The sequence below is a fragment of the Flavobacterium aestuarii genome (assembly GCF_040049115.1).
Lineage (GTDB): Bacteria > Bacteroidota > Bacteroidia > Flavobacteriales > Flavobacteriaceae > Flavobacterium > Flavobacterium aestuarii.
The window spans coordinates 1-230,686 of the sequence record NZ_JBDLZZ010000004.1 but is presented as its reverse complement, the minus strand read 5'-3'; the positions used below and the strand labels follow the sequence as shown (position 1 = coordinate 230,686).

General features: G+C 35.6%; 183 protein-coding genes, 1 other RNA gene and 1 pseudogene (1 of these 185 cut by a window edge). 71 read left to right on the top strand and 114 right to left on the bottom strand.

Annotation, left to right across the window (positions count from 1 at the left end):
* From ABEG11_RS05980 to dnaK, 9 genes are all read right to left on the bottom strand, one after another.
* Window positions 1-1,284, bottom strand: partial view of a glucoamylase family protein gene (locus ABEG11_RS05980; RefSeq protein ID WP_348823279.1) — the 5' portion only. 105 nt of this gene lie to the left of the window's left edge; 1,284 of the gene's 1,389 nt are visible here — the first part of the coding sequence; it begins with the start codon at window positions 1,282-1,284; the stop codon falls past the left edge of the window.
* 70 nt (window positions 1,285-1,354) lie between these two features.
* Window positions 1,355-2,332: a LamG-like jellyroll fold domain-containing protein gene (locus tag ABEG11_RS05975; protein WP_348823278.1), complete on the bottom strand. Its 978-nt coding sequence runs from the start codon at window positions 2,330-2,332 to the stop codon at window positions 1,355-1,357.
* Between the two features lie 18 nt (window positions 2,333-2,350).
* Window positions 2,351-3,829 carry a RagB/SusD family nutrient uptake outer membrane protein gene (locus ABEG11_RS05970; protein ID WP_348823277.1) on the bottom strand — a complete coding sequence of 493 codons (1,479 nt, stop codon included), beginning with the start codon at window positions 3,827-3,829 and terminating at the stop codon, window positions 2,351-2,353.
* Between the two features lie 4 nt (window positions 3,830-3,833).
* A complete protein-coding gene (locus ABEG11_RS05965) occupies window positions 3,834-6,845 on the bottom strand; it encodes a SusC/RagA family TonB-linked outer membrane protein (protein WP_348823276.1) in 3,012 nt (1,003 codons plus the stop codon).
* Window positions 6,846-7,087: 242 nt separating this feature from the next.
* Window positions 7,088-9,832, bottom strand: a complete 2,745-nt coding sequence (locus ABEG11_RS05960; protein ID WP_348823275.1) for a helix-turn-helix and ligand-binding sensor domain-containing protein — start codon at window positions 9,830-9,832, stop codon at window positions 7,088-7,090.
* Between the two features lie 105 nt (window positions 9,833-9,937).
* Window positions 9,938-11,134 carry an acetate/propionate family kinase gene (locus ABEG11_RS05955; RefSeq protein WP_348823274.1) on the bottom strand — a complete coding sequence of 399 codons (1,197 nt, stop codon included), beginning with the start codon at window positions 11,132-11,134 and terminating at the stop codon, window positions 9,938-9,940.
* 76 nt (window positions 11,135-11,210) lie between these two features.
* Window positions 11,211-13,304 (bottom strand): phosphate acetyltransferase, encoded by a 2,094-nt coding sequence (pta, locus tag ABEG11_RS05950; RefSeq protein ID WP_348823273.1) that lies wholly within the window; start codon window positions 13,302-13,304, stop codon window positions 11,211-11,213.
* 104 nt (window positions 13,305-13,408) lie between these two features.
* Window positions 13,409-14,479, bottom strand: a complete 1,071-nt coding sequence (gene corA / locus ABEG11_RS05945; protein ID WP_348823272.1) for a magnesium/cobalt transporter CorA — start codon at window positions 14,477-14,479, stop codon at window positions 13,409-13,411.
* Between the two features lie 341 nt (window positions 14,480-14,820).
* Complete coding sequence (dnaK, locus tag ABEG11_RS05940) at window positions 14,821-16,704, bottom strand: molecular chaperone DnaK (protein WP_348823271.1); 1,884 nt, start codon at window positions 16,702-16,704, stop codon at window positions 14,821-14,823.
* Window positions 16,705-17,223: 519 nt separating this feature from the next.
* On the opposite strand from dnaK, the gene ABEG11_RS05935 reads away from it, so the two are divergent.
* The 25 genes from ABEG11_RS05935 to ABEG11_RS05815 all read left to right on the top strand — a co-directional run bounded on the left by ABEG11_RS05935 (window position 17,224) and on the right by ABEG11_RS05815 (window position 43,164).
* Entirely contained in the window at window positions 17,224-17,661 is a 438-nt protein-coding gene (locus ABEG11_RS05935) for a hypothetical protein (protein ID WP_348823270.1), read from the top strand.
* Window positions 17,662-17,810: 149 nt separating this feature from the next.
* Entirely contained in the window at window positions 17,811-18,272 is a 462-nt protein-coding gene (locus ABEG11_RS05930; RefSeq protein ID WP_348823269.1) for an SRPBCC family protein, read from the top strand.
* A gap of 132 nt (window positions 18,273-18,404) precedes the next feature.
* Window positions 18,405-18,860, top strand: coding sequence for a MarR family winged helix-turn-helix transcriptional regulator (locus ABEG11_RS05925; RefSeq protein ID WP_348823268.1), 456 nt, complete (start codon window positions 18,405-18,407; stop codon window positions 18,858-18,860).
* An 8-nt stretch (window positions 18,861-18,868) separates the two neighbouring features.
* Complete coding sequence (locus tag ABEG11_RS05920) at window positions 18,869-19,501, top strand: NAD(P)H-dependent oxidoreductase (protein WP_348823267.1); 633 nt, start codon at window positions 18,869-18,871, stop codon at window positions 19,499-19,501.
* 49 nt (window positions 19,502-19,550) lie between these two features.
* Window positions 19,551-20,117, top strand: coding sequence for a YceI family protein (locus ABEG11_RS05915; protein WP_348823266.1), 567 nt, complete (start codon window positions 19,551-19,553; stop codon window positions 20,115-20,117).
* A gap of 235 nt (window positions 20,118-20,352) precedes the next feature.
* The gene (locus ABEG11_RS05910; RefSeq protein ID WP_348823265.1) at window positions 20,353-21,630 is read left to right on the top strand and encodes a beta-helix domain-containing protein; all 1,278 of its coding nucleotides are present in this window, start codon (window positions 20,353-20,355) and stop codon (window positions 21,628-21,630) included.
* Window positions 21,631-21,896: 266 nt separating this feature from the next.
* Window positions 21,897-22,466 carry a YceI family protein gene (locus ABEG11_RS05905; protein WP_348823264.1) on the top strand — a complete coding sequence of 190 codons (570 nt, stop codon included), beginning with the start codon at window positions 21,897-21,899 and terminating at the stop codon, window positions 22,464-22,466.
* Window positions 22,467-22,730: 264 nt separating this feature from the next.
* Complete coding sequence (locus ABEG11_RS05900; protein ID WP_348823263.1) at window positions 22,731-24,131, top strand: anthranilate synthase component I family protein; 1,401 nt, start codon at window positions 22,731-22,733, stop codon at window positions 24,129-24,131.
* Window positions 24,132-24,142: 11 nt separating this feature from the next.
* Window positions 24,143-24,532, top strand: coding sequence for a tautomerase family protein (locus tag ABEG11_RS05895; protein ID WP_348823262.1), 390 nt, complete (start codon window positions 24,143-24,145; stop codon window positions 24,530-24,532).
* A gap of 6 nt (window positions 24,533-24,538) precedes the next feature.
* The gene (locus tag ABEG11_RS05890; protein ID WP_348823261.1) at window positions 24,539-25,105 is read left to right on the top strand and encodes an anthranilate synthase component II; all 567 of its coding nucleotides are present in this window, start codon (window positions 24,539-24,541) and stop codon (window positions 25,103-25,105) included.
* 113 nt (window positions 25,106-25,218) lie between these two features.
* A complete protein-coding gene (locus ABEG11_RS05885; RefSeq protein ID WP_348823260.1) occupies window positions 25,219-26,058 on the top strand; it encodes a c-type cytochrome in 840 nt (279 codons plus the stop codon).
* A 52-nt stretch (window positions 26,059-26,110) separates the two neighbouring features.
* Window positions 26,111-26,518, top strand: a complete 408-nt coding sequence (locus tag ABEG11_RS05880; RefSeq protein WP_281228585.1) for a GNAT family N-acetyltransferase — start codon at window positions 26,111-26,113, stop codon at window positions 26,516-26,518.
* Between the two features lie 62 nt (window positions 26,519-26,580).
* Complete coding sequence (gene trpD / locus ABEG11_RS05875) at window positions 26,581-27,573, top strand: anthranilate phosphoribosyltransferase (RefSeq protein WP_348823259.1); 993 nt, start codon at window positions 26,581-26,583, stop codon at window positions 27,571-27,573.
* 126 nt (window positions 27,574-27,699) lie between these two features.
* Window positions 27,700-28,068, top strand: a complete 369-nt coding sequence (locus ABEG11_RS05870; RefSeq protein WP_348823258.1) for a four helix bundle protein — start codon at window positions 27,700-27,702, stop codon at window positions 28,066-28,068.
* A gap of 59 nt (window positions 28,069-28,127) precedes the next feature.
* A complete protein-coding gene (gene trpC, locus ABEG11_RS05865) occupies window positions 28,128-28,907 on the top strand; it encodes an indole-3-glycerol phosphate synthase TrpC (RefSeq protein WP_348823257.1) in 780 nt (259 codons plus the stop codon).
* Between the two features lie 81 nt (window positions 28,908-28,988).
* Window positions 28,989-29,624, top strand: coding sequence for a phosphoribosylanthranilate isomerase (locus tag ABEG11_RS05860; protein ID WP_348823256.1), 636 nt, complete (start codon window positions 28,989-28,991; stop codon window positions 29,622-29,624).
* A gap of 7 nt (window positions 29,625-29,631) precedes the next feature.
* Window positions 29,632-30,813, top strand: coding sequence for a tryptophan synthase subunit beta (gene trpB / locus ABEG11_RS05855; RefSeq protein ID WP_348823255.1), 1,182 nt, complete (start codon window positions 29,632-29,634; stop codon window positions 30,811-30,813).
* A gap of 121 nt (window positions 30,814-30,934) precedes the next feature.
* Entirely contained in the window at window positions 30,935-31,426 is a 492-nt protein-coding gene (locus tag ABEG11_RS05850) for a gamma-glutamylcyclotransferase family protein (RefSeq protein WP_348823254.1), read from the top strand.
* 150 nt (window positions 31,427-31,576) lie between these two features.
* Window positions 31,577-31,951 carry a four helix bundle protein gene (locus ABEG11_RS05845; protein WP_194641956.1) on the top strand — a complete coding sequence of 125 codons (375 nt, stop codon included), beginning with the start codon at window positions 31,577-31,579 and terminating at the stop codon, window positions 31,949-31,951.
* Window positions 31,952-32,043: 92 nt separating this feature from the next.
* The gene (gene trpA, locus ABEG11_RS05840; protein WP_348823253.1) at window positions 32,044-32,805 is read left to right on the top strand and encodes a tryptophan synthase subunit alpha; all 762 of its coding nucleotides are present in this window, start codon (window positions 32,044-32,046) and stop codon (window positions 32,803-32,805) included.
* 519 nt (window positions 32,806-33,324) lie between these two features.
* Entirely contained in the window at window positions 33,325-37,917 is a 4,593-nt protein-coding gene (locus tag ABEG11_RS05835) for a molybdopterin cofactor-binding domain-containing protein (protein WP_348823252.1), read from the top strand.
* A 50-nt stretch (window positions 37,918-37,967) separates the two neighbouring features.
* Window positions 37,968-39,398, top strand: a complete 1,431-nt coding sequence (locus tag ABEG11_RS05830) for a hypothetical protein (protein ID WP_348823251.1) — start codon at window positions 37,968-37,970, stop codon at window positions 39,396-39,398.
* A gap of 106 nt (window positions 39,399-39,504) precedes the next feature.
* On the top strand, window positions 39,505-40,554 hold the full coding sequence (locus tag ABEG11_RS05825) for a deoxyribonuclease II family protein (protein WP_348823250.1): 1,050 nt from the start codon (window positions 39,505-39,507) through the stop codon (window positions 40,552-40,554).
* Between the two features lie 42 nt (window positions 40,555-40,596).
* Window positions 40,597-42,126 (top strand): alkaline phosphatase family protein, encoded by a 1,530-nt coding sequence (locus tag ABEG11_RS05820; RefSeq protein ID WP_348823249.1) that lies wholly within the window; start codon window positions 40,597-40,599, stop codon window positions 42,124-42,126.
* Between the two features lie 30 nt (window positions 42,127-42,156).
* Window positions 42,157-43,164, top strand: a complete 1,008-nt coding sequence (locus tag ABEG11_RS05815) for an XdhC family protein (protein ID WP_348823248.1) — start codon at window positions 42,157-42,159, stop codon at window positions 43,162-43,164.
* 99 nt (window positions 43,165-43,263) lie between these two features.
* Here ABEG11_RS05815 and ABEG11_RS05810 read toward each other — a convergent pair whose 3' ends face one another.
* The 4 genes from ABEG11_RS05810 to ABEG11_RS05795 are packed head-to-tail and all read right to left on the bottom strand — an operon-like array spanning window position 43,264 to window position 46,983.
* Window positions 43,264-44,940, bottom strand: coding sequence for a TolB family protein (locus tag ABEG11_RS05810; protein WP_348823247.1), 1,677 nt, complete (start codon window positions 44,938-44,940; stop codon window positions 43,264-43,266).
* Between the two features lie 46 nt (window positions 44,941-44,986).
* Complete coding sequence (locus ABEG11_RS05805) at window positions 44,987-45,589, bottom strand: hypothetical protein (RefSeq protein ID WP_348823246.1); 603 nt, start codon at window positions 45,587-45,589, stop codon at window positions 44,987-44,989.
* Between the two features lies 1 nt (window position 45,590).
* The gene (locus ABEG11_RS05800) at window positions 45,591-46,082 is read right to left on the bottom strand and encodes an RNA polymerase sigma factor (RefSeq protein ID WP_348823245.1); all 492 of its coding nucleotides are present in this window, start codon (window positions 46,080-46,082) and stop codon (window positions 45,591-45,593) included.
* Window positions 46,072-46,983 (bottom strand): alpha/beta fold hydrolase, encoded by a 912-nt coding sequence (locus ABEG11_RS05795; RefSeq protein ID WP_348823244.1) that lies wholly within the window; start codon window positions 46,981-46,983, stop codon window positions 46,072-46,074. Before ABEG11_RS05795 ends, ABEG11_RS05800 begins: the two co-directional genes overlap by 11 nt.
* 139 nt (window positions 46,984-47,122) lie before the next feature.
* On the opposite strand from ABEG11_RS05795, the gene ABEG11_RS05790 reads away from it, so the two are divergent.
* Window positions 47,123-47,572: a GNAT family N-acetyltransferase gene (locus tag ABEG11_RS05790; RefSeq protein ID WP_348823243.1), complete on the top strand. Its 450-nt coding sequence runs from the start codon at window positions 47,123-47,125 to the stop codon at window positions 47,570-47,572.
* Window positions 47,573-47,646: 74 nt separating this feature from the next.
* Here the strand turns inward: ABEG11_RS05790 and ABEG11_RS05785 are convergent, their stop codons facing one another.
* Entirely contained in the window at window positions 47,647-48,429 is a 783-nt protein-coding gene (locus tag ABEG11_RS05785) for a sulfite exporter TauE/SafE family protein (protein WP_348823242.1), read from the bottom strand.
* A gap of 492 nt (window positions 48,430-48,921) precedes the next feature.
* On the opposite strand from ABEG11_RS05785, the gene rlmH reads away from it, so the two are divergent.
* Window positions 48,922-49,395, top strand: a complete 474-nt coding sequence (gene rlmH, locus ABEG11_RS05780; RefSeq protein ID WP_348823241.1) for a 23S rRNA (pseudouridine(1915)-N(3))-methyltransferase RlmH — start codon at window positions 48,922-48,924, stop codon at window positions 49,393-49,395.
* A 3-nt stretch (window positions 49,396-49,398) separates the two neighbouring features.
* On the opposite strand, the gene ABEG11_RS05775 is transcribed toward rlmH, so the two are convergent.
* Window positions 49,399-50,013 carry a hypothetical protein gene (locus ABEG11_RS05775; protein WP_348823240.1) on the bottom strand — a complete coding sequence of 205 codons (615 nt, stop codon included), beginning with the start codon at window positions 50,011-50,013 and terminating at the stop codon, window positions 49,399-49,401.
* A 4-nt stretch (window positions 50,014-50,017) separates the two neighbouring features.
* Entirely contained in the window at window positions 50,018-50,833 is an 816-nt protein-coding gene (gene folP, locus ABEG11_RS05770; protein WP_348823239.1) for a dihydropteroate synthase, read from the bottom strand.
* A 165-nt stretch (window positions 50,834-50,998) separates the two neighbouring features.
* On the opposite strand from folP, the gene ABEG11_RS05765 reads away from it, so the two are divergent.
* The 4 genes from ABEG11_RS05765 (at window position 50,999) to tpiA (ending at window position 54,192) form a co-directional block, all read left to right on the top strand.
* The gene (locus ABEG11_RS05765; RefSeq protein ID WP_348823238.1) at window positions 50,999-51,538 is read left to right on the top strand and encodes a DUF1599 domain-containing protein; all 540 of its coding nucleotides are present in this window, start codon (window positions 50,999-51,001) and stop codon (window positions 51,536-51,538) included.
* A 45-nt stretch (window positions 51,539-51,583) separates the two neighbouring features.
* Window positions 51,584-52,684 carry a BT_3928 family protein gene (locus ABEG11_RS05760; RefSeq protein WP_348823237.1) on the top strand — a complete coding sequence of 367 codons (1,101 nt, stop codon included), beginning with the start codon at window positions 51,584-51,586 and terminating at the stop codon, window positions 52,682-52,684.
* 212 nt (window positions 52,685-52,896) lie between these two features.
* Window positions 52,897-53,388: a TlpA family protein disulfide reductase gene (locus ABEG11_RS05755; protein WP_348823236.1), complete on the top strand. Its 492-nt coding sequence runs from the start codon at window positions 52,897-52,899 to the stop codon at window positions 53,386-53,388.
* 51 nt (window positions 53,389-53,439) lie between these two features.
* Window positions 53,440-54,192, top strand: coding sequence for a triose-phosphate isomerase (gene tpiA / locus ABEG11_RS05750; protein ID WP_348823235.1), 753 nt, complete (start codon window positions 53,440-53,442; stop codon window positions 54,190-54,192).
* Between the two features lie 227 nt (window positions 54,193-54,419).
* On the opposite strand, the gene ABEG11_RS05745 is transcribed toward tpiA, so the two are convergent.
* Entirely contained in the window at window positions 54,420-56,087 is a 1,668-nt protein-coding gene (locus ABEG11_RS05745) for a tetratricopeptide repeat protein (RefSeq protein WP_348823234.1), read from the bottom strand.
* Between the two features lie 389 nt (window positions 56,088-56,476).
* Between ABEG11_RS05745 and prmA the strand changes: the two genes are divergently transcribed.
* On the top strand, window positions 56,477-57,310 hold the full coding sequence (prmA, locus tag ABEG11_RS05740) for a 50S ribosomal protein L11 methyltransferase (protein ID WP_348823233.1): 834 nt from the start codon (window positions 56,477-56,479) through the stop codon (window positions 57,308-57,310).
* 42 nt (window positions 57,311-57,352) lie between these two features.
* A complete protein-coding gene (locus tag ABEG11_RS05735) occupies window positions 57,353-57,628 on the top strand; it encodes an ATP-dependent Clp protease adaptor ClpS (protein ID WP_348823232.1) in 276 nt (91 codons plus the stop codon).
* A gap of 183 nt (window positions 57,629-57,811) precedes the next feature.
* Here ABEG11_RS05735 and ABEG11_RS05730 read toward each other — a convergent pair whose 3' ends face one another.
* Together ABEG11_RS05730 and ABEG11_RS05725 are read right to left on the bottom strand one after the other, a co-directional pair.
* Window positions 57,812-58,225, bottom strand: coding sequence for a DUF6691 family protein (locus ABEG11_RS05730; protein ID WP_348823231.1), 414 nt, complete (start codon window positions 58,223-58,225; stop codon window positions 57,812-57,814).
* Window positions 58,226-58,228: 3 nt separating this feature from the next.
* Entirely contained in the window at window positions 58,229-58,786 is a 558-nt protein-coding gene (locus ABEG11_RS05725) for a YeeE/YedE family protein (RefSeq protein WP_348823230.1), read from the bottom strand.
* Between the two features lie 161 nt (window positions 58,787-58,947).
* Between ABEG11_RS05725 and ABEG11_RS05720 the strand changes: the two genes are divergently transcribed.
* The 4 genes from ABEG11_RS05720 to ABEG11_RS05705 all read left to right on the top strand — a co-directional run bounded on the left by ABEG11_RS05720 (window position 58,948) and on the right by ABEG11_RS05705 (window position 62,418).
* The gene (locus ABEG11_RS05720) at window positions 58,948-59,397 is read left to right on the top strand and encodes a 2-dehydro-3-deoxyphosphooctonate aldolase (protein ID WP_348823229.1); all 450 of its coding nucleotides are present in this window, start codon (window positions 58,948-58,950) and stop codon (window positions 59,395-59,397) included.
* Between the two features lie 304 nt (window positions 59,398-59,701).
* Window positions 59,702-60,520, top strand: coding sequence for a 3-deoxy-8-phosphooctulonate synthase (gene kdsA / locus ABEG11_RS05715; RefSeq protein WP_348823228.1), 819 nt, complete (start codon window positions 59,702-59,704; stop codon window positions 60,518-60,520).
* A gap of 28 nt (window positions 60,521-60,548) precedes the next feature.
* Window positions 60,549-61,460 carry a hypothetical protein gene (locus tag ABEG11_RS05710; RefSeq protein ID WP_348823227.1) on the top strand — a complete coding sequence of 304 codons (912 nt, stop codon included), beginning with the start codon at window positions 60,549-60,551 and terminating at the stop codon, window positions 61,458-61,460.
* Window positions 61,461-61,557: 97 nt separating this feature from the next.
* Window positions 61,558-62,418 (top strand): hypothetical protein, encoded by an 861-nt coding sequence (locus ABEG11_RS05705; protein ID WP_348823226.1) that lies wholly within the window; start codon window positions 61,558-61,560, stop codon window positions 62,416-62,418.
* Window positions 62,419-62,462: 44 nt separating this feature from the next.
* Here ABEG11_RS05705 and ABEG11_RS05700 read toward each other — a convergent pair whose 3' ends face one another.
* On the bottom strand, window positions 62,463-62,813 hold the full coding sequence (locus tag ABEG11_RS05700; RefSeq protein WP_348823225.1) for a DUF1801 domain-containing protein: 351 nt from the start codon (window positions 62,811-62,813) through the stop codon (window positions 62,463-62,465).
* 75 nt (window positions 62,814-62,888) lie between these two features.
* Between ABEG11_RS05700 and ABEG11_RS05695 the strand changes: the two genes are divergently transcribed.
* From ABEG11_RS05695 to ABEG11_RS05665, 7 genes are all read left to right on the top strand, one after another.
* Window positions 62,889-63,506 carry a hypothetical protein gene (locus ABEG11_RS05695; RefSeq protein ID WP_348823224.1) on the top strand — a complete coding sequence of 206 codons (618 nt, stop codon included), beginning with the start codon at window positions 62,889-62,891 and terminating at the stop codon, window positions 63,504-63,506.
* Between the two features lie 34 nt (window positions 63,507-63,540).
* Window positions 63,541-64,212: a YiiX family permuted papain-like enzyme gene (locus tag ABEG11_RS05690; protein ID WP_348823223.1), complete on the top strand. Its 672-nt coding sequence runs from the start codon at window positions 63,541-63,543 to the stop codon at window positions 64,210-64,212.
* Window positions 64,213-64,215: 3 nt separating this feature from the next.
* On the top strand, window positions 64,216-64,512 hold the full coding sequence (locus ABEG11_RS05685; protein ID WP_348823222.1) for a winged helix-turn-helix domain-containing protein: 297 nt from the start codon (window positions 64,216-64,218) through the stop codon (window positions 64,510-64,512).
* Window positions 64,513-64,599: 87 nt separating this feature from the next.
* Complete coding sequence (locus ABEG11_RS05680) at window positions 64,600-64,932, top strand: hypothetical protein (RefSeq protein WP_348823221.1); 333 nt, start codon at window positions 64,600-64,602, stop codon at window positions 64,930-64,932.
* Window positions 64,933-64,957: 25 nt separating this feature from the next.
* Entirely contained in the window at window positions 64,958-66,316 is a 1,359-nt protein-coding gene (gene creD, locus ABEG11_RS05675) for a cell envelope integrity protein CreD (RefSeq protein ID WP_348823220.1), read from the top strand.
* A gap of 248 nt (window positions 66,317-66,564) precedes the next feature.
* A complete protein-coding gene (locus tag ABEG11_RS05670) occupies window positions 66,565-66,753 on the top strand; it encodes a hypothetical protein (protein WP_348823219.1) in 189 nt (62 codons plus the stop codon).
* Complete coding sequence (locus tag ABEG11_RS05665; RefSeq protein ID WP_348823364.1) at window positions 66,743-67,291, top strand: DUF8465 domain-containing protein; 549 nt, start codon at window positions 66,743-66,745, stop codon at window positions 67,289-67,291. The genes ABEG11_RS05670 and ABEG11_RS05665 overlap by 11 nt, the downstream gene beginning before the upstream one ends.
* Before the next feature lie 65 nt (window positions 67,292-67,356).
* Here ABEG11_RS05665 and ABEG11_RS05660 read toward each other — a convergent pair whose 3' ends face one another.
* Entirely contained in the window at window positions 67,357-68,289 is a 933-nt protein-coding gene (locus ABEG11_RS05660; RefSeq protein WP_348823218.1) for a hypothetical protein, read from the bottom strand.
* Between the two features lie 163 nt (window positions 68,290-68,452).
* On the opposite strand from ABEG11_RS05660, the gene ABEG11_RS05655 reads away from it, so the two are divergent.
* A complete protein-coding gene (locus tag ABEG11_RS05655; RefSeq protein WP_348823217.1) occupies window positions 68,453-69,376 on the top strand; it encodes an EamA family transporter in 924 nt (307 codons plus the stop codon).
* Between the two features lies 1 nt (window position 69,377).
* Window positions 69,378-70,499: a cysteine desulfurase family protein gene (locus tag ABEG11_RS05650; RefSeq protein ID WP_348823216.1), complete on the top strand. Its 1,122-nt coding sequence runs from the start codon at window positions 69,378-69,380 to the stop codon at window positions 70,497-70,499.
* Window positions 70,500-70,535: 36 nt separating this feature from the next.
* Here ABEG11_RS05650 and ABEG11_RS05645 read toward each other — a convergent pair whose 3' ends face one another.
* Complete coding sequence (locus ABEG11_RS05645) at window positions 70,536-73,166, bottom strand: patatin-like phospholipase family protein (protein WP_348823215.1); 2,631 nt, start codon at window positions 73,164-73,166, stop codon at window positions 70,536-70,538.
* 191 nt (window positions 73,167-73,357) lie between these two features.
* Here ABEG11_RS05645 and ABEG11_RS05640 point away from each other — a divergent pair, with 191 nt between their 5' ends.
* The gene (locus ABEG11_RS05640; RefSeq protein ID WP_348823214.1) at window positions 73,358-76,069 is read left to right on the top strand and encodes a M16 family metallopeptidase; all 2,712 of its coding nucleotides are present in this window, start codon (window positions 73,358-73,360) and stop codon (window positions 76,067-76,069) included.
* 179 nt (window positions 76,070-76,248) lie between these two features.
* On the top strand, window positions 76,249-77,634 hold the full coding sequence (gene fumC, locus ABEG11_RS05635) for a class II fumarate hydratase (RefSeq protein WP_348823213.1): 1,386 nt from the start codon (window positions 76,249-76,251) through the stop codon (window positions 77,632-77,634).
* Window positions 77,635-77,690: 56 nt separating this feature from the next.
* On the opposite strand, the gene ABEG11_RS05630 is transcribed toward fumC, so the two are convergent.
* Window positions 77,691-78,893, bottom strand: coding sequence for an NAD(P)-dependent oxidoreductase (locus tag ABEG11_RS05630; RefSeq protein WP_348823212.1), 1,203 nt, complete (start codon window positions 78,891-78,893; stop codon window positions 77,691-77,693).
* A 245-nt stretch (window positions 78,894-79,138) separates the two neighbouring features.
* Here ABEG11_RS05630 and ABEG11_RS05625 point away from each other — a divergent pair, with 245 nt between their 5' ends.
* The 3 genes from ABEG11_RS05625 (at window position 79,139) to ABEG11_RS05615 (ending at window position 82,485) form a co-directional block, all read left to right on the top strand.
* On the top strand, window positions 79,139-80,353 hold the full coding sequence (locus tag ABEG11_RS05625; RefSeq protein ID WP_348823211.1) for a serine hydrolase domain-containing protein: 1,215 nt from the start codon (window positions 79,139-79,141) through the stop codon (window positions 80,351-80,353).
* Between the two features lie 131 nt (window positions 80,354-80,484).
* Window positions 80,485-80,881, top strand: a transfer-messenger RNA (tmRNA) gene (ssrA, locus tag ABEG11_RS05620).
* Between the two features lie 299 nt (window positions 80,882-81,180).
* Window positions 81,181-82,485 (top strand): site-specific integrase, encoded by a 1,305-nt coding sequence (locus tag ABEG11_RS05615; protein WP_348823210.1) that lies wholly within the window; start codon window positions 81,181-81,183, stop codon window positions 82,483-82,485.
* A gap of 264 nt (window positions 82,486-82,749) precedes the next feature.
* Here the strand turns inward: ABEG11_RS05615 and ABEG11_RS05610 are convergent, their stop codons facing one another.
* From ABEG11_RS05610 to ABEG11_RS05570, 9 genes are all read right to left on the bottom strand, one after another.
* On the bottom strand, window positions 82,750-83,907 hold the full coding sequence (locus tag ABEG11_RS05610) for a HEPN-associated N-terminal domain-containing protein (protein ID WP_348823209.1): 1,158 nt from the start codon (window positions 83,905-83,907) through the stop codon (window positions 82,750-82,752).
* Window positions 83,908-83,912: 5 nt separating this feature from the next.
* Window positions 83,913-85,664, bottom strand: a complete 1,752-nt coding sequence (locus ABEG11_RS05605; RefSeq protein ID WP_348823208.1) for an ATP-binding protein — start codon at window positions 85,662-85,664, stop codon at window positions 83,913-83,915.
* Window positions 85,665-86,885 (bottom strand): SIR2 family protein, encoded by a 1,221-nt coding sequence (locus ABEG11_RS05600; RefSeq protein ID WP_348823207.1) that lies wholly within the window; start codon window positions 86,883-86,885, stop codon window positions 85,665-85,667.
* A gap of 2 nt (window positions 86,886-86,887) precedes the next feature.
* Complete coding sequence (locus ABEG11_RS05595; protein ID WP_348823206.1) at window positions 86,888-87,070, bottom strand: hypothetical protein; 183 nt, start codon at window positions 87,068-87,070, stop codon at window positions 86,888-86,890.
* Between the two features lie 104 nt (window positions 87,071-87,174).
* Window positions 87,175-88,068: an IS1595 family transposase gene (locus ABEG11_RS05590; protein ID WP_348823205.1), complete on the bottom strand. Its 894-nt coding sequence runs from the start codon at window positions 88,066-88,068 to the stop codon at window positions 87,175-87,177.
* 36 nt (window positions 88,069-88,104) lie between these two features.
* Entirely contained in the window at window positions 88,105-88,779 is a 675-nt protein-coding gene (locus tag ABEG11_RS05585) for an AAA family ATPase (protein ID WP_348823204.1), read from the bottom strand.
* The gene (locus tag ABEG11_RS05580; RefSeq protein WP_348823203.1) at window positions 88,779-89,426 is read right to left on the bottom strand and encodes a hypothetical protein; all 648 of its coding nucleotides are present in this window, start codon (window positions 89,424-89,426) and stop codon (window positions 88,779-88,781) included. Before ABEG11_RS05580 ends, ABEG11_RS05585 begins: the two co-directional genes overlap by 1 nt.
* Window positions 89,427-89,578: 152 nt before the next feature.
* Window positions 89,579-90,430: a hypothetical protein gene (locus tag ABEG11_RS05575; protein WP_348823202.1), complete on the bottom strand. Its 852-nt coding sequence runs from the start codon at window positions 90,428-90,430 to the stop codon at window positions 89,579-89,581.
* Window positions 90,405-91,406 carry a type IV toxin-antitoxin system AbiEi family antitoxin gene (locus tag ABEG11_RS05570; RefSeq protein WP_348823201.1) on the bottom strand — a complete coding sequence of 334 codons (1,002 nt, stop codon included), beginning with the start codon at window positions 91,404-91,406 and terminating at the stop codon, window positions 90,405-90,407. Before ABEG11_RS05570 ends, ABEG11_RS05575 begins: the two co-directional genes overlap by 26 nt.
* Window positions 91,407-92,063: 657 nt before the next feature.
* On the opposite strand from ABEG11_RS05570, the gene ABEG11_RS05565 reads away from it, so the two are divergent.
* The 7 genes from ABEG11_RS05565 (at window position 92,064) to ABEG11_RS05535 (ending at window position 97,148) form a co-directional block, all read left to right on the top strand.
* Window positions 92,064-92,441: a single-stranded DNA-binding protein gene (locus ABEG11_RS05565; RefSeq protein WP_348823200.1), complete on the top strand. Its 378-nt coding sequence runs from the start codon at window positions 92,064-92,066 to the stop codon at window positions 92,439-92,441.
* Between the two features lie 45 nt (window positions 92,442-92,486).
* On the top strand, window positions 92,487-93,560 hold the full coding sequence (locus ABEG11_RS05560) for a DUF932 domain-containing protein (protein ID WP_348823199.1): 1,074 nt from the start codon (window positions 92,487-92,489) through the stop codon (window positions 93,558-93,560).
* 94 nt (window positions 93,561-93,654) lie between these two features.
* Window positions 93,655-94,191 (top strand): PRTRC system protein E, encoded by a 537-nt coding sequence (locus tag ABEG11_RS05555; protein ID WP_348823198.1) that lies wholly within the window; start codon window positions 93,655-93,657, stop codon window positions 94,189-94,191.
* A 17-nt stretch (window positions 94,192-94,208) separates the two neighbouring features.
* Window positions 94,209-94,427 carry a PRTRC system protein C gene (locus ABEG11_RS05550; protein WP_099715392.1) on the top strand — a complete coding sequence of 73 codons (219 nt, stop codon included), beginning with the start codon at window positions 94,209-94,211 and terminating at the stop codon, window positions 94,425-94,427.
* Window positions 94,428-94,444: 17 nt separating this feature from the next.
* Window positions 94,445-95,620, top strand: a complete 1,176-nt coding sequence (locus tag ABEG11_RS05545) for a hypothetical protein (RefSeq protein ID WP_348823197.1) — start codon at window positions 94,445-94,447, stop codon at window positions 95,618-95,620.
* Window positions 95,617-96,339 (top strand): PRTRC system protein B, encoded by a 723-nt coding sequence (locus tag ABEG11_RS05540; RefSeq protein WP_348823196.1) that lies wholly within the window; start codon window positions 95,617-95,619, stop codon window positions 96,337-96,339. The genes ABEG11_RS05545 and ABEG11_RS05540 overlap by 4 nt, the downstream gene beginning before the upstream one ends.
* Window positions 96,339-97,148, top strand: a complete 810-nt coding sequence (locus ABEG11_RS05535; RefSeq protein WP_348823195.1) for a PRTRC system ThiF family protein — start codon at window positions 96,339-96,341, stop codon at window positions 97,146-97,148. The genes ABEG11_RS05540 and ABEG11_RS05535 overlap by 1 nt, the downstream gene beginning before the upstream one ends.
* A gap of 256 nt (window positions 97,149-97,404) precedes the next feature.
* Here the strand turns inward: ABEG11_RS05535 and ABEG11_RS05530 are convergent, their stop codons facing one another.
* The 17 genes from ABEG11_RS05530 to ABEG11_RS05450 form a co-directional block, all read right to left on the bottom strand.
* Window positions 97,405-97,977, bottom strand: coding sequence for a sigma factor-like helix-turn-helix DNA-binding protein (locus ABEG11_RS05530; RefSeq protein WP_348823194.1), 573 nt, complete (start codon window positions 97,975-97,977; stop codon window positions 97,405-97,407).
* A gap of 183 nt (window positions 97,978-98,160) precedes the next feature.
* Window positions 98,161-98,598 (bottom strand): DUF3872 domain-containing protein, encoded by a 438-nt coding sequence (locus tag ABEG11_RS05525; RefSeq protein WP_348823193.1) that lies wholly within the window; start codon window positions 98,596-98,598, stop codon window positions 98,161-98,163.
* A gap of 9 nt (window positions 98,599-98,607) precedes the next feature.
* Window positions 98,608-99,168, bottom strand: a complete 561-nt coding sequence (locus ABEG11_RS05520) for a conjugal transfer protein TraO (RefSeq protein WP_348823192.1) — start codon at window positions 99,166-99,168, stop codon at window positions 98,608-98,610.
* A 27-nt stretch (window positions 99,169-99,195) separates the two neighbouring features.
* Entirely contained in the window at window positions 99,196-100,089 is an 894-nt protein-coding gene (gene traN / locus ABEG11_RS05515) for a conjugative transposon protein TraN (protein WP_348823191.1), read from the bottom strand.
* Window positions 100,090-100,114: 25 nt separating this feature from the next.
* Window positions 100,115-101,443: a conjugative transposon protein TraM gene (traM, locus tag ABEG11_RS05510; RefSeq protein WP_348823190.1), complete on the bottom strand. Its 1,329-nt coding sequence runs from the start codon at window positions 101,441-101,443 to the stop codon at window positions 100,115-100,117.
* Window positions 101,430-101,696, bottom strand: a complete 267-nt coding sequence (locus tag ABEG11_RS05505; RefSeq protein ID WP_435302830.1) for a nitrogen regulatory IIA protein — start codon at window positions 101,694-101,696, stop codon at window positions 101,430-101,432. The genes traM and ABEG11_RS05505 overlap by 14 nt, the downstream gene beginning before the upstream one ends.
* Before the next feature lie 41 nt (window positions 101,697-101,737).
* Window positions 101,738-102,166 (bottom strand): hypothetical protein, encoded by a 429-nt coding sequence (locus tag ABEG11_RS05500; RefSeq protein WP_348823188.1) that lies wholly within the window; start codon window positions 102,164-102,166, stop codon window positions 101,738-101,740.
* A gap of 10 nt (window positions 102,167-102,176) precedes the next feature.
* Window positions 102,177-102,800: a conjugative transposon protein TraK gene (gene traK / locus ABEG11_RS05495; protein ID WP_348823187.1), complete on the bottom strand. Its 624-nt coding sequence runs from the start codon at window positions 102,798-102,800 to the stop codon at window positions 102,177-102,179.
* A gap of 28 nt (window positions 102,801-102,828) precedes the next feature.
* Window positions 102,829-103,821 carry a conjugative transposon protein TraJ gene (gene traJ, locus ABEG11_RS05490; RefSeq protein ID WP_348823186.1) on the bottom strand — a complete coding sequence of 331 codons (993 nt, stop codon included), beginning with the start codon at window positions 103,819-103,821 and terminating at the stop codon, window positions 102,829-102,831.
* A gap of 3 nt (window positions 103,822-103,824) precedes the next feature.
* Window positions 103,825-104,457, bottom strand: a complete 633-nt coding sequence (locus tag ABEG11_RS05485) for a DUF4141 domain-containing protein (RefSeq protein ID WP_116798010.1) — start codon at window positions 104,455-104,457, stop codon at window positions 103,825-103,827.
* A 34-nt stretch (window positions 104,458-104,491) separates the two neighbouring features.
* Window positions 104,492-106,987 (bottom strand): TraG family conjugative transposon ATPase, encoded by a 2,496-nt coding sequence (locus ABEG11_RS05480; protein ID WP_348823185.1) that lies wholly within the window; start codon window positions 106,985-106,987, stop codon window positions 104,492-104,494.
* Window positions 106,984-107,313 (bottom strand): DUF4133 domain-containing protein, encoded by a 330-nt coding sequence (locus ABEG11_RS05475; RefSeq protein WP_100844417.1) that lies wholly within the window; start codon window positions 107,311-107,313, stop codon window positions 106,984-106,986. The genes ABEG11_RS05480 and ABEG11_RS05475 overlap by 4 nt, the downstream gene beginning before the upstream one ends.
* Before the next feature lie 11 nt (window positions 107,314-107,324).
* Window positions 107,325-107,630 (bottom strand): DUF4134 domain-containing protein, encoded by a 306-nt coding sequence (locus tag ABEG11_RS05470; RefSeq protein WP_024981713.1) that lies wholly within the window; start codon window positions 107,628-107,630, stop codon window positions 107,325-107,327.
* 195 nt (window positions 107,631-107,825) lie between these two features.
* Entirely contained in the window at window positions 107,826-108,674 is an 849-nt protein-coding gene (locus ABEG11_RS05465; RefSeq protein ID WP_348823184.1) for a hypothetical protein, read from the bottom strand.
* Window positions 108,675-108,712: 38 nt separating this feature from the next.
* Window positions 108,713-109,345: a conjugal transfer protein TraD gene (locus tag ABEG11_RS05460; protein WP_348823183.1), complete on the bottom strand. Its 633-nt coding sequence runs from the start codon at window positions 109,343-109,345 to the stop codon at window positions 108,713-108,715.
* 2 nt (window positions 109,346-109,347) lie between these two features.
* Entirely contained in the window at window positions 109,348-109,764 is a 417-nt protein-coding gene (locus ABEG11_RS05455; RefSeq protein ID WP_348823182.1) for a DUF3408 domain-containing protein, read from the bottom strand.
* A 4-nt stretch (window positions 109,765-109,768) separates the two neighbouring features.
* Entirely contained in the window at window positions 109,769-110,536 is a 768-nt protein-coding gene (locus ABEG11_RS05450; protein ID WP_315254591.1) for a ParA family protein, read from the bottom strand.
* A gap of 725 nt (window positions 110,537-111,261) precedes the next feature.
* On the opposite strand from ABEG11_RS05450, the gene mobA reads away from it, so the two are divergent.
* Together mobA and mobB are read left to right on the top strand one after the other, a co-directional pair.
* The gene (gene mobA / locus ABEG11_RS05445; protein ID WP_348823180.1) at window positions 111,262-111,693 is read left to right on the top strand and encodes a conjugal transfer protein MobA; all 432 of its coding nucleotides are present in this window, start codon (window positions 111,262-111,264) and stop codon (window positions 111,691-111,693) included.
* 7 nt (window positions 111,694-111,700) lie between these two features.
* A complete protein-coding gene (mobB, locus tag ABEG11_RS05440; RefSeq protein ID WP_348823179.1) occupies window positions 111,701-112,987 on the top strand; it encodes a conjugal transfer protein MobB in 1,287 nt (428 codons plus the stop codon).
* A gap of 27 nt (window positions 112,988-113,014) precedes the next feature.
* Here mobB and ABEG11_RS05435 read toward each other — a convergent pair whose 3' ends face one another.
* A complete protein-coding gene (locus ABEG11_RS05435) occupies window positions 113,015-113,572 on the bottom strand; it encodes a hypothetical protein (RefSeq protein WP_348823178.1) in 558 nt (185 codons plus the stop codon).
* Between the two features lie 209 nt (window positions 113,573-113,781).
* On the opposite strand from ABEG11_RS05435, the gene mobC reads away from it, so the two are divergent.
* Window positions 113,782-115,782: a conjugal transfer protein MobC gene (gene mobC, locus ABEG11_RS05430; RefSeq protein WP_348823177.1), complete on the top strand. Its 2,001-nt coding sequence runs from the start codon at window positions 113,782-113,784 to the stop codon at window positions 115,780-115,782.
* Between the two features lie 145 nt (window positions 115,783-115,927).
* Here mobC and ABEG11_RS05425 read toward each other — a convergent pair whose 3' ends face one another.
* From ABEG11_RS05425 to ABEG11_RS05305, 25 genes and pseudogenes are all read right to left on the bottom strand, one after another.
* The gene (locus ABEG11_RS05425; RefSeq protein ID WP_348823176.1) at window positions 115,928-118,171 is read right to left on the bottom strand and encodes a multicopper oxidase domain-containing protein; all 2,244 of its coding nucleotides are present in this window, start codon (window positions 118,169-118,171) and stop codon (window positions 115,928-115,930) included.
* Between the two features lie 44 nt (window positions 118,172-118,215).
* Window positions 118,216-118,434, bottom strand: a complete 219-nt coding sequence (locus tag ABEG11_RS05420) for a GDCCVxC domain-containing (seleno)protein (RefSeq protein WP_342691966.1) — start codon at window positions 118,432-118,434, stop codon at window positions 118,216-118,218.
* 51 nt (window positions 118,435-118,485) lie between these two features.
* Window positions 118,486-118,824: pseudogene (locus ABEG11_RS05415) on the bottom strand (MerC domain-containing protein); the annotation flags it as partial.
* Window position 118,825: 1 nt separating this feature from the next.
* Window positions 118,826-120,070, bottom strand: a complete 1,245-nt coding sequence (locus tag ABEG11_RS05410; RefSeq protein WP_342691904.1) for a type II restriction enzyme NmeDI-related protein — start codon at window positions 120,068-120,070, stop codon at window positions 118,826-118,828.
* A gap of 35 nt (window positions 120,071-120,105) precedes the next feature.
* On the bottom strand, window positions 120,106-122,643 hold the full coding sequence (locus tag ABEG11_RS05405) for a heavy metal translocating P-type ATPase (RefSeq protein WP_348823175.1): 2,538 nt from the start codon (window positions 122,641-122,643) through the stop codon (window positions 120,106-120,108).
* 78 nt (window positions 122,644-122,721) lie between these two features.
* Window positions 122,722-123,282: an AraC family transcriptional regulator gene (locus ABEG11_RS05400; RefSeq protein WP_314836657.1), complete on the bottom strand. Its 561-nt coding sequence runs from the start codon at window positions 123,280-123,282 to the stop codon at window positions 122,722-122,724.
* Between the two features lie 81 nt (window positions 123,283-123,363).
* Complete coding sequence (locus tag ABEG11_RS05395) at window positions 123,364-123,654, bottom strand: heavy metal-binding domain-containing protein (protein WP_314836656.1); 291 nt, start codon at window positions 123,652-123,654, stop codon at window positions 123,364-123,366.
* A gap of 162 nt (window positions 123,655-123,816) precedes the next feature.
* Complete coding sequence (locus ABEG11_RS05390; RefSeq protein ID WP_348823174.1) at window positions 123,817-125,037, bottom strand: efflux RND transporter periplasmic adaptor subunit; 1,221 nt, start codon at window positions 125,035-125,037, stop codon at window positions 123,817-123,819.
* On the bottom strand, window positions 125,037-126,284 hold the full coding sequence (locus ABEG11_RS05385) for a heavy metal-binding domain-containing protein (RefSeq protein ID WP_348823173.1): 1,248 nt from the start codon (window positions 126,282-126,284) through the stop codon (window positions 125,037-125,039). The genes ABEG11_RS05390 and ABEG11_RS05385 overlap by 1 nt, the downstream gene beginning before the upstream one ends.
* A 2-nt stretch (window positions 126,285-126,286) precedes the next feature.
* Complete coding sequence (locus tag ABEG11_RS05380) at window positions 126,287-127,540, bottom strand: TolC family protein (protein WP_348823172.1); 1,254 nt, start codon at window positions 127,538-127,540, stop codon at window positions 126,287-126,289.
* Window positions 127,527-129,464, bottom strand: a complete 1,938-nt coding sequence (locus ABEG11_RS05375; RefSeq protein WP_348823171.1) for an efflux RND transporter permease subunit — start codon at window positions 129,462-129,464, stop codon at window positions 127,527-127,529. The genes ABEG11_RS05380 and ABEG11_RS05375 overlap by 14 nt, the downstream gene beginning before the upstream one ends.
* An 11-nt stretch (window positions 129,465-129,475) precedes the next feature.
* Window positions 129,476-130,756, bottom strand: a complete 1,281-nt coding sequence (locus tag ABEG11_RS05370) for an efflux RND transporter permease subunit (protein ID WP_315184244.1) — start codon at window positions 130,754-130,756, stop codon at window positions 129,476-129,478.
* Between the two features lie 5 nt (window positions 130,757-130,761).
* Entirely contained in the window at window positions 130,762-131,232 is a 471-nt protein-coding gene (locus ABEG11_RS05365) for a heme-binding domain-containing protein (protein WP_130923499.1), read from the bottom strand.
* 1 nt (window position 131,233) lies between these two features.
* Window positions 131,234-131,809, bottom strand: a complete 576-nt coding sequence (locus tag ABEG11_RS05360) for a DUF3347 domain-containing protein (RefSeq protein ID WP_315184242.1) — start codon at window positions 131,807-131,809, stop codon at window positions 131,234-131,236.
* A 92-nt stretch (window positions 131,810-131,901) separates the two neighbouring features.
* On the bottom strand, window positions 131,902-132,519 hold the full coding sequence (locus ABEG11_RS05355; protein ID WP_342691911.1) for a heavy metal-binding domain-containing protein: 618 nt from the start codon (window positions 132,517-132,519) through the stop codon (window positions 131,902-131,904).
* A 29-nt stretch (window positions 132,520-132,548) separates the two neighbouring features.
* Window positions 132,549-133,394, bottom strand: coding sequence for a DUF3347 domain-containing protein (locus tag ABEG11_RS05350; RefSeq protein ID WP_348823170.1), 846 nt, complete (start codon window positions 133,392-133,394; stop codon window positions 132,549-132,551).
* A 158-nt stretch (window positions 133,395-133,552) separates the two neighbouring features.
* Window positions 133,553-133,921, bottom strand: a complete 369-nt coding sequence (locus ABEG11_RS05345) for a hypothetical protein (protein ID WP_348823169.1) — start codon at window positions 133,919-133,921, stop codon at window positions 133,553-133,555.
* A gap of 191 nt (window positions 133,922-134,112) precedes the next feature.
* The gene (locus ABEG11_RS05340; RefSeq protein ID WP_348823168.1) at window positions 134,113-139,494 is read right to left on the bottom strand and encodes a helicase-like domain-containing protein; all 5,382 of its coding nucleotides are present in this window, start codon (window positions 139,492-139,494) and stop codon (window positions 134,113-134,115) included.
* Complete coding sequence (locus ABEG11_RS05335; RefSeq protein ID WP_348823167.1) at window positions 139,481-139,918, bottom strand: DUF1896 domain-containing protein; 438 nt, start codon at window positions 139,916-139,918, stop codon at window positions 139,481-139,483. The genes ABEG11_RS05340 and ABEG11_RS05335 overlap by 14 nt, the downstream gene beginning before the upstream one ends.
* Before the next feature lie 24 nt (window positions 139,919-139,942).
* Complete coding sequence (locus ABEG11_RS05330; protein WP_348823166.1) at window positions 139,943-140,824, bottom strand: ORF6N domain-containing protein; 882 nt, start codon at window positions 140,822-140,824, stop codon at window positions 139,943-139,945.
* Window positions 140,824-142,911, bottom strand: a complete 2,088-nt coding sequence (locus tag ABEG11_RS05325) for a type IA DNA topoisomerase (protein ID WP_348823165.1) — start codon at window positions 142,909-142,911, stop codon at window positions 140,824-140,826. The genes ABEG11_RS05330 and ABEG11_RS05325 overlap by 1 nt, the downstream gene beginning before the upstream one ends.
* 6 nt (window positions 142,912-142,917) lie before the next feature.
* Window positions 142,918-144,369, bottom strand: a complete 1,452-nt coding sequence (locus ABEG11_RS05320) for a DUF3945 domain-containing protein (protein WP_348823164.1) — start codon at window positions 144,367-144,369, stop codon at window positions 142,918-142,920.
* Between the two features lie 56 nt (window positions 144,370-144,425).
* Window positions 144,426-144,761, bottom strand: coding sequence for a helix-turn-helix domain-containing protein (locus ABEG11_RS05315; RefSeq protein ID WP_348823163.1), 336 nt, complete (start codon window positions 144,759-144,761; stop codon window positions 144,426-144,428).
* Window positions 144,762-145,261: 500 nt separating this feature from the next.
* Window positions 145,262-146,095, bottom strand: coding sequence for an RteC domain-containing protein (locus tag ABEG11_RS05310; RefSeq protein WP_348823162.1), 834 nt, complete (start codon window positions 146,093-146,095; stop codon window positions 145,262-145,264).
* A gap of 33 nt (window positions 146,096-146,128) precedes the next feature.
* On the bottom strand, window positions 146,129-148,558 hold the full coding sequence (locus ABEG11_RS05305; RefSeq protein ID WP_348823161.1) for an aminotransferase class I/II-fold pyridoxal phosphate-dependent enzyme: 2,430 nt from the start codon (window positions 148,556-148,558) through the stop codon (window positions 146,129-146,131).
* Between the two features lie 218 nt (window positions 148,559-148,776).
* Between ABEG11_RS05305 and ABEG11_RS05300 the strand changes: the two genes are divergently transcribed.
* The 4 genes from ABEG11_RS05300 (at window position 148,777) to ABEG11_RS05285 (ending at window position 152,083) form a co-directional block, all read left to right on the top strand.
* Window positions 148,777-149,160, top strand: coding sequence for a DUF7793 family protein (locus ABEG11_RS05300; RefSeq protein WP_348823160.1), 384 nt, complete (start codon window positions 148,777-148,779; stop codon window positions 149,158-149,160).
* A 38-nt stretch (window positions 149,161-149,198) separates the two neighbouring features.
* Entirely contained in the window at window positions 149,199-150,110 is a 912-nt protein-coding gene (locus ABEG11_RS05295; protein ID WP_348823159.1) for a helix-turn-helix domain-containing protein, read from the top strand.
* A gap of 121 nt (window positions 150,111-150,231) precedes the next feature.
* Window positions 150,232-151,710 carry a MauE/DoxX family redox-associated membrane protein gene (locus ABEG11_RS05290; protein ID WP_348823158.1) on the top strand — a complete coding sequence of 493 codons (1,479 nt, stop codon included), beginning with the start codon at window positions 150,232-150,234 and terminating at the stop codon, window positions 151,708-151,710.
* Between the two features lie 106 nt (window positions 151,711-151,816).
* Complete coding sequence (locus ABEG11_RS05285) at window positions 151,817-152,083, top strand: hypothetical protein (RefSeq protein ID WP_024981674.1); 267 nt, start codon at window positions 151,817-151,819, stop codon at window positions 152,081-152,083.
* Between the two features lie 69 nt (window positions 152,084-152,152).
* Here the strand turns inward: ABEG11_RS05285 and ABEG11_RS05280 are convergent, their stop codons facing one another.
* Genes ABEG11_RS05280 through ABEG11_RS05270 form a run of 3 tightly spaced genes read right to left on the bottom strand, consistent with a single transcriptional unit; the run spans window position 152,153 to window position 159,274 of the window.
* Entirely contained in the window at window positions 152,153-154,804 is a 2,652-nt protein-coding gene (locus ABEG11_RS05280; protein ID WP_348823157.1) for an alpha/beta hydrolase family protein, read from the bottom strand.
* A gap of 7 nt (window positions 154,805-154,811) precedes the next feature.
* Entirely contained in the window at window positions 154,812-156,230 is a 1,419-nt protein-coding gene (locus ABEG11_RS05275; protein WP_348823156.1) for a RagB/SusD family nutrient uptake outer membrane protein, read from the bottom strand.
* A 17-nt stretch (window positions 156,231-156,247) separates the two neighbouring features.
* Entirely contained in the window at window positions 156,248-159,274 is a 3,027-nt protein-coding gene (locus ABEG11_RS05270; RefSeq protein WP_348823155.1) for a SusC/RagA family TonB-linked outer membrane protein, read from the bottom strand.
* A 617-nt stretch (window positions 159,275-159,891) separates the two neighbouring features.
* Here ABEG11_RS05270 and ABEG11_RS05265 point away from each other — a divergent pair.
* Window positions 159,892-160,299 carry a helix-turn-helix domain-containing protein gene (locus tag ABEG11_RS05265; RefSeq protein WP_348823154.1) on the top strand — a complete coding sequence of 136 codons (408 nt, stop codon included), beginning with the start codon at window positions 159,892-159,894 and terminating at the stop codon, window positions 160,297-160,299.
* A gap of 502 nt (window positions 160,300-160,801) precedes the next feature.
* Here the strand turns inward: ABEG11_RS05265 and ABEG11_RS05260 are convergent.
* The 6 genes from ABEG11_RS05260 to ABEG11_RS05235 form a co-directional block, all read right to left on the bottom strand.
* Window positions 160,802-161,305 carry a DUF3943 domain-containing protein gene (locus ABEG11_RS05260; protein WP_348823153.1) on the bottom strand — a complete coding sequence of 168 codons (504 nt, stop codon included), beginning with the start codon at window positions 161,303-161,305 and terminating at the stop codon, window positions 160,802-160,804.
* 42 nt (window positions 161,306-161,347) lie between these two features.
* Window positions 161,348-161,665 carry a hypothetical protein gene (locus tag ABEG11_RS05255; protein WP_348823152.1) on the bottom strand — a complete coding sequence of 106 codons (318 nt, stop codon included), beginning with the start codon at window positions 161,663-161,665 and terminating at the stop codon, window positions 161,348-161,350.
* A 279-nt stretch (window positions 161,666-161,944) separates the two neighbouring features.
* The gene (locus ABEG11_RS05250; RefSeq protein ID WP_348823151.1) at window positions 161,945-163,966 is read right to left on the bottom strand and encodes a heavy metal translocating P-type ATPase; all 2,022 of its coding nucleotides are present in this window, start codon (window positions 163,964-163,966) and stop codon (window positions 161,945-161,947) included.
* A 92-nt stretch (window positions 163,967-164,058) separates the two neighbouring features.
* Complete coding sequence (locus tag ABEG11_RS05245) at window positions 164,059-165,342, bottom strand: efflux RND transporter periplasmic adaptor subunit (RefSeq protein WP_435302829.1); 1,284 nt, start codon at window positions 165,340-165,342, stop codon at window positions 164,059-164,061.
* A complete protein-coding gene (locus ABEG11_RS05240; protein ID WP_348823150.1) occupies window positions 165,305-169,615 on the bottom strand; it encodes a CusA/CzcA family heavy metal efflux RND transporter in 4,311 nt (1,436 codons plus the stop codon). Before ABEG11_RS05240 ends, ABEG11_RS05245 begins: the two co-directional genes overlap by 38 nt.
* 148 nt (window positions 169,616-169,763) lie before the next feature.
* Window positions 169,764-170,081, bottom strand: a complete 318-nt coding sequence (locus ABEG11_RS05235; RefSeq protein WP_348823149.1) for a DUF6660 family protein — start codon at window positions 170,079-170,081, stop codon at window positions 169,764-169,766.
* A gap of 561 nt (window positions 170,082-170,642) precedes the next feature.
* Here ABEG11_RS05235 and ABEG11_RS05230 point away from each other — a divergent pair.
* From ABEG11_RS05230 to ABEG11_RS05225, 3 genes are all read left to right on the top strand, one after another.
* Complete coding sequence (locus ABEG11_RS05230) at window positions 170,643-170,915, top strand: hypothetical protein (RefSeq protein ID WP_024981657.1); 273 nt, start codon at window positions 170,643-170,645, stop codon at window positions 170,913-170,915.
* Window positions 170,916-171,672: 757 nt separating this feature from the next.
* Complete coding sequence (locus tag ABEG11_RS19085) at window positions 171,673-172,008, top strand: transposase (protein ID WP_435302828.1); 336 nt, start codon at window positions 171,673-171,675, stop codon at window positions 172,006-172,008.
* Window positions 171,975-172,835, top strand: a complete 861-nt coding sequence (locus ABEG11_RS05225; protein WP_435302833.1) for an IS3 family transposase — start codon at window positions 171,975-171,977, stop codon at window positions 172,833-172,835. The genes ABEG11_RS19085 and ABEG11_RS05225 overlap by 34 nt, the downstream gene beginning before the upstream one ends.
* A 528-nt stretch (window positions 172,836-173,363) precedes the next feature.
* On the opposite strand, the gene ABEG11_RS05220 is transcribed toward ABEG11_RS05225, so the two are convergent.
* From ABEG11_RS05220 to ABEG11_RS05115, 22 genes are all read right to left on the bottom strand, one after another.
* Complete coding sequence (locus tag ABEG11_RS05220; protein ID WP_348823147.1) at window positions 173,364-173,888, bottom strand: LacI family DNA-binding transcriptional regulator; 525 nt, start codon at window positions 173,886-173,888, stop codon at window positions 173,364-173,366.
* Window positions 173,885-174,397 carry an alpha/beta hydrolase gene (locus tag ABEG11_RS05215; protein ID WP_348823146.1) on the bottom strand — a complete coding sequence of 171 codons (513 nt, stop codon included), beginning with the start codon at window positions 174,395-174,397 and terminating at the stop codon, window positions 173,885-173,887. The genes ABEG11_RS05220 and ABEG11_RS05215 overlap by 4 nt, the downstream gene beginning before the upstream one ends.
* Window positions 174,398-174,432: 35 nt before the next feature.
* Window positions 174,433-175,593 (bottom strand): alpha/beta hydrolase-fold protein, encoded by a 1,161-nt coding sequence (locus ABEG11_RS05210; RefSeq protein WP_348823145.1) that lies wholly within the window; start codon window positions 175,591-175,593, stop codon window positions 174,433-174,435.
* 70 nt (window positions 175,594-175,663) lie between these two features.
* Window positions 175,664-176,986: a family 8 glycosyl hydrolase gene (locus ABEG11_RS05205; RefSeq protein WP_348823144.1), complete on the bottom strand. Its 1,323-nt coding sequence runs from the start codon at window positions 176,984-176,986 to the stop codon at window positions 175,664-175,666.
* 15 nt (window positions 176,987-177,001) lie between these two features.
* Window positions 177,002-177,850 carry a sialate O-acetylesterase gene (locus tag ABEG11_RS05200; RefSeq protein WP_348823143.1) on the bottom strand — a complete coding sequence of 283 codons (849 nt, stop codon included), beginning with the start codon at window positions 177,848-177,850 and terminating at the stop codon, window positions 177,002-177,004.
* A 58-nt stretch (window positions 177,851-177,908) separates the two neighbouring features.
* Window positions 177,909-179,462, bottom strand: a complete 1,554-nt coding sequence (locus ABEG11_RS05195) for a carboxylesterase/lipase family protein (RefSeq protein ID WP_348823142.1) — start codon at window positions 179,460-179,462, stop codon at window positions 177,909-177,911.
* A gap of 170 nt (window positions 179,463-179,632) precedes the next feature.
* The gene (locus ABEG11_RS05190; RefSeq protein ID WP_348823141.1) at window positions 179,633-180,874 is read right to left on the bottom strand and encodes an SGNH/GDSL hydrolase family protein; all 1,242 of its coding nucleotides are present in this window, start codon (window positions 180,872-180,874) and stop codon (window positions 179,633-179,635) included.
* A 46-nt stretch (window positions 180,875-180,920) separates the two neighbouring features.
* The gene (locus ABEG11_RS05185; RefSeq protein ID WP_348823140.1) at window positions 180,921-182,654 is read right to left on the bottom strand and encodes a glycoside hydrolase family 43 protein; all 1,734 of its coding nucleotides are present in this window, start codon (window positions 182,652-182,654) and stop codon (window positions 180,921-180,923) included.
* 61 nt (window positions 182,655-182,715) lie between these two features.
* Window positions 182,716-184,068, bottom strand: coding sequence for a family 43 glycosylhydrolase (locus tag ABEG11_RS05180; protein WP_348823139.1), 1,353 nt, complete (start codon window positions 184,066-184,068; stop codon window positions 182,716-182,718).
* A 33-nt stretch (window positions 184,069-184,101) separates the two neighbouring features.
* A complete protein-coding gene (locus tag ABEG11_RS05175; protein WP_348823138.1) occupies window positions 184,102-186,045 on the bottom strand; it encodes a glycoside hydrolase family 97 protein in 1,944 nt (647 codons plus the stop codon).
* A gap of 96 nt (window positions 186,046-186,141) precedes the next feature.
* Window positions 186,142-187,497, bottom strand: coding sequence for a glycoside hydrolase family 43 protein (locus ABEG11_RS05170; protein WP_348823137.1), 1,356 nt, complete (start codon window positions 187,495-187,497; stop codon window positions 186,142-186,144).
* 51 nt (window positions 187,498-187,548) lie between these two features.
* On the bottom strand, window positions 187,549-188,883 hold the full coding sequence (locus ABEG11_RS05165) for a glycoside hydrolase family 43 protein (RefSeq protein ID WP_348823136.1): 1,335 nt from the start codon (window positions 188,881-188,883) through the stop codon (window positions 187,549-187,551).
* 15 nt (window positions 188,884-188,898) lie between these two features.
* Window positions 188,899-191,373: a glycoside hydrolase family 31 protein gene (locus ABEG11_RS05160; RefSeq protein WP_348823135.1), complete on the bottom strand. Its 2,475-nt coding sequence runs from the start codon at window positions 191,371-191,373 to the stop codon at window positions 188,899-188,901.
* 55 nt (window positions 191,374-191,428) lie between these two features.
* A complete protein-coding gene (gene xyl3A / locus ABEG11_RS05155) occupies window positions 191,429-194,023 on the bottom strand; it encodes a xylan 1,4-beta-xylosidase (RefSeq protein ID WP_348823134.1) in 2,595 nt (864 codons plus the stop codon).
* A 49-nt stretch (window positions 194,024-194,072) separates the two neighbouring features.
* A complete protein-coding gene (locus ABEG11_RS05150) occupies window positions 194,073-195,650 on the bottom strand; it encodes a glycoside hydrolase family 43 protein (RefSeq protein WP_348823133.1) in 1,578 nt (525 codons plus the stop codon).
* A 29-nt stretch (window positions 195,651-195,679) separates the two neighbouring features.
* Window positions 195,680-196,639 (bottom strand): glycoside hydrolase family 43 protein, encoded by a 960-nt coding sequence (locus ABEG11_RS05145; RefSeq protein WP_348823132.1) that lies wholly within the window; start codon window positions 196,637-196,639, stop codon window positions 195,680-195,682.
* Between the two features lie 58 nt (window positions 196,640-196,697).
* The gene (locus ABEG11_RS05140; RefSeq protein WP_348823131.1) at window positions 196,698-199,214 is read right to left on the bottom strand and encodes a glycoside hydrolase family 31 protein; all 2,517 of its coding nucleotides are present in this window, start codon (window positions 199,212-199,214) and stop codon (window positions 196,698-196,700) included.
* An 89-nt stretch (window positions 199,215-199,303) separates the two neighbouring features.
* Complete coding sequence (locus tag ABEG11_RS05135) at window positions 199,304-200,092, bottom strand: glycoside hydrolase family 97 C-terminal domain-containing protein (RefSeq protein ID WP_348823362.1); 789 nt, start codon at window positions 200,090-200,092, stop codon at window positions 199,304-199,306.
* Window positions 200,040-201,242, bottom strand: coding sequence for a glycoside hydrolase family 97 N-terminal domain-containing protein (locus tag ABEG11_RS05130; protein ID WP_348823130.1), 1,203 nt, complete (start codon window positions 201,240-201,242; stop codon window positions 200,040-200,042). Before ABEG11_RS05130 ends, ABEG11_RS05135 begins: the two co-directional genes overlap by 53 nt.
* Before the next feature lie 711 nt (window positions 201,243-201,953).
* Window positions 201,954-202,145, bottom strand: a complete 192-nt coding sequence (locus ABEG11_RS05125; protein ID WP_348823129.1) for a hypothetical protein — start codon at window positions 202,143-202,145, stop codon at window positions 201,954-201,956.
* A gap of 321 nt (window positions 202,146-202,466) precedes the next feature.
* Window positions 202,467-204,746 carry a glycoside hydrolase family 127 protein gene (locus ABEG11_RS05120; RefSeq protein WP_348823128.1) on the bottom strand — a complete coding sequence of 760 codons (2,280 nt, stop codon included), beginning with the start codon at window positions 204,744-204,746 and terminating at the stop codon, window positions 202,467-202,469.
* A 20-nt stretch (window positions 204,747-204,766) separates the two neighbouring features.
* Window positions 204,767-207,223 carry a glycoside hydrolase family 95 protein gene (locus tag ABEG11_RS05115; protein WP_348823127.1) on the bottom strand — a complete coding sequence of 819 codons (2,457 nt, stop codon included), beginning with the start codon at window positions 207,221-207,223 and terminating at the stop codon, window positions 204,767-204,769.
* A 556-nt stretch (window positions 207,224-207,779) separates the two neighbouring features.
* On the opposite strand from ABEG11_RS05115, the gene ABEG11_RS05110 reads away from it, so the two are divergent.
* Both ABEG11_RS05110 and ABEG11_RS05105 read left to right on the top strand, forming a co-directional pair.
* Window positions 207,780-208,445 (top strand): NUDIX hydrolase, encoded by a 666-nt coding sequence (locus ABEG11_RS05110; RefSeq protein ID WP_348823361.1) that lies wholly within the window; start codon window positions 207,780-207,782, stop codon window positions 208,443-208,445.
* A 683-nt stretch (window positions 208,446-209,128) separates the two neighbouring features.
* A complete protein-coding gene (locus tag ABEG11_RS05105) occupies window positions 209,129-213,181 on the top strand; it encodes a hybrid sensor histidine kinase/response regulator transcription factor (protein WP_348823126.1) in 4,053 nt (1,350 codons plus the stop codon).
* 505 nt (window positions 213,182-213,686) lie between these two features.
* Here the strand turns inward: ABEG11_RS05105 and ABEG11_RS05100 are convergent.
* The 8 genes from ABEG11_RS05100 to ABEG11_RS05065 all read right to left on the bottom strand — a co-directional run bounded on the left by ABEG11_RS05100 (window position 213,687) and on the right by ABEG11_RS05065 (window position 230,594).
* Complete coding sequence (locus tag ABEG11_RS05100; protein WP_348823125.1) at window positions 213,687-214,922, bottom strand: cellulase family glycosylhydrolase; 1,236 nt, start codon at window positions 214,920-214,922, stop codon at window positions 213,687-213,689.
* 7 nt (window positions 214,923-214,929) lie between these two features.
* Entirely contained in the window at window positions 214,930-216,603 is a 1,674-nt protein-coding gene (locus ABEG11_RS05095; protein WP_348823124.1) for an endo-1,4-beta-xylanase, read from the bottom strand.
* A gap of 132 nt (window positions 216,604-216,735) precedes the next feature.
* Window positions 216,736-217,767, bottom strand: coding sequence for a DUF5627 domain-containing protein (locus ABEG11_RS05090; protein ID WP_348823123.1), 1,032 nt, complete (start codon window positions 217,765-217,767; stop codon window positions 216,736-216,738).
* A 48-nt stretch (window positions 217,768-217,815) separates the two neighbouring features.
* Window positions 217,816-219,552: a RagB/SusD family nutrient uptake outer membrane protein gene (locus tag ABEG11_RS05085; protein ID WP_348823122.1), complete on the bottom strand. Its 1,737-nt coding sequence runs from the start codon at window positions 219,550-219,552 to the stop codon at window positions 217,816-217,818.
* 30 nt (window positions 219,553-219,582) lie between these two features.
* Entirely contained in the window at window positions 219,583-222,606 is a 3,024-nt protein-coding gene (locus tag ABEG11_RS05080; protein ID WP_348823121.1) for a SusC/RagA family TonB-linked outer membrane protein, read from the bottom strand.
* Window positions 222,607-222,650: 44 nt separating this feature from the next.
* Window positions 222,651-224,552: a RagB/SusD family nutrient uptake outer membrane protein gene (locus tag ABEG11_RS05075; protein WP_348823120.1), complete on the bottom strand. Its 1,902-nt coding sequence runs from the start codon at window positions 224,550-224,552 to the stop codon at window positions 222,651-222,653.
* A 10-nt stretch (window positions 224,553-224,562) separates the two neighbouring features.
* A complete protein-coding gene (locus ABEG11_RS05070) occupies window positions 224,563-227,766 on the bottom strand; it encodes a SusC/RagA family TonB-linked outer membrane protein (protein ID WP_348823119.1) in 3,204 nt (1,067 codons plus the stop codon).
* Window positions 227,767-229,013: 1,247 nt separating this feature from the next.
* The gene (locus ABEG11_RS05065) at window positions 229,014-230,594 is read right to left on the bottom strand and encodes a glycosyl hydrolase 115 family protein (RefSeq protein WP_348823118.1); all 1,581 of its coding nucleotides are present in this window, start codon (window positions 230,592-230,594) and stop codon (window positions 229,014-229,016) included.
* Window positions 230,595-230,686: the final 92 nt, after the last annotated feature.

The window sequence follows — 230,686 nt, the reverse complement described above, 5'->3', positions numbered from 1 at the left end:
AATCATTGGAGCAATTGTCCCTTGGTCTATTGCCAGATAACGAGGCGTAACCCAATTATAATGTGGCGAAAAAGCATCATAAGGCCCTGCGATTCCTACATGGGTACTTTTCTTTTCCTCATATAAATAATGCAGAAACTTCATGCTTTCCTTTGGTGTATACGGAAAAGAAGACAAAGCCGCTGTTGGAGTAATTACACCCAAATCATTATCAGTATCATGGGCAGAATAACCTGTGGTTCCGTCTGAATTTCGGGAATAACTGGCGGTGAGTCCCCAGCATTTTTCGGAATAACCGTTCCAATTTTTTGGATTTGCAACGCAGTGGCTGTAAATGATTTTGGCCTGATTTTGAGTTAATTCCCAATAATTGGCATATTTATCAGACAATTGCGAAGGGTCTAATCCTAAATACGAATACTGTGCCCAAAACAATGGTCCTGCATTTCCGCTAACCGTATTGTATTTAAATACTAATGGGATTCCGTACTGTGTTTTTCCGGTTGCTATCGTTCCGTTTCGTGTCCAGCCTTCGTGATAAGCTGCTGTAGGAATTGGGTGTGTTGTTGAAGCGGCTCCCAAAATATAAGCAATCAAACACTCGTTATATCCTTCTAATTTGAATTTCATTTCCCATTGATAAGTCGGTGACCAATGCCAGTACATTGCATTTTCGCCATTGGTGTACCAGCTCCACTCCACGCCTTTCCAGAGATTATCAGCTTTTGCAGCCAATGCTTTTTCCTGAGCGTTACCGTTTTTAAAATATTCCCGAACGGCAATCAGTCCCTGGCATAAAAAGGCAGTTTCAACGATATCGCCGCCATCATCTTTATTGCCAAAAGAAATTGCTTTTCCAGTAGTTCCGTCTATCCAATGCGACCATGCACCGTGAAAACGATCGGCTTTTTCAAGAAAATCCATTGCGGTGGTCATTCGGGTAACGGCTTCGGCTCTTGGAATAAATCCTCTTTCTATTCCAACAATCAAAGACATCAGCCCAAAACCTGAACCTCCAGTGGTTACTTTATTAGCTTCGAATCCTGGATTATCGGTATGATAACGTTCTCTTCCCAATTTTGAATTGGATTCAGCATAATCCCAAAAGTACTTTATAGCATCTTTCTGAACCTGATCCATTGCCTGTTCATCTGTCAAAGCAGTTATTGGTACTGTTGGAGTCGTAGGCAGAGGCGTGCCTCCAGTGTTTCCCTCCGACGGAGTTGATGATGAGCATGAATTAAAGAAATTCAAAAAAATCAATACGAATAAATGACTTTTCATTTTTATAAAATTTAATGGGTAAAAAAATACACACCTGATTTTTGAACAGATCAGGTGTGTAAAATGAATCTTATCTATTGTCTTTTTCTAATTTATATAAAAAGCGAACATCACTTGGAATAAGAGCAATATTGTAAATCCTGAATTCATCTAATAGTCCAACATAACTAGTTGCCCAATCTTGCTGACCTCCATTATTCTGAGGCGGTGTAGTTTCAAATTGATGCGAACCGAAAACAATTTTTCCGTTGGTCCCAACCATTTGAAAATCTCCATACTTTGGAGCACCATTCATATTATCAAGACTTCCCGGATTATCAGCATACAAAACAGCCGTTCCATTTACTCCCTCAGCAGGCGCATATGGGAAGCCTCCTAAATTACTTGCTAATTCACCGTTTATATATGCAGATATTGTACTTTTTGCTGCATCATAAGAAAAAACAACATGTATCCATTTATTTAAATTATTATCGATATTAACAATAGCTCCCTGTCCTCTCCATGCGACACCATCTCTACCGTTCTCTAAGCTGAATTTCAAACGAATACGATCAGGATGAGCACCATCTGGGTTTTCTAAAAAGACATTTAATCCGCCCCAAAACTCAGTTGGGCGAACTATTGTAAAAATCCCCTGAGCACCTTTTCCTTGACCTGGTGTGGCTGGATCAACCGTATTAGCAGTATTCATCCAAAAAGAAAAAGTAAAGCTATTTAAACTAGTAATCGCTGAACTAGCATTACCAACAAAATAACGTTCTTGTGAACTGGAACCACTATATGCATTTCCTTTTGCTCCTTCAGCATAACCAATATTAGTTTCTAATGGATTGCTGATATTTCCTTTACTGTCGGTTAAATTGTTTTCAAAACTAAATTTGGAAACCAGATTATCTGCAGCAATATCATCAGAGCTATCATATCCTCCAATTGGCTCGTAAGGAATTGGGGCATTTACTTTATCAATACTTTCCTCGTTACAGCTCCCAAAAAATTGCATGGCTATAACCGAAGCAAATAAGAAAATATATTTATTTTTTTTCATTTTACTTTTTTTTAAGAATTAATTATAACCTGGATTTTGTTGTGATAATCCGTCTGCTTGATTTAAGAATAAAGCTGGAATAGGAAACAGTTCATTTTTCCCTTCTGTAAAGACTTTTCCATTAGGAAAACTAGGACTGATATCAGCAGCAAAAGCGGCTTTAGCCTGCCCTGTACGAACTAAGTCAAAAAATCTATCGTGTTCAAAAGCCATCTCTACTCGTCTTTCTCTCCATATTGCTGTTCTAATATCTGTTTGAGAACTAAAAGTTGTATTTCCCAACCCCGCTCTGTTTCTAATTTGGTTTAACAACGGAATTGCGTCTGATGTTTGTCCTAATTCGTTTAAAGCCTCAGCTTTCATCAATAAAACTTCAGCATATCTAAGGTATTTAATATCAACATCCGTTTCCCATGCATCAGTATAAGCTGATGAATATGCTTTATAATTGTATCTTTCGTTTTCCACTGTATTTGGAACAACTCTTCCATCATATAAAGTAGATCCTCTAAAAATGATTGTAGCCGCTTTTCTAACGTCTCCAGGTTCATAAGCGTTTACTAAACTTTGTGATGGTGTATTGAAACCCCAGCCCCAGCCGCCGGCACCACGAGCACCTTGCGTATTAGAATATCCCTCAATTCCTTTGGCTGGAACTGCGCCGTATGCATAAATTTCAAAAATAGATTCAGAATCAAATTTTCCTGATGCTTTAAACATAGAAGCATAATCACTAACAATAGAATAACCTGTAACCTTATTAGCATTATCAACTACTTGCTGCCATTTCTTTTGGTATAAGCTGACTTTCGCCAATAAAGCATAAGCGGCACCTTTTGAAGCTCTTGATCTTTCATTTACTGAATAAGCTGATTTATCTGGTAATGCAGCAATTGCGTCATTCAAATCATTTTCGATAAAAGCATAAACTTCTGCAGCTGTTTTACGAGTCAGCTGCATGATTCTGTCAGAATCTGAGCCAGGAACCGGTAAATGATCTACAATTGGCACTCCACCATAGCATTTTACCAAAGTGAAATACATAAAAGCTCTTAAAAATTTAGCTTCGCCAATTAATCTAGCTCTTAAATTTGGATCGGCCTTATCTAATTTTGGAATAATATTTAAGGCTTGATTACATCTGTTAATTCCATCATAATTTGCAATAAAAGTACTTTCTGCAGATGGGTTTGAAGCATTATAAGTCAATGCATCCAACACATCCTTATCAGTACCTGTATCTCCAGGTGAAGAACCTTTATCAGCATCATCAGAGGTAATACTGGAAAGACCTATCCATCCGAATGAAGTCATATCCCAATTCAGGAATTTATTATAAATTGCCGTTACAAACTGAGCTGCACCCGCATCATTATTATACAATTCTGTGTCTTTTGTAGAAATAGACTCTGTTTGGTCTACATCTAAATAATCATCTGCACAGCCCGCAAAAAAGAACGTTGAAAATACAAACGCTGCTATATATATCTTTTTCATTGTATTAAAATTTTAAATTAGCACCAATTACAAATGATCTTAAAGTTGGATAAGCATCAAGTTCGACACCTTGACTTCCATAAGGATTTGCATCTCCATTCAATTCTGGTGAGAAACCAGAGAATTTTTGTGTAATAAATGGGTTTATTGCGTTCACATAAATTCTGCAGGAACTAATAAAATTATTACTTTGAATTGGCAGTTTATATCCTAATGTAATATTATTGATTCTAAAGAAATCGCCAGACTCTAAATAATAAGTTGAAGCAACTGGCACCTGATTGAATGGTGCGGGGTTTGAGGCTGTTAAATTATTTGGTGTCCAAAAATCTGAAGCGATAGAGTTTTCAATGTTTTCTCCAGAAAAACGCTGTGCTTTTTTACCATTATAAACTTTAGCGCCTGCTGTTCCGTATCCATCAACAGAGAAATCAAAATTTTTATAATTGAATCCTAAAGAAACACCGTAATTCGATTTTGGCAGACTGGATCCAACATACTTTTTATCAGTACTAGCACTTAAGGCATCTTGAGTTACTTTCTCTCCTGCCGCATTATAGTATAACATTTTACCATTTGTGTTGTCAAAACCTGCATATTCATAAATATAAAAACTTCCTAATGGCTGACCAACTGTAGTATTATCAAGTAATTTAGTATCTTGGCCATTACCTAACCCTCCACCAACAAGCTGAGTTAATATAACATTTTTTAAACCTGTAAGTTCATTTTTATTACTTGAAAAATTACCGCCAATCCAATAGCTGAAATTATCTGTAATTTTGTCATCCCAACGCAAAGAAATCTCATATCCTTTGTTCGATACTTCTCCAACATGTGCCGGTGAAGCTGCTGTAATTCCAGAAGTTAAATATGGCTTAGTATTTAAAATTACATTTGAAGTATTTTTATCATATACATCAAAAGTTCCTTTTAATCTGTTGTCTAATAATTCAAAATCTAAACCAATAGAAGACTCTTCTGTAATTTCCCAAGACAGGCTAGGATCAATTTGAGAGCTGATAGTTGTTCCCTGATTTAAAATTGAACCTCCCAAATAAGCATTTGGACCAGAAGTATACGACTGATTGTTAAGAGGTACGTTTTGATTACCTAATCTGCCCCAGCCTCCTCTTAATTTCAGCATGTTTATTACTTTCACATCCTGCATAAAGTTTTCTTTAGTCATAACCCAGCCTAAACCAAAGGCAGGGAAATTACCCCAGCGGTAATCTTTCCCAAAATTTGAAGATCCGTCACGTCTAATAGTTCCAGTAAATAAGTATCTGTCCATTAGTTTATATTGGAAACGGCCAAAATAAGATGCCAATTTTGTTTCGTTAAAAACTTCATCTTTGTAACTTGTAATATTGGTTTCATAATCATTATCATCTTTCAAAGACCAATAATTAGAATTAGCGTTTACATTTTTCCGAGCAATAGTAAGTTTTTCTTTTGCACCTCTCACTGAAGTTTCGATACCTGCTGTTAATTCTACATCATGAATTTCATCAAACACTTTGTTATAAGTCAGATAATTAGACAGATTCCAGTTAAAATATTCTTCTCTGCCTTTAGTCAATAAATTAATATTGGAATTTGGAAATTCTTTCTCATAATCACCAGATATCTTGTTAGGGTTTGCTGCTAACCATATATTTTTAGTATCCTCATAATTGTATTGTTTCCAAGTATAATATTCACCATTAAATTGTGAAGTAAATTTTAATGACTTTAAAATTTCATAATCCAGCTTCAGTCCGCCCTGCAGGGTTACACTTCTTTGCTGTTCATCAAAAAAATTCAATTGCGCTACTGGATTTCCAACATTATTAATTGAAGAACCAGATTCGCTGGCAAAACCATCTTCACCTACACGCGAAACACCGTATTTACCATCAGGAAAATAAACTGGCACTATTGGTGACTGCTTATAAGCATTTGTAAAAGCACTTAACGGTTTTGGTGTAGATTTTGCAGATGTAAAACTGAAATTTTGATTTATAGTCAGTTTTTTTGAAAGCTTAAATTCATTATTATTCCTGAAAGTAGTACGGCCATAATCTAAACCATTTAGAATCGCTTTTTCCTGGTAGTTTCCTAAACTGAAAAAGTATTTAATATATTCAGATGATCCTGAAAGAGAAATATTATTTTGAGTGTAACTTCCAGTTCTGGTAATCTCGTCGAACCAATCCGTATTTACAGGCTGATCCTGAGAAAAAGTGGTCGTCTGCAATGCGGCATTTGTATAGTGAGAGAATTTATTGCTTCCAGCCATTTTAACCTTTTTTAAAGGTTCTCTTATACCTGCAAAGCTTTCAATTTCCACAGAGATTTTCTCCCCTTTACCTTTTTTAGTTGTAATAATGATTACTCCGTTAGCTGCCCTTGTACCATAAATAGCCAATGCAGACGCATCTTTTAAAATTTCATAGGAAGTAATGTCGTTTGAGTTAATGTTATTGATGTTTTCTGTCTGCATTCCATCAACTACATACAAAGGAGTCCGGCCACCTAGAGCAGTCCCTAAACCCCTGATAACTACAGAAGGCGTACTACCCGGTAAATCAGATGAAATTACTTGTACCCCAGCGGCTTTACCTTGAATGGCCTGCGAAGCATTCAATACTTTGGTTTTGGTAATTTCTTCTGCTTTTAAAGAAGAAATAGCTGTAGTATTGTCTATCTTCTTTCTTGTACCATAACCAATAACTACAACTTCTTTTAGTTCTGTGTCTTTGGATTCCTGCATTATTATGTTCATCGGTGCCAGAGTTGCCGGTATAGATACCGATTCAAATCCGACTAAACTTATTTTTAGTATATCGCCTTCTTTGGCTTTTATACTAAAACTGCCATCAAAATCGGTGTCAGCTGAAGCATTTCCTGTGGTAATAAATGCTCCAGGAATTCCCATTCCCGTCTGATCCGATACTTTTCCTTTGATTACTTGACCAGACATATAGGCCGGAAGTAAAATGAGTGCTAAAAAGCTAAAAATAAAATTTCTCATAAGTTTTTCAAACGTTTTAGTTAGTGGAGCTAAATTAACCAATTACAACGTTGTAGTAACCTAAGCAGTACTACTACATGAGTACATCAAATGACCATTTTATTTTTATAAGTGCTTGTTTTAAAGGAGTTATGAAATAGTGCTGTATACTAGTGGTTACACCATTGATGTAGGAATGATGTATTGTTATTCTGCATAAAATTTATAAAAAAAGTAAATTATTAATAAAAAAATACTTGTTTTTATATTGATAAAAGAAATTTAGAAAGTATTTCTTCCTGCGAAAGCCCTAATTTTTTTCTTAAACGATAGCGATGCAGCTCCACTCCTCTAAATGAAATATTCATCATAGGGGCAATTTCCTTTGACGAAAGATTCATTTTTAGATATACGCACAGTTTTATATCCTTTGGAGTAAGGTTTGGATATTTCTTTGAAAGTGTAATAATAAATTCGTTGTTGATCTGATTAAGATTAGTTTCAAAAATTTCCCATTCATGCTTATTCACTGCATTAATTTTTATAGCTTTCCTTATTTCACTTTTCAGTTTATTGAAATCTGATTCAGTATCTAATATCTTCTGAATGTTTTCAATCATTTCACTCTGCTTAGCAATTGAAAGAGATTTGCCTGCAACTTCTGAAGATTTGGATTGCAATTCAAGTTCCAGAATATGTTTTTCATATTCCTGGCTGTTTAATTCATTTTCGGCTTTCAATTCCATTTCCAGAATTTCTTTCTGATGCTTGAGTTCTTCCTTTTGCAGTTTAAGCTTCTGGATATATTTCATTTTATTCCATTTATAATACAGATACAAGATGAGTCCAGCCACAATAAGGTATACTAAAATCATCCAAATAGAAAAATACCAGGCATTCGCTACATCAAATTGAAAACCAGCGACTTTATTATAAACCAAACCATTATTATTATATATTATGACATCATGAGAACCGCTGGTAAGATTATTCAAAAGTATCAGTCCCTCTTTAATGGGGATAAATTCTTTTTTACCGTTTAGCCTGTAAAACAGATCGGGTTTCGAAGCTCCATAGACTCCAGACACAACATCGATTCTCAGTTCAGAATTGTGCTTAATCTTCGAATTATTTTCAACTAAAACACCATTATTAAAAGCTTCAATCTTTACATTCGCTTTTTCATTGGTATTGTCCTTTAAATCCAAAGAAATAAAACCATCGTCCAGATTGAGCAGATAGTTGTTTTTATCTTTAAAAATTTTTAGATTGTCATTGATGATTTTTCCTTTATAATATTTCTCCTGAATACTGTTTCTGATGAACTTAGATCCTTGAGCATAAATATGATACAAAAGCCCATCCTGCAAAACCATAAAATGATTTTCATCGATGGAAACAATATTAGATACATTTTTGAAATTATCATTAAACAATTGATTAGCTTCCAATTGATTAGTAATAGAATTGAATGTATACCAGGAATTATTAATCAGGAAAAGGATTTCGTTTCTAAACTCAAATATTTTCACCCCGAAGTCATTGCTTATTTTACTGCGCTGGGTTACATTATCAGGTTTGGTTTCATAAGCATCATTATATAAAATACGATATAAGCCTCTATTAATATCTGCAGCCCAAATTTCATTTTTTCGGTTTTGGGCAAGGTATTTAATTGGTTTCAGCAATCCTTTTATTGCCTGTTTTTCCTTTAGATTATTGGCATCATTATAAACAACAACACCGCTGTAAGTAGCCTGCAGATAGGAATTATTAATACCGCTTTTGGCTAGATTCCAGCCTCCGTTAATATCACTTAATCTGCTGAACAAGCCATTCTTATAAATAAATGTCCCTTCGTTGTGGCCAATGAGGTATTGATCGTTTATTTTGCTAATAACCCAAGCCTGTCCCTGCGTACCCGGAATCAGAGAAAGATGTTTCTTTTCGTATTTAAAAACACCGTGATTGGAAGCCATCAGATATCCTTCCGGAGTACTCGCCACCGAATATACCGAACCCAAAATACCTGAACTGTCATAAAATATAGAAATCGGTGAATTTACCTCAATATGAGCAATTCCGTTATCCAGGCCCAGCCATAAATCGTTCTCTTTGTCCTGGCCAATACTCAAAATAGAATTGTTCATCAGGACATTATTCCGATTGATGTTTTTATACGAGCCATTATTCAAATCCATTACATAAACGCCGTTATTTGCTGTTCCAATAATCAGTTTATTGTTTTTGATAAATTGGGCAGCATTAATATTGGCTGACTTTAGAATTGCATTCAATTCATTTTTCCAAGGACTCAGAATATTATTTTCCAGCACATAAACTCCGTGCTTTTTGGTAAAAAAATAGGTTTTACCCTGATGTTTCTGAATGGCATGTATTACATTATTTTCTAAAAGAGACAGTCCGTTTACTTTTTCAATTTCTCCCTTATTAAGCCTGTAAATCCCTTTTTCGACAGAAGCAATCAATATTTCATTATCAACAACAAAACAATAAGATATTAAAAAAGGAAATCTTTTTTCTTTTATCACTTTTCCGTCAAATATGAAAAGCCCGTTAAAGGATTGAAAATAAATTTTATTATTAAACTTAAATATCTTCCATATCTCGTCATTATTATTCTTTTCATCAAATACTTTTTCCCCTTTGGAAATAGAAACATAATGCATTTTGGCATTCTTTCGATACCAATAGCCAAACTCCTGATAAGAACCGGAATATATCTTATCTCCTTCGACCATTATAGATCGGATAATTGTTTTATTGGGCAGTTTATTTCTCTCCCATTTTACACCGTCATAACGCAGCAAATAATTATTATTGGCAAAATACATGGCATTGTCCCTGCCTTGAACTGCGCTCCATATCTGGTTGTCTCCCTGATAATCAGATTTACTGTAATTCTCGACAAAAGGAAGTAATTCCTGAGCTGTAAGCTGGAATGTTACAAAACCTAAAATGAATAAATAGTATAGCTTAGCTTTCAAAATTTGAAGTTTTTTATCAAATATAATTACATTTCTTCAATTAAAAACACAAAAAAAGCTTCTGAATCCAGAAGCTTTTATTAGAACCTTATTGTATTATATCATTTAATTCTGTATCAAATTATATACCTGATTTGCAATTTCAATTTCTTCATTAGTTGGAACCACTAAAACTTTAGCTTTTGATTCTGGCAGATTAATTTCTCTAATTTCCTTAGAACGTATTTCATTTTTGGCCATATCCAATTCAATACCAAAATATTCCATGTCAGTACAAACTAATTTTCTTATGTAAGATGAATTTTCACCAATTCCAGCAGTAAAAACAATAGCATCCAAACCATTCAAGGCGGCAACATAAGATCCAATGTATTTTTTGATACGATACGCATTCATTGCTAATGCCAGCTGGCAGTCTTTATTACCCTGCTCGGCATTTGATTCAATATCTCTTAAGTCACTATATCCTGTCAAACCAAGCATCCCACTTTGTTTTTGCAATAAAGTACTCACTTCATCAACCGTATAATTAAGTGCTTTCATTATATAAAACAAAACCGATGAATCAATATCACCACTGCGGGTTCCCATAATCAATCCGCTGATTGGAGTAAAACCCATTGAAGTATCAATACATTTTCCGTCTTTCACAGCAGTAATGCTGCAGCCGTTACCCAAATGCACTGTAATTATGTTTTGGTGTGCTTTATTGGATGCCTTTAGGTATTCTATTGCTCTTTCTGACACATACTTGTGCGATGTTCCATGAAAGCCATATGCTCTGATTTTGTTCTCTTTTAAAAAATGTGAAGGAATCGCATATTTATAGGCTATTTCAGGCATTGTCTGATGAAAAGCAGTATCAAAAACAGCGATTTGTTTTGCCTCGGCAAAAATTTCCTCAGCAACAATAATTCCCTGTAAGTGTGCAGGATTGTGAAGTGGAGCTATGTCGCATAAATTTTTTATCTCTTCCTTAACATCGGGTGTAATCAAGGCGGTATTCGAAAAAGAACTGCCTCCATGCACTACTCTATGCCCTACGGCCACAATCTCTTTGGTACTTTTTATAACTCCTTTTTCGTCATCCATAAGCAATTGAGCTATTTTATTAAGTCCAATTTTATGATTAGGGATTGGCAGAATTTCTTCTACTTTATCAGCTTTGGTTACATAACTAAAATTAGAAGTTTCCAGACCAATTCTGTCAATCATTCCAGAGCATATTACTTCGCCAGCTGGCATTTCAATTAATTGATATTTTATAGAAGAACTCCCTGAGTTTATTATTACTACTTTCATTTTATTTTAAAGTTGATAAGACACTAAGTCTCAAAGTTACTGAGTTATTTTTGAAAAACTCAAATTTTTTAATTGATTATAATCCCTGTGCCTGAATAGCTGTTATGACAACTGTATTTATGATATCGTCAACGGTACAGCCACGGCTCAAATCATTTACCGGCTTATTCAATCCTTGCAGCATAGGTCCGATTGCCAATGCTCCGGTTTCTCTCTGAACTGCTTTGTAGGTATTGTTTCCTGTATTCAAATCTGGAAAAATCAATACACTGGCGTGACCAGCCACTTCTGAATTTGGCATTTTGCTCTGTCCTACTTCCAGATCGACTGCTGCATCATATTGTATTGGCCCTTCAATTTTAAGATCAGGACGTTTTTGTTTCACTATTTCGGTAGCAGTTCTCACTTTATCAACTTCATCACCCTTTCCAGATGATCCTGAAGAATATGACAGCATCGCAATTTTTGGCTCTATTCCAAAACCGATACTTGAATCTGCAGACGAAATTGCTATTTCTGCCAATTGTTCAGCAGTAGGATTTGGATTAATGGCACAATCACCAAAAACAGAAACACGGTCTTCCAGACACATGAAAAATACTGAAGATACTACTGAAGAATTTGGTTTGGTTTTAATAAACTGTAACGCCGGCAAAATGGTATGCTGAGTTGTATGAGCAGCACCCGAAACCATTCCGTCAGCATGCCCTTTGTATACCATCATCGTTCCAAAATAAGAGACATCTTCCATTAAATCCCTTGCCATACCTGGAGTTACATTTTTGGCTTTACGCAATTCATAATACGTATTTACATAATCATCATAATTTTCAGACTCAATTGGATTGATGATCGGCACTTTGGCAAAATCAAAATCTAAACCTAATTCTGCCACTTTATTTTCTATTTGTTTTTTATTTCCAATAATAGAAATATCAACAACATCCATTGCTAAAAGACGAGAGGCCGCAATAATAATTCTTTCATCACTTCCTTCAGGCAAAACGATATGCTTTCTATTTGCTTTGGCTCTTTTCACCATGTTGTATTGGAACATTTTTGGTGTCATTCCTTCTGATTTGAAAGCATTAAATTTATCGATTAACGTATCTAAATCAACATATTTGTCAAATGTATTTATCGAAGTTTCTATTTTTTGAATATTTTTAGCATAAATTTTTGGCTTAATATTCCCTATTTCATTAGCAATGTGATAAGTACCTCTTTCTACTGTTATAATTGGCACTATCGATGAAAGACCTTCTATCAATTTCAAAATACTGTCTTCGGGTATTATATTTCCTGTCAAAACAATCCCCGAAACTGTAGGGTAATTAGCAGATTCATTTGCCTGCAATGCTCCAAGAATAATATCGGCTCTGTCTCCTGGAACGATAACAAGTGCATTCTCTTTAAGATGCAGCAAGTAATTACGCAGCTGCATCGCTCCAATGCTATAATTACCTATCTGATTGTTTAAATATTCTTGACCAAACAATACTTTTGCATCCAATGCTTCAATAATTTCCTGTATTGTAGGATTACTCAAACTGCCAATTATTGGGATGGAGTTGATAAGAACTGAGGGGGGCAAACTTTTCTGCAAAGCCGTTGAAACCAATTCCAGATTCTGAGGCTGCACTTTATTGGCTATAACTGCCAAAACTTCAACTTCTTTTATTTTAAATGAATTATAAGCTAAATTCAGATTATCAACTAATTCCTCCAGAGTTTTTCCTTTTCCAGAACCTACAATAATAGTTGGGACTCCAAGATTTTTGGCAATCAGCACATTCATGTCCAGCTCAATAACTGTACCTTCGCCTGTAAAACTGGTACCTTCTACCAAAATAAAATCAAAACGGTCTTCCAGTTTTTTATATTTTTCAATAATTAAATCAACAACATCACCTAATTTCCCGTTATTTTTTTTCTTGATTAATTTACTTTTGGTAATAGCATAGGCATCCTCATATTGAATATCCAAATCGAAATAGGATATAACCATCTCAATATGAGTGTCTTTTTTCCCATCTTCATAATCTTCAATAACAGGCCTGAAATAACCTACTTTTGCGGTCTTCCCCAAAAGCATTCTCAATAATCCTAACGTAATTATTGTTTTGCCACAATTTTCCTCAATTGTTGCGATATATATAGCTTTCTTCATTTTGTAAAATTTATTTTATAACCATTATTATATTGATTGCAAAATTAGCGGTTTAATTCCCTTATAAATATGACCAAAATCAGTTTTAAAATATAATCGCAAAATTAAAACCAATTTCGTTTTTTAAAATAAATAACCATTCCGATGACTGTCAAAAACATAAAACCAATTACAAAAAAATAACCATTGGGCTGTCGCAGCTCGGGCATATTATCGAAATTCATTCCATAAACTCCAACGATAAAAGTAAGCGGTATAAAAATGACTGAGATAATGGTCAGGGTTTTCATAATCTCATTCATTTTATGAGCCTGTGCAGCAAAAAAGAAATTAGATGCACTTTCCAACGACCCCATATCTGACTCGATCTGCTCCAATAATTCCAAGCATTTCTGGTGCAGCCTAGAAAAAAAAGTAAAATTTTCGGATTCAATTTCATCAAAAACATCATCTTCCCGAATACTCTTAATATCGTACAAAGAATCCCTGAGCGGAATAATTGAACGCTTCAGGAAATTAAAATTATCTCTGTGTTTTTCTATTTTTTCAAGAATAATCGGGTCGGCGCTGTTTTTGGTACTATCTATTAAGTCTTCAATTTTATCTTCTTCATTTTCAATGGTAATATAAAAATTTCCAATAATCGCATCCAGCAGAATGTATAATAGATAATCAGCTTTTTTGGTTCTTACAATACCCGAATTAGTCCGGATTCTTTCCCGTATATGGGTAAAAAAAGCGCTTCTCTTTTCCTGAAAGGAAATCAGGATTCCTTTTTTTAGCAAAAAACTGATTTGTTCTACTTTAATATCATCCGAATTTTCGGAGGGCAATATTGATTTTATATTAAAAAACAGTACCTCCTTTTCCTCCTCCAATTTTGTCCTTTTGCTTGTATTTAAAATATCCGCCAGCATAAAATCATTGATATTAAAATACTTAGCCACATCTTTTAGCAAAAAAACATCGCTCAAACCGTGGATATTTAGCCAATTTATTTTAGCTAAATTAATATGATCAGCTAAATTATTTATGGTACCATTTTCATATTCATTTACGGTACAATCATCATAGACAAACAATTGCATTTCAATTTCTTTGTCCTTATGTGAACCCGTATATTCGAGTGTATAAGGCTGTAGCCGCTTCCCTTTTTTGTATTTAATTTTTCTCATAAAATAATTTGTATAGTAATATTACAAAAAACATTCCAAAAAGGAAACAGCATTTAGCATTTTGATTGTAAGGTCTAAAAATAACAGCTGCATTTATGGCATAAACCTGCATTAAAATTTATTCAGCAAATTGCTCATAAAATAAAAATTTTAATTCCAAAACCTTGCCATGAAAACTGGTTCTAAATATCAGTGACATCACAATCAAAACTACCCTGGCATTATTGGGTGAAGTTATAATTGAACAATAATATCTAAAATTTTGTTAAACAAAAAAAACCGAGCCATTTCCAGCTCGGTTTATTATAATCTAAAAAGTCTATTATCTTTTATCTAAAAGATTATTTTACTTCTTCGAATTCAACGTCTTCAACATTGTCTCCTTGCGATTGAGCTTGTGGCTCAGCAGCAGCCTGACCTTGTTCTCCTTGAGCATACATTGCTTCAGTAGCTTTTTTCCAAGCTGCGTTAATGTTGTCAAGAGCCGTTTGGATTGCTGTCAAGTCTTGAGATTGGTGAGCCATTCTCAATTCAGTCAAAGCATATTCTACAGCAACTTTGTTATCATCAGATAATTTATCTCCAAGTTCTTTCAATTGAGACTCAGTCTGGAAGATCATTCCATCAGCTTCGTTCAATTTTTCAGCTCTTTCTTTTGCCGCTTTGTCAGCATCAGCATTTGCCTCAGCATCTTTTTTCATTCTTTCGATTTCTTCAGCAGTCAATCCAGAAGAAGCTTCGATACGGATATCGTGAGATTTTCCAGTTCCTTTATCAGTCGCAGAAACTTTAATGATACCATTAGCATCAATATCAAAAGTTACTTCGATTTGAGGAACTCCTCTTGGTGCTGGCGGAATACCATCTAAGTGGAAACGGCCAATAGTTTTATTATCAGCAGCCATTGCTCTAGCTCCTTGCAATACATGGATTTCAACTGATGGCTGAGAATCTGCAGCTGTAGAGAATACTTGAGATTTTTTGGTTGGAATAGTAGTGTTAGCCTCTATTAGCGTAGTCATTACACCACCCATAGTTTCGATACCTAAAGATAATGGAGTAACGTCAAGTAACAATACATCTTTTACATCTCCAGAAAGAACTCCACCTTGAATAGCTGCTCCAATTGCAACAACTTCATCAGGGTTAACACCTTTAGATGCTTTTTTACCGAAGAATTTTTCAACTTCTTCAACAATTTTTGGGATACGAGTAGAACCACCAACTAAGATAACTTCGTCAATATCAGAAACTGATAAACCAGCATTTTTCAACGCTTTAGCAACTGGTGCCATAGAACGTTTTACTAATGAATCTGTCAATTGCTCAAATTTAGCTCTTGATAATTTTTTCACTAAGTGTTTTGGTCCAGAAGCGGTAGCCGTAACGTATGGCAAGTTGATTTCAGTTTCTGCAGAAGAAGACAATTCGATTTTTGCTTTTTCAGCAGCTTCTTTGATACGCTGTAATGACATTGGATCCAAACGCAAGTCAACACCTTCTTCAGCATTGAATTCGTCAGCTAACCAGTCAATAATTTCGTGGTCAAAATCATCACCTCCTAAGTGAGTATCACCATCAGTAGACAATACTTCGAATACACCGTCTCCTAATTCAAGAACAGAGATATCGAAAGTACCTCCACCTAAATCGTAAACAGCAATTTTTTGGTCAGTTCCTTTTTTGTCCAATCCATAAGCAAGTGCAGCAGCAGTTGGCTCATTGATGATACGCATAACTTTAAGACCAGCAATTTCACCAGCTTCTTTAGTAGCCTGACGCTGAGCATCGTTAAAATATGCAGGAACAGTAATAACTGCTTCAGTTACAGTTTGACCTAAATAGTCTTCAGCAGTTTTTTTCATTTTTTGAAGTGTCATTGCAGACAATTCCTGTGCAGTGTACAAACGGCCGTCAATATCCACACGTGGTGTATTGTTGTCCCCTTTTACTACTGAATAAGGTACTCTTTTTGCTTCCTCAGTGATTTCAGCAAAAGTGTGTCCCATAAAACGTTTAACAGAAGCAATAGTCTTAGTTGGATTAGTTACTGCTTGTCTTTTAGCAGGATCACCCACTTTAATTTCTCCACCTTCAACAAAAGCGATGATAGATGGTGTAGTTCTTTTTCCTTCTGCATTAGGAATAACAACTGCTTCATTACCTTCCATTACAGATACGCAAGAGTTCGTAGTACCTAAATCAATTCCGATTATTTTACCCATTTTTAATATATTTAATTTTTATTATATACTCGTTTTAATAACTCGAAGACTCAAAAGCAATCACTGTGCCAATATAAAAAACCGAGTAAATTGTCAGTTTATAATAAAATTGGCATAAAACAATATGACAAACTGACATTTTGAAATTTATTTGGGCAAGACCCCATTATAAAAAGGAGCCAGATGCAGCTGGCATATATTCGGCTCCTTTCCATAATGCGGTCGGGCTATCCGCACTATTTCGGTAGTCTGCTCTATCCTAATGTCATTAAGTTAAGGATTTCTTATTAAAGTTTGTCTAAATATAATTCTCGCAGAGACGCTAAGACGCAAAGGAATCCGATTTTAACTTTGCGCTTCTGCGTCTTTGCGAGAGTGAAATAAAGCTTAACTTAATGACATTGGCTCCTATCCCTCTTGCAATACTCCCCTCATTGCTAGCGAAATAGACGAATTATCTTAATAGAATCAGCAAAAAAAGATTTATATTTGTGTTAAACCTTTTTAATTCAAATTATTATGAAAAAAACAATTTTACTGTTCGTTTTTGCATTGTCATTTAGTTTTTCAAGTGTATCTGCACAAGCCCGAAAAGAATTAAATTTTGGCCTTCTTGGAATTAATTATGAAATCCCTGTCCACAAAGACATTACAATTGCTCCCGGTATTGGAACCAATTTTGATCTTGACTGGTTAAATCTAGGTGTAAAAGCCAACTATTATTTTGACAATGTATTTGAAATTTCAGATCCTGCCTGGGATGTATATGGCGGATTGAACGCTGGATACTCCGTTTACATGGGAGACAATGATCATGACAATGAAAGTGACCTTAATCTTGGGCTTCAAGTTGGAGGACGATGGTTTTGGAATGATAAATGGGGACTATATGTAGAAATTGCCGGCGGAAATGTATCGGGTTTATCGCCTGCCGTAGGATTAACTGTAAAGCTGTAATACATTCCTTTTGTATACGAAGCCCTGAAAGAAAATCTCAGGGCTTTTGTATTTTTATACACGGCTCTATAGAATGGACTGTATAAAACACTGTACTTTTAGTATATTTGAAAGAACTATAAAAACACAATTTGAACTGAGAAACAATAATGACAGCAGAAAATACAGCAACAGCTCCAGAGAGCGAAATAGTAAGTTCAAGAATTATAAATGCACCGAGAGAACTTGTCTATCGGGCTTGGACAGAACCTGAACACTTAAAAAAATGGTGGGGACCAGCAGGTTTCACCAATACTTTTAATGAATTTGATTTCCGTGTTGGAGGCAAATGGAGTTTTATTATGCACGGTCCCGAAAAAGGAAATTACCCAAACGAATGTGAATTTATAAAAATAGAAAAACCTTCATTAATTGCTTGGAAACGCCATACTAAACCATTATTTCAAGTATTAGCCACCTTTGAAGAACTCTCCCATGACAAAACAAAAATTATTTTTAAAATGCTTTTTGACACTATTGAGGAATGCAACAAATTAAAGCCTTTTGTAGTAGACAAAAATGAAGAAAACTTCGACAGGCTTGAAAATGAATTAAAATCAATGCTTCTTTAATAGGATTCTCTATTTTAAAAATTCTTACCTATATTATCAAAGCTTTATTTATTAACAAAAAATTAACATCAACATTTGTATATACAAATATAATTAGTGTTACATTTGTACCAACAAATAAGAACATGTATCATGAAGATTGAAGATGAATTAAAAAGCACGGTTGAATACAGTAAAGCAAAACAAATTGTTTTGAATATAATGTATACAGTAAATGTAGTTACAGAACGCTTTAATGATATTATAAAACCTTATGACATTTCAGGTGAACAATTCAATGTATTGCGAATATTGAGAGGACAAAAAGGCTGTCCAGCCAATATGTGCATTATACAGGAAAGAATGCTGGCCAAAACAAGCAATACAACGCGATTAGTTGACAAATTATTATTGAAAGATTTGGTTACCCGCAACGTATGCCCAGATAACCGAAGAAAAATTGAAGTTCTGATCACTCAAAAAGGTCTTGATTTATTAGCTGAACTAGATCCAAAAGTACAGGAACATGAAGAGTTTTTTGCCAAAAATTTAAGCAGCGAAGAACTTGAACAATTAAATACATTATTAGAAAAATACAGAACTAAATAAATACAAACATGAGCAATTTTTTAAACAACCAGAATTGGAGATACGCAACAAAGAAATTTGATGCCACTAAAAAAGTTTCAGCAGAAGACTTACATACATTAAAAGAAGCTATTCGTTTAAGCTCTTCTTCATACGGATTACAGCCATATAAAGTAATAATTGTTGAAAATCCAGAATTAAGAGCACAATTACAGCCTGCGGCCTGGGGACAAACTCAAATAGTAGATGCATCACATCTATTCATTTTTGCAAATGACACCAATATTGGGGATGAAGCTATAGATTCTTTTATAAACACAATCAGTATAGAGAGAGAAACACCATTGGAATCATTGGCAGGATATGGAGACTTCATTAAATCTAAAATATCATCTTTGGAACCAGCTGTTAAGAGCATCTGGACATCAAAACAAACCTATTTAGCATTAGGAAACTTATTGAACGCCGCAGCCGAATTAAAAATAGACGTTACACCAATGGAAGGTTTTGTACCTGCTCAAGTTAACGAAATATTAGGTTTAGACAAATTAAACCTTAATGCTTCGCTTATCGCAACTATAGGGTACCGTCATGAAGAAGATGCTGCTCAATTTTACAAAAAAGTAAGAAAATCACAAGAAGAATTATTTATAACTTTATAATCTTAACAATAATTACTAATTCAATTTAATTTAAACAAATTTCAAAACTATGAAAAATTTCAAAACTATTGCCTTGGCATTCGTAGCAGCATTATCTACATTAGCAGTAACTGCACAAACAAAAAAAATTGATGTTGCGAAAAGCAACATTAACTGGGTTGGAAAAAAAGTAACAGGACAGCACTCTGGAACTGTAGCTTTTAAAAGTGGCGCATTAGTATTCAAGAAAAACGCTTTAAAAGGAGGAACTTTCACTGTAGATATGACTTCTTTGACAGCTACCGATATTACAGGTGAATACCAAGGAAAATTAAACGGTCACTTAAAAGCTGATGACTTTTTTGGAACTGATAAATTTCCAACTTCAACTTTAGTTTTCAAAACTGTTGCTCCAAAAGGAAAAGATGTTTACTCTGTAACAGCTGATTTGACTATTAAAGGAATCACTAAACCAGTTTCTTTTGATATCACCGTAAAAGGAAACACTGCAACTACAGCTTTCAATGTAGACAGAACTAAATACGATATTAAATACAACTCTAAGTCATTCTTCGAAAGCATTGGAGACAAAGCTATCTATGACGAATTTGAATTAACAGTAAATTTGAATTTCTAATATTAGATTTTAATTGTGGAAAGTACCCTCGGCGTTTTTGCTGGGGGTATTTTTTTTATATACAAATCAATTAGTGAAAACAAAATGCACGAAAAATTCGGAACCACACCCAAATAAAATACCGTTAACTTAAAAATCATGAACAGGTAACATTTAGAAAATATCTCAAAAACATTGTAATGGTAATTTTGAAATAGAAAAACTAACAACAAAAAACCGTACAATTATCAGTTTCATGAAAACAAAACTACTCTTAGTCCTTATCATTTTTTCATCATTCTTTCAATCAAAAGCACAACAGACAAAAGGAATTACCGGTGATACCAACTGGTTCAGCCATTGGACAAATTTTACACCAGCAGCAACAGCTTATAAGGAAGCAAATCAGGTTTTAACAGGTGTCATAGACCAAGACTTAAAGTTAACCAAAAACAATACTTATAAATTAATCGGGACGGTTTATGTAACCAATAAAGCCGTCTTAACAATAGAACCTGGAACAGTTATCAGAGGAGATAAAGAATCTTGCGGCACACTTATAATTACTAAAGGCTGTAAAATTATAGCCGAAGGAACTATTGCTGAACCCATTGTATTTACTTCAAACAGCTCGAATTTAATGAGAAGGCCTGGCGATTGGGGAGGCATTATTATATTGGGAGAAGCACCTATCAATAAAATTGGAGGCATAAGCTTTTTGGATTTCAATCTCGATCCTGCTGTTAGTTATTATGGAGGGGAAAATCCAAATAGCAATTCAGGAATTCTAAAATATGTACGCATCGAATATTCAGGACACAAAATCAATGCACTTAAGGAACTGAATGGATTGTCATTGGGAGGTGTAGGAAACGGCACTAAGTTCGACTTTATCCAGATTAGTTTTTCTAACGATGATTCATTTGAATCCTATGGAGGTGATGTAAATTTTAATCATCTGATATCCTTTAGGGCAACTGATGACGATTTTGATTTCACGCAAGGTGTTCAATGTACTATTTCGAATAGTATTGCCATTCGAAATCCGTATTCATCGGACATATCAGGTTCACGCTGTTTTGAAATTGACTCGTACGATAAAATTGAAAATGCAGACATCAGCAAAAAATTAACCAAAATCACAGCCAATAACATGACCATGATAAATACCGAAGATAATAATCAAGGATTAGTAAGAGAGGCGGTTTACATCAAGGAAAAAAGTTATTTTAATATCAATAACAGCATCATTGACGGTTTTAGCAGCTGTGTTCTGCTCGAAAATAAAATAGGAGCATTTCCAGCTAATCTGGCAAAAATAAACATTCAAGGCATACAGGTAAATCGATGTGCTGGTATAGTTCTGAGCGAAAACCCAAGCTTTAACTCTGAGCTGAACACTTGGTATAATAATGATACTTTTTCATTAGAAATCACAAAATCCAACAGCACTGAATTATTCATACAATCTGATGTTAAGAATTCACCCGATTTTAGAGCCAGAAGCATAAATTCAATAGTGAGCATAAAATAGCTGAACATCATCTAATTATCGTGAAACCTGATACATTCTATCAGGTTTCTTTTTTTTAGCAATGTTAGATTTAGGTTTAATTTTTTTGCATACCAACATTACATCATTCAAAAACACAGCAACAAATAATAAAACTTAACTAACTGATTTAGAAAATTTTGAATTAACTTTATAATATATTTTACAAAACCATACCTGCCTATATTCGAAAACTTAATCTCATCAGCTTTGTATTTGCCTTTTTTATTAATTTAATATAGAAAAATATGAGAAACTTAAAATCACTTGGCATCGTCTTACTGATTCTTTTTTCCTGTTATATAGGAAATGCGCAAAAATATAAAATTGACGTTTCAAAGAGCAGTATCCATTGGGTTGGAAAAAAAATTACGGGAGAACATGAAGGGAGTATAAAATTCAAGGATGGCTATATTATCTTTAAAGATAAAAAGTTAGCTGGAGGAAGCTTTACGGCAGATATGACTACCATATCCAATGATGACCAGACAGGAAGTTCTAAACAAAAACTGGAAGGCCATCTAAAATCAGAAGATTTTTTCAGCACGGCAAGTTTTACAACTTCAAACTTGACCCTCAAAAGTATCGCTAGTAAAGGAAACAATACTTACCTCGTGACCGCAGACTTAACAATTAAAGGAATAACAAACTCCGTACAATTTGATCTAGTTATTGCCGGAAAAAACAAAGCTGCAGCAAACTTGATTGTCAACAGAACCAAATACGATATCAAGTATGGATCAGGAAGCTATTTTGATGATTTGGGTGATAAAACAATTTATGATGATTTCGAACTACATGTAATTTTAGTTTTTTAATCATTGTAATTTAACAAAAATTTAAAAAAAATATCTTTTTTTTCTCTCTGTGTATTTTGTCAAAACAAATATCATTTATATATTTGCATTCAACAGAAATCATTATGAGAACAATAACAAACAATACTTGGTGGTGGAACAATTTACGTCAAACGTCGTGAAGTAAGCTCCTATAGTATTATTTGAACTATAAATATAAAAAGGCTTGTCATCACGACAGGCCTTTTTTTTATTCCAAAAAAAACAATTAAGTATCAACACTATATGAAAACCTATAAACTACAGACCAATCACAAACAAATTCTTGCTGACACTATAACGCCAGTAAGTATCTATTTTAAAATCAGGGATAAATTCCCAAACAGCTTATTGTTAGAGAGCAGTGATTATCACGGAAACGACAACAGTTTCTCCTACATCTGCTGTAATCCGATCGCTTCGATAAAAATTGAAAACGAAACCATTTTCAAAAACTTTCCTGACGGAACTTCTGAAAACATCGCAATTGATACAAACACAAATATTCCTGAAGTTATTCAGCAGTTTTCAGGACAATTCCAGTCTGATAAAAACGACTTCAAATTCATCAATAACGGATTGTTTGGCTACATTTCGTATGACGCCGTTCGTTATTTTGAAAAAGTAACCATTGCTAAAAAAGAAAACAGCAACACCATTCCCGATGTGTATTATGCAGTGTACCAAAACATCATTGCCATCAATCACTTCAAAAACGAAGCGTACATATTCTGTCACAGCCTTGACGGAAGAAACAATATTTCGGAAATTGAGCAATTGTTACAATCCCGAAACATTGCTTCGTATAAATTTTCAAGAGAAGGAGAAGGTTTTTCAAACCTAACCGACGATGAATTCAAGCAGAATGTGGCTTTGGCCAAAAAACATTGTTTCCGCGGTGATGTGTTCCAATTGGTGTTATCAAGAAGGTTTACGCAAGGATTCAAAGGCGACGAATTCAATGTTTACAGAGCCTTGAGAAGCATCAACCCCTCCCCTTACCTATTCTTTTTTGATTATGGCGATTTCAAAATATTTGGCTCTTCACCCGAAGCTCAGATTATCGTAAAAAACCGCAAAGCTGAAATACATCCAATCGCAGGAACTTTCAGAAGAACCGGCGATGACGAAAAAGACGCCGATTTAGCCAAAAAACTTTCGGAAGACAAAAAAGAAAACAGCGAACACGTAATGCTTGTGGATTTGGCCCGAAACGATTTGAGCCGTCACGGTCACAATGTGAATGTAGAAAAATACAGAGAAGTTCAGTTTTTCTCCCACGTTATCCATTTGGTTTCCAAAGTGACCGGACATTTACACGAAAAAGCAACAACAATGCAAGTAGTAGCCGATACTTTCCCAGCAGGAACCTTAAGCGGAGCGCCAAAACACAGAGCCATGCAATTGATCGAAGATTACGAGAAAACAAATCGTAATTTCTATGGTGGTGCCATTGGTTTTATGGATTTTGAAGGCAATTTTAACCACGCGATTATGATTCGAACTTTCCTAAGCAAAAATCACCAACTGCATTGTCAAGCCGGTGCCGGAATTGTCGCCAGCTCTGACGAAGAAAGCGAAATGCAGGAAGTTTACAATAAATTACTGGCTTTGAACAAAGCATTAGATTTGGCCGAAACAATTTAAAATTCTGAAAGATGGGACAGATTAAAATATTTGGAATCAAAAAAGAGCTTCATCCAATAAGGGAAAAAATATCCGAAATTATTAGCGAATGCATGTTTGAAGCTTTTCAATTTCCGAAAGAAAAAAAGGCGCATCGCTTTATTTATATGGACGAAGACAGTTTCTTCTATTTTGAGGGAAGAACAGCAAAACATACCATTATAGAAATAAACGCTTTTGAAGGAAGAAGCATCGAAGCCAAGAAAAAGTTATATCAGCTTATTTTTGAAAAATTCGAAAGAGAATTACAAATTTCGTCCATGGATGTCGAGATCACAATATTTGAAACTCCAATGCACAATTGGGGTATTCGAGGAAAAAGTGGAGATGAATTAATGTTGAATTACAAAGTTAATATTTAAACAAAAATGAAAAAAATACTAGTCATAGACAATTACGATAGTTTCACTTACAACTTGGTGCATTATTTAGAAGATTTGGATTGCGAAGTTACCGTTTACAGAAACGATGAATTTGACATCGATGAAATCTCAGGTTTCGAAAAAATATTGCTTTCACCCGGTCCTGGAATTCCAGATGAAGCAGGGTTATTGAAAGCGGTTATTGCAAAATACGCACCAACGAAAAGTATCCTTGGCGTATGCCTCGGACAACAGGCCATTGGTGAAGTTTTTGGCGGAACATTATCCAACCTGGACAAAGTATATCATGGAGTAGCTACTTTGGTAAAAAAATCGGTAAACGATGAACTTTTATTCGAAGGTTTGGAAAATGAATTCGAGGTGGGACGTTACCATTCTTGGGTTGTGAATGCCAATCTTCCCGATGTCTTGGAAGCCACTTCCTTTGATGAAAATGGTCAGGTGATGTCATTAAGACACAAAACATACGATGTTCGAGGTGTACAATTTCACCCTGAAAGCGTGTTGACACCAAACGGGAAAAAGATTTTGGAAAATTGGTTGAAATCGTAACCGCATTGTAGAGACGTTGCACTGCAACGTCTCCATCTACAACATCCGCAACGGGATGTCGTCAGACGTTGCACTGCAACGTCTCTACGCAACGAAACGTAAATAAAAAGACAATGAAAACAATCAAAATCCATCTTATCTTGTCTTGTCTTATTTTTTGCTTTCTTTCCTGCAACCAACAAAAGGAGCAAAAAATAGAACAAACCGTTACTGCACAACCAGAAATGGTTTTGGATTTAGTGGATTTACAGGCAAAAAACAAACTGGGAAAAGATACTGTTGTCACTGTCATCAACGACCCCGTTTATCATAAAACGAAAAAATATCATGCCGTAAACGCATTGCTTCTTTTAAAAAATGAATTGGATTTATCAAAAGTTGACATCAAGAACACCCTGATTGTTTTTGAATGCATAGACGGTTACAAACCCGAAATGCCTCTTGAATTATTTTTGGAAACAAAATCGTTTCTGGCTTTCAAAGATGTGGATGCGCCAAAAGGTTCCAATTGGGAGAAAATTGTCAAAAACGGAAACGAAATGAATGCCGATCCGTTTTATTTGGTTTACACTTCAGCTCCTACGGACAATGAAGAATACAAATGGCCTTATAATGTAATCAAATTTCATTTGGAGCCAAAAAATAAAAACATCGAAGCCTTACAGCCAAAGGATGATGAAAGGGCACTGAAAGGCTTTGCGTTGTATCAGAAACATTGTATTACCTGTCACGCCATAAACGGAATCGGTGGCGAAATGGGACCTGAATTAAATTATCCCAAAAACGTAACCGAATATTGGAAAGAAAATGAATTGGTCGATTATATTGTAAATCCGGCTTCTTTCAGAAACAAAGTGAAAATGCCGACATTAGGAATCACAAAACAAGAATCGCAGGAAATTGTTGATTATTTGAAATACATGTCTGAAAAGAAAATAGAAGTTAGAAAATAGAAGTTAGAGAAATAAAAAATAAAATCTTAGAATCTTAGCAACTTTAAAAAAAATGAACATAACAATTTCCGAAACAAGAGATATAAATCTCGATGACATATTGGTCTTGTACAAAGCAAACGGTTGGAGCTCAGCAGAAAAACCAACTCAGCTATACAATGGTTTACTGAATTCCGAAACGCTGATCACAGCTTGGGAAGACAAAAAACTAATCGGACTTGGAAATGCCATTTCAGACGGGCATTTAACGGTTTATTATCCGCATTTGTTAGTGCTTCCGGAATATCAGGGAAAAGGAATCGGAAAAATGATTGTTGACAAAATGCAGGAGAAATACAGCCACTTCCACATGCAAATGCTCACCGCAGACGGAAAAGCAGTAGATTTTTATAAAAAGAATGGTTTTGAACGCGCCGGAAACACAGAACCAATGTGGATTTATCAAGGAAATGAACATTAGAATTTATAAACGTTGCGATAGAGACGTTGCATTGCAACGTCTCAACATAAACAAATAAAAAAATGAAAAACATATTAAACAGATTAATCAACCACGAAATTCTAACGAAAGAAGAAGCCAAAAATGTATTGGTTAATATCTCTAGCGGAAGCTATAATCCAAGTCAGATTTCAGCATTCCTGACCGTATACATGATGCGAAGCATTAGCATCGAAGAGTTAGCTGGATTTAGGGAAGCACTTTTGGAATTGTGCATTCGGGTTGATTTATCCAATTATAACACTATCGATTTGTGCGGAACGGGTGGTGATGGAAAAGACACGTTCAACATTTCGACTTTAGCTTCTTTTGTTTCTGCTGGTGCGGGAATCAAAGTCGCTAAACACGGCAATTATGGAGTTTCTTCTATTTCAGGTTCGAGTAACGTAATGGAAAAATTAGGAGTTAAATTCAGTAATGACGCTCAGTTTATCGAAAAATGCGTTGATCAGGCGGGTATTGCCATTTTGCACGCACCTTTGTTTCACCCTGCGATGAAAAACGTGGGACCAATCCGAAAAGAATTAGGCGTTAAAACCTTTTTCAATATGTTGGGACCAATGGTAAATCCTTCTTTTCCGCAAAACCAATTGGTGGGCGTTTTCAATCTTGAATTGGCTAGAATGTATGGTTATTTATACCAAAATACCGATGTCAATTTTACGATTTTACATTCGCTTGACGGATATGACGAAGTGTCTTTGACCGGGCCAACAAAAATCATTACCAGTTCACAGGAGAGAATGCTAAACCCTGTTGATTTTGGTGTTCGCCTTTTAGCGCAAAGCGAAATTGAAGGCGGAAAAACCATCGAAGAATCGGCAGAAATGTTCATGAATATTATTTCCGGAAAAGGAAACGAAGCTCAAAACAACGTGGTTTGTGCCAATGCCGGAATTGCTATTGCAACTGTTAATGGATGCACACCTAAAGAAGGTTTTGAACAAGCCAAAGAAAGTTTGCTTTCTGGAAAAGGACTTTCAGCTTTGAAAAAAATACAGGAATTAAGTAAATAGATTATTAAAAGATTTAATTATTTAAAAATTAAAAGATTATCAGCAATAAATATTTAACTCTTAAAATCAAAAACTGATTTTTTAAATTAGAATTTTTAATTCATTTAATCTTTAAATTAAAAAATTATGACAAAATCATTTGAAGAATTTGAAGTTTACCAAAAAGGAATTCAATTAGCCAAATTGATTTTTAGATTATTAGAAAATAAATCTTTTGAAAGAGAATACAGCTTTAAAGATCAAATCAAAAGAGCTGTCATATCGATTACAAATAATATTGCTGAAGGTTCTGAATACAATAACAATAAACAATTAATACGCTATCTCAAAATTTCAAAAGGAAGTTGTGCAGAAGTTAGAAGTATGCTTGTTTTAGCCAGAGAATTAGAATTAATACCGCAATTAGAAATTGAAAAAAGTTACAATTTAAGCATTGAGATTTCTCAAAACTTATCCAACTTTATAAAATATTTAAACACTAAAATTAAAGAGTAATTTGTTGTACATGACAAATTTTTCAATCTTTAAATTTTTCAATCTTTAAATTAAAATAAATGAACATACTAGATAGAATTATAATCGACAAAAAAAGAGAAGTAGTTTTAAAGAAATCCATCATTCCGGTTTCGCAATTGGAATCCTCTGTTTTCTTTGAAAAAAAAGTAATTTCTTTAAGTCAAAATTTGAGAAACAGCAACACAGGAATCATCGCCGAACACAAACGCCGTTCTCCTTCAAAAGCGGTTATCAATCACGGTTTTACTGTTGAAGAAGTCGTAAAAGGATATGAAAGTGCCGGTGCCTGCGGGATTTCGGTTTTGACAGATGGAAAGTATTTTGGCGGTTCTTTGGACGATTTACTTTTGGCGAGAGCATCTGTAAATATTCCGCTGTTGCGAAAAGAATTCATTGTTGACGAATACCAAATTTTGGAAGCCAAAGCCCACGGAGCTGATTTGATTTTATTAATCGCAGCGGTTTTAACGCGTGAAGAAATCAAATCATTATCCGAGTTTGCAAAAGGATTAGGATTGGAAGTATTATTGGAAGTTCATAATTTGGAAGAACTGGAAAAATCAATTATGCCGACACTGGACATGATTGGAGTGAATAACAGAAACCTAAAAACTTTCGAAGTCAGCCTTGATTTCAGCAAAGAACTGGCAGACAAAATTCCGAACGAATTTATAAAAGTTTCTGAAAGCGGGATTTCATCAATCGAAGCCATCAATGAATTAAAACCTTATGGCTACAAAGGATTCCTGATTGGTGAAAACTTTATGAAAACTGATAATGCCGGAAAAGCAGCAACGGAATTTATTGGACAACTATAAGCAATAGGCTGTAAGCCGTAAGCTTTAAAAAATCATTAATTAGCATAAAGCCTAAAGCTTATTGCTTAAAGCATTAAACAAATGAAACTCAAAATCTGCGGTATGAAATATCCCGATAATATGCTCGAAGTAGGTTCGCTCCTGCCTGATTATATGGGATTTATATTTTGGCCAAAATCGACACGCTATTTTGATGGAGAAATGCCTGAATTATCTAGATCCATTAAAAAAACGGGAGTTTTTGTCAATGAAAGCATCACTGTAATTGAAGAAAAAGTAGAAAAATACAACTTACAGGCTGTTCAATTACACGGTCAGGAATCGGCTGCATTTTGTACGGAAATAAAAACTAAATTTGGTGCTTCCGTCGAAATTATAAAAGTCTTTTCTGCAGACGAGAATTTTGATTTCAGCGCCCTGGAACCTTACGAATCTGTTTGTGATTATTTTCTTTTTGATACCAAAGGAAAATTACCCGGCGGTAACGGAACCACTTTCGACTGGAAAATATTAGAGAAATATCCTTCGGCAAAACCATTCTTCCTTAGCGGTGGCATTGGGATTGAAGAATTGGATGCTGTAGAAGCAATTTTGAAAACCGATTTACCCATTTATGCCATCGACATAAACAGTAAATTTGAAATTGAACCGGGATTAAAAAATGTGCAATTATGTAGAGACGCATTGCAATGCGTCTCTACAAAACAATTAAAATAAAATAAAAATGTCATACAACGTTAACGAAAAAGGCTATTACGGAGAATTTGGAGGAGCCTACATTCCCGAAATGTTATATCCAAACGTAGAAGAATTACGCCAGAAATATTTAGAAATCACAGCCGAACCTGATTTTAAAGCAGAGTTTAATCAATTGCTGAAAGATTATGTAGGCCGTCCAAGCCCACTGTATTTTGCAAAAAGGCTTTCTGAAAAATACAACACCAAAATCTATCTCAAAAGAGAAGACTTAAATCATACCGGTGCTCATAAAGTCAACAATACTATTGGGCAGATATTAGTTGCAAAACGTTTGGGCAAAAAACGTATTATTGCCGAAACCGGTGCAGGTCAGCATGGGGTGGCAACTGCAACAGTCTGCGCCTTGATGGGCATGGACTGCATCGTGTACATGGGTGAAATCGACATTGCGCGTCAGGCACCAAACGTTGCCCGTATGAAAATGCTGGGAGCCGAAGTCCGTCCGGCACTTTCTGGATCCCGAACGCTGAAAGACGCAACCAATGAAGCCATCCGCGACTGGATTAATAACCCAGTTGACACTCATTATATCATCGGATCTGCTATCGGGCCGCATCCTTATCCAGATATGGTGACCCGTTTTCAAAGCGTTATTTCCGAAGAAATCAAATGGCAGTTAAAAGAAAAAGAAGGCCGTGAAAACCCAGATTATGTAGTCGCTTGTATTGGCGGCGGAAGCAACGCAGCAGGAACTTATTATCACTTTTTACATGAGCCGGAAGTAGGAATCATTGCTGTTGAAGCTGCCGGAAAAGGCGTAAACAGCGGACACAGCGCGGCTACCAGCAAATTGGGAAAAGTAGGCATTATTCACGGTTGTAAAACATTATTGATGCAGACTCCTGATGGTCAGATTACAGAGCCGTATTCGATTTCGGCAGGTCTTGATTACCCAGGAGTTGGCCCTATGCACGCCCATTTGGCACAAACCGGCCGTGGGGAATTCTTTTCGGTAACCGATAATGAAGCCATGAACGCAGGTTTACAGCTTACCAAATTGGAAGGAATTATTCCTGCTATCGAAAGTGCACATGCTTTTGCTGTTTTTGATCAGAAAAAATTCAAACCAACAGATATTGTTGTAATCAGTCTTTCGGGCCGAGGTGACAAAGATTTGGACAACTATATAGATTATTTCAAATTCTAAGTTGCAAAGATGCTGAGTTACTAAGTTTCTAATATATTGGATATGTTTCAGAATCTTAGTAAAAACACAAACGTGGAGTTGAACAGCAATCTTTTTTGAGGATAATGGCAAAAAAGCAAAAATGTTGTCTTTTAGCCCCGATGGAAGCGGCATCCTGTGTTCCCGGGGTTCGGGAACACAGATACAGCGGACAGCGGGAAGATTATTTCTGAAAATGTATAATCTTTTTGCTCCAGAAAAATCAAAAGCTCAGTTAATAATAAATGATATAACATTTCCAAAAATTGAATCTATGCAAAAATTATTCGCTTACGGTACTTTACAAGATGTTGATGTACAACAAGACCTTTTTGGCCGCATTCTTGAGGGAACACCAGAAACATTGGTGGGTTATGAACTAAATGAAATTCAGATTGAAGAAGAATTTGGAATAGTACACTACCCTATTATAATGGAAACCCAGGATTCAAATGATACCATTAGTGGGACATTATATATTGTGACTCAAAGTGAACTCCGCCAAGCTGATTTGTACGAAGGATTGCATTACAAGCGCGTAGAAGTACATCTGCAATCGAATCAAAATGCATGGGCTTATAGTGCTGCGATTTAAATATACGATTTACGATATTGGATAGTCGAAGTTGGATATGCGATATTGTATGTTTAGAATTAATGATTTAAATTTTAAAGCATAAATATAATATCGCATTTCGAACATCGTAAATCTTAAATTGTAAAATATTGTAAATCGTATATTAAAATGAAAGAACTAATGTTAAAGAGAACTAAGAAATTTGCAATTGATTGCTGGATTCTTTGTTCTAAGTTACCAAAATCAAGAGAATATAATGCTTACGTAAATCAGCTTATTAGATGTTCTAGTTCTGTTGGTGCTAATTATAGAGCTTCACAAAGAGCTAAATCAACAGCAGACTTCATCAATAAATTAAAAATCGTTGAAGAAGAAGCCGATGAAAGTCATTTTTTTCTTGAAATGCTTTTTGACATTACAGCCATAGAAAAAACACAAACAGAATTACAGCCAGAAATAGAATTACTAAAAAAAGAAGCTAACGAAATTGTTGCAATAATAGTTTCATCATTAAAAACAGCTCGAATAAATAATACAAAATAAAAAGTAGATATTCGATATACGATTTACGATATATAAAATCGTAAATCAAACATCTAACATCGTATATCCAAAATCGTAAATCGTATATAAAAATGAACAGAATTAGTCAAAAATTACAAGAAGACAAAAAGATACTTTCCATCTACTTTTCGGCTGGATATCCTAACTTGAACGACACCGTACAAATCATTCAGGATTTGGAGAAAAACGGTATCGACATGATCGAAATAGGATTGCCATTCAGTGATCCATTGGCCGATGGACCTACGATCCAAGCCAGTTCTACAGCCGCTTTACAAAACGGAATGACCACTCAAATTTTATTTGACCAATTAAAGAATATTCGCAAAAGCGTAAATATTCCGCTGGTAATTATGGGATATTTCAACCCAATGCTGCAATACGGAGTGGAAGCTTTCTGCCAAAAATGTGCAGAAATTGGAATTGACGGATTAATTATTCCTGACCTGCCGGTTGATGTCTATGCTGATGAATATAAAGCTACTTTTGACAAATACGGTCTGCTGAATATATTCTTAATCACACCACAGACTTCGGAAGAGCGTATCCGTTTTATTGATAGTGTATCTGATGGATTTATTTATATGGTAAGCTCGGCAAGTGTTACGGGTTCGCAGTCTGGCTTTGGAAACACCCAGGAAGCATACTTCAAACGCATTGGCGATATGAATTTGAAAAACCCTCAGATTGTTGGTTTTGGAATCAGCAATGCCGAAACTTTTAATCAGGCCACACAGTATGCTAAAGGCGCAATTATCGGAAGTGCTTTTATCACACATTTGAAAGAAAACGGAAGCGGAAAAATTGGAGAATTTGTAAAGACGATTCGATAAGTAGTTTCCTCTTATATTTTTTTTAACCGCAGATTCGCAAATTTTTAAGTTGCTAATCTGCGGTTATTTTTTTGTCTGTATCTTATAAAACTATCCTCCTCCATATTCGTTTAATATTTCAAAAAACATATTTTTTTTTACAAAAAAGATATTCACTGTTCAATCAGTATCACCTGTTGTTCTTATGTAAACACACAGCGTATTCCAGTCTACACAATAGGATTACAGTGTAAATCCTTTGGTAGCGGAAAGCCAATGGGTACTCACTGATATTCCTATTGTTCTTTCTTGAGGGTAAAATCTAAAATTCAGAGTTTTTCTAAAAAAAAAGCTAATTCCATACTTATAACCTTAATTTCCCTCTTTATGACCAAATAATTAGGGTTAATACTATTTTTTTACAAATCAATTCATCAATTTATCATCTTTGATTAGCAAAAACATCAAATAAATTCATACAAAATGTCCCGATTAATATCAAAAAAGATTTAAAGCCAGCAAAAACCTCAAATACTAACTATGAAAAATTCAGTTAACTTCTTTCTAAACGGCAAACCGGTTACCATTGAAAACCCATCGCCAGATTTACTTTTAATTGATTATCTGCGATCTCCTGAAGTAAGTCTTTCCGGTCCAAAAAAACCATGCGGTCAGGGAGGCTGTGGCGGCTGTACTGTAATAGTATCTGAATGGGATGATAAAGAAAAAACACCTAAACATTTAGCTATAAACTCCTGCCTTAGACCTGTATGTGCCATAGGCGGACTTTCAGTTACTACAATTGAAGGAACCGGTGCCGCACGTAAACCTGATCCAAAATTTCTATTGCAAAAATCAAGTTCAACACGGGCAAATGTTCCTATTGATGAAGACGATTCTCCAGTATTGGGTACTGCAATGAAAGAAGCAGGTCAAAAACTGATTGCTGTTCAGGAAAAAATCTCTCAAAGTCTTCACAATGGTATAAGTTCAGCCGAGATAAAGATTATAGAAGAAGTTTCGGAATATCCTTCGGAACAATCACATTTAGGTATGAATCCAGTGGCATATCAATTGGCTTTAAACAACGGAAGCCAATGCGGGTACTGCAGCGTAGGATTTGTAATGAATATGTCTGAATTCATACATAATAAACCTGATGCAACCAAAAAAGAAATTGAAGATGCGTTTGACGGTAATTTATGCCGCTGTACTGGTTACCGCTCTATCCTTACCGGTATGAAAACTTTTGCTTCGGATTGGAGTGCCACTGACGAAAAAAACAGAATGCCCTGTAAACTCGATCCTGTTACTAAAGCCCAGCTTCCTGCTAATGTTGAGATTCCTTTTCCTAATGCAGCACAGCAGCCGGCAACAGGAGTTTCTACAGACCGCTGGCTGACTCCAAAATCACTGTCAGAACTTGCACATATTTTCAAAAACAAGAAAAATGTAAGGCTCGTACATGCTAACACCTCGTATGGAATTTATAAAAACGAGTATTTAGACACCACTTTATATGCTGATATCCGATTTATACCAGAACTGAATACTGACTATGAATTAACAGATAACTATCTCAAAATAGCTGCCAGCACAACTTACAGTGAACTAATCGAAATTCTGTCTAAGGGCATTGATAAATTAAAACAGATTAATAGAAAAACAGCTATATCCGATATATCTATTTTAGAATCATTAGACTACATGGCCCGCCGTACAGCTGGACGAATTGTTCGTAATGCGGCAACAATTGGCGGTAACACAATGCTGGTACTTAAACATATTCCAATTCATACCGGAGAACCATTTCCGTCAGATCTCTTTACTGCTCTGTTTGCTGTAGAAACAAAAATCAGCTATTTATTATTGGATAAAAATGGTAATTTCAAAGAACATACAAAAACTGCCGAAGCGCTTGTTGAAGCTGTCATAAAAGATCCAAAATTAGCCGATGAGATTGTACTTGTTTCCTATACAATTCCATTGAAAGATACAAATGATGTCGTGCTTGCCCAAAAAGTAGCTCTTCGTGAAGTGAATGCCCATAGTATTGTGAATTCAGCTATTAATTTCAGTATTAATGACGACTGCGTGGTAAAATCAGCTATTCTGGCATTTGGCGGAATTGCACCTTATCCATGGAGAGCAGCTGAAACCGAGAAGGCAATGAAGGACAAAAAATTAAGCCTGGCAGATGCTGAAAAACTTTCAAAAATATTAGCCAAAGAAGTTACTGAAGAACTTGATGCTCAGAAAAAAAGAATGGAAGAAGTTCCAAACGAAGATTTTACTTTGGAATACCGCACACAATTAACAGTTTCATTTTTCTACAAAGCCATAGTAAACGCCTTGGTTGTAAAAGGAGCTCCCGTACCTGAAAACCTGATTTCGGCTGCAGAAGTAAAATGGGGCAGCTGGCCGGTAAGCGATGGAATCCAGACTTACAAAACACAGGATTATAAAGCCCCGGTAGCACAGCCTTATATCAAAGTTACAGCGATGTACCAGACATCGGGACAGACTAATTACACTCATGAATTGGCAGTACCGCCACTGACTTTAAACGGCGCATTTGTACAAAGCCAGAGTGCACTGATGAATTACTCTTTTGTAAATCCAGACAAAAAAAATACAATTACAATTCCAGAATTGCGGGCAGTCCTAAAAGACAAATTCCCAGCCTTTACTGATATTATTACTGCCGAAAATATTAAAAACGGAGGACGTAACTATCAGGGAATGGGTAGTGACCAGCCTCTTTTTGCAGAACAGCTGGTTAGTTATGTAGGGCAGTCTATTGCAATGATTCTTGCTCCAACTGAGCAGGAGGCAATTAAGATTGCTGCTTTCGTATCTTCAGAATGTGTTCAGTATTCTAAACCCGGAAGCCCTTGGACGCATCAATGGAGTGAGCCTATTATAGACTTATTTGACGCTATTAAAAAAGGAAGCATTTTTCCTGATGCACCAGTTTCTGCTTCTTTCGCTTCTCATATTTGGAAAATAACACGTCCTGGAAGTCAATTTGACTGGGTCACAAATGATGATTCCATTGCTCCTAAAGTTCTTTTGCGTGATCAAAAAATAAATACTCAGGAAGTCACTGTTGACAGCGTGCCTTGTACTGTAGTGAGCTCTTCTCAGCTTTGTGGCGGACAGGCACATTTTTATATGGAACCACAGGCCTGTATTGTAACACCTATGGATGAACATCGTATGAAAGTACAGCCATCTGTACAGAGTCCTGGAGGAATGCATGATACAGTTGCTTCTGCACTGGGAATGTATCATCATCAAATTGAAGTTGAGGTACCCCCTGTAGGAGGAGGTTTTGGAGGAAAAACAGAACAGACCCGCTTTATTGCCGGACCAACAGCAGTTGCAGCAAAGGCAACTAAAAGACCTGTCCGCCTTGCGGTTCCCCGCGATGAAGATACTGCAATGATAGGAAAACGTCATGCCTATTATGGTGAATATCAGATTGCTGTTGATACCGGTCTGCATAACGAAAATAATAAAGGAATTATTCAAGGATTCCAATTAAAAATGTGGGGAGACGGCGGTGCTTTCTATGACTGTTCTTTTATCGTATCCAACTGTATTCAGCTGCGGACTGATAATGCCTACAAAATCAAAAACTTCGAAAGCCAGATCGATGTGTGCCGAACCAATACTGCTCCAAGTACAGCCATGCGTGCCTTTGGCGATGTACAGGGCAAAAATATTGTTGAAAATGCCATTGATGACGCTGCTGTCTCATTGGGCATGAGACCAGAAGATTTACGCGAAAAAAATCTTTACGACCGCGGTGATGTTACTCCATTCGGACAGGCACTTACTTACTGCTATATGAAACAGGTATGGGCTTATGCAAAAAAGGTTTCCAATTTTGAAGCCAAATATCTGGAAGTCCAAAAATTTAACAAGGAAAACAAATGGCATAAAAGAGGTATTTCTATGATACCTGTAAAATATGGCTCCGGCTACAATCTGCTTGCATTGGAACAATCTGCTGCTATCGTGGTAATAAATCCTAGTGACGGAACTGTTGTCATTCATCAGGGCGGTGTTGAAATTGGACAAGGCTTAGTTACTCAGGCACAGCAGGTCGCTGCTTATGTTTTGGGAATACCAATGGAAATGATATTCATTGATAATGTAAATACGAGCGTTACTCCAAACCCAACAAGTACAGGAGGTTCTACCGGAACACCTTATTCCTGTGAAGCCGTAAAACAGACCTGCGAAGAAATGCGCGCCCGACTTATGGAATTTGGATACCAAATGCTAAAAGAAAACGGTGAAGACTGGTGTAAAAGCAAGAATATTGACTTTTGGAACTATGGTGCAGGAGAAAATAAAGGCTGGGCCAAAAAAATCAAAATCAGTGAAGGAAATGAATTAATGATTTGGCAGCACCTCATCAATTTAGCAGCTTCACAAAGGGTAAATCTTATTGCTTCTTTTAATACCAAAATAAAAGGCGGTGAAATTCAGATACCGGCCATGACTTTCAAAACCGAAGCCGATCAGCCAAATATTCCGGGTGTAGACCGTGTTAAAGATGCCAAGCTTGGAGGCGGTGTTGATTCATTTGTCGGCTTTACTTATTCGGCAGCATGTTCCGTTACCGAAGTTGATATTCTTACCGGAGAAGTCAAGATTATCAGCTCCGACATTATCTATGACATGGGATGGAGCATGAATCCTGCTATCGATATAGGACAAGTTGAAGGAGCTTTTGTTCAGGGTATCGGATATCTTCTGACTGAAAAATTAGTATCAGAAACAGAAGGAGCAAATAAAGGAAGATTAAATTCAACCAACACTTGGCGCTACAAAATTCCTGCCGTTACAACTATTCCGCTAGAAATGAACACATTCCTATTCCCTAGAGATGAAGAATCTGTAAAAAGCATTCCTGATGATCCTAATCAGATATTCTCTGCAAAAGAAGTTGGTGAACCTCCGCTGGTACTTGCCAACAGCGTTTTCTTCGCCATAAAAGATGCAATACGTGCCTCAAGAACAGATCGCAGCTTATCACCTCTTTTCCGTTTAGATGCGCCTGCAACCGTTCAGGAAGTACGCAGAGCCTGTGAGATTACTGAAAAAGATCTTGGAGAATAACAAAACAGTATATAAAACAAACATTAACATATTAACCAAATTACCTACCAATGAAACAATTAAAACCTATTATTATCGCTGGTTCTATTTTACTTGCTTCGTGCCATAAAAAAGAAGAAACTCCGGTTATCGAAAAAAACATTGCTGCACTCACCGCGCTAGAGAAACAGAACTATGAAGAAAATGGATTTCCTGATTTTGGCTATATGGTAAGCCCACAGGAATACAGAGACAAATATGCTGACCAGCCCATATTTCGCTTAAAAACAGACTTTCCAACAGAAATGCCTGAAGAAATGCCTAAATTTCTTGACATCGATTTCAAAAAAGAGCCTTTGAAATATATTGAGGCCGTTCGTGATTATGGATTTGAAGGAAACACAGAAGACTGGAATCCTTACGAAAATAAAATCCGCGACTGGTATCATATTCCATGGCTGCATCCAAGTGTTGAAGGAGAAGGAGCTTATCCTCCAAACGGAGGTACTGAAGGTTTTCACGGTCTTATTAAGGAAGCACCGCTGGGACCTTACCAATTGGGACCTGGACTTAAAGGTATTGACGGTGATTATTCTGTATATGCCATTACTTTAATTAATGATAAAGCAGCATATGCAATGGGTAAAATGTGGAAAGATCCGCAGCACCCTAATCTTAAAGTATTGGATAAACGTTATGATAACGGCGGATTCCCAACAGGAACTGTTTTCGTAAAATTATTATTTACAGATGCGCCAAAAGGAACAGATTTCGTAGATTATCTTGTAAATCCATTGACATGGAAAGCGTATATCACTGAAAATTTCTGGAAATCCAACACAAGAGTTGTTTCTGATGTACACCTTTTACAAATGGATATTTCTGTTCGTGACCCAAGAGCTGACAGAAGCGCTGCCAATCCTGAAGGAACAGGCTGGGTATTTGGAACTTTCTGTTATAACGGAAAACTGAACAAGAAAAACAAATTAATGAATCTTGTACCAGTTGGACTGACTTGGGGTAATGATCCTGAAAACAAAATCAACAAAACATCACCATATCCGCCAATTAAAACAGAGGTTAACAAAGACCTGAAAGAAACAGTAATTTTCGAAAGTCCAAACCTTCCGCCACAGCACCTTGGATGGAACGGAAGATTAGACGGTCCTGCCGATTTAAATACGGTTTCCTGTATGTCATGCCACAATGCTGCCCAATATCCGCAGGTAACATCTTTGGTTCCGCCTAATGCAGCACCAGATGGCGGGCAGGCTCCACCAGTAGGCGGCGGCGGACATGAATGGATGAAATGGTTCCAAAATATTGACTGCGGTACTTCTATGAATCAGACTGTATATTCAACAGATTTCTCTTTTCAGGTTGCTATTGCTTTGGAAAATTTCTTCACTGCTAAAGAAGCTGCAGAGAAAGGAAGTTTTGCTTCCCAGTACAAAGCAGTTCAAGTTCCTATCCGACGCGGCGATATAGCTCCTAACAAATAATTCACAGCAGGCATTATTAATTCATAGTCAGATACCGGTTCAAGTCTTCAAAGATTTGAATCGGTCTCACTATACTCAGTCTATTAAAAACTTTAAAAAATATTAAATGGCTAATACAATTTCTGCATTAGATGAAAGCGGCTGTCCTGTTGACTGGTGGTTTGCCTATAAAGTTCCAAAACTGGGTAAAACCGCAGACGAACCTACCGCTACAGGTTATGAATATATTTATTATGACCCTAATATAAAAAAGGTTGTGCAGTCACCTAACCTGCTTACAGACGGAAAAGGAGCACTGGATCTTACACTAAAAGCGGTCTTCGACAACTCATCACCAACTACCGGATGGATTCTTTACAATGACGAAATGCCTACCGATGCCAATAGAACGGACAGCAGTACATTTGGACATACCAAAGGTATTTTGGCTTTTGATACCGATACAAAAACAGCTTTATGGCTTCTTCATTCCTGGCCAAAATATGCAGACGCCAAAGCGACATCAATGCCGACACCAGAATACGGGCAGACTTTTCTCTGTATTTCTTTAGATATTGAAACAGCTGGCAAAATTGCTGCTCAAATGGCAGACCACCAGGTACCACAGGTGTATTTACCACAGCTTCCAGAATCATTAGATAAAAACGATCCGCTGTATATTCTTAGTCAGCCCCTAAATCCAAATCCCGCTGGAGATTCAGATGTATTGGCTTATAAATCCAGAGGAGGATTTGATTTTAAGGTTATCGCTAAGAATCAAAAATGGAATAAAGATTTCTGGAATGATTTAGTCGGCCCAGCGCTTGGAACAGACATTGATGTCGAAACCTGGATCAGAGGTAAAATCCCTCCGACATTAGACAGTGACGGTATTCACAAAACATTCGATGTTAAGTATATTGACCTAAGTCCGATTGGAGTGCCATGGAACTGGCCGGAAACACACGACCATGCCAAATGGGCTGTTAGTGTTGACTCTGACTGGGTTTGCGTGGGAGATATCAACCGTATGGTTTCTCAGGAAAAACGCGGAGGCGGTACTATTGCATTTCAGGACAATACTTTATGGGCTGCTTTGTCAAAAACCGACCTTATTGTGGCACCTCCTGGACATTCAAGAGTTGACGCACAGGACTTAATCAAAGCGACACAGTGAACCAGCCCTATTACCAAAACCAACGTAAATCAATTCAGTAAAATGAACCAATATCTACCTCCAAACAAAGAGAAACTACAAAATACAATCAAGCATATCGTGGTGCTAATGCTGGAAAACAGATCTTTCGACAATCTGTTAGGTTGGCTATACAGTGACGAAAAACCACCTCATAACCAACAATTTGAAGGACTGACAAAAGATTTGTGGAATCCTCTTAATAATATAGATTCTGATGGAATTCCTTTCATCGAAAAAGTAATGGTTGAAAAAAATGGTCAGCCCAAAAAACGCAGAGGTGAACTTATTCCAAATCCTGCCGATTTTACCCTTCCAAACCCAGATCCGGGAGAAGGTTTTAAGGACACCAACCATCAATTGTTTTCAAAATACAATGTAGCACAGCAATATGCACCGCCGGCGATTAATATGGGTTTTGTCCAAAATTACCAAAATGCGATGCTGTATGGTGCTTTCAGTTTTGGTGATGATCCAACCAATCCTCGTGATATAATGAAATGTTATACGCCCGAGCAGACTCCTGTACTAAGCGAGTTGGCCAAAAGTTTTGCTGTCTGCGATCATTATCATTGCTCCGTTCCAAGTCAAACCATTCCTAATCGTGACTTTGTACACGCAGCGACTTCGACAGGACACGTCAATAACAATCCAGTTGCTCAATGCGATGCAAAAACAATTTTTAACCAGATACAAGAAGCTATTGATGGAGGAAGAAACGATTTGAGCTGGGGAATTTTTGGCAACAATGATTTCTCTAATAACTCTAAAGATAAAGACGGAGAGTTTGGAGACAATCATTTTTCGCTCACAAGGCTTATCATGACGCAATTACATGATTCAAAATACAACAACAATTTTGGAACATTATCCGATTTTGAAGCAAAATGCAAACAGGGTAATCTGCCGAGTTACTCGTTCTTAGAACCAAACTATGGCGGGGAAGGACAAAACGATCAGCATCCGCCAACGGATATTCGGGCGGGGGAAAAACTCATTGCCGATCTATACAATATGATCAAATCGTCACCGGTTTTTGACAGTACGATGTTTATTATCACTTATGATGAGCATGGCGGTACTTACGATCACGTCCCTCCTCCTACTGGCGCGAAGAACCCTTATGCGGATGAACGAGCGGGTCAGGATGGATTTCTTTTCAACCGATTTGGTGTGCGCGTGCCTTGCGTGGTTATTAATCCATACATCAAAAAAGGACTTATCGCAAGACCGGATGGTTACACGCCATTTGATCATTCGTCCATTATCAAAACGGTTCAAAATTGTTTTAACCTTGAAGGCTACCTTACCGAAAGAGACAAATCGGCACCTGATTTTTCATGCTTATTGGAATTAGAATGTGCCCGAAAGGAAGATATTCCAACGGTAAAACCATTGGAATGGAATTTGAAAGCGGGTGAATTACATGTAAACGACCTGCATCACCTGATAGCAGATATTCTGGAAGATATGACCGGTAATCCAAAGCCTTCATCCAGTCAGATTTTGGAATACATTCAGTTAAACTATAAAACGCTTTTCGGGAATAATTAATCATTTCCGAAAAGCTTAAATCATAGCATCATGACGCACGAATTTTTGAAAATAATAGAGTCTTACAAAAGAGCCAGCCAAAAGAATATACGAACAGTTCTGGCTACGATTGTTCATGTGGAAGGTTCTTCTTATCGAAAGGAGGGAACGCAGATGCTTATTGATGAATATGAAAATATAACCGGAGCATTAAGCGGAGGCTGTGTCGAACAGGAAGTTGTACGGCAATCAATAAGTGTATTTTCTTCAAATTGTCCAAAAGTTTTTAAATATGATGGGCGTTTTAGATTGGGCTGTGAAGGAAGCATTTATATTTTAATCGAATTATTTCACCCTGACAACGAACTCCTGCATCAAATTGAACAGGCCATTGAGCAAAGACAGCCTTTTTCATTGTCCTGCTCTTTTCTGGCTGAAGAAATAAGCCAGCCTGATTTTGGAACTTCTTTTGAGTTTAAAGACATTACTTTTTATCATTCCAATTATGAGAAAGGGACAGATAATCTGGTTTTTACACAAAAAATTGAGTCTCTAAACCGATTGTGCATTTTTGGGATAGAACACGATGCCGAAAAGCTAAGCCAAATGGCATCCTTCTTAGGATGGGAAGTTATCATAATAGGTTCGGAATACAGTGCTGTAAACAATAGCGATTTTCCGTTTGCCAAATCGGTTTTAACGATGAAACCGGAAGATTTGAATCAAAACCTATTTTGCAAAAACACCGCAGTTGTCGTGATGAGTCATAATTTTTCCAAGGATTTACATTTTTTGCTTAACATAATTTCTTCAAATGTTCGGTATATAGGTCTTCTTGGACCTGTACATCGCAGGGAGAAGTTGCTGAACGCCATTCTTGATAATGATGTATTTATTGATGATTTTATATTTGATAAAATTCACGGTCCAGCTGGATTGGCTATTGGAAGCAAGACTCCGGAAGAAATTGCTTTATCGATTATGGCAGAAATTACCAGTGTCTGGCATACCCAAAAACAGACAGAATCTGCTTGTTTTTCTGGCGGAAAAAAAGTTTGAAAATTTGTAACTAAAATATATACATATTTGAATTCAAATAATGTGCAATTAAATTCGTAATAAAATGAAGCAGAAAAAACTATTTTAACTATATAAAAATCAACACATTAAAAAGACATCCTCTACTTCAACTTGCAGTACTTCATCTCTGCCTTGCCTTTTTCCATCTATAAAAACCGATCGGGTAAAATACAGCGTTTTATTATCCAAAGAAAAACGAGGCTGGTATTCCATCGCATTGGTATTTATTTTTGGCCCTAGATTGATAGGTTTTGACCAGCCTTCTGCTGTTTTTCGGGAAAGAAATAAATCATAAGCACCATAAGCTCCTGTACGGTTAGAGAGAAAAACCAGCCATTTTCCGTCCCGGCTGACAGCTACATTACTTTCGGAAAAATTACTGGTATTAAGCTCTGATACTGCTATTGGATTTTTCCATTGACCATCTTTATACTCTGCATAGTACACATCACCATTACTGGAATAATAAAGGTGATTATCAGCCGTCAGCTCAGGATAATACTGATCAATAGAGGTGTTTATGCTTTCAGGCAAAAGAACAGGTTTCTGCCAATTTCCCTGGACATCTTTTTTGGATATATACAAGTCGGGATCTTTACCTGTTTCCGAAATACGGAGCAGTGCAAATGTCCCATCGTGGCTGATAACAGGATTGGCAACATTTGATGTTATCTGCCAGATATTCATTTTTGAAGAATTGCTAAAACTTCCATCCGAGCCAATATCCAGACGATAAATTTCGCAGACACTCCTGTCTGCACTGCTTTTTGTTGTATATGCATATTTACCATCGGGCGAAAAGGTGATTCCATATACATCACCATCTGAAAATACATTGTCAAAAATAACTTTTGGCTGTACTGATGCTAATGCTTTGAGAAATGGAAGGTTTATTGTAGCAGAATAAATATTCTCAACCAAATTATCACCATTTTTTTGCGAACGGGCAAATATCAGCGTATTATCATTAAAAATAAATGGACAAAAATCGTTTTGATCTGAATTGATTTCTGCACCAAGATTCACAGGGACAGACCACGTACCATTCAAGTTAAAACTGATGTAAAGATCAGCCTGCCCAAAACCCGATGTATTGCCATCTGAAGAAAAAATCATATAACTTTCATCGGGAGCAATATAACTGTTGCCTTCATCACTTTTTGTATTGATTGGATACCCCACATTTACTGGTTCCTGATATTTTCCGTTAATTAACCGGGAAACATAAATATCATTTCCTCCATATCCTTTTTTTTCACTGCGCAAGCCAAAATAAATATTTCCATTGGCAGCCATAGTTGCATAAGTTTCATTTTCGTCACTGTTTATTGCAGTGAGGGGAAAAGGTTTTCCCCACTTTCCATTACTTCGTTTTACCATCCAAATGTCTAGATCCTTATCATCAGAGGCATTTTTATGGAAGCTTTTCCGGCTGTTATACAAAATACTGCTTCCATCGGCAGAAATAACTGGGTCAATTTCTCTAAATTTCTGATCAGAAAAAAAAGCAGGTTTTGGTGTCTGCCATTTTCCATTAAGCTTCTCACTATGCATAATCTGGAGCTTTTTTCTTCCTCCAGAGGAATTTACAAAATAAGCATGATTGCCATCTGGCGAAATGGTTAATCCAAAGACTTTATTGTTGGAAATAATTTCGGGTGCAAATATTTTGACTTCTGAATTGACTTGAGCATTTGCGGCACAATCAAAAAATATGCAGCTGGTCAAAATACACAGCTTTGCGATTTTTTTCATAAGGCTATTTTTTTATTTAAATTCTTGAAGAAAGAATACATTTTAATTATATCTCAGATTTTATAGACTGAATATATTTTTCCAGAATATTAACATCTTTTTTCATCCGCCTACGCTTGATAACGAAAGTGTAAATTATCATCCAGACAATAAAAGCCCCCCAAACCCACCAGAAACAAAGGATAGTGCGACCTGTTTTGTCTAACAGAAATTTATCCAGAACTGGTCTTAAATACAAATAAACGCCAAAACCTAATACCAGAACATACAAAACCTCTCCGTAAGTGTGCATCCAGATATTCAGTTTTTTATAGCCTTCAAGCTGTTCTATGGCTTGCAGAACACTTTGGGTCGGTTTTATTTTATTTAACCGATACAGCAGATATGTTTTGCTCAACGCATAGTACAATGAACAGCCAATTAAAATCCAAAAACCATAATCAGAAGTGTCCAGTTTTTGAGCATTTATTCTATCAATGTAAACAATAGCTACTGCAGTTATTATGAACGTAATTATTGTTTTAAGATGATTTTTTTTCAGCAATGCAATATCATCCTTCGCTTTTTGACCAACAACCTTTTGTGATAAGGTTACTGAAGCTTTTTTCTGCTGAAACAGCGTTTTTAGTTCTTCAAAGTCCTTTTCCATATCAGTTGTTTTTTGATAATAATTCTTTGAGCTGTTTCTTGATTCGAAACACTTTTACATTTACATTATTTTCGGTAATTCCTAATACCTCGCCAATCTGTTTTTGAGAAACATCCTCTAGTACCATCGAAATAATAATACGGTCTATTTCATTTAGCTGGGCAATAGCTTTGTACAAAACAGCCGATTGGTCTTCATTATCATCATATTTTTCTTCAATACAATTATCCTTTATTGTTTCATGATATTTTACGGGATTGTTCTTTTCCTTTCGCAGCTGCATGAGGCAGGTATTAGCAGCAATCCTGTATATCCATGTACTGTAATCCGAACGATGCTGAAATGATGAGAGGTTTATCCAAACTTTAGAAAAACATTCCTGCGTCAAATCTTCTGCCTGTGTTTCGCTTCTGGTATAGCTGTAACACAAACGGAAAATCCAGTCTCGATATTCGGTAAAAAGCTGGTCGAATATTTTTTTTTTATTTTCCAACAATATGCTGTTTTAGGAATTTATCCATTTCACTAATAAACCATTCGGGCTGGTCATTTGCCATAAAATCTTTTGCTTCTTCTGTAACTGTGTGTGTAACATTTGGCGTATCAGCATACATTTCTTTTAATTTTTTATCTGCCTCCGAAATTGGCATATCTTTATATTTTTTTGCAAAATACCAAGTGGTAAAAACCAGCATTGGAATTTTATTATCTTTCAGTTCAGGAAGTAAATTCCCGCTCAGTTGTTCGCAAAGTGTTCCTGCCAATGTTTTTCGGTCCGATTTCTGCTGCCATTGAACAAAACGGTCAACATCTGCTGTACTGTTAAAATTCATCATTTCGGCAGTCTGTTTCTGGCTTGCTGCAAAAGCTTCAGCATTCATTTCGATTAAGCCTTTACGAATGCTGTTTTGCATTTTTTCAAGCTTTTCAGCTGTCATAGAGGGATCCAGCACCATACTCAGTTTAGGATAAAAATCAGAAGCTATGATGGCTTTTATGTCCAAGCTTTTATCCAAAGCTAATTTTACAGCTATAAATGCACCATAATTTTGACCAACTAAAGTAATATTTTTCAGCTTTTCTTTTTTGATAAATATTCGCAAATCGTTTACATAATTATCTGTATATAAAGTATCAATAGGTTTTAAACCATTAAATCCTGCAAAATCTACAAGATAACATGCATACTTTTTATCATAATTCGTAACAATACCATCCCACATTTCAGAGGAACAGCCAATGTGAGGAAGAAAAATAATAGGATTCCCTTTTTTACTGATTGCTGAAACATTCACAGAGGTTTGTCCAAAAGAGCTATTCGCAAGAATTAAAAAGGCAAAGACGATAACACGGCCAAAAGATAAGGAATCAAAAATAGGAGATAACTTTTTCATACTGTTGTAATATTTATTGTTGCTTATAGATTTAGATGCAGAGAAGATGAAAATCTTACAACCATTTTTATATTATTTTTAAATAAGCTGGAAATAAATAAAAAGAATAATAAATTTACTTCAATATAAAAAAGAAATAATGACCGATATACAGAGAACAACAGCCGAAAACAAAGACTTTCGAAAACTAGTCGTTTTGCTTGACCAGTTTCTGGCTGAATTAGACGGAGAAGATCATGCTTTTTATGCTCAGTTCGATAAACTGGATAATATCAAAAATGCCGTGGTCTGCTATGAGGGGAACAAAGTGGCTGGCTGTGGTGCTTTCAAGAAATTTGATACTGACACTGTTGAAATAAAAAGAATGTTTGTCCATCCTGATTTTCGGGGAAAAGGAATTGCCAGCGCAGTTTTGAAAGAACTGGAACTTTGGGCAAGCGAAAATAATTATTCCTGCTGTGTTCTGGAAACAGGAACAAACAATCCAAAAGCCATTGCATTATACCAAAAATCGGGTTATGAAATAATTCCTAATTTCGGTCAATATGAAAATGTAGAAACCAGTGTCTGTCTAAAAAAACAACTATAAAAAAGTGAGCAGTAACCAAGACAAAAAGTCTGATGTTACTGCTCTCTAAAAAATATATAAACTCTAAGAAATTACTAGCTGATCAGTTTAAATCCAACGAAAAACAGCATAATTGCAATAGCATTTCTCAGTAATAAATCAGGCATTTTTCCGCTTAACATACTTCCCAGATAAATTCCTGGAAGGGATCCCATCAATAACTGGCCAAGCAATTCCAAATCTAAATTACCCATCGAGGCATGTCCCAATCCTGCAACAAGAGTCAATGGCACTGCGTGGGCAATTTCGGTTCCAACCAAACGAGGTGTTGGCAAAAGCGGGTATAAGAAAAACAATGTAACTGTTCCTAATGCTCCTGCACCAATTGAAGTCAATGTTACCGTTGCTCCCAATAAGACACCAATTGCAATAGTCAATAAATTCTGCGTTCTGCTTTCACTATGAAATTTATCTCCGGCATGTTTTTGAGATAAAACCAAAAGCTTCTTTTTGAACAAAATAGCGACCGAAGTAAAAACCAAAGCCCAGCCCAAGCTATATTTTATCATATTGTTTAAAGCAGTAGTATCAGCATGCAATGAATGCAGAATCCATAAGGTTATTAAGGCCGCAGGCACGCTCCCGAGAGAAAGCCAGCCTGTAATAGTCCAGTTGATATTCTTTTTTTTATTGTGAACTAAAATCCCACCAGATTTTGTAATCGCAGCATATAATAAATCGGTTCCAACAGCTGTAGACGGCGGTATGTTAAAATACAATAAAATCGGAGTCATTAAAGATCCCCCTCCTACTCCAGTCATACCTACAATAAAACCCACTACTAATCCTGCAATAATTAAACCTATCTGTAAATCCATAAACTGATTTTTTTTTTGGCAAAAATATAAAAATCTATCTTAACATAAGTAACTGCCCCCCTCTCAACTGCGTCTTCAGCCAATAATATTCACCTGTTTGGTGGCTAAAAAACATTATTCAAAAGTGAAACTTATTACGTTTTCTAGCAAATAATTATCAAAACCATTTCATATCCGACTAAAACCATAGAAATTATCCATTTTAAATACATAATATTGACGATTCAATAATAATCCTATGGACTTACTAGATTATACAAAAAAAGATATAAAAGTTAAAACATACGCATTAAAAATTTAAAAAGAAGTTATTTTTCTTACATTAAATCTTGCTTGCTTTTTATAAAAATATGCTACAGAAATTAAAAAAGTATTCAAATCAAACAGTATCTCAACTTTTTAATAAAAAAAAGAATTTGTTCAAACTGCAAAGAGATAGTCCTTACAAATACAAATTGCTTTTTTGTAACTTCGTCTTTTCAAATATCAAATATGAACATCCGACTAATAGCTATAGGCAAGACCGATAATAAATCATTACAGACATTAATTGATGATTATACCAAAAGACTGTCTTTCTATATAAAATTTGATTTAGAAATTATTCCCGATATCAAAAACGTCAAAAACTTATCCGAAAGCCAGCAGAAAGAAAAAGAAGGCGAACTTATACTGTCTAAAATAACTCCCGCAGACCAGCTTATTTTACTGGATGAAAACGGCAAAACCTTTTCCAGCGTAGCATTTTCAGCCGAACTGCAGAAAAAAATGAATTCAGGAATAAAAACACTGGTTTTTGTGATTGGCGGGCCTTATGGTTTTTCGGATACTGTTTATGCAAAAGCTAATGGCAAAATATCGCTGTCGCTAATGACTTTTTCCCATCAGATGGTTCGTTTATTTTTTATTGAACAATTGTACAGAGGCTTTACCATTTTGAGAAATGAGCCTTATCATCATCAGTAAAATTTAGTAGATGAATTCCTGATTTGATATAAATTTCCATTCAATGCCTCTTAAAAATATTTTTAAATTAATATAAGCATCAAAAGACATATTCTTATCAAAACAATAGAAAACAGTATCACCTGCACTAGTCAGCTTAATATATTTTTCTAAATCTTCTTTAGCAGCCTCTTTGTTATTTACTAATATAGTATTGTTTTTATCAAAATAAACAATAACTCCAGAAGCTGGTTTTTCTATTTTATAATGTATCATCGTAAAAGGCAGAAAAGCTAAATTTTTACCAATAGAATCAGCATACGAATAATAATTTTGAGCTGCTATATTCTTGTGGGTACCATCTCCGCTCTTTTTTGCCTGCAGTTTTATCACTTCGGGGATTACCAATCGCAAAGGTATGCGCTTGTCAATATTTAATACCCAATTAGTTGTGCCGATACTATTATTTCTATTTACCTCTGCCAAAGTATCTTTATCTTTGGTTCTGAAAAAAATATAAATTGGAGAAAGATCAACTACTTCCTTTACAATAGATTTATCAGCTTTTGGCAATAAAATATCTTCTTTATTTCCGCAAGCAACACATAGTAACAATACAATTCCAGTAAAAAGTTTCATCTTTTTAGTTTATCAAATTAAATAATCCAATACATTCCACAGCCTCTTTCACATCATGAACACGCAATATTTTTGCACCTTTGGACAAGGCAACCGTATTTAAAACAGTAGTCCCGTTTAATGCATTTTCGGCATTTGTATCTAGCGCTTTATAAATCATTGATTTTCTTGAGATTCCAATTAACAAAGGTAATTCCAGCATTTGAAATAATTCCATTTTTTTCATCACTTCATAATTTTGTTCTAATGTTTTGGCAAAGCCAAAGCCTGGATCAATAATAATATCATTTATTCCAAAATTTCGAGCATTGGCAATCCTTTCCGAAAAATAGAACAGCATTTCTTTAACGATATCATCATACTGTGTTAAGGCCTGCATGGTTTGAGGAGTTCCCTTCATGTGCATCATAATATAAGGAACCTGAAATTCTGCAATAGTTTCCAACATTTTATCATCCAGCTTTCCAGCAGAAATATCGTTGATAATAGCTGCACCATTTTCGATACTGGCCTTTGCTACTCCAGCCCGAAAAGTATCTATGGATAATATAATATCGGGGAAATGTTTCTGCAGCAGGTTCACAACAGGAACTATTCTCGAAATTTCTTCCTCTTCCGATACAAACTCTGCATTGGGTTTGCTGGAATAAGCCCCTACATCGATAAAAGAAGCACCTTCACTGAGCATTTTACCTACTCGTTCCAGCAATTCAGTTTCATTTTTATATTTGCCTCCGTCATAAAAAGAGTTTGGAGTTATATTCAAAATCCCCATTACTTTTGGAGCAGATAAATCAATCAGTTGTCCTTTGCAGTTCATTTCTTTTAAATTACAGAGTTACTAAGTGGCTAAGTTTAAAAGTTTATTGATGAAAAATCCAAGTCAAACTATTCTAATTACTTAAGAACTTAGAAACTCAGTAACTTTGCAACTTAAAACTTTATGCTTATTTTTGACACAATTTTATACAAATATACACCAATAATGAAGAAAACTTCACAAGAATATGACGGCGTGATTTCGATTTGCCGCACATTATTTATCAATAAAATGAAAGATTACGGCAGTGCCTGGCGTATTTTGAGGCTTCCTTCCTTGACCGATCAGATTTTTATAAAAGCACAAAGAATCAGAAGCCTGCAGGAAAATGAAATTCGAAAAGTAGATGAAGATGAAAGCGGAGAATTTATCGGGATTATTAATTATTCTATTATGGCCTTGATTCAACTGGAATTAGGCGTTGTTGAACAGCCTGATTTAGACACTCAGAAAGCGACACAATTATATGATTCCAAAATAGCCTTGACCAAAGAATTGATGGAAAACAAAAACCATGATTACGGAGAAGCCTGGCGTGAAATGCGTATCAGTTCCCTAACCGATTTGATTCTGCAAAAGTTATTGCGGGTTAAGCAAATAGAAGACAATAAAGGAAAAACAATAGTTTCAGAAGGGATTGATGCCAATTATCAGGATATGATTAACTATTCGGTTTTTGCATTGATTTTGATGAACAAAAAATAATTTTACAATACATTTTAGTTTCCAAAACGATAAAACACCCCCCAGATGAAAAAAATCTTAACCCAATTCTCCCGAATCTTTGTTGGAATCCTGTTCATCATTTCAGGATTGATAAAACTCAATGATCCCGTTGGTTTTTCTTATAAACTAGCAGAATATTTCAGCGAACCCGTTTTTAATATGCCTTTTTTCGCGCCTTTTTCTTTAGCAATCGCCTTATTTATCGTGATTCTGGAAGTGGTTTTAGGCGTAATGCTGCTCATTGGATTTAAATCAAAATTAACAATATGGCTTTTGCTGCTATTGATAATCAAGTTTACATTTTTAACCTTTTATTCTGCTTATTTTAATGTTGTAAAAGATTGTGGCTGTTTTGGAGATGCGCTGCACCTTACGCCTTGGCAGTCCTTTACAAAAGATGTTGTTTTATTGGTTTTCATACTTATACTTTTTATTAATATGAAATTAATAAAACCTCTTTTCCCTAATAAAATTCAAAACAGCATCGTATTTATTGCCGTTTTGCTTTGCTGCTTTATGGGTTATTGGGTAATTAATCACTTGCCATTAAAAGATTTCAGACCCTATAAAGTTGGGAATAACATTCAAAAAGGAATGGAAATTCCAGAAGACGCACCAAAATCGGTAGTAGAAATGATTTTTATTTACAAAGTAAATGGTGTTGACAAAGAATTCGCAGAAAAAGATTTAGCCAATATTCCAGAGGGTGCCGTTTTTGTAGATAGAAAGGATAAAGTGATTACCGAAGGATATGTTCCTCCTATTCATGATTTTGTAATGGAAAAAGACGGATCTGATTATAAGGAAGAATTGCTCCAAGAACCAAAATTATTAATGATTGTTGCATATGATTTATCTCTTGCCAATGCTGATGGCCTGGCAAAAATTGAACTAATTAATAAAAAAGCTGCTGCAAAAGGTTACAAAGTAATTGGAATGACTGCTTCAGCTCCTGACGAAATTACAAAAATCAAAAAACAGTACGGAATTACTTTTGATTTTTATTTCTGTGATGCAATTCCTTTAAAAACAATCGAAAGAGCCAATCCAAGTTTTGTCATTCTCGAAAAAGGAACCGTAAAACAAAAAGTACATTATAACGATACCGAAGATTTAGCCTTCTAAGTTATATTTTATCAAAACAATAATCAGCCTTGCAGAATTTTATTAATCTGCAAGGTTTTTTTATTTACGATTCCAAATTAAAAAATACTTAGCCAAAAAAATATTAACTATAACGATATTGTAGCTGTTATTACTATTTTTTATTATAAAATTATAAAATCTGCCTGCCTAATTTTCATTACTTTGGTTAACTTTGTGAAAACTTAATTTAAATGAAAAAAATTGCGCTATTAATTATTGCATTTGCAACATTTTCTTGTACTCAAGCTCAAAAAGCGGAATTTTCTGAAAAGGCGCTTTCTGAAACGTTATTGGACACAAAAGGCCAGCAAATTAAATTTCATGATATTCTAAAAAAACAGAAAGGCAAAATTACAGTCATAGAAGTCTGGGCTTCCTGGTGTGGCGATTGTGTAAAAGCGATGCCAAAGCTGAAAGAACTGCAAGCCAGCAATCCAGAGGTTTCTTATGTATTTATTTCAATGGATAAAACTGCTGACAAATGGAAAGAAGGCATTGAAAAACACCAGATCAAAGGATTGCATTTTATGGCAAATGACGGCATGAAAGGCGCATTTGGATCTGCTATCGACCTGGATTGGATTCCGAGATACATTATTATAGACAAAACAGGAAAAATTGTCGTATACCGCGCAATTGAAACTGATTTTGCCAAAATTAATGAAACACTAAAAAACTTGTAACAGCCAATTAGTAAAGAAATTAATAAAACAAAAACTATAAATACTACAAAAATGAGAAAGAAGATTGTTGCAGGAAACTGGAAAATGCATAAAAATGCTGCGCAAACAAAAGAATTATTAAACGAGTTATTAACTCAGATTCCAGCTGAAACTGCTGCACAAGTAATTGTTGCCCCAACGTTTATAAACTTAGCTTCGGCAGTAGATAATTTAACACACTCCAATATAGCAGTTGCTGCACAAAATTTACACCAGGCTGAAAGTGGTGCTTTTACAGGCGAAATATCTGCAGATATGATCAAAAGCATTGGTGTTAACAACGTAATTTTAGGCCACTCTGAGCGCAGAGCTATTTTTCATGAAACAGATGCAATTATAGCAAGCAAAGTAAATACAGCTTTAAAACACGATTTGACAGTGATTTTCTGTTTTGGAGAAGAATTAAAAGACCGCCAGTCTGGAAATCATTTCAATATTGTTGAAAATCAATTAAAAGATGGCTTATTCCATATTGAAGCCAAAGATTGGGAAAAAATCGTATTAGCTTATGAGCCAGTTTGGGCTATTGGAACTGGAGAAACTGCTTCACCAGAACAAGCACAGGAAATGCACGAATTCATCAGAGAAACTGTTCGTAAAGCCTTTGGAAGCGACATTGCTGAAGATTTAACTATACTTTACGGAGGCAGTGTAAAACCAGATAATGCCAAAGAAATCTTCTCTAAACCAGACGTAGATGGTGGCCTTATTGGTGGTGCTGCACTTAATGCAAAAGATTTTATTACAATTGTAACTTCAATCTAAAACAAATTTCAATTTTTCTAAAATTGATTCAAAATGCAAGAGGCTATTTTCAATTATGAATAGCCTCTTTTTTTATGTAGCATTTATTTTTAATACCCCAACTAAAAGAGCTTAATTCGAGGTCGTATTTACTCTTTCAACAGCACATAATTTCAAACAAAGCTCTTTTACAAAAAAGCCAGCGATAAGAACATCGCTGGCTTTTAATAATCAAATATAAATATCTTTTACTGCAAAGATTTTAATTGATCCACTGCATATTGATTGGCAGGATCAATCCCTAATGTTTTATTAAAAGTATCTTTAGCTTTCACCTTATCAACAGCTGCATAGATAACCCCTAAATTATTATATGCCTCAATCATTTTTGATTTCATTCCTTTAGAGCTCAGCTCATCTGCACTTTTCTTTTTGGCAGCAGCAATGAAATCCTCATAATTTTTGGCAACAAGCACATCATTTTTAAGCAGAACCTGAATTCTGGCTTTAAAAAGATAAGCATCCTGAGTTGATGGCGATGCCTGAATGATAACATCTAATGAAGCATCTGCCTTTTTTAATAACTCAATTTGCTGAGCACTTATATTTTCAGAATTATAATATGCCCAATACACAGACGATGCAAAAAAGAAATTATCCATCAGATAACTTTTTGTTTCTGTGTTGGCTATTGCTATTTCATAAACAGAAGCTGCGCTGGCATATAACTTTTTATCATACAATTTTTTTGCCTGCTCTGGAAGCTCATTGGCAACAGCAGGACTCATCTCAAAAGATTTTTTAAATTCGGAAATTCCTTCATTGATTATAACATTATCAATTGGAGTGGCATTAAGCCCCTTGCTTAATTTTGCCGCGCCAATATAAAAATAATCTCTGGCAATAATTCGATTTGAAGGGTTTGAAATAAAAGAAACCAGCGAACTTATAGCTGTTTCAAAGTTATTGTTATAATAAGCTGAATAACCTAAATAACGATAAATCCTAGGATTGACATTATCTATTTTGCTCATTTCATTCGCTTCTTTTTCAAGAGCCTTATAATCTGTGGCAAGAATAAGGAAATCAGCATGGCGCATACGGGAATCCAGTGAATAATCTGTCAAGGACATATATTTTTCATAAAAGGCCAATCCTTTAGAGATATGCTCATCATATTTTCTGGCATCATTTAAAGCCCATAGGTATTCAGTTTCAGCAAGTTCACGATAAACAGGTCCATAGTTTGGATTCAAAGCAATCACTTCATCAAACGAAGTTATAGCACTTGGAAAATTATGGGCATTCTTAATCAAAGTACCCAATCCCATTTTTGCTCTCAATAAGGTATTATCCAATCGAAATGCTTCGCGATAGCACTCATAGGCTTCATTTTGTTTTTTATTCATTTTATAAGCATCACCCAGAGCCAAAAGAACATCCGTATTTTCGGGAGCAATTTCTCTGGATTTCATTAAAATTTCAATCGCTTTCAGATAATCAGGATTTTCTGAAAAAGTATAAGCCTTTCCAATGAATATTTTTTCTTCTAAATCTCTTTTGCCAGTATTTTTAATTGCCAATGCAAAATTCTTTTCAGCTTCGGCTTTATCATTTTTATTTAATGCAATATTACCCAGCCCGATATAGCTGAAGTTTGCTTTGGATGGAAAAGTAATTCCCGCATCAAAATGCTTTTTAGCAGTTTCCTGATCCCCTGTCAGCAGACTAACATTGCCCAAGAGGAATTTGGCATAGCCATCTGTAGGCTTTAAAGCTGTTAAGGTTTCTAGAATATTTTTTGCTTTTTCATATTGTTCGGCATCGATTGCCTCCTTTGCTTGTTTTATATCCTGTGCATGTCCCAAAAAATTAAAAAACAGTATTGCTACAGCATAAATAAAAACTTTTTTCATAATAGATTTCATTATTTTGATTATTAAAAAATAGTCCTGCTACAAATTCAATTAAACAGTATAGCAAAGATAAAAAAATATAAAACAAAAACATGATATTTTAACGCTTAATTAATTAAAAATCAGATAGTTATATTTGAATAAACATGACAAAAATCATGTTTTTTATCATACAAAAAACGTATAATCCAATCAAAAAAAGCAAAACTTCAATATTATTGTCAAAATCCTGAAGACAACTAATTCATTTACAAAATATTATTAAAGAAGATTAAACAAAATACTGATTAGAACAAAGACATTTTTCAGAGTCAATTCAATTCGTTAAATATTTTTAAATTCAAAAAAGGAATGTGCGCTTTATTGTTACCTTTGCAAAAAATTTAAGCATGTCAAACATTTACATTGGGTATCATTTTACCATTGAACCAAAAGAACTAGGGTCTGAAATATTAATAGCAGAATTAGGAGAAAAAGCTTTTGAAAGCTTTACTGAAACCGAAACAGGAATTTCTGCCTTTGTACAAAAAGACCTTTGGGATGAAATGATTCTTGAAGACATCCAGATATTACATTCTGAGGAATTTAAGATCGATTATAGCTATGAAGAAATCGAGCAGGTTAACTGGAATGAAGAATGGGAAAAAAACTTTGAACCTATTGACGTAGAAGGAAATTGCCACGTACGCGCTCCATTTCATCCGAAAACTGATGCTGTATATGACATTGTAATTGAACCCAAAATGAGTTTTGGGACAGGGCATCACGAAACAACGCATATGATGATTCAGCATTTGCTGGAAATGGATGTTACTGGAATGAAAACATTAGATATGGGTTGTGGAACAGCTATATTGGCAATACTTGCCGAAATGAAAGGTGCCCAGCCTATAGATGCAATTGATATTGACAACTGGTGCTATTTAAACTCCATCGAAAATGCTGAACGCAATAATTGCAAGCATATTACCGTTTACGAAGGAGACGCTGCATTGCTAAAAGACAAAAAATACGATTTGATTATAGCCAACATCAACAGAAATATTTTACTTAATGACATGCAAAGTTACGTAGACAGCCTAAATCCAAAAGGGACTATACTATTTAGCGGTTTCTACGAAGAAGACATCCCTTATATTGATGCTTCATGCACTGAAAAAGGGTTAACTTATGTAAAAAAGTTTCAACGAAACAACTGGGTATCATTAAAATACGTAAATTAGTATAATTCTTTATAAAATCGATAATGTACAAAAGCTGAAAAAATGAGTACAATAGAAAAAGTAAAAGAAAAAACAAGAGAGCAGGAAGTTACAGCTATGAACAGCGAAATCATAGTATACAATGATGATGTAAATACTTTTGACCATGTTATTGCTACTTTAGTCCGTGTTTGCGATCACACGCCAATTCAAGCGGAACAATGTTCGCTGATTGTTCATTTCAATGGAAAATGTACCGTAAAAACGGGAGAATATGACAAATTAAAAATACAATGCACTGGATTATTAGAAGCTGGATTAAGCGCCGAAATAATCTAATTACGATACCATTTCCAAAAATGAGTTTTTATAAGCCTGTTTGAGAAGTACAATCTCAAATAGGCTTTTTTATTGATCAGATACATTCCAATGCAGAAAAAAACAGCCACAAATAATACATATCCGAATTTATCATGATCGGCATTTTAATTTGTGGCTGCTGATTTATATTCTATTTTAGGGTTAGTGAGGCAATTTACTTTTTAGAGCACCATAAATTATTGTTCCAATTAATGCACCAATGAGCACAATAATTACTGGCAAAAAACCAGCCCCAATCAATATAAAAATCGGTCCTGGACAAGAACCCACCAAAGCCCAGCCTAAACCAAAGGAAATTCCACCAAGCAAATACCGAACAGTTCCTCGGTCTTTTTCCTGAATCTCGATAGGCAAACCTTTGATATCCTTAATATTTTTTCTTTTGATTAATTGTACCCCTGCAATTCCAGTCGCTACAGCAACTCCAATAATACCATACATGTGAAAGGATTGAAAATAAAACATTTCATATATACGATACCAAGAAACCGCTTCAGACTTAGTAAGAACAATACCAAATAAAAAACCTACGAGAAAATATTTTAATACATTCATAATCTAAAAAAATAAGGGTAATAAAAAATGCGCCATAATCAATCCGCCAATAAAGAACCCGATTACCGCTTTCAATGAAGGCAATTGCAAATTACTTAATCCCGAAATGGCATGACCAGAAGTACACCCGCCAGCATAACGTGTACCAAAACCAATTAGAATTCCGCCACCAAGAAGAATTAAAATACTTTTTGGCGATTGCCAGATTTGATCTCCAAATAAAGCTTTGGGCATTAATTGACCATTAGGAGCATCAATCCCTAATTGAGACAGCTGTGTAATTGCTGCTGGATTTATATTTACATTCGAAGGATCGCTCATAAAATGCACTGCCACAAAACCTCCTGCCATAGCCCCAAGAACAACAACAAAATTCCAGCGATTTGCTTTCCAGTCAAAATCAAAATAAGCAATCCGTTTTCCCAATCCCGTCATGGAACACAATGACTGCAGATTAGTCGACATACCAAAATTCTTTCCAAAATAGATCAATGTAAGCATCACCATTCCTATCAAAAAGCCTGATACATACCAAGGCCAGGTTTGAAAAATCACATTCATAGTTTATATGTTTTGATTACAAATATAGATGATTTTGATAAATCTATCTATTTGTCTTTTTTTTGACAAAATTATAGGTGGTTTCCTGCTGGTTTTTAATAATAGAATAAAGTTCTTTTTATATTTGCAGTAAGAATTCCATCTTTCAAAAAAACCTCAAAATGAAAAAAACAATCTTATACATTACTTTAGTTCTGCTTATAGTTTCATGCGGAAGTATCAAATCTTCAATAAAAAACGTAGACAATAGCGCTCCAACACCTGTTGTAAAAAACGATGCGTTTGTAATTACTGCATATAGCAAGGATAAAAAATATGGGTATGATAAAGATTATCCAATCAACATCTTTTATCGAGGGACAAAAAACGACACAATAAACCAAAAATATTTCTTGAATGCCTTAGCTGGACCAAAGGGCGAAAAAATAACATACACCAAATTAGAGAACTGCTGTCCTTTCCCTACAAAAAACAGCGATATGGGAGCTGGATTTCTGGATGTCTATGAATTAAAATGGGAAGGACTGAAAACTCCAATTATTTTATATCTGAACATTTACGAAAGAGGCCAGCTGATGGTTCCTGTGGGACTTAGCTTGAAAAAATTATAATTCTTAAAGTAGAATAAATAAAAAGATAAGTTTCAAAAAAAATATAATTTAAGGCACTGCTTTCCTAGCCCAGATAAAAGTGGAAAGCCCAGACTGAAAAAAACTATTTTTTCCAGTAATAAAAGAGCGACCATTAAGGAAGCTCCTTTTATTACTTTAGAAAAAAAGTTTTTTAAAGGAGGACTGTAACGGATAGCTGGAATCAGCTCCCGATTACAGCTTTAGTGCTTTTAAAAATAATTACAAAATCTAATTCGGAAACCGCAAATTCAGGCTATCTTTGCACTTTCAAAAAAAACATGATATGAACATACAAAATATACCTCAAATTAAACATACTGAGAGCGGTAACTTCTTTTTATTAGCTGGACCATGTGCTATTGAAGGAGAAGAAATGGCTTTGAGAATTGCTGAGCGATTGGTTGGCATTACTGACAAATTACAAATTCCTTATGTTTTCAAAGGATCTTTCAAAAAAGCGAATCGCTCCAGAATTGACAGTTTCTCTGGTATTGGTGACGAAAAAGCGCTAAAAATTTTAGAAAAAGTATCAAAAACTTTTGGTGTTCCAACCGTAACAGATATTCACACCAATGAAGATGCAGCAATGGCCGCTCAATATGTAGATGTTTTACAGATTCCTGCTTTCCTGGTACGTCAAACTGATTTGGTTGTAGCCGCTGCCGAAACTGGAAAAGTGGTAAACTTGAAAAAAGGACAATTCATGAGTCCAGAAAGCATGAAACACGCAGTACAAAAAGTATTGGATTGCAACAATCAAAATGTAATGGTTACGGATCGCGGGACAATGTTTGGATACCAAGATATGATTGTAGATTACCGTGGCATTCCTACGATGCAGCAATATGCTACTACAGTTCTTGATGTGACGCACTCCTTGCAACAGCCAAATCAGACAGCTGGAGTAACTGGCGGAAGACCAGATATGATTGAAACTGTTGCCAAAGCCGGTATCGCAGTTGGTGTAGACGGTATTTTTATCGAAACACACTTTGATCCTGCCAATGCCAAAAGCGATGGAGCAAATATGTTGCACCTGGATTACTTTGAACCTTTAATGAATAAGTTAGTCGCCATTAGAAAAACCATTAATCAATTTTAATTTTTTAACATCGAATCCCCCCAATACATTGAAACTATTTTTAAACTCAATACTATTAATTTTATTTATTTCAATTAATACATTCGCACAGGATAATCCTGCACAAAAGGAAAGATACACCTCTAACAACAAAGGAAAATTCTTCATTTCATGGGGTGGCAACAGAGAAAGCTATACTGATTCTGATGTGAACTTCAGAGGAAAAGATTACAACTTTACAGTTGATAATATGGATGCCCATGACAAACCAAAAGGCTGGCATATTGATTATGTTAACCCGGCTAGAATGACTATCCCGCAAACTAATTTTAGAATGGGATATTTCATTAACAACCACTACAGTGTTGCTATTGGTTTGGATCACATGAAGTATGTAATGACTCAAACCCAAACAGCTAATGTTACAGGTTATATTAATATGCCTGCTGATCAATCTGGATCATATTACAATGGTGTTTATGATAACACTCCTGTAGATATGTCACAAAATGGTGCTGAGGAAGGTGGTTTTGAGAAAGGTACTACTCCGGAAGGGACTCCTGCTTTTTTAATGTACGAACATACAGATGGCTTGAACTATGTTAATACTGAGTTTTCCAGACATGACGATATTTCGAAATGGTTTGGATTGCCAAATACAGATAAAGTTCAGATTAATTTAACTGAAGGTTTAGGAGCCGGAATTTTATATCCAAAAACAAATGCTACAGTGTTAGGAATGCCTCGTCATGATGATTTTCACATTTCTGGCTACGGCTTATCTGCAAAAGCGGGAATTAACTTTACGTTTTTCAAATATTTCTATATACAAGGTGAGCTAAAAGGCGGGTACATCAACATGCAGGATATTAGAACTACAGCAAGCAGTGATGATAAAGCTTCGCAAGATTTCTTCTTTTTTCAAAGAATTATTGCTATTGGAGGCATTTTTAGATTATAAAATATTGTCACATAAAATCAAAATCTCCTTCGGGAGATTTTTAGTATAAAATAGATTTTAGTTACTTTAAAAAAATTATTGATCAAATTTAAAGACATTGAAAACAAAAATTTTACATACTGCTTTTTTAGTTCTTTTCTTTACTGTTAGTGCCTTTGCACAAGACAATACTCCAATAACGGAAAGATACACCGCACACAACAAAGGAAAATTCTTTATCCACATGGGAGGAAACAGGGCTTATTACACAACTTCCGATATTCATTTTGAAGGAGACGGATACAACTTCACCGTAGAGAACGCGCAATCACATGATTTGCCAAAGGGCTGGAATATTGATTACATAACTCCAGGAAAACTAACAACATCTCAGACTAACTGGAAAGCCGGTTATTTTTTCCATGATAAATTCAATGTTTCTCTTGGAATCGATCACATGAAATATGTAATGACACAAAACCAGACAGCAATGATTAATGGAACTATTGATCTGCCTTCGAGCGAAGCCGGTTCTGTATTTAACAGAACTTATAATAATGAACCAATAGATTTGACTGATGGTAAATTTTTAAAGTTTGAACATACCAACGGACTAAACTATATCTTTGCAGAAACCGCTTATTACACAGATATCTCTTCAATTTTTGGCATTAGAAACACAGATATATTTCAACTGAATTTTACTCAAGGTGTTGGCGCAGGATTATTAGTTCCTAGAACAGATGCTACAGTTTTAGGAAAGGAAAGACATGATGAATTTCATATTTCAGGATATGGATTTTCAGCAGATGCTGGTTTAAATTTCACTTTCTTTAAGCATTTTTATATGCAGACTGAAATAAAAGGCGGCTACATCAACATGACAGATGTAAGAACTACATATACTGATGATCATGCACAGCACCATTTCTGGTATGGAGAAACAATTGTTTCTTTTGGCGGTATCTTTAGATTGTAAAATACTAATATCATACAAAATGAAATCTCCTTCGGGGGATTTTTTTATACATATAAAACTAGAGCTTCTTTTATAACATCTATCAAAACAGCATTGTCAATTTCTTCCAGATCATAGTAGCGAAGTGACTTAACGGTATTTCTTTTTTCGCCAATAAGGATCTCCTGATTTCTTTTTAATTCAAAACCTCTGGCAAAACCAGCATCAACAAAACCTTTCCTGGAGTTAGCAATAAAGTAGCAGAACATTCTTTTTTTATAATATAGATAAGGCATCCCCCATTTGAAATGCATTTCTAAATCTGGAATTTCCCGATTAAAAACACTAATTAAATGCAGTAAAATCGCTTGATACTTTTTGGGCTGGCGATAGATGTATTCGTCTGTCAGTTTCATTTTATAAAAATAATCAAAATAGTATTGCTTTTCATAAATTTTATTACTTACTTTGTAATTCAAAGTACTTTATATATGGAAGATAAATATTTACAAGATATCAGTGACATCAAAAACATGATGAATAAATCCTCACAGTTTATCTCTTTGAGCGGTTTGAGTGGCATTTTGGCTGGCGTATATGCTTTGATCGGTGCCTATGTTGGTCATGAATTAATTCAGAATCATCAGAGCTACGACAACAACTACATTATAACTTTAGAAAGCTCTACATTCAAATGGATACTTATAACTGCGTTGATTGTATTGGTTTTATCGATAGGAACAGCCTTCCTGCTGACAATCAGTAAAGCCAAAAGAGAGCAGGAAACGGTTTGGAATAGCGCTTCCAAAAGACTGCTGATCAATTTCCTTATTCCGCTGGTAACTGGAGGAATTTTTTCCTTGCTGCTGCTGCGCCATCAGGTTTATGGATTAATTGCTCCCGTAACCTTAATCTTTTATGGCCTGGCCTGTGTAAATGCAAGTAAATACACTTTAAGAGACGTACGTTATTTAGGGATTACAGTCATCATATTAGGGCTTTTATCAACTGAATTTTCTGGATATGCACTGGAATTCTGGGCATTGGGTTTCGGGGTTTGTCATATTATTTATGGAAGCATGATGTATTTTAAATACGATCGAAATTAGATTTAGTAAACAGTAACCACCAAAGAACGCGGAAATGAAAAAAACGAAATATATTTTTGCTGCAATCACCTTTTTGATGAGTTTTGGCTGTGCTTTGTTCATTGCAAATTCTATGTTTGGAAATATTCTTTTTGGCCAGCGTCCTGAAAATATTTTAGATAAAATCCATGAGGGCGACATGATTTTCCAGACTTCACAATCAAAGCAGTGCGAAGCGGTTCGAATTGCAACCAATTCTAAGTTCTCACATTGTGGCATTATTTTTATTGAAAAAGGAAAAAAATATGTTTTTGAAGCTGTACAGCCTGCAAAATATACTCCTCTCGAAGAGTGGATTACCCACGGAAAAGAAAACCGCTTTGTAGTTACACGATTAAAAAATGCTTCAGCTATACTCGATGCGCAGACACTGCAAAAAATGAAGGCGTATGGAAATACATTAAACAACAAAGATTACGATTTATATTTCGGCTGGTCTGATGATAAAATATACTGCTCAGAACTGATATGGAAAATATACAAAAACGGAGCTGGAATCGAACTGTGTCCATTGCAAAAACTGAAAGATTTTAACTTACAAGATACACGCGTCAAAGTCATTTTAGAAGAAAGATATGGGAAAAATATTCCGCTGAATGAAAGCGCAGTTGCACCATCCAACCTTGAAAACTCCAAAATAGTTACCACAATACTAGACACTTACTAAGATTTGAAAAATATTATTCAAAATATCAATAAAGCTTTTGACCATCGTATCCGGCTGGGAATCATGTCTATACTAATGGTCAATGAATCTGCCGATTTTAGTACCTTGAAAGAATTATTGGGAGTCACTGATGGAAACCTGGCGAGTCATGCCAAAGCTTTGGAAACTGAAAATTATATTGCTATTGAAAAGCAGTTCATAGGCAAAAAGCCAAATACCAGTTATAAGGCAACCAAAGAAGGACGCAAAGCATTCCAAGAACACATTAATGCACTTGAAAAACTGATTCAGCAACGATAACCTATTTTTTTAATTTTTCACTTTGAAATTCAAAGTACTTTACACTTAACACTTTATTATAAACTTTTAATAAATCAATAAATAATTATGGAAACTATCTTAACACAAGAAGAGCCATTTGATGGCCGTGCTGCTAACGAACTCGCAATTGGCTGTTTTACAATTGGCACTTTATTTTTTATTCTTTTTCTAACACTTCAGGACACTTCTTTTATTCTGATAATTGGTTTTATCTTCATTGTACTGGCATCAATTCTTAACATTATTATGCTCACTAACCTGCTCTATCATTTTTATATACTGCCACAACAGCGGAAATATATTGGAACAAAAATCTTAATGCTGCTGAGTAATATACCAATAGCATTCTTGTATTTCGGAATATTAATTTATGTGGCTTGCGCTAATTCGCCTTTTTAATCAAAAAACTCTAACAACAAAAAACATGGAAACAACAGAAAATCAAAACCCCGCTCCCACCCCATTTTTTCAATCCAATACTGCCAAGATGATTATGGTTGGTATACTTACTTTTGTATTGCTTATTCCGCTGGAATTTGTAAAAAGCCTGATAACCGAACGCTCCTTGCGCCAGGAAGAAGTCATCTCCGAAATTAATGCTAAATGGGGCGAAAGCGTCTATTTTTATGGACCAATACTAAAAGTCCCTTACACTGTTTTTGAAGAAACACTGTCAATTAATCAAAAAACAAATGAAACGGTTAAACAGCAGAAAGCAATTACCCGATACGCTTATTTCTTCCCCGAAGAATTAAAAGCAAAATCCAATGTAACGACCAAAGTACTGAACAGGAACAACTACGAATCGGCAGTTTACAGTGCCAAAATGAATTTTGGAGGCTATTACATTCAGCCCGACTTTAGCAGCAAAAATATTCCTGCCGAAGTTATCCAATGGAACAAAGCCACCATTTTAATCAAAACAACGAATCTTAAAAGCATCAAGGATGAAGTAAAAATCAATCTGGGCGGAACCAAATTCACTTTCGAGCCTATTTACAGCAATAACTTAAACGACTCTACACAAGCCTTAGAAACTGGTTTTATTGACCTGAAAAGCATCATAAAAACCAGTAAAACCAGCTTTGGATTTGACATCACTTATAACGGAAGCAAGCAGATAAAAATGGTACCTATTGGCAAAACCACACAGCTCAGCATGCAGTCCAACTGGAGCTCGCCAAGTTTTACAGGCAATTTCCTTCCCGATGATAAAACCAAAAAAATCGATGCCAATGGATTTACTGCCAGCTGGAAAGTCCTGCACATCAATAGAGCATTTTCGCAGCAGTTCTTCGAGAACCTTCCCGATTTAGGGGCTTATGCCTTTGGAGTCGATTTTGTAATTCCCATAAACCAATACCAGCAAAACGAAAGAGCGGCAAAGTATGGCTTCCTTGTAATTGGCCTGACATTCTTGATTTTCTTCCTGATTCAATCGATCAGCAAAATCAAGATTCACATATTTCAATATTCCATGATTGGTCTGGCACTTATTTTATTTTACACTCTGCTTATCTCCATCACCGAGCACAGCACTTTCACAAAAGCCTATTTAATCGCAGCCGTGTCAATCATTACACTAATATCATTGTATTCGATCTCTATCCTCAAAGGAAGCAGATTCCCGCTGTTTATCGCCACATCGCTCACAGGATTGTATACTTTTATCTACGTCATTATTCAATTAGAAAATTACGCTTTACTCGTAGGAAGCATTGGCTTATTCAGCATATTGGCAGCAGTAATGTACTTTTCCCGAAAAATTGACTGGAATAAATAAAGCTGAACATTTAGGAGCTATTTCCTGCACACGAAGCAGAAAGCCGAACTGGCGAAGCAATCCGTTACAATCTTGCTGGCTGAACCCCAGCCAGCAGGATTTTCACTGCTATCAGGGCTAGGGTCTTTCGGCAATAAGAACATTTGCAGAGTCATTGCTATTTCTATGATAAAATCAAATTTTGAAAATCCCAGTCACTTTCAGCAATACTCTGCTAAAGTTTAGTATTTTTGAAGCCTGAAAATGAAATGATGAAAAAATTTGTAATTCTGATCATGGCCATTGCTATTGGCGCAGCATTCTACGAACAGACCAGTACCGATAAAAATGTATATGTTATGGTGATAGCCATAATCATTTTCATGATAGGGATGATGCGGTTAAGCAGTAAAACTCCAAGTAAAAACCAAGATAATAACGAAGATGATGTTCAATAAAGGAGATAAAGTTTCGGTACTGGACGATGCTGTTGACGGCGTGGTGCTGTCAGTAAAAGACAGTGTAATAACTATAGAAACGACAGATGGTTTTGTGATGAATTATAGTTCCAATGAGCTGATTAAAATTGGCGGATCGGATAATTTAATGCAGGGCATCAAAGGCATTAATATTAATGAAATCAAGAAAGAAAAAGAAATTCCAAAACCTAGAAGTTTTGTAAAAGAAAAAAAAGACAAGCACGAATTGCCTGTTCCGGAATTTGATCTGCATATAGAAAAACTGGTTCCCAATAAACGCGGTATGTCCAACTACGATATTTTGACACTTCAGGCAGAAACGGCTCAGCGTCATATTGAATTCGCCATCCGCAACCGGATTCCGAAAATTGTTTTCATACACGGCGTAGGCGAAGGAATTCTCAAAGCCGAATTGGATTTTCTTTTAGGACGTTATGATAATATCGTTTTTCAAGACGCTAATTATCAAAAGTATGGACAGGGTGCTACCGAAGTTTACTTTAAACAGAACAAATAAATATCCTTTTCAAAGCCATAAAAAAACGTCAATACTTTACAGTGTTGACGTTTTTTGTAGTATTTTTATTCGTTAACCTGCAGATTACCAAATTTATATACATCACCTAATCTAAAATCATTGTTCCCTTTGGCAAGAGACACATTTTTAAGAACTATAGTATGAGTGAAAACATTACCTATCGAAGTTGTTGTTACCTCAATAGTGCCACCTGCTACACCCAGCCATTCTTCTTTTACTAAAAGATCTGTTGCTCCGCAAAAAGTATCAATAGGAACCACACTGCTATACAAATGATAAACCAGTTTATTTTTAACAGGACCAATAACACCAGTTCTTGGCTGATCTTTGGGAGTATCTTCATTAACAATCAGTAATGGATCTATAGTAAGCATCAATGCTTCACTCGAACTGGTTTCATATACAACACCAGTGCTGGCACAAAGATTTAAATCTTGTTTAAATGCCAATGGCAATGGAGTTATGTTTTTTAAATAATCACCAAAAACAAAACTTTCGTAAAACTGTGTGGTGCCATCACCTTTGTCAAAAGTTATATTTTTGAATATAATATTATGCTTATATCCTGTAATTTTGGTGCTATTATTAACATCTTCTACTGTTTTGACAGTTACAGTCGTTATTTCAATAACACCCGATTCGGCATTCCATTGGTTTTTTACGTTAGGCGATGCTGGGGGAATTAAATCGCAAATACTATTTGCAGTCACTTTGCTGTCATAAAAGTTATATACAACCTGATTTTGTTCATTAATATTTAATCTGGTTGGCTCTTCGGTAGCTTCCTCCTTAAAAGTCTCCTCAGGAACATTCAGTATCAAAGCTTCGCTTTCCTTGAGCTTAAACAGCAGATTGTTGGCATCTCCGCAAGTGCTTGTTGTAACTTCATCAAAATTAATAGTATCTACAACTAAATCTCCATCATCACAAGCTGCAAAGGCAATTGCACAGATCAATAATCCAAAAAATCTTTTCATTATCATTTTTAATTTTCAACAAAAATATAATATTTAATCTGTTTGATACACTATACATCCGAAAAACCTTTTATTAACTGCCACTTTAACATTTATAAAGCTTTCATTATTATAATTTCATTGGCTTTATAATCCCTATCTTTGTGCAGAATTTTACATTTCAATGAAAAAATACAACTTCTACATTGCCGCTTTTTCTGCTTTTTTTCTCTGGGGATTTTTCAGCTTGGCGCTAAAGCCTATAGCCAATTATGCATCACTCGATATTTTATTTTATCGCGTGTTTTTCAGCGTTCTTGCATTAACAGCTATAAATCTGGCTTTTAGAAGAAAAAGCCTCTCAAAAAACTGGAATGATTTTAAAATAATGCCTAAAAAAAACAGGCAGAAAATCATATTTTTAACATTGACAGGAAGCTTGATCCTTGCATCAAACTGGCTTATTTTTATATACGTCATCAATCATGTAAGCGTTAAGGCAGGCTCACTCGCTTATTTGATCTGTCCCATTCTTACCACCGTATTTGCCTTTTTCCTGCTGCACGAAAAATTAAGCAAATGGAAATGGATTGCAGTATGCATCAGTACATTAAGCTGTATTTTACTATCCTTAAATCATTTTCAGGATATATTTTACAGTTTAGCCGTGGCATCTACCTATGCGCTTTATCTGGTTAGCCAGCGCAAGAATAGTGAGATTGACAAGTTTCTTATTTTGAATATTCAGCTTCTGTTTATCGCTTTGCTGATTCTGCCTTTTTATCCAAGTTACAGCGGAGCAATACCTACAGATCCTGTTTTTTATGGATGCTTATTCTGCATAGTGGTATTTTTTACCATTATTCCGCTTTTTCTGAACCTTTATGCATTAAAAGGGCTTGACTCTTCAACCGTAGGAATCCTGATGTATGTTAATCCAATAATCAATTTCAGCTTGGCAATTTTTTACTTTAAGGAACACGTAAGCCTGCTGCAAATGGTTTCGTATTCTCTTATTTTGATTTCCATTGTTATCTTTAATAAGAAGGTATTATTTGGCAAAAAAAATAAATCCAAAGCAATTGTTAAGGATTCAAAATCTATCTAGCATGAAAAAAGTTTATCTCGATAACGCATCGACCACGCCACTACATCCCGAAGTGATTCTGGAAATGACAAGAATATTGACCGAAGATTATGGCAATCCCTCCTCTACTCACAGTTTGGGACGCAATGCCAAAAGCATACTTGAACTTTCTAGAAAATCGATAGCCAAGCATTTCAGCGCTGCTGCATCTGAAATCATTTTTACATCATGCGGTACCGAAGCCAATAACTGGATTATGCGCTCTGCAGTAAAAGATTTAAAAATAGAGCGTATTATAACCAGCAAAATAGAACACCACGCAGTGCTTCATACGGCTATGGCTTTGCAGCATGAATATAAAATCCAGATAGATTATGTAGAAGTAAAATCCAGCGGTGAACTGGATCTGACACATTTAGCTGCATTATTATCTGAAGAAAAGAAAACATTAGTTTCATTAATGCACGTTAACAATGAAACTGGAACTGTATTAGATCTTGACAGGGTGAGCCAGATCTGCCAAGAGCATCATGCCTTATTTCATTCGGATACCGTACAGTCTATCGGAAAAACAAAAATTGATCTGCAGCATACTCCTATTGATTTTATAACAGCCAGTGCCCATAAATTTCATGGGCCAAAAGGAGCTGGATTCGCTTTTGTCAGAAAAAATTCGGGATTGCAGCCTTTATTTTCTGGAGGAGAACAGGAAAAAGGGCTCCGTCCTGGAACCGAAGCTATACATCAGATAGCAGGTATGGCAAAGGCTCTGGAATTATCGTATCAGAACCTAGATACCGAAAGCAAGTATATTGCCACATTAAAAGAATATACAATTGAAAGGCTAAAGACTGATTTTCCAGATTTTAAAATCAATGGAGAGAATGGTTTTTACAATTTACTAAATGTGACACTGCCATTAGCCGAAAGCAAAACATCGATGATTTTGTTTCATCTGGATATGAAAGGAATTGCCGTTTCCAGAGGCAGCGCATGCCAATCAGGAAGCATCAGGCCCTCTCATGTATTAGCCAAAATGCTCTCGGCAGATGAGCTGAAAAAACCTAATATCCGTATTTCTTTTAGCCATTTTAACACTAAAGAAGATATTGACATACTGATCGAAGGGCTGAAAAATTGTTAATCCACAACAAAACAGTCAACAGACTGGGCTAATTTTTCATTTTACTTTTCCAAATTTATTATACAAAGGATTCAAAACACTGATATAAATTAAAGAAAAAAACCAGCCGATAGTTATTAATAACAGCAATGCCAGCTTCTTTTTGATTACGCTTTCAATGTTAATAACTGCTGCCAGAATTTTGGACAAATAGCCTGCCAGAAAAACAATCAAGGTGAATCCTATAAATTTATAGGAAATATTAATCTGGCTGAAAGGATCTGGATTATACCAATTGCTGATTAAATAATATAGCGACCAGATCAATAGAATAATGCCGGCAAAGAGTAAGGAAAAACGAATAGTTTTTGACATTCTAACAATTTTAAAAGGCACATAACTGCTCACCTTCAATTGTTTTGCAAGCTGTTTTTCGTTTTCTGGGTAAGTACAGCTGTCAGCTATTTTTAGAAAATTCCAATTTTCTTTTTTCAGGATTCCGGCATCTTTTTCATGCATCATCTGCTTGTAGCCGCTATACATTAGCGCATAGGCTTCGAGATCATTAAAAGAATCCAAATCGGTGCGGACTTCGCTGAGCCCTTTCTGAATTTTCTTCATGACGCCATATTTCAGGAGTGCATTTTCTTCTTCAATTTCTTTATCATATAAAATGCTTCGGTTTACATCGGTGCAATCAATCCAGCTCACAGGAAGCTGCTCCAGTCCATTTTTTAAATGTACAATAGAAAGCTTGGCAACAATCGAAGTATATTTTCTTGATTTTAGATCCAGTAATTGAATCTCACGCAGCCGTTCCTGCAAAATGGTATCAACCCTGAAGAATAAAGAGGCAGCACTTTCTGTATGCAGAGTATTATCCGGCATTTGTGCGCTGGCATCACTAATTATAATTTCATTGCATTCCTGTTCTAATATTGATGCGATACCCTGGTTATCATGCACGCCACCATCAATTAATTCTAAATCAAAATTTTTATATAAATCTTTTAATACAAGAGGATGAAACAAGACTGGAACGCAAGACGAAGCAGCAACGGCATATCCTAATCTAAAATTCTGGTACTGCTCTGGCGCATTTTCATAATACATTCTTCTTAAACGTGGTTTTACGTCAAACTCATCCGAGATGTAAGTTGGGGGTTCTCCCATCCATGACGCAGTAAACTGCCAATTGTGTCCTGTATTTACGGCAGTAGAATTCAAGATTAATTGTGGTACTTTATTGCTTCTTTTCCAATTATCATCATTTAATTTGAAATTGTCAGCACCAAAAGGAATAATAAATAAATCATTCATAAAAATTGGCAAACCCTCTTTTTTTGGCAATAGGGCATTATAAAAATATTCCTCATAGAGCTCACCCAATCTATTAGAACGCGAATACGAATTCCCACTCCACATCTTCAGATTTTTAGAAAAACTAGTCAAAAGCCGCATTCTTATATTTTTTTGTACGGCTTCCAGGAATTCGGTTTCTATTTCTTTTACGATCCTTATATAATCCTCCTGAACAATAGTTTCGTCCTCCTTTGATTCATATAACTTCTTGATTTTTAAATAATAAAAAACACCTATAATAGATCCTCCGGATACACATGATATAACTTCGATATCTTTTAATTTATTTTTCTCAGCCAGAGCTGCCAAAACACCGATATGAAATAAAGCAGCTCTAAAACCACCTCCAGAGAGACCAATTCCTAATTTATTCTGCTGTTTTGGCTTTACATTTTTAGTGTTCTCATTTGCCTGAAGATTCAAAGCAATCAAACAGCTGTTCTGTTCCTCTTCTATAATTTCACTTTTTTGAAAAGGATCTTTGTTATTGGATTTCTGGCATTTTTCTGACAACTGATAATTTGCGAGGTTATAAATCTGCTTGCTAAAAGGTTTAATCTGCCAATTCTCCGTCTTATCTATAGTATGTAATTTAATAAAATGAAGCGCCTTTTTATATTTACGCAAACCAAAAAAAGCTTCAGCCAAGGCGGTATATAACTTTTCTTTGGATTCAATTTCATCCTTAAAAACTACTTGCTCTTCATCCAGCAGATAAGCATCTATAATTTCTTTACGTGTATTCTGAGCTGTTTCAAATCTAGCCAAGGTTTCGGCAGTTATCTCACAGGTTTCCGAAAGCCCTTCTAAGTTTTCGATCACGATCAATTCATTGATGTTTGCATAATTCACAGCAGTATTGATACAGTCTGTTTCAGTATGCACCGTTTTATGAGTTTTGTTTTTCCAGATCAGATAGCCTTTTTTATAATACGCCCGCGACTGGAGTAAATTATGAAACTGATGGTCAAACTTCCATTTGCTTCTATATACAGCTCCTGCAATACCGAGTGTTCTGGAATTTCTGGTATTTTCCAAATCGCAGAATGATTTCAGTATATTAATCGCTTTATCAAATTTAAAATAAGAGGATAACGTACTGTCTTTATATACGTTTTCAGCTAAGTCCTGATATTTCGACAAATTAATTTCGGTTCCATGATCTTCATTTTCTGCTATCTTTTTTAACAATATTTCGGCAGCATATCCGTATTGCTCATACTGAACCAGATTTTGATATAAGTCCTCAAATGGAACATCATTAGAAATATCTTCACCCCGCAGATAATTTTTTGCCCATGCAATTATTCTTTTTTTACCCTCCATATTCAAAAATACTGAAAATCAAATTATTAACAAACACATTCATTTAAACAACAACATTTTATAAATTTAAAAAATTATAAATAAATGATTAAATTACTTCCAAAACACTAATATTTTTTTCTTTAAACTGCTTATCCTTTTAATAAAATACATATTTTTACAATATAAACTTACAACTAATTATAAGAAAAATGAAAAAACTTCTTTTTGTTCTCACCTTTGCATCATTGCTGGCTTCAAAATCCTATTCGCAGGAAGCCGCTCTTATTACCTCAGTAGAAGGCATTAAAGAATACAGCTTACCGAATGGTTTAAAAATTTTATTGATTCCTGATGCTGCGCAATCGAATGTGATTGTCAATATCGTTTATGGTGTAGGATCGCGCCATGAAGGCTATGGAGAATCGGGTATGGCACATTTATTAGAACATATGCTGTTTAAGCGTTCCTCTAAATTTACTGATATCAAAAAAACCATTGCCGACAAAGGTGCTCTAGCCAATGGAACCACTTATTATGACCGAACCAACTATTATGAGATTCTGCCTGCAACTGATGAAAATCTAAAATGGGCTCTTGATATGGAAGCCGACAGAATGATAACGTCAGCTATACTTCAATCAGATTTAGACAGCGAATTCAGTGTGGTTCGAAATGAGTTCGAAATTGGCGAAAATGATCCATCAGGAGTTTTAAATGAACGAATTATCTCTACCGCTTATTTATGGCATAATTATGGAAAATCAACCATTGGAAGCAAAGAAGATATCGAGCGTGTAAAGGCTGACCGATTAAAAGAATTTTATAAAAAATATTACCAGCCCAATAATGCAACACTTATCATTGGAGGAAAATTTGATGAGAAAAAAACACTTTCATGGATTAAGCAATACTTTGCTCCTATTCCAAAATCAAAAAACGAAATTCCACAAACCTATACTGTAGAACCAGCACAAGATGGGGAACGATTTGTTGAACTTAAAAGAAATGGAGATCTTCAATACATTGGTATGGCTTATCATACCCCAAGCTATTCGGATAAGGAATATGCTGCTAATAGCGCACTTATTTCAATCATCACGAATAATCCTTCGGGAGCCTTGTACAAAGCGTTAGTCGAAACTAAGCTATCCACAAATGTTTATGGATACACGATGACATTAAAAGATCCCGCATTTAGTTATTTTGCCTGTCAAATAAGCAAAGACAAAGACATCAATACTGTACAAAAAGCCTTTTTGGAAACAATGAATGCTGTACCTGCAATGACTTTTACAGAAGAGGAACTTAAACGTGCAAAAAACGAATTGCTAAAACAATTTGAAAATACATATAACAAAACCATCAATTTAGCTGTTGCGATGACTGAATATATTGGAGCTGGTGATTGGCGTTTGTTTTTTATTGATAGAGATAACATAGAAGCTTTGACAGTGGCAGATATCCAAAATGCTGCCAAAAAATATTATCTGCAAAGCAACAGGACTTATGGACGCTTTATTCCAGAATCAGCCAGTGAACGAACAAAAGTATCCGAAACTAAAGATATCACAGCTCTCGTTAAAGATTACAAAGGAAAAGCAATGGAAGCTAATACAGCAACCTTCGAAACTTCTGTAGCAAATATTATAAAATCTACTGAAGAAGGAAAATTAGCCTCGGGGGGAAAATATGCTCTATTAGAAAAACCAGCAAAAGGAAACAAGATTGAAGGCCGAATCCTGCTGCGAATGGGAGATGAAAAATCATTGAGCCAAAAATCTATGATAGCAAACTTAACAGCCAGCATGCTGAAACTAGGAACCAAAAACAGAACTAAAAAAGAAATCAACGATCAGATTGACCAGTACAAAATCAATCTTAACCTTGGAGGTTCTGTAGATGGCCTGTTTGTAAGAATCAGTACCGACAAAGCAAATCTGGCCAATGCATTAAACCTGCTGCAGGATATTTTGAAAAATCCATCATTTGATGTTACTGAATTTGAAAAACTAAAATTGGAAACCAAAAGCGGATTGGAGGCTAAACGCAATGAACCCCAGGCAGTTGCAAATGAAGAGCTCATAAAAATTACTCAGCTATATCCAAAAAGCCATCCTTACTACAGCGAAACTACTGAAGAAAGCCTGGCTGCATTAAACAAAATTACCATTGAAGACATCAAAAGCTTTTATGCAGATTTTTATGGTGGAGCAAACAGCATTTCGTCCTTTGTGGGAGGAATTGATAAGCCTGCCATAAAAAACTTCATGACCAGCACCTTTGACAACTGGACACCAAAAGTAGCATACAAAAGAATTCCGACTCAATATTTTGATGTAAAATCAAGTGATAAAACGATTCAGATTAATGACAAAACCAATGCGGTGCTGTTTGGAAAAATCAATTTAAACATCGGTACAAAAAATGCTGATTATCCTGCAATAGAAATGGCAAATGAATTATTGGGCGGAGGTTCTTTCCTGTCTTCCAGAATACCGCAGCGGTTGCGTGAAACTGAGGGGCTAAGCTATGGTGCCGGTTCCTACCTGCAGGCAAATGTTATTGACCCTACAGCTGATTGGGGAATTTATGCCTTTTATAACCCTGCGATGAAAGACAAATTAACTGCTGCTTTAAACGAAGAGATCCAGAAAGCAATAAGCAAAGGATTTACAAAAGAAGAATTTGACAGCTCTTTGAAATCCTGGCTGCAAAACAGACAAACCATGTTAGGAGTTGATGAGTTTTTAGTCCGTGAACTTAGGGATAATCTGGATTTAGGAAAAACTTTTAAAGATTATGAAGATTTTGAGAATAAGGTCAAAAATCTGGATGTCCAAAAAGTAAATACAGCCTTAGTAAAATATTTTGATCCAAAAAAATTCGTTATGATCAATGCTGGAGATTTTACTAAAAAGTAGTTTTAAAAAAAATAGAAACTAAGATTCTCCATCATTTTTTTACTTAAAATCCGGACAATTAAAGGTATTGAGCAATCAGTACCTTTTTTTATGGACAGAATTAATCTTATGAATAAATAAAGAAGTAACTTTATTATTGATACATCAAAATTCTTTTTACATCCTTAAAAAAACACAAAATGAAATATAGAATTGAAAAAGATACAATGGGAGAAGTCCAAGTTCCATATGACAGGTATTGGGGAGCACAAACAGAACGTTCGCGGAACAACTTTAAAATTGGATCTCCAGGATCAATGCCAAAAGCAATTATAGAAGGTTTTGCCTATCTGAAAAAAGCTGCTGCTTATACTAATCACGATTTGGGTATTCTTTCGGCCGAGAAAAGAGATTATATAGCATTGGTATGCGATGAAATACTTGCCGGCAAGCTTTCGGATGAATTTCCGCTTGTAATCTGGCAGACAGGATCAGGCACACAAAGCAATATGAATGTCAACGAAGTAATTGCTAATCGGGCTCAAGTTTTAAAAGGACTCAGCATTACAGGCGATGAACCTTTCATAAAAGCCAATGACGATGTCAACAAATCACAGTCATCCAATGATACTTTTCCAACAGCCATGCATATCGCAGCCTATAAAATGGTAGTGGAAAACACAATTCCAAAAGTAGAAAAATTACGAGATACGCTTAAAAACAAGGCATCTCAATTTCAGTCTGTTGTAAAAATAGGCCGTACACATTTAATGGATGCCACTCCCCTCTCTTTGGGGCAAGAGATTTCAGGCTATGCGGCCCAATTGGATTTTGGATTAAAAGCTGTTAAAAACACATTGCCACACTTATCTGAAATTGCCTTAGGCGGCACTGCTGTAGGAACGGGATTGAATGCACCAAAGGGATATGATATAAAAGCAGCCGGATATATTTCGAAATTTACGGGGCTTTCTTTTATCACAGCCAGCAATAAATTTGAAGCATTGGCGGCACATGATGCCATTGTAGAAACCCACGGTTCACTGAAACAATTGGCAGTTTCATTAAACAAAATTGCCAATGACATCAGAATGCTGGCATCAGGACCACGCTCTGGAATTGGCGAAATACTGATTCCTGAAAATGAACCTGGTTCTTCTATTATGCCTGGAAAAGTTAACCCAACACAATGCGAAGCCCTGACAATGGTTTGCGCGCAGGTGATTGGAAATGACATGGCAATTACCGTTGGCGGAATGCAGGGGCAATACGAACTGAATGTCTTTAAACCGCTGATAGCTGCAAATTTTCTGCAATCGGCAGAATTAATAGGAGATGCCTGTTATTCATTTGACATTCACTGCGCTCAAGGGATTGAACCCAATTATAAACGTATTGAAGAGCTTGTGAATAATTCATTAATGCTGGTTACGGCTTTGAATACCAAAATCGGTTATTACAAATCGGCTGAAATTGCTCAGACTGCTCATAAAAATGGTACAACTCTTAAAGAAGAAGCCGTGAGATTAGGCTATGTTACTCCCGATGAATTTGACCAATGGGTAAAACCAGAAGATATGATTTGAATTTAATTATGAGTTATGAATTATAAAACAGCTCATAATTCATAATTCATAAAAAATTATTTCCCATCAACATAATCCTGCAGATAGCTGAAACGCTCAGTAAGCTTACCATTTTCGGTCATTTTGGCTCTTTTTAAGATACCGTCTTTATCTCCGTTAAAAAAGGCAGGAATTACATGTTCTGAAAACATTTCGCCAAAACCTTCACTGGCATCTTTTGGCAATTCGCAAGGCAGATTATCTACTGCCATGACCACGATTGCAGCAGGATGAAAAACATCAACTTCCTTGTTTTCGCTGGGCAAATAGCCATATAAAGGTTCAGCAATAGTTGAGGAACGCAATGTACAGGCGATAGGACCATTGACATCGCATGAAATATCGGCTACAATTTTTATTTTGCAGTCATTAGCTTTCAGCATTTCATTAGTTACTATGGCTGGAGCTTCATTGGCATAAAAGTGACCTGCAATATAAATATCTGAAACCTTAGTAAATCTTTCAAAATCGGAAACATAATCAGATGGATTGCTGTGAAAGTCAGTAAAATCAAGCAACTGCCCGTCCTTTCTTTTATTATAATCCAAAACATCAATCTGGGTATAAACAGCTTGGGTGTAATTTTTAGTCAAATAATTTTCGACTGAAACCTCTTTCACTTTCATCGCGTCCAAAATTTCTTTGGCACCATTCCCTACTTTTCCAGTTCCGGTTACCACAATTTTTAAAGGTGGCAAGACCTGTCTTTTTAAGTGTGCAATTAAGGCTTCTTTTCCTGCAAGCGTTTCTGCTTTTGGTATTTTAAACAATTCAAATTTAATTCCGAAAGCACGAAAGGCATTATAGGTTCCAACTAGTCCAGCATAACGGCCAAAACCAATCAGCCTGCGATTGTGAATATCAATAATGGTTTCATGGTCATACAAATCAATATTTTTTTCTAGAATAGCCTGCAGTAATTTTCTGTTATGAGGCTGTTTCTTGATTGTATGCGAAAAAAAGAAATAAGCTTTATTTGGGATTAAATTATCCACAGGAACTTCCTTTACGCCAAATAACACATCGCAATCACTTACATCATTAGTCACTTCGATTCCCATGCTTTGATAATCCAAATCACTAAAAATCCGAATATCTGAGCTTTCAACTTTTACTGTACAATCAGGATATAATTGTTTTATTCTAGTCAACTCATTAGGAGAAAATACTACTCTGCGATCTGGTGGATTTTTTCTTTCTTTAATAATTCCGAATTTCATGCTTGTTTTTTTAGTTTGTAAAAATATAACTTAATTTGTTTTATTTGTTACAAATATAACAGTATTATTTAATTAACAATTTTTTTATAAAACATTTTCTCATACCATTACAACTTAATCCCATGATGATTAATTATCTATAAAATAATTCTTCTTCTGCACATTAAAAGATAATTTTATCAAATAAAAAAAAAGAGGAACAAAACAATAGGATTATATATATTTGCTTTTCTAGTATTACGAAAATGAATATAATAAAAAAGGCAAATATACTATATTTACTGCTCCCAATAGCAGTATTTACCTCTTGCAGGAATGAATCCTCTGCTAAAGAAAAAGCACAGATAGAGATAAAAGACTGGCAGCTTCCCAAAAATGTTTTACCCAAAATGAAGCCCATGGGAAAGGAAACACCCCTCACTGCGGATTATATTAGAGAAAAACAGCTGAAAATAGATTCTTTTGTCAGGAAAAATTGGCCTAACAATAGCATGAACGGCGGGTTTCTAGTGGCAAAAAACGGTCAGATTATTTATGAAAAATATGAGGGCTATTCTAATTTAAGAGATAAGACTCTTATAACAGATACAACTTCAATTCATATCGCCTCAGTTAGTAAAGTACTCACTGCAACAGCTGTATTAAAATTAGTCAACGCCAAAAGAATTGACCTGGATCAAAAAGTGACGGACTTTTTACCAGAATTTCCATATCCATTAGTTACCGTAAGGATGTTGCTTTGTCACCGAAGCGGTATGCGCAGTTATGCCTATTTTACTGATCGGGACAAAAGTGTATGGGATAGGCACAATACCCTGACCAATCAGGATATCCTGACAATTATGGGTTCCAAAAATATTAAGCTAGAGCAAAAGACCGGTACACGATTTGCTTATTGCAATACAAATTATGCAATGCTGGCGCTGATTATTGAAAAGGTTACCAAGCTGTCGTATAGAGATGCAATGGCACAGATTATTTTCAAGCCATTGGGAATGACCCATACCTTTGTTCTGGATTTTGATAATGACAAACATGACGTAGCTCCATCGTACAAAGCCAATAGAGTCGAAATTGGCATTGATTATCTGGATAAGATTTATGGTGATAAAAACATATATTCAACCCCAAGAGATTTATTAAAGTTTGACAGAGCCCGAAATTCTCCTTTCTTTTTGGAACCTGAATTACTGGCACAAGTTTACACCGGGTATAGCAATGAACACAAAGGAACCAAAAATTACGGATTAGGCATTCGAATGATCAATTGGGACAATGGCAAAAATTTTTATTTCCATAACGGCTGGTGGCATGGTTTTACTTCTTCCTATATTACTTTGAAAGATGAAAATGTTACCATAATTGCTTTATCTAATAAATTTAACAGAAGCACTTATGCAGTCCGAAAATTATCTGTCCTATTTGGAGATTATCCATTCAAGGTAGCAGATACAGAATAATTGAGATTATAGCTGTTTAGTTATAAAACACTTTAATATAATTAAATTTGATTTGGAATTGATATTGATTTTTGAGATTCATGTCGTATCTTTGCAGTCCAATTTAAGATTGAGCAATCTAAAATAAAAATGGGGTCGACTGGTTTTGACAGCAAGTCGAATTGAAAAGTAAGCACGTCGAGAACTGGGATAATTCTCGTAAATAAAAGGTCTCAAACTTTTTACACGGCGAAGGAAACTACGCTCTTGCTGCATAATCTGAATCATAGTAAGATTAGCCTCGTCCTACAAGGTAGGAAAGCAGGATTTACCTCGAAAGCTTTGGTTTATAGCGGTCGGCTCAGGTAAATCGTAAAGATAAACCTAGATTTCCACAAGCTTCGGGTGGGTTTCGAAAATTAAGAAGCTAAGCAAAGAGCGGTTGTTCCTGACCTAACTCAGCGTCGAAAACCCATTCAGGAAATAAGCGTGTAGAAAGCTCTTTAGTTGCTTGTTTGGACCCGGGTTCGATTCCCGGCGATTCCACTGGGACCGTTTAAAGCCAACTTTTAAAAGTTGTCAAAAACGCACAAAATGTCTCGAAATACCTTTAAAGCCTGCAAATTTTTGGATTTGCAGGCTTTTTTATTTTTCCTGCAACTGTCAAAATTTTCAAAAGTGCTCCAAATTTCTATGGCAGTACTGTGGCATTTTACTATTGAAACAAAAAGTGCCACAATTTTGTCATAAAAAAACTTTTAAACTACTGATTTACAACATGTAAAGCAGATTAACGACTTGACTGAAGAACGTCATAATTCTATATTTATTAATTTAAAAATTGAATTATGTTAGAAAGTAGCTTTGGGCTTTGTTTCTTTTTGAAAACACCCAAAAACAAATCAAACATCAGATATATTTATCTGAGAGTAACAGTAGATGGAATACCTAAAGAAACATCTACCAAAAGGAAATGGGAGATTCAGAGGTGGGATCAAAAAACAGAAAGAGCAACGGGAAATAAGGAAGATGCTAGGGCACTAAATCATTTTCTAGATGCTATAATGACTAGAATCAACCAGTTCAAGATGGATTTAATGTACAACGAAAAATCGATTTCTGCGCAACGAATTATTGATTTTGTACTGGGAAGGATAATTTCCAAAGCAATGCTTCTTGAAGAATTTAAAAAGCATAATGACGAAATGCTGGCATTGGTTCCTCAGGATTATGCTTTAGCGACACACAAACGTTATGAGACAGCAAGATTTCATGCGAGAGAATTTGTGAAATATAAATATGCGACGGAGGATATTGAATTCAGGGATCTAGATTATGATTTTATCATTAGCTATGAATTATATCTAAAAACTATACGAAATTGCGTAAATAACTCTGCCTTAAAATATATTGCCTGCATGAAAAAGATCATAAACAGGGCAATTGATAAAGATATAATTGTTCAGGATCCTTTCAGAGCATTCAAACGTAAAATGACAAAAACTGTCAAAAGACCACTCACTGCGAGTGAGCTGCTCACGCTCGAACAGGTCAGTATTACAACGACAAGACTCCAAACAGTTCGGGATATCTTTGTCTTTCAGTGCTATACTGGCCTGGCATATATTGATGCTTACCAACTTCGGAAAACAGATATAAAAATAGGTATAGACGGCGCGCAATGGATAATGTCCGAAAGACAAAAGACTGGTTCTGTGACCAATGTTCCATTACTTCCCAAAGCCCTCGAAATAATCGAAAAATACAAAGAACATCCACTATGCCTTTCAAGAAATGCTGTCCTACCCGTCGCATCTAACCAAAAAATGAATGCATATCTTAAAGAAATAGCAGATCTATGTGGGTTTACTTGCGAATTGAACACACATAAAGCCAGACGTACTTTTGGCAGCACAGTTACTCTTAATAATGATGTGCCCATTTCCGTAGTAAAAGAGATGCTCGGGCACCAGTCAATCCGCCAGACTGAGTCGTATGCAATTACTACAGAGCAAACAATTGGTCGAGAAATGAATAACTTGGGTAGCAAGCTGAGTAAAGCCAATCCTACCATTCCCGATGAAGCAATATCGATGATATCGAAACTGGAAGAAGAGTTACAGAAACTAAAAAAACAATTTGGGATTGAATAAGCTAAAGAACCAACCTGAGCAATTCGGTTGGTTTTTTTATAATTTATTTGTAATTTCTAAAAAAGTAGATAGGATACAATAAAGTAGATAGGATACAATGTTGTAGATTCTTTTGATGATTAAATTTAAACATAAAATCAAAAATATTTCGAACAGTTACCTAACTAAGGTATTTTCTCCATCATAACTAAATTATTTATAATGGCTTTATCACTGATTTTTTATTCCCTTTTGTCTACTATGTCAAAAATATTCATCTGAATATTAAAATTTAAGAACGTTACTTTCTATCTTAACCAATTGGAGCTCTTTAATACATTCATCCGAATCAAAAAACAAAACACAAGCATTTTTATCTATGCTTTTTGATGATGGATAAACTATTCCATCAATTGAAATTTTATTCGCTTCGGAATATACATATCTAAAAAATTCAGTTACTATTTGAGTAGGAACGTATTCTATGTGTTCTTTTCCGTCCTTTTGAATGTCCTTTGAAAGATCCTTAATAAAGGATTTTAAAAATTGAGAAATATAAAAATAAGCTTGTTTCTCCTTATCAAATACGCTTACATTAAATAACCTAGTAAAATCAATGACACAGAATTCTTTTTTACCCAAAAAAGTTCCAATTGAGATATGTGTTTTATCCTTATTTCTTTCGACAGTTTCTAATTTAGAAGTCTCCTTATCAAAGGTGCAATAAAACATTGAAATACCGGCTGGACTCATTCTATTAGAATAGACAGCATATTCCTTAGGTGTAGAAGCTATATCAATTAATGTTTCAACTTTTTCTTCAAAGTTATGTTGCCTTGCTCTGAAAAGTTTAGTTTTTATTGATATTTTAGTCAATAAATTGAGAGGTAATATGGCACTACTTATATTATTAAAAACATCAAACGGTTTTCGATTGTCTTCATCAGTTTTGAATTTGGAAGATTGAGTAAATAAATATCTGTTTTTATATTTTACAACTTCTTTAAAAAGTTTCCAGTTTTCATCCAACAATTCCGCTTCAGTTGAATAATAATCATTTCGAGTAGACCAAGTGATATCTGCTATGCCATTGGTAATATCTTGTTGTAATTCATATTTATCGATTTCTAGTAGCTCATCAATTAATTCATAATTATCATAAGTCTTACCTAAATACCCACCTTCTTCTGAATCATAGGACATCCAATTCGCAGCATCTTCATAAATTAAACCTATGCCAAACAATATTAAATCCATTAATTCTATGAGTGTGACAACTTTGCCCTTTTTATCACAGTATGAGCATTTTCCTTTTTGTGTGCTTTTTTTAATAAAATTCCTAACAGCATAATCACTAATATGCCTAGTGCACACGAAGGTATCTTTAATGAAACCTATATTTGATTCCTCATACTCTATCATCATTTGCTTTACTCCTCCCATAATAATTAAAAAACACTTGGAGTATTAGAATCAGGTTTTACATTTGGCTCTGTGATTTTTAAAATCATTGGCATGGGAAAATCTACACCTGTGAGCATGGCTTCACCAGAACTTAAAATTGGTAAAAATGATAAAGCACTTTTATTAGCATCTGAACAAGCAAATTCAATTGCTTCTCTATCTTGTTGATTAATTAATCGATGGACAATAAATGTTCCCATTTGACTTAAAACTCCTCTAGGAATATCTCTAGGCATTTGTGTTGAAATAACTAAGAATAAGCCAAACTTCCTGCACTCTTTTGCAATTCTATCAAAAGAATCTAGCTCAACTTCAATTGAGTATTCGTCTTTTATTTTCTTGTTTAAAAATAAATGCGCTTCATCTAAAAACAGTAAGAGACTTTTTTTACCAACTGCTTTAAAGTTTTCAGAAAGTGCTTTTTCTAATAAATATCGACCAATTGAATTAACTAATATTTCTTTTAATTTGTTTTCTGTAGAGACATCCGCTACAGAAAGTATCAAAACATTTTCTTTAGAATTGACATCTAAAAAGTTATTGACTACATCATTAAATTCATTTTTGGATTTTGATTTGTTATCAAATCCAAAAACAGTTTTAAATGCATCATTTGTGATTGTAACTTGAATTCTTGAAACTAATGATTGGCAAAAACCCTTTCCTGTTTGGTCATCACCACCATAGTTGTTATTATCACTACCAAAATCCCTAACACATTCATTAAATATTTGGTATGGTAAAGCATTGATATCAAACTGGCAATCGTTATTGAATACCTCGATATTGTCTTTAATTGCTTTAATTATTGGGTTTCTTGGTTGCGAAATTTTATTTATAAGTGTTAAATCATGGGTGGTATGTACCTTCCAATAGTTATTGGCCTTTTCAATAATAAAATTATCGTTAACCGTTTTGGATGTCTTTCTAGATACTAATTCAATGAGACGCAAACTTCTCATTGCTTCCTGTAGTTTTGGTAATTGAGCTTGACCAGTTGGTCTAAATAAGGCATACAAATCTGTTTCCCTCAAATCTTTATAATTGAAATAAACACTATCAGTGGAAGTTGAATTAAATTTTAAATATTTTATTTGAGAATAAGAATTTAAAGTTTCATATTCACCAGTAGCGTCAATCAATATAGCTTTACCATTGTTGGCAACAACCTCCTCAATTAATTTAGCAACTGTCCAGCTTTTTCCTCCTCCGGTTGTTCCAACTACTGCACAATGTCTGCCGAACAATGCCTGTGATGAAACATCAATTTTATGGTTTTCGTTGTCCGGTAAACTAGCTAAAGGAATTGTTTTTGTCTTAGCACCATCTTTAACTCCAAACTCTGTTAGTAATGATCCCAAAAAGTCATCTGAACACAAATAAATTTTAGCACTTACAGGTGGTAATTGCTCTAATCCTTTTTTCGCTTTTAAGTTATAATTATCGAAACAAAGCAAAATTTCCACTTTACCGGTTGGATGGAAAGCCTCTTTTTCAAATTTCGCCTCGGTTAAATCCATTCTTTCCTTTTCAGGTAAGGAAATCTCAGTGATTTTACCCAAAAAACCACATCCAGTTCCTTCAATAATTATATATTTTCCTGTGATTGCATGATAACCTTTATCAGCATTAAAGAATTTTTTTAATAAAACTGATGATGGAAAATGCACTTTTGTTAGTAGAGGAGAAACCATCGTAACAAAGCCTATAAATCTACTTTCTGAGTATGGGTTCATTTATTTTTTATTTAGAATTTTACCTAACTCTTCAAGAATATCAGTTCTTTTATGTGAATTGTTTTCAGGATATTCATCTGCTAATTTTTCAAATGTTTCAGCTACTAGTGTAATTCTACTTTGTTCCGTTGCTTTATGAAGTTCTTTTTGATATTCATTATCTTGTGAAATTACTTCTGGGTAACTAAAAGACATAAGGTTTAATGATGGATTTTGTTTCAAAGATTCTAAAATTACAGATGAAATGTGTTTATCTACAAAACTGAAACCTATTGTTATTAATAATGTGTTTTCAGTTCTTAAAGTTTGTTGAAAACGGGCCATCATTTCAAAGTAAGGTTGCTCATAAGAATGCTCGTATTTACTGTCTTGAGGAAAAATCATCACTCTATCATTTATAGGTATCGATTTACTATCAGCTTGTATTATTTGCTTATCTTTTTTTTGCCAACTCAAAGAACCATGCATTTTGAAAAGATAAAATAATTTTGATATTGTACTATCCTTTTTATCTTGTCTGTTATGGCGGGTTTCTATTATATCATAATCGAAATACTTTCCATTAAATTCTCGTGGATTTGAAAATGTAAAACCATCAATAACAGTAAATTTACTTTCACTAGCAGCTTGTTCAAATAAAGTGTCATAGTTTAAGGTAAACAGTTTTGATCTAGGGTATTTCTGTGGCCTTAATGTAATTCTATTTAAGAATTTCTCATGTGGAGAATTATCAGGTAATTCAAGAGTGCATTTCTCAACAATGAAATTTTTAACTTCTAAAATTTCTTTATCAAGATTTTTATTTACACTATTGTGAATCCTAGCTTCAGTTAGCAATAATTCTAAATCTTTTGAACTAGATGTGTATTTGGCTTCTTTAATTAATTTGTCTAATATTGGTTTCTTTGTGGACTCAAATTCAGTCCACATTTTTGCCATTGTTAAACCTTTATTGGTTTTTCCAATATCTACAGAAGAACCTGCACCAGAAAGAATAACTATATTTTCTATTTCGCTATATTGACTTTGAAGAAGATTTGTGTAAAAATCTCTTTTCTCTTTTTCAACATAGTCTAGCAATGATATTTTTTTCCCATTAGATAAATCAAGTTTTTTATCTCCTACTACGATTTTCTCACCATTAATATTAGTAGAAATAATGTTTCCTAACTTATCAAATTCAATTTCAATAGTTTTCTTCTTGTTTTTTAATACTATCATTATTATATAAGATTATTGTTAATATAATGGGTAACACCATCAAAAAAGAATTCAGGTTTTCTTTTTCCAAAAAACACATTATACCTTTCTTTTAAATCTTTAGTAGATTGTTTGCTTTCTGGACCTTTTGTCACAACTTCTATTTCAGCATCTTCCCGAATCATCCTAGAAAGCAATTGTCGCATTTCAAAATCTGCTTGAGGTAAAGAATAACCAATGAAAACTATTTTAGTTGCTTCAGCTAACTCAATACCTGCATTTTGCCAAATTAATTTATAGAGGTCAATATTTAATTACATAGAATTTGTTTGTGTGTAATATTTTCAGATTTCACCATTCTTTTTATTAGGTTATTGAAAATTGTGTTTTTATTTTGAGAACGGTTAATCCTGTATGAGAACTCATTAAAATAACGTTCAATATTTCCTTCACTTACCCATGAGTATGTGGTTCTTATCCAAGTTTTGATTTGATGAATCATAGTATGCAAAGCTTTAAAGTTTGCTCCTGATTGGCTTGGGATTTGTGTAATATTATAATCTTTAGAAATTGGTCTATATCCTTTCCAATTGTCTGTGGTTATTTTAGCTTTCTTGCTGATATGCTTGTCGAATATTCCACTTAATGATTTTGCCGAAAAGTCTTTTATTTTCAAAGCATAAAAGCGTTTTACTTTTCCATCATTAGTTAATTCTACTGCACAAACAGACTTTTTCTTTTTACTATCGTAGCTTCTTCCTTGTTTGGATTCCTCATGCCCTCCAACTACAAATTCATCTACATGCACAATGCCGTCAATGGGATTATTTTCGCTTGATTTCATCGCTTCTCTTACCTTATGCATAAATAATCTTGCGGTATTTTCCTGAACTCCATAACGCACACTCATCTGCATAGCAGAAAGACTTTTTGTTGTAGTTGACATTTCAAAACAAATGAAAAATGCCTTTCTTAAACCAAATTTTACTTTGTGAAATAAGGTGTTGGCTGTACTAGATTCCGTATCGCTACAAATATTACAGGTGCGTGAAAAATCCTTGCGAACTTGGCTTTTCTTATGACCACATTTTCTACAAATATATCCCTCTTCCCATTTCAAAATCGACAAATATTCTTTACAATCTTCATCTGTTTTAAAGCGTTCAGCGAACTCTATGAGGTTTTGACCTTTAAAAATATTCATAAATAACCCTTTTTTGTTGACTCTAAAGATATGAAACTAAATGATGACCTCTATAGATTTAAAGTATGTGGCCCAGCTAAGACTAGAAGTATTCATTTCAAAAGAGTCCTTGGCGCTATTTTTTTGGGTGTATTTTAGGGTATAAAATGAAAATTGTTCGAAAAAAAAGTCCTGTATCTTCTCTTCGAATTGAATTCGGTTATTAAATTCAAACTCTACCTCTTTTTGTGCATCATCAAGCTTTTGATTTTCCCGTAACTCAATGAACTTATCAATTGAAAATCTATAGACACCACCCCTGTCCCTTCCTGTCCGATTAACATAGCACGTATAGGTTATTTTACCAATAGTAAATTGAAGGAGTATTTCAGTAATCCAGGGTTTGATATCTTTCTTAATACTATCTGCTCCGGTTAGAGCAAATTTTATTATTTTAAAAATAGTGGATTTTCCTTTGTGGTTATCAGCAATCCAAACATTAATACCATGGTAAACTGGCTGATCGAATATAAAGCTCTCACCTGTTTTCTTTTGCCCCGTGAACAGTAACCTATCAATTACCAGCGATTTTCCTAATGAATTTGGACTATCTTTATTGTAATCATCTTCTAAATGAAGGATTTCTTCCACTTCTTCTAAGGTGATATTCTCTGCAAAGTGCTCGTGAACGTACTTGAGAAAATCTTTATAATTAATCTGTCTTTCGTCCATTATAATGATTTATTAAATCTTTGAAAATATGCTAGTTTCACCTTGCTATTAATATTCTGAATATGGCTGCGGTAAGAGATATTACTATACTCCCCGTATCTATATTGCCTGGATTTTAACTCTGTCCCTGAAAAGCTCCCAAAATATTCCTTTATCAACATACAACGATCATAATACCATTCTACTGCTGAAATATCATTGAGAAATTGGATAATTTTATTGGAGCCCTCAAAAGTTATATAGTATATTTTATCATATGTCTTTCCATCAGTTCTTTTTTTACTTTCATGTGTGATTAAGCCAACGCTGACAAGATATGCTATCACATCATCAATACTTTCATATGCTCCATGAAAAAATTTTTCCATTTCTTCCACCCGCATTTCGGGTTCATTATCTAAATAAATAGCTTCAATTATTTTCCCAATCCTTTCCTTATCATTTGATCTATTATTATCTAATAAGTCCATTAATTCCATTGAAAGGAAATCAGGATAGCGAAGAAGAAAATCTAACGCCTGTATTTTTATCTCACTGCGAAATACGCCATATTTTCCTGATGTTTTATCCTCCACTGGATCACAAAAAGTATAAAGAATAATCATAATACGTAAGCGATCACGGAATTTTTTAAGATACTCTTCCATAGATATTATATTTAGTGTAATGCTAAGATATACAAATATATAATAAAGCATTGTGACAGATTTTCAATTATATGCTGCCTCTGTTTTAAAGTAAGAGTTTCTATCCTTTGTTTTAAATTCCGAATTCATTATATTATGATACAATATTAATCCTACTCCATAAATCCGACCTTAATCTCAATCAGCATATCCATGCTAGCCTGAACCGTATTTTCGAAAAATTCGGCCATAATTTTTGCTATTTCACTACTGGCTGGGCTTACCGTATTCTTATCCAGCAGAGCTGCGATTCTGGTAAACAACTCTTCATTCAGTCTTGCTATTTTTGCCATATCCCGACCCATAACGCGTGCAGCAAGCATATCAAGTTCTTGACCCTGGCCAAATAAATCCAGATGATTTGCATAAATCTCTTCATCATACATATCAAAAAAGTGCTTTAAAATCTTACTGATGTCTTTGATATCGTCCCTTCGGATTTCAGGTCGGTCCTCATATGCCATCAACTTTAACAATACTATTCCTGGTAGCGTGCAGAATTTAAAGTGGTGCTTTCCTTCCAGTTCTGCTTCCGGAAGTCCAGCATCATATATCTCCTTAAAACCTGGAACACTAACATCTGTAAGACCAGTGCCTTCGACCGTTACATGAGATCCTTTGCCTTCTATCTCCCCAAAAGGCAGTAAATCAACTTGAATGTAACTTTTCCACACCAGTACAAATGCATTGCCTTTGTATGGATGGAATCCTTCAGCCTCTATCAGATATTTTTTTAATTCTTCATAGGTTCCTTTATCATTGATGAAAACAGCAAAATCTATATCTCCCGTAATACGGCTTGGCGGAATGTCATTTATTGCGGACATCCAAACATCGCGTGCCACTGCCCCAACGAGATAGAAATCTATACTAAACTTTTTTAAACCCCTCTCCAATGCCGTAAGCATTTCTGAAAGTTTTGCTTCCTGCCTTAATTGCTTAAAACTTATCTTGTAGGTACTCATCGTATATTTTTTGTGCTGTTTCTGTACATCTTCTATCTCCCTTATTCATTAAATCGGCATATGCCAAAAGTGGGTGCACTGCATTTTCGTTTACTTCATCATGTTTCCAGAATTTCTTAAATACCTTGACGTTTCCTTGCTTGTCCGGAACCAATCTATAGTTCCTGATCAAATCATTCCAATCTTCTGCGGTATAAATTGTCAACTCTTCCGGACGCAGGTAATTTGTATAAATTGCCCCGGCAGGTTCTCCGCCCCAATATGTTTTTTGGTTTTTAAGAGGGATTCCTTTCCAATTGTAAAAATCTTCTTCCTTCAGAAACCTGAATGTACCAATATTTAACGTTGGCTTAAGGCGTTTCTCATATTCCAAAATCCATTTTTCCAACAGTTGCTTTTTATTTTCCAACTTCTGCTCATTCTTTGTCAGCTGTAATAGAAAACCGTCCTGTGCCAGCCCATTGAATATATTATTGATATTACCCAAGCCTGTACCGGTGCGTTGCGCTATTTCACGATATGGCCGATTTACCCATTCTTCTTCAATTAGAAACTGGAATATAACCTGCAACCCAGTCTTTGTAAAAGCACGGTTGCCGCCTGTAGTTGCAGTAACCTCATTTTTCCTGCCGTCAATATTAATGTAAAGACCATCCATTAGCAGGAACATGTTTCCGCTTGCCTCCAAGTAATTGATTTGCTTTTCCTTTAACTCCTGCTTAACCTTAGGAAATATATGATCAGCAACTATCATAAATGGTGCTTCATTACGTGCCTTATCCTCTATAATAGTAAGATGCATTCCACGTAGTTCTTTTTTAACTTCTACATTTAATACAACAGCTGGATGATGCTTCATATGAAGCGTCAGCTTTCCATTAATGAAACCATCATTAGCTGCTTCTCTCCATTCAGCCCGTATCTCATCTTTATGAAGACTATGTATTGCGTTCTGTATAATGTACTGCTCGTTCATCTTGTTCACTTTATATTCATGTTCACGAAAACGTGAACACTTAACATTAGTGAACAAATGTATAATTATTTAGCTATATTAACAACATCAGCATCAACTTTTTGTATTACAGCTATATCTAATATATAACCAATACCTCTATCAGCAGTAGCAACAGCAGCTATTTGTGCTGTAACTACATCTAATAATATTATTAATTAATAACTCTATCAGCAGCAGTTTTAAAAAAAATCTAAACATCGATTTAGAGCTTTGGTCATATTGATGAAATTTTCTGATCATTAAAACCATTTCCCAACCTCTTCATTACTTCCCCTTCATTTTTAAATTCAATAACCAGTATGCTTTTGTCTCATTTCAGCAGCAAAGGTAACTCCGTGTTCTTAACGCAATAGCAAGGCCAGGCCCTTCAGGTTTGATAAAAAATCTCCACCCATCCGGGTTGTATTTTTTATCAAAACCTTGCTATTGCTAAACACTAACCTTTTTATGCTCCCGAAACGAAACATAGCATACTCCGGCTCTTTAGACGAATAAAAAAAATGTCAGCAATGAAAAGTAAAATATTAAAAATGGATTTGATGAAACAAAACAGCACCTCCTCTCATTGCCGAATAAAATTTCAAAAAAAATTAATCACTAAAAATCGTAGAAATTATGAACATCACAGGAAGAGTGACAGCGGATGCGCAGGTACGCAACGTGTCGAACAGCAAAACAGTAGTAAACTTTTCGGTAGCCATCAATGACAGCTACAAAAACAAAGCGGGCGAACGCATGGAGCAGACAACGTATTTCGACTGCGCCTACTGGCTTAGTCCAAAAGTAGCGCAGATACTCACAAAAGGTACGGTGGTAGAACTTACAGGCAAAGTGAGCGCAAGAGCGTGGACAGGCAGTGACGGACAACCGCACGCAGGACTGAATTTCAACACCTCGCAAATCAAACTGCACGGGGGAGGCAAAAAAGCAGATGCGGTACAAGCTCCTACAGTAAACAACAATGACGATACAAAGGACGACCTCCCATTTTAACAACGAGTATCTAAATAATATTTAAACTTTTTAAATCATTTTATCATGGCACATAATATCAATTTCAACAGCACAACAGGACGTTATTCATTCTTTAGCGTAAAAGAAAAAGCATGGCACGGATTGGGACAGATTGTCGAGCAATACCCAACAAGCGGAGAAGCGATAAAACATGCAGGGTTAGACTATGAAGTAGCTAAAAGCCCCCTATTTACAAAAAGCTCAGGCATTATCGAAACGGCTAACGGCATAGAGATAGGCAACAGCGAATTGGAAGTACCTAACTATTTCGCCAACATACGCACCGATAACAATGCGGTATTGGGAGTAGTCGGCAAGGATTACCACATTGTACAAAACCGTGAAGCGTTCAATTTCTTCGATGCCATTGTAGGCGGTGACGAAGGCATATTATATGAAACCGCAGGAGCATTAGGCAACGGGGAGCGCATTTTTATTACGGCAAAACTGCCCGACTATATCCGAGTAGGCAATGGCAACGATGTTACCGAAAAGTACATTTTTTTGACTACTTCGCACGATGGCAGCGGAAGCATTACCGCAGCGTTTACACCTATCCGTATCGTATGCCAAAACACCCTTAACGCCTCGCTTCGCTCGATGAGTAACGTAGTACGCATCAAACATACTTCGGGAGCAAAACAGCGTTTGGATGATGCTCATAAAGTTATGGGATTAGCAAATACACTGAGCAACCAATTAGAGGGCATATTCAACCAATGGGCTAAAGTAAAGGTCACTGACCAAGAGGTAAAAAAACTAATCCAATTAGCGCTTTGTCCAAATAAGGAAACATTTGATTTATTGAAAAAAGGTGCGGAAGATGAAGTTTCCACCTTGTTCAAAAACACAGTAGAAGATGCTTTTACCTATGCTATGGTTAGTGATACACAGCAGATGGAAACAACCAAAGGCACTTTGTTTGGAGCGTACAACGCCGTAACAGGATACTATCAGAATGTACGCAGTTACAAAGATAATGAAGCCAAGTTACAGAGTATTGTAATGGGTGGAACAGCACAGCTAAAGTCCCAAAAGGCTTTTGAACTATGTACCTCTTTTGCAACAGACGGAGCGGAAATCTTAAACCTTAATTAAATCCCCATAGGCTACCGTCTTAAATGGTGGTAGCCTTTAAAAAACTTTATGATGTAAAGACATTAAATAAAATGGACAATTAAATTTTAGAACGATGAACACAAATTTTTTCAATCAGATAGCACAAATGGACATACAAGGAGATTTACATCTAACCATAGCTAAGGGAGCAGAAAACAACCTTATTGTATCGGTTATTCTCCAAAACAAACATTGCGGAGATAACGCAAAACAACTGATACCACCGCTTAATTTAAGAGGAACAGCAGATGAATTGGATGAGGGATTTTTTCAGCAGATAGCAACGCCTTTGCAAACCGCTTCAGGTTTAATGGTAAATATGGAAGCCTTTATGAAGCAATTAGAAGAAGCTAAAAAGCAATCGGCAATGGAAAAAGAAAAAAACGACAAAGAGAAAAAAGAACAGGAAGCCAAAGACAAGAAGTTTATAGACGGCATGGCAAAGGCAGACGAATTGGAAAAAGAAGGCAAATTCCGTGAAGCGTGGATGAAAGTACCCGAAATTACCGACTATCCCGAAAAGGCGGATGAGATACGCAAACGCAAATCGGAACTATCAGACAAGTTTTCTTCAACAGGTTTGTTTTCAACAGAGCAACCTAATGTTTAATCCAAAATCCAAGAGTTATGTTATTAGCAACACAGTTAGAACGAGTATTTATACTTAAAGATAAAGGACAGGACATTAGACTGACCGACCCCGAACCACGTTGGAGTGTGGAAGCGGTATTGAATTTTTACGCCAATACGTATCCCATACTAACCACGGCAAAAGTATCTGCCCCTATTATCCGTGATGATAGGATAGAATACAAATTGGAAAGCGTAATGGGAACAAAAGGTTAAACCAAAAATCAAAAACGATGAACTATGCAACGCAATATCCTATCGGGAACTATCAGCATACCCGAACAAAAAATACAACGGCAACTGCACCGACAATTAGGAGAGTTCGCACAATGGATGCAGAGAGCCAAAGACACAAACGAAGTACAGAAAGACAAACAGAAATCCGTACCGATAGCAATGCTACCAATGGTTTTCTAAAGTGTGCGTTTCTGCCAAAACTTAAAACAGTTCAATCCGTACAAGCTTGTCAGAAAACAGCAAAAATGGAAAGGGATTTTTACAAGTCCCTTTCCCAACTTGCAGAACATTATGACATTGAACCGTTACAAACGAAAGATTATGGCTATCCGTACAATATGGCTTTGGCTATGTGGGATGCTGAAAACAAGTTAAAACAAATCAATGCGAATTGGGATAATTTACGTTTGGTACAGGATAGTAAGAAAACATTTTTTACAAGCGAGGAACGATACGGTACAGGTACAACTCTGTACTATATTCCAATTGTTCCACTCTTTCAAATGCTCAATGACCCAAAGCGCAAAAAAACGGCTCAATTGCTTGTTTCGGTTTGCAGTTATCTGTACCATATTGCCGATATACCCTATTATAGACAGGAAAACAGCTATCTGTATTGGATGTACGAAATGATGAACGATTGGGTCGAACAGGATGATTATACCGAGGAGACGGACAGCTGTATTGCAGAGATTGTAAAAGCCGAATGGATAGGCGAACGAATAGAACAAAAACTGTTCAACCGTATCAATTTACAAGTTTTTGAACAGCGTTTAAACCACTTCAAAACCCGTGACACATTCGACTTGGAATGTCAAAAAGTGGCTTATAATGCCTTTGTTCTCTATACGCGATATCCACACGAGAGCATTTTCCGAAACGCTCCAAGACCCGAAGAAGACCCCTTTAATGATGAAAACGACTCCGAAACCGTTGGAATGGAAAAGTACATCTCCTTTATAGCAGATACCACAGGTTGGCTGTATGAGAGGCTTGCCGACAGTATTAACAATGAGTTTAACGAGTATGGAGCAATGGAAGAACCGACCATTTGCAAACACTTTGACGGAAGCAACATTAAACAAACCAATCTTGATTTTGAGAACTGCCTGTTTTCCCTTTTGGACGAACTCTGCACACTACTATATGACTATAAAACGACAAGAAAATGAACAATGCAAACGACATAACCGAGAATTTCGGAACACTTTACCACCCAAAATCCGCATTGGTTTTTTACCAAACCAAAGGAACGAATGCCGATATATATGTGGAGCATTTTGATATGGATAAAAACGGAAATCCTGTCAATGCCCACCCATTGACCGTAAATGAAGCTAAAGTATTGGCAAAGGCTTTACACACCGACAAAGAAAAGGACAAAGCCTTTTTAAAACCAAAAGGAATTTTGCCGACCAAAATACTGCATATCAATCCGAGTGAAAAAGGCACGGTACTTTGGCACACCAAAGCACAGGAACAGCAATTGTATTTTGTGAATGGTTTGGGCATACCCAACGGCAAAGCGTATGTACCACCAATGCTTTGGCATGCCAGTAAAAACAGCCTTGCTGTATTTGCTCTTGCTAATGACAGAAGACCAAAAGAAAATACACCATTGTATTTTGCTCCTTTCTTCAACATTTATGAAGACGGCAAAGTATGCATGGGAACTGTAAGCATAGACATTAAAAATTCAGCTTCCGTTGAGGAATTTATAAGTGCTTGGGAAAACTACTTTTTTAACAGCTATTTCAGCCATTTATTAGGAAAACAAAATCCCATAAAAGGGAATTGCGTAAGCCTTTGGAAAACACTGATTGAAACAAACGAAGCCTTTCCTATAGATGTATTGAAAAACAACAACAAAACCCTTAAAAATCTTTTGTGATGAATACCGAGAAACTAAAAGTACATTTTACAGACAATTATCTGATAAGTCCAACCAATCCCATTACCCTAAACCTAATCGGTGCAGGTGGCACAGGCTCAAAGGTTTTGACCGCCTTAATGGAAATGAACCATAGCTTAATCGAATTGGGACACGCAGGGTTACGTGTTCGTTTGTGGGATGATGATATTGTGACTAATGCCAATTTAGGAAGACAACGGTTTGCAGAAAGTGAAACAGGCCTGTACAAGTCCGTTGCCCTCATCAACCGTGCAAACCGCTTTTCAGGAACAAATTGGAAAGCCGAAACCGCAAAGTTTGAAAAGGACAATTTAGGCAGATTACCCGAAAATGCACAGGCAACTCTATACATTACCTGCGTGGACAATGTACAGGCGAGGTTTGGAGTTGCCGAAATACTGAAAGAAATAGGCAACCACAGACATCACAGGGACGAACCGAAATATTGGCTGGATTTTGGCAATAGCCAGCATACAGGACAAGTGTTGCTGTCTACCATAGGAAACATTCATCAACCCAATTCGGAGAAATACGAAACGGTGGCAAGCCTGCCAATGATTACGGAAGAATTTGGAGAATTATTAAAGCAGTCTGAACAAGATGATGGCACACCGAGCTGTAGTCTAGCGGAAGCATTGGAGAAACAGGATTTGTTTATCAATTCCTCTTTAACCCAAATGGGCTGTTCGCTTTTATGGAGCTTGTTTCGATATGGTATGACACCGTACAGGGGATTTTTTCACAATCTGAAGGATTTCAATACCCATCCCATAAAAGTCGCCTTATAGCCATAATCGGGCGCAAAAAGACACTCCCTCCTATGGTCGGGAAAATCTTTTTGCGTCTAATCGGTGCAACCACTTTGCCAAAATGCACCCCCGCATCCTTCTTTTCTTCGCATTTTATCAAACAGGTTGCAATCTTATTTCTAAGGGATATTCATTATCCCTTTCGTTGTTTTACGGAACTTCTTTTCTTTTCACAGAAGCGGTCAAAGAAAAGAAGCAAAAGAAGACCGCAATATTATAACTGGATTTTCTACCATTACTCTATTGGCTGTGTTTTCCACACAGAAAATCCTTCAAAAAGATGTTCAATATTTTCAAACTCTATAAATGCGATTAGTTCTTTTTTACACTGTTTTTGGAATCCCTTGAAACGATGAAAATCTGTCAAAGGTATCTCGCAAAGCTGACCTATGGTGTGAATATCTAAAACCTCCAACATACTATTCATTCTCTTACTAAAAGGAAAATGGCTTTCATAAAGCTTTTTTTGCAGGTCAGTTTCGATTTTATTTTTTCTTTTATTAATTTGTTGAGTCTCACCTTTTTTAATTTGTTGAGTCTCGCATTTAAACTCGTATTTTAATTGCTCCAATTTGTGTTTATAGTTATCAATTTCAGCAAGTAACTGTGTTACGCTCTTTACTTTTTTATATGTTTTCTCGTAAATTTGGCGAACGCTTTCACCCGTGACCCCATAAATGTCTGCCACTTCCTGAAGCGTCTTTTTTTCGATCAAGAGCTTCTGCAATACATCATATTCTTTCTCAGAAAGTACTTTTCTGGACATTTCAATATAAAATCTATTGGTACGTTCTATAACATTTTTCATAAGAATGTTGTTAAAGTCTCATTAGTAAAAATAGTAGTTGTATGCTACAAATTAGCACCAATATAATAATGTTTATTCAGTTATACAATGAGCTTATAGCAAATAAAACAACCCGAAGAACATCTTCGGGCTGTTATTACATACGAATTTTATATCTAAAACATAAACACCTATACCTGAATGCTAATTACTGCTGTTAAACTCAAAGCTCAACTGCTTTTCGTTTCCAAAATTGTCCGAAATCCATACGTCAAAGGATTGGGAAACGGTGGAATGTGAAGTATAGTACAATCTGAATTGCTTCGTAGGCAATTGGTATAAATCGTTGGGCAGATAAGGTGGTGCATCGTAATACTTCAAAGTTCCTTGACCGTCAAATTGGAAGTACCGAATAAAATACTGTGTGTTGCTATAATTGCCAGTTGGCTGTATCGTCAGTCTAATCTCCACGGTATTGCCAATAGCAATTTCTTTAGGTACGGGCATCATCTTTATCTCAAATGTGAGATCATTTTGTATTTCAAGTTCGTTTCTGCTGCAGGATGTAACGGAGCTTATCAGAATTGCCAGCAATACATACATTGGCAGTAATCCTATTCTGAATCTATTTAATGTTATCATTGTTATATTTTAAAAATTAATCCTCAATCCCAGACCCGCTGAAGGCCGGAACTGTTCCAGATCCGTACCCCACAAAACTTTTGTACGCGCTTGAAGAATCAGTACAAAATGGTCGGACAGGTATGTTTCAAAAGACAGCCGCCCACCCGCACCATAGATAAAATTGTCTTCAGTCAGTATTTTTGCTCCGTCATACAATAAAGCTTCTCCACGGTTAATAACTTCATAACCCAGTACACCGGTTATGGCTGCATTCAAGGTGATGTTCTTACAGGAATCACCCAGCAGGAACAAACTGTAACCGCCTTCGGCTGTGTAGGTTTCCTGAGGTAAGCGGAAGTCTTTATACTCATCATACTGCTGCGTATATTCCAAAGCCCAAAGCTGGTAATTGCTATTTTTACCGTTTATAGTCATACCGATATTAAGGTAGTAGTTCCTGCTGGAATGGTCATCAGATAAGGTTCCTGCGTTTACTTCCAGTCCTTTCTGTTTAGGCAGCATTCGTTGTGCCTGGTTAGCCGTGATGCCCATTAAAACGAACATCAACGTATAGATATACTTTTTCATTTTTCTGCTATTAGATTTAATGGATTATTAAAACTTCAAATGCATATCGGTAATCAAACGAGACTTAATCAAATCGGAATTTTCTACCTGAAACATTTGATTCCTGCCACCGTTCTTCTCGAAAATCTCAATCAGTAACACCTTATCATCGGCAATAGTAAACTGGTCCAACAAAAACACATTTTGCTCTGTTGTTTTACCGCCAATTTCACCCAGTGGCTTGTATGTACGCAGTGGTATCATTGGTCTTTCCTGTACCACGGTACGCTTGGCGATCTTTTTGTCCACCACCTTGAAATTGATAAAATCAATCTGGAAAGGAACATTGGTACGGTTTGCGAGTTCCGTATGAAAATAATATTTACCGTTGTGGATGTAAATTCCTTTCAGAATAAACTGTATGCCGAAACTTTTCGCCCCGATATGCTTTACAATGCGCTTATCGTTTTTGTAAATGGTTTCCAATAACAAACCAGCCAGAGATGGGGAGTTGTTACCCAACTCTTCAAAAAGCACATCGTTTCCGCCCGCTTTATCCACTGCCTTTTGCATTGATTGCAGGTCATAACTCAATGACTCTGGGGATGAGCTGTAATGTACATTGAAGCTGTAAAAACGACCGTCATTAGTAATGACGGAAAAATTGGTTTCGGTCCCAAACTCTTTTACCGATGCTTTTACACGAAGTACATTTTCTGCATCTTCAGCTTTTCCTGCAATCAGGTATTCACTGCCCAGATCCACATAGCGGATAGCGGTTGGGAAAATCAGATGTGAAGTCTTGTCATAGGTAACTTCCAAACAGTACGGTTCTATCTTGCCCAAAGCAAGAGGTGTTTTTGCACTATCCTGTGCAAAGGACGATACGGCAAAGCCAATAATAAGTGCAAATGCCCAAAAGGTTTTAAAATGATTTTTCATTGTTTAATTCTATTTATGTTTTACATTATTTTTTGGAGACAAGAAACAGTTGATGACCTGCCTTTAAGGTAACTTTCGGTGTCTTTACTTTTTTGGAGAAATAGCCCGAGATGCCCTGTACAACACCTCGACTCAAATCAGCGGCAACTTGTTGTCCTGCTGATTGGGTAAGCATAAGGCTAGTCCCTGATTGCTGACTCATATTACCTGCCATTTCAGTAAGGGCATTCATTTCGGGCGAATACGGCACGTACAAACCCTGCTGACCGTCCAGATCATAAATCGTAATATCAACCAGAATGATGTTTCCGTCCAGTTCTATGGAAGTAACCTTCATCTGTAAACGTCCTCCCTCAAGTTTAGCATTAGCAGTTAAAATTGTTCCTTTGGGAATGGTACGATTAGGCGTTTGGGCAGGTTCCAGTAACCGCAATCGTACTCCGGTTTCACCGATAATGGTCTGTGTTTCCTGTACACAAGCTTTGATGCTGTTCTTTGGTTGTACCACTTGCTCTAAAGTGCCAGCAGTATAAAAATGACTGTTCTTGTTTTGACTCCAATCAGCTAAAAAGACACTATCGCCAGGCTCACGATACAAGGCGGATACGGTGTTCTTTCTTGTAGTTGTGAATGCCACAAACTGCTCTTTTTGAGTAGAGGAAGAAGACTTAGAAACAACTCCATTGGTAGATGCAGCTTCTCCCGTACTTGTGCCTGAAGGAAGATATTTTGCGGCCATCTGATAGGATTTCTCCATTAATGCCAATTGGTCATCTACTGTTACTCTGGCTGGAACATCTTTCTCAGCTAGTTTTTCCTTTAATTCTTCCAATTGCTTACGGAGTTCCTTCGTTTCAGAATTATCGTCCTTATAAAAAGAGCCCAATGTACTTTGCACGTTGCGGTAACTGTTCAAAGCTGGATTACTGTTTTTTCCAGATCCGTTGGCATTACTGTAGCTTTCTTCCTCTTCAGGCAGCTCCTCTCCCGTCTCTCCTTTTCCGTCTTCATTCCAGTAATCAGAAAGAGATGTGAGATCGTTCCGTTTTTCCTGATTCTTACGTTCCAGTATTTCCTCCTCGTATGCCTTACCCTTATCGTCAGGCATTCCTGCACCCGTAGCCTGAGGTACGACATCGTTCAATCCGATTTTATCGATTTCTTTTTTCTCTGAAGACGGCTTAAAAATCAGGTACATACAGCCGAGGAACACAATACCCATCAAACCGAATATAAGCGGTTTTTTAAGCTTTTTGACTTTGTTCCTAGTACTGTCTTGCCATACATCATCGGTTACTGCTGGGGTACCTTCAGTTACCCGAACAACTGTTTTTTTGTTCTCATTTTCTTTCATAAATCTTATTTTTTAAAATTGTTGATAATGTATCCTGCAAGAGTGCAGGACTTTCATTTTTTTTGTGGATGGGGTTCTCGATATGCTCAATGCCTATATCGTTACGGGACTTTGAAGTTTCATACCATACTTTGCCAATGACCCCCGCAGTAAGCAGCAGATAGCCCACAAAGAAGTACAGCATACATTGATGCTGTTTTTGTATTGGCAATACCCGCCAACGTTCATCCAGCTTGTCAAAGTACCTGTCCATAGTTGTTCTTATTTTTTTCATAGTCTTCTAATTTCTTTTTGTTATAGCTTGAAACGCTTTGGCCTTTTTTCTGCCTCTTGCTTCGGCTCTTCACTAACCAAAGCGATTGAAGCAATTGCTTTGGGTACCGATAGTATAGAAAGGTCTGTCAAAGTTGATTTTTTCATCAGTTGTCCGAAGCCATCTTTTTTTGCTACCTCCATTCTGTTGAGAGAGAATTTGCCATTCAGGTATTTTACCCACATATTGCATTCTACACGAGGCTTATCTTCTCCCGACCATTGCAGATAGCTTGTCAGCAATAATTCCTGTTTAGGCAAATTCTCGGCATCCTTTTGGCAACTATCGAGGTATTCACAGATACTGTCTTTTAGCTTTCCGGGATACGCGCCCTGAGTGTGGAAATAACCGCTATATCCTTTTTCGATAAGGGTTATAGCGAAAGTGTTTAAATCTGAAAATGTTTCCATACGATTATTTTTAGCGTTCGATAACTTCAATGTCCTTGTTTTCGACCACCGAAAATTTTTCTATATTGAAGCCCTGCGGGTTATTGTCCGAGCGCACGGAATTGACTAGATAGCAGGAAGTAACCAGATTACGTTTGGTCACATTGCTGGAACGAATGATGAACTGTTTCGCATAAGTACGTACCGCATAGGGATACCTGTCGAAATTGCAGACTACACTGTCCACTTCGATACGTTGCTGTACGTTACCTGATATAATACGGTTGTAATATCCCTTTTCAGAAAGGTCTTTGTAATAATCAAAGGCACTTTTATCGGCAAGATTAAACGCCCGTCTCATATTACTTTCAATAGCATTCTTATCGGGAGCCAGCGTAAAGAACAATTCATGAAAGCGTCTTACGTGTTCCTTCCCTTCGACCGGACGGTTGATGGATGCATCCTGTGCAAGAGCCAGCATTAGTGATTTCCCATTGTCCAGCACATAGATTTTTTGGCGTTGTTCTTCTGCAAAGCGGTAGGATTTCCATACGGCAAATCCTGAAACACTGATGCAGAGAACGGCAAATACAAGGGCATACAACCTGATTTGGCGAAAACTGTTTTCGATATTTCTTAGCGTTTTAAATTCCATTTTTTTTTACTGATTAATCGTTTTTACATTATTTGAGTAGCTGACCGCCGATATTTCCTGCTGCCGATCCAGCTCCAGCTCCAGCAATATTTCCAGCTTTCATTGCGGCTTGATTCACGTTACGGGTAAAATTTCCCGCTCCCCCAGCCTGAATGATCCAGCCTGTCACTGTAGGAATGGTAAAATATCCCACAATGCCAATGATCATAAAAATTACATACACGGTATTTGAGGTATCGGGAATGAAAGTCGGGTCAGCAAGCATTTCGATATCCCTTTCTATAATCAGGGATTGTATCTTGGCAAGCATAGAGCTGAAGAGATCGGCTACTGGCAACCATAAATACACGCTGACATATCGGGTAAGCCACTGCGTAAGTGTGGATTGAAAACCATCCCAGACCGATATGGCAAAGGCAATTGGTCCGAGAATGGACAACACAATCAGAAAGAAAGTACGTATGGTGTCAATCACCAAAGCAGCTGCTTGAAATAGAATTTCCAGCAATTCCCTGAACCAGTTTTTTACTGACTGCTCAATGCTATACATCCCTCTTTCCATATACATCCCCGACATCGTGGCCAGATCCGATGGCGACCAGCCCAATTCTTCCAGTTTTTTATCGAACTCTTCGTTTGATATCAAATAGGCATTTTCAGGATTTCGAAGCATAGCTTCCCGTTCCAACAGATCTTTTTTTGTCTGTAGGTCGTTCAGGTCAAGCACCTGATTTTCGAGGATGGTATGCGTCCCTTGCACTATCGGGCTAAGGATTGCATTGATTGTTCCAAGTACCATAGTAGGGAAAAACATGATGCAAAGACCCAAAGCAAAAGGACGTAGTAAAGGATACACATCTATCGGCTCTGCCCGGCTTAGTGCCTGCCACACCTTAATAGCTATATAGAATAAGGATCCCAAGCCTGCCACTCCTTTAGCCACTGCCGCCATATCGGCGGACAGTGGAAGCATCTCATCATACAAGGAGCGCAGAACCTCGTGAAGATTATCAAATTCCATAGCTTACCAGTATTTTTGGTTAGCGGTTCCGTAGAGTTCAAGTACTCTTTTGCTATTGTTCTGCTTTTTTGCCCTAACAAAACTTACTGAGATATTTTTGTTCGTGTAATAGCGTACAAGGCTGTGGTATTCCTTAATTTCTTTGTATACACGGTCAATAATATCCATACGTTCTTTGTCATTCAACGACAAGCTGGAAGAACTTACAATCTGTTTGAGTTCTTTCAGCAGTTCGGTACTTTCGTTAAGCAGTGCTGCATAACCATTGGCAATAGCTATTAATTCTTGGGCAGAAAAATTGGGATCGTTCATCATTTTTCCAAAATTCTGCACATACATTTCTGACACATCACCAACCAGCAGTACTGTTTGCTGTACCTTGCGTGCATCTTTGACTAGATTATTTACAGCTTGTAGCTTATCATAGTATTCTTTGCCCTGCTTATATACCTTTTCCACTTCCTTGAAATTTTTGACAACATTGGATACCGTGTTTGAAGTCTGTACAATTTCATTGGCACTGTTAAGAATACCTGAAGCCAGGTTTGCAGGATCGGTAACCACCCATTGGGCTTTTGCGGACGGTGCTACAGCCAGCATTAGTACTGTCAACACCATGAATAGTATTTTTTTCATTACTCTTTGATTTTAAAATGATTAATAATTTGTTTTACTTTTCTCTTCTTTGCAGGGCTATTCGCTTGATAGCCTGCTCTACATTTCCATCCAGTTCAGCAGCAAGCCGCATCACTTCCATTTTTTCCGTTTCCTCGGTGGTATAGGCGAGATATTCTTCAACGGAAACTTCTGTGGCATATACCGCTGAATGAGTTCCCCCCAGACCAATCCACACTTCCTTGTAAAGTCGTGACGGATCATTATTCATGTTGATGGAAAGTACCTGTCCCTTCTCCTTGTCTGTAAGTCCAAGCATAGCCTGTATGTCATCAAACTTGTTCATGTACTTGCGCTGGTCGAGCAGGATTTTACAATCGGAGTTATTGATGATACTTTCCTTGACAATGGGCGATTGGATGATGTCATCGACTTCCTGTGTTACTACAATAGCTTCACCGAAAAACTTCCTAACCGTTTTGAAGAGATACTTTATATATTCTGCCATACCTTCCTTGGCAATCGCTTTCCAAGCCTCTTCAATCAGTATGAGTTTGCGGATACCTTTGAGTCTTCTCATCTTGTTAATGAACACCTCCATGATGATGATGGTCACGATTGGGAAGAGGATTTTGTGGTCTTTGATTGCATCAATTTCAAACACAATGAAGCGTTTGGAAAGCAGATCTAACTGTTTATCGGAATTAAGCAGGTAATCGTATTCGCCTCCTTTGTAATAAGGTTCCAGTACGTTCAGGAAGTTGGCAATATCAAAGTCTTTTTCCCGAACCTGTTTTTCTTCCAATACCTTACGGTAATCGCCCTGAACATATTCATAGAATCCATTGAAAGAAGGATATACCTCATCTTGTTTGATACGTTCAATGTAGCCGCTTACCGCATTGGATAATGCTACTTCTTCGGAACGGGTCGGCGGTTCGTCATCACGCTTCCATAAGGTCACTATCAGCGTTTTGATGCTTTCTCGCTTTTCAATATCAAAAACACCATCATCGGTATAGAAAGGATTGAAGGCAATGGGATTGTCTTCTGTGTAAGTGAAATATACCCCGTCTTCGCCTTTGGTTTTTCCTTTGATAAGTTCACACAACCCCTGATACGAGTTACCCGTATCCACAAGCAGGACGTGTGCACCTTGCTCATAGTATTGCCGAACCATGTGGTTGGTAAAAAAAGACTTACCACTTCCTGAAGGACCCAATATAAACTTGTTCCGGTTCGTGATAATACCACGCTTCATCGGCAAGTCAGAAATGTCCAGATGGATGGGCTTTCCAGTTAGACGATCTGCCATTTTGATACCGAAGGGCGATGGTGAATTGTGATAGTTGGTTTCTTCAGTGAAGAAGCACAAAGCCGGCTCAATGAACGTATAAAAACTTTCCTCACTTGGAAAATCACCTGCATTCCCAGGCATTCCTGCCCAATAAAGCGTAGCTACATCGGTGGTATTATGACGGGGTTTGCATTCTAGCAGTGCCAAAGCACTACCGCTATCATTCTTTAACTGTTTAAGCTCACCAGGATCATCCGACCAAGCCATGATGTTGAAGTGTGCCCTGATGGACGATAGTCCAAAACTGTGTGCTTCGTTCAGGTAACGCTCTATCCATTCTTTATTGATTTGGTTAGCACGGCTGTATCGAGCCAATGAGTGCATATTCCTTGCGGACTTCTCAAATTTTTGCAGGTTGTCTTCACTGTTATCCAAAAACAGATATTGGTTGTAGATGTGATTGCAATTTAGTAGCAAGCCTACTGGAGCAGCGAACGACAAACGGCAGTCGCTGCGGTCGGTAGATAGTTTTTCGTAACGGGTATCTGCTGATACTGCCGAAGGCAGGTCATCCGTATCGGATAAGGTGTGCAGACACAATCTTTTGTTGCCGACACGGACTTCTTCTGATCCGAGTGCAATGTCCTGCATTGGTGTTGCGGCCTCCCTTGACAGTGTTAGATACTGTTCCAGTAGTCCCTGTTTTTCATCCGTACCAATTATGTCTTCTTCCGTTAAACGTCGCAGCCCGATAAATCCGCTGTCATTTGCGATACGTTCAAATTGTGCTACAGCTTCCATAAAACGATGGATTACTTCCTTATCCCTGATTTCTTTTGGTATAAGAGTACCTTTACAAAGCGATGAAAAATTGCTCTGCATTCGCATTCTTTCCTTAGTGGTCTTGGTCAGGAATAGGTAACAATAATGGTTCAGAAAAGGACGTTCGTTAAAATGCTGCTGGTAAGATTTACCCAAAAAACTTAAACCATCATCCGCAATGTCGGGCGCATAGTTTTCCTTGATATACCAATCTTGTTTATGGATAACCGTATAATCGGGCAACGTCTTTATGGCTTTGTGCCAAGCTGAATGAATAGCTTCATATTCCGCAGAAGCCACCGTGAACAGTTCCGGCAAACGCACTTCAAAACAGGCGGTAATGTCTGCATCCTTTGATAGAATACAATTATTTTCTACCGCCAGTAATGGAAACTTATTTTCCAGCGTAGTGGTCTTGGCTACATTTCTCATAAGGCATTCGATTTAGAAGTGAACTTTAAATAGCGGTGTAACGGCTTCCGACAGATGATGTATCGTGGGTGTCTTTTTCTTGCCCCAATTTTCATCAGCCCGTGTTCCCCATACTTTTTGTTCAATGAAAAGGTCTGCCATACAATCAGCGAAGCACCGCCTGCTCCAAGCAACAGGCAGATATAAGAGTTTACGCCAGCCATATACATTATCATTACAAGGATCAGTGTACCAAGCAGTCCGCCTGCGAAAATGAACAAGTATTGTGCTTTCAACCCCTTAAATTCTACTGTTCTTCCGATACCTTTATTGATATTGTAATTCATAAGGCAAGGGATTAAAGGAAGAATGAACGTAAAATGGTAGCGGCTACGATTAAGAAGATACACGCACCAAACCAACTTGCTGCAGTCTTGCTTGTATCGGGATCTCCGCTACTGAACTTACCATACACTTTAACCCCTCCAATGAGACCTACCACGGCTCCAATGGCGTAGATGAGCTGCGTGGCGGGATCGAAATAGGACGTAACCATTTGTGTGGCTTCGGTGATACCAGCTGAACCGTCTCCCTGTGCCAACACACTGAAGCCTGTCAGCATTGCCATTGTTGCCAGCAGGATTTTTTTTCTTTGTTTTTCCATGATTTTAACATTTTAAATTGTTATGATTAGCCTGCTCCATGCAGATTATCCAGACAAATATCTCATGGAAAATGAAGAGCTATAACAAAGTGGCAGTTTGTGGAATTACTTGGTAGTGAGTGGCATTATGATTAATGTTTGGGCATAAAAAATGCCAGAACTTTTGGCCCTGACGCTTCTTTTATATAGAAAATTTTACATTTTTCTACCCTTTTTTTGTTCAGGGAATATATCTGATAATTTCTTGGCTTCTATTTTCTCTTTTTGTTCCAGTTTTTGTTCTTCAAGGTTTAACTTAATATTTTCTGGAATGTTCGTTTCCTTCCATGGCAGTGTTCTGGCTTTAAAGTGTAATTGAAGAGTATCTTCTTTTATTAGGTGTCCGGGCCCAAAACCATATTTTATGTTCCAGCCAACATTATCCAATTCACTAAGATGCGGAAACTTTATCACTATGATTTCCTTGGGCAGTTCGGTAATGGTACGAATACCCACTTCCTGAAATTCACGCGTTTTTGGATTATAAGGAATAATATATGCCTGGTAATAACGATCATAATACTCCCTTATTTCAGATAAATCTATTCCTTTGGACTTAAAGTCATCTTTTGGTCGAAGCTTGTCCATCACTAAATCAACATAAAAGGTGTGTCCAGCAATATCCAATGTTGGCAATATTTTTTTGTTCCATCGCAAATCAATCGGACTTCCCGGTTTTATCGTCAATTCAAAATCTGTCTTTCCCGAAATTTCTTCTATTGTTAGATTGTACTTTTTTGCCATACCTATAGGATCGAGCTCTACAAGATTGGGGATTTTTATTTCCTTTGAATGGTTGTTATTGCCCAGAGCCATTGATGCTCCAAAAGGAAGAAAATTATTGATTGTCATATCATACTGAAAACGGTAACCATCACCAACATACAGCATATTTTTAATGCTCATCCTATTTTGAGGGTTGCCTTTTTCCTTTAATTCATTTTTTATAACATCTACAAAAAAATCCGTTCCTTCGATGTTTACTGTCGGTAATTCTCGTTCCATAATATTCTATTTTTAAAGAACAAAGGGAAGTCGTCTTTTCAGACAAACTCCCCAATATCAAAATCTTCCAAATCATTTTTCCGCAAAGTGGAAGAACCAGCATCCGTATTAGAAGAAAGGCTACTGTCCAATAGCTCCGCTATTTTACGGGACGCACTTTCTATGGAATTTTCCAATAGACTGAATAATTCAGTTCCTTGTATTTTCTGAACTATAGCAACCACTGTTTCCTTTTGAGATGGCTCCAATTTGTTTTTTTGCAGCAACATCCCCGCAGAGCTTAGTTCTTCAAAGGTAACCCCTTGGGCAAAACCGTCATTCCTACCAGATATTCCATATCTGCTCCATTCTTCTTCCTCTTCCTTAAAATCAGGCATATTTCCAAAAACTTCATCCAGTTCTTCCTGCGGAATTTGTATATCGACATCTACCGCGTCGATTTCAATATCAAAATTATCCATTTCCTTTTTCTGCTTTTTACTTTGGCTTTCAATGGCACGTTTTGGCACTGAAAGGCTTCTCATTGGTTTGGGCTGTCCCATAATATCGGGTAGGTTCGGATTAGATTTTTCCTGAGTTGGTTTTTGCTCCGCCCTTTTCTTGATAATTATCTTATCCTGCACCAAGAGCGCAATAATAATGAGCAGGCATATTACGATTACTGTTTCCATAATTATAAAATAGGTTTGTATTTATTGTTGAAACTTATGGTAATCTGCTCTCCAAATTCCTGAAAATGATATTCGAGAAGATTGTCTAAGTAGGCGTAAATAGTTATCTTATCTTCGCCTATTACCTGCACGATTCGGGACAGTTTCTCATGAAAATCCGGTCGAATATATACCGTTTTACCATCACGGGCATTGGTGTCAGGCCTTTTGAAAAATATACTTTCGTAATCCTGATCATTTACTTTTTTGCCTTTGTTCCGTTCCTTCGCTAAAGGCTTTTCCTGAAATGGTTTTATCGGAGCTTTGGGTTCTTCCAACGGAAGTTCCAATCCTTCCTTTTTTACTCCATCTACCATCAGATTCATCATTAACTCTTCGTTGATTTCAGGAATTGCTTTTTTCTTATTATCTTTTTCCATGCTATTACAATTGAACGATTCTTAAAAATTCCGTCATAAACTGATCTAAGCGGCAAGCATTCATCAACCGTTCATCGGGAGGCATTAAAGTTGACCGAAAAACGGTCTTGGCACCGGCTTCACTCTCCTTGCGGAAACGTGTGCTGTTCATAATCTGACATTGCATTAGACTTAAGCCCAACTCATCAATAAGTTTATTATAAACATCGTACAAGGGCGAGCGTTCACGACCATCTACCTGATTCCAAAACAGATTAATGGTTTCAATGGAGGTTTCTCCTTTTTTCATAATAACATCCTTCATCAGCTGTGTAAAAATGAGTGTACTTTCCATAACTACACGATCTGCTACAATAGGCGTGAAAATATGGTGCATCCCCGCCAGAGCTTTCAAAATACCGGGAGTATTTACTGTTCCCGGAAGGTCAAAAAAGATAAAATCAACCGGAACGGAAGTTGATTCTAAAAAATCCTGCGCAGCCTCCAATACACCTTCAGCTTTATGCTGAATGATCGGATAAGCTTTTTTGTTAATAGTCGTAAATTGTTTGAATGCCACCCGTTTTAAAAACTCATTTTCCATCACCATAGCCAAATCACGAGTCTTCATTTTCATTAAACTATGTTGTGGAAAATCAGCATCGAATACCGCTACATTGTAGCCAAGACGATAATGTAGTGTACTGGCCGCAAGTGCCGTAAAGGTGGTTTTGCCAACTCCTCCCTTTTGGGACGAAAAAGCAATGAATACTGTTTTGTGTTCTGTTTTCATTTTTGAATGTATTTAATTATTTACTTATATCACTGCATAGATAGATGCTTACCTACTATTGTTCATACGCATGCAATTTTGCAGAAAGTTATGTGGCTATTTAAATAGGTATTGCTCTACTTATATACTGACATATGCGTATCTATTTTTAGGTAGCTATACGAATAAGTTTGTATCATCATGACTATATATGTATAAACCCAAGTCTGTAAACCTGCACTTATGTAACCATGCAATTTTATATGCTCTTCTGTATTTATCAACATCGATAAACTTGTATACACATAAGCGACTAAATACATAATTGAGAAACAACGTACCAACATAGTTATCTGTTTACATACGCTTGCAGGTACAAAGAAATGCAGATATATATGTCCTTTTTATAAGTAAGAACGCATTGGCGTTCATTGACACTATTTGGCAATACTACACAGTGCAATACTTTACTGAAGAGGAATTTACTTTGTAAAGTGATTTTTATTAATGGATTTTATGCAAAGGCATTTCGATAGATCAGGTTATAAAGTGAACGGCCCGAAGCCGTTTTTCCCTGCTTTATTTAATCCGTCCCGCAGGGCGGATTTTTGTGTTCGCCAGAACACGGCAAGTTGTGTTTTGAGGCACTCGAAACCGAGTTCGTGCCTCAAAACAACTTGCCCTACTGGGAGCTGAAAACCCTTCCGAAGTCAGGATTTTTTGTTGAAGTTAAAAATGGATTAGTGATGAACGAAAACAGTAAAGGAAAACAGAATAAAGGCGGACGAACTCCGAAGAACAATCCGAGTATTCACCGCCATGTTTTTCGTTTAACAGACGAAGAAAATTCGAAATTATTATCGCTTTTTGAAACATCGGGAATGACCAATAAAGCAAAATTTATCATTTCTGTACTGTTTGGAAGGGAGATTAAAACGGTTAAAATTGACAAAGCTATGTTGGATTTTTATATGCGATTAACTTCTTATCATAGTCAGTTCCGCTCCATTGGCGTGAATTACAACCAAATTGTAAAATTGTTATACCGAAATTTTTCTGAGAAAAAAGCGTCTGCTTATCTCTACAAATTAGAAAAACAGACGGCAGAAATGGCGGTATTATGTCAAAAAATAATTCAGCTCACAGAAGAATTTGAAGCAAAACATTTGAATAAATAGAATTGAAATGATAGCAAAAATCGGAAGAGGGAGCAATTTATATGGAGCATTGGCATACAATCAGCTCAAAGTAGAGAATAAAAATGGTCAAATTCTATTTACCAATAGAATAATAGAAACACCTAATGGATATTATTCTGTTGCACAATTAGCCCAATCTTTTGAACCTTATCTGATTGCCAACCGCAATACCGAAAAACCAACTTTGCATATTTCTCTCAATCCTGACCCAAAGGATAATGTAAGTGATGAAAAATTCAAACTAATGGCTCAGGAGTATATGCAGGAACTGGGTTATGGAGAACAACCTTTTGTAGTATTCAAACACACGGATATTGATCGCACCCATATTCATATTGTATCAGTTTGTGTGGATGAAGAAGGCAAAAAGATTTCGGATAAGTTCGAAAAAAGACGATCTATGAATGTATGTCGTGAACTCGAAAACAAATACGAACTGATATCGGCTACGAAGAAAGGACATCGGCAGAATGACAAGATTTTCCATCCTGTGAATTACCAAATAGGAGATATAAAAAGCCAAATTGCTTCGGTTGTCCGTCACCTACCTAAGTATTATAAGTTCCAGACATTGGGCGAATATAATGCACTGCTTTCCCTTTTTAATATTACTATTGAAAAAGTAGAGGGAGAATTGCAGGAAAAAATTCGCCAAGGCTTATTGTACATTCCTTTAAATGAAAAAGGAGAAAGAGCTGGACATCCGTTCAAGGCTTCCTTATTCGGAAAGAATGCAGGGCTACCGACTTTGGAATTACATTTTGCAAAAAGCAAAGAGGCTTTGAAAGACCACCCGACAAAGCCAACCATTAAAACTACTGTTACCATTGCTCTGCAATCAACAAGTGATGAGCAGGCTTTTAAAAAGCGATTAGGCGAACAGGGCATTAACGTAGTGGTACGGAGAAATGACACAGGGCGTATTTACGGAATAACTTTTATAGACCATAATTCTAAAGTAATTTGGAACGGATCCCGATTGGGAAAGGAATTTTCTGCCAATACCTTTAATGATTATTGGAACCATAATATCAAACCCGACATTAAAAAGCTGGTTGAACTACAATCTAAAATATCAAAACCAAATGACACAGATCTTCCTGCAGAACAACCACATCATTTGTTCGACTTCCTGAATACTTCAGAAAAACATGAAGATGGTTTGATCGAAACATTGAGTGGCTTACTTCCCGAAGCACAGGGAGAAGATTACGAAGAACAGGATTTTGCCAATAAGATAAAAAAGAAAAGAAAACGTAAAAGAGGTCAGTAGGTTTTGTTGTTTATTTTGAACTCATGATTATAAAGACACTTTCAATCCCAAAGCATAGCTCCAGTACAAAATCTTCGGAACAGTTGGTGTCTTGAACTGATAAATACCATAAACATATAATGAAAAAAGTATAAATGCTCCCCAACTCAATCCAACACACAATATACTTTGTCGTTCTGTCAGATTGAACATACCAGCAACGAATGATTTTACTATAAATGCGGGAACAATACAGCATATTAACACACATATTACCCACGGTAAAATCCATAGCTTCCTGTTCTTTGCCTGCAAGCCAATGATAGTTCCTTTAAAGAAATAAATGATGCAGAAAATAAGATAGGTAAATAATAGGGAGAAACCCCAAATTTTAAATTTGTCGGTTTCTTCTCCCCAGAGCTTTTGAGAAAGTAAAAATCCAGCATAAAAAAACATGCCGAAAATAGTAGCTATTTTTAAGACAAAAATAAAACCCTCAACGACCATAAACATTAGCCCTGTAGCAGCCTCACTTTCTTCTCTTTTCCGGGCTTCATATTCATCTTCACTTTCTCCCGGATCAGCATCAGGATTATTCCAATTCATATTATTTCCTTTAATATTGATTATCAAATTGATGAGTAAGTCAAAAAAAAATCAAGAGTTTAAATTTAATAAAAAAATCGTTATAAAATCTGAACTTGATTGGAACCAATTAACGCCAAGCACTGTCACGCACCGCTAATGTCTGCCACTTTTTTATAGCCACTCTGCACATCCTTTAAATTAACGCCCGAACATTTAATATTTAGAAAATGCAAGGAGAAGACGATTTAAGAGGTTTAGCCAAGATTATGGCATTTATGAGAGCGGTAAGTATACTGATTGTACTGATGCACTTTTACTGGTTCTGTTATGGGTTCTTTTTAGAAAGGGGTTGGACACTGGAGGTATTCAATAAAATATTGAGAAACTTTGACCGTACGGCGAGCCTGTTTTCCCATACGCTTTACACCAAAATATTTGCTTTGGTATTATTAGCATTAAGCTGTTTGGGAACAAAAGGCGTAAAGAATGAAAAGATAACTTGGACAAAAATTTACGTGGCTTTGGGAATTGGTTTTATGCTATTCTTTCTGAACACATCATTATTAAAACTGTCATTAAACATCGCTACATTTCTTTATATCCTTACCACAGGTTTGGGCTATATCTCCCTGATGGTAGCAGGAATTTGGATTAGCCGTCTGCTTCGTACAAACCTAATGGACGATGTATTTAATAACGAGAACGAAAGTTTTATGCAGGAAACCAAACTAATGGAAAACGAGTATTCGGTGAATCTGCCGACTAAGTTCTGGTACAATAAAAAACAGCATAATGGATGGATCAATATTGTAAACCCTTTTAGGGCAACCATTGTATTGGGCACACCCGGTTCCGGTAAATCGTATGCTATTGTAAACAACTATATTAAACAGCATATTGAAAAAGGGTTTTCAATGTATATTTATGATTTCAAGTTTGACGACCTATCTACAATTGCCTATAACCATTTGCTAAAGCACACGGATAGGTACACGGTAAAACCGAAATTCTATGTCATTAATTTTGATGACCCTAGAAAAAGTCATCGTTGCAATCCCATAAATCCTGATTTTATGACCGATATATCCGATGCCTATGAGTCAGCATATACCATTATGCTGAATCTTAACCGTTCTTGGATACAAAAACAGGGGGATTTCTTTGTAGAATCGCCAATCATCTTATTGGCTGCCATCATTTGGTTTCTTAAAATCTATGACAACGGTAAATACTGCACGTTCCCTCATGCCATTGAATTACTAAACAAAAAGTATTCGGACGTATTTACTATTCTTACTTCCTATTCTGATCTGGAAAATTATCTATCACCCTTTATGGACGCGTGGCAAGGCGGAGCACAAGACCAATTGCAGGGACAGATTGCATCAGCAAAAATCCCTTTATCAAGAATGATTAGTCCACAATTATATTGGGTTATGACGGGCGATGATTTTTCATTGGACATCAACAATCCGAAAGAACCGAAGATATTGTGTGTAGGTAACAATCCCGATCGTCAAAATATTTATTCCGCAGCGTTGGGTTTATACAATTCAAGAATAGTGAAGCTTATCAATAAAAAGGGACAGCTTAAAAGTTCAGTTATCATTGATGAGTTGCCTACCATTTACTTCCGTGGATTAGACAACCTGATAGCCACCGCTAGAAGTAATAAAGTGGCCGTTTGTTTGGGGTTTCAGGATTATTCGCAATTAACCCGCGATTATGGAGACAAAGAAAGTAAGGTTATACAAAATACCGTAGGTAATATATTCAGTGGCCAGGTGGTCGGCGAAACAGCAAAAAGTCTATCTGAACGCTTTGGAAAGGTTTTACAAAAACGCCAAAGCCTAACTATTAACCGAAACGATAAATCTACTTCTATATCTACACAACTGGATAGTCTTATCCCTGCTTCCAAAATTTCTACACTGACACAAGGCATGTTTGTGGGAGCAGTTTCGGATAATTTTGACGAACGTATCGAACAAAAAATATTCCACGCTGAAATTGTTGTGGATAATGGAAAAGTGGCCTCCGAAACCAAGGCTTATAAAAAAATACCTCAGATTCTATCATTTGTGGATAAAAACGGAGAAGACAAAATGAAACAGGAAATTGAAGCTAATTACCGGCAGATAAAACAGGATATTGTTCAGATTATTGAAACTGAATTGGAGCGTATTAAAAATGATCCTGATTTAGAATACCTTATTAAAAAGGGATAATAAAAAAAGATATCCATTCAAGCAATTCACAAAACAAAAAACTGAAAATTATAAGATTTTCGAAATTTTGACACCATTTGGGCGTGTTGTTCTAGTTTCAATTTGATTATCCTAGAAACTAAGAAGCTATATATGCTTAATTGAATTAATAATTCAAACTCACTCCAATACCCCAACCCATGTCGCTATCATAGTGTGTTGTCAATCCCATATTTTTTCCTAGAATATATCGTAAACCTGCCATATATTCATAATCCGTATTCCACATTAAATTCATTCTTAATCGTTTTGAAATAGGAATATCTTTTCGTTCAAATTGTATTCTAAAATAACCTCCCGTAAATACTTCTGCTTGTGCTACAATTAACAATGGTAAAGTATAATTTAAACCAACACTTAAAAAATGCCGATTATCCTTTGTATTTGTTTGTCCGAACATATTTTTTTCAACTTCACCATCAGGCATTACTCTGTAACGCCAATCAAAACCAACAAACGGCATCAACCATTGCATTTTGCCAATGTATCTTCCAATATGGGTTTCGGTTTCGTAACCGTGCATATCATTATATCCTAATCTCCATTCTGTTCCAATGCTCCAACGAGTACTTTGGTACATTGCTTCGCCATCGTTACCATTTGTTGCAAAATCATTTTCTGCCATAAAATGAAATTTCCTGTCGTCTGCAAACAATTTACGTTGTGCAAGTTTTGGGTTTGGGATTTCGGGATTTGGTACTTGGTTTTCATAACTGAAAACTCTGCCCATTCCGCTCATCATATGGTACAAGATATGACAATGAAAAAACCAATCACCTTTTACATTTGCATTAAATTCCAAGGTATCGGTTTCCATTGGCATAATGTCCACAATGTTTTTTAATGGTGCATAATCGCCTTGACCATTCAATAATCTGAAATCGTGCCCGTGTAAGTGCATTGGGTGTCGCATCATCGAATTATTATAAATTGTAATGCGGACATTTTCACCTTCTTTAATTAAAATTTTGTCCGCTTCTGAGACAACTTTGTTGTCTAAACTCCAAACATAGCGGTTCATATTTCCTGTGAGTTCAAATTTTAACTCTTTTACTGGAGCATCTTTTGGGAGTGTGGTTTTAGTTGGCGATTTCAGCATTGCATAATTTAAGGTTGTAATATCCGAAAGAGCATTACTGTTATAATCGGCTTCGGTCATTTTCATATCCAACATTTTTTTATCGGCTTTCTTTTTTTGTTCGCCTGTAATTTCTGGGTACATTACAACATTCATATCCATTTGATTGAGGCTCATTTGCATTCCCATATCATCAAGGTCTCCGTTCATTTTCATCATTCCGTTCATCATTTTCATCCCTTCAAAATATTTAAGCTTGGGAAGTGGTTCAATAAGTTGCTTGATACCATCGCCAATAAAATAAGAGGCTGAATATAATCTATCTTCGGTGGTAGCCAAAAATTCGTAAGCGGTTTTGTCAGCAGGAATAGTAACAACAACATCGTAAGTTTCAGAAACTCCAACAATTAATCTATCGACTTCTACTGGTTCGACATCGTTACCATCGTTGGCAACAACAGTAATTTTACCACCTGCATAAGTAAGCCAAAAATAGGAAGAAGCTCCACCGTTGGAAATTCTCAAACGAACTTTATCTCCTCCTTTTAAAGGTTTTTCATCAATACTTTTAACATCTGTACTTGCCCTACCATTCATGAGGATTTTATCGTAAAATACGTCGCTTACATCCATTGCGGTCATTCTTTTCCATTCGTTGATAACTTTGGTTTTGAAATAACCTTGTTTTATGGCTTCGGCATAACTTTGGGTTGTACCTTTTTTGATGGCTGGATAATCGTTTGCGTTGTGCAACATTCTGTGTACGTTTTCCGGTTTAATATCCGTCCATTCGCTCAAAACAATTGGAACGGTTGGTAAATCATCAATTCCATTTCTAAAAGTTAGGTCAGTCGTTTTTTTGAGCATTACAAAATTTCCATACATTCCGATTTGTTCTTGTAATCCTGTGTGACTGTGATACCAATGTGTGCCGTGTTGTATTATTGGAAATTTATACAAATGTGTAGTATGAGGTTTTATTGGCATTTGTGTCAAATTCGGTACACCATCTTCTTTGTTGGGTAAAAATAAGCCGTGCCAATGTAAAGAAGTATCTTCATTTAACTCATTATGCACATAAATTTCTGCAATGTCGCCTTCAGTAAATGTTAAGGTTGGCATTGGTATTTGTCCGTTTACGGCAATGGCTCTTTTAGGTTTACCTGTAAAATTGACGATGGTATCTTTTACATATAAGTCGTAACGCACAACCTTTTGAGCTGATACGCTTAACACAAGGAATAATATTATAATTGATAATTTGATTTTCATTACTTTATTTCTAATTTGATTTTTAATTTGATTTTTATGATGTTTTAACAGCATCCTGCTCCAACTTGAATAGGAGGGCATTTCACGCTTCCATAACTACAATACACGCAACAATCTCCCTCTAATGGTCGCAATCTTGTTTTACAGCTGTCACATTCATAGAAAAATTCACACGCATTTGTCGGCATTATTTCATCTTTCTTGTATCCACATTTTGGGCAAGTAATTGTCGATTTTAATTCAACTCTTTTTCCGTCATATATCCCACAAGTTTTACAATTCCTATTTAACTTATTTTGGTAATAATTTACAATTGTTGCAATAAAAAGTCCAACCATACCTGCATAAATTAAGTAAGTTGAATTTTCAGTTTTACTTAAATAATAAGCAGCGAATATTAATATTACGCTCGGGAATGCAATTAATAATGGGTATAAACATTTGTGATTTCGGTACGAAATATAAATTCCTACAATAGAAAGCAAGACCATTACTTGGAAAATCCACATTGTCCATCCACCAAACAATTCTATTGTTCCAAGTCCAAGTGCCGAAGCTCCAAATGCAAAAAGTGGGAAGCAACAAGGCGAAAATATTGCTGTAAGGAACATTCCAATTGTTCCAAATTTGTCAATGTTATTTGTTAATTTCATTTTAAATTGATTTTGCAATTTTTTCCATAATAGAATGGTCTGAACCAAATTTGCAAATTGCATCACAATTGGCTCTTAATTCAGAAAATAGAATATATTTGATATTCATTTTTGAGTTCTTTATAACTGGTCGGTTGAGTTGTTGAATAACGTCTTTCTCTCGACTGTCAGGAATTATTATATAAAAGACTTCTTCGCCGTTAGAAATACTAAAATATAAATCAGATAATCGTAATATTCCTGAATAGATGCTAGTACTTTTTTCGACTTCAAATGCTCCAATGATTTTATTAGTTCCTTTTTGAAACCATAACACATCAATTAGTTTTATGGTATTTTGTGTGTCTTTATCTGTTGGAAGTTCTGGAAATTTATTTATTGATATAAATGAAAAACTTTGTCCACCAAACGATTTGCTCTTATCATTACTCGCTGGTGTTACATCAAAACCTAATGAAACTCCAATTTTTAATAAATGGTATTGCATTTCATTATGAAGATTTTCTGCTAATTTCTCTTCCTGAATTTCTTTTTGACGTTTTAAAATGTTTTTTTCAAACTTATTGCGTTCTTCTTCACTTAAATACTCATCATTACCAATAAGCATTTTTTGTGTTCCAATTTCAAAACATAATCCCGCAATCGCTCCTAAATCATTTGATAATTCAGTTTTATGTTTGCTATTAGTTTCGATTAAAGTTTCCCTTATTTTTAAATATTCCGTCCAACTTCCTAGTTTTTTTTTGTCTTTGAACAAAAAGTTGAATCCGTTAAGAATAGCTGTATTGAATGGTGGAAACCAAGTTGGGTGCAAGAAATATAAAATACTAGCGACAGCAGGACCAAGACCTTTTATTTTGAGTTCGTCTAGTTTTACAATTTCTTTTACTACTTGCTCTTCTGTTTTGGCATTAATGCAGTTTTCGAGAAATTGGCCGAAAGCAATTTTATTGTTTTGGTTTTCGTAAATGTCTGGAATTCTTAATTTTGGTTTCCAATAAAAAGGATGTGCTACGCCTACAAATATTTGTTTTTGTTCTGCTATACAACTCAATACAAATTCTAAACTACTTCCTTTAAAATCATTTGGAAAAGTTTTGTTTTTAATATCGTCTATCACTTGCAAAACGCCACGACGAATAGTCCGAAATGCTTTTAATCTTTGATCATTATCTACAAACCAAGTGGTATAAACACTTTCGGTATCGGTTTTGTATTGTTGGATTATTTGAGTAAGGTTATTCATTTTTAATACAGCTATAACTTATTTTTTATTTGTTATTACAATTTTAAACTTCTTAATCGCAAAGCATTTACAATTACAGAAACCGAGCTAAAACTCATTGCTAAAGCTGCAATCATTGGCGATAATAAAATTCCAAAAAATGGGTATAAAGCTCCTGCTGCGATTGGTACACCTAGCACATTGTAAAAGAAAGCAAAAAATAAGTTTTGTTTGATGTTACGCATCACAGCGTGGCTCAAATTCTTGGCTTTGACGATACCTTGTAAATCACCTTTTACTAATGTGATTTTGGCGCTTTCTATGGCTACGTCCGTTCCTGTTCCCATTGCAATTCCAATATTGGCTTGGGCTAATGCCGGAGCATCATTTATACCATCGCCTGCCATCGCCACAATTTTGCCTTCACCTTGCAATTTTTTAATTTCTTTGAGTTTGTCTTCGGGTAAACATCCTGCTTTATATGACGCCAACCCCAATTCATCAGCAACCGCTTTAGCTGTGTTTTCATTGTCTCCAGTAAGCATTACTACTTCAACACCCTGACGCATTAACTCTTTAATGGCTGCTGCACTTGATTCTTTAATGGCATCGAAAATTGATACAAAACCAACAGCAATACCATCAACAGCTATGTATGAAACCGTTTTACCTAGTTTTTGTTCAGCAATAATTTTATTTTCTAAATCATCAGAAACGATTGCTTTGACTTGTTCCATTAGTTTTTTATTTCCTAATGCTACTTTTTTAGCGTCAACAGTTCCAATAACTCCTTTGCCTGCAATGGCTTCGAAATCCTTTACCTCGATTAATGAAACTGTTTTTGATTTAGCATAATTGACTACAGCTTGTGCTAATGGATGTTCGCTGTATTGGTTTAATGAAGCTATGTTTTTAAGCAAATTATTTTCTTCATTATTTGAAGAAAATATCTTCTCAACAGAAGGTTTCCCCTCGGTTATTGTTCCTGTTTTGTCAGTAATTAACACATTAACTTTATTCATGTTTTCTAAAGCTTCAGCATTTTTTATAAGTACACCAGATTGCGCACCTTTACCAACACCAACCATTACCGACATTGGCGTAGCTAATCCTAATGCACAAGGACAAGCAATAATTAATACCGCAATTGCATTAATGAATCCATAAACCAATGCTGGTTCTGGGCCAAATTTTGCCCAAACGAAAAATGTTATTGCGGAGATAATCACCACTACTGGTACAAAATATTTAGCGATACTGTCGGCTAATTTTTGAATTGGTGCTCTTGAACGACTGGCATCATTTACCATCTGCACTATTTGGGAAAGCAAAGTTTCTGAACCTACTTTTTCGGCAATCATTACAAAGGACTTGTTACCGTTTATGGTTCCGGCAATAACATTATCATCTTTCTTTTTGTCAACGGGTATTGGTTCGCCAGTAATCATAGCTTCATCAATACTACTTTCTCCATCGGTAATTTTTCCGTCAACCGGAATTTTGTCTCCAGGTTTTACTCTAAGTAAATCATCTTTTTTGATATCATGAATAGAAATTACTTTGTCACCTCCATCTGCTACTAAAGTAGCCTCGGTTGGTGCCAATTTGAGTAATGCTTTAATAGCTCCGCTGGTTTGGCTGTGTGCTCTGGCTTCGAGTAGTTGCCCCAATAAAACTAAAGTCAGAATAACCGTTGTAGCCTCGAAGTACAATAATACTGTCCCATCTTCTGTTTTAAATTCACTAGGAAAAATGTCTGGGAAAAACATACCGACCAAACTAAATAAAAAAGCCACTCCTGTACCAATTCCGATGAGGGTGAACATATTTAAATTCCATGTAATTATTGATTTCCAAGCGCGAACAAAAAATATCCAACAGGCATAAAAAACAACTGGAAGTGATAAAATAAGCTGTACCCAATTCCACTTAGTGGCATCCATTAGTTGAAGTAAAGGATTATTATGTGCCATTTCTATCATAGCAATAGCGAAAATAGGAACTGTAAATACGACCGCTATTTTCATTTTCTTTACCAAATCATTATACGTCTTTTGGTCTTCGCTTTCGCTTGGTTCCATTGGTACTAAATCCATCCCGCAAATAGGACATGAACCTGGAGTTTCACTAATTACTTCAGGATGCATCGGACAAGTATATAAGGCTATATTAACTGTTAAATCGGGTGCTTTTACTAAATCCATTCCACACACAGGGCAGTCACCCGCTTTGTCATATAATTTTTCGCCTTCACAATGCATTGGACAATAGTATTTTCCCTGAGCATTGCTTGGTATAACAGTTTCTTTTTTATGTTCATGAGAATGCGTAGAGCAGCAGGATTTTGCTGTAGTTTCATTAGCTGGTGCCTGTACTAGGATCTTGCCATTATTCATTTCTATGGTGTATTTCCCAACTGCTGTCAATGCTTCTTGTAACTGTGTTGTTGGAATATGTTTTTCCATAGTTATAGTTGCTATGGGTGGATTTAATGCAACTTTTGCCTCAACTCCTTCAATAGTATTCAATGCTTTTTCGACTTTAGAGCGACAACCATCGCAAGTCATACTGGTAATGCTGTAAGTATGTATCATCTTCTATATTATTTTAATACAAATTTCTATCATAACTGTTTTTTGCATTTGCACAATTTTGGGTATGATATGCAAGATTTACAAATCTTCTATTTGCTTTCTTTTAATGGTTTTTATGTTCTTGAAGTAAGTTGGCGAAAAGCCAGTTACTTTTTTGAATTGATTACTCAAATGCGAAACAGTACTATAATTTAAAGAGTAGGCAATTTGGCTTAAAGATAGTTCATCATAAATAATCAATTCTTTTACTTTCTCAATTTTCTGATTGATGAAATACTTCTCAATAGTAGTATTTTCAACTTCCGAAAACAGATTACTCAAGGTGTTATAGTCTTGATGGAGTTCTTGTGAAATATAACTGGATAAGTTACTTTTCAAATCATTGTTTTTATTTTGAACCAAATCAATAATCAATGTTTTAATCTTATCGATTGTTTTACTTTTCCTATCGTCAATTAAATCAAAGCCAATTGCACGAAGTTCTTTTAACAATTCGTTTTTTTGATTTTCGTTTATGTCATTTTTCAATTCAACTTCCCCTAACTCAACTGAAAAAGGATTAATTCCCAGACTTTCAAATACAGACTTTACTACCATTTTACAACGGCTGCATACCATATTTTTGATATAAAGTTTCATAGTAAACAGGTTTAATTAATATAAACTAACCCTGCTAAATTCATAACAAGGTTAATTATAGTTTCTTCCCCAAATTAGGTGTTATTTGTTTTCTTCTTTTTTCTCAGGAACAAGTTCTGTTAATTTCATTCCACATTTTGAACATTTGTCATTCAGTTTTCCTTGCACTTCAGGGTGCATTGGGCATGCATACATTTTTTCATGATTTTCCATTGTACTGTTTTTGTCGTTTATCGTTATACTGTCATTATCCATCATTGTACTATCATTGCTCATCATATTAGAATGATCCGTTGAAGCTTCTTTGTTTTTTTGGTTACAGGAAACCAATACAAATGCCATTACTATGGCTGAAAAGATTATTTTTTTCATTTTATCGGATTTTAATTTACAGATTACTTTCTGTTATATAAATATATAGTTTACTGTTTTGCAAATTGTTATACTATTTTTTTTTTGATTTATGTAATTCCCCCAAACCATTTTACTCTTTTTTAAAGAGCTTGATTATTTTCGATGCCCAATGAGTATTTTTTACATCTTCATTCCCTCCATTGGGTCACTTCCTTTTCGGAATTTATATTCGCTGTTTATGGCGTAAGCACCTGTAATAACAACTTTTTTTGAGGAATCTAAATCGGATTTGATTTCAATCATTCCATTGGTTTCTATTCCTGTTTCTACCATAACATTTTCAAATATTCCTGGTCTTTTTTCAACCCAAATATAGGAAGCGTTTTCTTCTCGAATAACTGCATCAATCGGGATAAAAATTCCTTTAGCATTTGATTGAGTCAATTTTACAACTGCCTGCATTCCCGGTTTTAATTGTAAACCCTGATTTGGAATTTCCATTCGAATTAACAGCAATCGGGTATCTGGATTTATTTCAGGATTGATAAAAGCAACTTGGGTATTTATTGTTTTATCTGGGAAATCACTAAAAGTAACATTGGCTTTTTGACCTATTTTAAGGCTTTTGGCATAGTTTACGTTTACTTGTGTTTCTAACCAAAGGCTGTTTAAATCAGACATTTTTATTATTCCCGAACCTTCCATTACATAGCTTCCTTCTGTAGCTACAATTTCAGAAATTGTTCCGCTATATGGACTGTAAAAGATTGTATTTGGAGAAACATCTTTATTGGTTTTAATGCTTTCAATTTGGGCATTGGTAAGGCCATAAAAAAGAAGTTTTTGTTTGGCTGTAACTAGCATATTTTTTGCATTCTTTCCAAAATCTCCTGGCATCGACAGTTGCTTATAAGCTGTGAAATAATCCTGTTTGGCAATGGCAATATCCTCGCTATACAATTGATATACAGCTTGGTTTTTAGCCACATAATCACCAACGGTTTTGAAATACAACTTTTCAATTCGTCCCATTGCTCGTGCAGAAAGGGTTTTGATTTTCTCTTGATTAATGGCCAAGACTCCCGTATAATTTTGCTCTAAACTGCTTTGAGTTTCTGAAATAGTTTGAGTAGTGATATTTCCCAGTTGTATTTGCTGTTTGCTCAAACTTATCTCGTTTGCCTCTGTATCATCTTGTTTTATTGGTGTTAACTCCATATGACAAATGGGGCATTTACCCGGTTTATCTTCCTTGACTTGTGGATCCATAGAACAAGTGTAAAATGTTGTTGCTGTACTCTTATTGTGTTTGCTATGGTCTTCTTTGTCTTTAGTATTACAAGCCGCCATTACCATAAATAGTATTGATAGTACACTTATTTTTTTTATTGTCTTCATCATTATTCGGTTTTAATAAAGCTTTCGCTGTCAATTAAATATTGTGCGTTTTTGGCAATAGTATCTTTTACAGTTATACCTTCAATAATTTGGATAAAATCATCTATTTCAATTCCTGTTTTTATAGTAGATGCCTTAAAGCCATTGTCCATTTTTAAGAAAACTATTTTCTTGTTTCCAATGCTTACCATTGATTGTTTTTGAATCCAAATTCCATTTGCTGGATTTGTTTTCACAACGCCTTGCAATCGCAAACCAACTGGTAATTTCAATTTATTGTTATTTAAATAAACTCGAATTCTGTTGGTTTTATCAGCTGTATTTAGTTGTGTTTCGACAAAATTAATTTTTGCATCCATAAATTCATCTTTGTCAAGTTCGGAAGTAATTCTGATGGATTGATTGGCTTTTATTAGACTATTATATCCTTGGATAACATTGAATATACCCCATACTTTATCAGTATTTAATAGTTTAAAAATGACTTCTCCTTTTTTTATATAACTCCCTTCTTTCACATCCAATGTTGCAGTGTTGTTACTCGCACTTTGCATCACAGGATTTGTTGTATTATCCATCGTTCCTGTACCGTCAATAATACCAGAAGCTGGACTATAAATGGTTATTAGCGGGTTAACTTTTTTGGAATTAGACAGCGCATTTATTTGATTTTGAGTCATTCCATAAAGCTCTAATTTTTGTCTTGATGCATTAATAATCGAAGGATTTTCAACATCATTAATGACCATATAAATGAAGTTTTGTTGCTCCGTCAGTAATTCAGGACTGTATAAATCAAATAGTTTTTGTCCTTTATTTACTTTTTGATATTTATAATTGACATACATTTTTTCGATTCTTCCGCTTATTCGAGCTGCAATATTTACCGATGAATTGGGATCATATTCCACAATTCCCGGTAGATTTATTTCACTGCTTATGGTGGTGTCTATTGCCGTTGTTGTTTGATAATTACCTACTATAAAATTGTCGGTAGGCTTTATAAGATTGTCGATTGAATTGTCGTCAACGGGATTATTCTCTGTTACTTTTTTTACCAAAGTCATTCCACAAATAGGACAATTACCAGGTTCATCTCTAATAATTTCAGGGTGCATCGAGCAAGTGTAAACCTCGTTTTGATGCTCCATTTCCGAATGATTATCTGATTTTGTGGCAAAGAAATAGATTGCAATTCCGATAATGAAAATTCCAATAAAAGCTAAACTAAACTTTATATACTTGTTCATAATTATTTGGTTTCTAATTGTTTTTCAATTTCTACTTGCGCTACCAAAATACTTTTCAATTTGTCTAAAGCATCGATTTGAGTCATATTCATTGCTTCCCAGGCTTCTAACGCTATGAATAAATCTCCGGTATTGTTTTGCCAAGCTAAAATAGCCGTATCGTAGTTTCGTTTTAAAGCAGGAATAATGTTGTCTTGGGTAATTTGGTATTGTTTTTTTAGGTTCAGAAACTCAGCATTCATCCCTTTTATCATTCCGCTTGTTTCGTTGGCAATCATTTGCTTTTGCCAATCCAAACTTTCGTTTTTAATACGATAACTTTCCATATTGGCTTTATTCATTTTGGTTGACCAAGACATCGGAATGGTAATCATTCCCAGTACTGAGAATTGCTGTGGCTGATTCCCGAAAGCAAACATATGGTCATATTTCACACCAAATTCAGGTCTGGTTGCCACTCTTTCCACTTCCGTTTTTAATTTATTGATATCCTTGGTTTTATCAATGGCTTTGATGTCACTACGGTTGTTGATGTAGGAAGACAAATCGGTTTCGAAGAGATTGAAATCTTTAATCTCGTAATTGGAATCAATTTCTAAATCCTCATTTTTATTACGAGCCATTAAAGTATTGAGCATATATTTTCGCTGTGACACATCATTTTCTAACATAACAATCATACTTTGCAAAGTAGCCAATTGGGATTTTGCTTTGTAATAAGACGGTAGTTTGTCCATATTATACTGATAGCGTATTTCCATACTTTTAATCATATACTCTAGAAGCTGAATATTATCTTGGGCTATTTTTATTTTTTTCTTAATAGTAATCCATTCGTAATAATAGGTTTTTGCCAATGCATTTAATTGGTTCAGTGTATAATTTTTATTTTCATTCTCGACTGATGACATTGCTTTCATCAAATTTTCATTAGCATTTAGCTTTGAAGCATTCGGAATCATTTGGGTTACACCTAACATATAATTTCCCATACCAGGATTCATTTCATTGGCTTTCCACATTTTGGAATTGTAGGGAGTCATAAAAAACCCCGTTTCTACTTGTGGAGCCATCCAACTTCTAGCACCTTTTGCCGCTGCATCCATACTTTGAATATCGGCATCGTACATTTTTAGTTGAGGATTGTTTGTCTTAATTGCACTCAATACATTATCCAAGGAAAGTGTTTGTGCTGCCAAATTAGTGGCGGTCAAAATCAAACAACTTATTGCTATATAAAATTTATTCTTTAACATCTATAAGATCTATTTTTCCTTTTGTTCTTAATTCTCGAAGTTTAACCATCTCAAAAACAATCGGTGTTACTAATAATACATAAATCGTGGAAGTAATTGTACCTCCAATTAGTGGAACAGTAATGGGAAGCATTATATCAGACCCTGTTCCTGTTGCCCAAAGAATAGGGATTAATCCAAATAATGAAACTGAAACCGTCATCAATTTTGGTCTTAATCTTTTGGCTGAACCATCAATAATATATTGTTTCAATATTTCTTCAGTTATGGTTTCCTTCGTGTTTCCGTACTTTTCTACCATTTTATTCATTGCTTCATTCAAATAGATGGTCATTAACATTGCCGTTTCGATTGCCATTCCAAACAAGGCAATAAATCCAACGGCAACAGCAACGGATAAATTAATGCCATAAAAATAAACCATAAATATTCCTCCAATTAAAGCAAAGGGTACTGTAATCATCGTGATTAATGCCTCTTTCATTGAATGGTACGTAAAATATAAAACAAGAAATATAATGACCACAACAATAGGCAGTATTAAACTTAATGTTTTGTTGGCTCTAATTTGATTTTCCCATTGACCGCTCCATTCCACATAATATCCTTTTGGCATTTTAGTCATCATTGCATCGAGTTTTTTCTGCGCCTCTTTTACAGTACTTCCTAAATCACGTTCCCGAACATTGAACAACACAGTGCCCCGAAGCATTGCATTTTCGCTATTTATCATTGGAGGGCCATCACTTATTTTTACATTAGCTACAGTTTCTAATGGTATTGGGCCAAAATCCATTGTTTGCACCTGTAGTTTTTTTAAGGCTTCAATGCTGTTACGGTATTCTTGAGCATATCTTGCATTTACAGAAAAACGCTGTCTTCCCTCGATAGTCGTGGTTAGTTTCATACCTCCAATAGAAGCTTCAACCACATTATTAATGTCGTCTATGGTCAATCCATATCTACCAATAACGTCTCTTTTTGCTTCAATGTCAATATATTTTCCGCCTGTTATGGGTTCCGCATACAAATCTTTAACTCCAGAAGTTCCTTCCAATGCCTTTTTAATTTTTTGAGCCAAAACATTGATGGTGTCTAAACTTGCTCCGTAGATTTTGATTCCTACATCGGTTCTGATTCCTGTTGAAAGCATATTGATACGGTTGATAATAGGTTGCGTAAAACCATTGGTCACACCAGGGATTTGCAGTTTGTTGTTTATTTCCGTGATAATATCATTCTTGGTTTTGTCTTCTCGCCATTCTGCTTGAGGTTTTAGCAAAATAATGGTTTCAACCATACTTATTGGACTGTTATCAGTTGCCGTATTTGCCCTGCCTGCTTTTCCCAACACGTGAGCCACTTCGGGAATCGACTTAATCAATTTGTCTTGAACTTGAAGAATTCTCTTTACTTCGGAGTTGGATACATCGGGTAAGGTTACTGGCATAAACAGTACAGATCCTTCATCTAAAGGGGGCATAAATTCTGAACCTAAACGAGTAAACATTAATACACCAATCAGCAAGGCAATGATGTTGATGCCCAATACCGTTTTCCTCCATTTTAAACAAAAAATCAAAATGGGTGTATAAATGCTTTCCAATTTTTTGTTAATTGGATTTTTATTTTCTGGACGAAGTTTTCCTTTTAGTAAAAAACTAATTAGCACTGGTACAAGTGTAATGGCTAAAAAGGCATCAACTATCAGAATAAAAGATTTCGTCCAAGCCAATGGTCCAAATAACTTGCCTTCCATTCCTGTGAGAAGAAATACAGGCAAAAAGGATGTAATTACAATTATTGTTGAGTAGAAAACACCTGGACCTACTAATTTGGAAGAGCTTTCTATAAGCTTCAACTTATCTTCAGGAGATAGTGGATCGTTTTCTTTTTTGAATATATTTTTAATTTTATTTTTCATCTTATTTCCAATTACTGATTATTGTCCATTTCTTCTTGTTTCTCCGAAACTGTCCTGTATGCATTCTCAACCATTACAATACCATCATCAACAACAACACCAATTGCCAGAGCAATACCCGTTAATGACATAATATTAGATGAAATGCCAAATGCTTCAAGTAAAATAAAGCCAATAGACACAGAAATAGGTAATTGAATGAGTATAATTAAAGCACTTCGCCAATGAAAAAGGAAAAGAAGAACCACAAGAGAAACAGTAATCATAATTTCGATTAAAGTTCCTTTAACTGATGCGATTGCTTTTTCTATTAAATCACTTCGGTCATAAGAGGTTTTAAAAGTAACCCCTTCAGGCAATCCTTTTTCAACTTCTTTCATTTTTTCCTTGACTGCCGTTATTACCTTATCAGCATTTTCGCCATAACGCATTACCACAATTCCGCCAACAACTTCACCAGTGCCATTTTCATCAAAAATACCTAGTCTCAAATCGCCACCCATTTGTATTGAACCAATGTCTTTAACTTTTACAGGAACGGAATTATAATTTTTAATAGCAATCTCTTCCACGTCCTTTATGTTTTTGATATATCCTAATCCTCTTATAATGTATGACATATCACTCATTTCGAATTTTCGCCCACCAACATCGTTATTATTAGCCTTGACTGCATTCATCACTTCCATCATACTGACGTTATAGTATTGCATTTTCAAGGGATCCAACACTAATTGATACTGTTTTTCAAAACCACCAAAAGATGCCACTTCGGCAACTCCAGGAACAGTTTGCAAGGCGAATTTCACGTACCAATCTTGTAAGGCTCTTTGCTCTCCCAAGTCCATACCGTCGGCGTTTAAATGATACCAAAAAACGTGACCCACACCTGTGCCATCGGGTCCAAGTGTTGGAACTACATTTTGAGGCAACAAGCGTTGGGCATAATTTAGTCTTTCCAATACACGGGTTCTTGCCCAATAAATATCGACATCATCTTCAAAAATGATGTAAACAAAGCTCATCCCAAACATAGATGCGCCTCGAATGTTTTTAACCTTAGGAATACCTTGCAGGTTGGAAACCAAGGGATATGTTACTTGGGCTTCGATAACCTGTGGGCTTCTTCCCATCCACTCCGTAAACACAATAACTTGATTTTCGGATAAATCAGGAATGGCGTCAATGGGGTTTTGTTGGACGCTGTAAACTCCCCAAACAAATAAGCAAGCTGAAACCAGCAAGACAACGGCTCGATTTCGTAGTGAGAATGTTATTAATTTTTCTACCATTATTTTTAATTTTGTGATGAAATACTATCTTCTATTTTATTTATCCAATCCAATACTTCTTTTTTTTGGGAGGCTGTAAGGATTGCATTTTTATGGATTAAAGTATAAGAACTCAAAGGCATTTCGTTTGATTCGATTTGTTTTGCAATTCTATCTAATTTATTATTTTGTTTACGGTCACTATAATTACCCCATTCGTTAAAATTCAAATTTTCTTTCCCTTCTTTAATATGACTTTCCATAAAAAACCGAACGGGTTGAATGTAAGAGTACCAAGGATAATAGGTGTTGTTACTGTGGCAATCATAACAAGAAGTTCTCAAAATGATTTCAACATTTTTAGGAACATTATACACTTTTGTAAAATTACCAGTTATATCCTGCTCAAAACTAATGTTCCGAGCAGGTTGATATAACTGCATCAACAAAAAAATAATTAACCCAATAAAAAGTATTTTTTTGATGATTCTTTTCATTCTAGAATTCTTTTTTAATAGAACCGCAAGTAGCCATATCTTTTCCAAAATAAGGATTTGTAATTTCTTTGGTTTCGCTTATCCAAACAGCACCTTTGTTGTTATCTGCCATTGGGCAAAAATCCAGATAAAGTTTTTGATTGGTTCCGAATAATTGAATTAAGTCATCCATATCCTTACTTAAAGTTACAAAGTGTTCTCTTTGGTGTTCTATCTTTCCGCCATTATCTCCAATATGCTCTGCGTGTTCTTTTACATCATCTGCAATATCCATATAGGTTTTCATTTGTTCACCAGATAATTTTTTCATATCAATTTTCCCCAAAGTCGCCACCATTTCTTTTCCTGCATCGGCAGTAGCGTTAGAATCGTCTTTAGTCAAAGCATTTTTTAAAGACAAATAATCCGTTACAATTTCTTTAATGGAAAAAGAATCTGGATTGACTTTTACAGATTCAGATTTACTTTTTTCTGAATTAACTGTTTCTGAATTAACTGTTTCTTCTTGTTTATTTTTTTGATTACAAGAAACCAATACGAATGTCATTGCTACTGCTGAAAGAAATATGTTTTTCATTTTTAAAATTTTTACGTTATTTAAAGATAATTAATTTATTAAACAAACTACTGAACTACAGTTGTTTACGAATAAACTATTAAAAGATTAGATTAGTGTTTATGTTCTTCTTGTTGGGTCATTGCCATACCGCATTTAGGACATTTTCCAGGTACATCTGAAGTGGAACCATCCATAGGACAAACATATTTTGTCACAATTTTACTTTGAGGCTGACTTCCTTTTTGAGGGTGCAAATCAACTTTTTCGGTGACTTTTACCAAACCCATTCCACATTTAGCGCATTGACCCGGTTTATCAGAAGTTGTGCCGTCCATCGAGCAAACATATTTTGTCACAGTTTTACTTGTAGGCTGACTTCCTTTTTGCGGGTGTAAATCAATTTTTTCAGTGGTTTTTACCATTGCCATTGCACATTTAGAACATTTACCTGGTTTATCAGAAGTTGATCCATCCATAGGACAAACATATTTTGTCACAATTTTACTTTGAGGCTGACTTCCTTTTTGCGGGTGCAAATCAATTTTTTCGGTGACTTTTACCATATCCATCCCACATTCTGGACATTTACCTGAACTTGAATTTGTTTTGTCAGGATGTGTAGGACAAACGTAAATTGTTTTTTGTTCTTCCTTTTTTGTAACAGTTTGTGCTGTTACTGCTGAATTAAATGCAAAAAATGCACTTAATACAATAATTAGTGTTTTCATCTTTTTACTATTTTAATTGTTTTTAAATATTACTTGATTGTTTCTACTGTTTTACCACAACTCAGCATTTGTGAGCCATAATAAGGGTTTTTGACTGCATTTTCTTTGCTTAGCCAATTCGCCTCTTGCATAGGACAGTATTGATAATAAATGGTTTCTGATGGTTTTGAAACTTTTATTAACTCATAAAAGGTTTTCGATAATGATTTAAAAGTTTCTCTTTGTTTCTTAATATCCTGTGTTTCAGAAATACTTTTGGAATCGGCAGTTAAATCTTTTAAGATTTTCATCCAAACCACATGTTCATCCATTTTTAATGTTTCCATTTTCACTGCAGTAATCGAAGATAATAATGCTGTTGCTTTTTCAGAAGCTGTTTTAGCATCCGTTTTTACCAAAGCATCTTTCAATAAAAAATAATTGTCCAAAACTGGATTTAGCTGATTAACGTCTTGATTTTCAGACACTGTTGAATGTTTACTCATATCCATTCCAGTCATTTCGCTTTTTGGTTCTGTTTTAACAGCAACTTTTGCCTCACGATCATATTGACAACATCCTGCAAGTTTCGAATATGTATCATCTGGAGCAAGAAATTTATCACTGTCATAACCTGCCAATGCAATATGTTTGAGTATTTCGTCTGGGTTGGTTATTTTAGGGTCATAAGTAAGGACAGCCATTTTTGTATCTGCATTCCAATCAACGCTTGCTATATTATTAAGACTTCCTGCTTTTTCTATTTTGGCTTCGCACATTCCACAATTTCCGTAAATTTTAACGGATTCTGTTTTGGAGTTTTTAATTTGTGCGCTAGATACCACGACTGATAACAATAATAGTATTGCCATCATTGTTTTTTCTAATGATCTCATTGTATGTAAATAATTTTAAATTGAATTAGTTAAGCAATAACAAAATGAAATCATAGCAAAGCCATTATTTTGAAATTGAAATTAACCGATAAAAGAAATGATTTGGATACCAATAATAGTTATCAATTAGATACAATTATGGCTATCAGCTTTGGAATTTAGCCTATTTTTGGTATAAGCCATAAAGAATTGAAACCTGAAGAAATATTGGTTTCGTAATTATAAAAATTTTGTTTTTCTGAAAATAAATTAAAAATATTTCTATGAAATGTCAATTCATTAATAGAAACAGATGTGTTGCAAGAAGAAGCACAACCACATTTAGAATGATTGCATTTTCCTCCGCAACCTTTGTTATTTTTATTTTTGGAATGGCTGTCTTTTTTACAGCAGTCGTCATTACACGTTTTTGAAGAAATTTCTTTTTTTGAAGAATGTTCAGCTGAATTATTTTCACATGCAAAAGAATTACTTGGTATCAATAAGAAACCAAATAATACTATTACTAAAATGTGAAATTTATTCATTGTAGTTTAATTTAAATCAAAAATAATCAATTTATATTGATTATTTACTAACAACGTGTTAAAAGTCGCATTTTTGCTACACTTTTCTTAACAAGTTAGCTATCAAAGTTACGCATCAGAAGACAAAAAATTAAAGTGTTTTTCAAATTTTACGCCAAATAAAAAAGAATGTTTTGTTTTTACCAATGAAATTACATTGCTTTCAAACCTACAGAAGACCTTTCCTGAACATTATTTATTTTTATAACTTCTTCCTGTTCTTTGGATTCTGTAGTAATAGACAATTGTATCTTCCTGTCAACGGCAGCTAATTCAGTTTTAAGTTCGCTCAACTTGTTTTCCTTTGTCCACGTACCGTTGACCACTTCCTGAAGAACAGGCAGGTCTTTTTGCAGTTCGGCAATTTTCTTTTGTTCTTGCTCAATATAGCCAGGCAGTTTATCCAATGCTTTCAAAAAATTTATAGCTGCGGTTTCGGGATCTTTAGCAACTATGCCATTATTGTACGTGTACTTAATATTGCCTTCACCCTGCACCAAAAAGCGATTGACTTTTATATCCACACCCTCTTTTTCTGATATTTCAGTTTTGACCAATAATGTAAAACCGTATAACTTCCCAATCTCTTCATACTGGCCTCTAGTACGAGCTTTATCCGCAATCTGATTAAGTTTGGCTCCAATCTGTTTCACATCGGCATTTGGAGATAATCCGTCAAGCTGAACAGTATTTGCAATAGTCCCGTCAGAAAACTTTTGCAAACGTTGCTGTAAGTTTTCCCAATCAAGGCTCATACGCTCCAGACGGGAAGTGGCAGCCTCGAGTGTAGCACTAATATCTTCTAGTTTGTATTTAGAACTAAACTTTGAACGGTTAAATGCCTGTTTTTCGCTTTCCAGTCCGGCAACCTGTTTTTCCAGCTTTGCCTTTTCCAAAAGATCTGTATTGCCTGATAGTATTGCAACATATTCAGAGAAGTTCATTCCTGATTTTTCATCCATACTGCCCTCATCAATGGTGCGCTTACCGAGGCTGTTGTTCTTCAACTGGTCAATAAAAAGTTGCTTATTGTACAGCAGATTGAATTTATAGCTGTCAAGCGATTTTTCTACGGCATAAATAATCACATCGACTTTGTTATCGGCAAAAAACTTGGCGATTTCATTGCCTTTTCGAACAGCTCTGCCATCCCGTTGTGCAAGATCACTTGGTCGCCACGGCGTATCCAAATGATGAACGACAATGGCTCGCTTCTGTGCATTTACTCCGGTACCTAACATATCAGTAGAGCCAAATAACACACGTATTTTACCTTCATTCATGCCGTTAATAAATTCCTTACGTTGCTTATCATTTTTGGCTTCCTGTATGAAACGAATTTCGTGGGCAGGAATGCGGTGATCTTCTACCAGTTTGCGTTTAATTTCAGAATACACGTTCCATTCACCGGGCTTGTAAGTCCCCAAGTCCGAAAACACAAACTGCGTTCCTTTCTGTGCATTAAACCTGCTATAGTATTTGGCAATATTGCCAGCACAATGCGTTGCCTTGTTGTCGGGATGGTCATCGTACTTGTTGCTTACCATACGAAGATCCAATGACATTTTACGGGCATAATCTGTTGCAATCAGCATTTTGGCTTTCTCTTCACTTTGCGATAATGGAGCTCTTCCAAGTAAAGTAGCATTCCCTGATTTGGCAAATTCCATTAGGTTTTTGATAAAGATTTCCTGCTGTGGTGTTGGCGGTATATTGTATAGTATCTCTTTCTTTTCAGGACGGTCAATGCCGATGTCCTTAGCGGTTCGATAATCTGTAATTTCAGAATAGAACTGTGCCAGCTCCGGCACTTTGATAAAGTATCGAAATCGTTCTTTTTGTACAATATTATTAGCTACTGAAAATTCATAATCGGTTGTTTTCCTTGCATAGATAGCTGCCCAGGCATCAAAACAATTGATACCCTGCTTTTCTAATGCCTGTGGACGCAAGTATTTGAACAGTAGGTAGAGTTCCGTTAGCGAGTTGCTGATGGTGGTACCCGAAAGAAAAGTTGCTCCCAAATCTTTATTGGTACGCTGCTGAATGGTACGGATGGCAAAAAGTAGATTCATTGCCTTTTGACTGCCCGCCATATTACCCAAACCAGCTACCCGCTCATGACGGGTATTGAACATGAGGTTTTTAAAACGATGACTTTCATCTATTAGCAAATGATCAATCCCCATCATCTTAAAGTCCACTACATTGTCCTTCCGGTTTTCGATATCGTGTTCCAGTGTTTTGAGCTTTACTTCAAGATTTTGCTTTCTGACTATTACACCTTTAAGCATTCCTCTGGAGATTTCATTCCCTTGGGCTTCCAAAGCCGCAAGGTTATCCTGCACACTATTCAGCTCTGTCTCTAGTATTTCTTTTTGCATTTCGGGAGATTGTGGTATCATACCGAACTGGTCGTGTGTGAGTATTACACAATCCCAATCGTTGTTTTTAATATCTCCAAAAATTCTTTGGCGCTTTTGCGGAGTAAAATCTTCTTTTCCTGGGTATAATATCTTTGCATGTGGATAAGCAGTTCTATAGGTTTCTGCAATTTCATGGACATTGGCTTTCAAACCCATAATCATGGGTTTATGTACCATTCCCAACCGCTTCATTTCCTGCGCTGCAGTACACATGATGAGTGTTTTTCCCGCGCCTACTTCATGGTCACAGATGGCTCCTCCATTAAGTTTTATCATCCAGACTGCATCTTTTTGGCTGGAATAAAGATCTTCTATACCTAGTGCTTTTCTATCCAGTCCTGGAAATTCCTGATGACTTCCATCATACTGCGGACGTAAAAAGCAGTTAAAGGTATCGTTGTATAGATTAGTCAGCCTATTTTTAAAATCCTCGTTTTGGGAGTGAAGCCAGTCAGTAAAAGCTGTACGTATTTCATCAATCTTGGTATTCGCCATCTGTATGGCTTCCATATCCCGTACCTTGACCTCCTTATCATCAATCTTGATCTTTTTGGTAATATCAGGAGTGGTATTGACTAATGCGTTTTTCAGCAGAGCAATCCCGTCAAATGTTCGGCTTTCAGACTTGACGGCATATTTATCCCATATATGCACATTCTTCTGGTCGCATTTTATGTTGAAATCGTCGCTACTTTGTGAATAATTGACACGTACCTCGGTATCAAAAAGATGTGAGGCAAAACGAGCATAAATGCCTGTAGGTATCCAGCGCTCACCAAGATTGAAATCCAGTTCTTCGAATTCAATACGTCTTGGTCGAGATTCTTCCAGAGCGATAAGGCTTTCTTTAGCTTCGGGATCATTGGAATTTCCTTCGAGATAGGCTCTTACCTCATGGGCTTTCTCAACCACATTTCCTGATATCCATCGTTCTGATATTTCATATTCCTTTTGGAGTGGATTATAAAAAATTCTTCCATGTAATTCATCTTTCAAAGCATCGGTGGTCATATCGCTAATCCCTGACATATATTCCAGATCAACGTGACCATATTTATTCAACGATGCCGCTAATGCTTCCTCCGGATTATCCGTTGCAAATGTGGAGATAGAAAAACTTACGGGACGTTGGAATATATCCGCTTTGTGAACTACACCGCCAACAACACGTTCGAGATAAGGGATTTCCTTACCGGAACTGTCTGTTTTGATGAGCTTTATATTTTCCGCATTGTTCAAATTGCCATACTTTTTCACAAAGGCATCGTACAGTTTGTTGAGGCTTTCCCTTTCTTCTTTATGTTCTGTTTGTAATTGGGCTTCTTTCTGATATAGATCGAGGTAGGTATCCCGCAGAGAAATATAGGCCTCAGTTCTTCCTTTCTGTAAGGACGATAATTGCAAAGGATGAAACATTGCCTGTTTCTTATCGCTATCAAAATCTTTAAGATAGCCAATCCAGCCGTTATCCACTGCAAGGCTATCGTTACGATGAAAAGGCTGTATTTCTTTGGTATAAATTACAGGTTCGGGAATGGTGTTGCCTGCGAAAACCTTTTCAGAGAAACTATTTTCTTTCAGTCCTGAAAATAAATCACCTATAACTTCTTGTGTATTTCTCTTACTTGGTATATTTCTATTTACTGGAGAAGTAGAAATGGGAGGTTGCTGCATCAAACCGCTGAACAGGTTTCCCTGATATCCGCTCACAGTTCTTTTTCTTTTGGCTGGTAGTTTTGTTGTTGTGACTGCTTTAACAGGAGTGGTAAAAGACGCCAGTTCTTCTGAATTTTCAAAGAGATCAAAAATGCTTAGTTGCCTTTCTTCTTTTACAATGTCTATATTTATTGTTTGAGCAGTTAATATGTGCGTTTTCTGTGAAATGGTTGCAGATCTGGCAACGGGAGTTGCAACCGTTGGTGTTATAGGAATTTGTTTGATTGGCGCATCGTTTCGTTCACCTTTATACAAGCCAATATCCAGATGTTTTCCAAAATCTTCCGATAGCATTTGCTTTAGGTCCTTGGCAATTCCTTCCACACCATCCCTGTGCGTATAGACAAATGCAGGTTGTCCATAAGGATCGGTAGCCAAAATCTGTGTAGTATGTATAATCCTTCCGTTGTCTTGAAACAAGGCGTTGCTTGGCGTATTGTATTCCGTTATTTGACTCTGACAAAACAGTTCTTCCGCTTCGGTCAAACTTTGTTTTGCAGTATTCTTTTGCAGAATTATTAGATCACTTCCTACCTCTGTACCAGCATAGTCGGTAAATAAATTATTCGGCAACCGAACGACTGAAACTAGGTTGTTGTCCTGCATCAATGCCCTGCGTATGGGTTCGTTCTTCGGGCTGTTCAACACACCTTGTGAAGTGATAAAAGCCAGCACACCACCTTCACGGAGCATGTCGGCTCCCTTCATAAAGAAGTAATTGTGTATGCTTCGGGCAGCCTGTACTTTTGCAGTGTCCCTGCTTCTGGAATAGGAAAGATCAAAGACGGACGTATCACCGAAAGGGATATTGCTAGCTACCACATCATAGCTGTTTTTTTCCTTTTCGGGTATTTCTTCAAAGCTACTAATGCGGATCGTATTATCGGGATAGAGCTGTTTTAAAATTTTTCCCGTGAGCAGATCTTTTTCATAAGCGGTAACCTGTGATACAGCTTTATCCGCAAAGGATTGTATGAAAGAACCGGTACCGGCAGATGGTTCTAAAAATTTTTGAATTCTTACACCATTTTCTTTTAATGTGGTGGAAATAGCATCAATAACCAAAGGTGGTGTGTAAAATGCAGTCAATACAGAACTCCGCATACTGTCCACATATCTACGGTATTGTTTTTCATCAGTTGCATTTTCTCTTAAAAGCCGATGAAGTTCCTGTGTAACTGGAAAAAGTTCATGTTCGGTCTTTCTCCAATGGTTAATATCTATCGGGTTTTGGGCAGGATTTAACACAAATTTAAGACCACCAAATCCGCTGTATTGCATCATTAGCAGTCTTTCGCCTGCGGAGGCTTTTCTATTCTCCTTTTCCAGTTTAAAAGCAATTCGCAGGGAATCAATATTCGATTGGAGATGTTGACGTTTACTGAAGCCCATGTTCCTCTATCCATATTGCTATGGTTCCTGTCAGTTCCGTATAGAGCAAATCAAACTCCGTTGTATAGGCGAAGTCATCCGTTAATTTGTAGTTTGTAAAAACAGGGTAGCAAATAGGCAACATCTTTAAGGCAAACGGTCGTAATTCTTCATCTGCCATTCTCGAATCAAACTCATTGCAGACTACTTGAAAAAGGGTATCAAATTTTGAAAAGTGCAATCCTTCAAATAAGACATAATCGGCAATATGATCACATTGGTTTATTGGGTTTCCTGCTCGAAAAGCATCTTCATAAGAATTGGAAGCCCAACTTGAACGCTGGTCAATAAATTTAACATCATACGCTTTTTCGGGAAAGCTTATAGTTAATAATTCTTGTAGTCGTAACCTGAAATATGACAGGTCTTTTTGCTGTGTATTCATACTATATTTTTATTTAGAATTTTGCTAAATGGCTAAAATTTGGAGCATCCTGCCAACCTCAATATCCATTCTCGAAAATGCAAACCATTTTTTACCCAGATCTTTTAATGATGCTCCGATGTGGTAGAGTTCAGTATTATCAATTATGAGAAAACGGTCATGGACATCCGAAAAAACCTCAACTTCAATCAGGGGATATTGACTGTTATATCGTTGCACATCTAGCCGTAACTGATTACTTATGCTTTTAGTATAGATTGTTGCGGTAACATCACTATTTCTCTTACCCAACAAGGTTAGCACAGTATCGTCTACATAATTATCAATAAGGATAATGGAACTTTGGGCACTGCGGATAATATCGGAAACAAAAGCATAGGCATCAAAAATTTGCCCATTATAGAAAATGCCCTTTTCGCTATGCAGTTTTCCGCTTTCCAAAGCCTTAAATATTTCTTCAAATTTCTGGTCCGCTTCTGCCTGTTTCAGTTCTATCTTATCCAGTCGATAAAATAAGGCTGCGTTATTAACTAGCATCTTACGCATTTCCACAAAGGCATTCATTATTTCGATGCTCACTTTTACGGCAATATCGCTACGGAGTACAGCTGAAAGCATCGCAATCCCTTGTTCGCAAAAAACATAAGGCAGATAACGTCTTCCCCCGTAATTCAAACTTGAGGTCACAAATTGTGACCTCAAGTTAATTGCATCAAATTCATCCTGTGTCAATTGAAAACAAAAGGATTCAGGAAAGCGATCTATATTACGCTTTACCGCCTGATTGAAGACTTTGGTTTCTACCTGATAAATCATTGCGAGATCGTTGTCGAGCATAACCTGTTGCCCTCTTATAGTATAAATTCGATTCTCAATTTCCTGACGGGTAATGATAGAATCACTCATTATTTCTTCGGAAGTTTAGATTTTTCAAATTCAAAAGAGCTTTCGGCTTTCTCATTCAATACGATATAAGCATCGAATTTCTTTCCGGCTTTGCTTTTCATTCCTTTTATGAGAGAAGTTTTTCCTTTGTTGACAAGGCATTCTATATCGGCTATACTGATTTGCACACCACATACATTTCTGAATTGTACCCAGTTGCAGTTCTCATCAGGACATTTGACAATTTTATCCCTTATAATCAGTTGCCTATTTTTGCATTTGGGACAGTCAAGCATAGCCCGATTTTCTTGTGCAATGGCAGTTTGCAATAATTCATTGGTAATTAATGCTGCATAGTTTTCCATTTCTTTTTGGAAAGCTTCCGCATTACTTTCGTTATTTTCAATTTTTAGTAAAGCTAGTTCCCACTCTGCGGTCATCGCTACATCGGCTATTTTCTTGTCTTTGATGAGTTCGTACACCTGCAATCCCTTTGCGGTAGGTATAAGGGTTTTCAATTCTCTTTGGATATAATTACGGGTAAACAAGGTTTCAATGATGGCAGCCCTAGTAGCGGGTGTACCGATACCTATGCTTTTTAATGCCTTACGCTCTTCCTCGTTCTCTATTTCCTTTCCAGCAGTTTCCATATCTGATAAAAGTCCTGCTTCGGTATAAAGCACGGGTGGTTTAGTTTTCTTCTCCAGGACCGAGGCATGTTTAATTTTGAGTTCATCATCTTTTTTTAGTTTGGGTAATTCCTGCAGAAGTTCGACATCATCATCTGAAAAACTGCCTTTAATGGACCGCCAACCTGATTCCAATATCTTACAGCCTTTCAATACAAAATCATAATGTAGAGCCTGTAAAGTAATATCGGTTATTTCTTTAGTACAGGCTTGGGAAGTAGCTTCCAGCAATCGAAAGGCAATCATATTGTAAACTGCATTTTCCCTTGCCGATAAAGCCGACGGGATTTTGTCCGTAATCAGCAGACCATGATGATCGGTAACACGAAGATCATTCACGATACGTTTATTGAAATGTCCCCATTTCAGTTTGGTTACTGCTCGCTTGAAAGCTCCCATATCCTGCAAAGCTCTGATAAGGTTAGGAATCTCTCCCCACATATCTTCTGGAATATATTTACTTCCGGTACGCGGGTAAGTAATAAATTTCTTTTCATACAAGCTTTGGGCAATGTTCAGGGTTTCTTCAGCTGTCAGGTTCAATTTTTTATTAGCTTCCTTTTGCAAACCCGTCAGGTCAAACAACAAAGGCGGTTGCTCCATCACGTTTTTAGTTTCTACAGCGGTAACCGTAACTATATTGCCATTTCTTTCAATGGACTTTAGTGTATCTTCCGCCTGCTTTTTATCTTCCCATTTGTTTTTGGATAGGCTTTTAAAGTCTGTAAACTCCTTTGAATGGGACAACTGTATCTGCCAGTATTTTTGTACTGAGAAGTTTTTATTTTCCAAATAACGCTTACATATCAAAGCCAGTGTAGGGGTTTGTACTCTACCGAGTGAATAGATACCATTTCCTGCGGCGATGCTCAATGCCTGAGAAGCATTGATACCAACCAGCCAGTCGGCTCTACTCCTGCCCTGCGCTGCCTGATATAATCCGTCAAAATCGCTGCCAGGTTTCACGTTGTCAAAACCCTGCTTGATTGCTTTTTCGGTTAGCGAACTAATCCAAAGGCGTTCAAATGGCTTGTTGCATTTCAGATACTCGTAGATGTAGCGGAATATTAATTCACCCTCACGCCCGGCATCGGTTGCTACAATTATCTTTTCGCTGCGGCTGATGACTTGTTCAATTACTTTCAGTTGCTTTAATGCACCTGTATCTGTCGTATAGCCTTTGTCTTTTTTTTCCTTGCGAACGATCAATAAAAAAGGATTGGGCAGTATCGGCAGAGATAATTTCTGAAATCCAGAAATGCCATAATCTTCCGGCATACCCAATTCTACTAAATGTCCAAAAGCCCAAGTAACAAAATAGCCATTGCCTTTCAGGTAACCATCATTCTTTTCGGTGGCTCCTAACAAGACGGCTATTTCTCTTGCTACACTTGGTTTTTCTGCAATAACTACTTTCATCACAAATTACATTTTACGTCCTTTGGATCTGGCAGGTGCTTGAGCAACTTCCTGTTGTTCCTGCTGTTCCTTGCTGTCGGGATTTTTTTGGCCTGATTTTAAAGGCTCTTTGATATTATTGGTCGCTTCATTGGTTTTACCTTCTGAATTAACCGCTGTTTGCGTTTTATAGTCTTCAGTAGGCTTCGCCTGTTCTTTAACCTTATTCGGATTTTGAAAAGAGAAATCTGTTTTATTGGTTTCCTTGTTAAAGGTGATGTAACCATTATATTCCTTACCTTTCTTATCTACCAATCCGCTGACATAAACAGTTTGTCCGTCTTTGAATTTCTGATATTGCTCCTTATCCAGCTCTTTGTCCCTAAAGGTTTTCGGAGCTTCCTGCGATTGGGCTTGCTGATTACCTTGCATCTGCTTATTGGAGTTACCCCTGTCAAACAGGAACTCTACAAAACGCTTATCGGCATTGAATTGTACGGTTGCATCAAACGCAGTTCCTTTTTTGGAAGTCATTCCTTCGATATAAAGTGGCTTACCCTCCATTAGGGTTTGTTTTTGTACATCATCTAGTTTCACGCCTTTAATCTCATCAGGGATTTTGATTTTGTCTGTTCGCAGTGCAACAAGCTCATTGGTAAGCCTGTCCACGCTGACAATGGATGGAATGCTCTCATTCGTTTTTGGATTGGTCAGATTGACCACACGGCCCATATTCCCTGTCTGGAGCAGGTTCTCCTTATCTTCCTTAGTGAACTCGTGACCGAAAAAAGGAAAATTCAGGTTAGGTTCTTTGCGGATACCATGAATGGCAACCACAACCGAACCTTCATCATTTTGTTGCAGAGACAGCCGTGCATCCATACGGGTAACGGCAGTGCCGAGATTAAGGCTTACTGGTACAAGCTCATTGGTTTTAAAACCTCTCAATAAAGGATCAAGGAGGTTCATCTTTTCGAGTTTTTCTTTATTCAGTCCGAGATTGTTCATTGTTTCCCAGTCAATCTGTTCTGGTTTGTAGCGGTATTCACCTGTCTCTGATGTTGTCAGTGTTGTTTCCATACTATTTTTATTTTCTTGTTTATTATTTTGAACTAGTTCCGTTTTCACTTCGTGTTGCTTCATTAGTTGTTCTCCTTCAATTGTTGGATGATCTACCTGTTTTTGCATTTCTTTTGCCATATTAATAGCCAATGGTACAGGGACTTTGAAGAACGAGAAATTGGTAGGGTTCTTCAACTGGCTGAAGAAATTAGAGAAGAAGTTGGAAAAGAAATCACCCTGCTTATCAACCCGCATAAACTGGTTCTGGTTCTTCTTTGTAGGGTCAACGGTTTCCAGCTTGCCATTCTCATCGATTCCCTTTACAGCCTGAATTTTCTTTTTCTCTTTATCCAGGACCAGTAATATCTCGGATAATTGTTCGGGAGATTGCGGTTTATCTAAAGTTTTTTCGCTCATAATTTGAAATATTTAAGTTCGACATCGAAAGTAAAAGACGCCTTCATTGTTTTGCACTAAATGTCATTTATTGGCACTATTTGTCGCCCGTTGGCTTTTACTTTGGGCATGGAAGCGGTAAAACTTTCTCTGATGAACTGATGCACATCTGAGAGCTTATAATAAATTTTCCCACTAATTGTATAATAGGGCAACTTGCCGGAGGAACGATAGCGCTGCAGGGATCGTGTACTTATCTTCAGCATTTGCAAAATATCCTGATTGTCAAGCAACTCTTCTCCATCAATAATAGCACTTTGATTTTTAGCCCCGCTTACCAATTCCATAAGGATGTCGAACCTCTCAATTATTCGCTCCATCCAAGCCATAAATTCTATTCTGTCAACATTCATAATTAATATTTTAGGTTCAATACGCAGTATGTAGCAATTCTTCCAGATAGAGATACTGTTTAATATGCTTTTACAAAATTCTGTAGCTTTTGTTGGATTTTATCCCAATGGCTTTCGTAGTACTGAAAAATTTTAACATTTAAAATGATTAAAGCCTTGATTTTACTGGGGAATAATTCTCTAAAAAATGATGATTTCTTATTCGATTTAAAATATTCTCTTTTTAGGCTCCAATTATTTGAGTGATTCTGTCATAAAAAATGAGTGAACCACGAATCCCGTCTTAAATCGATACTGGTTAGTCTATTTTTACAAAATTTGGTGGCAATTATTGGATTTTATCCCAATGGCTTTCGTAGTACGAAAAAAATTAACATTTAAAAACCGTAAAAAACCTTAATTTTTACTGGGAATTATTCTTTGATTGATTCTAGCAAAAAAAAAGCAGTATATCCTTTTAAATCAGGATTTACTGCTTGTGAGCTTTCGTAGTTACGGCTTTACTCTTGGTCTTCTCTGTACATTTTTTGTTGCAGGTTTAGCGTTAGTTCTTCCAGAAATTTTGTCTTACTGCTTTTACGGGCTTTGATTTCGGTATAGGTTTTATAGATGTTATCAAGTTTGATGTTGAAAAAATCTTCAAAGGATGTTGTTAGCGTATTAATGTCTGCCGCACCATGATTGATTGTACCATTAGAAAACAAAGCATAAATCAATTCTGTTAAAGCTGTTTTTGGCCCTGTCCATACCAATACTTTGTGTTTTTTTTCTTCAAATATTTCAGAATCATCCACTTTTAGTCTTTTCAGCGCTTGTCGGATGTAATGAATAAATCGATACATCGCTTTTACTTTTGCCCAAAGCATGTCTTGCGATGTTGTAAATTCCGGAAACTGGTAATAATCGGTCATGGGGGTAAAAGGAAAATTATCCCGATGGTTTCTGGTAAAGAATTGATGGTCTAGATAACTGTATCCTTGTTCCATATAATGCACAAAATCGGCATTTCTGTAAAAGAACTTATTGATTTTTCGTAATTCTTTTTGGAGGAATTCGACCTTATAAGAGTTACCCGCTTTAGGCATTCTTAGTTCGCAGGAACGTACTTCGGTAAAATAAATTAGTAGGCTCATAGGAACGGGTTTGATATTTTTGAAAAAATCAATCTCCTCTGGAACAGTGTTGAAATCATTTTTATCGACTATCTCTTTTAAGTTCGTTAATGTTTTATTACACAATACAATTCCATTGCAAGCCTTATTTTGCATTGTTTCGTTTGCCTCTAAAATTTCATTGCAGACAGCATTAAATGATTCAATCGTTTTTTCAAACATTTTTTTTAATATTTAGTTATCAATATGCTTTCGTCATTTTGCAATTGATTTGTAATCATTTTGCAAAGTATTCATAACTTCCATTGCGTAATTGTCCCTTGCCTGAATATAGGCTACTTTTGGAATTATTTGGGCTCCTAATTTTCTTTTTTCAAAAGAAGCGGACACTCCAAAGTCTATTTTTTGAAATTGCAGCTCATTAGCTCTTTTTATGGTTTGAAATAACAATTGTCTGTATAGTTGGTATTCTTTTGCCCATTTATAATCCATGCCTATTAATTCCGGGACATAGGTGTGATTGCTGTTTTTGTAGCAAAACATGATTCCTACGAATGGATTTTCGGTATCTGCTTTCAATGCCAATAGTATGAACTCCCAGTTTGGACTTTCATTCATATTTTCAAAAACATATTGAGAATATCGAAATGTATTGATAGCGTAGTTATTGTCTTTTACATTGTTGTAGAGTTGGTATGCTCTTTCTATTTCTGATTTGCTCAATTTATCTTTTATTGTAACATCATAGCACTCCTCATAAGGTTCTATCTCTTTACTGAAATGTTTACGGGAACGAAGAGATAATGTTTCTGTAAACTCTTCGTAGGTATGCCAAACATGGTTTTCAACTACACAAGATTCAGGCATGTCTATTTTAAAATAACCCTGATCTACTATTGTTTTATTGTAACTATTGTCCTTTTCGAAATCTCTCAAAACTAACATATCGGCATTTAAAGCATTGTATTTTTCTTCTAATTTATCCAATAATAATTTCAATGCTTTTTCTGCTAAAGGATGTTCTTGATTGATAAAACAGTGTTTTCCTTCTGTAAATAAGGACCCCATGCTCAGCACTTTTGAGGTGAGATATAAAGGAGTAGTTTTTCTTATTTCTTCCAAATGAATGGAGACAGATTCAGTAGCAAGCATATCGTCTTTCCAAAGACCGTAGGTGAAAAAGGTCATTAATATTATTTTGCCTTCATTGTCTTTAATAGTGTAATAGTAAAAATCCCATTGGTTTGTCGGGTCTGGATGCTGACTGAATGTATTCTCTAAATAAACGAGTCCTTCCCAATCGAAAATATTTTGCTTTCCCATGTATTGATTCCATTCAGATTTTTCGATATCCTGAATGGTGTATTTTTCTTCAATAAAAAGTTCCTTTTCTTTTGATTCCGAAATCTTTTCAGTTTTTCTACTATCAATTCCAAAAGCCTGTCTTATTTTGTTTTCACTGTTGTTTGTTTCTTCCAACGCTTTAGGAAAATGATATTCCAACGCTTCGGACATGGCAGTAATGTCCTGTTGCTGATTGTGACTGGACAGCGTAATTCTAATTCCGGTATTCTTTATTGGTACAGCAGGATAAATCCCCAAATTCAGAAAAAATCCTTCCTTGAATAAACGTTTCGAAAAATTATAGGCCGTTGCAGGCGTCCCCATTCCCAAAAAGAAAACTGGCGAATCGTTTTTTGAAATTATGGGAAGATTTCCTAATGTCAACAATTGATTGAAGTGAGCAATTTTATCTGCCAAATCTTTTTGTTTCAATTCTATTTCAGGAGATAAATGGATGTCTGCAGAAGCAATTGCTGCCGCTACAGAAGCTGGCTCTAATTGAGCAGAAAAAGTTAAAGGTCCTCCAAAATTTTTAATTTTTTCCCGCAGTTTTTGATTCTTACAAAATAATGTTGCCCCGCTGGCTCCAAAGGTTTTACTAAGCGTGCTTACCACAATGCAATTTTCAGGTAGTTCTTTGATGGCGTCAAAAATAAAACCAGTTCCGTTTTTGCCTTTCCAACTCATTCCATGAACATCATCAAAATAAAGGTTTAGCTGTGCATACTTTTGGGTTAACGCCAATAATTTTGGGATGGGTGCATAATCCCCAAACATGGAATATACGCCATCAGCCATATACCAAATTTTGTTGCATTTGGATGTTAGCTGTTTAATCTTATCTTCCAGCATATCCAAATTGCTATGTCTTATCATTTCGACTGGAATTCCTCTCAGTTTTAAAAGCTGACAGGCATTTTGGACACTCCAATGCACCTGATGATCCATTATTACGGCATCCTCGTCTCTAATAAGTGTTGGAATTATTGCTAGATGTCCCAGCGTACTGTTCTTGGTTATAATAGGCGGAATGCCATACATTTGTTCAATTTTGCTTTCCAGTTCACTGTATAACGGATGTGAAATATATGATTTTGAAAGTGGGAATTGTGTACCATAATTTTGTATGGCTTGAATTGCGGCTTCTTTAAGTCTGGAGTCCTGTTCAAGTCCCAAATAACCCGTTGTTCCGAAATGAAACATTTCCTTTCCCTTGATTTGTATAGTCCTACCCGTTAAAATTTTGTCTTCTGCATATAAGTGCAAAACACCTTCTTTCTTTGCTCCTGATAAAACTTCATCCACAGTATCGATAAAGTTATTGTGTCTAATTTTTGCCATTGGTTACTTATTTTTGGTGTTTTTTAAAATAGAGTCATAAATTTCATGAAAAAAATGAAAGTTATTTCAACTACTTCTTCAATACTCCCAAATTGACAAGTCAAATTCCCGAATTAACAACAAATACTGCAAAAAGCAACAAATATTCCCAAATTAACAAGCGCTTGTTAATAAATGTTTATATTTTTGTTAAATTATAAAACTTTAATTCATAGAACATGATTGCAGCCCATGATCTTTATGAGAATGATTTTGCGCGGTTTTGGATAACCGATGGTATTCTTTTTTTTGAATATAAGCCCAATACTATTATTGATCTTAAGGTAGCCCAGTGTGTTGTAACTGATAGAATTCATTTTCAAAATGAAAGGTCTTATCCTATTTTGTGTGATATTCGAGGTATCGTTGCCACTGATAAATCTGGAAGAGATCATTTGGCACAATCGGGCTCCATATTGACAAAAGCAGTAGCGCTTATTGTACATGAAAAAGTTTCCTTAATTATTAGCACTTTTTATGTAGAAATTAGTAAGCCTTCTGTACCTACTCAAATTTTCACTAAAGAAGATGATGCTTTGGTTTATCTGAAAAGGTTTGTTTAGAATTTAGTTTACAAAAGAAGAATTAAGAGTTGAATCTTATGAAAAAACCATACAACGAAGAGCGTATTGTTACAATACATCAAATGTTATTTGAGATGGCACGTGGCAATTTTAACAGTCGCATTCCCTTAAGTTCCAATGATGAAGAATTGGAAACGCTTGTTGTTTTAATTAATATGGTTGCGGAAGAAATGAAAGAGTCGATTTTTAATGTCGGCTATGTTAATACCCATAGAAAACTTCAATTTATAGCTCAAAGTACACTTGTTTTGGACACCTCTTTTTCTATCAAAAGCTTTACTCCTGAAATTGCTTATTTTTTAGGTTATTCGGAATCTGAATTGATAGACCTGCCTTTGGAGGGCATTATTACTACAGTTTCTTTGCAACAACTTCATGATGTACTTGATACAAATGTTTCATTGTCTACAACTATTGCTTTAGATTTTACACCTAATGAACATTTGCCTGTTTCTGTTTCCTGTACTATTGGAAGGTTAGTTAATAGTTCGGAAATTATATTAAATTTTGTTACTCCTGCCCGTAAAGATTCTTATCGTCCTTTGATGTACGAAAATGAAAACGAGAAATATTTAAAAACTCGAAAAGCTGATGCACTATTGATTCAGAAACTTTATGACTATATATTGGCACACCTTGAAGAACCGCTTCCATCGCTAAAAGTGCTTTCATCTGAATTTGGTACTAATGAACATAAATTAAAAGATGGCTTTCGTCATTTTTTTAAAACCAGTATTTACCAGTTTTATAATGATGAGCGTTTGAAAAGAGCTTATTTTATGATTGAACACACTACTATACCTTTGAAAAATATATCGGTGATGAATGGCTTTAACGATTATCCCAATTTTTCAAAATCCTTTAAAAAACGATTTGGTTTTTCTCCATATGAAATAAAGCGAAATGAAACCGGTTTTACTTCATTATAGGAAGGTTAAATTTTAGTTTTTCAAACTTTATCCGTTTTGACCAAGTTTTGCTCCCAATAAGACAAGTCTTTTGGCTTTTGAATTCAGAATTTTGCTTTGTAGAACTAAAATCTATGAAGCTATGAGATTCAATATCAAAATACAGAACTTGTTTTTAGAGTTTACTTGTTTGCTCTATATTATACTTTTTGTCTATGCAGCAGTCAGTAAACTATTGGATTTTGAAAACTTTCAGGCTCAGTTGGGACAGTCTCCCCTTTTAAGCCCCTTTGCAGATTTTGTGTCTATTACTGTAATTGTTCTGGAACTGATTATAGCAGTTCTACTGAGTGTCCCTAGATTTAGATATTTTGCTTTATGTGCTGCAGTAGCCTTGATGAGTATGTTTACTACTTATATAGTTATCATACTGCACTTCAGTTATTTTATTCCCTGTTCATGCGGTGGTATTTTGGAAAAGTTAGGATGGAAAGAACATCTTATTTTTAATCTGGCATTCCTGTTTTTGGCAATATTCGCCATTTTATTGCGATCAATGAATAACCGCATTCTGATTCGACTATCCTTGTTAGTTTTAGGAAGTGTTTTGGTAATAACAGGATTATTTCTCTTCTCAGAAGATATTATGCAAAAGGAAAACCCTTTTATTAGACGCTTTCCACAGGCTACGGCTGCCAAAGTAGGTAGCATTGATTTAAGAAATACATCTTATTATGTTGCTGGTACTAATAAAAATAAAATTTATTTAGCCAATCGTTTGGCTCCGCTTCAAATTCTTGAAATTGATTCTAATTTAAAAAGTAAAAAGAAGCATACTATACAACTTGACCGTGAGAATTTTAATTTTAAGGCAGTCGAGATTCGGATTAACGCTCCATATTTCTATGTAATTGATGGGACGGTTCCTGTCATTTACAGAGGTTTGATTTCCCACTGGAAAGCCAAAGTAATGATGGAAAAACAATTCTATTTTTCAGATATAGTCTTTATCAATGATACGCAACTGGCTTTTAGAACCCAAAAACCTCCAACAGGAGAAAATATTCTGGGGATTGCCAACAACTATGAGAATCCAAAAATCAAATACAATCCACAGGTGTTGCAAAAACAGATGGAAGGAATTTTTGATACCGATGGTACACTACAATATAGCGCCACATTGCATAAACTGATTTACACTTACTACTATCGCAACCAATATATTATTACAAAGGAAAACCTAACCGTTGAGCATCGCGCCAATACCATTGACACTACTACTAAAGCAAAATTAGAAGTGGTAAAAATAAAACAATCCGGGGACATAAAATTGGCAGCACCACCGTATATGGTTAATCGTCACACAACAGTACGGGGTAACTTACTTTTCGTTAATTCCCTGTTACGAGGCAAATATGAAGAGATTGATGTGTGGAAGTATGCTTCTGTAGTTGACGTTTATGATTTGTCAAAACAGACTTATCTTTTGAGTTTTTACGTGTATGATGAAGAAGCGGGGCGAATGAAAAACTTTTTCGCTGGCGATTCAGCGATGTATATCCTTTCGGGACATTATATACTGAAATACGGATACGGGAAAAGAATCCAATCCAAAATTTAGTACAGTATATAAATATTATTGAAAGATACCGGCCGGTAGCAGGAGTAACGATCGAAAACCTGTAGAAAAGAGTAGATCAAATTCTATTAATTTAAATTTAAATATTATGAAAACAACCATTTTAAGAGCGTTTGTACTGCCTATAGCAGCATTTGCTCTGGCTAGTGCCGGTGCAGTAAGTACTAACACTTCAGAAGTAAGTAAAGCCGATGTATTGATTCCGGCTTTTATTCACAATCCATCAGTGAACGACTGTCAGGAAGTTCCTGATGTTAACTGTGCTCCAGGTAATGGCCCTGCCTGTCTCAGCGGTGGTAATATCGCCTATGGTGGCAGTAAAACTTCTTGTAACCAACAATTGCACCGCAATTAGTAAAATCATTTTTCAATGAAGATAATGCAGTTTTTTTGAAAAACTGCATTATTTTTTTATGTTTATTCCCTATTCCGTTTCTTTTGATACTGCTTTAAATTCAGCTTCCCCTTTCAGCCAATAATCAAACCATTCCATCATTCGCTGACTGAGATTCTTCTGGTTTTCTGAATTCTCTAGTGAATGGTCTTCGTCAGGATAAACGAGCATCTGTGTTGGAACTTCCAATTTTCGAAGCGCTAGATAAAAGGCAATGCTTTGATTCCACGGAATAATCCTGTCATTTTTACCTGCCCATAGCAACAGCGGGGTTTTTACGTTTTCGGCGTGCATAATGGGTGAGTTGCTGACATATGCTTCCTTATCTTCATACAGCGATTTTCCAATGCGGAACTGCTGATTTTCAAATCGCCACATATCAGACTGAAAATAACCATTCCTGCTGATATTAAAGTAATAAGAAATGATATCGCTCACTCCGGCTCCGGAAACGGCGGCTTTAAAAATATTGGTCTGCGATATGATGAAATTGGTTTCATAACCCCCGAAAGAATGCCCGAACAAACCGATCTTATCTTTATCCACCAATCCTTTGCCTGTAACCGCATTGACTCCGGCTGTTACACAATCAACGGCCGAACTTCCAGGATTACCCATCTGGTAGATGATATCGGGCATCAGCACAAAATAACCATTGAGCGTATAATTGGTTACATTAAAACCCTCCCGATTCAAGAAGCTGGGATTGACATACTGATGAAGTTCATCAGACATTACATCATAGATATGGACTACCATTGGATATTTTTTTGTTGGGTTATAATGGGCAGGATAGAACAGCGCCGCTTTTAGTTTTTGACCTTTACTATTGTAGTAATACAGTAATTCTGATTTCCCAAAAGAATAATCTTTTTGCTGTTTGTTGGAATGAAATAAAATTTTGGAAGCGGTCTGGTTTTTCCTTCTGAATTCCAATCGTGGCGACTGATTGAAAGTTTGAGTCTGGAAGAGATAAGCACTGTTTTTACTCTTGCGGATTTCATCTATTTTACCGGCTTCATATACTAGGAGATGTTCTTTCAATTTATCATTGTAAATAAAATATCCTGTTGACCAATTGTCGGTATTCCTTGCTTCGAGCAGTAAATCCTTTGACAGATCAAAAATGGTGGGGTTCCTTCCATCATAGTTACTCTGTGATCGCCAGTCATATTCAATGGGAGTTATCCTGTAAACTATGTTTTTCTCGTATCCTCTCGTTAATCGCTTGGAAGAAGAACCATCGATAGCCACTAGCCAGATATCATTGGCATCATACAATAAAACATTTTTTTCATCATTGGTCCAGCCTGGATTGCCATAGGCTCCAAATTGGTGGGGAGCATCTGCAGTATTATAGTTATCCCAGTGCGTGGTAACTTTTTGGGTCAGATTAGTATGTTTTTTTGCCAGAGGATCATAAACCCACCAATTGTTTTCCCGGTAATATAGTATTTTGTTGCTGAAGGGATCAAATCCCATTTGGTTGGGGTCAACGGATTGCTTTTTCAGTATCAGCTCCTTGGAACCATCCTTTAGATTGGTTAAATAAAAATCCGCTTCTTCATAATATTTCGATTGCAGGCCATAGGAAAACTTATTGTATAAAACAGCATACTGCTGTTGTCCGCTCAGCATGATTGACGGTAGCTCGTCATCGCTGATCTGTAACCATAAACCCGTTTCAGGATACCAGAGAGCTACTTTGGGAATATCGCCCTCAGTCTGCTGTCGTTGTCTGTCTGCATAAAGCCATTTGTCGTTGCCGTGCCAAATTTCAGGCACATCCGGCTTTTCTAAATTAGGATCCTTCTTTTTGGCTAACATAAAAAATACTTTTTTTCCATCGTCGGAAATGGCATATGTGGTCCTTTTAAAAACTTCCATATTCTTTGAATCCGCTTTAGAGGCATAATCCAGTGAGAAGAGCTTTTTATCAGCAATTCTATAATAATTCACGGTAACTTCCTTAGTAGCTGAATCTGTCTCCCGTAAAAAAGCCACCGATTTAGAGTCCTTAGCCCACATCAAGTTAAAAAAGTGACTGCCGTTTGCTTTTGAAACAGCAGTATGTGAATAGAGGGTAAAATGAATAATCCCTATCTCGCTATAATCCTTTTGACTCGAAGCATACACAATCGCATCCTTATCTGCATTTAACACATATTCAGAGATACCGTCAATACTGTCAATCACCTTACCATTTGGGTTGCGGATCTGCATCAGGCATTTTTCACCGTAACCTTTATTCAGGGTGATTATATATTGGCCATCCTTTGCCAGCTCATACCGCTTAACATTGTCATAAACCGCAATTTTGCCTGTGGGCAGCTCCATTACTTTTAGTTTTGAATCGGGAGCTAGAAAAGCAAAGAGTTGTTCCCCTCCAAAACGACCGTCATTTCCTTTTGGGAAAACATAGCTTTTATTTTTAGCGATGTTCTGCACAAATAAAGTATCACTGTGGTTTTCGTAACGCATCGCATAACTTGCCCATTTCCCTTGGTCAGAAATGGCTTTTACTTCTAGTGTTCCCCATCTCTGGTAATCGTTCTCGGTTAATGCCTTCTTTTGTTGTACCTGCCCCATACAGGGACAGGACAGTAACAAAAGAAGTGTAGCCAATACTAAACTCAAAATTTCGAAGTCAATTTTTTTTCTTATTATTAGTATTGCTTTCATAATGATTTTAATATCCCGGGTTTTGTGGATTAAGATTTGGATTGGAATTCAATTCAAGAGCAGGTAATGGCCACAAACTATCAGTAGTATTCCATCCCGGTTTGGATACAGATAGTATTTCGTCCAGTTTTCCAGTTCGTTTTAAATCAAAAAAACGTTGCCCAAATTCAGTAAACAATTCAAAACGCCTCTGATTAAGAATATCGGTTTTAATATCCTCGGCTGTCACAGCATTTGTAGGGTTAAGTCCTGCCGTTGTTCTAATCCGATTCAGATCTTCCTTCGCCCCAATCAGATCTCCCTGATAAACTCTGGCCTCGGCTCGAATCAAATATAGTTCCGCTAAACGAAACACTATGGAATATTCCACTGAACTCGGGGTCGTCGATTGTTGTTTATATTTAGAGGCATGGTACCAAGTTGAGACTCCGTCAGTCACTTCAGTTGTCCAATGTATTTTTCTCAGATCACCCGCTTCAAAAGCATTTACAAAATCCGGTTTAAGTCCCACCACTGGTGGTGGCCCCGAAGTAAAAATGTACAGACTACCCTCTGCAGTATTACTGTCGGAGGTGTTAGGCATAAATTGCCAGATTGTAGTACTGCTTCCTTTTAGGAAGATTTTATCCAAATCCGTTTCCCAGATATACAGTGGATTATTAATCACAGAAGAGGCGGCATTGGATGCTTCAGGATACATTCCCATATACAAATAAACCCGTGCCAAAAGTGCTGTAGCAGTACTTCGGTTAGGAAGAATGCGCTCAGGCGAAACATAATCCTCTGACAGTAATTCAACAGCTTTGTTCAAGTCCATTACAATCAGGCTGTAGATTTTATCTGCTGGCATTCTGGACACTTTGCTGTTCTGCGAATAATCCGTTGTGGTGATATAAGGAATATCGCCATAAAGATTCAACAGGTAAAAATGAAGCAATGCCCTCACAAAGATAGCTTCCCCTTGCAACTGTTTTTTATTGGCTTCGGCAATGGATATGGAATTATCCAATCCTTCAAGAACTGCATTGGCGCTATAAATCTGGCTGTAACTCTTGTTCCAGATATCGTTTACACCTAGTTCACCAGGAAATAGCGAATTGGTATAAAAATTGCTTACGTCATATGCGTAGTAGTAGTCAAATTCATCGGCGTAGAGGCCAAGATTACAGGAAACACCATTTGAATTTCCATTTAACAAGCCGCCATCTCTCATTTTGGCATACAAACCCGCCATTGCGGCATTAGCAGTTCCTGCATCTTCGAACACGGTTTTGGCTGTCAGTTGTGAAGCTGGAAGATCCACTTCCACAAAGCTGTCGCAGCCAGCTAGTGTTAGACATACCGCTATAAGGAAACAACTATTAGCAGTCAATTCTTTAGCACTTTTATGAAGTAGCTTTTTAAAAATAATAAGTATATATATCATGGCTGTATGTATTAAGGTTAAAAAGTAAGCTGTACGCCAGCCGTGATTATTCTTAACGGAGGCAGGTAGGCAGTATATTTAAATTCGGGATCACCTCCTTTGTAGGGCGTGAACGTCAATATGTTTTGTCCCAGCAGTGACAGTTTGCAGTGGACACCTTTGATAGCCTGCAACGGCAGATCATAGCTTACCGCAATATTTTTTAACCGTATGAACGACGCATCTACAATAGAGGCATTGCTGTCCAGATAGTTGTAATAGGCATTTACGGCATCCCCATTTTCACCCGATGTATTCATCTGAAAGGGAACCTGATCCCCTGCTTGCTGCCATGCATTTGCCATGTCCGAATTCTGATTAAAGAAACTTCCTCCAGGAACGCTGGGACTGTAGTCGTAATTTTTCTGTTTTACAAATTGAAAAAGAAAATCCAATTGCCAATTTCCATATTGAAACTGGTTTTCTAAACCTCCAAAATATTTTGGAGTGAGATCCTCAATATTTTTTTTGTCTTCCAAAGAAGTAATCATTCCATCTTTATTGATATCTTCCACTTCATAGAGTCCCGTTTGCGGATTGACCCCATTTAACTGATATGTCTTTACAATGCTTGTAGATTCTCCGATAACATATCGATTAGAATAAGTAGATCCTTCGAGTCCCGGAAAAGAAAGCAGTTTGTTATGGGAAGCCGAGATATTAAAGTTAGTTGTCCATTTAAAATTGCTACTTTCAAAATTTAAGGTTCGCAGTGTAAATTCCAGACCCATATTTTGGACAGTCGCGTTTAAATTGGCATTAATAGAACTGAATCCAGTGGTTCCAGGCAAAGGAATTCCCACCAGCTGATTGGACGATCGATTTCGATACCAAGCCAGCGTAAAGAATATTCGATCACTTAGAAGCCCCATTTCCAATGCAGCTTCCATTTTTTTATTGATTTCCCAACTAAAATCTGGATTGTAGAGTCGTGTGGGATCCAAACCTATTGCACCATTATAATTCAGACCTGAAGAAGTATAAGTATCCAAATACTGATAATCCCCTATTTGATCACTGCCTGAACTGCCATAACTCGCTCTAAGCTTTCCAAAACTAAAAACGGTGTTTTCCTTGAGGAAATTTTCTTTCGAGAACAGCCATGCGGCTCCCACAGCTCCAAAAGTGGCAAACTGCTTACCTGGACCAAATCGGCTGGAGCCGTCCCTTCTTCCTGTTATGTTCACAATGTATTTTTGATCCCAATTGTAATTGAGCCGCCCAAAAAAGGCTTGGTATTTATACAGCGTTTCATCGCTTACATAAATGGATTTTTGCGTGGCAGAAGCTATATCTGTAATCTGGCTGTTGCTGGCAAAACCATATCCGAACTGGTACAGCCTTGAAGAAGTTTGTTCCTGCGCGGTACCCCCCACCAGTATGTCAATTTTACTGATACCGAAATCATGGTTCCAGCGAAGCTGCGGTTCCACAATCCATGATTTTCTTTGAGTATTGTTGGAAAACATCGATGAGCGGTTACTTCCCAATCCATAGGCAGGATCATACATCGTCGAAGGCAATAGTCGCTGTTCAGCATTCTTTAAATCCGTTAAGCCTAAGTTAGCCTTGAGTTCCCAACTGGGGGATATTTGATAACTAAGTACGGTATTGGCAATAAGATCATTTGTTTTTGCAGTGGTGATGGCGCGAAGTGCTGCCAATGGATTTCTAAAGGTACTGTTTTCAAAATTCAGGTTACCGTCGGCATCATATAAAGCGGGGGCATTTGGAGCCAAATTTCGTGCAGTGCGGCTAATATCGGTTTCAGGCTGTACATTGTCTTGGGCGGTATAGCCTGTTGAAAAAGTGAGTTTAAACTTTTTATCTTCACTCCTATGGTTCATGCTAAAATGGACAGCTGCTTTATCGTACTCAAAATCTCCCGGGAGCACCGTAGTTTCAGTATGATAGGTACCACTCAGCAGGTATTGGGTTAAATCGGAACCACCAGATACAGACGCCTGCATATTGGTAATTACCGCAGTTCCGCCCAAAAGCTCCTTCTGCCAATCGGTATAACGGTTTTGATCCCAAGTGCCGTTAATATCGTAAGCCCAATCGGGATAGGTCGTAACGCCATCATTGGCAAAACCCTGTCTTCTCATTTCCAGATACTGCTGGGTATCCATCAGGTCTATCATTTTTGTGACTTTTCCAATTCCTGAAGAGGCAGAAACTGTTACATTGGTTTTTCCTGCCTTGCCTTTTTTGGTGGTAATCAGTACCACACCATTGGCACCACGCGAACCGTAGATAGCAGTCGCATCGGCATCTTTTAGAACTTCTATGCTCTCAATATCGTTGGGATTAATACTGTTTAACGGACTTGTGGGTGTAGGTATTCCACTGGTCGTATTGCTGTATCCGATAATTTCTGAAGAATAAGGTACGCCATCAATAATATACAGTGGCTCATTGCCTTCTTCACGAAGACTGTTGAGTCCTCGTATCTTTATTTGAAACCCACCGCCGGGAGTTCCTGTGTCTTGCGTGACATCTACTCCCGCCATACGACCCTGCATCGTGGCAAGAACATTGGTAACGGGCTGTTTCTCGATGTCTTTGGCACTTATTTTGGAAATGCTACCAGTTCGTTCGCTGTTCTTTACAGAATAGTATCCCGCATTGATCTTGACCTCCTGAAGTTTGGTCGTGTTTTCCTGTAAGCTGATGTTGATTGTGGTACGCCCTTGCACGGAAACCTGTTGTGTTCGGTATCCGATATACGAAAAAACTAAAATGTCTTGTGGTGAGGCAGAAAGGGTGTAATGACCATTATAATCCGTTACGGTGGCAATTGATTTCCCTTTTACAGAAATACTTACACCAGCTAAAGGATTGCCACCATCTGTGACAGTTCCCTGAACTTGAAACTGTTGGGCAACGGTTAGGCTATGACGTAGTGTATCGTTTGCTTGTATAGGGGAAAAAGACAAGATGACACCCATTAAAAACAGGAAACAAAAAGCCTTTCCACCCCTAGAAAATGAAAAATTATTCATAATATTGGGTTGGTTATGTGAAACGTTAGTTTTATTAGCTACGGTCCTCTAGGTAGTTTGGCGACGAGATAGAGGGCCATTTTTTTTTTAATCTTAAAGTCAAAAATTTGACGAATGACTAAAAAAGTGAATGAGATTTTTTTTATTGCATAGGCATTTGATTAAAGGTTTTTTTAAAGGAAAGCCAACTGCCGGTGCCTGTTGCAGCCAGGCGGTGGCAGTGTCTTTCCCAACTAATTCATTAATTAATGGTATTACGAAACTTAAAAAATGAAGCAGTGCTAAGAATTAAAGTTGAGTTTTACCTATAAAATATAGGCATAAAAAATGGCATGGAACTCAACTTAAACGCTTTCAAGGTACTGGTATACCCTCCACACGAATAAGTGAGCCCACGCCATAGGACGTGAGCATCTTACTTATCATCTCGTGTGTATAAAATTACCAGTTTTTGAAAACGAGATTCAAAGCGAATGCTTCAATATTGTATTTGAAGAATCGCAAAATTACTATTCATAATAGTATTACAAAACAAATATATCGAATTTATTTCACATATCTATATGTATGTGTGAAATATTTTTTTAATCCTTTATTTTCTAAATCAAATTAAGCAGATGATTATAGAAATAATTATATCAGAATTAGATTTTTATTTAATTGAACGAGTTAGAGAATTAAGATTAAAATCTAACTTATCACAAGTGATGTTAGCACATAAACTAGGAGTATCAGAAGGGTATATTGGAAATATTGAAAATCCAAAGCAGACCGCAAAATACAATATTAGAATGCTATCGCGAATAGCAATAGCATTGGAACTAGACTCTTATCTAGATTTATTTCCTGAAAAACCTTTTTCCAATGATTTGGTTAAAATAAAAATTAATTTATTTGATAAAGGAGAAGTGAAAAAAGACTTACATCAACAGGGTGAGAAAGTTGAAAGATTTAAAGAAATATCTATTACACCTCTCTCTGAACAGGAGATACTGGAATATGATAAAAGTAGAGTTAAAAAATAGATTATGAAATGGTATGAAATAATCATATTAATAATAGTAATCCCAATAGGTATATATATTGTAAGTAAGGTTTATAAGTTTAGGAAAAGTTTTAGCATATGGATTAATAAAATAAAGTGAGTTTGTTTTAAAACATTATATTCTGAACTTATTAGAAATTTTATTTTATTTACTATAATAGAGTCTGTTCTACTATGTGAATATTATAAAATAACTATTTCATTTTTTTTTTAAAGGGTTGAAGAAGTTGACAAAAAATTAAAGATAAATGACAAAAAATAGAATTTGATCTTAATTAAATACCACTACTAAAAAGATGCTATAAAAAGCATCTTTTTATTTTATAACGAATACTTGTCAAATCGGGAGTATTCGAATTTAGGATACATCATTACGGGAATCACCATTTTATCTTTAAAAGATGGAGTGATATGTAATAATAGAGTTTGTTGAGTTGTGGTTTGTTGGGCTTTACCTGAGAGGGACGCTTGTTTCAAAAAAATTAAAAGCTAGCCGAAAAGCTAAGTCCTAAAGTAGCACTTTTGGTATATGGATTGAACCCCACTGGAGCTACATTAAGTTGTGTTTTTACCTTTTGCTTGTAACCGAAACTATCCATAATAGTATTAAGTGGATCCATCAATAACAAGGAGGTTTTACCCAGAAATTTTGAATTTAATACTTTGGAATCATTTTTAAGAATACTTCTCTTGGCATAGAAAAAGCCTTCTCCCACTACGGAACCTAAGACAGGTGTGACAATTAAATCTTGTACAGAGGGAATCTCTGCAAAGGCTTCAACCCCATATTCCCAGAAAAAAGTTGACATTATAGCTGAATAAGCAAAGGATTCTAAGATAGTAAAACCATTGCTTCTAGCTGTCATATAATAAACACCTCCAAAGTATGGATGCATTGCATAATTTAAAAAGAAATTATCATCGTCTATAACGGGGCCTGCTTTCACATTTTCTTTCCATTTGGTTGTTATTCCGTTTTTTTTCATTTCTTCCTTATCCCATTTTGTGAAGCTTTCAGGAAGAGACCATCAAATACCATAAGCAACAATAGTTGTACCAAAAACAATAGCGGTATTATAGCCTAGTTTCCTATAGTCTTTTGTTGTTGGTGGATATACAAGGGAGTCATTAATGTGAAAAGAAGAGTCTAATTTAAACGAATCCTCTTTGTCAAAAGTATAACGGTTAGTTTTATCGTTTTCTAATTTATTGCTACCGGAATTAATAACTAGTAAAGAGTTGTCAAATGAGAATTGGTTAGTATTAGTAGTCTGGATTTGTTGTGCGAATGTTACAATCCCTATCAATGTAAAAAGTAAGCTGTAAATGTTTTTCTTTGTTGGCATTATGATAATGTAAAATATACTTAGTTAATTTTATTTTTTTGTGTAAATCTCAGATTTAGGGTTCTTTGAAATAGCTTGCAAAATAATTCCCTACTTAAATAGAATTATTTAAGTAGGGAAAAAACTGCTATGAGTCAGTTCAATTTATAAGTTTTTGAACAGCTATATCTTTATTTATAAATTATAGTTTGAATCCGTTTTGTTTTTTCATTCGATTAGCTCTTTTCTAGAAATATTAAATATTTTTCGTTGAAAAGAGCATTATATTTAATCCGATTTTTAAAACTTCATTCGTTGTATTCTAACTGCGTTTAAAATGGCAAGCAATGCTACACCTACATCTGCAAAAACGGCTTCCCACATTGTTGCCAGACCACCAGCTCCAAGAACAAGAACAATCGCTTTTACTGCAAATGCCAGTCCAATGTTTTGATACACAATTTGCTTGGTTTTTTTACCGATGTTTATCGCTGTAAATATTTTATATGGCTGGTCATTTTGAATGACAATATCAGCAGTTTCAATTGTTGCATCACTGCCTAAACCGCCCATTGCAATTCCTGCATCGGCAAGGGCAACTACTGGCGCATCGTTTACACCATCGCCCACAAAGGCAATTTTTAAGTTTTGAGATTTTAATTCCTGGACTTTTTCGACTTTATTTTCAGGTAACAAATCACCGAATGCCTGGTCGATATTTAACTCTTGGGCCACAGCATCAACAACAGCTTGTTTATCACCTGAAAGCATTACTGTTTTTACATTTATTTTATGCAAACTTTCGATAGCTTGTTTAGCATCTTCTTTGATTTCATCAGCAATTAAAAAGTATCCTGCATATTTTTGATTGATGGCAATAACGATTATTGTAAATGGCGTATTGTCAATTTCTGCATCGTAACTGATGCTGAATTTCTTCATCAGTTTTACATTTCCTGCCAAGATTTCTTTTCCATCTACTTTTCCTTTTAGTCCGTATCCTGCAATTTCTTCCACATCGGTAACGGTTACATTTTTTTCAGCACCATTGGCATATTCAATAATAGCAGTTCCAACAGGATGGGTTGATTTGGTTTCGAGTGCAGATGTATATTTTACTAAATCGGCTTCGGGAACATCAACGGCTACCACTTTTTGCACTTTGAAAACACCTTTGGTCAGCGTTCCTGTTTTATCCATTACAACAACTTGAATGGATGCCATTATATCGAGAAAACTAGAACCCTTAAATAATATTCCGTTTTTACTGGCTGAACCAATTCCTCCAAAATATCCTAAAGGTATAGAGATTACCAATGCGCAAGGACAGGAAATCACCAAGAAAATTAAAGCCCGGTATAGCCAATCATTAAAGATGTAATTTTCGACAAATAGCATTGGAACGAAACAAATTCCGATTGCCAGAAAAACAACTATTGGCGTATATATTTTAGCAAATTTTCGGATAAATAGTTCGGTTGTTGCTTTTTTTGCGGTGGCTTCCTGAACCATTTCCAAGATTTTTGAAAGCTTGCTATCTAAATAAGTTGTTGTAACTTCAACTTGAGCGACCGTATTCAGGTTAATCATTCCGGCAAGAACGGTTTCTCCTTTTTGTTTTGTATCAGGCTTACTTTCACCCGTTAAGGCAGATGTGTTTAAGGAAGCATTGTCGGAAAGTAATTTTCCGTCAAGAGCCAATTTTTCTCCAGGTTTTAATTGGATGATTTCCCCGATAGTAATTTCGGATGCTTTTTTATCAATAGTATTTCCATCTTTGATGACTGTAGCGGTATCTGGTCTTTGATCTAATAATAATTTAATGTTTCTTTTTGCTCTTTGAACTGCCAATGCCTGAAATATTTCGCCAATAGCATAAAACAACATCACAGCAACTCCTTCAGGATATTCTCCAATGGCAAATGCTCCAATAGTTGCAATTCCCATTAATAAAAATTCCGAAAATATTTCTCCTTTGCGAATACTTTCAAAAGCTTCTTTTATTACTGGAAAACCCACAGGCGTATAAGCTACTATATACCAAACAATGCGTGTCCAGCCTGTGAACCAAGATTGAGTAAAATAGTGGTCAAAACCAATAGCGATAAGTAATAGCACAAGGCTTATTATTGCAGGCAAGAACATTTGAAAAGTAGATTTTTCTTTGGCTGAATTTCCTTGACCATCATCATCAGAATGATTTTCAGGACCATTATCAGTACAGGAACATTCTGTTTGTTTGTTGGTTTTGTTATTTATTTCTTCTTCCGATGTGCAACAAAGCTGTTTGCCATTTTCATCGTATTTGTGTTGATGTTTCATTTTTTAGATTGATTAACCCATTGGGGTAATTAGTTTTTTAATTTTTAGTGAACTGCTATTTTTAATAATTACACCAATGGGCCGATTACTCTTTATTCTTCTCCCTTGTTGGTTAATTTTGCATTTACAAAGAATGCGCCCTTTGTTACAATTTTCGCATTAACAGGAATCTCTTTTACCAATGTTATAGCGGTATATCCCATATTAGAAACGCCTATTGCCACTTCAATTTTTTCAAAATTTGTTGTCGGTTCCTTGCTTTTTGGTTCTTCGGATTTGTTTTCTTCTTCTTGTGGTTCTTCTTCCGCTTTTTTATTGGTTACAACGAAAATATATTCTTTTCCATCAGCACTTACTATAGCATCTGTCGGTACAGCATCGCTAGTTACATTATTTAAACTTACAATTGCAGTTATGTTCATTCCGTCTATTAGCCCAGTTTTATTTCCTTGAACGGTGGCGTGTACTGGGATGCTTTTACTGTCATTCTCAAAGGCTGCACCTATTGAATACACTTTAGCATTGTAATCTTGTCCTGAATTATTGGTAATTCTAAAATGTATAATTTGCCCCACCTTTAGTATAGGTAAATCTTTTTCGAAAATATTCAGATCCAAATGCAATTGTGAGTTGTCTACAATTTCGGCAACAGGTGAAGATACATCAACATAACTTCCAATTTTAGAAAATACATTGCTTATAGTGCCAGTTATAGGGCTTGTCACCGACAATGTAGAACGTAAATTACTATTACTTAAGCTATTTGGATTGATACCCATTAACTTGATTTGTTGTTGTAAAGAGGCTCTACGTGTTCTAATTGATTTTAGTTCTGCATCAGCATTTTGGTAGTTTTTCAGTGCTCCTGCGTTACCTGAGTTGAGTTCTTTCTGCCTTGCTAATTCTTGTTCCGCAAAGATTATTTTAGAGGAAGCACTTAAATATTCTTCCTGTAGTTGTATAAATTGCGGATTGACGATCGTAGCAATTACTTGACCTTTTTTTACAAAATCACCTAATTGTACATTAATACCTTTTATAACACCACCGTACATTGAAGTCGCATTGGCTTTATTATTGTTAGGCACTCGCAATGCACCATTCGCTCTGAGTGTTGCCTTTAATTGCTTTTGCTCGATTGTCCCGAATTGTATGCCTACCGTTTTTATTTGCTCGGCTGTGAGTGAAGCGATTGTAGGAGCAGCTTCTTCTGTTTTTGTTTTTTGTTCTTCTTCTGGCTTAGTTTCGGTTTTTCCACAAGAAACAATCAAGAGACAAAAGGCAAATAGCAAAAGGGGATTCTTATATATTTTTAAAGATTTCATTTTTTTTTTTAATTTATTTATTTGTAAAATAATTGAATTCAATAATGGCATGGTTGTACGTATTTAGATTGTCTAAATAATTTTTTCGTATTTCGATCGCTTGACTCAAATACAAGGAGAAATCGGCATAACTTGTTTCTCCTGCACGGTAGGATTGGTTAGCGGCTTTTATAATTTCGTCGGCTTGTTGCAAACCCACAGTTTCGTAAAATTGTAAACCGGACAGACTTTTTTCTACTTCGGTCTGACGTTGGGCCAGATCAGATTTAAGTACTTGTGTTTGGTATTGCAGTAGTTGTTCTTGTACTTCCTTTTCAGTTTTAGCTGCTTTTATTTTATTATGATTGGCACCGTTTCCGAATATTGGGAATGATGTTGAAAATGAAAAACCACTATATGGATCATCTACGCCATATAATTTCTGTGAAAAAATACGTCCGGAAAATTCAGGTAAATTATTGCTTTTTTGAATAGCAATTTCACTACTGGCAATGGCTACATTTTGTTGCAATAAAAGAAGTCTTGGATGGTTTTCGGTTGAATTCTGCAAACCATATTCCAACTTTTCTAATGATTTTGAAAGAGGCAAAATGGCTTCTGAACTATTCAATAATTGCATTAATAGTTGTTGTTGTACTAGTATTTCTTTTTGAAGTTGCGTGATGTTTGTTTCAATTTCTTTCAATTTTACGTTTGCTGAAATTTTTTCAATACCAGCACTTTCTCCAGTTTTTACTTTTACAAGAGTAGTTTTTAGTAAGCCTGCATAAATACTATCTAATTGTTGGTACAAAGTGGCTTTGTCTTGCAAATACCATAATTGATAATACACAGAACGAATATTTTTTTTCAGTTCCGCATTGATTACTTCTTTGTTAACTTCGTAGTATTTAGTTTGCTCACTATAGTAATTCTTCTTGGCTTGGTTTACTTGAGGCATATAGAAACTTTGTTGTAAACCTATTTTCCAAACACCCGTTTTATCCGAAGGACGAAGATCTTCATTCTCGACAAAAATACCCGTTTTAGGAAACTCCTTATTTCCTTTTATCAAAAGCTGGTTTTTTGTTATTTGTGACTGATTGATGTTGTATTGCAAATTATCCTTTAGTCCCAAATTTAAGATTTCATCAATAGATTTACGTGATTGTGCCTGACCATTGCTGAATGAAAGAAACAATCCGATAACTAAAATTGTTGTTATCGATTTTCCTTTTATTTTAGTTGTTGTATTGAATATGATATACAGTAACGGCAATACAAATAAAGTTAAAAATGTAGCTGAGAGCAGTCCGCCAATTACAACAGTTGCTAATGGCTTTTGTACTTCGGCACCTGCACTGTGTGACATTGCCATTGGTAAGAAGCCTAATGAAGCAACGGTAGCCGTCATTAAAACGGGGCGCAATCTGATTTTTGTTCCTTCAATAACGCGTTTGATAACGTCATCCCAGTCCTCTTTTTCGAGTTGGTTGAATGTGCCTATAAGTACAATCCCATTCAATACAGCTACTCCAAACAATGCAATAAAACCAATTCCTGCCGAAATACTAAAAGGCATTCCGCGAAGGATTAATGCAAATACGCCACCAATAGCACTCATTGGAATTGCAGAAAATATTAAACTGGCTTGTTTCACTGAATTGAATGTAAAATACAAAAGCATAAAAATTAGCAGTAGAGAAATAGGAACTGCAATCATCAAACGATTGGATGCTTTTTGTAAGTTCTCAAATGTTCCTCCATAGGTAAAATAATAACCTGATGGTAATTTTACTTTTGTAGCTAACTTATTTTGAATTTCTTTTACCACACTTTGTACGTCTCTATCTTGTATATTAAAACCAATTACAATTCTACGTTTTCCCGCCTCTCTACTGATTTGTGCCGGTCCCAATTTAAAATCTACTTTTGCTACTTGTGATAATGGTATTTGATTACCACTAGGTGTCGGAATCAATAAATTGTTTACATCGTCGATACTTCTTCTTGATGTACTGTCTAACCGCACTACCAAATCAAATTTTCGTTCGTTTTCATAAACGACTCCTGCTGCCTTTCCTGCAAAAGCAGTACTTACAATACTATTTATGTCTTCTACATTTAGGCCATAATTGGCAATTCGCAAACGGTCATACTCTATATTTATCTGCGGTAAACCATCGACTTGTTCTACTTGAGGCGATGAAACCCCTTTTACATTTATAATAACATTTTCGACCTTTTTAGCATATACAGAAAGGCTGTCCAAATTTTCTCCAAATATTTTTACAGCAACATCTTGTTTAATTCCAGTCATCAATTCATTAAATTTCATTTGTATTGGCTGGCTTTTTTCTACAAAAACACCAGGAATAACTCTTAATTTATCTTCAATTGCTTCTCCTAATTCATTGTAGGTTCTGTCTAATTTCCATTCGTCTTGTGGTTTGAGAATAATCATCAAATCGGTTGATGCTGGGGGCATAGGGTCTGTAGGTACTTCTCCAGCACCCGTTTTGCCCACCACAATTTTTACTTCGTCAAATTGCTTGACGATTTTTGAAGCTTGCATAGAGGTCTCGATACTTTGGGATAACGAAGTTTCGAGAGGCATTTTAAATTCAAATGCAAAATCTCCTTCTTGTAACTGCGGTATAAACTCGCCACCCATTCTGCTAAATAATAAAAGGCTAAAAATAAATACCCCAACAGTAATTCCTATTACCCAATATTTTATTTTAATAGCTCTTTCTAGCATAGGCTGGTATATTTTTTGTAGCCACTTCATCATTCGATCTGAGAGTGTTTCTTTTGACAATGCTTTTTTTGATAGAAATAAAGCACACATCATCGGGATGTAAGTTAAAGAAAGTATCAAAGCTCCCAATATAGCGAACCCAACTGTTAGAGCCATTGGACTAAACATTTTGCCTTCTATACCTACCAAACTAAGAATGGGAATATATACAATCAAAATAATGATTTCACCAAAAGCAGCACTACTACGAATTTTGGAAGCAGATACAAACACTTCGTTATCCATTTCTTGTTGTGTGAGTATTTGCGTGGATTTCCGCAACCCTAAATGATGAATAGTAGCCTCTACAATAATTACGGCACCATCTACAATTAAACCAAAATCTATAGCTCCTAAACTCATTAGGTTTGCACTTACTCCAAAAATTTTCATCAATCCCAAAGCAAACAACATAGAAAGTGGTATAGCCGAAGCTACAATAAGTCCTGCACGAAGATTTCCGAGAAATAACACCAATACAAAAATTACAATTAATGCACCTTCAATCAGGTTTTTTTCAACGGTAGAAATAGCACGGTTTACAAAGTTACTTCTATCTATAAATGGCTCAACGATTACATCATCAGGTAATGATTTTTGTATGACAATCATTTTGTCTTTTATCCTTTGTACCACTTCATTACTATTTGCACCTTTTAGCATCATGACAATACCACCCACTGCATCTACTTTTCCATTATATGTCATTGCTCCATAACGTACCGCACTTCCAAACTTGACATCAGCTACATCTTTTATAAAAATAGGGACAATATTTGGGTTGCTCTTCACAACGATATTTTTCACATCTTCCAAGGAAGTAACGAGACCAACTCCACGAATAAAGTAAGCGCTAGGTTTTTTATCAATGTATGCACCACCTGTGTTTTGATTGTTTTTTTCTAAAGCATTAAAAATATCAGGAATAGTTACTCCCATTGCTTTTAAGCGATTTGGATTCACGCCAACTTCATATTGTTTTAATTTACCCCCAAAACTATTTATTTCAGCAATTCCGGGAGTCCCGTTGAGTTGTCTTGCTACTATCCAATCTTGCATAGAACGTAAATCCATGGCCGAATATTTATTTTCGCTTCCTTTTTTTGGATGTAAAATATATTGGTACACTTCACCAAGTCCTGTACTTACAGGACCTAATTCTGGGGTTCCGATGCCTTGTGGTATTTGACTAATCGCTTCTTTGAGGCGTTCACTAATAAGCTGTCGTGCAAAATAAATATTGACATCATCATCAAAAACGACTGTGATTACTGATAATCCAAAGCGTGAAATACTTCGGGTTTCTTCTAAATCGGGAAGATTTGCAATACTTTGTTCTATTGGGAAAGTTACTAATTGTTCTACTTCCTGTCCTGCCAAAGTTGGGCAAAGCGTAATAATTTGTACCTGATTGTTTGTAATATCCGGTACTGCATCAATAGGTAATTTGGAAGCACTCCAAACGCCCCAAATGATTAAGAATAAAGTCATCAGACCAATGATGAATTTATTATTTATACTAAAATGAATGATTTTGTTTAACACTATTTACAATGATTAATGTTTGATAATTTATTTATAATTTACAATAATTGAATATATCAAATACTGTAGAAGAGATTAATGAAAATTAATAGTGTTATTAATGCACTATACATTAATGGCTATTCATTTAAACATCAATCAAAAAAAATTAAGCATTAATTTGTGGCGGTTGCCAAATGCTCCCGTAGAAATTGGAAGTAAGAATTGATTTGTATTCAGGTAGTTTTTTGTCAATTATGTTTTTGACGGTAATAAAATTGTAATTCGATACTATATTGTAGACAAAACCCTGACAGCCATAATGGTTACAAGTGCACAAAGGAGAACATGCATCTTTCTCATGGTCCTGTTTTGAACTATTTGTTATAGTTGCTTTTTCAGACGAAACACCTTGTTCCTTGTCTGCGCAAGGCATACAGGAAAGTACTACAATGATAATTGATAATATGATATTTGTAAATTTCAAGAGTGTAAAAATAGGAATTTTATTTTTATTACAAATAATTATTTATAATGATTATTAATTATTATAAATAATTATTGTAGTAGTATCAATATTTTGCAGCAACTCTCAACATCAGAACTAGTAAAACGAATATTATCATTTATCATACGAATAATAACACATACTGTTATCGCCATTTTGGATTTAGCTTTTGAGATCTTCAATAAAAAAAAGTTCGACATTTGTTAGTATGAAAATACTTTAGAATTAATGCCATCATTAAATCTGTTACCACTAGTTATATAATCCTTTTTCTGATAGATATTCTTCATAAAAATAAGATATTGCGTTATAACAACTAGCAATATTTTTTTCTAGACAATTTAAGTACGAAGACTGATGCTTTTTTAAAATATTATCATATTTCTTTAGGATTCATTCACAAAAAAGTTCAACACATCTAAACACCTACTCTCAGACATTAAAAGCCTAACAAGGACATGAAATACCTTTTTCAAAAGTCTAAAAAATTACTCCTTAATTTCACTCATTATTTAACAAATTAAGATAGGAGGCGCGAAGATGAACGATAATATAACTAAAGATGATTTAAGCCAATTTGGTATATTGCTAGTGGAGCAGTTCAAAAAAATTGTAGAGAAAAACCAAAATAAAGAAGAAGGTGGCTTAAATCCAGAATGGCTTAAAAGCCGTGTTGTCAGAAAACTTATGGATATGTCATCAGCATCGTTACAGAATCTTCGGATAACGGGAAAAGTGCGCTTCAAAAAAGTTTTAGGATCTTATTATTATAGCAAATCAGATTTAATGAATCTGTTCAGCGATAAAAACTAATATGAGACTGCAAAAACTTTCAAGATACCTTTCCATTTTAGAAGAGGATCCCAGGCTTAATGTTTGGCATTTCGCTCTTTTAAGTGCAATTCTTTGTCTCGGATATAGACAAGGACACACTAAGATAATTAAAGTAAGTCGTAGCAAAATAATGTCGCTTTCACATATCAGTACCTTACCAACCTATCATAAATACTTTAAGGAGTTACAGCAAATGGGTTATGTAAATTACCGACCATCCTACCATCCCGGATATCGAAGTGAAGTGGAAATTACTATAAAGCCTTACAAACCACAGTAAGGCTTTTTCTGAATTGACATGTAATCAAAATTTTTATAGCAAAAATCATAGAATATTGTGCAACTATGCCGTCTGGGAACCTATATTCCGAATTTGTTCGGCGGTAGACACAACACTTTCAACACTACAAGTAGAAATCGCAAATATGATTTGAGTACACTAATCACTTAACAATATTTTTATAATTCTTAAATAATGTTTACTTTTGAAGTAATCATTATGAATTATCTCGTTCTTTTAAAGTCAATCAGTTTCATGCAGGAAAGTCTAAAACAACCCAGATTTCAAGGAGTTTTTAAACTTATGGCAAAATCGTGGCAAACCAGATTTGGAGTTGATACCTTTTTTGCCACAAAAAGCTAAGGCACTTTTTCTTCAATTCGGTAAAAAAGTTAGAAAAACATATTAAATTATTTATTGCTTTATAGCAGATTAATAGCTCTAACTTTACAAAAGATGAAAAATACTAGAAAAAAATACAGTACAGAATTTAAAGTCTGGGCCGTTAAAACAAGCATCCAGTACAAAAGCGTACTCCGTGTTGCTGAAGGACTTCAAATCAGCCGATATAATCTGCAACATTGGAAAAGACTATTCCATGACGGAAAACTAACCCCGCAGAAAACATCCGATTCAGATGTAGAAAAAAAAGAAATCGTAAAACTGCAAAGAGAAATTAAAGTCCTCAAACTCGAGCGGGATATTTTAAAAAAGGAGCTGAACATCTTCACCAGGAGAGACGGGCCAGATATGAATTTATCAGAGAAAACACAGGTAAATTTCCCGTTGTGAAGATGTGCCGTATTTTTCAGGTGGATCCCAGCTGCTATTACAAATGGCTAAAAGGACTCCCTACCAGTAGGGCAGAACGCAGGATTTTTATAGCATCGGAGATTTTAAGAATCTATTATTGGAGCCAAGGCAGGTACGGAAGTCCAAGAATCACCAAAGAACTATCAGCAATAGGAATAAAAGTATGCAGTTCTTTTGTCAGAAAGATAATGAAGGAACAGGGGCTGCGAAAGATTACAAAATTAAAATTTAAAAAAACTACAATCTCTTCCCCTAAGTACCCTGCAGCAGAGAATTTACTAAATCAGAATTTTAAGGTAAGCAAGCAAAACCAGGTATGGGTTACAGACATCACCTATATCAGAACTGCGGAAGGCTGGGCATACCTTACTGCAGTGCTAGACCTGTTTGACCGAAAAGTAATTGGCTGGTCATTAAGTACCACTATGAAAGCAGCGGATACCAGTATTGCAGCTTTTAAAAAAGCATTGCTAAATCGTCCTCTACTTTCAAATCAGAAATTAATATTTCATTCAGACAGAGGGATTCAATTTGCCTGCAAAGATTTCATTTACATATTATCAAAAAATAATCAGATCCTGCAGAGCATGAGTAGAAAAGGGAACTGTTATGACAATGCAGTTGCCGAGAGTTTTTTTAAGTCTTTAAAAACTGAATTAATATATCACAAAAAATATACAACCCGAAAAAAAGCTGAAAAATCAATTTTCGAGTATATCGAAAATTTTTACAACACAAGCAGAAGACATTCTGCGCTCGAAAATCTAACAATAGAGGAATTTCAAAATAAGTTTAATATTTTATAAATAAACTCTGTTTTATTTCCTAATCTTCATACCTGTCCAATCTTAAAATGATATCGAAGTAATCATGGATGTTCTAACTGAGCATCTCTGCCGTCAAAGCGGTTAAAAATTGAATTAAATTATCAAACTGCAAATTTCATAAACGATTCAGCAAGCTCTATGATGTTAATTATTTTTGCCTTTTTAATTTTTTTTAATTTATAAGTACTTACCTAGTTCAAATTATTACACTCCATGTCTTATTGAATATCCAAACAAGTAGAATTAAAGATCAGACAGTTCCCTCCTAACCTGGTCTCTATTTTTTGTTTGCAGGAAGCCATAGGATAATATTAGAGTTCCAGAGTTTGTTATAAAATTTATAAAATTTCTGTGGCGACATACATGAAACAACTATACTTACGAAACAAATTAAACAAGAAGTTCAAAGTAACAACCAATTCGAATCATAATTATTTAATGATCGAAAATGTATCAGACAGAGAATTTATTGCAAAAAGCCCTCAAAAGTGGATATGCAAATTGTAATTAGAAATCAACAATATTGGATTTTTCAATCTGTCTAGTTGATGATTCTCTTACAACAACCTCAGTGTTCAAAAAGGTGATTTCTGAAATATCATTCTTTTTCGGCGCTTTTAAATAGCTTATGATTTTTCTAGCCGAGGCTTGCCCCATTTCGACAGATGGATGTGTAATTGAAGACAGTCCTGGATCAATCATCGAAGCAATTGGATCATCGTTAAAACCAATGATTGCAATTTCTTGTGGCGTTTTTAGCCCTCTTTTTTTAGCACATTGAATAGCCTTAACAGCCATTGAATCATTTGCACAAAATATACCATCTGGAGGTTTTTCTAAATCATATAGATAATTGCTGGCCTTTTCTCCTTCTTCAAAAGTTAAGGCGTTATAATGTATAATCAACATTTCATCAATGGGCAAATCAGCTTCAATTAAAGCATCAATATATCCTCTTTTACGTTCACTATATGTATTTATATGCTGCAATCCGGTTAAATGAGCTATACGTTTACAACCTTGCTCAATCAAATGCTTTGTTGCTTTGTATCCCGCAGAATAGTTGAGTATTTTTTTTCGATAAAAGGAATCAGATCATTTAGTAAATCTTTCTCAAAAACAGCAAAAGCCTTCACTTTATCGGGAGCCATTATGTTGCCTGCGGCACTGTCATCTTTCATTGCACGCCCGTTTGGCATAACAACAATCATAGGCTCTATCTTTCCTTCCGAATAAAGATTGTCTAATATCACTTGCGGGCTGCCCCCGTTTAACCATTCTTTTTCGTCACCACCAATGCCGTGAAGTAAATATAAAACAGGATATTTTTTATTTTTACTAAAACCGGGAGGAGTATAAACAGTTACTTTTCTGGTAGTTCCCACAGTTTTTGAATTATATTCTAAACTTTCAATTTTTCCGTTAGGAATTCCTGTACGTACTTGGTCAAAACCTTTCGGACCTTCTTTTTCGATTTTTTGTGCCAATAAATTGCTCGTAATGATGACTAAAGCAAGAATTGACAAGAGATTTTTTTTCATTTTAAATATTAGTTTTTAATTAATAAAACATTTGTCTATTTGAACAATAAGCCAGCATATTGATGTAAAGACCTTCTCCAGGTTAACCACTCATGAGCAGTACCTTGAGACTCATAAAATACATATCGAATACCTTGTTTATCAAGCATTTTTTTGAAAGCCCCTATTGAACCCGGAAAAGGATTTGGTTCCTTTGTTCCAAGTCCAAGCCATAAAAGTTTAAGTTGTTTATTTACTGCTTTCCCGTCATTAAACTTTCCGTCTAAAAATACTGATGGATCAATTTCATCAGCACTTGGATAATTAGAAGTACCGCTAAATCCGCCATAATAAGCAAACTTATCCAAATGGTTCATGGCAATTCTCATGGTTTGATTAGCTCCCATAGAAAGTCCGGCAATGGCCCTGTGTTCGCGATCTGAAATAGTCCGGAACTTTAAATCAATCATTGGAATAATCTCATTCACCATTACTTCTTCAAAAACCGATATGGGCTTATTTTCTGAACTTCCTTGGTTTTTATAAGCATATCCATTATCCATAACAACAATCATGGGAACCGCTTGATTGGAAGCAATTAAATTATCCAGAATCAAATTGGCTTTGCCTTGAACTGACCAGCCTGTTTCATCTTCAAAACTACCGTGTTGTAAATAAAGTACAGGAAAACGTGTTTTTGTATTTTCGCAATAATTTGGTGGAGTATATACAAAACAACGTCTGAACGAATTAGTCAATTTTGAGAAATAAATGTTTTCGCTTACAAGACCGTGAGGAACATTTTTCATCTCAAAAAACTCCTGATCTACAGCAGGAATTTCTATTCCGCTGCCTAATCGTCCGGCACCATAAAAATATATTGTTCCAGGATCAGGAACTGAAGCCCCGTCAATATTGAGTTGATAATAATGGAATCCTTCATCCTGAGGATTAGATACTCCAGTCCAGATACCTTTATCATCTTTTACCATATCGTATTTAATACCTCCAAGATCTAGCTGAACTTTATTAGCTTGTAGTGCAAAAATACTTGCTCTCACCCGGCCCTGAGAATTCACTTGAGGATACAATTTACCCTGCTGATTTACTGAAGAAGGTTTAAAATCTTCAATAACTTTTAATGGTTCAATTTGTGCCATAGCCAATGAACTCAATAAAACCATCGATAACCCAATAAAAAAATGATATTGTTTCATGATTTTTGTTTTTTTGAAAATCCTAGTGAATACTCTATTTATTCTTTCATATATTTCATTGCAAAAAAATCTAATGTGCTTGCGGGGTTATAATTTGATAATTCCCACTTAAATGCATCAAACTAAAAAGATACATTAACCCATCATAATATGGATCAAAATAACCATCCTCATAGGGTTTGAGCTCGGCGTTCCAGACAGCATGTACAAAATCCAAACTTCCCTTTTCATCATTTATCATTGCTGTTGCTGCTGCTGTAGCAACTAATCCAATAGAGTGCCTTAGTTTTTTTACAGTACCAGCCTGCAGAATAAATTCGGGAGTTGAACCATCAAGATTGAATTGATCTTCATAAGTATCTATTCCTTTAGACCTTAAAAACTTTTGAAACTTCACTGCATATTCTTTCTGCCATTTTTTGTCTTTACCAAACCATGTATAATCCATCGCAATGTTCATAGGAACACGCCAGGAATCGTAACGAAATCCTGCCGGCATCCAAGGCGTAACGTGAGGCTTTCCGTCAAATTCTGTATAGTCAGAATTCAGACCCGTTACCGGATGTGTCGCTTTATGAAAAAACGCCCTTGAAGTATCTGCGCAATCTCTATAAAATTGCTCATGTCCATCTTTTGCATATACAGCCCAAACTTCATAAAAAGCGGGCAGGTGATAAGAAGGATCTGTCCAATTATAATTTTTGCCTTCGGGTACAAAAGTTATTTGCTTGTGTTCGGTATTAATCAAATTATAAATATTCCCAGTGCCGCTTTTTTTCCACATAGCATCTAATATTCGTCTGGCTTCTTTATAATAATCAATACCTGTGCTGTTACCCCATCGATTAGAAGCAAACAAAAGACTGGTTATATAATACAATTCCCCATCAGATGCAGATCCTGGAGAATTTTGCTTCATAGTAACTGGATTAAAACTCCACGCAAAATACCCTTCGCGAGGACCGCTTTGATGTTGTAAATACGCCTTTGAAAATCTCCAGATTTTATCAAAAACATCTTTTTTATTCAGCTGGACTGCCACCATCATTCCGTATGACATGCCTTCCGTTCTTGCATCCTTATTTTTCACATCCGATACGTAGGCCATAGTATCCCCAACAGTGAAATAAACACGCTTAGGTCCTTCAAAAACATCGTAATAAGCCTTAGAAAGTTTCTCGCTAATAGCCGCTTTTTTATATCCTGCTTCTAAAAAAATATTTCTGTATTTTATATTTTCAAATTCTCCTTTTGATTTCTTTTTCCCTTGAGCAAAAAGCATATTAGAAGAAACAATAACAGACAGTAGAAATAAGCCTGTTTTATGTATGTTTTTGAATAAATTTGCTTTTATCATTTGGTAAATATCTGGCTGATTTGCTGTAAAAATCATTACTGAAATTCTATATTATTTTGATGCTTTATTTTCCGTTAGCAAAAGCATCTTCTCAGCATATCTTTTTCCTAATTCTCTATAGCCGGCAGCGTCAAAATGCAAATTATCTTTAGCAACTGTACATCCTTTGGACGAAATCACATAGGAATTAGGAATTGTTTTTGGAAGAGTGGCAATAATTGTATTCATGCTCGCACAAATCCCGCCTTGATCTGCGTTAACGGTTTCACCAGCAAGCAGCGGAACATTTTTAGGATTCAGCTTTAGATCTTTCATCAAATTGTCATACACAATTTTGACCTTTTTTGTCCAAAGCGTATCCCCAGTGTTCGACTCTCCCTGATGCATTAAAATTCCTTTAATCACACCGTCTTTCTGAGCAATTTTTGCCATTTCAACCAATCTTGCATAAGGATTACCATCATACTCTTTGACCATTCCTTTCAGCCAGTCAGGAGCGGTTGTTACGTATGATTCATATTTATCTTTGTCAAAAAGCTCAATTTTACAGCCCCCAACTGCAACATTGATAATTCCCACCTTTACATTTTTAGGAAGATTTGCGACCATTGTCCTTCCAAAATAATCGGTTAGCGTCAAACCAGTTTTACAACGGCATAATGGAGGAACAGCTGTGTACCATTTTCCTTTTTCACGTTTAAGCTCCGGGCAGTTTACTGTTTCCAAAACTTGAAAACGCCCATCAACTTCTACAGTGTCCTGAAGTTCAATTTTAGCATTCCCTTCCATATTTGACTGGCCAAAACTCAGATAGATATGGAAATTAGGGTTTTGTGAAAACATTGTGTTCGCCGTAAATAATAAGATGACAAACATCATTAGGCTGATAATATTCTTCATAATTTAATGGTCAATTAAGCAGTTAGCATTTATAATTTAGTATAATTTGAAATAGAATTTATTTTGCCCAAGCTTCACCTTCTGATGTACGCCTCCAAGAGAAATAAGAATCTAAAACCTCCAATGATTTTATACTTGGAACTGGACCGGTATAAGCACTATTATTGAAATACATTAACTTAGGATCCGAATTATTAAAAGCAGGCCAGTTAGGAATGTCTTTGCCATTAGGGTCGCCATATTTCGCAAAGTTTGTCCAATAAGTTCCCATTAGATCTGAAACTGCTAAATCTGACTTGCTTGTTTGAGGATTTGATGCATCTAAATTCACAAAAACATACGCCACCTCCTGGCCATGGTAAGAACCAAAACCATAGTAAGGTGAATCTTTAGGATGGTCTGGATGCTGGTCAAAATAGTAAAAAAACACTTTTGACTTTCCAGTTTTTGCCTGAAGTCTCGCCCAAGACCATGTTTGCCAGCCAAAAGCCGCATCACGGGATAAATCACGAGCCGTTTTAGGAACAGAAGAATCGCTGACAGGATAGGCTTTTAATAGATTTTCTGCAAATTTACCATAGCGTGTTTCTACACTGCTGACAAATTCTTTTGGGTCTTTCGTTCTTGTAAAACTCGCTCCCTCATCTGAATTGTAACCAATAAGAATAGGAATGTCATTATATTTACCAGCTTCATACAGCTTGTACTGATCGTCAGGAATTACCCATCCGTCAGTAATGGGCCATCCGCGTCCTGCAGGAAGTTTATCAGCCTCAATTGACCTTAATTTTTCAATTGAAGCCACTCCGGCACTTTTCATATAGTCCAATCCTTCATTTTCAGCAACCTTAAGCGTTTTCATGTTTTCACCTGGATAAGTAGTAAGTCTTGAAGGGCCAAATGAACCTCCGCTTTGTGATATAGCGCCATTAAAAAGACCTTTTGCCAAAGGCGAAGCACATAACATACTTACGGCAATACCTCCTGCTGATTCTCCAAAAATTGTTACTTTATTTGGATCGCCTCCAAAGGCTGCAATATTCTCCTTTACCCATTGCAAACCTGCAATCATATCCAGTAAGCCGTAGTTTCCTGAAACATTTTTTGGGTTTTCAGCGCTCAATTCCGGGTGCGCCATAAAACCTAACTGCCCCACACGGTAAGCAATACTCACTAATACAACACCTTTTTTGGCTAAGTTTTTACCGTTATAAGATGCTTCAGAAGTTGCTCCTGCTCCAAATCCACCTCCATAAATCCATACCAATACTGGAACTTTTTCTTTTGCAGATTTTGCTGGTGTCCATACATTCAGGTAAAGACAATCTTCACTTTTTCCAGAAGGTGGATTTCCCCCTTGGATTGGACCAGGCGCAAATTTATTTACCTGCAGCACACCATCCCATTTTTTTACAGGCTGAGGAGCACGCCATCTGAGATCTCCAACTGGTGGTTTTGCAAATGGAATTCCTTTAAAAACCAGTAATCCATCTTCGGCAGTTCCCTGGAGTCGGCCTTGCTTTACATGAACCTCTGTAGTAAGTGGTTCGTTGACAGCATTAGTAAAACCAAAAAATGTCAATACAACAACAATAAAAAAAATATTTTTCATACACGTAAAAGTTATTTGTTATACTTCATATATAATATTATCTGACGGTCGCTTGCATAGACTTGTTGCTAATGGCGATGTCATAAGTAATTAATTTAAAATTCCAATCAGCTGGTTAATTCTGTTCGTATTAAATCATTTGCAAAAACCAATGATCATTGATGCGCTTTTTATTTAAATAAATTTAAATCTATGGCTTCACCCATTCTGCGGTAACCCAATTCATTAGGATGCAAAAAATCCTTATCATGCATATTAGATAAAATAGTTTTTGAGCCAGGCTCTGAGGCCATTTCTTTATCAAAATCAATTACAGCATCAAAACCGTTATTCCCTCGAATCCATGCATTTACAGCATCTCTCGCTTCTTGTCGATAAGGAGCGTCATAAAATGATTTTTCAAACGGCAGAATAGTACAACCATACACTTTGATTCCCTTAGCATGTGCTTTTTCTATCATCCCTTTGTAGGCATCGATCAATTCTTGTGCCCTAACTGGCGCCTCTTCAGCAGTTTTAATCCCTCCAATATCATTTATTCCTTCCAGAAGAATTAGCCATTTTGTGCCTGCTTGAGATAACACATCTCTGTCAAATCGATTCAATGCCGTTGGGCCTAATCCTCCTCTGACAACACAGTTTCCTCCAATTCCTAAGTTCAGGACTCCAATATGCTCTGTTTGTTTATTGGCTAATAAACGGTCAGATAGTATATCAGTCCATCTATTCTGTTTATTAGTTCCTGAACCTCGTCCATCTGTAATAGAATTCCCTAAGCAGACTATATTTGCAGATTTTCTAGGTGCAATAACATCCACTCCCATAATTGAATACCAATGGTCTGTCTTTACTGCACCCGAAAAAGCTACATTGTTAAGGTTATCCCCCTCCAAAATATATGAAGTCGTTCGAGAACCTGGATGTCCGGATGTTTTTTGCGAAGCAGTTCCATAATGAATAGTAATCGCCAAAAGCTGGCCTGGCTGTAGCGCAAAATCAAAAGCATCCGAAAACACTTCTTCATGAGGGTTCATTGTTATGCCCTGATTTCCGTTGAAGCTAAGCATCTTTAGAGTTGCTGCATTAATAGCCGGAGCATCAGTAACATTTGCAATACTTACCGATTTTAAAACAGTAGGCTGATCACTATATATATTTGAAAAGCGTAACCTCATCCGTTTTCCTCCAATAGAAACCCTGATAATCTGCCTCAATGTATTCTCTGTCAGCCCAGGAGGCGGGGGCATATTATTTGGTTCTACTAGCATTTGTGCCGTAGCCCAAGTGCCTACCCAATTTTGAGCACCAGCTTTCCCACTTAACTCCTTTTTAGCAATTTGATTGGATTTACAGCCAACAGCTAAAATGAGCAGGCTTAAAAATAAAATCCATTTTGTATGTCTTTTTTTCATTATTACTAAAGATTATTAAGGTGGCGAAATCAAATATTACAATTATTTACTGAGGCTGGGCATCATTAGCAGCTGTTGCATATAATCCTACCAATGCGCCGGTAAAACCTCCTGCAGCATTAGTTGAAAGAATATCTCCTGAAACTGCTCCTCCTAAGTTTTTAAAATCAGCACCATCTATTGAATAGCTAAATTCATAACTGTCTCCTGTTGCTTTTACCTGTAGACGAATTGGTTTTTTGATGTCAATTTTAGTGCTTGCAATAATTTTAGACTCGCCTTTTTCTGTTCTTTCTAACAAAATATAAGTATCATTTCCTTTTTTGGTGATACCAAAAACATAATTAAAACGCTCATTTTGCAGACATGTAATACCTGCCAAATCTTTTTCAGAAGCTGGTTTATAATCAATTGTTGTGGAAAAAGTGAAACTATTGTGCATTTGTCTGTAAAAAAGTGTAGAAGTAGGTTTTACTTCTTTAATATTTACTTCAAATGGGTTAATCTGCAGTCCTTTTTTAGTTACTGAAATAAAATTTTCGCGCGGACCTCTTAATCCTATCCATCTATAATCTAATTTATTGGAAGTAAAATTTTCTTCGAAAGTAAAATTACCATTAGGAAAAAATCCATCCTTGCCGGTTTTGTTTTCAGCTCCGTTTGGAGTTTTTAATTTTGGCTCCATTGGAACTAATCCGTTTTCAAAAACAGGAAACGTTCCAGACCAATCTACAGGTAGCATAAACGTTTCACGTCCTGCATTTACTCTGTCTTTTTCATTAGGGCGTATTCCTAAAAACACTCCGTAATACTTATTATCCGGTCCTAATACTAAATCAGCATGTCCTGCCCAGTCAATTTTATTGGCTCTGTCTTTTGGAAAATACCTTTGTGTTAAGATGGGATTGTTTGATGATGGCTTAAAAGGCCCTTTTGGGCTGTCACTGATGAAAATCACCTCACTATGATTGCCTCCTGTACCGCCTTCAGCACACATTAAATAATAACGTCCGTCTTTTTTATACAAATGCGGAGCTTCAATCCAAATAGGTTTTTTAGAAAGATCTACTCCTCCGTCAACAATAATTTTATCAGTGCCCGGAATTACTTTGTCAGTTGCAGTATCATATTCCCATACTTTAATTACACGATGTCCAATATAAAGTTCTTTACCTTTATCGGGAGCATCATTGTGAACGATATAGCCTTTTCCATTATCATCAAAGAAAATACAAGGATCAATTCCTCCAAAATCTAGTTTAATAGGACTTCCCCATCCTTTCATCGGGTCTTTGGTTTTTACTATTATATTTCCCATATTCCCTGTAAAAGCCGTAACAATCATATAAAAAGTATCATTGTGCGGATTGTAAGTTATACCCGGAGCGTAAACCCCTGCACTGATACCAGTATCGTGCGGATTAAATTCGTTAACATTATTTAAAACCCCACCCAAATCTGTCCAGTTTACTAAATCTTTAGAATGAAAAATAGGTACGCCCGGAAACATCGCAAATGAAGAGCATACCATGTAGTAATCATCTCCTTTTCTAGTAATTGCCGGATCCGGATAACATCCCTGCAGCACCGGAGTATAAAACTCCCCTGCTTTTAATGGATTTTTTTTATATAACTGATCATCCCCCTGATAAACCACTTTGGAAAACACAGGTGGATTTTTTGCTGTTTTACCCTTGAGCTTGTCTTTATCACCTATACCTGTAAAGGAAAACAAGCCCATCATTAATGATGAAAATAAAACGATTTGTATCTTTTTCATTTCTAACTATTTAATTTATTATTGATTAATTTTATTCTTTTCTAACTTTAGTTTTGTTCTGCTATTCAAATTTTATCCAATCGGTTTCAATTTGATTATCATCTTTCGATACAACAATTAAATTTTGAATACCTGATTCCATTGTCAATACTGGCGATTTTATTTCTGTCCAATTACTGCCTTTGGGAACAATCACTTCAGCAATAATGGTTTGTTTTTTCCCTTTCGAAGCTATTTGCAGAACCCCGCCTTTTTCTGAAAAAGCTTTTACAGTGACTGATTTTAATTTTTTCTGATCAAAATCAACATTATTATACTGTATCCATCCGCCTGACTGATTGAAAGCAGTTTTCCATCCTTTAAAAGAATTTTGACTGTCTAAAAATGAAATTGAAACTCCTTTATTGCTTTTTTCAGAATATCGATCAATTTGAATTTGATCAGTAGCTTTGGTATTTCCAACACCTCTTAATGTTGGAATAACTTTCTGGATAGTTCCGTCTGAATTAAAAAACAAATAATCAGCTCTAATAGATCTTGCTTTATCAAACTGAGGTGATAAATCGTTGTGATGATAAAACAAATACCATTGCTTTTTGAATTCTATAATTGAATGATGATTGGTCCAGCATCCGGTAGGCGATTCATCCATAATGACACCCGCAGCTTTGAATGGGCCTAACGGATTATCAGCTATTGCATATTCTAAACGCTCAATTTTGTTTTCAACATGTGGATAGGTCAGATAATAAATCCCGTTTCTTTCAAATACATACGGTCCTTCTTTTAATCCTTTCGCAGGGAGATTCTCAAGTGTTTTCACCTCCGAATCTAATTCGGTCATGTTTTCCTTCAATTTGGCAGCATAAATATTTCCTCCAGACCAATACAAATAGGCCTGTCCATCTTTGTCAATAAAAACATTAGGATCAATTCCGCTGATTCCTTTTATGGGATTAGGCTCCGGCACATAAGGCCCTTCAGGCTTACTGGCAATCGCTACACCTACAGTGAAACCTTTCTTAAAATTAATTGTGTCTTTCGGTATGCTCGGAAAATAGAAATAATATTTACCGTTTCTTTCGATACAATCTGGTGCCCACATACTGTAACTATTGGGTTTAACCCATGCAACTGAATTTTGCTGCACTATCATTCCATGATCTGTCCAATCTGTTAAGTCAAAGGAAGAAAACACATGATAATCTTCCATACAAAACCAATCTTTACGACCTTTCCCTTCAGTTGCAAGTATATCATGAGACGGAAATATATAAACTTTATCTCCAAATACCCTTGCAGAAGGATCGGCTGTAAACTGATCTCTGATAAGCGGATTTTGAGCAAAAGAAACAGTGCTAATTATAAAGACTAACACCATTTCGATTTTAAAAATACAGGTTAAATTCTTCATTACTTTTAAGTTAATTATAATTAAAACCAATCATTAATTAACGATCAGCACACCTCCATTACAAGGTAGCGTCAATTCAATCTGCTGGTTTTTATTCATTTTTACAGTACTCACTTTTCCATTTAACTCCAAATCATCATTATACAACTTTAACTCAGTACCTGCTGTAATCATTGGTAATTTCAAATTAAATTTCAGTGTTTCTTTTTGAGCATTTACACCAGCTATGTACCATTTTGTTCCTTTTCGGCGCGCAAGAATCACATATTTACCCGGATATCCATCTAAAAAACGAACTTCATCCCAGGTGGTGGGTACTTCTTTCATAAAGCTGACTGCCCAATCGGGAGCATCAGTTAAATTATTTGGTGCCAATGCAAAATGCTGAACCCCGCTTTGAAACAATACAGCAGTTGCCAAAGCAAAAACATCCGAAGTCATTCGTTTTGAACCTTTGTTTGGTATATTATCGCTATTGTAAAATTTGTTTAAGGCACTTCCTCCAAAATCCATGCTTCCAACTACGTTTCGGATAAAAGTGTGAATAGAGGCATTTTTTGCTTCATTGTCACAGCTTCCCTGACCAAAATGCAGGTTCTCACTAGCCAAAACCGCTTCGCTTGCTGCATAATTTGGGTACATGCGTTCCCATCCTCTTGGCAGTGTACAACCATGAAAAATTACCATGATCCCAAAATCATTGGCATCTGCCAAAATATCTTCGTACAGCTTCATGGTTACCTGCTTATCACCTCCAAAAAAATCAACTTTAATTCCTTTTACACCAATACTTTTCATCCAAGCCATTTCTTTACGGCGAATAATTGTATTGTCCATGATTCCTCTGGGACCTTGTGGAGCATCATTCCAATACCCATTAGAGTTGTACCACAGATAAAGCCCTACTCCTTTACTTTCTCCATATTTTGCCAGTTCAGCGATTTTATCTTTACCTATTTGTGTGTCCCAAAGCGCATCCACCAAAATGGTTTCATACCCCATTGCATTACTAAAATCAATGTACTGTTTTTGAACCGGAAATGTGGTGTTACTATCCATTTTCATTATCCAGCTCCATGTCCCTTTGGTATATTGATATTTTTTTGAAGCTTCATATTTTGGTTTAACCAAATCAAACGGAATAGTAGTTTCTACAATTGGTGTCAATGTTTCGCCAAGCGTTATTGTTCTCCAAGGAGTTTCACCCGGCAGTGCAATACCTGGCGTTGTTGTTCCATTGCCGTTATTTTCACCCGTCATTGGGAATCCTATTGTATATAAACCATTGTCATTACCGATAAGCTTGCTACCGCAATAATAACTGTCAACACCAGTTTCAGAAATCAATACCCATCCATTGTTATTTACTTTAAAAAGGCACGGAAAAGTATATCCCTCCCCTGTTCCATTTTTCCCTATTGGAGCATCAAGAGTGTAGGATGTTTCATAACTAGGCATTGTTCTGGCGTATCCAACCATTGATTTGCTTTGAGGACACAAAAAAGTAGTTGTCCCCTGAGGCAATAAAAATCCCGAAGCTTCTTCCTGCACCACACAGGCACGGGCTTCTTTCTGCGGATGAACTTTATACCTGAAGGCCACATTATTATTGCTTACCCTGAAAATTACATCAATAGCTTTTTTACCTTCTTTGGAAAAAGAAAATATTGCTTCGTTTGCCACATAATGTACCTTACTTTGTTTTATATTGGTCAACTCATACGTTTCATCAATTTTATTTTTATTGACGTTGGCTTCTAAAGTCAATCCCGAAGTAAAATCACCAACATTCGTTTTTAAGCCAAGCGGTGAATTTTCTAAAAATTGTTTTCCGTTATAAGCAACACTATAAAAAGCTGTTCCATTATTTAACGCAACTGATACTTTTAATTTTCCGTTCGGACTATCCACAACCAATTGTGCATTCGAGGTAAAAAAACTGAACAAACAAAGGCATAATATATTTTTAAAGTTCATAATGATTTGATAATTAATTGGCATTTTATAATTTATTTTATTGTTAATAATGATTAGATGAACTGTCAATACATCTAATTGTTTGAACCATTTTTATCATTTAGAAAACATCCAGTAATCGAAAAACATGATTTTGGCGGGAGCCTTTCCTTTAAATATAAAATAAACATCATGTATCCCTGTTACTTTCTTCACATCTGCGGTAACAACTTGCCATCTGTCATTACCTCCGGTCATTGGGACTTTTATTGTACCAATCAATTCACCGTCGAGACCATCTAACCTAATTTCCATTGATACGCCACTATTATGAGTAGTACCAACACGTGCTGTAAATTTTGAAGCTCCTTCTTTTCGGAAATCAACATCTTTGACTTTTGTAAAAGCATCATTTTTCATGGCAGTTATAAAAACACCTACTTCATTATTCTGCATAGCTTTTACATCTTTCGACCAAGCCATGGTTTCTGCTTCTGACTTGACATAAGGATTGACAGCAGTTAAACCTTTTTTAATTCCTTCGGTCATATTCATCTGTTTAATAGTGCCATCCGGATTAAAAACCGCTTCTTCTACACACACCGATCGTGTAAAACCTCCACCTCCAGGCAATGCTCCATTATGATAGAAAAAATACGACTTGCCTTTAAAATCAATAACACCCGGATGATTGGTGAAACTTCCTCCCTGAGTAGGCATTACAACTCCTTGATATTTCCACGGCCCAAGCGGACTTTTACTTGTAGAATACCCTATATGCTCTGAAATAGGACCTGCCGCAAAAAATAAATAATACAATTTGTTCCTTTTATAAAGCCATGGTCCTTCTTCATAAGTGGTAGGTCTTCGCGGATCTTCTTTTCCGATGCGTTTTCCAAATGCTTCAATGGTATTTGGGAATACTTTTATTTCGTCATTGTATGAGATCATATCTTCGTTTAATTTCACGTAATGGCATTCGGGATTTCCCCATAATAAATAAGCCTGACCATCATCATCAATAAAAACCGTAGGATCAATATCGGCCATGCTGTTTTGAATTAGAGGTTTTCCTAAAGGATCTTTAAAAGGGCCATAAGGACTATCTGAGACTGCTACTCCAATACCATTTTTACCCTGACGATCAGTTATCGGTGCATACATATAAAACTTGCCTCCTCTTTCTATGCATTGAATTGCCCAGGCATTCATCTTTGCCCAGCTAAAATCTTTGTATGACATCACTGCGCCATGATCTGTCCAGTTTACCATGTCTTCGGTGGTGTATAATTTCCAGTCATTCATTGTAAACCAGGTGGATTCATCTTCGTCATGGGAAGTATATAAATACACTTTGCCATTATACACCATCGGCGCTGGATCTGCGGTATAACTGGTCTGTATGATAGGATTTTGAGAAAATCCAATCATAGGAATTATATATACTAAAAGCTTAATTTTTTTAAAATTCATTTTTATTTACTTATTAACTTTCTTAGATTATTCTTCAAATTAAATAGGGAATTATTCAAACCTCCACCAATCTAAATTGAATATTGATTTTCCATTTCCTTTAAAAACAAAAAACACATTATGCAGACCCTTTATCTTTTCGACTTTAGTTTTAAATTCTTTCCATGTATTTAAATCTCCTGTGCTTTTTATATCGCAAACTCCTAAAAGTTTACCTTCTTTATTATCTAAACGTATTTCTATTTTTCCGCCCGATAAAGAAGCTGCACTTACATGAAAATTTTTTGCACTTTTTTCAAAATTCACTGCTTTGACTTCGATGTAATCATTGTTGTCTATCTGGGTTACAAAGACTCCTTTTTTATCATTTTTATCTGATTTTACTCCTTCGCTCCACGCCATTGTTTCGGCTTCAACACGCTTAAAAGGATTTATTGTTCCCACCGCTTCAGGTCCGTTTTCAGACCAATATGACAATGTTTTAATGGTTCCGTCTTCATTGTAAATTATTTCGTCCATATCCACCGAACGTCTTTCATAAAAAGTAGAAGTTTCTCTTTTTATGATATCATAACTATGTCCGAAAACATATGATTTCCCTTTGTAATCAATTATTCCCGGATGATTGCCTCTGGTTTTTTCACTGGCTTCAACTATCATTCCTTTATATTCCCATGGCCCGATTGGAGAATTACTCATTGAATATCCAATACCTTCCGGACAGCAGGTAGAGGCATACGACATATAGTAATGTCCTTTGCGTTTATACACCCAGGGACCTTCCTGATAGTTTTTTGCTTTCGTAGGTTCTTTCACGATTTCTCCCGAAGTCGAAATCATATCTTCATTTAGTTTTATGTAATATACATCCGGATTTCCCCAATATAGATAAGCCTGTCCGTCATCATCAATAAATGGATTTGGGTCAATATCATTCCACAAATGATTGTCTTCAATCAAACGCTTCCCCAATGGATCTTTAAATGGGCCGTAAGGACTATCAGAAACTAATACCCCTATTCCCTGTCCATGCATGGGCGCATACAGATAAAATTTGCCGTTTCTCTCAATACACTGGATTGCCCAGGCGCCATTGTCATGTTTTACCCAGCTAAAATCCTTCAGGGAAGCAACCGCACCATGGTCTGTCCAGTTAACCATATCAGTTGAAGTATAAAGCTGCCAGTCAATCATTTTAAAACCTTTTGCATCGTCCTCATCATGTGAGGTATACAAGAAAACTGTGTCTTTGTAGACCATTGGAGCAGGGTCAGCTGTATATTTTGTCTGAATAATAGGCTGTTGCTTAATATTGCTTTGGGCAGTTCCATTGAAAACGGCCATAATGAACATGCAAAGTGTTATACTTTTATTTCTTTTATTCATCGTATATTATATTTTTTACAATTTAATTGAAACCTCATTCCCGTTATAACTAATAACTTTGTCAATTTGTTCACTTGCCGTATCTGATATTCCTGTTTTTGAAGAAGCTTTGACAACTTTAAATTTTCGCTCTTTTAACATTCCGGAAAAAGATCCTTTTTGCTTACTAACAGTCAATGTTTTTTTCAAATCATTCCACTTAAATGTAATTGTTGCATATTTTCCTTTTTCATAATTATAATTATCTCCTTCATCTTCATAAAGGGTAAATTCGCCATCAGCTCCTTCGTAAATTCTAATTTCAAGGTCGTCCCATTTCTTTTCATTAACATATTGCACTTTAGGTCCTATTGGAATTATGGAACCTGCTTTTACAAATAATGGAATTTTATCTATTGTTGTTTCCTGTTCCATCTCCTGCCCGCCATTGTATTTATTATTTGTCCAGAAGTCATACCAGATTGCACCTGCCGGCAAATAAACTTTTTTCGATTTTTTCTGAGTGAAATCAACAGCCAGTGTTTTAGGTTTATCAGAAGTGTCTTTTTTATCCCAGCCGGTATCTTCATTTGTTTTTACAATTGTCTCTGGAGTATATTGTGCATTGATCACCGGAGCTACCAATATCGACTGACCAAATAAATACTCACTATTCATGTCTTTTACTTTATCATCTTCAAAATCCATCATTAAAGCACGCAACATGCTCGATTGTCCAGTGGTAACTTTCCAGGCATTCGAATAAATATAAGGCAGTAAGGCATAACGCAAATTAATGGTCTTCTCGATTGCATCATAAACCGTTTCTCCTTTTTGACCAAATTGATAGATTTCTCTGGGAATATCCGTACCGTGGGAACGCATCATTGGAGTAAAGGCTCCAAATTGCAGCCATCTTACATATAATTCCTGATAGGCCGGATTTTTAGCTCCCGAACCGGCATATTCGCCTTTGTTATAGGCTCCTGCAAAAAAACCTCCAATATCAGTATTCCAATACGGGATACCACAGAGAGAGAAATTGAGTCCGGCAGGTATTTGTTTGCGCAACATATCCCATGTAGAATTAACATCGCCAGACCAGGTGTTCGCTCCGTAACGCTGTTGACCAGCAAAGGCCGAACGGGTCAAAATAAAAACCCTTTTATCTGATGATACTTCACGCTGATGCGTATAAACCCCACCAACGGTCATTAATGGAAAAGCATTTCTAACCTTTCTGAATGATCCTAAAAATGTTTTATTATCAAAATCTTTTGGTTTAAAGTCTAAATGATCAGGTTCTGTAGAATCCATCCACCAGCCGTCGATTCCAAAAGAAAACAATCCTTTATTGAGGTATTTCCAGTAAATATCCCTTGCTTCGGGATTATAAGGATCATAAACCTGCACTCCTGAAGGAAAGTTCATATCAGGTGGCCAGACATCTTTTCCGGACTGAGGCCAGGTTTGAAAATCCATCAGCATATTTTTTTCTTTCAGCTCCTGAAATTGAGGTGTTTTGGGTCCAAAAGATGACCAGATTGATATAATCAGGTGTGCATTCAGATTGTGAATATCATCAACCATTTGCTGCGGTTTCGAAAATTCAGGATTTAAAAAATTCATACCATTCCAATGATAATTATCGCCCCAATACTGCCAATCCTGAATAATACCATCAAGAGGAACTCCTAAATCACGGTACTTTTTTACCACCTCAACCGTTTCATTTTGGCTTTTATACCGCTCGCGGCTTTGCCAGAAACCAAAAGTCCATTTAGGAAACATCGGTACCTGACCTGTCAAGCTACGCATATTAGCAATTACTCCGTCAGCATTCCCTCCACCCATAAAATAGTAGTCAACTCCGTCTCCAACTTCTGATTTAAAAGAAGTTTCTTCCGGATTATCGCTAAAATCAGTTGGTGAATAATTATCCCAAAACAGTCCATATCCTTTATCCGATTGAAAAAAAGTGACAAAATCCCACGTATTATTCTGCACCATGTGGACTTTTTGATTTCGCTGCGACATTTTTCCATTTTGAAGAATTCCAAGGCCATAAACAGATTCTTTTTTGTCCAGAATAAAAGATTGCGTTACTGTATACGTTTTGCTTCCAGTATCATTAAAATCAGTAAAAACGGTACCTGATTCTTTTTCGTTCAACAATGCTTTTCCGGTATGGCTTGTAAATGAAACGCTTCCGGTATTACTATTAAGAATAACTTGCAAAGCATCTGTTTTTAGTAAAATCTTATCCGCTTTTTTATCAATGCTAAATTTTGTCTTTTCCGGGTTTTTAATTACCGACAAACTTTTTTTCTGAAAATTGTCTTTTTCAGGATATTTGATCACTCTGACAATTTGAGGACTGTAAACCTGAATTTCTACAACTGTTGCATTAATGACTGCTTTTAATCCTAATTGTGTTTTTTGATAAGATTGAGCTTTAGCTGCTAAGCTCATTAAAAATATGGTCAGTAATGTGAAATATACCTTTTTCATAAACAAAAGTTTTTTTAATATTATAAATTCTTACAATCAAATTAATGATTTGAATTTACTGAATTGAAATTTTTAGAATTTTTAAATCTTTAGGATCTGAGCTATTCCCATAATGAACTTCGTATTCTCCCTGAACTACATTCATCTGATTGATTTTTGTATCATAGAATTCAAATGAAGATGCCGGCAAATCTATAGTTGCATTCTGCTTTTCACCTGCTTTTAAATTGATTCGTTTAAAAGCTTTTAATGTTTTTAAAGGACCGTCAGTATCATTTACCTTTCTCACATACACCTGAACAATTTCAGTTCCTTCACGCTTACTGGTATTTTGTATTGGAAAACTTAACTGTGTATTTTCAGTTGGTTTTATATTTGTTTTACTCAATTTACCTGCTCCAATATTAAATTTAGAATAGCTTAAACCATAACCAAAAGGGAATAAAACATCTGTAGTGTATCTGTAAGTGCGATTCTTCATAGAATAATCTTCGAAATTACCTAGTATATCTGAATTTTTATAAAATGAAACCGGAAGCTTTCCTGAAGGATTATAATCTCCAAAAAGTACATCTGCAACAGCCTGACCTCCGGATTCACCCGGATACCATGCCTGTAAAATGGCTTCACAGCTTGAAGTTTCAGGTGTTAAAGCGATAGCTGAACCTGAACAGTTTACAAAAATTACTTTTTTACCTGCAGCTTTTAATTCTTTTAAACATTTTCTCTGAACAGCCGGAAGTTCAATATTGGTACGGTCACCATCTTTAAAGCCGGGATAAGAAACAGGCATTTCTTCACCTTCAAGCAAAGTCGAAAGTCCGCCAACAAAAACCACAGTATCAATCCCTTTTAATTTTTGGATTAGTTTGCTGAAATCTACATCAAAACCTTTTCCAAAATCGAATTCAAGATTAGCCTGCCAATTGTTTGACTGCGCATACAGAATTTCAATTTTATATTTTTTCCCGGCTTCAACAACAAATGGGATATTGGATGGTACCGTTCTCCAATTGTTATATTTTGAAATTGATTTACCATTAACCAGTAGTTCAAAAGCTCCGGTAATACCCGTTTTAAATACAAGTGTATCGTTTTGTTTCGCTGTATATTCTGCTTCGTATTTTGCAGAAAAACCTTCCAATTTAACTCCTGAAGCAAACTCGTGCTGACCTGCAGTTGTCATCTTCATTGGATTTACAATTTGTTGGGATATAACCCTCGCTCCTTCTCTGTTGGGATTATTCCAATAAGTAGCTTTCATTCCTTTTTTACCTTCAAATGAAATTTGGTCAAAATAGGTCTGAGTCACTTTATCTTCTACTAAATCACAGGCTTTGTCATAAACGATTTTATCTGCTCCCATTTTAGATTCGATTCCGCTTTTGATCGTAATTGTTCTAACCGGTGTACCATTATAATTTCCCCATAACATTGGCTCATTATCTGCATTTGGACCAATAAGTCCGATCTTGCCAGCCGTTTTATTTAAAGGAAGAATATTATTTTTATTTTGCAGAAGCGTCATCGTTTTTTGAGCCATTTCAAGTGCTAATTGCTGATGCTCTTTACTATTAAGCACCGATGCAGGAATTTTTGTCCACGGTACAATGGCATCATCATCCATTTCTCCTAAGTCAAAACGGCCTGTTAGAACACGTAGCAGGCTTTTATCAATATCTGATTCTTTGATTAAATCTTTTGCCACAGCCTTTGGGAGTTCTTTAAAAGGATATTTTTCCCAAACACATTCTACGTCAGTTCCTGCAAGTACCGCTTTGGAAGCAGCATGTACAGCATCTGATGAAACTTTGTGAGTGGTGTAAAAATCTGTAACTGCTCCGCAATCTGAAACAACTAAATATTTAAATCCCCATTCGTCACGCAAAATACGCTGCAAAAGGCGGGTATTGCTGCAGCAAGGTTCATCGTCCACACGCTGATAGGCACACATTACCTGACGTACATCGGCATCCTGTACTAATGATTTGAAGGCAGGCAGATAAGTTTCATATAATTCACGTGGATTTACATTATTGAGATTCAGTTCGTGTCTGCTCCATTCAGGTCCGGAGTGAACGGCATAGTGTTTTGCACACGCTAAAAGTTTACGGTATTTAGCATCTGCCGGGCCTTGTAATCCTTTTACAACAGAAATTCCCATTCGGGAAGTTAAATAAGGATCTTCGCCATAGGTTTCCTGACCACGTCCCCAACGCGGATCCCTAAAAATATTGACATTAGGAGTCCATACTGAGAGACTTAAAAAGCGTTTGTTTTCGTTTGCGCTCTGAATCCACTGATTGTATTTTGCCCTTGCTTCATCCGATACCGCATCAAATACTTTATAAACAAACTGATCGTCAAATGAGGCAGCCATACCAATAGGTTCCGGAAAAACAGTTACATTATCATTATTTGCATATCCGTGTAATGCTTCACTCCACCAGTTAAATTTTTTAATGCCAAGTCTCGGAATAGCATCAGACTGATCGCACATCAATACTGCTTTTTCTTCAAGTGTCAATCTTGAAATTAAATCCTTAGCCCTTTGCTCTGAGCTCAGAGAAGGATTCTGAAAAGGATATTGCTGTGCATTTAAGCTGAATATTGAAAACAAAGTTATAATGATGAGATTATTGATTTTCATATTTTGGTTTCAGAGAGTTAATAGCTATGTTTTAGATAAAGCGCAGAAATTAATTTGCCTTTGAAATTTTATCATCAATATTGAAATAATCAAAATCTACAAGTCCGCCTGTATTTTTTGTAGCATAATTGAATAGTCCAAATCGATATCCCATAAAATGCGGAATGGTGTAAGGTAGTTTTATTGTATTACCAATGCTGATCCATTTTTTTCCGTCCAGACTGTAAAAAAATCTTCCTGTATCAGCCCTGTCTTTGAAATTACATTCTGCTTTAAAATATATTTTATCCTGATTTAAAGAAACACTTTCGATTTCTTTTGTAGTTCCTTTTTCAGCAGCTGTCATTATCATTTTCTTTACACCGTTTTCCACTTTTACAGCTACAAAACCAAAATCTTTTTGCAATAATGAAAGTCCGGCAATATCGCCCTCTTTCATTTTAGATATATCTATCAATGTAGATGCGGAACATTCAGGACCAAAAGTTCTTTGGGTCAAAGTGTTTTTAGCCTGAAGAAAACTGCTGTCGATTCGGCCTGTTTTTAATCGTAAATAGCCTTTTCTTTCTTTGAGGGACCAAAGTGAATTATCAGGATTATGATTCCACTGCCACACCAATGGCAGCTCATTTTTTCCATTTTTTCGGGTAAAATCATCAGAGTTCACAATATCCGGAATAAGACTTTTATTTGCTGGTAAATCCAGATATTCAGGCACTTTTCCATTTTCTCCCAATACAGGCCATTCATTTTCCCATTTTACAGGAACCAGATAAGGAATACGGCCAACACCACCGTAATCTCTAAACAAGTAAGAATACCATTTTCCATCAGGTGTATCAATAAGTCCGCCTTGCGCAACGCCTAAATCCTGCAAGCCTATTCTGCCTTCCCACGGACCTGTTATTTTATCTGCCCGATGTATCACTACGGTACGCATCCCTCCTTTTGGCCAGCAAATATTAAACAAATAATATTTTCCTTTAATTTTAAAAAGCTGAGAGCCTTCTGACGGCAGCATTATATTGTCTCCTGCGGGCGCATGTGCATTTTCGATTAAAACTCTTTTTGTTTCTACTTTAACAGCTGAAAGGTCATTTTGCAATTCTATAATCTCGATTTTTCCTGCTCCCCAAACCAGGTAAACCTTACCATCATCATCAAATAATAGCGAATGATCATGGTAAGAATTATTTAAAACAATTCTTTTCCAAGGGCCTTTTTCAATATCTTTTGTTGAAAATATGTATGTTTTACCTGTTGTTCCTGAAAAAGTGCTTACATAATAAGTCCCATTATGATAACGAAGGCTGCTTGCCCATGAACCACGCCCGTAATCATTTTTTTCATTATCAAGATTCAGTTTATCACCATCGTTTTCCAATATTTCGTATGCATAACTAACCAGTTTCCAGTTTATCAAATCCTTCGATTTCATAATGGGCACTCCGGGATTCATGTGCATTGTAGTGCTGCTCATGTAATACGTATCTCCTACCCTAATCATAGATAAATCAGGTACATCTGCATAAATTACAGGATTTGTGGCTGTCGTTTTTTGAGAAAATGCTGTCGTTTGCATAATTAAAATCAGGCAGGTAAAAATGATACTAATTTTATTTTTCATCGTATAAATTTGAATCTAAGGTGTATATTTTATTTTACCTTGGCTACGCCTTCAGTTGTCTGCAGAATTTTTTGAATCGTTCCGTCCTCATTATAATACATATAGTCAACACAAACAGAACGTCTATAACTACCGCCAGTAGGGAGACTTCCATTATGGTAAAAAAAGTATGATTTCCCTTTATAGTCAATAATACCTGGATGGGTAGTAAAACTATTTGTTACATTATCTTGGATAATACCTTGATAAGTCCATGGTCCCGCTGGATTTGGAGCTGTGCAGTATTCTATCATTTCTGGTTTTGTACCAACACTTGGATAAACTAGATAGTAAAGATTTTTTCTTTTATAAACCCATGGTCCTTCAATGTAATTTTTAGGTTTAAAAGTGGTGATAGGTCCGTCCATTTCGATCATATTGTCTTTAAGTTTTACCCATTTACAGCTTCCATTACCCCAAAATAAATAAGCTTGTCCGTCATCATCTACAAATACGGTGGGGTCAATATCGTCCCAGGCGTATGTCATATCTGTAGTCATTTCGTTTATTACAAGAGCCTTACCAATGGCATCTTTAAAAGGACCTGTAGGACTGTCAGAAACCGCTACACCTATTGCGGCACCGCCAGCGCTTACATCATCTTTTTTGTGAAACGTAGAAACAAACCAGTAAAACTTTCCTTTTCTCTCAACACACTGCGCAGCATAAGCATCCCCGGTAGCCCACGAAAATGTACCTGGCGAAAGCAGTGCTCCATGATCTTTCCAAGTTGCCATGTCTGTTGTAGAAAATACGTGCCAATCGGACATTTTATAATTAGTATCATGTTCTGTTGCTACATCATGCCCTGTATACAAATACAGTATGCCTTTATGTACAAGAGGTGAAGGATCTGCAGTAAAAATATTTTTTATAATAGGATTTTGCGCCGTCACTTTAATCATTGACAAACCACAAAATACCAATAGAATTTTAATCTTAAATTTCATATTATCAGTTTTTTAGTTTCTAATTATTATCTATCCTTATTTCAGTTTTAATCTGAAATTACTTTTTTACCACTACTTGCTTACCTGTATATTCTATTGTTTTAACAGTATTATCATTCTGTTTTCCAGACATCCATACAATATTCATTGCATACACCTTTGTCTGATCTTGGTAATTACCAATTTGTTTACCTATAGTCAAGCTTTGATTCTTTTCATTCCAAATCATTGGAATTTCAATATATTTTCCTTTTTCATAATTGTAATTATCTCCTTCATCATCATAAAGAGTAAACTCAGCATCTTTGCCTGTATACACACGCACTTCAAGAATATCCTGCTTTGTTTGTGTATTTTGAACGGCATTCCCCATAGGCACAATTGAGCCTTCTTTTACAAAAACCGGAATTTTATCTAATGGAGCCGGAGCAGCTATAGTTTGCCCACCTTCAAATCGTTTACCAGTCCAGAAGTCATACCAGGCAGTATTATTTGGTAAATAAACATCCCAATTAGTAACATCGGGAGCTGTGACCGGTGCTATCAAAAATGCTTTACCAAACATATACTCATAAGCTTGGCTGACAGCAATTGAATCATTATTGAAATCCATAATTAGTGGCCTCATTAAAGTTGAATTATTCTTGGATATTTGCCACGCTTCAGAATAAATATAAGGCAGCAGCTGATACCTAAGATTCATCATAGAACGCATATTATTCTCTACTTTTTCGCCATATTTCCAAGGTTCGGTTTCTGTTTGGTATCCATGAATACGGAATATTGGATTGAAAGTACCCCATTGGAACCAGCGGGTGAGTATCTCATGATACTTTTCGTCAGTATATTGTCCCTGACCTGGTCGGAAGAAACCACCTATATCAGTTGTCCAATAAGGCATACCTGTAAGATTATAATTTAGCCCTGCTTCTATTTGACGTTTATAGGTATCCCAGTCCCAACCGATATCCCCCGACCAATTGATGGTTCCATAACGCTGTTGTCCTAAAAAAGCTGAACGGGTAAGAATTGCTACACGTTTTTCTGGATTTGCATTTCTTTGACCTTCATAGACAGCCTTACTAACAAATAATGGATAGGTTAACCTATAAAAATCTCCCAGACCAAAATAAGTTTGTTTCCCTCTCAGTGCATCATTTTCGGGTTCAGTAGCATCCATCCACCAAGAATCCACACCAAGTGCAAATAAATTTTTATTGAGTGCGTTCCAATGTGCTTTTTGTGTTTCCGTATTAAAAATATCTATCCACGGACTATTGGGAATAAATAAATTTTTAGATAAATATTCCTTACCAATTTCTGATTCTTTATTCAGATTTTCCCAAACAGAAACCGAAAAATGAGCATTCAAATCATGAATCTCTTTTATGAATTTTTCTGGTTCAGGATAATGTGTTTCGTCAAATTTAGGCACTCCCCAACCATATTTCCCCCAATACTGCCAGTCCTGCACAATTACATCCACAGGCAAATTACGTTTTCTAAATTCTTTAATTGTAGAAACCAAATGCTCGCCAGAAGTATATCTTTCACGACATTGCCAGAAACCAAAAGCCCATTTTGGCAGCATAGGGACATTACCGGTTAGGCTGCGATAACCAGCGATAATTTCGTCTGTGTCTTTTCCCGAAAAAACTATATAATCAAGCGATTTAGCATTTGGTGAATTGAAAACCGTTTCATTATTAGAAAGTTTTAAACTAAGCGACGGTGTGTTACTCGATTTACAAACTACTTTGACAGTATGTGCTCCTGCTTTTAACTGAACTAATTTACTCACGGCCGGCGGCAACCATAAATTGGATTGATTGATTACATCTATATTATCAATAATAACTAAATGATTACTATCCATATCTCCAAGGTCAAGCATTAGAGAATATTCACCGTCTTTAGCCACAGAAAAACTGCCCGAATAAACGGATTGCTGTTGTGAAACCCTTTGCGTACCTGCTGTGGTTGTTACTTCAGCTTCTCGATTTTCGTCTTGGTTTATAGCATTTTTAACCAAAGGAATATTTTGGTTAGTTGGATTAAAATAAGTCAGACCATATTGGTGCCATAAAAGTCCATATCCCTTATTGGACACCAAAAATGGAATAGCAATCTGTGAATTTACCTGAATTAACTTTCGAGTAATATTTTTTAAATTATAAAAACCATCTTGAAATTGTCCTAATCCAAACAAATATTCATTTTGTGGAGATTCAAATCCCTGTTCGGCCACAAAACAAGTTTCTCCCATGATGGTACTAGGTTTCATTAACCTCGAATTTACCTTCTCGGAAAGAAACACTTTACCGGATTTATCGCTATACTGAATAGTACTTGTTTTTTTATCAAATGCAACTGTTATTGCTTTTGTGCTCAATTTTAAACTCGTTGCACTTTCTTTTAATGTAAAACCGGGAACTTTAGGTTTATTAATGAAAACAAACTCTTGAGCTTCTTTTGAATTTCCAATTTCGTATTGCACCCGTATTAATTTTTCAGTAAGAGGAATTATGTTAAGTACGCCTTCAGATAATTCTATTGATAGTCTATCCGTAGTCAAAATGTGCTTTTTATACTGCTGTGCACTAATTGAACAGGAGAATAAACCTAAAATTAAAATGTATATGAATCTTTGCATTTTGATACTGCTTAATTTTGTATTGGATTTAAAGAAACAACAAAACCTCCTCTGCGAAGTAATTTTACCTCAACAGCCGAATTTTTATTTACTTCAATTACCTGTGAATTAAAATCCTTGTCGTGTCTCCCGTCTGCAATTATAACTACACGATAACTAACACCTTCTTTCAAAAAAACCAGCTTTATTTTTTTTGTTTTTTCTTCGCGTTCAGAGGCATTAATACCTCCTATATACCAAGAATCCCCTTTTTGGCGCGCTATAGTAACTTCTTGTCCAGGATAGCCATCAAGAAGTTTCGTATTGTCCCAAGCTGTGGGTACTTCTTTCAAAAAAGTTTTTACCTCATCCGGCAGTTCATAATAACCTTCCGGTCTGTCTGCTAAATGCTGCAATGGGGATTCAAAAATTATAGAAAGAGCAAGCTCATGCCCATAAGAAGTATGATGCGGAAACTGAGAATTCGTAAAAGTCACAGGAGTATAATCCATCGCTCCGACTACATTTCTTGTAAAGGGCAAAACGGTGTTATGCTCTGGTGCTGTTATAGAAAATTCAGGGCCATTATTATACCATTCGGCTCCACGTACTGCTTCATAAGTCATTAAATTAGGAAAAGTCCGTGACCAACCCCGTGGTACAATACACCCATGAAAATAGACCATCATTTCAAACTGGGCAGCATCCTCCAAAATATCAAGGTAATATTTTATCATATCTTGTTTTTCACTTTCAAAAAAATCGACTTTAACTCCAGCAACACCTAATTTTTTTGAGCTTTGTAAATTCTTCCACCCTATTTTTATGAGTAAGCATTCTGTCTTTTGGAGTAGAAGACACCCAGGTATGATCTCCGCCGGAGTTATACCACATCAATGGTTTTATTCCTTTTGAATATATGTATTTTAAAGCATCTTCAAGATTTCCCCCATTGCCCATTCCGTCCCATTCCCAATCCAAAAGTGTATAAGGCCAATTCATATTTACTGCTAAATCGGCAAACTCACATACTGTTTTATAATCTTTAGTTCCGTGGTTACTTGACCAGTAATTCCAAGATACTTTACCCGGTTTTATCCATTGAGTTGTTTTAAAACGAGTTGGGGTTGACACATCTTCAACCAATGTACTCTCTACAATATCTGCTAAACTTCCGATAGTAATTACCCTCCAAGGTGATTTCCATGGCAACGAAATACTTGGATTTGACAAACCCGTCCCTCTGGCGTCTTTAGGGTCAGGGAATGTAAGCTTATAGGTATTTATATCTTGGGCATTACTGAGTTTTGTCCCACAATAACTGCGATCTAAATCAGCCTCATGTAACAGAAACCAACATGATTTATCAACCGAGTTAAATAGTGCTGGATAACACCAATCCTGCTGCTGTATTTTATCATCACTAGAAACTGCATATAAACCTTCATTGGCAGGATTCCATTTCTCTAACCATCGTTTACTTTCCTTAGGTATTTGATAAGCTGTTAATTCTTCTTCTATAGTAAACGAACCCTTTTTTTCGGGAAATTCATATCGAAATGTAACTCCATCATTATAGGTTCTTATAATTAAATTTAATTTAGCCTTACCAGGATTTTCAAACGAGACAATTATTTCATTGGCTTCATTATCACGAACTAATTTTTTACCAAAAGGAAGTTCATAATGTTCTTTTATCATTTTGAGCTTAGATGCTTTTAGAAAAAGAAGTTCTTTTGAAAATTTTTGATCGCTTCGAGAAAGCCCAAGATTTACTTTTGAAAGAATCTCGGATGTATTTTTATCAGTATGATATGATAGTTGCAAATACCATTCATCCTTATTATCACCCTTACTGGCATACAATGCTGCCTCAATTTTTTGATTTGGAGATTTTAGCATTATTTTTTGTGCCCAAGTAAGACAAGAAAAAAATATAACGACAAGCACTAAAATATTTTTTAACTTCATGATTTTAAATAATTCATTTTCTGTATAATTTCTCCCTCCCTATATTCTGTCTCAAAAGAATAATAATTCAAATATATTTGTTAAAACCGGATAAGAATTACTAACCTGTTACACATGCTTTACACTACGTTACATAAAAATTAAATATGTATAATCACTAATATTAATTACATTTTCCTGAAAATCATACCATATAAAAGAGCATATCATAATAAATAGGACTAAAAACACAAAATAGCCCCCCTTACTAATTATCATTATTCTTGTAAAAAAAATTACTTACAATAACATTCTTTATGTGTGGATATATAACGGTAATTGAAGCCGAATTCAACTAAAAAGCATCAAACGATATTTGTTTTTTGGCTAAAAAAACTCAAATGATTTTTCAATAAAATCTATATGCAGTAAAAATGAAACAGGTGTTTTCAAAAATTATTTATGATAACAGAGAAAATAAAAGTCTAAAAGCGCTTTCACCTTGATTTACATAAATCCCATAGTATTTATTTTACAGTCGATTTAACCATTGGGCGCTGTGTTTACTTCACCTTCATAATTATCATAACCAAAGAATTTATTTTCACATCCTTCAATGGTTACATTGATAATTCAACCATTTACATCTTCAGGAAAAACACAAGACCAAAACACTTCATAAGATGTTATTTTTTACATCCCGATTTATTTTACATTTATTTTTTAAAACATTTATTTGCTTACCAGGGAAATAACATTTCCTTTATTAGTGTGCATATCAACAAGGATAGTTGTTTTAATATTAAACGGTTTTATTTTTGATTCTGAAGATATTAATACGGCTGGCGTTTCATTAACAAAATAAAACGGGTTAAGATTTTCTCCATTTGCGACTGCCAGTTCAGCTCCTGACTTTTGTTTCATAGTAATTTGGCAGCCGCAATCCTAGATTCCCGCCATGTGCTTATTTGATAACTAATTTTGTAAATTTGGAATCTTTCCATTTCAATGGAAGATATGGGTTAGCTATTACTTGATGAGCAAAGACATTTTGGATGATTTCTTTTCAGAAAGTACTTTGTCTTATCCTTTTACATAAGTTAAACCTTGCAATGATATAGCCATACATGCAAAAATTATATTACGCCTTTTCATCGTAATTCTAATTTATTATACACTCTCTTTTAGAAAATAATCCATTATAGATCAAACACATTTGTTTTTATTCCTCTATATTTTATTCGTTTATTTTACAATTCTCAATTGACAAAACTTTGGGCTATTATTTCCTTCCTTAGCCACTATTTTAACATTAACAACTTCAAGTTTATCAATATTTATTCTAATCATTTTCTTTTCTAAAGAAACTATCTCAACTGGCTTTTCGTTAATAAGAATATTAATATTATCCATTTTCAATTCATCCAAAATACTTATGTCTAAAAACTTTCCCTGATTATTTTTATTCAACATTTGATACGAAATATAGGAACGTGTACTTCTCCAAAACTTACCATCATCATAACCGGAATTACTTTTTTCACCTTTATAAAGATGATCTACTTCAGGTTGTTGTTCCCCACAATTTATTTTATCAACTGTTTTAGCTTCAACAGCCATAGCTTCAATCTCCTGTTGTTTCAATAATGCTTGTTTTTCTTTATATTCATCTTTTGAATAGGTTTGAAAATACATTTGATAACGAGCATCATGCACTTCGAAGAAAGGCTCTAATTCTAATGAATCTAAACTAAAACGCATATTACCCAACTCCTTAAGCTTTGAAACATAAGCCGATTTTTCACCCACTAATGCGTATGCTTTGTCTAAAGGAATATACTTTCCTCTTGTTGCATGTCCCATTCGGCTATTATCAGCAAATAATCCATCTAATCCTTCAGTAGATGTTTTGGCGGCTAATACAATCGGTCCATTGACAAAAGCTCTCCAGTTTGATCCATCAGGCAGACTTTCTAAATGTGTAGAAGTTTTAAATTTAATGGTTATCTTATCACCTGATTTCCATTTTCTGGAAATCGCAACATAAGCAGAAGGTTTAGATTCTATTTTTTGTGCTTTTCCATTCACCAAAATTTCGAAATTTTCAGCCCATTTTGGATAACGAATATTCAAAACAAAGTTTTTAGAGTTCTTCAATTTTACTACTAATTCCGTATTGTTCTCATAAGGGAATCTTGTAGTTTGTTCTAACTGTATTCCTTTTTCTTCCCAGTTTAAAGTTGAAGGAATAAAAAGATTTACAAAAACATCATTATTCGAATGGCTATAAATTAATTCACCATATTTAGTATGATTTTCAAGTCCTGATCCTACACAGCACCACATACTTGTTTCTGGTTGAGAATATACACGATAATGGTTAGGTCGGATAGGTGTAAAATAAACAAATCCGCCTTTTTCAGGATGCTGACTAGATAAAATATGATTGTAAAGAGTACGCTCATAAAAATCAAGATAACTCACATCATTTTTATCCAAAAACAAAGCTCTACTCAAGCGTTCCATATTGTAGGAATTACAGGTTTCAGGACCTTGATTTGACTTCAACATACCGCTAAAATCATCTATTGGATTGAAATGCTCAGCCACACTATTCCCTCCAAAGGCTACACTACGCTTTTGCGTAACATTTTCCCAAAAAAACTGTACTGCGTCTGACCATTCTTTATTAGCTGAAAGTGTTGCAATTTTCTCAAAACCGATAACCTTAGGTATTTGTGTATTAGCATGCATACCCGTTAATTTATCCTCTTTTTTCAGAAGAGGATTCAAAAAAGCCTTGTGTGAAATTTTTTCAGCTGTTTGAAGGTATTTTTTATCTTTTGTAATAATATACAAATCGGCAAAAGATTCATTTATACCACCATGTTCTGTTTTTAAAATTTTTTCGATTTGCTCATCAGAAAGTGGACGAATTAATTCAATAAACCAATCTCCTAATTTTATTAAAATGACTTTTGCTTTTTCACTACCAGTATAATGATAAGCATCATTTAAACCTGCAAACAGTTTATGTATATTATAAATAGGAACCCAAGTATTATTCAATCCAAAACCACTGCCATCAATATCTCCATTATGAATTCGATCCCAAAAAACTTTTCCATTAGGAACTCCTCCTACATAACCATTACCATTTTTTTCCTGACAACGTTCCAATTCAGAAAGCATGTAATCTAATCTGTTTTTAAGTTCAGTATTTCCCGTAGAAGCATACATCATCGATAATGCTGAAAGGTAATGACCTCCAATATGTCCATCAAGTCCTATACTTTCCCAATTGTCATATCGATCAACTTTTGTAGGAATACCTGAAGCTATTAAATAAGGAGCTAAAAGTCTATCAGGGTTAAGCTCCAAAATATATTTAAGATCAACATCCTGCGCATTTTTAAATGGTCCTTCTTTAAGCCTTACTTGTTTCAAGTTAAATGATTGCATTTGAGCTAAGACAGAAGAAGCTATAAACAATACAACCAAACAATATAAAATTCTATATTTCATTTTAAGAAATTGCTATAAAATTATTTAATCAAAAAAGTATATGTTTTACCTTTCGTAGTCATTACATCATATAAATAAGAGGACTTAATATCTAAAGGTTTTATATCTGATTCTTTAGAAATAATAGGCTTTTCAATCTCCTCTAATTGATAAAACACATTTGAGTTAACTCCTGATGCTTTTTCCAAATTTTTATTGTCTTTTAAAACAATCTCATTTGGAGTTCTCAATCTTAAGTTTCCACCGAGATTAGATTGAATACTTACTGCAATTAATTTTCCCTGTTTCCATTTCAAATCCTTTATTTCAAAACCGCCTCTTGCTTTCAAACCGCTTATTTCCCCATATTCACTTAAAGCATCCGGTAAAGCCGGAAGCAACTGAATGGCACCATCTGAACTTTGCATTAGCATTTCGGTAATCCCTGAAGTACAACCAAAATTCCCATCAATTTGAAAAGGCGGATGTGCGTCAAAAAGATTATTATAAGTTCCTCCTCCTTCGTTTATTCCAAGCGGAGTTAATTGATTTTTTATCAATTTATAAGCATGATTTCCATCTTGCATTTTAGCCCACCAATTTATCTTCCATCCCATACTCCAACCAGTAGAAACATCTCCTCTTTGCAATAAGGTATTATTTGCAGCAGCAAAAAGTTCCGGAGTTCTATAAGCCGAAATTTGATTAGAAGGATATAAACCATATAAATGTGAAATATGACGATGATTATCTTTAGGATTATCTACATCATCTAACCATTCCTGCAATTGATTGTATTTCCCAATCTGCATGGGTGGTAACATTTTACGCATCGTTCTAAGGCTATCTGCAAATTCTTTATCTTTTCCTAACACTTCTGATGCCTTTATAGCCACACTAAAAACATCAAATACAATTTGATTATCCATAGTAGAACCCGCAGTTATTGCTGAACCTTGATGTGCTTTTGGCGCATTTTCAGGAGAATTTCCCGGAGCTACAACTAACCAACCATTTGCTGGATCCTTAACTAAAAAATCAGAATAAAAAATAGCTGCACCTTTCAAAACTTCATATACTGATTCAAGAAATTTTTTATCTCCGATATATAAATAATGCTCCCATAAATGCTGACTTAACCATCCTCCTCCAGCATTCCATACCCCCCATGTTGCACCATCAACCGGGCCATTTATTCTCCAAATATCTGTATTGTGATGTGCTACCCAGCCTCCGGCTCCATACATAACTTTTGCCGTTTCTTTTCCAGTCTCAGAAAGCTCTCGCACCATTTTTAATAAAGGTTCATGCATTTCAGACAGATTTGTCTTTTCGGCCGGCCAATAATTCATTTCTGTGTTAATGTTTATGGTATATTTACTGTCCCAAGCTGGCCTCATATTTCCATTCCAAATACCTTGTAAATTAGCTGGTTGTCCACCGGGTTGTGAAGATGAAATCAACAAATAACGTCCATACTGATAATACAAAGTCACAAATGAAGGATCTAATACATCTCTAAAATTAGCTAATCTTTGATCAGTTGGCAATTTAGATTCTTCTGTAGAACCTAAATCAAGTGTAACTCTTTTGAAATACTTTTGATAATTAGCAACATGAGACGTTTTCATCTTATCAAAATTCTTATTAAAAGCTTTATCCAAAAAGGATTTTGCCAGTTCACTTTCTTTACCACTAATATCCTTATAATTAACAAAGTTAGTTGCGATAGCAACATAGATTACTACTGAATTAGCTTTCTCTATTTTTATGGAACTATCAGTATGATGTACACTGCCTCCATCAACTTTAAATCTGGCAAGTGCATTGAAATTCACCTTTCCTTCTACTCCCTCATGATCACTGGTTGTACCCCAAAGCGAAAGTTCATTATTAGCATTAACCTCTAATTTTTGTTTTTTATGTTGAGAAGTAAAAGCTGCTGTAAAAGATAATTCCCCTGGTTTATCAGCAGAAAATCTAATCACTAAAACTCTATCGGGAAATGATGTAAAAGCTTCTCTCGTGTAAGTAATTCCATTTACTTTATATACAGTTTTTGCAATTGCTTTTTCAATATCAAGTTCCCGGTAATAATCTGTATAATTCTGTTGATTTGAAAAACTCAACTCTAAATTACCTACAGGCTGAAACATCTGCCCATGCGATTTTTTAGTTATTATATTTTCATTTATCAATTTTTCAGACTTTTTGTATTCTCCCTGAAATAAAAGGTTTCTTATTTCTCCTAAAGCATTTTTTGCATTGGGATTATCATTTCTGTTAGGACTTCCACTCCAAACGGTACCTTCATTCAATTGAATAATTTCATGTTCAGTATTCCCATATACCATAGCTCCAAGAAAGCCATTACCAATGGGCAGAGCATTTTCCCATGTTTCTCCTGATGGTTGATTGTACCATAGCTTAAGATCTCTGTTCTCTTGTGAGTATCCCGAAAATCCTAAAAACAAGAATGTTAAAAAAAAAGTCTTCATTGTAAATAATTAATCTGATTCTAAAATATATGTATTATCTCTGGATCCAGTGCCGTTGTTTGGTTTTTCACAATATTTGGTTATCTGTTCAAACCAAATTTATTGATACTGAAAATCAATGCTTTTATTTGTTTGTTTTGATAACATTCTGGTATAACTGCCTTCAAAAAAAATATAAATACTTATCAAATTCAGGCGCTTTTTATAAAAATTCAGTTTAAAAAAAACAGCATTTTCACAAATTAATCAACAATATTATAGACATAAAAATGAATAATTATCAAAAAAAAAAGCAAACACAAGCGATTGTGTAAAAATATATCATTTTTTTAAATCTCAAATAAAATAAGTGTTATTTACACAATTATTACATTTTCAGCAAAAAAAAGACCTAATCTCAATATTAATATAGTCATAGTGACAATATATAGTGTGTTTTTTAATATTTTTGCCTTATAAATTATAGTGCAACAGATTTTATTTTATAAAAAAAGTTCTTATTGTGACAGAAAACAAAAAAAACAAAAAGTTTAATAGAAATGAAACTACTTGGGTAATGCGAGACATTACTATTGACTGTGCAGTATTTGGCTATGACAACGGAAGCCTTAAAATACTTCTTGTACAGCATGGCGAAGGAGTTTCAATGGGTCAATGGGGGCTTCCCGGCGGATGGATTACTGAGAAAGAACATATAAAAGGCGCCGCCCACAGACTACTCAAAAAAATTACCGGACTTGATAAAATCTATCTTAAACAGCTAAAAGCTTTCGGTGCACCAAACCGCTATCCTACAGCACGGATTATCACTATTGGGTATTATGCCGTAATCAAACGCACAGATTACAACATCACAGCAGGCGGCAACATCTCTGACGCAAAATGGTACAACATTAAAGAGATACCTGAATTAGCTTTCGATCACGGTCAAATACTGGAGTATGCTCTTAAAAAACTTCGAAAAAAAGTTAAAAAAGCACCTATAGGTTTTTCATTACTTCCAAAAAAATTTACTTTACTTGAACTTATGCGTTTGTATGAAGAAATTTTAGGATACGAAATGGACAAGCCCAACTTTAGACGTAAGTTCCTGAATATGAAATTACTCAAAACCCTTCCAGAGAAACAGTTGAATACAAAATACAGGGCCGCACAGCTTTATGAATTTGATACTGAAATTTACGAAAAACTAACTAAAAAAGGATTCAGTTTCGAATTCTAACAGTAAACCAATATTCTCATTTGCAATCTATCGATTCAACTTTTGATAATACAAAAATAAAACATGGACACCGTAGTTTTAAACAGAAATTACATCTAAAAAAATCTTTAAAAAAAAATTACACAATTATCAATAAAAAACAAAGTTACCATATATATTAAGTGTATTTTTTACATTTATTGAATAAAATTAAATATTATTGATCGTTTTTACAGTTTTATTAATAAAAATTAAATTATAACACTATAATTCCGCATCAAATACAATAAAAAAGAACCAAATATTTAAGAAAAATTTGCTGATATAAAATATATCTCTTAAAATTGTAGTCAATTAGACTATATATAAGAACAATCAAAGTATTATTCTCATTAAAGTAATTTATCACGCTTATAGTACTGGAATATATAAAAGTCCATTACACTTTTCTTTAAGAGAAAAGTAAACTATTCCGAATAGGTTTAACTTTATTATCAAAGATGACAACCTATTGAAAGAATTCAAAATGGGATATTTTTTAATTCAATTCATTTTGGGAATTGCATAGGGTTGTTCTTTTTTTACAAACACTTTAGTACGCTTACAGATTTCTATATACATCATTTTATAATTTGTCTTCCGCAAATAGTTTTCAAGAGGACTTTCATTTTTTAGATCACAATTTTTCTTAAATGTTATATTTCATGAAAATCTTTAAAATAATAATAATCATATCACTGCTGATTTCTTCTCGGGTGCAATCCCAATCAGGAATATTATACACTTCAGATTCGCAATTATCAAGTAGTTTGATAAATTCTATGTACCAAGACAGTAAGGGATATATTTGGATTGCTACCGAAGATGGTTTAAATCGTTATGATGGAGCAAAGTTTGTTATCTACAAACGCAGTAAAAACAATGCCGGAACTGTTCATAATAACTACATAAAATCAATTTTTGAAGACAAAAACAAAAATTTATTTTTTGGTTTTATCGATGGCCTTCAAATCTATAATCATGCAACGGATTCTTTTACTGACGTTCCGATGACTGATAATGCCAATACAAAATTTAGTCCTCATGTGAGCTGTATGATACAACGAAAAAATGGTGACATTTTAGTAGGATCTTCAGGCTATGGTATTTTTAAAATTGATTCTAAAAAAAAGACCCTAGTTGCAAATCATATGAATATCCGGATTCCTACCACTATGATTCATGACCTTTATGAAGACAAAAAACAAAATTTATGGATTTTAACTCAGGACAGAGGACTTTGGAGGATTGACAGCCATAATAACTTAAAACAATTTTTTCTTTTAAAAGATCATTTGACCAACATTACCAGTATTTGTGAAGATAAAAAAGGAAACCTATTTTTAGGTACGCTTATCAACGGCCTTTTTATTTACAACAAATCTGAACAGAAATTTGAATCATTTACAAACTCAATATCGCTCCCTATTAAAAAATTATTTTTGGTTAAGAACAATCAAATACTGGTGGGGACTGACGGTATGGGATTGTATAATTATGATACTGAGAAAAAGAAACTTTCGGTCGTTAACTTTAATGTTGCCAATTTTGATTTTTCAATGTCGAAAGTTCATTCTATCCTTAAAGACCGGGCAGGAAATTTATGGATGGGACTATATCAAAAAGGAGTGCTGCAGATTCCTCCCAAAGAAAACAATTTTAACTATATAGGATACCAGTCCGTAAACAATAACATCATTGGCTCAAGCTGCGTTATGTCTGTATTCCGAGACAGAAAAGGAATTTTGTGGGTAGGAACTGATGGTGGTGGTCTCTATGGCATTACAGATAAAAACAAAAAACAGTACCACTACACCTTTGAAAAAAATGGCTTCAACAGACTGGCAATTATGTCCATTTTTGAAGATTCAAATGATGATTTATGGATAGGCACTTACCTGCATGGGTTGGCAAAACTTAATCGAAGTAATAACGAATTTCAGTTCATAAATACTATTTTAAGTAAAGAAAATAAACCCGTAGAAAACATTTACAGTATAGTCGAAGATCAGAATAAACAACTATGGATAGGTACTCTGGGCTCTGGCCTATATTGTATGGATCTTACTACCCATAAAGTAGTTAACTATAATTCAAACTCAAAAGACAGAACTAATATCTTAGGAAATTGGTGTGTGAACTGTGTTTTACCTGCCCAAAACAATAAGCTTTATATTGGGACTTATGACGGACTCTACTGCATGGATCTAAAAACCAAGACTTACATAAAAAAAGGTTCACAAAACCATACATTTCCTAAAAAAATAGTATACGACTTACATGAGGATAAACTCGGAAATTTATGGATTGGTTCATCAGAAGGACTTATTTACCAGCCAAAAAAAGGAGAACCCATTATTTATACTACTGATAATAATTTACCCAGCAATATAATTTCTGCGATACAGGAAGACAGAAGCGGAAATTTATGGATCAGTACAAACAGCGGGATATCGAGATTCAATCCGCGAAGCAAGAAATTTTTCAATTTCAATTTTAATGATGGAATTCAAGGAAATGAGTTCAGTAAAAATGCTTCTTTTCAAGACAATAAAGGACAGATTATTTTCGGAGGAATGAAAGGTGTAACCTATTTTGATCCTGAAATGATAAAATACAATGAGAAAAGCACTAATGTCTATATAACTGGCTTTTATATTCAGAACAAATCGGTAAAGAAGGGGATGAAATCTGACCAGTTTGAGATAGTAAACAGTGCACTTATCGATGCCAAAACAGTCGATTTGGGACATCAAGACAATTCTTTCAGCATTGAATTCTCTACTATGGATTTTAATAATCAAAAGCATATAACTTACTTTTACTCTTTAGAAAATAACAAATGGAATAAACTACAGCAAGGCATAAACAACGTCACATTTAACAATCTTGAACCTGGAACTTATAATTTTAAGGTAAAAGCAGAAGTCTATGGCAAGTATTCAAATATTCGCCAATTGACAATAACTGTTCATCCTGCATGGTATTTTTCAATATGGGCAAAATTGTTTTATTGGGCACTATTTTTTGGTGCAGCATATGTTACTAGACAGCAGATTAACCAAAGAAAATTGACTAAAATAAAATTACAGGAACATTTGCAAAACAAGAAGGTAAATGAAGCTAAACTTCAGTTTTTGACCAACATTTCACATGATATAAAATCGCCTATTTCATTAGTTATCAATCCTCTTCTAAAATTAATGAATACAGATCATGATGCCTCAAGGCAGAAATCGTATAGGGTAATGCATCGTAATTCTGAAAAAATCCTGCAGCTGGTCAATCAGGTAATGGATGTTCGTAAAATTGATCTGGGGCAAATTTCATTACATTTTGAAAAAACAGATATTATTGCTTCCATTGAAGAACTTTGTCTTTTGTTCGAAGATCAGATTCAAGCAAAAAATATCCAATTAGAATTACATTATCAAAAGCCAAATTTATACGCTGGTGTAGATCCGAAATATTTTGACCGTATAATACAAAATGTACTTTCCAATGCCATTAAGTTTGTTCATAATGAAGGAAAGGTTGATGTTTTCATAGATGAGCATGAGTCTAATTTTATCATTACAATTGCCGACAATGGAATAGGCATGGCTGAGAAGGAATTATCAAGAATATTTGACAGGTTTTATCAAGTTAAACAAAATAAAGCTCAATATACAGAAGGTACCGGTATCGGTTTACACATAACGAGATCCATCGTTGAACTCCATAACGGAAGTATCTCAGCCGAAAACAATACTGATGCCCCTGGATGTCGATTTATTATTAACCTACCTATTCAAAAAGAACTTATAAAAGAAGGAACAATGTCAGAAGTTCAAGAAACTGAAAATGATTCTTTCGAGTCCAATATAGAAACTATTACATTTGAAGAGCAAAATAAATTACACATTAATAATATCACCAGTAAGAGAAAAGTATTGGTTGTTGATGACAATGAGGAAATTAGAGAGTATATCTATAAAGAATTATCAACTCATTACAAGGTACTTACCAGCCCTAATGGAAAAGACGCTCTAGATATAGTTCTAAAAGAACCTCTGGATTTGATTATCAGTGATGTAAAAATGCCTAAAATGGATGGAGTCACATTTTGTAGAAAAGTGAAGAAAAATATTAACCTGAATCACATTCCCGTTATTTTATTAACTGCAAAATCGCATGAGCACGATCAATTAGAAGGTCTTAATATTGGTGCAGATGCATATATCACTAAACCATTCAATATGGAAATATTGAAAAAAACGGCACTTAATCTCATTCGAACAAGGGACTTATTAAAAAATAATTATAGTGGTAATCAAGGACAAGACGACAAAATAAAAAAAATAACAATGGAATCTGTCGATGAAAAACTTATTCAAAAAATAATGCATTTTATCAATAATAACCTAAATAATACTAGTCTGAATGTAGAAATGATTGCTGCTGAAATTGGTATCAGCCGTGTCCATTTACATAGAAAATTAAAAGAACTCACAAATCAATCATCACGAGATTTGATTCGTAACATAAGGTTAAAGCAAGCAGGTGAATTGTTAGCCTCAAAACAGACTAACATTTCTGAAGTGGCCTATCTTGTGGGCTTTTCCAATACATCAAAATTTTCAACGAGCTTTAAAGAGTTTTATGGAGTTTCTCCAAAAACATATATGGAAGAGCATCTCAAGAAAAATAATTGTGTTCAACAACAAGATGCCATTTAATCAAAATTATCGCCAATCTTAATTTTTATAAATTAAAGAAAAACTTAATTGTATTATATTGCAAAAGAGAATTACGAATCTAATCCTCTGAAAGCAATGTAGAATATACTATTTAGCATTTCTAAATATTTCTATTGCTTAAACCCAGATTCCACATTAGAAATCTGCTACATCTAAATTCTTCTTCAAAACCAAGAACTTACTCCTATTTTTAAAATCGAAAGACAAAAGTATTCCTTCTTTAAAAATAGTCTGTGAGCTTTTGTTTTTATTGAACAATTCAGTTTCGCGACGAAGTCTAATGCGGATTCTGGGGCAAAATACCGTATCCAAACATTCTGTAAAACGAAAACTGCCCGAAAAATACTTTTCGGACAGCCTTCTGTGTAAAAACTAATTTAAACTAACCAATTAATTGATTTATATATAAAAGCACAATTAATTCAATTTGATAATATCAACTCTGTATACCCAAATCAATACTTATTAGATAAATAAAATCGGGTTATTTGACAGAATTACAGATGACTGATTTTTTTGCGTATTCATAAAACCAATTATGAACAGGGTACGCACAAGCCTCGGGATCACTATTGTAAGCAATACCACCATTCAAAGCCCCTTTATCGATAAGATTTTCTGGAGACAATAAATTCCAACTTACATTTCCAGACTCATCGACCAAAACTTTAAAATTAGCACCAAACCCCCTTTGACCAGCTTTTCCGGTAACACCACCTTTACCCCATACTGGATATTGTTCAGGAGCCCAATCAATTTCTGTAACTGCGATGGGTGCGATATCGGCAACTGGCTTAATGTTTTCATTCCAATTTGCCCTAAAAACCATAGGATCATTATTATCTTTACCCCAGTATCCCGGATAGATATGAACCGAATAACCAATATTTGCCCCTTCAATTGGATTGACGGCATAACCTTTGTACTGAGACTGCCAACCTGAACCTGGGATCCAAAGAATATTATTGGCTCCATTAGTCCTAATCATATTAACAATTGGTTGGAAAAATAATTTTAATTGATCAAAATGAGCTTGAGTATTTGCACCAACTGAACCATCGGTCAACTTAATTTTTATTGGTTCATTAGCTAGTTCGAACATTACATTGTCAGCATTTTTCAACGATGGATGTTTCGACAAATAATCCCAAACTAATTTTAGATAATCATGATAAGCTCCACCGACCGCTATTTGATCTGGGCAAACGCCTGGTGGACGTAAAATAACATACATTCCTCTTGTCTTTGCATGTGCAATAAGTGGCAAAATGACTTTATCAATCGCTTCTTTAAATCTATCAAAATTAAATTGAGAAATATCATTCTCAGATATTCCAGAGACTCCTAAATTGTTAGTCCAATAAGGATCTATATGCAATCTTACATAATTAAGATACCAACCTTGTTTTGCATCAGATAATTTATCCATTATAGCATTATTATATTGCAAGCAACCTGCAACATCATAATTATTCCAGCGCCATTCACCTACAGCACCACCATTAAACCAAGGACTTGGTGTTATTGCTACTCCATGTAAATTAACTGTGTTGCCACATGGATCTTTCAAAAACTTACCTTCCACTTTTAGCTGTGGAGTTTTTTGAGGCCACGATACCGCAGCCTCAACTGGAGATGTTTCCTTTACAGGATTATCATCCGTTCCACAACTTAAAAATGCAAGCAAAATTATTCCTGTAAATAATAAATTGAATTTCATATTTCTATTATTTCACTCCCTTAAGTCCTTCAGCAAAGCTTGAATAAGAAGGCTTACGGTTATAATTAAGAGTCCACAAACCTTGATTCTGACCTGGCAGCCACGTAGAATCAGATTTACTGTCCGTTAATCCCCAAGCAGTGATTCCGTATCTCTGATTTGCAGGAATGTATTTCACATACATATCCACCACATATTTATACATTTCTGCTTGCTTTTTAAGATCAGCCTCTGTAGGCTTAAGTCCAGCAGCAACATCTAGTTCTGAAACTTTTATAAGTTTACCTGTTGCAGCCAGCAATTGGAACATTGTATTGATTTTATCTTTGTCAGCATTAATGCCAATATGCATTTGAGTCCCAATTCCATCAACTTTTTGTCCTTTACTTTCAATATAACTTGCATATTGGATAAGACCTTTACATTTATCCGTGCTATATTCAAGATTGTAGTCATTGATGAACAATTTATCCGTTGGATTACCACTTTTTCTGGCAAGCCTAAACGCCTCAACAGCATAATCTTTCCCTAGATAATCTTGCCAGTAGAATTCATCTCCAGCCATATTTAATTTGCCCACACCTGTTTTTAATTCATATGGTTTTCCATCATCCATTGGCTCATTAACAACATCCCATGCAGTAACATATGGAGCACAGTTTTTTACCATCCCTGTGATCCACTTATCCAATGCATCACCAATAATAGCTTTCTTTTGCTCCGGTGTTTTATCCTTTGTCTGAACACTTCCCGTTGCGCTGTACTTTTCTATCTTGAGATTGTCATAATAAAAACTAGTGGCCGTTTTTCCAAGATTAAAGGCGATTGTATTACAAGTTGCCATTTCGGTTGTAACAGTAATCTCTTTAATATAAGTCGTCCAGGTTGTAGTATAAGAAAGATTTCCAAAAAAATCCCAATGCTTATAACCTCCAGGATTTAATTGTGCCTGTGTAGGAGAAGATGCTGGAGCATCGGCACGAATATCCATCGTAAGTCTATATTTTTCGCCTACTTGTACCCCCGGAGAAAACTTTACGTAAAATTGTGCATCCCATTCATTAGTACGAACACTGGCATTTGTTAATTTAAGAGCTCTTCCTACTCCCTTAGCACCCTGTCCTGTAGCTGTAAACGATGCTGTTATATTAGAATTATACTGATAGTTGGATGCATCAGCAGTCTCAAAATCATTTGCAGTTATCACATCCCAACCTGGACCGGTTGAAGATAGGATATCTGGCGCAATTAGTTTTTTAAGATAAGTTGCATTTTGATTTGCATGCCAACAAAGTGTATGGCCAAAAACAGAAACATTAGCTTCTTTTGCTGTGGTTAGCAATTTATTGACATTATCAAGAGCAAGACTCCCATCTGCCTGTACTATTGCACCGTGTTTCATTTCATAGCCCAAAGTAATCTCATCAAAATTCTTGTTAACTAATCGATACATTAAACTTTTAGTTACATAATCATTTAAAGAAATTCCAGCACCTAATTTAAAATTAGGACTAGCAGTTCTATCTATGTAGCTTTTTAAATCCGAATAAGCATTAATTTCTTCCTGATTGGCAACGCTGGCAGGCTTGTCATAATCGTACTTTAAAGCATTATCATTTGTACAGGATGCAGCCATCATCAAAATTGAAGACAATAGCGATATTTTGTATAATTTATTCATCTTCTTTAATTTTTAAATTTTAATAAAATTTTCAATTATACCATTTATAAATGTAAAATAGTTTTTACCTCTCCCCAACCCTCTCCAAATGAGAGGGGGAGATAGGATTGTTTTTTTTTATTCTAAATGGTATTATTTTTTAACTGGACTATAAACAGCTGCAGTTACACCTCTATCACGTAATACAAGCGTGTCTTTTGTAGTTAAATTAAAATCTTGGAAATTCACTTTATAATCAAGGTAAATGGCATCCCTGTCTTTGCTTCCCCAACTATTTTTTTCTCCTTTTTTCACAAACTTACCTGTTCCGCTTGCTGTAAACGATGCACTGCTTCCCGATACTATACATTTATTTTCGTTATCAAATGTAAGTTTCAGATTGAAATTAATATTAACCCCATAGGCATCTTTGACAACAACTGGAAAATCAATTGTATTTAATGATACAGTATTTATTTTGGAAACCTGATCTCCTTCTACATAAGTACTGTGTCTGACTACTGTTTTATTAAGAGCCGTATTTCCATTATTTCCAACAATGACATCTTTTCCTCTTCTTAAATAATTTCCGTCCCAAGGATTTACATATTTTACAGCATATAAAACATAATCTTTGGGTGCAACACTCCAGTCTGTACTTAATAGTTTTAGAGGATTAGGCACTAGAGCTTTTCCAGAAAGAATAGTATCTGCATTCACTACTTTTTTCATTTCAAGAGGAATAACATAGGTATTTTTTACCGACAGAGGATCGGCAAAAAAAGCATCAGACAATTGCACCTCAACACCTCCTGTAATCTGACCTTTTGGAATTACAATCTGATTGCTTGAAAGCGTGTAATAATTGCTTGGCATAGCAACAATATCACTTCCGCCAGCATTAAATAAGAAACCGGCAGGCAATGAATTTGCAATAGCAATATCAATAGTTACATCTTTATCATTGCTATAAACACCGCCTAATGTCCCCATTATTTTACACTTGTGTTGATTGTCCAAAGTAGTGTCAAATATGTCTTCTCCCAATGTTATAGTTCTGACAGGGTATTGATATGCAAAATAAACCGACTGATGATCAAAATTATCAAACTCTGCATCTTGATTCGTACATGAAACCAAAGAGACCAATACAGCCGTTAGCAATAAAAATATTTTGTTTTTCATTTTCTTTATTATTAAATTTCATAATACATTAAGTTGAATCTTAATGTTCTACCATCCCTTATTTTGCAGTAAAGCATTAAACTTCAGCGTTTCTGAGTATGGAATTGGCCCAAATTTCATATAGTCTTTATAAAGTCTGCTTTCAACAGTAATTCTCTGATGAACACCTCCTTGAATCTTATCCCCATCTGCAGAGACATTTAAATTTGAATTCCATCTGCGTAAATCCCAAAATCTGAATCCTTCAAAACATAATTCCAAACGGCGCTCATTTCTAATTAGGTTACGCATTTCAGTTTTATCAGCTTTAATCGATTCCAGGTAAGGATCAGGCTGTATTATTCCAGCTCTTTTTCTTAAAGCCTTAATAACATCATAGGCAGAAAATCCTATTGTTCCTGTTGCTGTTGGTCCCCAAGCCTCATTTGCAGCTTCAGCATAAATAAGATACAATTCTGTATATCTCATACGTGGTTTATAATGTCTCTGATTATTAATTGAAGTTGGATTTAAATTCACATCCTGTCTCAATAATTTTCTCATATAGTAGCCCGTACGGGTTGATGTACCCACTTTATTTAATGCATCATTTGTAGTGCCATCACTAGCCGTAGTAATTACAGAATTGCTCACTCCTGCTGTTGATTGGTTTACTAAAATAAATTTTTTCAAACGAGGATCACGGTTATCATAAGGCTTTGTTGGATCATAATTACTGCCAGCTGCATTAATAGGATAACCATTTGCCATTGGGAAAGCATCAACTAAATTTTGAGTTGGATTGACACGCCCATTTCCAAAAAGAGTTGGAGGAAAATTATCCTTTTCTAAACTATTACTATCACCAATGTCTCCTCTCCAAAGAACTTCAGGAGGGTTTATTCCTGCACCTAAACCGCTTAACTCAGTAACATCACTATACCAATTCAATCCGTTAGGAGCTATCCCGGAAACTCCACCATTTAGCTTAAGCAATTCTCCCGCATATTTGGCAGCATCCTCCCAAGTTGTTGTATTTCCAGCGCTGAAAGCAGGACTAGCCGCTAATAAGGCCGCTTGTGCCCTTACCACTTGTGCAATTCTGGAAGACATTCTTTGTCTCGCATATTGACCAAAAACACGATTATAATCGCTTAAATTATCGTAACCTGGCGGCAATGTTGAAGCATCTTCAAAATCTAATGGCAGTAATTCAGTAGCTTTTTTTACATCACTGTACAATTGTTTCATACAATCTTCAAAAGAGGAACGCGCCACATTGAAATTTGAATTTGCAGTTTCTGGCTCCAATAACACTGGCACTCCTAATAACTGATCATTAGTCGCTGTACCTCCATGAGCTTGCAATAAATAATACATATATAAAGCTCTTAATCCATAAGCTTCTCCCATCAAACGATCTCTAAACAAAAGACTTACTTTTTCATCTTTTGCCCATTTCACTTTACCGGCTTCAGAAAGAAAAATATTCAAATACTGGATGGCTGATCTTGAATTTGACCATTGATCTAATGGATTAAAATTTGAAGTCCACTGACCTGTCGCTATCTTAAGGTAACTACTTGTTATATTATTTGTTACAGCATCATCTGTTGCCACATCATTAAATGACCAGCTATTTCCAGGCAGTCTTGTATAGGCATTAAGAAGAATTCCCTGTGCATATTCTGCTTCGGCATACATATCGTCAAGCCCTCTATTGTTTTCTATTGCCGGATCAATCAAATCATCACAGCCGCAAAAAACAAACAGAGCGGATATAAAAATTAATATTTTTATTTTCATAATAATTAAATTAAAGTGTGTGTTTTAAATTTAAAATAATGCTTTAACACCAAGATTATAATATCTGGTTTGTGGTGCACTTCCGACTGTTAATTCCATAACATCTCTGTTCTGAGATATAGTTAACAGATTAGATCCAAGTGCATAAACACTAAGTCCATTAAAAAAAGTTTTTTGAAGCATCTTTTTTGGAAAGTCATAGGTAAGCTGTACTTTAGAAAGATTTACCCTATCAGTACTATACATCCAAAAATCTGACGAACGGAAATTATTATCACTACTTAATGAAGTTAACCTTGGATAAGTCGCTGTTTCTTTAGTCTCTTCTGTCCAGCTGTCACGCACATTAATTGAATACTTGTCTTCACCATCCATCCAGAAATATGAGCTGTTTTTCATAGCATAACCACCTGTTTGTCCTGTGAAAATTGTAAAGAATGTAAAATTATTCCACTTAGCAGTAAAATTAACACCAAATGTAAACGGAGCTCCGTTCCACCCTGCTTTACCCAGATAGACTTCATCTTTATTGTCGATAATGCCATCGCCATTCTGATCTATATATTTAATATCTCCTGGCTTAACCTGCCCAAAAGTTTGAGAAGGTGAATTAGCAATATCTAGTGCATTCATAAAGAAACCATCACTTTTAAGTCCCCAAAGTGCATCTAAAGGTTTTCCTTGTCTGTTTTGATAACTGTCATCATACAATTCGGCTCTCTTTGTTGCTTCAGTATCTACATAAGTACCAGTAAATCCAAGTGCTAAATCAACACTTCCAACTTTTTTATTAAATCTTAAATCAAAATCAAAACCAATACGCTTATCATCATTATAATTAATATATGGCAGGAATGAAGTGTTAGGGAAATCCGTAACGAAATAATTTGGATACAAAGTTGAAGGCTGAATAATATTACCTGTCACTTCATTAACAAAAAAGTTAGTATTTAAAGTTATAAAGTTCTTAAAGAAAGCTCCTTCTAATCCAACATTCAGCTCATTTCTTTTTGAAAAACCTAAATCTAAATTTTCACCTCGTCTTGCATCTGTACTTCTGTTAAGAGCACCGTCTCTCCAGCTGAACCACTGTCCGTCTGTCTGGCTATATATACTTTCGTATAAAAAATAATTAGACACATCTAGATCTGTATTTAAAACACCTCCTGATACACTTAATTTTAAATTATTAACAGCTGTCACGTCTTTCAAAAAATCTTCTTCAGATAATTTCCATCCCAAAGTCATTGTAGGAGAAAATCCTTCACGGTTACCTTCTGCAAATTTTGCTGAATGCACAAAGGCACCATTAAATTCTGCATAGTATTTCTGATTGAAATTGTAAGATAAATTCAATCCTAAATTAGCATTGCTTGTTTTATGATAAACACCAGACAGACTTTGTTGAAATCCTGATCCAATAAGCATTGCTGATAAATTATGCTGATCATTTATTTTTTTCACATAATTAAACTGTCCGGAAAATGCAACCGTTTGAGAAAGGGAGCTCCCACTGATGTTCTCAATACCAGTTTTTGAATCTTTTCCATACTTCGTCAACGAAGTAATCTGGTCTATACCTGCATAGTTATTCCAAGATGCTTCATAAGTTGCATAACTGTTATTATAAGCTTGATTATACGAATTAGAATAATCAACTGCAAAATCAGTATGAAATGTCAGTCCATCGATAACATCGCCTAACTTAACATTAATACCAGTATTGAACTGGAACTGACGGCTTGTAAAAGTGTTGTGACCTCCGGCATATATAGATGCAAAAGGATTGGTAGGATTAAGCTGTGTACCGCCTAATAAATATTGCCCATCAACTATATAATTACTGTTTTTTACAAGAGCCATTGATGCAGCATCACTTGGTTCAATCATGCTGATCGGTACTAATGGACTATATAAATAAGGTCGCAGAGTAGCAGCGCTAGCCCAGTAATCTGCATTTACTCTTCTGGAATTACTATAAATAGCATTTGCCCCAATTGTTGCTGAAAAGCGGTCATTAATTTGAAGATCAACATTTCCTCTTACATTAAATCTATTATTGTTATTTTTTTCCGCCTCTCCAAAACTTTGTAAAGGATCTTGCTGTGACGAAAAATTAACAACTGTATAATATCGTGCCGATTTATTTCCTCCCGTTATCTCAACATTTGCATCATAATTAAAATAAAACTCTTTAACGTATTTTGGTGAATAATAATTAACATTAGCATATCTGTATGGATTTTTACCTGCTGCATAATTATAAATAGTTTCATCAGAATATGTTGGATCTAAACCATCATTAACACGGGCTTGATTATAATAATGCATATATTCTGCAGAACCTAAATATTTTGGAAGGCTCTTAGGAACAAATACTCCATTATCAAATCTTGTCGTAATTTGCTGTTTTTGTACTTTCCCTTTTTTCGTTGTAATATAAATTACCCCTTTTGCAGCACGGCTCCCATAAAGTGCAACCGCAGAAACTCCTTTTAGGAAAGTGATTTGTTCAACTTCAGTAGATATTACTGTACTGGCATCACGGGGAACACCATCAACTAAAACTAAATACCCACTCATTCCCCAAATATTGCCATTGTAACCTCCAACAAGTGCCTGAATACCATCCAAACTATAAGTTGTATAGTTTTTTTCTAATATTTCAGGTAGATTTACAAAAGAGACCCCTCCTATTAAATCCCTGCTTTCTTCTTTCTTGAAAGCAACCTGAACTAAATTTGAATTTTCTTTGTTTAAATTGATGTCATCTATACCTGTTGTTGCTTTTATTACAAGGGTAGTATAACCTGCAGCACTAAACTCTAAATCTGTATTTGCTGTTACATTTATTGAGTAGCTCCCGGTCTTGTCAGTAACTATTGAAATATTATCTTTTTTACTGACAATAGCTGCATTCTCAAGTGGTTTCCCTTCTGCTTCCATAACAATTCCGGACAAAAATATTTTCTGATCAATTTGAGCGAAAATGTCGGCAGATGAGAAAGCAAATAGCACAAAACATAACACTATTTTAAGTTGTATATATCTCATTATTCTATAATTTTATTTTTAAATTTTTAAAAAAATCATTTTTATTACCACCCAGGATTTTGTGAAAATTCCAAATACATATTTACATCTGCATTTTTTAACGGAAGCCAATAATGCTTTTCGCTAAAATTTCTCTCCAAAATCACTTCCTCACGAATATTAATGACTCTATTTTCACTTGGTTTTGTTGCATCAAATGTAGAAGCACGATCAAATTCTATAGATTTTTTAATAGTATATGGTTTTTGAATAAACAGTAACCAACGGCGTAAATCATTAAAACGGTGTCCTTCAAAACTCAACTCCACTGCACGTTCACGTCTAACTTCACTCATAAAAGAATCTAATGAACCTAAGTACTCTGCCGCTACGTGTCCAACCCCTGCCCTGTCACGAATTACATTTATAGCATCTATGGCAGTTCCTGTATATTTTGGATCTTTTCCTGTAGCTGAGCCGTAACCCTGAGCGGCAGCTTCTGCATACATAATATAGATATCAGACAAACGCATCCAAGGAAGGTGAATGTTTAGGTTGTTTCCATAGTCAAATCCACCATCAAACTTATTGGCACTTCTTGGAATAAACTTATAAAGTAAATAACCCGTTCTGCTTCCTGTACTTATGTTTCGGTAGCTACCCTTAGTGTATAGATTTGCATAACGATTGCTTTCTTCAGCAGCCGGAATAGTACCCGAAACGCATTTTACACCATCATATACAATATCATTGTAAAAACGAGGATCACGGCCTTTCCAAGGATATCTTGGATCATATCCTGAATCTGGATCTGCCTGAGTTATGTCTTTAATTGGTTTTCCATTTGCCATACCGTAATTATCTACATAATTAGCTGTAGGAAGAAATTTCACATCCCCGTCACATATTTGAGGTGCTGGCTGATACTGTTTAGAAGTACCCCAGTTGGAACCGTTTGCTCCCCAGTAAGGTCCTCTAAAAATAGCTTCAGTACCTCCTGGCATTTTCCAGTTACTTCCGGTTGTATAAAAATTATCACTATATTTTGTAAACGGCATTAATTTATATTGGGACGTGCCACTTTCAGTAATAGTCAGTAATTCTGCAAAAGCTGCAGCGGCTTTTTTACAATACTCCGCATTATAAGTAGCATTTCCTGTAGATACTTTATTCATCAATGGACTTCCTGCCCATAGATAATTTTTACCTAAATATCCAAGAGCCATTATTTTATTGATACGAAGCTCATTCTTTCCTAATGTTCTTTTTCCTGTAGTTGTATTGTCCCAATTAACAGGAAGCAAATCTGCAGCGGCTCTGAAATCGGCAGCAGCTTTGTCGGCACATGCTTGGTAGCTCAATCTTGGCAGTTTAAGAGGCTTATCACTAGGAAGTACTTCGTCAATATAGGGAAGACCACCAAAATACTGCATAAACTCGAAATGAAACCATCCTCTAAAAAACAGTAACTGTCCTTTGATTAAATCCTTTTCTTCTTGGGTATATTCAGTCATTTTATCAATATTTGCAAGACCAATATTTGCCTTACGAATACCTGCCCAGCCTAATGTCCACAAATCTTTTGTCATACGCTCATTCCCTTGAGGGTCTTTTGTTGACACATTTCTACGGTTCATCCATCCTGCCTGCCAGCCATCATATTCAGATTGCCAGCCCCAAAAATCTCCTTTATCAATCTTACATATAAAGTGAAAATCACGGGCTGTAGACTGAATTTCATCTTCTCCCCAATTCCATGAATTTGTCCAATAACCATTTGTGAAATCTGGAATACATTGGTACAATTCCTCAGTGAATCCTTGAAAATTTTCAAAATTTTTGAAAGCCTCTTCGGGTGCTATATCTGACTCCGGAGATTTTTCTAGATAATCATTACAGGATCCTGAAAGTAAAAGTAAGCCTACAATTAAGCTGTACTGCGCTATTATTTTAATATAATTCTTCATAGTTGTAATTTTAGAATATAATGTTAGCCCCCAAATTGAACCTTTTTACAGTTGGATAAGCACCTTGTGATGCCCAACCCGTTCCAGCATAATTTGCTTCTCTATCATCGGGCATATTAGACCATAAAAACAAATTATTTCCATTTAAATAAAATCGAATGCTCTGGAGTCCTGACGATTTTATCCAATTCGCTTTTTTATCGAAAGTATAAGCGATCTCAGCATTTTTCAGACGAAGGTAGGACCCGTCATACATGTATCTGCTCCCGTTGTTATATTCGCTGGCTGTTGCAAGCCATCTTGGAACTGGCTGATCTGCATTCGTATCATCTTTTGACCAGTAGGATCCTTGATCATACACAACATGGTTCTGACCGGATAAACTGGTAAGCACCACTTGTCTGGTTACATTATTTACACCATAAAACTGCACAAACGCACTGAAACCTTTCCAATTAAGACCAACAGTATTATTATAAGTATTTTGTGGAGTACCGGTATAGCCAAAAGGGATATTATCCTTAGAATCAATAACCCCGTCACCGTTATAATCTAAGATGTTGTAATTACCCGGAAGTTTTGCTGCATCATTTGTACTATGAATGGTACTGGCGTATAACTCATCCCAGGTATTGTAGTACCCCTGACTTACATACGAATGAGCCTGGCCAATAGAAAATCCCTCGCTTTTTTGATAATCTGGCAGTAATTCAGGGTTATCAGCACTTATAATTTTATTTTTTGCATGGGTAAAATTAGTTGTCCACCATAAATTCAAGCCATTCCCAAAAGTATGACTGAACCTTAATTCCAATTCATATCCTTTATTTTTAACTTCACCTAAATTGGCAACAGGTGCTACCGCACCATAATAAGACGGTATTGCTCTGCTGGAACCATTTAATAAAATATCGGTACGGTCTTCTTGATAATAATCAAAAGTACCTGTAACAAATCCTTTAAAGAAAGAAAAATCAGCACCTATGTCACTTTTCTTTGCTTTCTCCCAGTGTACATCTTCATTACCAACAGTTGCTTGTTTATACCAAGTATAAGGACTTGCCTCTGCAGCCTCACCAGTTGTTCCTAAAACCGAATTACCACCGTATGCCCATTGGGATTGATAAAGAAATCTGCCATTAATATTATCATCACCAATCTCTCCATACGTAGCTCTAATCTTTAATAAATCAAGGAATGATTCCGTACTCTTCATAAAATTTTCTTTGGAAACAATCCAGCTTAAACCACCAGAAGAGAAAAATGCAAAACGATTCTCCTTGCTAAACTTTTCAGATCCATTGTAAGCACCATTATATTCTATAAAATATTTATCGGCATAATTATATGTCGTACGGAATACCCAGTCTTCTCTATAATGAGGAATCTCGCTTCCCATAGCCTGCTGATCCCTACTAAAAAGCCCCAGTGCTGTTATATGATGATTATCGGCAATTTTTGTTTGATAATTTAACTGTAACTGATAAAAAAGTTTACGGTAAGTATTCCAATCTCGCACAGATCCTCCGGTAGTACTCCATTTTACACCTTCCTGAAAATCAAACCTGTTATTAGAATCATAAGTTTTGCTGAAAAGGGCCACACCGGTAGCTGGATCAATATACTTTTGTTGTACATCATTATATAAATCAGTTATACCTCTGTCCCCTTCTACAAATGAATTATCTAAGGCAACCATTCCTTTAAAGCTTAGCCCTTTTACCCATTTATCAAAACTTTGTTCAAGCGTAAAATCTGTGTTAAGTCTTGTTGTAGTCACATATTGAATACCGCTTATTGCAAGATTCCTTACCGAATTTGATGCTTTCCCTTGATTTGGCGCATAATACCCCCAGGAACCATCCTCATAATAAGGCAGGAAAACATCTGGAGCAGTTGAATATGCTGCATCCCACATAGTATATTCACCTCCGGAAGCTCCCCAAGGACTTTTCTTGATACCACGAGAACCGGCCAAACCTACTTTAAACACTGTACTAGGGGTAACTTGGTAATCTAAATTACTCCTAACATTCAGACGATTATAACCATATCCTGGGTCATATCCTCTGTTATTATTATATTTTTTAAACATATCCCCTTCACTTAAAAAATCAGCGGTTGCAAAATATTTTACCGCTTTAGTTCCTCCACTTACGTTTAAACTCGCATTATAAGACATCGCATAGTCATTAAATAAAGCATTCTGCCAGTCTACATTAGGATAGCGCTCAGATTCTTCTACATTTGCTGGATATCTGTACTTATTAATAATAGCCTGTGGAACATAATCTGCCCAGCTCGATGGACTTAATGCCAGCTCGTTTTCGATGACACTGTTTTTAACCATTAATCCGTCATAGGAATCTAGCTTAGCAGGCAATTTAGAAAGTGTTTTCACAGTAGTATTGAAAGTAGTCCTTATCAATGCCTTACCAGATTGACCTCGTTTAGTTGTAATAAGTATTACTCCATTTGCTCCTCTAACTCCATAAACCGCGGTAGCCGATGCATCTTTTAATACCGAAACAGATTCTACCGAACTAATCTCAACACTATTGATTGGTCTCTCTACGCCGTCAACTAGAATAAGAGGTTGTGCATTATTCCATGTACTTGCACCACGTATAAAAAGCTGGGGATCTTCCTCTCCCGGCATTCCAGAACTGGCCGAGGTAATTAAACCAGGTACATTCCCAGTCAATGCAGCTCCAATGCTTTGAACCCCACCAGCTCGCTCAAGCACTTTGCCAGAAACCTGAGTAATTGCAGCTACTAAACTTGCTTTTTTCTGTTTTCCGTACCCAACGACGATAACCTCATCTAAGGCTGTTTTTTCAGGAGTTAATACTACGTTTATTTCAGTGTTGCTGCCTACTTGTCTTTCAACAGTTTTAAACCCAACGAAGCTGAATACCAAAACAGCATCTGAGGGCACATTAATTTTATACCTTCCATCAAAATCAGTGGTAACACTTAACTTGCTATTCCCTTTTACTGTAATTGTAGTTCCTGGCACACCGTGGCCGTCTTCTGAGGATGTTACCTTCCCTGTAACTGTAATTTGCTGTTCGCTGTTATTGTTTACAACGTATCGTACACCAGAGAAATCATTCGCTGCCGCAGATTGTTGCGTGATAAACAAAAACTGCAACAAAACTCCTAAAGGCAGGTACTTAGCTCCGTTTAGAATTTTAGATATTTTTATTTTCATCTTACTTAAATATTTTGAACTTGATCTATACTTTATTCGGTTATCAAAAATTTGACAAACAGATACAGATTTGATTAAACTAATTTTATATTCTTCCCAGCCGAAAATTGATAATGAATTCATTTTCTAGTCCGACTGATCATTACAATGTCATATTCAAACTTGCAGCTGTTTAAGTAAAATCATTTGAATTTCTGGATGAAAAATTGTCTTGAAAAAATTGCGTACATCAAGACTCCAGTTGGTAAGTAAAAGATCATTGAATCGATTATGCTTCATAGTGCTTTTATAGTCCGCATATGATTTGAGAATTAAAGGCCGTTTAAAAGAATCAGCCCTTAAAACGGTTTTCCGAAAAAATAAAATTTTGGTCATAATGGTTTTTAAATTCTTGGTTAATTGTTTGGTGTTTTTTTTAAATTATAATTTGTTCACTGTAGCATTCGTTTTAAAGTTTAAGTATTTGATTCTATTTCTTCATTTTAAAAAAATATTGTTCTGATAAATCAGTCTTTAGAAACAACAGGAATATCGCTCAATATATTTACACTCACGATTTAACAATATAATTGTGGGATAAGAAAATAAATCCTGAATTACTATCATATCGATAAAAAAATTACAGGATTCAAAAGTATTTTTTAAAAACAGATATCAACTATCTTTACGTTACAGATGCTTTACACTACGTTACATAAAGGATAAAAATGTGTTACATAGCAAAAAAGAATGTCATTTCCCCGGATTTTACAAGAGAAAACGGGTGCTGTTAAGAATGAAAGAGGTAAGATTGGATATACATTTTTTATAGATATCTGATTTTTTTAAGTAAAAAGCATATCTAAAAAGCAGTTCGATTTATCCCAAAACCAACATTAGGATTTTATAGTTTTTTTTTATGAAGATTTGCTTCGCCTGTTCGGTGTCGATCGGGCAATATCATTCAGTTAAGGATGTAGCTATTCTCACAAGGACGCAAAGATAAAATTGGATTTCTTTGCGTCTTCGCTACTTATGAGAATTTTATTTAGATAAAATCTAGTAAAAAGTCTTAATCCTAATAACATTGATTGCTCAAGTCGCAGATTACTGCAGTTTCTTTTAATAGCCAAAATAAAATTTGTGCTAATTAGTGTGATTTATGTCTAATGTGCAACCTGAGGTTAACAAAGGGTGGAGTAAATAATGCCTTAATTTTGCTACATAATTTACATTAGGTATTCCATCAAATAAATAATAATATTTCATTAAAAGTTCTTCAGGAAAATCCTATTACTTTCTGGAGCCCCCAAATAAGAAGGTTTTAATCCGCCGCAGTCTATAAGTATTTTTTCCAATACAATTCCCGGATCTAATGTTCGGATGCGCAGTGTATGTTTTCCAGATTTTAAAATGCTGTGTTTGGTTGCAGATTTAATAATATGTTCTGCCTGCCATTTTCCTAATTCTCCTCTATATTTCCCATTAAAATTTACTATCTGCGGGATACCACCGTCAAAAGAAATTTCATAACGAAGCCCTTTATTACTATTAAAATTGAGGGTCGGTGCTAGAAGAAGTTCTATATTAAACTCACCAGTTGAAGTAAAGTCAATTTCATACTCCACAAAAACATTTTCCTTTGGATCGGGATAAAGATTCTGAGGAAAAGTGGTAATACCGCCTTTTGTTTTTCCAAAATTAGGAATAACTCCCCAGCGGATTCTTTTTACATCACTAACTGCCGAAAAATGTTCGGCTTCAATGGACACATAGCCGTCTTTTTCGACGAAAACTTTTGGCTCAATTTTCTCGGATTCAGCAACATATTTGGTTTCAGGTAGTATATTTTTAGGCAAATCATGCCAATTCTTGTAGCCAATACGCATCTGATCCATCATATGAACCCACTTCCCGCCAGATATCTCATTATTATATTTATATTGAAGAACGGAATCTCGTTCGAATTTACTTTTTACTAAATCTGCATAATAGTTTGCTTCAATATCTTTTTGCTGAGAAAGTATTTTATTTTTAGCTTGTGCAAAATACATTTCGTACAAATTACTGCAGGCATCTATTGGATATAGTACTAATTGAAAATAAGCGTCTTTATATTCCTTTGGCATTTCATTATAAACCCTATATGCATCCAATGCAAGGTTTTTATAATCATTCACCACCGTTTGAAATTCATTATAATTTTCCAGACTGTACGTTTGACTATCAAGCATTTCAGGGGTCACACGACGATTAAACTTTGGATATGTATTTAGAAATCCGGCAATGTCTTTGGAATATTTTTTCCCAAACTGCTCTGCAGCCCACCGCTCAGTAAAATCAAATAAATTTTGAGAATTAAATTTCTTAGGATTCCATGCCATATCTAAAAAAAAGTTGATTGGAAACTCCATTGGTTTTAAGTCCCCAACATTGACAACCCAAACTTTATCCACGCCGTGTTCGTAGCTCAGATTCATTTGTTCCCAGACTCTTTGTATCGGACTTATGTTAATCCATTTTGAATTTCGTGGCCCTCCCACATAATCAAAATGATAATACATTCCGTATCCTCCTTTATGTAATGGTTTAGTTAGATCGGGAAGTTTGCGCACATTGCCCCAATTATCATCGCAAAAAAGTAAAATTACATCATCAGGCACACGCATACCTTCATCATAATAATCCTGAACTTCTTTATATAATGCCCATACCTGTGGAGTAGCATTAGGTGCTTTTCCGGTTACTTGAGAAATAATTTGACGTTGCTCTTTTACTATGTTTTCCAATAAACTAATGTTAGTACCTTTACCCATAGCCTCATCTCCATCACCACGCATACTGGACATGCTAACTTAGCGAGTACAAAAAGTTAAGAATAAATCTTACTTTTAACTTATGAAACAAGTGCGCAAAATTTATGACAAAGCTTTCAAGGAGA

Coding starts and splice junctions, on each gene's coding strand:
- ABEG11_RS05975 (WP_348823278.1), bottom strand. CDS start 2,332: ATGAAAAAAAATAAATATATTTTCTTATTTGCTTCGGTTATAGCCATG.
- ABEG11_RS05970 (WP_348823277.1), bottom strand. CDS start 3,829: ATGAAAAAGATATATATAGCAGCGTTTGTATTTTCAACGTTCTTTTTT.
- ABEG11_RS05965 (WP_348823276.1), bottom strand. CDS start 6,845: ATGAGAAATTTTATTTTTAGCTTTTTAGCACTCATTTTACTTCCGGCC.
- ABEG11_RS05955 (WP_348823274.1), bottom strand. CDS start 11,134: ATGAAAGTAGTAATAATAAACTCAGGGAGTTCTTCTATAAAATATCAA.
- pta (WP_348823273.1), bottom strand. CDS start 13,304: ATGAAGAAAGCTATATATATCGCAACAATTGAGGAAAATTGTGGCAAA.
- corA (WP_348823272.1), bottom strand. CDS start 14,479: ATGAGAAAAATTAAATACAAAAAAGGGAAGCGGCTACAGCCTTATACA.
- dnaK (WP_348823271.1), bottom strand. CDS start 16,704: ATGGGTAAAATAATCGGAATTGATTTAGGTACTACGAACTCTTGCGTA.
- ABEG11_RS05935 (WP_348823270.1), top strand. CDS start 17,224: ATGAAAAAAACAATTTTACTGTTCGTTTTTGCATTGTCATTTAGTTTT.
- ABEG11_RS05930 (WP_348823269.1), top strand. CDS start 17,811: ATGACAGCAGAAAATACAGCAACAGCTCCAGAGAGCGAAATAGTAAGT.
- ABEG11_RS05925 (WP_348823268.1), top strand. CDS start 18,405: ATGAAGATTGAAGATGAATTAAAAAGCACGGTTGAATACAGTAAAGCA.
- ABEG11_RS05920 (WP_348823267.1), top strand. CDS start 18,869: ATGAGCAATTTTTTAAACAACCAGAATTGGAGATACGCAACAAAGAAA.
- ABEG11_RS05915 (WP_348823266.1), top strand. CDS start 19,551: ATGAAAAATTTCAAAACTATTGCCTTGGCATTCGTAGCAGCATTATCT.
- ABEG11_RS05910 (WP_348823265.1), top strand. CDS start 20,353: ATGAAAACAAAACTACTCTTAGTCCTTATCATTTTTTCATCATTCTTT.
- ABEG11_RS05905 (WP_348823264.1), top strand. CDS start 21,897: ATGAGAAACTTAAAATCACTTGGCATCGTCTTACTGATTCTTTTTTCC.
- ABEG11_RS05900 (WP_348823263.1), top strand. CDS start 22,731: ATGAAAACCTATAAACTACAGACCAATCACAAACAAATTCTTGCTGAC.
- ABEG11_RS05895 (WP_348823262.1), top strand. CDS start 24,143: ATGGGACAGATTAAAATATTTGGAATCAAAAAAGAGCTTCATCCAATA.
- ABEG11_RS05890 (WP_348823261.1), top strand. CDS start 24,539: ATGAAAAAAATACTAGTCATAGACAATTACGATAGTTTCACTTACAAC.
- ABEG11_RS05885 (WP_348823260.1), top strand. CDS start 25,219: ATGAAAACAATCAAAATCCATCTTATCTTGTCTTGTCTTATTTTTTGC.
- ABEG11_RS05880 (WP_281228585.1), top strand. CDS start 26,111: ATGAACATAACAATTTCCGAAACAAGAGATATAAATCTCGATGACATA.
- trpD (WP_348823259.1), top strand. CDS start 26,581: ATGAAAAACATATTAAACAGATTAATCAACCACGAAATTCTAACGAAA.
- ABEG11_RS05870 (WP_348823258.1), top strand. CDS start 27,700: ATGACAAAATCATTTGAAGAATTTGAAGTTTACCAAAAAGGAATTCAA.
- trpC (WP_348823257.1), top strand. CDS start 28,128: ATGAACATACTAGATAGAATTATAATCGACAAAAAAAGAGAAGTAGTT.
- ABEG11_RS05860 (WP_348823256.1), top strand. CDS start 28,989: ATGAAACTCAAAATCTGCGGTATGAAATATCCCGATAATATGCTCGAA.
- trpB (WP_348823255.1), top strand. CDS start 29,632: ATGTCATACAACGTTAACGAAAAAGGCTATTACGGAGAATTTGGAGGA.
- ABEG11_RS05850 (WP_348823254.1), top strand. CDS start 30,935: ATGTTGTCTTTTAGCCCCGATGGAAGCGGCATCCTGTGTTCCCGGGGT.
- ABEG11_RS05845 (WP_194641956.1), top strand. CDS start 31,577: ATGAAAGAACTAATGTTAAAGAGAACTAAGAAATTTGCAATTGATTGC.
- trpA (WP_348823253.1), top strand. CDS start 32,044: ATGAACAGAATTAGTCAAAAATTACAAGAAGACAAAAAGATACTTTCC.
- ABEG11_RS05835 (WP_348823252.1), top strand. CDS start 33,325: ATGAAAAATTCAGTTAACTTCTTTCTAAACGGCAAACCGGTTACCATT.
- ABEG11_RS05830 (WP_348823251.1), top strand. CDS start 37,968: ATGAAACAATTAAAACCTATTATTATCGCTGGTTCTATTTTACTTGCT.
- ABEG11_RS05825 (WP_348823250.1), top strand. CDS start 39,505: ATGGCTAATACAATTTCTGCATTAGATGAAAGCGGCTGTCCTGTTGAC.
- ABEG11_RS05820 (WP_348823249.1), top strand. CDS start 40,597: ATGAACCAATATCTACCTCCAAACAAAGAGAAACTACAAAATACAATC.
- ABEG11_RS05815 (WP_348823248.1), top strand. CDS start 42,157: ATGACGCACGAATTTTTGAAAATAATAGAGTCTTACAAAAGAGCCAGC.
- ABEG11_RS05810 (WP_348823247.1), bottom strand. CDS start 44,940: ATGAAAAAAATCGCAAAGCTGTGTATTTTGACCAGCTGCATATTTTTT.
- ABEG11_RS05805 (WP_348823246.1), bottom strand. CDS start 45,589: ATGGAAAAGGACTTTGAAGAACTAAAAACGCTGTTTCAGCAGAAAAAA.
- ABEG11_RS05795 (WP_348823244.1), bottom strand. CDS start 46,983: ATGAAAAAGTTATCTCCTATTTTTGATTCCTTATCTTTTGGCCGTGTT.
- ABEG11_RS05790 (WP_348823243.1), top strand. CDS start 47,123: ATGACCGATATACAGAGAACAACAGCCGAAAACAAAGACTTTCGAAAA.
- ABEG11_RS05785 (WP_348823242.1), bottom strand. CDS start 48,429: ATGGATTTACAGATAGGTTTAATTATTGCAGGATTAGTAGTGGGTTTT.
- rlmH (WP_348823241.1), top strand. CDS start 48,922: ATGAACATCCGACTAATAGCTATAGGCAAGACCGATAATAAATCATTA.
- ABEG11_RS05775 (WP_348823240.1), bottom strand. CDS start 50,013: ATGAAACTTTTTACTGGAATTGTATTGTTACTATGTGTTGCTTGCGGA.
- folP (WP_348823239.1), bottom strand. CDS start 50,833: ATGAACTGCAAAGGACAACTGATTGATTTATCTGCTCCAAAAGTAATG.
- ABEG11_RS05765 (WP_348823238.1), top strand. CDS start 50,999: ATGAAGAAAACTTCACAAGAATATGACGGCGTGATTTCGATTTGCCGC.
- ABEG11_RS05760 (WP_348823237.1), top strand. CDS start 51,584: ATGAAAAAAATCTTAACCCAATTCTCCCGAATCTTTGTTGGAATCCTG.
- ABEG11_RS05755 (WP_348823236.1), top strand. CDS start 52,897: ATGAAAAAAATTGCGCTATTAATTATTGCATTTGCAACATTTTCTTGT.
- tpiA (WP_348823235.1), top strand. CDS start 53,440: ATGAGAAAGAAGATTGTTGCAGGAAACTGGAAAATGCATAAAAATGCT.
- ABEG11_RS05745 (WP_348823234.1), bottom strand. CDS start 56,087: ATGAAAAAAGTTTTTATTTATGCTGTAGCAATACTGTTTTTTAATTTT.
- prmA (WP_348823233.1), top strand. CDS start 56,477: ATGTCAAACATTTACATTGGGTATCATTTTACCATTGAACCAAAAGAA.
- ABEG11_RS05735 (WP_348823232.1), top strand. CDS start 57,353: ATGAGTACAATAGAAAAAGTAAAAGAAAAAACAAGAGAGCAGGAAGTT.
- ABEG11_RS05730 (WP_348823231.1), bottom strand. CDS start 58,225: ATGAATGTATTAAAATATTTTCTCGTAGGTTTTTTATTTGGTATTGTT.
- ABEG11_RS05725 (WP_348823230.1), bottom strand. CDS start 58,786: ATGAATGTGATTTTTCAAACCTGGCCTTGGTATGTATCAGGCTTTTTG.
- ABEG11_RS05720 (WP_348823229.1), top strand. CDS start 58,948: ATGAAAAAAACAATCTTATACATTACTTTAGTTCTGCTTATAGTTTCA.
- kdsA (WP_348823228.1), top strand. CDS start 59,702: ATGAACATACAAAATATACCTCAAATTAAACATACTGAGAGCGGTAAC.
- ABEG11_RS05700 (WP_348823225.1), bottom strand. CDS start 62,813: ATGAAACTGACAGACGAATACATCTATCGCCAGCCCAAAAAGTATCAA.
- ABEG11_RS05695 (WP_348823224.1), top strand. CDS start 62,889: ATGGAAGATAAATATTTACAAGATATCAGTGACATCAAAAACATGATG.
- ABEG11_RS05690 (WP_348823223.1), top strand. CDS start 63,541: ATGAAAAAAACGAAATATATTTTTGCTGCAATCACCTTTTTGATGAGT.
- ABEG11_RS05680 (WP_348823221.1), top strand. CDS start 64,600: ATGGAAACTATCTTAACACAAGAAGAGCCATTTGATGGCCGTGCTGCT.
- creD (WP_348823220.1), top strand. CDS start 64,958: ATGGAAACAACAGAAAATCAAAACCCCGCTCCCACCCCATTTTTTCAA.
- ABEG11_RS05670 (WP_348823219.1), top strand. CDS start 66,565: ATGATGAAAAAATTTGTAATTCTGATCATGGCCATTGCTATTGGCGCA.
- ABEG11_RS05665 (WP_348823364.1), top strand. CDS start 66,743: ATGTTCAATAAAGGAGATAAAGTTTCGGTACTGGACGATGCTGTTGAC.
- ABEG11_RS05660 (WP_348823218.1), bottom strand. CDS start 68,289: ATGAAAAGATTTTTTGGATTATTGATCTGTGCAATTGCCTTTGCAGCT.
- ABEG11_RS05655 (WP_348823217.1), top strand. CDS start 68,453: ATGAAAAAATACAACTTCTACATTGCCGCTTTTTCTGCTTTTTTTCTC.
- ABEG11_RS05650 (WP_348823216.1), top strand. CDS start 69,378: ATGAAAAAAGTTTATCTCGATAACGCATCGACCACGCCACTACATCCC.
- ABEG11_RS05645 (WP_348823215.1), bottom strand. CDS start 73,166: ATGGAGGGTAAAAAAAGAATAATTGCATGGGCAAAAAATTATCTGCGG.
- ABEG11_RS05640 (WP_348823214.1), top strand. CDS start 73,358: ATGAAAAAACTTCTTTTTGTTCTCACCTTTGCATCATTGCTGGCTTCA.
- fumC (WP_348823213.1), top strand. CDS start 76,249: ATGAAATATAGAATTGAAAAAGATACAATGGGAGAAGTCCAAGTTCCA.
- ABEG11_RS05630 (WP_348823212.1), bottom strand. CDS start 78,893: ATGAAATTCGGAATTATTAAAGAAAGAAAAAATCCACCAGATCGCAGA.
- ABEG11_RS05625 (WP_348823211.1), top strand. CDS start 79,139: ATGAATATAATAAAAAAGGCAAATATACTATATTTACTGCTCCCAATA.
- ABEG11_RS05615 (WP_348823210.1), top strand. CDS start 81,181: ATGTTAGAAAGTAGCTTTGGGCTTTGTTTCTTTTTGAAAACACCCAAA.
- ABEG11_RS05610 (WP_348823209.1), bottom strand. CDS start 83,907: ATGGGAGGAGTAAAGCAAATGATGATAGAGTATGAGGAATCAAATATA.
- ABEG11_RS05605 (WP_348823208.1), bottom strand. CDS start 85,664: ATGAACCCATACTCAGAAAGTAGATTTATAGGCTTTGTTACGATGGTT.
- ABEG11_RS05600 (WP_348823207.1), bottom strand. CDS start 86,885: ATGATAGTATTAAAAAACAAGAAGAAAACTATTGAAATTGAATTTGAT.
- ABEG11_RS05595 (WP_348823206.1), bottom strand. CDS start 87,070: ATGCGACAATTGCTTTCTAGGATGATTCGGGAAGATGCTGAAATAGAA.
- ABEG11_RS05590 (WP_348823205.1), bottom strand. CDS start 88,068: ATGAATATTTTTAAAGGTCAAAACCTCATAGAGTTCGCTGAACGCTTT.
- ABEG11_RS05585 (WP_348823204.1), bottom strand. CDS start 88,779: ATGGACGAAAGACAGATTAATTATAAAGATTTTCTCAAGTACGTTCAC.
- ABEG11_RS05580 (WP_348823203.1), bottom strand. CDS start 89,426: ATGGAAGAGTATCTTAAAAAATTCCGTGATCGCTTACGTATTATGATT.
- ABEG11_RS05575 (WP_348823202.1), bottom strand. CDS start 90,430: ATGAGTACCTACAAGATAAGTTTTAAGCAATTAAGGCAGGAAGCAAAA.
- ABEG11_RS05570 (WP_348823201.1), bottom strand. CDS start 91,406: ATGAACGAGCAGTACATTATACAGAACGCAATACATAGTCTTCATAAA.
- ABEG11_RS05565 (WP_348823200.1), top strand. CDS start 92,064: ATGAACATCACAGGAAGAGTGACAGCGGATGCGCAGGTACGCAACGTG.
- ABEG11_RS05560 (WP_348823199.1), top strand. CDS start 92,487: ATGGCACATAATATCAATTTCAACAGCACAACAGGACGTTATTCATTC.
- ABEG11_RS05555 (WP_348823198.1), top strand. CDS start 93,655: ATGAACACAAATTTTTTCAATCAGATAGCACAAATGGACATACAAGGA.
- ABEG11_RS05550 (WP_099715392.1), top strand. CDS start 94,209: ATGTTATTAGCAACACAGTTAGAACGAGTATTTATACTTAAAGATAAA.
- ABEG11_RS05545 (WP_348823197.1), top strand. CDS start 94,445: ATGAACTATGCAACGCAATATCCTATCGGGAACTATCAGCATACCCGA.
- ABEG11_RS05540 (WP_348823196.1), top strand. CDS start 95,617: ATGAACAATGCAAACGACATAACCGAGAATTTCGGAACACTTTACCAC.
- ABEG11_RS05535 (WP_348823195.1), top strand. CDS start 96,339: ATGAATACCGAGAAACTAAAAGTACATTTTACAGACAATTATCTGATA.
- ABEG11_RS05530 (WP_348823194.1), bottom strand. CDS start 97,977: ATGAAAAATGTTATAGAACGTACCAATAGATTTTATATTGAAATGTCC.
- ABEG11_RS05525 (WP_348823193.1), bottom strand. CDS start 98,598: ATGATAACATTAAATAGATTCAGAATAGGATTACTGCCAATGTATGTA.
- ABEG11_RS05520 (WP_348823192.1), bottom strand. CDS start 99,168: ATGAAAAAGTATATCTATACGTTGATGTTCGTTTTAATGGGCATCACG.
- traN (WP_348823191.1), bottom strand. CDS start 100,089: ATGAAAAATCATTTTAAAACCTTTTGGGCATTTGCACTTATTATTGGC.
- traM (WP_348823190.1), bottom strand. CDS start 101,443: ATGAAAGAAAATGAGAACAAAAAAACAGTTGTTCGGGTAACTGAAGGT.
- ABEG11_RS05505 (WP_435302830.1), bottom strand. CDS start 101,696: ATGGACAGGTACTTTGACAAGCTGGATGAACGTTGGCGGGTATTGCCA.
- ABEG11_RS05500 (WP_348823188.1), bottom strand. CDS start 102,166: ATGGAAACATTTTCAGATTTAAACACTTTCGCTATAACCCTTATCGAA.
- traK (WP_348823187.1), bottom strand. CDS start 102,800: ATGGAATTTAAAACGCTAAGAAATATCGAAAACAGTTTTCGCCAAATC.
- traJ (WP_348823186.1), bottom strand. CDS start 103,821: ATGGAATTTGATAATCTTCACGAGGTTCTGCGCTCCTTGTATGATGAG.
- ABEG11_RS05485 (WP_116798010.1), bottom strand. CDS start 104,457: ATGAAAAAAATACTATTCATGGTGTTGACAGTACTAATGCTGGCTGTA.
- ABEG11_RS05480 (WP_348823185.1), bottom strand. CDS start 106,987: ATGAGAAATGTAGCCAAGACCACTACGCTGGAAAATAAGTTTCCATTA.
- ABEG11_RS05475 (WP_100844417.1), bottom strand. CDS start 107,313: ATGAATTACAATATCAATAAAGGTATCGGAAGAACAGTAGAATTTAAG.
- ABEG11_RS05470 (WP_024981713.1), bottom strand. CDS start 107,630: ATGGAAAAACAAAGAAAAAAAATCCTGCTGGCAACAATGGCAATGCTG.
- ABEG11_RS05465 (WP_348823184.1), bottom strand. CDS start 108,674: ATGGAACGAGAATTACCGACAGTAAACATCGAAGGAACGGATTTTTTT.
- ABEG11_RS05460 (WP_348823183.1), bottom strand. CDS start 109,345: ATGGAAACAGTAATCGTAATATGCCTGCTCATTATTATTGCGCTCTTG.
- ABEG11_RS05455 (WP_348823182.1), bottom strand. CDS start 109,764: ATGGAAAAAGATAATAAGAAAAAAGCAATTCCTGAAATCAACGAAGAG.
- ABEG11_RS05450 (WP_315254591.1), bottom strand. CDS start 110,536: ATGAAAACAGAACACAAAACAGTATTCATTGCTTTTTCGTCCCAAAAG.
- mobA (WP_348823180.1), top strand. CDS start 111,262: ATGAACGAAAACAGTAAAGGAAAACAGAATAAAGGCGGACGAACTCCG.
- mobB (WP_348823179.1), top strand. CDS start 111,701: ATGATAGCAAAAATCGGAAGAGGGAGCAATTTATATGGAGCATTGGCA.
- ABEG11_RS05435 (WP_348823178.1), bottom strand. CDS start 113,572: ATGAATTGGAATAATCCTGATGCTGATCCGGGAGAAAGTGAAGATGAA.
- mobC (WP_348823177.1), top strand. CDS start 113,782: ATGCAAGGAGAAGACGATTTAAGAGGTTTAGCCAAGATTATGGCATTT.
- ABEG11_RS05425 (WP_348823176.1), bottom strand. CDS start 118,171: ATGAAAATCAAATTATCAATTATAATATTATTCCTTGTGTTAAGCGTA.
- ABEG11_RS05410 (WP_342691904.1), bottom strand. CDS start 120,070: ATGAATAACCTTACTCAAATAATCCAACAATACAAAACCGATACCGAA.
- ABEG11_RS05405 (WP_348823175.1), bottom strand. CDS start 122,643: ATGATACATACTTACAGCATTACCAGTATGACTTGCGATGGTTGTCGC.
- ABEG11_RS05400 (WP_314836657.1), bottom strand. CDS start 123,282: ATGAAACTTTATATCAAAAATATGGTATGCAGCCGTTGTAAAATGGTA.
- ABEG11_RS05395 (WP_314836656.1), bottom strand. CDS start 123,654: ATGAAAAAAATAATCTTTTCAGCCATAGTAATGGCATTTGTATTGGTT.
- ABEG11_RS05390 (WP_348823174.1), bottom strand. CDS start 125,037: ATGATGAAGACAATAAAAAAAATAAGTGTACTATCAATACTATTTATG.
- ABEG11_RS05385 (WP_348823173.1), bottom strand. CDS start 126,284: ATGAACAAGTATATAAAGTTTAGTTTAGCTTTTATTGGAATTTTCATT.
- ABEG11_RS05380 (WP_348823172.1), bottom strand. CDS start 127,540: ATGTTAAAGAATAAATTTTATATAGCAATAAGTTGTTTGATTTTGACC.
- ABEG11_RS05375 (WP_348823171.1), bottom strand. CDS start 129,464: ATGAAAAATAAAATTAAAAATATATTCAAAAAAGAAAACGATCCACTA.
- ABEG11_RS05370 (WP_315184244.1), bottom strand. CDS start 130,756: ATGGTAGAAAAATTAATAACATTCTCACTACGAAATCGAGCCGTTGTC.
- ABEG11_RS05365 (WP_130923499.1), bottom strand. CDS start 131,232: ATGAAAAGAATCATCAAAAAAATACTTTTTATTGGGTTAATTATTTTT.
- ABEG11_RS05360 (WP_315184242.1), bottom strand. CDS start 131,809: ATGAAAAACATATTTCTTTCAGCAGTAGCAATGACATTCGTATTGGTT.
- ABEG11_RS05355 (WP_342691911.1), bottom strand. CDS start 132,519: ATGAAAACACTAATTATTGTATTAAGTGCATTTTTTGCATTTAATTCA.
- ABEG11_RS05350 (WP_348823170.1), bottom strand. CDS start 133,394: ATGAGATCATTAGAAAAAACAATGATGGCAATACTATTATTGTTATCA.
- ABEG11_RS05345 (WP_348823169.1), bottom strand. CDS start 133,921: ATGAATAAATTTCACATTTTAGTAATAGTATTATTTGGTTTCTTATTG.
- ABEG11_RS05340 (WP_348823168.1), bottom strand. CDS start 139,494: ATGGGCTTCAGTAAACGTCAACATCTCCAATCGAATATTGATTCCCTG.
- ABEG11_RS05335 (WP_348823167.1), bottom strand. CDS start 139,918: ATGAATACACAGCAAAAAGACCTGTCATATTTCAGGTTACGACTACAA.
- ABEG11_RS05330 (WP_348823166.1), bottom strand. CDS start 140,824: ATGAGTGATTCTATCATTACCCGTCAGGAAATTGAGAATCGAATTTAT.
- ABEG11_RS05325 (WP_348823165.1), bottom strand. CDS start 142,911: ATGAAAGTAGTTATTGCAGAAAAACCAAGTGTAGCAAGAGAAATAGCC.
- ABEG11_RS05320 (WP_348823164.1), bottom strand. CDS start 144,369: ATGAGCGAAAAAACTTTAGATAAACCGCAATCTCCCGAACAATTATCC.
- ABEG11_RS05315 (WP_348823163.1), bottom strand. CDS start 144,761: ATGAATGTTGACAGAATAGAATTTATGGCTTGGATGGAGCGAATAATT.
- ABEG11_RS05310 (WP_348823162.1), bottom strand. CDS start 146,095: ATGTTTGAAAAAACGATTGAATCATTTAATGCTGTCTGCAATGAAATT.
- ABEG11_RS05305 (WP_348823161.1), bottom strand. CDS start 148,558: ATGGCAAAAATTAGACACAATAACTTTATCGATACTGTGGATGAAGTT.
- ABEG11_RS05300 (WP_348823160.1), top strand. CDS start 148,777: ATGATTGCAGCCCATGATCTTTATGAGAATGATTTTGCGCGGTTTTGG.
- ABEG11_RS05295 (WP_348823159.1), top strand. CDS start 149,199: ATGAAAAAACCATACAACGAAGAGCGTATTGTTACAATACATCAAATG.
- ABEG11_RS05290 (WP_348823158.1), top strand. CDS start 150,232: ATGAGATTCAATATCAAAATACAGAACTTGTTTTTAGAGTTTACTTGT.
- ABEG11_RS05285 (WP_024981674.1), top strand. CDS start 151,817: ATGAAAACAACCATTTTAAGAGCGTTTGTACTGCCTATAGCAGCATTT.
- ABEG11_RS05280 (WP_348823157.1), bottom strand. CDS start 154,804: ATGAAAGCAATACTAATAATAAGAAAAAAAATTGACTTCGAAATTTTG.
- ABEG11_RS05275 (WP_348823156.1), bottom strand. CDS start 156,230: ATGATATATATACTTATTATTTTTAAAAAGCTACTTCATAAAAGTGCT.
- ABEG11_RS05270 (WP_348823155.1), bottom strand. CDS start 159,274: ATGAATAATTTTTCATTTTCTAGGGGTGGAAAGGCTTTTTGTTTCCTG.
- ABEG11_RS05265 (WP_348823154.1), top strand. CDS start 159,892: ATGATTATAGAAATAATTATATCAGAATTAGATTTTTATTTAATTGAA.
- ABEG11_RS05260 (WP_348823153.1), bottom strand. CDS start 161,305: ATGAAAAAAAACGGAATAACAACCAAATGGAAAGAAAATGTGAAAGCA.
- ABEG11_RS05255 (WP_348823152.1), bottom strand. CDS start 161,665: ATGCCAACAAAGAAAAACATTTACAGCTTACTTTTTACATTGATAGGG.
- ABEG11_RS05250 (WP_348823151.1), bottom strand. CDS start 163,966: ATGAAACATCAACACAAATACGATGAAAATGGCAAACAGCTTTGTTGC.
- ABEG11_RS05245 (WP_435302829.1), bottom strand. CDS start 165,342: ATGCCATTATTGAATTCAATTATTTTACAAATAAATAAATTAAAAAAA.
- ABEG11_RS05230 (WP_024981657.1), top strand. CDS start 170,643: ATGAACGATAATATAACTAAAGATGATTTAAGCCAATTTGGTATATTG.
- ABEG11_RS19085 (WP_435302828.1), top strand. CDS start 171,673: ATGAAAAATACTAGAAAAAAATACAGTACAGAATTTAAAGTCTGGGCC.
- ABEG11_RS05215 (WP_348823146.1), bottom strand. CDS start 174,397: ATGAAAAAAAATCTCTTGTCAATTCTTGCTTTAGTCATCATTACGAGC.
- ABEG11_RS05210 (WP_348823145.1), bottom strand. CDS start 175,593: ATGAAACAATATCATTTTTTTATTGGGTTATCGATGGTTTTATTGAGT.
- ABEG11_RS05205 (WP_348823144.1), bottom strand. CDS start 176,986: ATGATTTTTACAGCAAATCAGCCAGATATTTACCAAATGATAAAAGCA.
- ABEG11_RS05200 (WP_348823143.1), bottom strand. CDS start 177,850: ATGAAGAATATTATCAGCCTAATGATGTTTGTCATCTTATTATTTACG.
- ABEG11_RS05195 (WP_348823142.1), bottom strand. CDS start 179,462: ATGAAAAATATTTTTTTTATTGTTGTTGTATTGACATTTTTTGGTTTT.
- ABEG11_RS05190 (WP_348823141.1), bottom strand. CDS start 180,874: ATGAAAAAAAGACATACAAAATGGATTTTATTTTTAAGCCTGCTCATT.
- ABEG11_RS05185 (WP_348823140.1), bottom strand. CDS start 182,654: ATGAAAAAGATACAAATCGTTTTATTTTCATCATTAATGATGGGCTTG.
- ABEG11_RS05180 (WP_348823139.1), bottom strand. CDS start 184,068: ATGAAGAATTTAACCTGTATTTTTAAAATCGAAATGGTGTTAGTCTTT.
- ABEG11_RS05175 (WP_348823138.1), bottom strand. CDS start 186,045: ATGAACTTTAAAAATATATTATGCCTTTGTTTGTTCAGTTTTTTTACC.
- ABEG11_RS05170 (WP_348823137.1), bottom strand. CDS start 187,497: ATGAATTTTAAAAAAATTAAGCTTTTAGTATATATAATTCCTATGATT.
- ABEG11_RS05165 (WP_348823136.1), bottom strand. CDS start 188,883: ATGAATAAAAGAAATAAAAGTATAACACTTTGCATGTTCATTATGGCC.
- ABEG11_RS05160 (WP_348823135.1), bottom strand. CDS start 191,373: ATGAAAAAGGTATATTTCACATTACTGACCATATTTTTAATGAGCTTA.
- xyl3A (WP_348823134.1), bottom strand. CDS start 194,023: ATGAAAATCAATAATCTCATCATTATAACTTTGTTTTCAATATTCAGC.
- ABEG11_RS05150 (WP_348823133.1), bottom strand. CDS start 195,650: ATGAAAAATAAAATTAGTATCATTTTTACCTGCCTGATTTTAATTATG.
- ABEG11_RS05145 (WP_348823132.1), bottom strand. CDS start 196,639: ATGAAATTTAAGATTAAAATTCTATTGGTATTTTGTGGTTTGTCAATG.
- ABEG11_RS05130 (WP_348823130.1), bottom strand. CDS start 201,242: ATGAAGTTAAAAAATATTTTAGTGCTTGTCGTTATATTTTTTTCTTGT.
- ABEG11_RS05125 (WP_348823129.1), bottom strand. CDS start 202,145: ATGAAACAAAAGTCAGGAGCTGAACTGGCAGTCGCAAATGGAGAAAAT.
- ABEG11_RS05120 (WP_348823128.1), bottom strand. CDS start 204,746: ATGAAATATAGAATTTTATATTGTTTGGTTGTATTGTTTATAGCTTCT.
- ABEG11_RS05115 (WP_348823127.1), bottom strand. CDS start 207,223: ATGAAGACTTTTTTTTTAACATTCTTGTTTTTAGGATTTTCGGGATAC.
- ABEG11_RS05110 (WP_348823361.1), top strand. CDS start 207,780: ATGCGAGACATTACTATTGACTGTGCAGTATTTGGCTATGACAACGGA.
- ABEG11_RS05105 (WP_348823126.1), top strand. CDS start 209,129: ATGAAAATCTTTAAAATAATAATAATCATATCACTGCTGATTTCTTCT.
- ABEG11_RS05100 (WP_348823125.1), bottom strand. CDS start 214,922: ATGAAATTCAATTTATTATTTACAGGAATAATTTTGCTTGCATTTTTA.
- ABEG11_RS05095 (WP_348823124.1), bottom strand. CDS start 216,603: ATGAATAAATTATACAAAATATCGCTATTGTCTTCAATTTTGATGATG.
- ABEG11_RS05090 (WP_348823123.1), bottom strand. CDS start 217,767: ATGAAAAACAAAATATTTTTATTGCTAACGGCTGTATTGGTCTCTTTG.
- ABEG11_RS05085 (WP_348823122.1), bottom strand. CDS start 219,552: ATGAAAATAAAAATATTAATTTTTATATCCGCTCTGTTTGTTTTTTGC.
- ABEG11_RS05080 (WP_348823121.1), bottom strand. CDS start 222,606: ATGAGATATATACAACTTAAAATAGTGTTATGTTTTGTGCTATTTGCT.
- ABEG11_RS05075 (WP_348823120.1), bottom strand. CDS start 224,552: ATGAAGAATTATATTAAAATAATAGCGCAGTACAGCTTAATTGTAGGC.
- ABEG11_RS05070 (WP_348823119.1), bottom strand. CDS start 227,766: ATGAAAATAAAAATATCTAAAATTCTAAACGGAGCTAAGTACCTGCCT.
- ABEG11_RS05065 (WP_348823118.1), bottom strand. CDS start 230,594: ATGTCCAGTATGCGTGGTGATGGAGATGAGGCTATGGGTAAAGGTACT.